Source organism: Sphingobium chungangianum, from assembly GCF_977014255.1.
Genome location: NZ_CDRNIV010000002.1, coordinates 400,397 through 631,082, shown reverse-complemented (window position 1 = coordinate 631,082; position 230,686 = coordinate 400,397). Strand labels below are relative to the sequence as shown.

The following is a 230,686-nucleotide window of genomic DNA, read 5'->3' as shown; positions in this document are numbered from 1 at the left end:
GCGCGAGTTGCATAACGTCTACACCGAGGATCAACGTCGGCGGCTGCTGGATGTCGTCCATAGCGGCGCCTGGAAGCTCATCATCGCGCAGCATTTTCCGACGCCGGAATCCCTGATCGCCACCTTCGCGGGCGGTTTTCCGGAAGGGTTCGAGCCGACGCTCGACATGTTCCTGACGCCGACATTCCGCGGCTTCTATGCCAATTATTCGACCTGCATGTACCCGGAGATTCAGGATACCTTCTACAATCCGACATTCCTGGAATATGCCAAATCCTATTGGAATGCGGACTACGCCAAGCCGCAGATGATGCTGTTCAACGTGAACGGCCCCTGCGGCAATACTGATCCGGGCCATCTGGATTCGCCCAGCTTCCGTGGCGTTCGCTATGAAAACTCGCCCACATGGCTATGTTCGATCATGGGCCGGTCGGGACTGTTCCAGGACTATCTGATCAAGATGGCCCAGGTGATCACCTGGTTCAGCCATGATCCCAATAGCGGCTTCACCTATTGGCCCAAGGGTCCGCTGGAAAAGCCCGCGCGGTTGCAGCCGCCCGTCTATAATCGTGGTGTGGTTGTGCAGAATGAAATGCTCGTCCATCGCGGCGAAGCCAATGGCCCGATCGAGCGCCGCAAGCCGCAGGGCCTGGGCTTTGACTCCCTGTTCAGCGGCGAACCGGGCAACCCCGATGGCTGGCTGGTAAAGACCGGCGACGAAGTCATCGAGCGTTATCATACCGACGATTTGCGCTTCCTCGTCCACTGGTCGGCCGAAGTGTTCGAAGATTATGCCGAGCTCAAGAAGAACATGGATGGGTCTGACAACCTCACCTATGATCAGGTTTTCGACACGCTGATCAAGGATGTCCGTTCGCGCGGTTTCCATATCGAAACGCCGACCGATCCGATCAACGATCCGGTTTTCATCAAGGCACTGAACGCCGCTTACGACTATGGTGGCCCTGCCGAATATCCGGCCGAAGCGCCGCGTGAGCTGGTCGCCGCCTGAGCGCGAGCGGACAGCAAGAGCAGGAAAAAGGGGCGTCCCGTCAGGGCGCCCCTTTTTCATGGCCTCCGTTTTCAGGGGGATGGTTCCATGTCCTCCGGCCCCCAATAGGCCTTCAGGCTGGTGATCTTTCCCTCTCCATCGAACGTGCAGACATCCAGCGACCTGATCAGCAGGCGCGGGCCTTCCGGCGGCTGAAACGTCACATCGAACACGAGCGCCGCCGCATTGGCATGCGATCCCCGGATCGGTGCGACCGGCCGGATGTGTGTGTCAAAAGCGATCGTGTCGCTAAACCATGCACGGATTTCCTCGCCCGTCTTGGGCGGAGAACCAACCGGGTCCTCTATCACCGCATCACGTGCGAACAGCGCCAGAACGCCGTGCCGATCGCCTGCGTTGATGCGATCCACATAGGCCTGAAGCGCGGCCCGCATGTGCGTTTGGTCAGGTCCCGGCACGCCGGGTGGAGAGGTTTCGGACATATCCTGTTTACCTCGTTATCCATAGAGTCATAACGGCCATTAATCGCGCATTTAACATATAAACTTGCCTTTATAATGATGTTTTGCGTAGAAAGAGGAAGATTTCAAAAAGGCTATAAGCGAGGCTGTGACTCGCCGCATTAGCTGCTAATTTGCCATGGGCAGTGAGAGGATCAAGAAATGGCGACATCGTCGGACTATCGTCTGGGAGACTTCACCTTCCCTCGTGGCTGGTTCATGGTGGGTGAGAGCGCCGAGGCGACGAGCACGCCCAAGGCGATGCGCTATCTCGGCCAGGACATGGTGATGTACCGTGGCGAGAGCGGCAAGGTCTATGTGACCGAAGCCTATTGTCCGCACATGGGCGCGCATCTGGCGAAGAACACGACGAGCTACATCGTGCGCGATGGCGAGCAGGTGGAGGGCGAGTCGATCCGCTGCCCCTTCCATGGCTGGCAATATGGCCCCGACGGCCAGTGCAAGAATATCCCCTATTCCGACTTCGTGCCCAAGGCAGCCAAGCTCAAGACCTTCCCGGCGATGGAGCGGGCCGGCACGATCTGGATCTGGCATGATCCTGAAGGGCTCGAACCCAATTTCGACCTGCCCGATTTTGGCGGCCATTATGATGCGCCGGGCTGGGTCAACTGGAAGATCGACTATATGGGCGATCTTGATATCCACCCGATCGAGGTGGTCGATAACATGGCCGACTTCGGCCATTTCATCCCGATCCATGGCGCGAAGGATTTCGTCTACTTCGCCAATGAGTTCAAGGATCATATCGTCCACCAATATTATGCCGCCGGGCACCGCACGCTGACGCTGAACCCGGAAGACGTGCTGACGCTCGACACCTGGTATACCGGCCCGTCGATCCTCCAGTCGGAGATGGCGGGAACGTTCGACAGCTTCATCATGATCACCCACACCCCGATCGAGGATGGCAAGATCCGCGTCTGGCATGGCCTGATGGTGCAGGTGAATGACGGCACCGCGCCGGTGACGGACGAGCTACGCGCCGCAGCCCTCGAATATCAGGAAGGCAGCCGCCTCGCCTTCGCGCAGGATGTCGAGATCTGGCAGAACAAGCGGGCCTGTTTGAACCCGCTCGTCATCCCCAATGACGGCCCCTATGGCAAGGTGCGCAGCTGGTACAAGCAGTTCTACAACCCCCGCGACAAGACGCCCGACATGCACAAGCGCACCAACGGCCTGCATGTCACACTCGACAAGCGTAGTTCCACGCAGGCGGCCTGAAGGAGAAAATAAAATGGAGAGAAGTGAACGTCCGGTCGCCATCGTCACTGGCGCCAGCCGTGGCGCGGGTCGTGGCATTGCGGTGGCGCTGGGAGAGAAAGGCTATCGCGTCTATGTGACGGGCCGCTCCGTTCGCGAAGGCGATGCGGAACTGCCCGGCACCATCGGCGCGACTGCGGCGCAGGTTGATGCAGCCGGCGGCGAAGGCCGCGCGGTGCAGGTCGACCATGCCGATGACGCAGCCATCGCCGCGCTGTTCGAGCGTGTGCGTGACGAAAGCGGCCGCCTCGACATATTGGTCAACAATGTCGCCGCCCTGAACGACGATCTCGTCAAGCCCGGTCCCTTCTGGGAAAAATCGACCGGGCTTGTGGATATATTGAACGTCGGCCTGCGCTCCCATTATCTCGCCAGCTGGCACGCCGCGCGCATGATGGTTCCGGCGGGCAGCGGCCTCATTGCCTTTACCTCCTCCTTCGGTTCGGTCTGCTACATGCACGGCGCAGCCTATGGCGCGCAGAAAGCGGGCGTGGACAAGTTCGCCGCCGACATGGGTGTGGACTTCCGGGGTACGGGCGTTACCGCAATTGCGCTCTGGATGGGGCCGCTCCTAACGGAACGCAGCGCGCGGACGCTAGGCGAGCATCCTGAGCAATATGAAAAGTTCATGGCCGATGCCGAGACGCCTGAATTCAACGGTCGAGTCATCGCGGCCATCCATGACGATCCAAACCGGGACGAACTGAACGGCCAGACGCTGATCACGGCAGAGATTGCGCAGCGATATGGCATCACCGAAGCTGGCGGGCGCACCCCGCCATCCTATCGGGCGATGCTGGGCGATCCGCGCATCCCGCACCCCGCCATCGTGGCGTAAAGGAGCTGACGATGGATTTAGGGCGCCGATTTGCAGGCAAGTCGATCATTGTAACCGGAGCCGCATCCGGCATAGGACGCGCGACCGCGATCCGTCTTGCCGCAGAGGGTGGCCGGGTTCTGGCGGTGGACCTGGATGAAAAGGGGCTGGAAACGCTAAGGCAGGAACAGCCCGGCATTGCCGTTCGCGCTGGATCGGTTGCTGACGAACCGACCGCCCGCTCCATCGTGGCGCAGTGGGTCGAAGAGGCCGGGCAACTCGATGTCCTCGTCAACATGGCGGGCATCATCCGATCAAGCCACGCCGCAACGACCGACTATGAAGCCTTCATGTCCATCATTGCGGTCAACATGGGCAGCACCTTCCTGATGTGCCGCGAAGCCTTGCCGCACCTGGAAAAAGCGAAGGGCAATATCGTCAACGCCGCGTCCACCTCCAGCCATTTCGGCCACCCCTTCCTGACCGGCTATGCCGCCAGCAAGGGCGCCGTCGCGGCCTATACCCAGAGCCTCGCCTGGGAATATGTGAAACGGGGTGTGCGGGTGAATGCAGTCGCGCCGGGCGGCATCGAAACGCCGCTCGCCAACAGCGTCCAAACCGGCATGGTGGAAGGCGCCGATTGGGAGTTGTATAATCATCTCGGCCCGATCAATGGATTTGCGACCCCGGACAAAATTGCGGGCGTCATCGCCATGCTGGCGAGTGAGGATGGAGGGCACATGAATGGCGCAATCGTGCGTATCGACGGGGGCGTTCACGCCTGAACCATCAGGCGTGGCAGGGGGCGTGTTTTCATGACGCCCCCTGAAAATGGCTTTTGCCTGGACCATCTTTCGCTGGTGAACCTCGACGCCCTGACGGTGATCGAGGCGGCCGCCAGCGCAGGCTTCACCGCCGTCAGCCTGTTCGTGACGCCGATCCCGATCAGCCCGACGCCTGACCTCATTCTGGACAAGAGCGCCCGCAAGGCGGTGATTTCAGCATTGCGCGACACCGGCCTTCGAGCCGGCGTTATCGAGCCTTTCATGCTTGATGCCGATCCTGATTGGGGCCTGCTCGAAAGCAGCGCGGAATTGACCGCCGAGTTGGGCGGGACTGTCAATATATTGGGTCTCGACCCGGATCATGCACGGCTGCGGGAGTCGCTGGCGCGCATGGTGGAGATTTGCCAGCGGGCGGGTGTTCCCGCCATTATCGAACCCTATCCGCTATCCTCGATCCGTTCGCCTTCACAAGCGCTTGAGATCGCCCATTCCCTGGGCGCCGAGGTGGGCCTGTGCATCGACACGCTCCACGTCATCCGCAGCGGCGGAGGCTGGGACGATGTGGCCTGCCTGCCGCCTGAGCGTATCCGCCATGTCCAACTGAACGACGGCCCGATCGAGCCGCCGCATGATCGCGTCAATGAAGCCGTGTTCGACCGCCTGCTGCCCGGCGAAGGTGAATTCGGCCTTGGGGCGCTGCTCCCGCTGCTTCCGGCCCATGCCACCATAGCCGTGGAAGCGCCGTCGCGTGCCTTGGCGACCGGGGATCCGCACGAACGCGCGGCGCGGCTGATGCAAGCGATGGTGGATTTGTACGCTTCGGGCTAGCCTATCGTCCTATATCAGCACTACAACTACCCCCGTTCGGGCTGAGCTTGTCGAAGCCCTTCTTCTTTAAGAAGTGAAGCCCTTCGACAGGCTCAGGGCGAACGGGGTTGGGTGATGCTCTACAACTTCAACGCAGCGCCACTCAGCCGCTCGCAGCATTCCCGGGCGGAGCGCACTGCCCCGCCCGGACAATCCATCATTCCGCAGCCAGCGTCGCCTGCTCACGGAAATAGGGGATAACCTTCTCGCCGATATTGCGGATGGTCTCCATGATCACTTCATGCGGGATGCCGCCCATCTGGAACATGAAGAGGATTTCGTCGGCGCCCGCATCCTGCAAACGCTTGACCTGCCGGATGCAATCTTCCGGCGTGCCATAGGCGTCTTCGACAACCTCGAAGCTTTCGGTGTGGTGGCCACCGATGGTGATCTTCTCTTCCGACAGCCAGGCCACCGTTTCTTCCTTGTGACGCTGAAGCGCGGCAAGGCTTTCGCTCGCGTCCAGGTCCTCCACATCGGGAGCGGGGCCGCCAGAATACCAGTGGCCCAGCGATTCCACGAAGAAGCGTTGTCCACGAAGGCCGATGCGGCGAGCCTTCTCCCGGTCTTCCAGAACCACGGCGGGGCAAAGCGCCGCGAGATGTTCGGTCGGACGATAGCCAACCTGATCCTCTGCCTTGCGGTTCTTGAAAGCCTCACGATAAATGGCGTTCTTCTGCGCGATGTCGCTCGGCCCGGCGAAACCGAGGACCAGCGCGCCGATGCCGCGCGATCCGGCGGTGGTCAGCGTGTCGGCGCGGGTGCAGGCCATGTAGATCGGCGGATGCGGGTCCTGCATCGGGCTGGGGTGGATCGGGCGGAAGGGGATCTTCACGAACTCGCCATCATGTTCGATCTCGCCATGCTTCAGGATCTTGGGGATCAGATACATGCTCTCATCGATCATCGGCGGCAGGTCTTCGAGATTATAGCCGAAGGTGCCCGCCTCCTGCTGCGTCCCGCCCTTGCCCATGCCGAAATGGACGCGGCCATTCGATAGAATGTCCAGCGTGGCGATGCGTTCAGCGACCTTGACCGGATGGTTCATCGCAGGCGGCAGGCAGACGACGCCATGGCCAATGCCGATGCGCGACGTGCGCCCGGCGAGATAGGCTAGGAAAGTCTCCGGTGCGGACATGTGCGCATATTGCGTCAGCGCGGTATGCTCGACGGCCCAGATCGTGTCGAAGCCCATTTCCTCGGCATGGATGGCTTGCTCGATAATGTCGCGGAACACCTGCTGTTCGTTCTGGCGCGACGTGTCCGCCATCTGCGCTTCGTAAATGATCGAGAATTTCATCATCTTCTCCACAAAACTTTCTTCGTGGAGACAGGCTATGCCGAGTGCCGTGCCGCTACATCATCCAAATGGATCAGATTTCAGACTCGCTGCCGATGGAACGCAGCAGCGTGACAAGTTCGACCTGCCGGTGCGTATTGGTCTTGGCAAATATCGCGCGCAGATGGGATCGCGTCGTGTTGTAGGCGATGCCCAAAGCGTCTGCGGCGTCCGCCAACGTGGCACCCTGCGCCAGATGAACGGCAAGTCCCGCTTCCGCCCGCGTGAGGTGAAAGCGTTCGCGCAACAGCTCTTCCGATGGACCGGCGGGTCGGCTGGGGTCCGCGATGAACAGGGCGATCCAGGCCCCGTCGCCATAAGCGGAGGAAGGGATGGCCCGCGCCCGCGCATGCAGCGGCTGTCCGACGGTAGAAGCGATCTCGAACAGGATTTCCTCGCCCAGTGGCGGCGGGGAGGAAAGGATGCGATTGATCGCCGCAGCGCTGGAGCCGGTTCTCGCCTCCAGCTTGCCATGCTGCTCAGCAATGACGCTGCCTTCTTCCAGCATCTGCATAGCGAGCGTGTTGCGGCGCAGAATGCGGCCTTCCCGATCAAGGATCAGGGTCGCTACCGCCAAACCAGCCATCGCGCTGCTGAACAGCTGGCTTTCCGCCTGCGTGCTTGTGAGCCGCGCGTGAAGGTCGAGCGCGATGCGCAGGTGCGGGATCAGCCGTTCGAGCAGTTCCCGTTCGGTATCGCCAAATTGCGCTTGGCCTTCGTCCCGCGTCAGGCGCAGCCGGACGGCGATATCAGGCAGACGATGCAGGTCTACGCCCAGAATTTCGCTGCTGCGCGCCACGTCCAGCCAGTCGCGGAAGCGCGCCGGGACATGGCTGACGAAATCACGGAAGGAAACGACTCGCCCCTCGGGCAGGCCGACGAAGGGATCGGCCTGCGAGATGCGCTGATATTCCTGCGTGCGCTCCGGGTCCGCGCCGGGGGTGACATGGGCATCGATCCCGGCGCTCCCCCGACCGATCAGCAGCGTGGCGAAGGTCGTGTCGGTGATGGCCGCCAGCGCCCGCAGGAAATCCTCCCACGGCGGGGACCGCGTCAGCCCGCCGTAGAGCGTCTGCAACAGGTCGGCAAAGGCGGTATCATCGCTCATCATTCAGATTCCCGCCTTCAGCCTCGACGATGACAGCCACCGTCGAGGCCGTACCCGGTTCAGCGTCGCAGGGCCAGCGTCACGCTGTAGCGACGGGGCGGCGAATAATAAGCCTCCGTAAAGCCAAAGCTGGTCGATGCATCATAGCCCGCCGTGATGATACGGCGATCGGTGATGTTATCGACGCCCACGCGCACCGACAGCCCGCTGTCCGCAAAGCGCAGTTCGGCGCTGGCGTTGAGGATCGCATGATCGGGCTGCCGCAGGAGCGGCGTATTTTCCGCATCGACAAAGACCTGGCTCTTATAGGCTGCGTCCAGCCTCAGCACGCCCTCCACATTGTCGCTGAGCGGCGCTTGATAGACCGCGCTGGCATTGGCCGTGATATCCGGCGCCTGCTTCAGCTTGCGGTTGCTGACGTCGGTCGGCACGCCCCCAATGACTGACACATATTCCAGATATTTGGCGTCCAGCAAGCCGAGCGCGCCGGTAACGGTGAAGCGCGGCGACACCTTGAACGCGCCTTCCAGCTCGATGCCCTGAATGCGCGATCGGCCCGCATTTTCGTTGCGGACGACGATCAGGCCGGTCGTCGGGCTGACGGTCGATACCAATATCTGCTGGTCGCGATATTCGTTGCGGAACACGGCTAGGTTGATGGTGGCGATACGGCCGAAGCCTGCCTTCAGCCCCGCTTCATAGGAGGTCAGATGTTCCGGATCATAGGAACCGATTTCCTCGAGCGACGTAGGCCGCCCGTTGAACCCGCCTGACCGGAAGCCCCGCGAATAGGACACATAGGTCATCAGGTTCGGCCGGAACTTGTAGGAAAGCGAGGCACGGGGCGTGAAGGCGTCCCAGCTCTTTTCCAGCGTATAGCTGGGCGTCCCCGCCAGCAGCGGCTCGCCCGAATAAATGCGGATCGCGGATTGGGAAAACTTCTTCTTCTCCCACGTATAACGCGCACCCAGTTCCAGCGAGAGACCGTCGGTCAGTTCATAATTGCCGTTGGCGAACAGCGCGAGATTGTCGGTGCGCTGCCGGTTGCGGAAATCGATGTTGAAGTCGAGCGAAGACGCCGGAACCGCAAAGGGCGGGAAGGGGACAGGGAAAGGATCAAGCCCCGCCGCCACCAACGCGTCAAACAGTCCATCCGCAACGATCAGCCGCGTATTGTCGCGCGTCTTCTCGCGATAGGCAAAGGCGCCCAGCAACAATGTGCCGCGCCCGCCCAGATCGAGCGACAGCTGCAATTCCTGGCTGATCTGCCGCGCCCGTTCGTCATGAATGTCACCGGCATAATTGACCGCCGACGACGCATCGCCGTCCCGGCCGAACAGCGCATCGACATAGCGATAGGCGGTGATCGACTTCAACGTCGCCCCGCCCAGATCCTTGGTCAGGGTCAGCGATGCGTTCACCGCGTCGGTCTGATCCTTGTTCAACTCGGGATTGCTGTCAGTACGGTCGATGTCGCCCGGCACGGTGCAGCAGGGCGCGATGAAGGTCGATTGCAGGATGGAGAAGAAGGTCGGCGTAAAGGCGATCATGCTGTGCGGCGCGCTGTGCTGGCGCCGGTGCAGCCCATCGACCTGCAACACCGCGTCCAGCCCTTCGCCATCATAATGCAGCGCCAGCTTGCCCGCGACGACGTTGCGGTTGCCCAGATTGTCGCCGGACGGGATTTTCTGCCATCCCTCGCCAAACTCGCCCAGCGCCGCGACGCCCAGCGACCAGTTGTCCGACAGCGGCGTTTCGGCATAAACGCGCCCGCGCACTGTGTTGAACGACCCGTATCGCAGGTCGGCTTCGATCTTCTGTTCGCGGCCCGGCACCGCCGACACGATATTGATCGCGCCGCCGACCGTATTCTTGCCGAACAACGTGCCCTGCGGCCCGCGCAGCACTTCGATGCGGTCGATGCCCAGCAATTCGGTCGTCGCGCCAAAGGTGCGGGCGACATAGACGCCATCGATATAGACGCCGACGGCAGGATCGGACGTGATGATGAAGTCATTTTCGCCTACGCCCCGAATAAAGGGCGCGATGCCACCGCTATTGCCGCCCTGGCCCGGCGTGAACTGGATATTGGGCGCGATCTGGCTGATCTGTGTCACATTGTCGAGGCCCCGGCTGTTCAGAGCCGAAGCATCGACCGCGCTGACCGCGATCGGCACATCCTGCAACCGTTCTTCGCGGCGGCGGGCCGTGACGACAATGTCACTGTCGCTGGCGGCGTCTGCTCCCGCCGCTGTCGTTTGCGACAGCGCGGCCCCCGGTGCGGCCAGAGCGATCAACGATACGATCGGATATAGCGTCTTGCGCATGCTTTCCTCCCCAAAAAAAGCGTCATTCTGTTATTGCGGGCGACTATAACGCCGCCCGCCCTATTCTCTAGCAGGCCGCCGCAAAAATGCCGCATCTGTTGCATCCGTGCATCATTAAGATGCTACGGCACCTACCCAGGCTCGTTTCTGTGTTCGGCGGGCGAAGCACCATCCCGTGTCGGTTCGCGCGAGTTCGTCCTCATACCAAAGGCCGACATGATTGTGCTGCTCGCCTCCGTTGGGTCCTTTGGATGACATGACAACATGAGCGGCGGAGCGCACGGTCGCCCTGTCTCCATCAAGATCGCACATGACGCTGGTCGTCGAATGATAAGTGCCCGCCAACCCCTCCACCACGGGCTGGAGAAACGCGATCAGCATATCGGCATCGCCACGCGGGCCGCCGAAAGCGGTGAAATCGACCCGCGCATCGTCGGCGAACAATGCGCGCAGGTCGGTCCACCGATGTTGGTCGATGGCGTGGCAATATTTGGCCAGCAGGTCATGAATGGCCAGCCGGTCAGAAACCTCCTGCCCGTCCATATGCGTGCTCCCCCTCAGGCCGCCCACTCGATCAAATGGCTGATGTCGCTGCGCTCTTCCGGCTTGCGGCCAGCGGTGGCAAGGTGGTGCGAGGTGATTTGCGCGTCGGCGGCCAGCGGGCGGATCATCTCGAACACGCGATCATATTCGGTGCGTGCGATCTTCCATACGCCATCTTCGCGCCGATAGACGTCGCGGTAAATGGCGCTGCCGATGGTGTGGCTGCTGCGCTCCACGTCGATGAAGATATCCTCCAGATACCAGATCCCTTCGGCGTCATTTTCGCCGGTCAGGGTAATTTCGGGCATATGGCCGTGATGCATGGCAACCGCGCCGGAATGGAAGCTGTTCGCCAGAAACTCCAGCATATTGTCGCGGCCCGCCAGCCGGACGCGATAGGTGCCGCCACGATAATCGACGGTCAGGTCTTCCGTGAACAGGGTGCCGAGCAGCGTCAGATCGGCCGTGTCGATTCCCCGGAAATAACGATGCTTGAGGGTCCGGATATCTTCCAGATCGCTGAGCTGCTGCACAGTGTAAGCCATCAAACCTCTCCATATGTGACGCGATATGCGATTATTATGCGTCCCCTATACCTGATATGCGTAACAATCTGCAATGACCACTGCATTATGTCTGGCGAAGGATGGTGCAGATTGAGTATGGGGCCTATCCATGCGATGCGCCCGCTGCGCATTTCTCGAAAAAGGAAAGGATAGGGCCGTGGGCGAAACGGGAGTTGGCAAGGTTGCGATCGTCACAGGCGGCACGCGCGGTATCGGCGCGGCGATCGTCCGGCGTTTGCTGGCCGAAGGCTATGCAGTAGCGACCTGCGGCCGCACCGCACCGGATGAGCCGATCGGGGCCAATGGGAAAACGGCGGAATTCGCATCCTGCGACATTCGCGATCCTGCGGCGGTGTCGGACTGGATTGCCCAGCTTGTCGCGCGCCATGGCCGCATCGACCTGGTCGTCAACAATGCAGGCGGATCGCCGCAGGCCGACGCTGCGACGGCCAGCCCGCGCTTTTCCGAACGCATCCTGCAACTGAACCTGCTCGCACCGCTGCATGTCGCGCAGGCCGCCTATCCGCATCTGAAGGCCGTGGGCGGATCGATCGTCAACATCGCCAGCGTCTCTGGCGCGCGCCCCTCGCCCGACACGGCGATCTATGGCGCGGCGAAGGCTGGCCTGCTCAGCCTAACCACCAGCCTGGCGCAGGAATGGGGGCCGGAGGTGCGGGTCAACGCGATCATCGTCGGCCTGATCGAGACCGAGACGGCTGAAATGACCTATGGCACGCAGGCGGCGCAGGATCGGATCGCGTCATCGATTCCGCTGAAGCGCATGGGCCGGGGCAGCGACATCGCCGAAGCCGTGGTGTTCCTGGGTTCGCCGTCCGCCGCCTATGTCAGCGGCGCGCGCCTTGAAGTCCATGGCGGCGGTGAACGGCCGCTGTTTCTGGAAATCGTCAAGGAAGAGGCCGCGAAGGCCTGATAAAGAAGGGCCGGGCGAGCCTGAACCCGCCCGGCCTTTGCTTCAGATACCCAGCAGCGCGCGCTGCTGCTCGCCCAGTTCCGGATTGCTCTGTTCCTGGAAGAAGGCAATGCGGCCAGCGACCGCCTGCTCGGTCATTTCCGGCTGGCTCGAAATCCAGAATTTGCGCGCGGCAAGACCCTCTACAAAGACGCGGCAGCCTTCGTCCAGGTCCATGCCGTAATTGGCCATCAAATGGGCCATGGTGGCACGGTGCCCCGAAGCGCTCTCCGGCTCGCCGACGCCCGCGTCAGCGTCGAAGATGCTGGTCTTCAGCATGCCCGGAATGATCGAGCAGACGTTGATCGGCGCCTTGGCGACCTGCATCTCCAGATAGAGGCACTCGCTGAACGACTGGATGGCGTGCTTGCTCATGATATAGGCTGCCTGCGTCGGCATCTGGCCGAAAGAGCCGACGGACGCCAGGTTCGCGATCCACGCTTCCTGACCCACGCGCAGCATGTGCGGAACGAATGCGCGCACGCCATGCACGACGCCATGGATGTTGACGTTCAGCGTCGTTTCCCAACGCGCCGTCGGGATTTCCCAGACATTGCCGATCGTCTCGATACCCGCATTGTTGATCAGCAGGCGAACGGCGCCGTGACGATCGAACACGTCCTGCGCCAGCGCATCGAGCGCTTCGGGCTTTGACACATCCAGCTGGATCGCTTCCGCCTTGCCGCCCGCCGCCACGATCTCGGCGGCAACCTTGTCGGCGCGGCCCTTGTCGATGTCGGTGACGACGACGGTCATGCCGATCTGGCCGCAGCGGCGGGCAAAGCCCATGCCGATGCCCGCGCCCGCGCCGGTGATGACGGCGACGCCGCCCGAAAAGACCTTTTCTTCTTCAGTCATGTTCAAGTTTCTCCGAGAGGGAAGGAATTACATCGAGGTCAGCGAAGCCGGCGCAGCGGGCAGATAATGGTGATAATAGCCAGCCGCCCAGCCGCCATCGACCGCCAATTCAGCGCCGCAGATGTAGCTGGCCTCGTCCGAGCAGAGGAACAGGCTGGCGGCGGCGATTTCCTCGGGCTCGCCAATCCGCTGCAATGGCACGCGCTCATAGCCTGCATTCTTCGCTTCACCTTCCAGCGCCTGCGGGTTGCCCATGGCCGTGTTGACCCCGCCCGGATGCACCGAATTAACGCGCACGCCCTGATGGCCAAATTCCAGCGCCGCGCTCTTGGTAAAGCCGCGCACTGCCCATTTGGAACTGCTGTAGAGCGAAACCGAATTGACGCCGCGAAGGCCGTCCACCGACGATATGTTCACGATGGCCCCGCGCTTGGCCGCACACATCTTCGCCCCGACATGCTTCAGCCCCAGCATCGTGCCTTTGACGTTGATGCCCAGAACGCGGTCGATATCTGCAACGGTCAGGTCGATGATCGGGCCGAAAGCCACGACCGCCGCATTGTTGACCAGCGCATCGATCCGGCCATGGCGGGCGATGACGGCATCGACTAGCGCGGTCCAGCTGCCTTCGTCCGACACGTCGAGGCGCTGGAACATCGCGGCATCGCCGATATCGGCGGCTAATGCCTGACCTTCAGCCTCCAGCACGTCGGCGATGACCACCTTAGCGCCCTCGCGCGCGAACAGGCGGATCGTCGCTTCGCCCATACCACGCGCACCGCCGGTGACGATGGCGACCTTGTCTTGCAACCTGCCAGTCATGATTTCTGCTCTTTCTCGCTGATCAAACTTATTGAATAAAGGCCTTGAACGCGTCCCAGGGCACGTCCGAGGTGTAGAGGGCGGCTTCGTCCATCGACCCAGCCGGAATATGGAAACCGCTCGTGTCCATCACTGTATCGAATTGTGCAAGCGCCGTTTCGGGGGTCCAGTCCTTGTCGGTCGCCCGATAGCCGCGAGTGACGCCCGCGAACACCCTTGTATAGCCGCCACCGCCAGCCGTGAACATCTCGCCATTGCACGGCGCACTATCATGGGCCAGCATCGCTACGACCGGCGCAACCGCCCGCGCGGGGAAGTCTCGCTCCATCAGGCCGTGGATTTCCGGTCCCATCAGCTGCGTCATCCGGCTGCCCGCGATCGGCATGACGGCATTGATCTTGACGTCCTTGCCCTGCGCCTGCGTCGCGGCGGCGAGGCCGCGCGTCATGGCCCAAACCGCACCCTTGGCGGCGGGGTAGGGCACCGCACTGCCCATGCCGAACCATGATCCGGACGAGATGTTGACGATCCGCCCGAAATTGCGTCCCAGCATTCCTTCCCAGACGGCGCGGCATAGGTAAAAGGTGCCGCTGGCCGACACGGCCATGTCCTTGTCCCACTGCTCATCGGTCACCGTCGACAATGTACCCGACGCACTGACGATGCCCGCATTGTTGACCAATATGTCGACGCGGCCCCATCGCGTCAGCGCGTCCTGCACGATCGCTTCTGCACCCGCCGATGTGGCGACACTGTCGCCATTGGCCTCTGCAATGCCGCCAGCGTCGCGGATTTCGCGGGCAGCAGCGTCGGCATAGCCCTGATCCTTGCCCTCGCCCTGGAAATTGCCGCCAAGATCGTTGACCAGCACCTTGGCCCCGCGCGCGGCGAGCAGGGCGGCATAGGCCTTGCCCAAGCCACCTCCCGCACCCGTGACGATCGCCACCTTATCGTCGAAACGCAGTTCAGACATCGGCCTCTCCTTCATCTTCCCGATCGCAAGGGCGTCAGGCTTTCAAGATCATGTCGGCGGCCTTTTCGGCCACCATCATGGTCGGGACATTGGTGTTGCCGCCGGGGACGCGCGGCATGACCGATGCATCGACGACGCGCAGCCCCGCCACTCCATGGACACGCAGTTGGGGATCGACGACGGCCATCGGATCATGCCCCATGCGGCAGGTGCCCACGGCATGAATGTCGGAAATCGCCGTCTCGCGCAGATAGGCGTCCAGCTCGTCATCCGACTGGATGCTTGCGCCTGGCGCCAGTTCCTCGCCCCGGAAGGGATCGAAGGGAGCCTGCGCGAAAATGTTGCGCACCGCGCGGATGGCGGCGCGGCCCATCGCCATGTCTTTGGCGGTCGACAGGATGTTGGGATCGATCGACAGCGGCGCGGACGCATCCGATCCCGTCAGCTTTATCTCGCCCACGCTTTCCGGGTTCAGCAGGTCGATATGCGCGAAATAGCCATGGTCCATGATCAGCTTGCGCCCCATCGCCTCATAGAGCGCCATGGCGAAATGCACCTTCACATCGGGATATTCCGCGCCGGGCATGGTCTTCAGGTACGCGCCGATCTCCGCCGGAGGACTGGCCAGCGGCCCCTTGCGGAACAGCAGGAAGTTCGCGACCGCCTTGGCCGCGACCAGCGGATGGAAGACGTTGAAGAGCGACACGGGCTGCGTGCAATATTGCTTCACGCTGACCGCCACATGATCGCGGTAGTTCTGGCCGACGCCCGGCAGGTCATGCACCACCTGCACCCCCGTCTGGCGCAGATGATCCGCTGGCCCGATCCCCGACAGCATCAGGATCCAGGGCGAATGGATGGCGCCTGCCGACAGGATGACCTCACGCGTCGCGTTCGCCTGTTCAAGCTGTCCCGCTCGCCGCCAGCTGACGCCGGTCGCGCGCCCGTCCTCCACGATCACCCGCTCGACATTGGCGCCGGTGATGACGCGCAGGTTCGGCCGTTTGAGCGCAGGTGTCAGATAAGCGCGCGCCGCGCTCCATCGCCGCCCGGCCGACGCGGTGACATCGGCGGGCACCACGCCCTCGCGCTGCGATCCACTGGGGTCGTCATTATAGGGCACGCCCGCCGCGATCGAGGCATCGCGGAACGCCTTGGCAAGCGGATTGTGGATGCCCGGCCGAGAGACCAGCACCGGCCCGCCCCGGCCATGATAGCCTTCCTCGCCGCCCGGTTGGAAATCCTCCAGCTTCTTGAAATAGGGGAGCACATCGTCATAGCTCCACCCTTCGTTTCCCAGCTGGCGCCAGCCATCATAGTCCGCCGCCGCGCCCCGGTCATAGACCATGCCGTTGATGGAGGATGACCCGCCCAGCACCTTGCCGCGCGGCGTGTACATCTGCCGCCCGCCCGCATTGGCCTGCGGCACGCTGACATGCATCCACTGGAACATGCCGCGATACATGATCGGCAGCAGCCCGCCCGGCGCATGGATAAAGACGCTATTATCCTTGCCCCCGGCCTCCAGCAGCAGCACGCGGTTGCGCGGATTTTCCGACAGGCGCCCGGCCAGTGCGCATCCCGCCGACCCGCCGCCCGCGATGATGAAGTCGTAACTATCGGCCATTATCTCTCCCGCGCGTCATGCTGACGTCTGTTGTGCTGTGCGATGCCGACGCCGCAGGGACTCGGCCGAATATGCCGGTGCAAGCGGGGTCGCATATGATGTCTTGCGTGCTGAATTGGTCAATATGATACGCAGGTCAAGCCGGATTTGCCCGGCCGCCCGCCATTGACCCGCGAACTACCGCTGCTATTGTCTACGCAAACAAACGCGCCATTCAGCGGAATCGGCGGCATTCGCGTCGCCAAAATGCGGTACCACGCTTGCCGGTTTGCACACATCAAGGAGAAGAGGATGTCCACCGAAACCCTGACCGCTGATCGCTTCGATCCCTTCAAACTCTATGATCCCGAGACGCTGGTCGCATCCGACCCCATCGAAATCGACGCGCCCGCAATGGTGGTGTGGAAAATCCTGACCGATATGTCGCGTTATGGCGAATGGAATCCCTTCTGCGTCTGGGCGGAATCCACGCTGGAGATGGGCGCGCCGGTTCACATGCGACTCGTCAACTATGCCAATCCCGGCTCGCTGGCGCCCAATTGCGAATATGTCTGCGCGTTCGAACCGGGCCGCCTCCTATCCTGGGAACTGAAGGATAGTGAAGCCTGGCCCTATCCCGCCCGCCGCGACCAGATCATCGAAGAACTTGGGGCCGAAAAGTGCCGCTATCAATCGACCGACGCCTTCACCGGCCCGAACGGCATCCATGTCATGCGTTTCTGCGGCCCATGGGTAACGCGCGCCTTCAACGACTCGGCCAAGGCGCTCAAGGCCCGCGCCGAGGCGATGCACCGCGGCGAAATAAGCTGATCGCCGCTGCCAAGGGGTGAGGATAACCCTCCGCCAGATCGCGGTATTCGAAGCCGTCGCCCGCACCGGCAGCGTCGCGGGCGCGGCCGATGAGATCGGCCTCAGCCCCTCGGCGGCGAGCATGTCGCTCAAGGACCTGGAAACCCATCTCGGCGTGCAACTGTTCGCCCGCTCCGGTCGCCGCATGCTGCTGACCGATCGGGGTCGCCCGATGCTGGAAATGGCGCGCGGCATATTGGTGCAGGTCGCAGACCTTGAATCCCTCTCCCTGCCGGAGGAGGTGCGCGGGCGGCTACGCATTGGCGCGGCGGTTCCCGTCGGCGATTATGTGCTGCCCGGCCTGTGCGCCGCCTTCATGCGCCTGCACCCCGGCGTTCGCGTCGAAATGCGTATCATGCCCTCCCATGAGGTGATGGAGGGCGTGCGCAACATGGCGCTCGACGTCGGCTTCGTCGGCGCGCCGGTCAATTCGAGCTATCTGGAGGCGGAGCCTTGGCTACGTGATCGGCTGGTCGTATGCGCCGCCCCGGATCACCCCCTCGCCGGTCGTCCCACGGTGCCGCTGGCAGACCTTGCGAACCAGCCATGGGCGCTGGAAAAGACGCTATCGAGCGAGCGCATCTCCTTCACGGTCGAAACGCTCAAATCCATGAACTCGCTCAACATCGTGTTTGAAGGGGAAAGCGTCGAAGCGATCAAGCGCATCGTTCGCGACGGCGCCGTACTCGCCTGCCTCTCCAGCCTGACCGTCGCCGATGAACTGGCGCGCGGCGAGCTGGTCGAACTCGCCATCCCTGAACTGCACTTCACCCGCATCGTCAGCCTTGTGAGCCGCCGCGACACCCAGCAGCCTCAGGCCTGCCGCGCCTTCCACCAATTCGCTCGCCAATGGGGCGAACAGCTTGGCGGATCAGGAAAATAGTTTCTCCAACCGCCGATCCATCAGTTTTTCTGATGCCATGCGTCGGAATTACGAATTGGTAGCATCGCCTCCAAAGGCCTAAATCAGGTGGCACACGCCCGGTAGGTGTGTTCAAGGAGAGTGATGTGAAAGCCATGATCTGCACCGCGTTCGCGCCGGTCGAAGAGTTGCGACATGGCGATTTCCCCGAGCCTCAAGCAGGGGCGGGGGAAGTGGTGATCGACGTGGCGGCCGCCGGGGTAAACTATCCCGACGTGCTGATCGTGCAGGGCAAATATCAAACCAAACCAGCCCTGCCGTTCGTCCCCGGCAGTGAAGCAGCGGGGCGCATCGCCGCCGTTGGGCCTGACGTTACAGGCTTCACTCCCGGAGACCGCGTCATCGCCTTCACCGGCAGCGGAGCCTTCGCCGAGCAGGTGCGCGTCCCCGCGACGCAGGTCTGGCCGGTGCCCGATGGCGTCGATCTGGAAGTCGCGGCGGGCATCTCCATCACCTATGGCACCTCCTATCATGCGCTGAAGGACCGTGCCCAGTTGAAGCCCGGCGAAACGCTGCTGGTGCTGGGCGCAGGCGGTGGCGTCGGCCTCACCGCCGTGGAACTGGGCAAGCATATGGGCGCGCGGGTCATCGCTGCTGCCTCCAGCCCGGAAAAACTCACCCTCGCCAAAGCGCAGGGCGCTGACGAACTCATCGACTATGCGCAAGAGGATCTGCGCGAACGGATCAAGCAGCTGACCGATGGGAAGGGCGTCGATGTCGTCTACGACCCAGTCGGCGGCCCCATGAACCTGACGGCCGTCAAGAGCCTCGCCTGGGGCGGTCGCCTGCTCATCATCGGCTTTGCCGGCGGAGAAATCCCCTCCATCCCCGCCAATCTGCTGCTGCTCAAAAGCGCGTCGGCGGTCGGCGTCCTCTGGGGCAACAGCGTCCGCGCCGATCCGGTCGCGCAAGGCGAAAACATGCGCCAACTGCTCTCCTGGCTGGCCGAAGGCGCCTTGAAGCCCGTCATCGACACGCGCTTCGCCCTGCCCGACGCAGTGGCCGCGCTCCAGCATCTCGAAAAGCGCAAGGTGAAGGGCAAGGTGCTCCTGACCCTCCAGCCCGCATCCTGAACAGGAAATCCCTCATGTCGCAAACAGTCAGCTTCCACACCCACGGCGCAATCGCCGAAGCGGTGATCGACAATCCCCCGGTCAACGCCACCTCCGCCAGCGTGCGGCAGGGGCTTGCCGAAGCCATCCGCAAACTGGAGTCCGATCCCGCCCTAAGCGCGCTCGTCATCCGGTGCGAAGGAAAGACCTTCATCGCGGGCGCCGACATCAAGGAATTTGGCAAGCCCATGGCCGATCCGGGCCTGCCATTGGTCATGGAAATGATGGACCATTCGACCAAGCCGATCATCGCCGCCGTCCACGGCACGGTGCTGGGCGGCGGCCTCGAAGTCGCGCTCGCCTGCCATTACCGCATCGCCGCGCCGGGCACGAAATTCGGCTTTCCCGAAGTGAAGCTCGGCCTCATGCCCGGCGGCGGCGGCACACAGCGGACGCCCCGCCTCGCTGGCCTCGCCACCGCGATCAAGCTGGTGACGGAAGGCAATCCAATCGGCACGGACGACGCGCTGAAGTCCAACCTCATCGACGCAGTAGCGACAGGCGGCGACCTTGCCGCCGAAGCACGCAGCTTTGCGGAACAGCTGGTGGCGGAAGGGAAGGGCGCGCGCAGCTCCTCCACGCTCACCATGCCCGCCGACGATCCGGCCCTGTTCGAAGAAGCCCGCAAGACCGTCGCCAAAAAGATGCGCGGCCAAACCGCACCCCTGCGCGCGCTGGAAGCCATGCGCCTCGGCTATGAACTGCCCTTCGACGAGGCGGTCAAACAGGAACTCGCAATCTTCCGCGAATGCATGAACGGGTCACAGTCCAAGGCGCTGCGCCACCTCTTCGCCGCCGAACGCGAAGTCGCGCGCATCCCCGGCCTCGCGCCCGACACCCTGACCCGCAACATCGAGCGAGTGGGCGTCATCGGTCTCGGCGTCATGGGACGCGGCATCGTCATGGCGGTCGTCAGCGTCGGCATCCCCGTCATCGCCGTCGGCCTTGATCAGCCGAACATCGACGCCGCGATGAGGGCCATCACCAAAATGTGGTCCTCCTCCGTCGCCAAGGGCAGCATGTCGCAGGAGACGATGGACAAACGCCTCGCCCTCATCACCACCAGCGCCGATCCCCGCGACCTGTCGCCGACGCAACTGGTGATCGAGGCGGTGACCGAGAATCTCGAAACCAAAAAGGCCGTCTTCGCCAAACTCGGCGAAGTCACGCCCGCCGGAACCATCCTCGCGTCCAACACCAGCTTCCTCAACATCGACACGCTGGCGGAAGCCTCCGGTCGGCCGGAAGATGTCTGCGGCATGCACTTCTTCAACCCCGCCAATGTCATGCGCCTGCTGGAAAATGTCCGCGCGGCAAAGACGGACCCCGAAGTCGTCGCGACAATCATGGCGCTGGGCAAGCGCATCGGCAAATTGCCGGTCCTGTCGGGCGTATGCGACGGCTTCATCGTCAACCGCATGCTCTCCAAACGCTCGCGCGAAGGCTTCTTCCTTCTCGAGGAGGGCGCCAAGCCCGCAGCCATCGACAAGGTGCTTTTGTCCTACGGCTTCCCCATGGGCCCATTCGCGCTGGGCGACCTCGCCGGGCTCGACGTGCAGGCCGCCGCCCGCAAGGCCCGCGCCGCCTCCGCGACGGAACGAGAACTGCGCGCCGACTTCCCCGAACAGATGGTCGCCGCCGGACGCCTCGGCCAAAAGACCGGCTCCGGCTGGTACAGCTATGACGAAAACCGCAAGGCCAGCGCCAACCCGCTGACCGACGAAATGATCGCCGCCCACGCTGAACGCCACGGCCTTAAACTCCGCGAAATCGGCGAGGACGAAATCCGCGAGCGTCTGCTCTACGCCATGGTCAATGAAGGGGCGAAGCTACTGAGTGAAGGCATCGTGCCGCGCCCGCACGAAATCGATGTCGCGCTGGTGAACGGCCTCGGCTGGCCTAGCTATACCGGCGGCCCGATGCATTGGGCCGACCAGATCGGCCTCGACAAGCTGCTCGCCACCATCGAGAAATTCCGCGCCGAACAAGGCGACGCCTATTGGACGCCCGCGCCGTTGCTCGTCCAATATGCGCGCGAGGGCAGGGGCTTTTACGCATGAGCTACGATCCCAACGCCAAAACCGCCGACCTGCTCGCCCGCCTGCGCGCCTTCATGGACGCGCACATCTATCCCAATGAGAAAGCTTATTATGAGGAGGTCGCGACCGGCGACCGCTGGGCGCACGTCACCCTGATCGACAGGCTGAAGCCTTTGGCGAAGGAAGCAGGCCTCTGGAACCTGTTCCTCCCCGAAAGCACCCATGGCGCGGGCCTTACGAACCTCGAATATGCCCCGCTCTGCGAGGAAATGGGCCGCGTCCACTGGTGCCCCGCCGTCTTCAACTGCGCCGCGCCCGACACCGGCAATATGGAAACGATAGAACGCTTCGGCACGGCCGAGCATAAGGCGCGCTGGCTGAAACCCATGCTGGCGGGCGAAATGCGCTCCGCCTTCGCCATGACGGAGCCGCAGGTCGCTTCGTCGGACGCCACCAATATCGAAAGCTCGATCGTCCGCGACGGCGACGACTATGTCATCAACGGCCGCAAATGGTGGATTTCCGGCATGGGCGAGGCGGACTGCGCACTCATGATCTTCATGGGCAAGACCGACCCCACCGCGCCCAAGCATAAGCAGCAGTCGATGATCCTCGTGCCGCGCGACACCCCCGGCATCACCGTGCTGCGGCCCATGACCGTGCTCGGCTATGACGACGCGCCGCATGGCCACATGGAAATCCTCTTCGAAAATGTCCGCGTGCCCGCGTCCAACATGCTGCTCGGCGAAGGACGCGGCTTCGAGATCGCGCAGGCCCGCCTCGGCCCCGGCCGCATCCACCATTGCATGCGCATGATCGGCATGGCCGAACGCGCGCTGGAAGCCATGTGCCGCCGCGTGAAGAGCCGCGTCGCCTTCGGCAAGCCGCTCGCCGAACAGGGCGTCATCATCGAACGCATCGCCAATTCGCGCATCATGATCGATCAGGCGCGGCTGCTGACCCTCCACGCCGCACACCGCATGGACACGGTCGGCAACAAGGTGGCGAAGGCCGACATCGCCATGATCAAGGTCGCCGCGCCCAACATGGCCTGCCAGGTGATCGATTGGGCGATGCAGGCGCACGGCGCGGCGGGCATCAGCCAGGATTTCTTCCTCGCGAACTATTATGCCCACGCCCGCAAGATCCGCTTCGCCGACGGCCCGGACGAGGTGCATCGCCACCAGCTCGGCCGCCTCGAACTCGCCAAATATGACTGACGTCCGCACGCTCGACACCAGCCGCCTTAAGCCCTGGCTCCACGCCCATGTGCCGGGCGCGGACGGAGAGATCAGCGCGGAAAAATTCGCAGGCGGCCAGTCAAACCCCACCTATCTCCTCTCGGTGGACGGCGAACCCCGCTTCGTCCTGCGCCGCAAGCCCGATGGCGTGCTGCTCCCCTCCGCCCACGCGATCGAGCGCGAATATCGCGTGACCGATGCGCTCAAGGACAGCGCCGTCCCCGTCGCCCGCCCGCTTGCCCTGTGCGAAGATGCGGGCATAGTCGGCACCCCCTTCTTCATCATGGACTATGCGCAAGGCCGCAACTTCTGGGACGCCCGCCTGCCGGACCTGACGCCCCCCGATCGCGCTGCCATCTATGACGAAATGAACCGCGTCCTCGCCGCGCTCCACGCCATCGACCCCGCGCAGGTCGGCCTCACCAACTATGGCAAGCCCGGCAATTATTTCGCCCGCCAGGTCGCCCGCTGGACCAAACAATATCGCGCCACGCAAACACAGCAGCTCGACGCGATGGAGCAGCTAATCGACTGGCTCCCCGCCAACGACCCCGGGGTCGAAGCCAGCCGCATCGTCCACGGCGACTATCGCAACGACAATATGATCTTCGCCGCTGACGAGCCGCGCATCATCGCCGTCCTCGACTGGGAGCTATCCACGCTAGGCCATCCCCTCGCCGACCTCGCCCAGCATCTGATGGCATGGCGCGTGCCCAAGGAAGGCTATCGCGGTCTGTCCGACGCCGACCTCCCCGCCCTCGGCATCCCATCCGAAGCCGACTATCTCCAAAGCTACGCCGAACGGACCGGCGCAGGCCCCATCGACCCTGCCCATTGGCGCTACGCCCTAGCCTTCGCCATGTTCCGCAACGCAGCCATCCGCCAAGGCGTCTATCACCGCGCCATCAGTGGTAACGCCTCCAGCGAAGCCGCCGCCATCCACGGCGCCCGCGCCGGAGAAATAGCAGGCCTCGCCTGGCGCATCGCCCGCGGGGAAGAGGATGCCCATCTATGACAGAAAAACGGATCGACGTAGGCGGCTACCACCTCCGCGCCGTGGAGCAGGGGGAGGGGCCGCTAGTCCTCATGATCCACGGCTTCCCCGGCCTCGCCTGGTCATGGCGCCATCAGATGGAGCCGCTCGCCCAAGCGGGCTTCCGCGCCGTCGCCATCGACAGCCTCGGTTATGGCGGCAGCGACCGCCCCACCGATCCTGCCGCCTATGACGCCGACCGGATGCAGGCCTATCTCATCGCCCTGCTCGACCATTATGAAGCGGACAAGGCCGTCATCGTCGGGCAGGATTTCGGCGCACAATATGCCTGGAACCTCGCCGTCCGCGCGCCCGAAAGAGTGGCGGGCCTAATCGCCACCATCCCCTATGACTATGACATGGCCGGACGCGCCATGCTCGGCAGCGCCCCACGCCTCCCAGCCGACGCACCCGCCCGGCCAGAGGCATCCTCGCCCGACCGCCTCCCCAGCGAACGCTTCGCGGCCATGGCCGCCGAGCATTTCGTCCACTTCCACTATTTCATGGAAGCAGGCCCCGCCGAGCGCGAACTCGCCGACCGAGCCCCCGACTTCCTCGCCCGCCTCTTCTACGCCCTCTCATCAAAGGGCGATCTCTGGAGCTGGAAAACGGTCTCATCAGTCGGCAGCGGTTATCTAGACGTCCTGCCACCCGCACCGCCGCTCCCCTGGCCCTGGCTCTCCCAGGCAGAGTTCGACCGCTTCGTCAGCGAATATGTCGATGCCGCCCCGATGCTGCGCTTCATCGGCGGCCTCAACAGCTACCGCACCGCCGACGCAAACTGGCGCATCGGCGAAAAATGGGCCGACCATGATGTCGAAACGCCCACCCTGTTCCTCTATGGCGAAAAAGACCCATCCTTCGGCTTCTTCACCGATTGGGAAGAGCGCATGCGCCAGCGCGTCCCTGGCCTGCGCGACATCATAGCCATCCCGGAAGCAGGGCATTTCGTGCAACAGGAACAGCCCGCCGCCTTCAACAAGGCGTTGTTGGATTTCGCCCGCGCGGTGACGCAATGACCACCCGCTGCCCCATCGGCGGCCATCTCGGCCTCAGCTCCCCCGACCGTCCGATGCTCGCGCATCTCGCCCGTTCTACCAACTCTCTCGACCAGATCGACGCGCTCGCCGACCATGGCTTTCGCGGCGTGCAAGACCTGTTCATGATGCTGCGGCCGGAGGCTGAACAAGTCGCGATGGCCGACCGGATGGCGAGCCGGGGCCTTGTCCTCTCCAGCTTCAGCGACCTCAAATATTGGAACCAGCCGGTCTGGAGCGCTGAAGATGAAGCAGGCCTCGAACATCTGCGCAGCAGCGTAGAGCTGAGCATCGAAATCGCCACCCGCTTCAACGGCGGCAGCGTGGTCTGCGTGGCTGGCCTCGACAACCAGCGCCCCCGCAAGGCGCAACTCGACGCCATGACGGAAAATCTGAAGCGCCATGCCGAACAGGCCGTACGCAGCGGATTGACGCTGCTCGTCGAACCCATCGCCGCCAGCCGTATCCCCGGCCTCCTGCTCGACCAGCTGGAGGACGCGGTGGAGATGGTGCGCACCGTCGCCATGCCGTCGGTCCGCCTGCTGTTCGACACCGGCCATGTCGCGATGATGGGCCATGACGTGCCTTCCTCCTTCGCCTCCTGCGCCAAGGAGACCGGCCTTATCCAGTTCGCCGACGTGCCCAATCGCGTCGACCCAGGCCTCGGAGAACTGGACTGGCCCGCGATCCTCCAAGCCATTGGCGGCTATGACGGTATGATCGAACTTGAGTTCGAACCCGCCGACCCGACCGCGACCGGCGAAACCCAGATGCTCGACCGCCTGAAAGCGCTCGGCATCTTCTGACCGGCAGCCCAAAGCCAGTACCAATGTCCTGATCTGCTCCTGATGACGCATTTTGCTCCTTCCCGGCAATAGGCCCCCGATCACCGATTTGGTAAAAGGCGGCAACGAAGATCAGGAGAGTCTGCCTCGATGAGAGTGGTTGCCAATCTTGCCCAATGTCAGGGGCACGCCCGATGCGAAGACCTGTGCCCGGAGGTGTTTTCCACCGACGCGGTGGAGGGTAAAGTCGTCATAGAACAACCCGAATTTCCCCCGGAGCTTGAGGAAAAAGTCCGGCTAGCCGTGCGCAACTGCCCCGAAGGCGCGCTGCGCATCGCGAAGGGATCGGCCGCATGACCGTGAGCTTCTACCCCGCCGCGCCAACCCATGTCCCTGAAGACCTGATCCGGGATTTCGACTTTTTCGACATGCCTGCCGACGTGTCCGATCCGGTGCAAATCTGGCACGGCCTTATCCAAAAAGGTGCGCCGCCCATTTTCTACACGCCGCGCAACGGCGGTCATTGGGTGTTCCTGCGCTACGCCGACATTGCCGAAGCCTATCGCAATCACGAGATTTTCTCGACGCATAAGGCGCAAATCCCGCCGCTGGAACCCTATCCAATTCTTCAGCCCAATGGCGTCGATCCGCCACAGCATGACGTGTTCCGAAAGCTGCTCGCGCCCATGTTCACGCCGCTCGCCGTCCGCCGGATGACCGACGGACTGCATAGCCGCGCCGAAAGGCTCATCTCAGGCTTCGCTGGAAAGGGCGGGTGCGATTTCGTCAAGGATTATGCCGCCAAATTCCCGACCGGCACTTTCCTTGAGCTGTTCGGCCTGCCCGAAGAGCGCCTGCCTGAATTCCTGCGTATCTCCGACACCTTCTTCCGTAGCACTGACCCGGACATCCGCGCCGCCAACCTGCTCGAAATCTATGGCGTGCTGGAAGAACTCTTCCGAGAGAAAGAGCGCAATCCCGGTAGCGACATAGCCTCCACCGTCGTGCAGTCGCGCGACGCGGACGGCAATCCCTTCCCTTGGGAAGACATCATCAACTGCGGCTTCCTGCTCTTCGTCGCGGGGCTCGACACGGTCACCAACACCATGACCTATGTCTGGCGCTATCTCGCGACATCATCGGACGCGCGGCAGAAATTCCGCGACCGGCTGGACGATCCGTCCGCATTCCTCCTCGCGATTGAGGAACTGATGCGGATCAACGCGGTCTCCAACATTTACCGCCGCGTCACCCATGATTGCGAGTATAAGGGCGTGCAGTTCCGCCGTAACGATCGGGTTGTCCTGCCCAACACAGTGGCCAATCGCGACCCGCGCACGTTCAGCGACCCGCAGACCATCGACCTCGATCGCAGGGTCAATAACCATGTCACCTTCGGCCTCGGGCCGCACCGCTGCATCGGGTCGCACCTCGCCAAGCGGGAAATCATGATCTCGCTACAGGAATGGCTGCGGCAAATTCCCGAATTCGAACTGGACCCGGATCAGGACGCCGAATCCGTCTTCGGCGGCCCGGTAATGGGCTTCACCTCGCTCAAACTGCGCTGGTGAGGAAGGGCGCGGAGGGCTGCGCATCAGCCCTCCGCGCCCCTCAATCCATCAAAGCCGCCGACCGCTGCCGATATTCGCGCGGCGACAATCCCGTCGCCCGCCGAAACGCCCGCGCAAAGCTATTCCCGTGCGAAAATCCGGCTTGCTCCGCCACCTGCTTCATCGGCACATCACCACGCGCCAGCAGCAGCTTCGACTGCTCGATACGATAGGTTTCAATATAGTCCGAAATGGTCTTCCCGGTCAGCGCCAGAAACTGCCGATGCAAATGCCGGGTACTGATCCCGCACAGCGCCGCAAGTTCGGCAACGCCGGGCATGGGCGCACCCGCCTCAATCCGCTCGCGAATACGGCGGAACTGCCATGGGGCAAGGCGGCTCGCTGTCGCAGCACTCGCGGCCTGTTGGAACACCCGGCCCAGCTCCACTCGCACCAACTGGAAAAACGCCTCCATCGCCTCGGCTGATCGATCCAGCGGATTGATCAATTCCCGATGGGCAAGCCGCATCAGGCTGCGCAGCGCATCGTTGCGGATATTCAGCAGCCCTTGCAGGAATGGTAGCGAAGGTTCGCCTGAGCCGATAATCACCGCGCCATGCGGCTCATCGAAAACGCACCGGATCACGCGGATCTGCCTGCCTTCCGATCGCCCGCCGATCGCGACGCCCGGATGACGGACGAACAGCGCCCCCATGAAGCAGCGACGCTCGGGATCAATGTCCGGGAAATAGGCTGAAGCATCGGCGGCCATCGGGGGGAGCGACATTTCCAGCATCAATTGCTGCTCGGTTCGCTCAAAGCTGACGATGTCGGGCCAATGCCATTCCACCAATTCGAACCGCCCGCCCGACACCGGGCAAGATTCGATGATCGTGGCGGTGAAGTCGATCTCGCTCATTGATCTTGGTCCTTAGAACGTCTCTTTCTCGGTTTGAACCATCCGTTCAAGACCACTTCTCCTCCGTTCGCCCTGAGCTTTTCGAAGGGCTCTACTTCTTCATAGGCTTCACGTCAGAGGGGAAGTGAAGGGGCTTCGACAACAGCCCGAACGGATTTCTATTCTCGAACCTACCGCATCAACGCCCGCCAAGCACCAGGCGGCCGCCCAGTCTCGCGCCTGAAGGCAGCGCAAAAAGACGGCGCCCCCGCATAGCCCAGCGCCCGCGCAACCTCCTCAATCGACCCCTTATCCTCCGTCAGCATCGCCTTAGCCCGATCAATACGCCGCCGCCGGATCGCCGCACCCGGACTAATCCCCGTCGTCTGGTGAAAGCAGCGGATGAAATGATCCCGGCTGATCCCGCACCGCTCCGCCATCGCATCGATCGACGGGGCAGGGCCGGGCGCATCGATCATCGCCAGCGCCACCCGCAACGCCCGCGCGGAAAGCCCGCCCCGCCGCCGCCCCGCGCGCTCCGTCGCCTGCGCCAGGAACCGCCGCAAATCCAGCAGGATCAGCGACACCAGAGCCTCTCCAATATCCGCGCTGTCACTTCCGGGATGCTCGACCTCCGCCGCCAGCCGCAGCATCGCCTCCTCAATGGGCGGCGCATGCATGTCGAAACAGGCGCTCAGCGTCGCATCGTCAAAACTGATCCCCGCCAGCGCTGGCGTTATCCGCCGGTCATCGAAGCGAATGCGGATCGTATCGAACGCGCCCTTCGCGACATGAAACTCCATCGGCACCCCAGCCGGACGCAGCGCCAGCGCCCCCATGCGCGCGAACGGACGGCGGGGATCACCCGCCTTCCGCCCCTCCGACCCAGTCAGCAGCCGCGAAAGGCCCAGCATCAAAACCGACTGCGGCTCGATCATCTGCACCGTCTCTTCCCGGACTTCAGGGAAAGCGCATATTTCAACAACCGCGCCATCAAGCGCAAGCGACCGCCGCACGATGTCGGCGCTCTGCCGTGCCTGCCGGATCGATATGGCATCCATCACCGTCACTTATCACAAAGCGTGAGATATTACGAGATCATGCGAAAATCATGCGGCATTCTCCCGACGCTTCTTGAGCCCGCTCTCCCGCACCGGATAGCAATAAAGCCAAGGAGAGTGCCGTCATGAATCGCCCGACCGGACCCATCGTCCCCGCCACCAATGCGATCGCGCAGGAAGAAGCCCGCTGGCAACAGGAAACGCGCGGCCCCGCCATCGAAGGGCGACCGGAACGCCGCGACCCCTTCCTCACGCAGGCGCTAAAATGGCCGATCAAGCCGCTCTACACGCCCGCCGACCTCGACGCGGTAGGCTTCGACTATAGCGCCGACCTCGGCTTCCCCGGCGAATATCCCTACACCCGCTCGACCCGCCCCAACGGTCATCGCTCCGACTTCTGGACCATGACCCAGGTCACCGGCTTCGGCAAAGGCGAGGATTGGGCCAAGCGCGCGCGCTACATGCTGGATCAGGGCCTCTCCGGCCTCATCCTAGAATATGACCTCGCCACCACCAACGGCTATGACAGCGACGATCCCGTAGTGGAGGGCGAAGTCGGCCGCGCAGGGATGGCGCTCGACAGCCTCGAAGACCTTGAAAAAGCCTTCGACCTCCCCTTCGACAAGCTCAAATATCTGATGAGCGTCTGCAACGCGCCGCAGCCGGTCAACCTCGCCATGATCATCGCCGCGCTGGAGAAAAAGGGCGTCGATCCGCAGGACTTCGTGCTGCACATCGTCAATGGCATCCTGATCGAATATACCTGCGTCGGCCGCTACATATACCCGCCTGAGCATGGATTGCGGATCGCCACCGACTGCATCGAATATATCATCCGCAACCACGCCAACTGGGCGCCGATCTCGATCATCTCCGCCCAGCTTCAGCCCGCTAAGGCGAACCCGGTGCAGGAGATTGCCTATTCGCTCGCCATCGCCTGCGCCCATATCGATGCGGTGCTGGAACGCGGGCTCGATATCGACACGGTCGCGCCCTACATCAATCATTTCGTCGTCAATGTGGACATGGATTTCTTCGAGGGCGTCTGCAAGCTGCGCGCCTTCCGCAAATGCTGGGCGCGGCTGATGAAGGAGCGCTACGGTGCGACCAAGCCAGAGGCGCTGAAAATCCGCATGATGACCTCGCCCACCACCATCGCGCTCACGCTCCAGCAACCGCTCAACAATATCGCCCGCCTCGGCATCATGGCGACCGCCTGCGCGCTCGGCGGGGCGGGGGAGGCGATGACCACCCCCCTCTATGACGAAGCCCACGCCCTGCCAGCCGAAAACGCCATCCGCGTAGGCGCCGCGATCCAGCATATCGTCGCCCACGAAACCGGCGTCGCTGAGACGATCGATCCCCTCGCAGGCTCCTATTATGTCGAGACGCTGACCAAGCAGATGGAGGACGCCGCCTTCGCCGAGATGGACAAGATCTTCGCCATGGGCGGCGCGCTCAAAGCCATCGAGACCGGCTATATCCAGCGCGCGCTAGGCCGCGAACAATATGAGCGCAACAAGGACGTAGAAGAGGGCCGCCGCAAATGGGTCGGCGTCAACCACCTCACCCGCGAGGATGAGGAGCGCGAAATCGAAATCTTCCGCCTCGACGACGCAATGGAGGAAGAGCAAATCCGCAAGGTCTGCGACCTGCGCGCCCGCCGCGACCAGCCCGCCGTCGACGCAGCCCTCGAGAAAGTCCGCGAAGCCGCCCGCACCGGCGCCAACATGGTCCCGCCCTGCCTCGAAGCGGTAAAACTCTACGCGACGCACGGCGAAATCTGCAACGCGATGCGCGACGTCTTCGGCGTCCACAGCGCCGACAGCCAGCTGATGGGGATTTGACCAGCATGACCACCTTCAAGCGCCCCTTGCGCGTCCTCCTCGCAAAGCTCGGCATGGACACGCACACCGTCGGCGTCACCGTCATCGGCCACGCCCTGCGCGAAGCGGGCATGGAGGTCATCTTCACCGGCCTCAAGCAAACCCCGGAGATGGTCTGCGCCGCCGCCATTCAGGAGGATGTCGACGTCGTCGGCATCTCCACCCTGTCCGCCGGTCACACGCGCAGCCTGCCCAAGCTCGCCCGCCTGCTCCGCGAAGCAGGCGCTGGCGACAAGCTGCTCGTCGCGGGCGGCGTCATCCCCGAAGAGGACAAGCCGATCCTCGAACAAGCAGGCGTCGATCGCATCTTCACCATGGGTTCCGACACGCGCGACATCGTCGCCTATCTCGAAAGCTGGTGGGCGCAGCGGCTGGCGGAGGATGCCGCCTGATGATGCAGGGCGCGGCTGACATAGCCGACCGCCTTCTCGCCGGAGAAGTCGCGGCAGGCGCACGTGCCATCCGCTGGCTGGATGATCGCGACCCGGCCGGCGCGCAAGTGCTGGCCGCCATCTACCCGCACACCGGCCGCGCCCAGCTGGTCGGCGTCACCGGCCCGCCCGGCGCTGGCAAGTCCACGCTCACCGACACGCTGGTCACCGAATGGCGCAAGCGGGGCCAGCGCGTCGCCGTCATCGCCATCGATCCGTCCAGCCCCTTCACCGGCGGCGCGATCCTCGGCGACCGCGTCCGCATGAGCCGCCACGCGCTCGACCCCGGCGTCTTCATCCGCTCCCTCGGCACGCGGGGGCAGGCAGGCGGCCTGTCCCGCTCCACCCATGATGCGTGCCTCGTCTTCGACGCCATGGGCTATGACATCGTCCTGGTCGAAACCGTGGGAGTAGGGCAGGACGAAATCGACGTCGTCAACCTCGCCCACACCACCGTCATCGTCGCGGTGCCGGGCCTCGGCGACGAGATACAAGCCGTAAAGGCGGGCCTCATGGAAGCAGGCGACATCTTCGTCGTGAACAAGGCCGACCGCGACGGCTATGACGCCACCCACCGCCAGATGGAACTGATGCTCCACCTGCGCGCCCAGACCGTCACGGATCAACGCTGGGAAGTGCCACTACTACGCGCCGTCGCTGCAAAGGGAGAGGGCGCGGACGCCATAGCCGACGCCATCGCCACCCATCGCGACTTCCTCCACGCGCAGGGCGACTTCATCAACCGCAACCGCCTGCGCGCCCGCGAACAGCTCTTCTCGCTCGTCCGCGACGCCCTCGCATCCTGCGCGATGGCCCTGTGCGGCGACGCCATACTCGATCAGGTCGAAACGCGACAGCTTGATCCCTACGCCGCCGCAGAGCAAATTGTCACAGCCCTTCCCGACAAGAGTGCCGCCGCATGACCAAGTCCATCTGCGCTCTGGCCCACAAGCCGGGCACCACTCGCGAAGATTTCCAGCATTACTATGAGGAAAATCACGCTCCGCTGGCGATCAGCTATTTCCCCTTCTCTGCCTACGCCCGCAACCATGTCACCGGGGCGCAGTTATTCGGCTGGGACACGATCAGCGAATTCTGGGCCGACGATATAGAGGCAGCGGCGGCCCTCATGGCCGGACCAGTGGGAAAGATCATGGCCGCTGATGAGGAACGCTTCATGAACCGGCCCCTCATCGCCTCGGCTGGGGTTGAAGAAGTCATCCTTTCCACCGGAGACCCCGCCGGGACCGACGGCCGCCGAACCGCCTTGCTCGTTCAAAATTCCTCCGAAGGCGTCGACCTGCGCTCAACGGTGTTGGCGTGGGCGGAGGGATTCGCCAAGGACATGCCCGGCGTTTCGATCGACTTCTTGAGCAACTGGACCGACCTCGCCTTTCCGGCAAAGGCCGTCCTGTGGCTGCCGGGATGGCAAGCCCAAGCCGCCATTCCGTACGGTCTTTCCACTCAAGCGCTGCTGCTTCGCCATGTCGCAACTCCGGCTGCGCAGTTGCCGGGCGGCCATTCCGCCTCTCGTTAGGCGCTAAGATTGCCGGTGTGCAAATGTGCAACAGCGTAGATATAAACGTCAGATAATACGCAGATTGACGCAATCATCCTTGATGTAAGCGATAATTGCGACTAACGGAGCTGCATCGGACATGTTTATCCATGTTCGGGGTCAACAGGCGCTTTTTCCCGTGTGGCGCATGCAGATAACGATAAAGACCGGGACTGTTGACTAAGAGCAGCATGTGTTTGGGAGGATGTATGAAGTCCATATTGCTTGCGGGCGTTACCGCAATTTTGGTGCCGTTTTCGGTTTCGGCGAGCGCTCAGGAACAAAGCGCCGCGCAGGAACCATCGACCACTCTCGGTGACATCGTCGTAACTGCGCGCCGTTCCGCGGAAACGCTGCAGAACGTCCCCGTCGCCGTTACCGCGCTCAGCGGCGACTTCATCGAACGGCAGAATATCTCTGATCCGACCGATGTCCCGAATTTCGCGCCGAACATCACGATCGAGCAGCAGCCGTCCAGCCTTTCGGCCGCGACCATCTACATTCGCGGCATCGGCAACAACGAACCTTCGGCCGTGTCCGAACAGGGCGTGGGCGTCTATCTCGACGGCGTTTACCTCGCCCGTGCCGCCGGTGCTGTGTTCGACCTTATCGATCTGGAGCGGATCGAAGTGCTGCGCGGTCCCCAGGGCACGCTGTTCGGCCGCAACACCATCGGCGGCGCGCTCCAGCTGATCACCAAGAAGCCCGCCAACGACATGCATGTCACCGCGAAGGCGGGCTACGGCCGCTTCAACGAATGGTATGCCCGCGCGCGTCTGGACACCGGCTATATTCTGGGCGACGTGCTCAAGGCGTCGATCGCCTATCAGCATCGCCAGGGCGACGGCTATGTGAACAACACGCTCACCCCGGCCTCGCAGGACCCCGGCTCACTGAATGCGGATTCGGTCGCGATCGGTTTGCAGGCCGATCTGGGCGACCTGACGGTCAATTACAGCTTCGATTATGACAATCGCAAGGGCACGCCTGCTTTCTTCCAGATCGTCGCTGCCACCCCGACCGCACAGGATTATTATTCGCAGTCGCCCAGCTTCGGCGGCGCGCCCTTCCTCGTCAGCCCCGATCGTCAGGGCACGGTTCAGCAGGCGGGCTTCACCGACCGTAACGGCAATTTCCGCTATGGCAGCAAGACGCGCGTTCAGGGTCATGGGTTGACCCTCAGCTATGAAGCTATTCCTGAGCTTACGGTCAAGTCGATCACCGGCTACCGGAAGTTCTTCCAGGACACGATCCTGAACTTGTCGGGTAATGGCGTCCTGCGTGGTCCGGTGGTCAATTTCGGCTCTACAGACGTCACGATCGGTGATGTCGTGCCCTATACGGGTAACAACGCACCGCAGAAGCAATGGCAGTTCAGCCAGGAATTCCAGGCGCTCGGCAAGGTCGGTGATTTAAGCTACCTGCTCGGCATGTATTATTTCTACGAAAAATCGTCGGAATATAACCAGCAGGCGCTGACGGTTCTTACACCGATCGCCGGTCTACCCTTCCTTGGATTTTCGCAGACGGATACCGATCAAATCGCTGCGGCCAATCCAGGCCTCGCTACCGTTGGCGTAAACCTCGCTCCTGTACAGGCATTCGGCGGCACGTCACAGTCGATGGCTGTGTTCGGTCAGGTCAGCTGGAAGCCGTCATCGCTCGACGATAAACTGGAAGTCACGCTGGGCGGCCGTCACACCGCCGACGACAAGACCATCTATCTTAATGATGCCATCAATCCGATACAGCGTGGCCGTCGGAGCTTCGACAACTTCTCTTGGCTGGCGTCGGTCAGCTATGAGGTGATGGACGATGTCATGGTCTATGGCCGCGTATCGACCGGCTATCGCTCGGGCGGCATCAACCCGCGCGCCGGTGTCATCAACGGCTTCGATCCTGAAAAGGCGACGTCTTATGAAGCAGGCTTCAAGTCGCAATGGTTCAATAACCGCCTGCGCCTGAACGTCGCTGGCTACATCACCGACTATAACGATCTGCAGGTCCAGCAGTTCGCCGCGGGCAGCGGCGGTGCCACCTCGCTGATCGTCAACGCGGGCAAGGTACGCCTGTCGGGCTTCGAAGCGGAACTGACGGCGGCCCCCTTCCGTGGCTTCCAGATCGACGGCTCGGTCGGTTATGTGAAACATGACTATAAGACCTTCCTGTTCCGCGATCCGGGCACCAACACGGTGGTGGACGTTGCTGACGAAGCACGGCCGCTCTACACGCCAAAGTGGAACGTCCATGTCGGCGCTGAATATTCGCACCCGATCGGCGGGGGTGACACGCTCGTGCGTCTGCGTGGCGACTATTCCTATCGCACGAAGATCTACTTCAACGCGCTCGACAACACGGCGCCGTTCAACGAACAGATCGTTTCGCCCAGCCAGACCAACGTAAAGGCGCGTCTGTCTGTCGAAGGCTTCGATCTTGGCGGCGGCAAGCTCGACGTGGGCATCTGGGGCGACAATCTGCTGAACCAGAAGCGGCTCGTTTACGGCATCGACTTCGGCGCCCTGGGCTTCGCAGGCGCGACGTTCAACAAGCCGACCTCCTACGGCGTGGATGCCAAGATCGCCTTCTGATCAGACCTAAAAATCCTCCCCGCGCGAAGCGTGGGGAGGGGGACCAGCCGTAGGCTGGTGGAGGGAAAAATGGCACAACCTGTGAGATTTCCCCTCCACCCTTCGCTTCGCGAACGGTCCCCCTCCCCATCTCACGATGGGGAGGATCAATGTGCGCAAGCCACCTTTACTAAAGAACTGCCTTGCACTGCTCAGCCCGAACCGGGTCAAATGAACAACTAGAGCGGCGTGCCTTTTATCTGAATCCCTCAACCCCGTTCGGGCTGAGCTTGTCGAAGCCCTCAACTTTCTAAGAAGTGAAGCCGTTGGCTTCGCTGACCTTCGGTTCAACAGGCTCAGGGCGAGCGGTAAAGGGAGGTGGTGCCGATTTAACGCAGCGCGCTCTAAAAGACGCCCCCCTAACTAATCGTCGATCCACCATCCACCGCGATGCACTGACCACTGATCCACTCACCGTCCCGGCTCGCCAACAACGCGACCATCGCCGCAATATCCTCCACCAGCCCAAGTCGCGGAGACCGCCCTTCCTCCAGCACCTGCTGCTGGAAATCCGTCGGCATCGTGGCGCGAAGCTCGGGCGTGATCACCAACCCCGGCATGATGGCATTGGCGCGGATACCCTGCTTGCCCCAGCCGCTGGCGACATGGCGCACCAGCGCATTGATCCCGGCCTTCGCCATCGAATAACAGGGGCGCACCGGCTCCCCCGCGATCGCCGCGCCCGATGAGGTATAGATCATGGCCCCGCCGCCGCGTTCCAGCAGCTTGGGCAGGGCATGGCGCGTGACCCGCATCATGCCCTTCAAATTGACATCCAATGTGCGCTCCATCACCTCGTCGGTCACGGTCAGCGCGTCGGTGTCGGAAAACAGGATTTGCAGGTCGGCGAAATTGGCATGCACCCCGTCGATCCCGCCATATGTCTTCGCGGCCATATCGATCAGCGCCGCAATCGACGCGTCATCGGTCGCATCGAATGCGCATCCGGTTGCGCGGCTGCCCATCGCTCCGATCTCATCGACCAGGCTGTCGATTTTGTCCTTTTGACTGCCCGGCGCTGCGACGATCAGGGTCGCGCCCTCCGCCGCCAGCCGCAAAGCGGTCCCCCGCCCGATGCCGGTGGACGCGCCCGCAACGACGACGACCTTGTCCACCAGACGGCGGCAACCCATGGCCAAATCCGCGCTCATCCTGCCTCTCCTATTTTATTTCTATCCGTAATAAACTCGCCTCAGCGGTTACTCATCCCCTGCCACCCAAGCCCCAGCGCCTTCTGCACATTGATAAAGCTGACCGTCAGCCCCGCCGCCGCCTGAACTCTCGCCTGCGAAGCCGCCAAGACCAGACGCCGTTGCTTCAAATAGTCTATTCCTGAAATCGTCCCGGCCTGACTCCGCTGCCGCGCCAGCTCCGCTCCCATTGCCGCCTGCCGTTCGGCCCGCGCCAGATCGGCCAGGCTCTCCCGCTGCCGCTGGAACCGCGCCAGTGAACCCTCGGCATCCTGCAACGCGTTCAGTACCGCCGCGCGATAATCCGCCGCTGCCTCATCCCGCTGCGCCTCCGCGGCATCGATCCGCGTGCGGGCTTTTCCGAAATCCAGGAAAGACCAGCTGATCCGCGGCACCGCCGCCACCGTGAACTTGTCCAGATCGACCAGATCCTCAGGCGACGATCCGCCCAGCCCGATAAGCCCCAGGAAGCTGATGTGCGGAAAGCGCGCCGCATCCGCCACGCCGATCCGTGCGGTCTGGGCGGCCAGCTTGCGTTCCGCCGCGCGTATATCGGGGCGGCGCTGCAACAGGGCGGCCGGATCACTCACCGCGACCTCAGCGGGGGGCAGCGGCAGAGCAGCCGACGGATCGAGCAAGCTGTCCAGCGTCCCGGGAACAGCGCCGGTCAGCACCGCCAGCTTGTCCTTCAGCGCGTCGATCTCGGCCCGCATCGGCGCCAACTGCGCGCGCGCGCGATCCCGGTCGGACTCCTGTTGCAGCAGCTCGCCTCGCGCAATCGTCCCCCGTTCAAAACGTTGCCGGGTGAGGGCGACCTCCTCATCCTGCAAAGCCAACGCCTCGATGCCCAGGGACAGGCGCTGCTGCCGATCGCGTAGCTCGACATAGCTTTGCGCGACTTCCGCCGACAGGCTGACGCGGGCGTCGTCCAGCCCCGCCTCGCTCGCCGCGACATCGGCCCGCGTCGCCTCGACGGCGCGGCGGCTGCCGCCGAAAAGATCCAGTTCCCAACTTGCGTCGAAACCGACATTGTACAGGTCGAGCGTGGTGGCGCTCCCATCCTCCGACTGTCCGGGCAAGCGCGCCTTGGCATAGATGACTGAGCCGTTGACCGTTGGCAGCTCTTCCGCCCTCTTTTGGCGCAGCGCCGCGCGCGCCTGCCGGATGCGCGCCGCTGCCGCGTCCAGGCGCGGGTTCCCGGCCAGTGCCCGGTCCATTAGCTGGTTCAGAACCGGATCGCCAAGGCTCGTCCACCATGGCGCGGCCGCTTCCACTGGTCCGGCCCCCGCATCCCCCCGGACGAAGTGCGACGGTGGGGCAGGGGCCACGTCCGCAGGGCCGCCATAGTCGGGGCCAGCGGTGCAGGCCGTGGTCAGGAGCAAGGCAAAGGCAAAGGCAAAGGCGGATCGGTTACGCATCGACAATCTCAATGAGCGGCCACTGGCGCGGCATGCTGTGGCAGCGGGCGGAGGAAAAAGACGAGCGGGGCGGTGCACAGGATGGCGATGATCAGCATCCAGAACAGGTCGATAAAGGCCATCGTAAGCGCCTGCGTCTGAATGCCCTGTTCGATCATGCGGAACGCCGCATCGCGGCCGCCCAGCGCGAGCGCCTGCGCATCGACATAATGTTGAAGGTCAAGGCCATTGGCCGCCAGATTCTCCTCCATCCTGCGCGCATGAAGCCACAGCCGCTGGTCCTGCACTACCGCGATGCCAGCCAGCGCAAAGGAGCCGCCCAGATTGCGCGCGGCGTTGTAGAGGCCCGACGCGTCCGCAGCCAAAGACATGGGCACGGAACGGATCGCCGCCTGGTTCAGGAACATCATGACGCAAATGGTGCCGACGCCGCGCATCAACTGGGAATCGACGAAATCGGCGCCTGTGGACACCGACGTCAGTGATGTTTCGATATAGGTGCTGAGGATCAGCAGGACCAATCCGATCAGGACCGAAAGATGGATCGGTATGGTGCGGATCGCCCATGGCATGAACGGCATCATCAGCACCATCGGTACGCCCGACAGCAGTACGATCTGCCCCGACTGAAGCGCATTATAGCCTGCGATCAGCGTGAGGAATTGCGGGATCACATAGGATGTGCCGTAAATCACCATGCCGATCATCATCGCCATGATGAACACCGCGCCAAACTGCCGGTCCAACAGCAAGCGCAACCGGATCACCGGCCGTTTCGCCAGCAACTGCCCGGCCAGCAGCATAGCGAACCCCGCCACGGCCGTGATGGTCAGCCATATGATGGTCGATGACTCGAACCATTGCTCCCGCTCGCCTTCCTCCAGCACGACGGTAAGTCCGCCCAGCCCCAGGATAAGGCCGAACACGCCCAGCCAGTCCGCCTCGCCGATAAGGTCGAAGCGCGGCCGCTCATAGGGAAGCGCGACCAGCAGCAGAAGCAGCAGAGCGATCCCGACCGGCAGGTTGAGGAAGAAGGCATAATGCCAACTGATATTCTCGGTCAGCCAGCCCCCCAGCACCGGCCCCATGATAGGCCCCAGGATCGCCGTGGCCCCGAACAGGGAATTACCCACAGCTTGCTGATGACGCGGCAAGCGCGTCGCGATGATGGTCATCGCCGTGGGGATCAGCGCCCCGCCCGTAATGCCCTGACCGATCCGCCCCCCGATCATGACCGGCAATGTCTGCGCCATGCCGCAGATCATCGAAAATCCCACGAAACCCACGGTGGCGATCAGGAGGAAATTGCGCAGGCCCAGAAGCCGCTGCAACCAGCCCGCCAAGGGAATGATGATGATTTCCGCGACGATGAACGACGTCGCGATCCAGGTTCCTTCCGTACCGCTCGCGCCGATTTCGCCCTGGATGATCGGCAGGGCGGAATTGACGATGGAAATGTCGAGCATCGCCATCATCGCGCCCAGCGTGCCAGCCGCCACCGCGAGCCAGTCCGCGACGCTTGCGCGCTCGGCTGTCTCAGGCAGCGCTGCGGTCACTTGGCGGCTTCCGACCGAACCTGCTTGCTATTCTTCAGCCGTTCCACTTCTTCGCGGGCCGATCGGGTATCGACCGAAACCTCCACCGACATGCCGGGCAGCAACAGCTTCTTGATCGACGGGCCAGCATCTATGGCGATGCGCACAGGCACGCGCTGCACGATCTTGGCGAAGTTGCCGGTCGCATTTTGCGGCGGCAGCAGCGAAAATTGCGCCCCGGTGCCGGGCGCAAGGCTGGCGACATGGCCATGCAGCGTCACCCCCGGCAAAGCGTCCACATCAATCTCCGCCGGTTGCCCCTGACGCATCAGCCCCAGCTGCGTTTCCTTGAAATTCGCTTCCAGATAAAGCTGTTCCACCGGCACGACCGACATCAGGCGCAGGCCGGGCTGCACGAACTGGCCGATGCGCGCCGAAAGATCGCCCACCCGCCCCGCAACGCTGGCGCGTATCACCATGTCCCGGACGTTGCGCTGCGCCGCGTCCAGCTGGGCGCGCGCGCTCTGGCCTTGCGCTTTCGCCTGGGCGATCTGGGCGCGCAGGCTGGCGATCCGCCGCTCCGCGCCCTGCGTCGATGCTTTCTGCGCCGCCACATCCTGCGCCGCCTGCGCCGCCTGGGTGCGAAGCGTCGCCAGCTTTTCAGCGGGTTCCGCGCCACTCGCCGCAAGCGGACTGTATCGCGCCACTTCGGACGCTGCGTACCGCGCCTTCGTCTGCGCCGCCGCCAGCATCGCGCGCGCCTGCTCGATCGCCGCTTCCTGTTCCCCGATCATCGCTTCCGCATTGGCGGCGTTCGCCTGCGCCAGGTTGATCTGCGCCTGCCCCTGCGCCGCCTGCGCCGGATAATCGGGCGCCTCGATCCGCAACAATGGCTGGCCGGGCTTCACATCCTGATTTTCATGGACCAGCACTTCACTGACGTAACCTGACACCCGCGCCGAAACGGTGACGCTGTCGGCCTGCAAATAGGCGTCCTGCGTGCTTTGCTGATATTTGCCGTACAGCTCGTATCGGGCAAACCAGAACGCACCGGCTATAAGAACAACCACGCCCGCAATGCCCAAAACCAGGCCCAGCCTCCGCCGCTTCGGGCGGCTTGCCCCTTCGCCAATCGCATCGTCGGGGAGGGGTTCTGCATCGACCGCATCGGCCAACGACCCCTTTGGCTCACTCATAGAAATCCTACCGTCTAGGCTTCGAAGCGATGACTTAAAGTTTGCCGCAGGCGGAAGGCAAGTTTTTTCCGACGTGGAATCGGAAATGAAATTATGTCAGCAGAAGGATGACGCTGAATCCCACTAGCGCGGACAGGCCGCTGGCCAGGCACAGCAATCGAAATGGACAGAGCAGAAATACCGAGCTGTCAGGTTCCATCCTCTTCCCCATTTTTTTGGCGGGGTTGGATGGTTTATAGGCGATTTACGCCCCATCGCCAAATGATTTGGACGCCCAGCAGTCGCCCTGTCGCGAAAATGGCAGACGGGCTCTTTTGCGCTTTCCTTACCGTCGGGATGGCGGCTATTCCGCTCACTTGACGATAATATGCCGGCAACCGCCCGGTAATGGAGAGATAGATGTCGCAGCCATTGCTCGACCGGATTGCACTACATGATCTGGTCATGCGCTATTGCCGTGGATGTGATCGCCGCGACTTCGCCTTGGTGCGAACGCTGTATCATGATGACGCGATCGACGATCACGGGGCAATGTTTCAGGGAGGTCCCGACGACTTCGTTGCCTGGCTGCCCGAAATCACCGCGCATTGGGACCTCACTCGCCACAATATTACGAACAGCCTGTTCGTGATCGATGGCGACCATGCCGAAGGTGAACATTATGTGGAGGCATGGCACCGGACCCACGGGCCGGGCGCAAAGCTGTTCATCGCCCTTGGCCGCTATCTCGATCGATATGAACGGCGGGATGGCGAATGGAAATTCACATATCGCAGTCTGGTGTTCGATCATGGATCGATCATGCCCGTTGATGAAGAGGCTTTTGAACGCATGAGCAAGGACGCACCCAATGGCCGCGCGGATCGGGATGATCCCTCCTTCCGTTATCCCCTGCTGGCGGGGTTGAGCGCATGAGGGCCGCGGTCTGGGATGGACAGTCGCTATTCGTCAGCGACCAGTTGACGCTTCGCCCTGTCGGTCCGGGCGAGGTGCGCGTCCGCGTGCTGCGGTCGGGCATCTGTCATAGCGACATCGCGATGCTGACCCCGCATCTGCCTAACTTGCCGGTCGTCCTGGGCCATGAAGCGGCTGGCGAGATTGCGGAGCTGGGGCCGGGCGTCGAAGGCTGGGCCATAGGCGACCATGTCTGCGTGGGTACGCAAACGCCTTGTGGGGAGTGCCGTGAGTGCCAGCGTGGCGAGCCGCATAATTGCGACATTAATTGGGGCTTTGCGCCGGGCTTCCCCTTCACGCTGGATGGAAAGCCCGTGGCTTCCTTTGCCAACGTCTCCTCCTTCGCCAGCGAAATCGTGGTGAAGGCGTCGCAGCTCTTCGCCATCGATGATCTTCCGTTGGATCAAGGCGCGCTGATCGGGTGCGCGGTATCGACCGGTGTCTGCGCCGCCCGTGTTCTGGGCCGCGTGCGCGCCGGGGACACCGTGGCCGTTTTTGGTGTCGGCGGCATCGGCGTCAACGCTATCCAGGGCGCCGCCCGGAACGGCGCCCATGTAATCGCTGTCGACGCCAATCCCGCCAAGGAAGCGACGGCGCGGCAATTTGGCGCGACCGACTTTGTACTGGCAGACCCCACACAGGACAGCGAAACGGCCGCCGCCGCCTTGGCTAGTGAATATGGCCCTATCGATGTGGTGGTGGAATGCAGCGGCGCGGTCGGCGCGATCAACACCGCCTTGCGCTGCACGAAGCGCGGGGGCCGGGTGGTGCTGATCGGCATGTCACGCCCCGGCGCGGAAGCGGCGCTGCCGCTCGGCAGCTTCGTCATGGGGGGCGAGGTGATCGCAACCATGAACGGCGGCGCGCTGCCCAACCGCGATTATCCCGAACTCATCGCGCAGGCGCGCGACGGCCGGTTGAACATCGCCGACCAGATCAGCGGCATCTGGCCGCTCGATCAGATCAACGATGCCATCGCCGCGCTGAAGGCAGGGGAAGTAACCCGCGCCGTCATCGACCACGAAATGTGATTGAGGGGCATCCTACTCCCTTCCGTCACCCCGGGCTCGACCCGGGGTGACGATCACTCAAACCACACATCCCAGAGCTTCGTACTTTATTTCGGCACCACTTCATAACCCCGTTCGCCCTGAGCTTGTCGAAGGGCTCTACTTCTATTTAGAAAAGGGAAGGGCTTCGACATTCGAACGAGGCAAGTGACTCGTTAGGACAGCCCGAACGGGTTGAGTGATGCAGATTAAACGCAGCGCGCTCTACGCGTTCAGCATCTGTAGCAACTCAACCCTGTGGCCTTGGGGGTCGAGGATATAGGCCATCTGCAAACCATGTTCGGGTACGTCGGTCGCACCGAGTTCGATCGTCGCACCGGCGGCGGTCGCAACCGCCAGGGTCGCGTCAAGATCATCCACCACGAACCCCGTCGTCGCCTCTCCGGTGGCGGGGCAATTCCGGTTGGGATAGCTGACCAGAATGAAGTTGGGGGCGGGTGGCTGAGCGCCAGCAGTCTTGAGGATCACCTCGTTCATCAACGCTTCGCCTTCGCCAAGATTGATATACCCCACCACCTCAAGGCCGAACAGCTGAGTGTAGAAGCGTTCGGCAGCGGCAAGATCCTTAACGATGATCTTGGTGAAACTGAAGGCTAATGCCGTCATTCCTCAACCCCTTTCATGTTACGCATTTATGTGAGACAATCTCCATATCAGCGCCTGAAAATGGCGTAAACCAATCCATCTAATACGCATATAGGAGAGTATGGTGACCGGACAGGAAGGTGGAGAATTGCGGTTGTCGGCCGTCTGGCGGACTTTCTGCGACCAGCTGGCACAAGCGGGCGAGGTCCTGGACCGCCCCAGCGCGCCCGGCACCGCGATCGACCAGGCGGAGGGATTGCGTTATCTTTCCCGGCTCACGCGGTCGGCGCTCAACATGCTGGTCGATTCCAGCGATCCGGATTTTCCGCGCATTTTCCTGCTGACCGATGACGCGATCAAGATTGGAGCCGATAATCCGGACAATCTCTATCAGCAAATCGTCGTCCGGGGTGATCGCGACTATCGCATCACCGGCAAGCGGAACAGCGTGCCCTATTTTTCGATCGGGTCGAAGGCAAACCGTTACGCGATCGACGGCACGATGGCCTCCACGGGGGAGATCGAACTTGCCGACATGCAGGTCGGGCCGGATGGCAGCTTCGAGATCATCGTCAGCAAGACGCAAAAGCCCGGCAACTGGCTGCCGATGGCGGACGACACGACGCTGCTGATCATCCGTCAGACCTTCAATGACAAGCGTGCTGAAGTCGCTGCCGATGTGCATATCGAACGGATCAGCGAGGGGCCTGCCGTCCCCGTCATATTGGCGCCCGAAACGATCGAGGCGCAGTTGAACGGCGCTGCCGCATGGGTGCGCGGAACAGCGAACACCTTCGCGGACTGGTCGCAATGGTTCATGGAACAGCCCAACCGCATCTATGATGGCAAGGAACAGCCTTTTTACCAGCGCGCCGGGGGCGACCCGAAAATCTGGTACGGTCACATCTATTACGACCTTGCGCCTGATGAAGCGCTGGTCATCACAGCCAAGCCGCCCCGCTGCCGCTTCTGGAACTTCCAGATCGACAATTGGTGGATGGAATCCATGGACCATGTGAACCGCAAGGTGTGGGTCAACGGCGCGCAGGCCAAATATGAGGATGATGGCAGCGTCATCCTTGTCTGCGCGGACAAGGACCCGGGCTACGGCAACTGGATCGACCTGTCCGGCCATCGCCAGGGCACCGGCCTCTGGCGCTGGATAGAGGCTGACGAGCATCCGGTGCCGCAATGCAAGGTCGTAAAGCTCTGACCGCCTCGGCCGATCTCGCCGCGCGTATCGCCATCCTTGAAGACCGGGAGGCGATACGCGACCTGATCGCAAGCTATGGCCCGCTGGCAGACGCGGGCGATTGCGCCGGTGCCGCCGCTCTGTGGGCCGAGGATGGCGTCTACGAAGTCGGCGGGTTCGGCAGCCACACGGGCCGTGCCGCAATCCAGGCTTTGCTGGAGGGTGAAAGCCACCAGAGCTTGATCCATGGCGGCGCCGCCCATGTCCTCAGCCCGCCGGTCATCGATCTGGACGGCGACAGGGCAACCGCCCGGACCTATTCCGTCGTCTTCCGCAAGGCGGACGACATATGGGAAGCCCACCGCGCCTCCGCCAATATGTGGCACCTCGTGCGGGTCGGCACGGAATGGAAGGTGGCCCGGCGCATCAATCAGCTGCTGGACGGATCGGCCGAAGCGCGTGCGCTGATCGGCGGACGATAACGGCGGGGGTAACGTCCCGCCGTGGATGTTGAGAGCATCGTGCGCAAAAGTGGGAACCGGTTTTGCGCTTAAAACGATGCGATAACAAAAAACTAGAGCGCGCGATCTGCGTCCGATTAAACGCAGCGCGCTCTAGAGTTTGATCATGCTCAAGGGATCGTCACCCCGGACTTGATCCGGGGTCCCGCTTTATCTGACGCTGTCCAAGCAGCGGGACCCCGGGTCAAGCCCGGGGTGACGGAAAAGGGGCTTTAATACGATGCTTCCGGCTCCAGCATGATCCGATCAGATTGGATCGGATCATGCTCTATTTGTCTTTTTTTTCCGCATTTTCCGAGCCAGCAGATGATGCCATCTGCTTCGAAAATGCTCTAGCGAAGGGCGGCTCCAGCTTTTCTAGGGCCGCCCTTCGGCTTATGCGGTCAAGCGGTCTGACGGGCAGCCGCAAACTGCTTTTTCGCAAAGGCGCAGGCATCCGCCATCGCCTCCTGCGCGCCCGGCAGGAAACCGATCCATGACACGAACCCATGCACCATGCCGGGATAGCGCTTCACTTGAACTTCCACCCCGGCCTTTTCCAGCACCGGGGCATAGGCTTCCACTGCGTCGCGGATAGGGTCGCATTCGGCGCTGGCGATAAAGGCGGGCGCCAGGCCCTGATGGCTCGTCGCCTTCATCGGACTGGCGCGGAAATCGTCGTAATCGCGTTCGTCCTTGATGTGCAGTTCCCAGAAATAATGCGCATCTTCCAGGCGCAGCACCGGGCCGTTCGCAAATTCAAGCGCGGACCCCTCTTCCGGGATCGGATGAATGCCGGGGCCATACCAGTTGATCTGCGCCGCGATACGGGGCGCGCCCGCATCTCGTGCGAGAAGGGCACAGGCGCTCGCCAGCACACCGCCCGCGCTATCGCCAGCAACGGCGATCAGGGCCGGATCGCCTCCCAGTTCGGCCGCATTAGCCGCGACCCACTGCGTCGCAGCCCAGCAATCCTCGAAGGCCGCCGGGAACTTATGCTCGGGCGCAAGGCGATAGTCGACGGACACCACGATGGTCTCCGCGCCCGCCGCCAGCCCGCGCGCGATCATGTCCTGCGTGTCGAGATCGCCCACCACGAACCCGCCGCCATGGAAATAGGCAGTGACTGGGAAAGGTCCCGCGCCCTCGGGCGTATAGATGCGCACCGGTATCTCACCGTTCGGCCCCGCAATGGTCCGATCGGAAACCGAAGCAAGGGATACAGCAGGGGGCGGAAGCTGGATCGAACTCGACCGCACCGCCTCCCGCAATGCAGAAACCGGAATGGTCCGGATCGGCGGCCATTCCGGCTGATTGGCGAACATGGCCTCAAGTTGCGGGTCTAGCGGCATCCCTATTCTCCTCGTTTCAATTGTGCATCTTCTTCTTTAATTCGAGAGCGCCGCCAGAGCGACGCACTGAATATTTCTCACCCTCTAGGTTCGCGTGGCAGTCCCAGTCCGCGTTCAGCGATGATGTTGCGTTGTATCTGGTCTGTACCGGCGTAGATGGTGTCGGATCGAGACATGAGGTGCATGGTTGTGAGCGAGCCCATGCGTTCGTCGTTGATGCCTATTTCGCCTTGTTGTCCCATGACCGCCATGGCGAGGTCGCCGAGCGCCACGTGCCAGCGGGACCAGTAGAGTTTGTAGGTATAGGCGGCGCCTGTGAGTTCGGGGTTGGCTTCGCCGCCCGATAGCATGCGCAGGGCGTTATAGCGCATGATCTTGAGCCCGGCATGGGCGGTGGCGATCTTCTGGCGGATGAGCGGGTCGCTCGCCTTGCCGTTGGCCTTGGCGATGGCGATGATGTCGTCGAGTTCGTTCTTGAACTGCATCTGCTGGGCCAGCGTGGAGACGCCGCGTTCGAACCCGAGCAGGGCCATGGCGACCTTCCAGCCTTCGCCTTCTTCGCCAATGCGGTCGATGGCGAGGGCTTTGGCTCCGTCGAAGAACACTTCGGCGAACTCGGCCTCGCCGGTCATCTGGCGGATCGGGCGGGGGGTGACCCCGGGCTGGTCCATCGGGACCATGAGGAACGAGAGGCCCTTGTTGCCGACGCTGCTGGGCTGCGTGCGGGCAACCACGAAGCACCAGTCGGCGATCGTGCCCATCGAGGTCCAGATCTTCTGCCCGTCGATGATGTACTTGTCCCCTTCGAGCCGGGCCTTGGTCTTGACGTTGGCCAGGTCCGATCCCGCGCCGGGTTCAGAATAGCCCTGGCACCAGATCGCCTTGCCGGTGGCGATGTCGGGGAGGAACCGGGCCTTCTGCTCTTCGCTGCCCATGGCGATCAGCGTCGGCCCGAGCAGCTCGACCCCCAGGTGCCCGGCGCGCGGCGGTCCCTTGGCTCTGGCATATTCCTCGGCGAAGATGATCTGCTGGGCGATCGAGGCACCCCGCCCGCCCCATTGCTCAGGCCAGCCAATGACGCTCCAGCGCGCTTCGCCCAGGGCGGCTTCCCAGGCGCGGCGTTCCTCGACATTGTCGACCTGGTTGGTCTGGCCACAAATGGCCTTGAAGGGACCGGCGAGCTGTTCATTGAGCCAGCTCGCGGCCTCCTCGCGGAAGGCTTTCAATTCAGGGGCGAAGGCGAGCTGCATGGATCAGGCGACCTCGAACAGACCGGCAGCGCCCATGCCGCCAGCGACGCACATGGAAACGACCACATATTTGACGCCGCGGCGCTTGCCTTCGATGAGGGCATGGCCCGCGAGACGCGAGCCGGTCATGGCGAAGGGGTGGCCGATGGCGATGCCGCCGCCATTGACGTTGAGCTTGTCCGGATCGATGCCCAAGGTGCGCTGGCAGTAGATCGCCTGGTTGGCGAAGGCTTCGTTGAGTTCCCACAGGCCGATGTCGTCCATCTTGAGGCCTGCGCGCTCGAGCAGCTTGGGGATGGCGAACACAGGACCAATGCCCATTTCATCCGCGCCGCAGCCTGCGACCTGAAAACCCCGATAGATGCCGAGGATGGGCAGGCCCTCCTTCTGCGCGGTGGCCAGGTCCATGACGACCTGGGCCGAGGCGCCGTCGGACAGCTGGCTGGCATTGCCCGCGGTCACATGCTTGCCTTCCTTGATGACCGAGCCGTTCTTGAACACGGGCTTCAATTCAGAAAGCTTTTCGTAGGTGGTGCCCGCGCGGATGCCCTCGTCCTTGGTCAGGGTCAGCTCTTCCTTGCCGGTCTCATTGCCTTCCTTGTCAAAGAGGGCCTTGGTGACCGTGATCGGCACGATCTCGTCATCGAACTTGCCCGCTGCCTGGGCGGCGGCGGCGCGCTGCTGCGACTGGGCGGCAAAGCGGTCCTGATCCTCGCGGGAGATGCCGTAACGCTCGGCGACGATCTCGGCGGTCTCGATCATCACCATATAGGCGTTGGGATCGCGCGCCTTGATGAACTCGGAGCGGTTGCGGAAGGCGGGATAATGCTTGTCGATGGTGAGCGAGACATTTTCCACGCCGCCCGAGACGGCGCAGTCAATCTCGTTGGCGATGATGCCGCGTGCGGCGAACGCCAGCGCGTTGAGGCCGGACGAGCATTTGCGGTCCATCGAAAAACCGCTGGTGGTGTCGGGGAGGACCGAGCCATGGACGGTCAAACGGCCGACATTGTAGCTTTGCGTGTTCCACTGGTTGGCGACGCCCAGATACACGTCATCGACGCGGGCGGGATCGATGCCAGCGCGGGCGATGGCGGCGTCGACCACATGGGAGGACATGAACGGCGCTTCGGTGTCGTTGAACGCGCCGCGATAGGCTTTGCCGACGCCAGTGCGGGCGGTCGAGATGATGGCTGCTTCACGCATGGGTAAATGTCCTTGTCTATTTCTATGTTTCGCGCCCGCCGGGAGAAGGTGGGCGGCTTAGAAGCCGTGCATGTTGGTGGGGCCCCAGAAGGCGCGCATTTCGACGACCTCGTTCGCCTCGTTGAAGCGGAAGGTGTCGATGACGTCGATGCGCTTGTGGCCGCCATCATAGTTGAGGTTCACCGAGAAGGGGAAGACGGCATAGTCGCCTGCCACGCGCACCGGGCCTTCGAGCTTCAATTTCGCGCCGGTCTTCATCGATTCAGCGTAAAAGGCGCGAATCGCCTCGCGGCCCTTGTGGATGGGCGAGCCGATCGGGTCTTCAACGGTTGCATCCTGCGCATAGAGGGCGGCGACCTGGTCGGCGCTGCCCGCTTCGAACGCGGCGACATAGGCGTGGACGGCGGATTCCATCTTGACGGGATCGGGCATGGTTTTGGCTCCAGCTGGGGTAGCGGCGAGAAGGCTCAATGTGAGGGCGAGGATGGCGCGGGCCAAGGCCGTTATTCCGGAAAATAGCGGTTGATGGTGTCGACCACGCAGGCGGGCTTGTCCTGACCTTCGATCTCGACGGTGACGCGGATCACCGCCTGGATGGCGCCGCCCTTCACTTCCTCGACCGAGACGATTTCGCCGGTGCCCCGGATGCGCGAGCCAACGACCACCGGATTGAGGAAGCGGGTCCTGTCCATGCCGACATTGACCCCTGCCGAAAACCGCCGGACCTCGATGATCTGGGGCATGAACAGGTTGACGAGGGAGAGGGTCAAGTAACCATGCGCGATGGTCGCGCCGAACGGACCGTCCTTGGCGCGCACCGGATCGACATGGATCCACTGATGGTCGCCGGTGCACTCGGCAAAGGCGTCGATCCGCGACTGGTCGATGGTGAGCCAGTCGGCGGTGTCGAGCTTGGCGCCTTCCTTGCCGAGCAGGTCGCGCGGGCTTTCGAAGATGGTCGCCATCGCTTAAGCCCGCTGGCTCGAGACCGCGACGATCTCGCCGGTCATGTAGGAGGAGAGGTCAGAGGCGAGGAACATCATCACATTGGCGATTTCCCAGACCTCGGCGGGGCGCTTGAACGCTTCCTTCTCGACCAGCTTGTCCAAAGCTTCCTGGGTGGTCACCTTGGCGAGGAACGGGTGCATGGCAAGGCTGGGCGAGACCGCATTGATGCGCACGCCATGTTCGGCCGCCTCGATTGCGGCGCAGCGGGTGAAGGCCATGACCCCTGCCTTGGCGGCGGCATAATGAGCCTGGCCCTTTTGCGCGCGCCAGCCCAGCACCGAGGCGTTGTTGACCATGACGCCCGACTTGTTCGCGTACATGCTGGGCAGGAACGCGCGGGTCATGCGGAACAGCGAGGTCAGGGTGACGTCGAACACGCGCGCCCACTGTTCGTCGGTCATATCGACGATGTCGGCCTCGCCGCCAAGGCCCGCATTGTTGATGAGGACATCGACTTTGTCGAGCGCCGAGAGCGATGCGTCGCGCAGGGCCTGCACGGCCTCCTCGCTGGTGACGTCGCACACGAAGGTGGCGGGACGCTCGACCTTCGCCTCGTCGGCGATCCGGTCGGCCGCTTCATTGAGGCGGCGTTCATGGAAGTCGCTGATGAGGAGCTTTGCCCCTTCCTCGGCGGCGCGCTTGGCGGCGGCAAAGCCGATGCCGGTGCCGGCCGCGGCGGTCACCACCACGGTCTTGCCCTTGAGCATGCCCAGCGGGGTGGGATAGGGGGGCACAGGAGAAGTCGGGGTCATGCGGCGTCCTTCATGATGATCTGGGCGAGGGCTTCGCGATGCTGGTCGGGGGTTCCGAGCCAGCTGGCGCAAGCTCTGGCGCGCTTGAAATAGAGATGGGCGTGATGTTCCCAGGTGAAGCCGATGCCGCCATGAAGCTGGATGGCGTCGCCTGTGACCGAGCAATAGGCGTCGGACACATAGGCGCGCGCGGCGTGCGCCGCCTCGGCTAGTTCCTCGCCATTTTCATCGATCGCGGCGGCGGCATAATAGGCGGCCGAGCGCGAGGCTTCGACCAGCAACATCATGTCGGCGAGCATATGTTTATACGCCTGGAACGAGCCGATGAGGCGGCCGAACTGGACGCGCTGCTTGGCATAGTCGACCGTGGCGTCGAGGCTGTATTGCATCCCGCCGGTCTGTTCGGCGGTGAGCAGGCCAGCGCCGATGGTGAGGGTACGCTCGATCGCGGCCTTGGCGCTGCCGGGCGCGCCGAGGATCATGCTGTCGGTCACTTCGCAAGCGAAGGTCAGCGTCGCAAAGCGGCGGGTGCGGTCGAGCGCGGGCAGCGCCTCGATGACAAGGCCGGGGGTGTCGGCTTCGAGGACGACGAGGCTGTCGTCAGCGGTGGCCACCACGATCAGCTGTGCGACATGGCCGAAGGTCACGAACTGCGCGGTGCCGCTGAGCTTGCCGTTTGACAAGGTCGGGCGGCTTGCGGTCCCGGCGAAACTCGCGCGCGTGCCCGACGCGAGGCGGGGGAGCAGCGCTGCCTTCTGTTTCTCGCTGCCTGCCGCCAGGATGGCTTGCACGGCGAGCACGGCGGTTTCGAAGAAGGGCACGGGCGCGAGGACCCGGCCGGTTTCTTCGAGGACCAGCGCCATTTCGACCGCGCCCAGGCCCAGGCCACCCAGGCTTTCCGGGATCATCAGCCCGGTAAAGCCCATCTCGCCAAGGCTCGACCACAGGCTCTCGTCAAAGCCGCTCGTCCCTTCGACGGCGGCGCGGATGACATCCGGGTTGGCGGCGTCGGTCAGGAAGTCACGCGCCGCTTCCTGGATCGCGCGCTGGTCGTCGCTGAGCGCGAAGTCCATCAGGCGGCTCCGTAAACGGGCTTTGCAGGCTCGCGGGTTTGGAGAAGCCCCCGCACGATCGCGTCCATCTCGCTGGCGTCAATCCGCGCACCCTTGTCGAAGGCGGGGCTGTCGGTCCAGCCTTGCGAGAGGAAGACCTGTCCGCCCTTCAATTCAAACACCTGGCCCGTCACGCCCTTCGACTGTTCCGACACCAGATAGGCGACCAGCGGCGCCATGTTTTCCGGCGCGAACAGGTCGAACTCGCCTTCTTTCGCCTCCATGTCGAACGCGCCGGTATTGGTCATGCGGGTGCGGGCATTGGGCGCGAGCGCATTGGCGGTGATGCCCAGGCGGCCAAGCTCGGCGGCCTGCACGAGGGTGAGCGTGGCGATGCCGCCCTTGGCGGTCGAATAGGCCGACTGGCCGACCGACCCTTGCAGGCCCGCACCCGACGTCGTGTTGATGATGCGCGCATCGACCGGGTTGCCGGCCTTGCTTTGCGCGCGCCAATATTCAGCGGCGTGGCGCGAGGTGCAGAAATGGCCGCGCAGATGGACGCGGATCACCGCGTCCCATTCTTCCGGGCTACAGGTGAAGAACATGCGGTCGCGCACGAAGCCTGCATTGTTGACTACGGCATGAAGCGCCCCAAAGCTGTCGAGCGCCTGTTCGACCATGCGCTTGCCTGAGTCCCATTCAGCGACATCGTCGGTGTTGGCGACGGCCTGCCCGCCCATCGCCTTGATCTCATCGACCACCTGCTCGGCCGCGCCCTTGGTCTCGCCCGCCTCGCCATGGGTGCCAACGCCAAGGTCGTTGACCACGACCTTGCAGCCTTGCGCCGCGAGACCCAGCGCATAGGCCTTGCCCAGCCCATTGCCCGCCCCGGTCACGATCGCAACACGTCCTTCGCAGATACCCACTTGCCTTACTCCTTCATTGCGCTGCGACGGGGATCAGCAGATGCTGGCTCAAGTCCCCAACGAGATCGAGCAGGGAATAATCCCGCCCGGAAAAATGCCATGCCCCGTCCGTGCGGACGAAGGCGTCATGATAGCGGCCCGCGCAGATCGCCTGGAGCGGCAGGTCCTGCGTTGCCTGAAACACGGTATAGTAAGAGCGGCAGGTGGCGGTGCCCGCGTCCTCGTCCACCTCGACGATGGGATTGGTGATGACATGTTTGGTGCGCGGCGTGCCATCGTCATGGATGCGCACATGGGCCTGCCAGAGGGCCAGCATCGGCGCTGCCCCTTCGACCACTTCGCCGCCGCCGGTCTTGATCCGGGCGCGCGCGAACAGGGCGGCGACGGCTTCCAGATCGCCTGCGTCCATCAGTTCGGCATAGCGGTAGAGGAGGTTGGTGATGGCGACAGCGCTGTTCATGCTTGGCCTTCCCGCTGCGCCGCCTGGCGTTCGCGATGCTGGGCGGTCTCGCCGGTGAGGCGCACGGCGACAGCGTCCGACGCCACGCGCTGCGCCTGCCGCTCCGGGCTGGCTGCGCGCAGCGGCTCGGCCTCGACCAGCCCAGTCAGCGCGGCCTTGGCGAGCTTTTGATATTCGCCCTCGCCATTGTTGCGCCAGGTGACCTGGTGCGGCTCGAACGTCTTGACCACCTTGGCTGGGTTGCCGACGACCAGGCTGCGCGGCGGGGTCACCGTGTCGGACTTCACAAGGGCAAGGGCGGCGACGAGATTTTCCGCGCCGATCACCGCATTGTCGAGGATCACGGCGTTCATGCCGATGAGCGCATTTTCGCCGATCTCGCAGCCATGGATGATCGACCCATGGGCGATGGTCGCTCCCCGGCGGATGACCGTGTCGCGCAACTGGTTGGCATGGACCGACACATTGTCCTGGATCGAGCTGTCGCCTTCCACCACGATCCGCCCGAAATCGCCCCGCAGCGAAGCACCCGGCGCGATGAAGCAGCCCGGCCCCACGATCACGTCGCCGATCAGCGACGCGAGCGGATGGACGTAGCTGGTCGGATCGACAACGGGAACAATCCCCTGATAGGCGTAGGCGGGCATCGGGGCTGGGTCCCTTAGAGCCGCTCGATGATGGTGACGTTGGCCTGGCCGCCGCCTTCGCACATGGTCTGGAGGCCATAGCGGCCGCCGGTGCGTTCAAGGGCGCCCAGCAGCGTGGTCATCAGCCGCGCGCCGGTAGCCCCGATCGGATGGCCGAGCGCGATCGCGCCGCCCTGCACATTGACCTTGTCGTGCGGGATGGCGAGTTCCTTCATCCAGGCCATGGTGACGCTGGCGAACGCCTCATTGCATTCGAACAGATCGATGTCACCGATCGCCATGCCCGCCTTCTTGAGCGCATATTGGGTGGCGGGGATCGGGCCGGTCAGCATCCATACCGGGTTGGCGGCGCGGACCGAGAGATGGTGGATGCGCGCGCGGGGCTTCAAACCATGGTCCTTGACCGCCTGCTCGCTGGCGATCAGCAGCGCGGCGGCGGCGTCGCAATTCTGGCTGGCGACCCCTGCGGTGACGATGCCGCCTTCATTGACGGGCTTCAAGGACGCGAGGCCCTCAAGCGAGGTGGTGGGGCGGATGGTTTCGTCGCGGGTGAGGCCCTCGAGCGCCGTCACTTCCTTGTCGAACCAGCCATTGTCCCAGGCGGCCTGCGCGCGCTGATGGCTGGCGAGGGCGAAGGCTTCCATCGCTTCGCGGCTGATGCCCCATTTGTCGGCGATCATCTCGGCCGACTTGATCTGGTTGACCTCTTCCATGCCATAGCGTTCGACCCAGCCCTTCGACCCGTGGAAGGGGCTGTCGAAGCCATATTGCGCGCCTGCGATCATCGCCGCCATGATCGGGATCTGGTTCATCGCCTGGCTGCCGCCCGCGACCACCAGGTCCTGGGTGCCGCTCATGACGCCTTGCGCGGCGAAGTGGACGGCCTGCTGGGAGGAGCCGCATTGGCGGTCGACGGTGACGCCGGGGATTTCCTCCGGCAGGCCTGCGACCAGCCATGCGGTGCGGCCGATATCGCCTGCTTGGCCGCCGATCGTCTCGGTGCAGCCCCACACCACGTCATCGACGCCTGACGGGTCGATGCCGGTGCGCTTGACCAGTTCGCGGATCGGGTGCGCGCCAAGGTCGGCGGGATGGACGGCGGCGAGGCTGCCCTTCTTGCGGCCGATGGGGGTGCGGACGGCATCGACGATATAGGCTTCAGGCATTTTCAAGCTTCCTGCTTTTGTCCAGCGTCTCTGGCAAAGGTCTGGTCCGGCCCCATGGGCTGGGTGAAGATGCGCGTGGCGATGCGCGCGCGGTGATGAGCGGGGGTGCCCCAGCTTTGCGTCAGGGCAAGGGCGCGCTTCAAGAAGAGGTGGACGTCCACCTCCCAGCTGTAACCCATCGCGCCATGCACCTGGATCGAGGCGCGGGCGGCCTTGTCGGCGGCCTCAAGGGCCACCAGCTTGGCATGGCTGACACGGGCGCGGGCCTGCACGTCGCGGGCGCCGATTTCCGCAGCGGCGGCGGCGACCACCGGCTTGGCGAATTCAATCGCGACCTGAGCGGAGGCCAGGTGATGCTTGACCGCCTGATAGCTGCCGATGGGCTTTCCGAACTGCTGCCGTTCCTTGGCATAGTCGACGGCGAGGTCGACCGACCGCTGGGCAAGGCCCAGCCCAAAGGCAGCGTTGAACAGCGCCGCGCGGTCGAGCGCCAAGTCCCAATCCGCCTTGCCCAAAGCCGTCGCCTTGTCCTTGCTCCACGCGACGGAGAAGATGCGGCGGAACGGATCGATGCTGGGCTGCGCCGTCAGCATCACCTGATCGGGCGTCACCAGATAGGCCTCACCGCCATCATGCAGGATAATAGCCGCCGCGCTGTCCGCATTGGCGACGAAGGGGTTGAGCGGATGCTGGATCGCAATCGTCGCGCTCGGATCGGCCAGCACGTCACTGTCGGGGGCCAGCGCCGCCAGCATCGGCGCGGCGACCCCTGCGCTTTCCACCAACGGCTCGGGCAGCGCGACATAACCCGCTTCCTGCGCAATCAGGGCAAAGTCAGTCTCGCCAAGCCCGATGCCACCCGCGCTTTCGGGCAGCAGCACCAGCGTCAGCCCGGTTTCCACGATGGAGGCCCAGCGCGCATCGTCGCGCGCCACGCCTGCTTCCATCATCTTGCGCCAATGATCGGGCGTGCAGCTGTCGGCGAACAGCGAGCGCGCGGTCTCGGCGAACATCAGCTGTTCTTCGCTTAAGGTGAAATCCATCTTAAATCCCCTTAGCGCGGCAGGCCGAGCATGCGCTCGGCGATGATGTTGCGCTGGATCTCGTTGGAGCCTGCATAGATGGGGCCTGCGAGCGCGAAGATATAGTCGTCGATCCAGTCGACGGGGTTTGCGTCCGGCGCTTCGTGCGTGAGTTCGGCCTGCGGTCCCAGGATATTGAGCGCGGTTTGCGTGAGGTGAATGTCGAGTTCCGACCAGAAGATCTTGTTGGTCGACGCCTCCGGGCCGATCTTGGCGCCCGCCATCAGCCGCGAGGCGGTCTGGTAGATATTGAGCGCATAGGCGTCGGCATTCATGTGCGCGCGTACGACATCGGCTTCGAGGGCCGGGTCGGCCGTTTCCTTGTTGGCGGTCCACAGCTCGGCAAGCTTCTTCGCTGCCACCTGATAGCGGGCGGGCGAGCGCAGCATGAGGCCGCGTTCGAAACCGGCGGTCGCCATGCAGATATGCCAGCCCTGGCCCTCGTCGCCGAGGCGATTGAAGGCGGGGACGCGGACATTTTCAAGGAAGATCTCGGCAAAACCGACATGGCCGTTGATCTTCTTGATCGCGTTCACCGTGACGCCCGGCGCATTCAGTGGGAAGAAGATGAGGCTCATCCCCTTATGCCGCTCGCTGCCCGGCTCGCGGAACAGGCCGAACGCCCAGTCGGCGAACACCGCGCGGCTCGACCAGATCTTGTGGCCATTGAGGATATAGTCGTCGCCCTCGCGGACGGCGGTAGCGCGCACGCCAGCAAGGTCCGAGCCTGCCATCGGTTCGGACCAGGCCTGCGCCCAGATTTCCTCGCCCGACGCCATTTTGGGGAGGAAGCGCTGCTTCTGCTCATGGGTGCCGAATTCGATGAGCGTGGGCCCGAGCAGGAAGATGCCATTCTGGTTGACGCGGCCGGGCGCGCCTGCGCGATAATATTCTTCCTCGAAAATCAGCCACTGGATGAGGTCGAGGCCGCGCCCGCCATATTCGCGTGGCCAGGTCACCATGCCCCAGTCGCCGGACTTCAAGGTCTTTTCCCATTCCCGGTGCGCCTCGAAACCCTCGCGCGTGGCGTCGAAATGCTCGAGCGGATGCTCAGGCACATGGGCTTCAAGCCAGCTGCGCATTTCGGCGCGGAACGCCTGCTGCTCGGGAGTGTAATTCAGGTCCATCAGAATTTCGCCGCGCCCTTGTTCTCCACGAAGGCGTCGCGCGCCTTCTGGCTGTCTTCATGCATGTACATTTCGAGCGTGAAGCCCTGTTCGATCCGGTAATGGGCCGAGGGGTCGGTGGGCTCGATGAGATTGAGCGCCTGCTTGGCGATGACCAGCGCCGCGCGGCTCTTGGACGCGATGATTTCGCAGAAAGCGTAGGCCTCGTCCTTGAGCTTCTCCAAGGGCACCACCTTGTGCACCGAGCCGTGGCGATAGGCATCCTCAACCGGGATGCGCCCGCCGGTGAAGAAATTGGCGCGCACCATCTGGACCGGCAGCATGCGGCTCATGAAGGCGGCTCCCCCCATCGCGCCGCGATCGATCTCGGGCAGCGAGAAATAGGCGCCTTCCGCCGCGATCAGCGCGTCGCAGGCGCCCGCGATATTGACGCCGCCGCCGATGACGAAGCCGTGGAGCGCGCCGACCACGGGGATCGCGCATTCGCGGATCGCCTTGAAGGTCAGGTAATTATCCTTGTTGAGCTTGGCGATGCGCTCGGGATGGGCCTGCATCTCCTTGATGTCGACGCCGCCGCAGAAACCGCGGCCTTCGGCGCGGATCAGGATGCACTTCACATCTTCGTTCGCCGCCGCTTCGTAAACCATGGCCGGGATCGATTCCCAACCCTTGGTGTCGAAGGCGTTGACCGGCGGATGGTCGAACAGGATTTCGGCGATGGCGCCCTTGACGGTCAGCGTAATCGGCATTGTCTTCCCTCTTCCTCAGGCGGCGCTGGCGGTCTCGCGGCCCATCGCGGCGAGCGCGGCCAGGCGCTCATGCGCCTCGGCGACGATGCGATCGACCAGGTCCTGGCAGCTGGGTATTTCAACGATGCGTCCGCCGACCACGCCGGTCGCCATCACGCCATGTTCGATGTCGCCCTCGACCACCGCCTTCTGGATCAGCATCGGCATGGTCGCGGCCATCATCGCCTGCTTCAATGGCATCGCGCCATGGGCGGTCATGCCGCGCGCCGACTTGATGAAATCCATCCAGCTCGCGCCGGTCTGCTTCTTCATAGCCATGCCCGCCTCGATCGCGCGCAGCCACATGCCCAAGGAACCGGACTTTTCGATCCGGTCCATCAATTTGGTGCGGACCATCCGCTGCGGAATGCCGTCGAGCTTGGTCGTGACGACGATGCGGTCGGTCGAGGCCTTGAGATATTCCGCCTTGGCGCTGTCGGGCACCGGGCTTTCCCTGGTCAGCAGGAACCGCGTGCCCATCGCGATGCCGACCGCGCCATAGGCGAGTGCTGCCGCCAGCCCGCGCCCGTCGGCAAAGCCGCCGCTCGCGATCACCGGCACCTTGACCGCATCCAGCACCTGGGGGAGCAGCACGGTGGTGGGGACAGAGCCTGTATGCCCGCCGCCTTCGCCGCCCTGGACATTGACCATGTCGACGCCCAGTTCGACCATCTTCTGCGCATGTTTGACCGCGCCGACCGTGGGAATGCACAGGATGCCCGCATCCTTGAAGCGGCCGATCATTTTCGCGTTGGGGCCGCGCCCGAAGGAGACGGCGCGCACCTGATCCTTGTTGGCGAGGATCAGCTCGACGATTGCGTCAGCGCCGGGCTGAAAGCTGTGGAAGTTGACGCCGAAGGGCCGGTCGGTGCCCTTGCGGACGGCGAGCAGCTTCTCGCGCGCTTCGTCCGGCGTCATCACCGCCGCGCCGAGGAAGCCGAAGGCGCCCGCATTGCTCGACCCGATGACGAGGCTGGGTTCCGCCACCCAGCCCATCGCGGTCTGGATGATCGGCCAGCGGCAGCCAAGCCGCTCCGTCAGGATCGTGTGCAGCGGATCGCCCATCATTCGCTCGCCTGTTTCTTATTGGCCTCGGCCATCTTCTTGGCATCGAGGCCCGCGATCGAACTGCCCTGGACGAGGTCGTTCTGGGCATGGGCGAAATGGTGCATATGATATTGCGCGTCCATCGCGTTGCGCTTGCCCATCAGCTCCTCGACATGGTTGATCGCCTGCTTGGTCAGCCAGTTGCCAAGGCGGGGCTGGGCGACGAGCTTGGCCGCCATGCCTGCCACCGTCTCGCGCAGCGCCTCGCGGGAGACGATCTTGTTGACCATGCCGAAGCTTTCGGCCCGCTGCGCGCTCATCCGCTCGCCCAGTAGCAGGAATTCCTTGGCGACGCGCGGGGGGAGTTCATAGGCGTGGGCGAAATATTCGACGCCCGGGATGCCCATGCGGTTGACCGGGTCCTGGAAGAAGGCGTCGTCGGTCGCGACGATGAGGTCGCACACCCAGGCGAGCATGAGGCCGCCCGCGACGCAGGCCCCCTGCACCATGGCGATGGTGGGCTTGGGCGCATCGCGCCAGCGCCGGCACATGCCGACATATTGCTCCTTCTCGCGGGTGTAGAGCAGTTCGGCCGCGGGCTTGTTGACATGGCCGGGCACCAGCAGCCGGTTCTCGAAATGCTGGTGCACGTCGCGGCCCGGCGTGCCGATGTCATGGCCAGCGGAGAAATGCTTGCCGTTGCCGCCCAGCACGATCGCGCGCACATCGTCATCGTTCACGGCGCGTACGAACGCGTCATCAAGGGCATAGGTCATCTGGCCGTTCTGGGCGTTGTTGAAGCCCGGACGGTTCATCATGATCCACGCGACATGGTCGATCACCTCATAGGTGACCGGCTCATCCGTTTCGTAAACAATGTCGACCTGCTGCGGTTCGACCAGGCGGTCGGTCTCGTTCATCGTCAGGCTGCCCTTCTGTCTCCGGCCGGATTGTCCTTGAACACGGTCGCGCGGACATTATTGGGGTCGATCCTGGCGATCAGCTCCAGCTGCTCGGCCGTTGGCGCGGGCGTGGTGGGGATTTCGCCATCGATTTTTGCCAGCGGGAAGCCGGTATTGTCCTGCACTTCCTCGAACGTCACACCCGGATGCAGCGAGATCACGCGGATCTGGTGATCCGGCCCGCCGAAATCCATCACGCAAAGGTTGGTGATGATGCGGCGCAAGTCCAGGCCCTGGGGCGCAGCGCCATTGCGGTAGCGCGCCGGGTTGTAGCCCGCCATGCACACGAAATCGACCTCGCCTTCCACGAACGCACGCTTGTTGTGGTTGGCAAAGAAGAAGCTGTTGGGATGGCTGATCGAGTTGCCGGGGAAGCCGCGCGCGCCGAGCATCGCTGCCTTGGGCTTCTTATGGTCGCCGATCACCGAGATGTTCGCCTGGCCATAACGGTCGATCTGCACCGGGCCAACCAGCGCATGGCGGCGGCCGCTCCAGAGCGCCGAGAAGACGCGGTCATAATTGGCGATGCCTTCAAATTCCGGCTCGGCGGTGCGCTTGCCCGGGCCGACCGGCTCGCTGGTGTACCAGGCCTCGCCATCGGTGGTCTGGATCGCGGGCGCGAAGCTCAGTTTGGCAAGGCCAGCGCCGATGCGGGGGAGGGGGCCGATGCCGGTCGCCATCACCTCGCCATTCTCGCGCCAAACTTCGGCGCAGGCGGCGATGACGAGTTCAGCGAGCGAATAGCTGTTCTGGGTCATGGGTCTCTCGCTTAGTAAATGGGGACGGGGAGCTGCTTGACGGCGTCCGCGCCGCCGATCGCTGCCTGATAATCGGCTTCCGACACGTCGATATATTTCGCCTTATACTCGGCCCAGGCTTCGGGCGAGGCGGCGCTTTCGACATAGGTCTTGATGTGCTTGAGATCGAGCTGATAGTCGGGGTCAGCGCTCGAGGGATGCGCGCCCAAGGGTGCCTCGGCAACGCCGGTGATCATCGCGCGCTCGACGAGGTTGTAGCGGCTGTTCTTCTTCATATCGAGCTCAGCCGTCGGCACGATCTTCTCGACCGTCGCGTAGCTTTTCTTGGCTGCGCGCACGAGCAGTTCATCGAAGATCGGATCGACCGAGAGGGTGAGGATATTGCCGCGCTCGTCGGAACGATGGGCATGGATCAGGGCGATGTCGGGCACCAGCGCTGGCATGGCGACGAATTCCTCGCCATCGGCATAGGGGCTCTTCACGAATTTGAAGTCGAAGCCGTCCTGCGTGATGATGTCGGTGCCGATGCCCACGCGCGTCGGCAGGAAGGGCAGCTTCATCGCGCCTGCGCGCAGACCCCAATGATACATGCCCTCGTCAAGCTCGAGCACCTCGAAGGCGCCCGCCTGGCGGGCGTTGCGGAAATGGGGTTCGAGCGGATAATGGTCGAGGCTGGCAAAGGCGAAGACCAGCTTCCTGATCTTGCCGGTGGCGGCGAGCAGGCCGATGTCCATGCCGCCATAGCCCGCCATGACGGTCAGGTCTTTCAGGTTCGATCGGGCGATGGCGCGGATCAGCGCCATGGGCTTGCGGCGCGTGGCCCACCCGCCGATGCCGATGGTCATCCCGTCGGAAATCTGGTCGACGATGTCGTCGACGCTCATGCGCTTGTCGAGCATAATGTCAGTCATCCTTTTGCGTCAGTCCTGCTCATGAGCCCATTTATGGCCCCAGTCGCTTACAGAAAGGCTGGTGGTGGGGACCCAGGTCGCCGGGTCGATTACAAGGCCGTTCCAGCCATATTCGATGTCGAAGCCGCCGGGCGTCTGCATGTAGAAGCTGGTCATCTTGTCGTTGACATGACGACCCAGTGTTGCCGAGAGCGGCACCTTGCCCTTGCTCTTCAAAACCCGGTCATAGGCGCGGCCGACATCCTCAAGGGAGCCGACCTCGAGCATCATGTGGACAGCGCCATTGGGGCTTTCGGGCAGCTGGCCAAGCGCCAGGCTGTGGTGGCGCGGGTTGCAGTGCATGAAGGCAAAGCCCACGCCCGGATCGTCCGCGCCCCCACCCATCAGGTAGAAGCGGCCAAGGTCGGTGTCGCCAAAGCCCATAACGTCTTTATAAAAAGCGTGGGTCTCGTCGAAATTGGGGGCAGTGAGCACGACATGGCCCATCCCCATGTCGCCGTCCGCGCCATGGGGGCTGCCGGTCACGAAGCGGCTGACGCCCGCGGGCGAGACGAAGGGGGCATAGTCGACGAAGCGGCCGTAGAAGAGCTCCATCGGGTTACCCGCCGGGTCGGACGAGCGGGCCAGTTCATAGACCTGACGGCCACGCGCTTCCATGACCCCCGCCCGTTCCACCGGACGGCCCGCCGCCTCGAGGCGGGCCAGCACTGATTCGAAAGCGTCACGATTCGCGCATTCCCAGCCCGGCGCCACGAAGCGGTCGGCCGCGCCTTTCTGCACCCGCAGGCGCCAGGGCCGGTCGTCCATGCGGAACAGCGCGACGTCCTCGCTTGCCGAAGGCGCCGCCATCAGCCCTGCGATATTGCAGGCAAAATCCTGCCAGGCGCCCAGGTCCCGCGCCTCGATCACTACATAGCCTAGCGATATCACTGCCATTTCAAGCGCCTCGCCTTCTTTCCTGTCTGCCAGCCATGCTCTGCCGCAGAGCGTTTCAAAATGGCCTTCCCCATACGCATATGGCAAGCGCTGCCGCCTGTTTCGCACTTGCAGGGGGAGGCGCAGTTAAGCGCGCTCACGAGCTTATGGCAATTCGTTCCCAATCCGCCTATAAGCAACGGCCCAAATGCGCAAGCCCTGTTTGCCTTGACAGTTTGCGTAATAGCAGTTTACATAAACTACGCATATAGCAAATCTGAAGTAGAGTCGCCTACAATGGAGAAGATCATGACCGGGGCAGTAGCAAGCCGACCCATTGACGAGGCGAATGCCGGGATACCTTCACCCGAAAGTCTGATCGCCAAAGCCAGGGCCATGATCCCGACGCTGCGCCAGCGCGCGCGCGCCTGCACCATCGCCCATGACGTGCCCCCCGAAACCGTCGCCGAGATGAAGGCAGCAGGCTTCTTCCGCGTGCTCCAGCCCAAGCGTTACGGCGGCTATGAGATGCACCCCAATGTCTTCTTCGAGATCCAGAAGGCGCTGGCCGAAGGCTGCATGTCGACAGGCTGGATCTACGGCGTGCTGGGCTGCCATCCCTATGAACTCGCCCTCTTCCATGACGAGGCGCAGAAGGAAGTGTGGGGCGATAACCCCGACATGCTCGTCTCCTCCACCTATCAGCCGGTCGGCAAGGTGGAGAAGGTCGAAGGCGGCTTCTACCTGTCGGGCCGCTGGGGCTTCTCCTCAGGCTCCTCCCATTGCGGTTGGGTGCTGCTTGGCGCGATCAATTTCGACACCGATGGCGGCCCGCCCGACATGCGCACCTTCCTGTTGCCGCGCTCCGACTATCAGGTGATCGAAGGCACCTGGGACACGTTCGGCCTTCAGGGTACCGGCAGCTTCGACATCGTCGTCGAGCGCGTGTTCGTGCCCGAACACCGCACCCACAAGGCCAGCGACGGCTTTGCCGGGACCAATCCGGGCCAGGAAACCAACACCGCCCCGCTCTACCGCATCCCCTGGGCGCAGCTCTTCATCCGCTCGGTCTCCAGCGCCGCCTTCGGCGGCATCCGCGCCGCCACTGGCGCTGCGATGGAGATCATGGGCAACCGCGTCTCGACCAACACCGGCAAGGCGTCCAAGGCCGACCCCAATCTCCACGCCGCCATCGCCCGCGCGATCGCCGAGACCAACGAGATGGAACTCACCCACCGCACGACCTTCAATGACCTCATGGACTATGCGGGCCGCAATGAGCCCGTGCCGATGGAAAAGCGCGCGCTCTTTGCCTACCAGTCCGCCAGCGTCGTGCGCCGCATGGCCGAACTCGCCGACGGCATGGTCAAGCTGCTGGGCGGCCGGGCGGTCTATATGTCGAGCCCGATCCTCCAGCCCTGGCTCGACCTCCACGCCGCGCGCGCTCATGTCGCCAATGACCCGGCCAACCGCACCAGCGATGTCATCGGCACGATCAATGGCGAACCGCCCGCTTTCACCTTTATCTGAAGCGAGCATCTGACCATCTGACATCTGGACAGCATCGGGCCAGGACAAAAGAGGATATCCATGGGCAGTGAATTGATCCGCAAGACCTATAGCGTTGCGGGCGGATATGAGATTTCGATCGCGGAAATCGCAGGGGCGCAGGCAAACGCCCCCACCGTCATCTTCATCCATGGCAGCGGCCCCGGCGCATCGGGCGCGTCCAACTTCCGCAACAATGCGCAAGATTTTGCCGATGCCGGTTACCGCGTCATCCTGCCCGACCTCATCGGCTATGGCGCCTCCTCCAAGCCCGAGACCGACTATCCCCTCGAGCTGTTTACCCAGACCCTGCTCGATGCCCTCGCGCAGCATGGGATCACCGGCGGCCACCTCATCGGCAATTCGCTGGGCGGCGGCATCGCCCTCCAGATCGCGCTCGACCACCCTGAATTCACCATCGGCAAGCTCGTCCTGATGGCGCCGGGCTGCGTGGCGGAACAGATGAGCTATTTCACCATGCCCGGCATCGCCAAGATGCGCTCGGGCTTTGGCAGCCCTGAATTCAACATCGAGGAACAGCGCCGCCTGATCGGCAACCTCATGCATCCTTCCTCGCTCCATCACGTCACCGACGCGCTGGTCGAGGAACGTTTTGCCGTCGCGCGCACCCAGCCCAAGGATGTGCTCGCCCGCGTCAAGACCCCCGACCTTGGGCCGCGCCTGGGCGAGGTCAAGCAGCCCATCTTCGTCCTCTGGGGCCTCAATGACGAATTCTGTCCCGAAAGCCACGCCCGTCTCTTCCTCGACGCCTGCCCCGACGTGCGCTGCCTCACCTTCTCGCAGACCGGCCATTGGGTGCAGGTCGAGCGGGCGGCAGAGTTCAACCGCTACTCGCTGGACTTCCTGAAGAATGGCTGACGCTGCTCCTGCGCAATCCGTGCCTGTTCCAGAGCCCGTCGATGTCACCGCTGGCCTTAAGGGCGCGATGCGCCGCCTGCCCTCGGGCGTGGCGATCGTCACCGCGCTGGGCGAGGGCAAGACGCCGGTCGGCATGGCCGCGACCTCGATCACCTCACTCACCATGGATCCGCCAGCGGTCCTCGTCTGCGTCAACCAGACAGCGGGCATCCACGCCCATCTCTCGCCTGGCTGTCCGGTCAGCATCAACCTCCTCTCGCGCCACCAGCGCGAAGTGTCGGCAGCATTCGGCGGCGCGGTGGCGCGCGAGGCGCGCTTTGGCGTTGGCAGCTGGACCCCCGATGCCCATGGCCTTCCCATCCTCGATGAAGCGCAGGCCAACCTCTCCTGCACGATCGAGAGCATGACCCCCTTTGGCACCCACAGCATCGTCATCGCCCGGGTCAAGGCGGTGCGCCTGTCCGACGCGGTCGATCCCCTCATCTTCCAGGACGGAGCCTATCTGTGAGCGACCTTAACGCCCAGAGCCTGAACGACAGCCTTGCGGACGAGCTCTACCAGGCGCTGCGCGAGGGGCGCACCGTGCCGCCGCTCATCGCCCGCCATCCGGAACTCACCATCGATGATGCCTATGCGATCTCCCTGGGCGCGCTCGAACGCCGCAAGGCGGACGGCGAGCGCGTCATCGGCAAGAAGATCGGCGTCACCTCCAAGGCCGTGCAGGACATGCTGGGCGTGCACCAGCCCGATTTCGGTTTCCTGACCGACCGCATGTATATCGAGGGCGATATCGATGTCGCGGCAAACGGCCTCATCGCGCCGCGCGCCGAGGCGGAGATCGGCTTCATCCTGAAAGACAGCCTCAAGGGGCCGGGCGTCACGGCGGAAGATGTGATCGCTGCGACGGAGAGCATCGTTCCCTGTTTCGAGATCGTCGATAGCCGCATCCAGGACTGGAAGATCGGCATCGTCGATACCGTCGCCGACAATGCCTCCTGCGGCGTCTATGTGCTGGGCGAGGCGCGCGCAAACCCACGCGACCATGACCTCCCCAATCTCCATGTCACCGTCACCAAGAATGGGCAGCCCCTGTCGGAAGGCTATGGCCATGCGGTGCAGGGTTCGCCCGCACAGGCGGTCGCCTGGCTCGCCAACACGCTGGGCGCCTATGGGGTAACGCTCGACGCCGGGGATGTGATATTGTCGGGCAGCCTGGTGCCGCTCGAACCGGCCAAGGCAGGAGACGTGTTCGAGATGCAGCTCCACGGGGTTGGCAGCTGCACCGCGCGCTTTATCTGAATATGAAAAGTGGCGCATCGCTTGCGGGCGATGCCGTGAGGAGTAAGTAATGACGGGCAAGGTCAAGGCGGCGATCATCGGGTCGGGCAATATCGGCACCGACCTCATGATCAAGATGATCAAATATCCGCAGAATATGGAACTGGTGGCCGTGGTCGGCATCGACGAGGCGTCCGAAGGCCTCGCCATGGCGCGCGAGCGCGGCGTCGCCACCACCCATGAGGGCCTCGAAGGCCTCATGAAGATGGATGTCTATCCCGAGATCGGCATCGTGTTCGACGCAACCAGTGCCTATGCCCACAAGGTCCATGACGAAGCGCTGCGCAAGGACGGCAAGCAGGTGGTCGACCTCACCCCCGCCGCGATCGGCCCCTACACCATCCCCACGGTCAACGGCGAAGCCAATCTCGATGCTGGCAACGTCAACATGGTGACCTGCGGCGGGCAGGCGACGATCCCGATGGTTGCCGCCGTCTCCCAGGTCGCGACCGTCCATTATGCCGAGATCGTCGCGTCGGTCTCCTCGCGCTCGGCAGGACCCGGCACCCGCGCCAATATCGACGAGTTCACCCGCACCACCGCAGGCGCCATCGAAAAGGTCGGCGGCGCGGCGCAGGGCAAGGCGATCATCATCCTCAATCCCGCCGAACCGCCGATGATCATGCGCGACACCGTGTTCACTTTGTCCGAAGGCGCGGATGAAGAGACGATCCGCGCCTCGGTCGAGGCGATGGTCAAGAAGGTGCAGGCCTATGTGCCGGGCTATCGCCTCAAGCAGGACGTGCAGTTCGAGCGCTTTGGCGACAACAACAAACTCACCATCCCCGGTCGCGGCGAGTTCACCGGGGTCAAGACCATGATCCTGCTCGAGGTCGAAGGCGCTGGCGATTATCTGCCGAGCTATTCGGGCAATCTCGACATCATGACCGCCGCCGCCAAGGCGACCGGCGAGCTGCTCGCGCAGCGCATCGCGCAAGGAAAGAAGGTGGCCGCATGAGCGCCCAGATCACATCTCCGTTCAACGTCGAGGCGGGCGACAAGCTCTATATCCAGGACGTGACGCTACGCGATGGCATGCACGCCATCCGCCACATGTACGGCATCGACCATGTGAAATCGATCGCCAAGGCATTGGATGACGCAGGCGTCGACGCGATCGAGGTCGCCCATGGCGACGGCCTCAATGGCGCGAGCTTCAACTATGGTTTCGGCGCGCATACCGATTGGGAATGGCTCGAGGCGGTCGCCTCGGTGCTGACCAAATCGGTGCTCACCACGCTGATCCTGCCGGGCGTCGGCACGGTCGAGGAACTGCGCCGCGCCTATGACATCGGCGTGCGCTCGGTGCGGGTCGCGACCCATTGCACCGAGGCCGACGTCTCGAAACAGCATATCGGCATCGCCCGCGATCTTGGCATGGACGTCTCGGGGTTCCTGATGATGAGCCACATGATCGAGCCGGAGAAGCTGGCGAGCCAGGCGGCCCTCATGGAAAGCTATGGCGCGCAGTGCGTCTATGTGACCGACAGCGGCGGCGCGCTCGACATGGACGGGGTCAAGGCCCGGTTCGAAGCCTATGACCGGGTCTTGAAGCCCGAGACCCAGCGCGGCATCCACGCCCACCATAATCTCTCGCTCGGCGTCGCCAACTCGATCGTCGCGGCGCAGTGCGGTGCGGTGCGGATTGACGCGTCGCTGACCGGCATGGGCGCGGGCGCTGGCAATGCGCCGCTCGAGGTGTTCATCGCCGCTGCCGAGCGCAAGGGCTGGAACCATGGCTGCAACGTCATGGCGCTGATGGACGCGGCCGAGGATCTGGTTCGCCCCTTGCAGGACCGGCCGGTTCGGGTCGACCGCGAGACTTCTCGCGCTGGGCTATGCCGGGGTCTATTCCTCGTTCCTGCGTCATGCCGAGAAGGCCGCCGAAACCTACGGCCTCGACACCCGCACTATCCTCGTCGAGCTCGGCCGTCGCAAGATGGTCGGGGGCCAAGAGGACATGATCGTCGACGTCGCATTGGATATGGTCAAGGCGCGCGAAGCCGCGGCCTGATCAGCCGCCGGGCGCGGCTTGTCCGCGCCCGGCACGGCTCATGCGGAACAGGAGGAGAGGATATGGCCGATAGACGCCTGTCGCTCGACCATATCACCGTCACCGACACCACACCCTGGCAGCTTGCGCAAATCGCCGCACAGGTGGGCTGCGCAGGCATCTGCCCGTTCCTCCATTCCATGGAGGTGCTGCCCGCCATGCCCGCCTATGACCTGGTGCGCGACCCCCAGGCGCTGCGCCAGACCCGCGCCGCGCTCGCCGCCACCGGGGTCACGGTCGACCTTGTCTACCCCTTCACCATGGCGGGGCGCACCAACCCCGCCGACTTCATCCCCGCGCTCGAAACCGGCGCAGCGCTTGGCGCGCCCCTCGCCAATGTGCTCTGCTACGACCGCGATCCCATCCGCCGCACCGAGAAACTCGTCGAACTGGCCGAGCTTGCTTCAGGGTTCAACATCGCCCTCGCAATCGAATTTTATCCCCCCTCCCAGGTCCAAACCTTAAGCGCCGCCCTCGAGGAAATAGCCCGCTCCGGCCGCTCCGACATCAAGGTCACAGCCGACCTTCTCCACATCATGCGCGGACCCGAACCAGACACCAGCTTCCCCCTCCTTGCCCATCCCGCCATCGCCATCGCCCAGATAGCCGACGGCCCAACAACCATCGATCCCAGCGAACTCGAACGCGAAGCCGGTATCCAGCGGCAACTCCCCGGACAAGGCGCGTTCAACATCCCAGCGTTCCTCCACGCCCTCAATCCCAACACGCCAATCAGCGTCGAAATACCCCAGCAAAACGCCATCGAACAAGGCATCAACGCCCACCAGCGGGCGCAAATGGCGGTGGATGCGGCACAGAGCGTTCTGAAACGGCGACGGTAACCTAGGGTGGCGCCGCAGATTTTTTTACATAGCTAAATTGCGCGTTTCTTACGCATCGGATCGCTGAGCGATGATCTCCGTCGTAATATTCGGCGAGGTTTACATGATAGCATTGCGTCCTCGCGAAACGCGTTAAGGCGTATGCCGTCGGCTTCACACGCCTCATGTGGCACTCTCCATTTCCACACGCTATACCTTCGTGGATCGATGGGAGTCATGGCGGCATGCAGATAAGGAATGGGCGGATGACAGCGCCGCCCTCATTGGACGCGCTGGACAATAATATCATCGAAATCCTGCGGACCAATGGGCGAGCGACCAATCAGGATATTGCGCAGCAGCTATCGGTGACCGCCGCCACCGTTTCGGCACGGTTGCAGAAGATGGAAGATGCGCGCGCCATGCGCGTGGTCGCCGTGACCGACTTCGCCGCTAGGGGATATAATGTCATCCTGGCCGTGGGCGTCAGGGTGCAGGGGCGCGGCATTCAGGATGTGGGCCGCGATCTGGCGAAATTCCCCGAGGTGCTTAGCGTCAACGCCATGAACGGCGGGTATGACCTGGAATTGATGGTGGCGCTGCACGATTTTTCCGAGGTTCAGCAATTCCTCTACGATCATATTTCCGGCATCGAGGGTGTTGCCCATATCGATTCCGGTATCGCGGTGGATATCGTGAAATATGAATTCAATGTGGTGCCCCTGGGGCCGACCTGACTTTCACGGGGTCTGCTCTGCGGAGAGCGACGGCTTGGGCCTGATGGCGCAGGCGGCGGCGAGATCGTTGGTTACGTTGCCCACCGTGCGAAACAGGTCCGGTATCGCCTCAATCGCGAGGAGCAACGGCAGCGCTGTGACGGGAATGCCCGCAGCGATGCAGACAGGGGCGATCGTCGCGAAAAAGGATATTTGGGCCGGAAGACCTACCGCGCCGAGGCTGATGGGAACGGCGACCAACGCGATCAGCGCAAGGGTCGCGGCCCCAGGAAAGATGCCGTGCATATGCCCGAGATAGATGGTGACCGCGACGTTTGCGGCCACGCTGGCCGCGCGGAACAGCGAAACCGCCATCGGTAGCACGATGGCGGCCGTCTCTTCGGGAACATCCAGCTCGCGGGCCGCATCCACCATCACCGGCAAGGTCGCGAGCGATGATTGGGTGCCCAGCGCTACCGCCTGGGCGGCCAAGGCCGATCGCCCGAAGCGCAACGGGGAGTGACCGCCTGCCAACGCTGCCCAGATATAGGCGAGCAGCGTGGCGGCAAGGCAGCAGGCTATGACAACCGCCACATATTGGGCAAAGGCGCCCACCACGCCGACGCCCAGCTTCGCGCCCGCGCCGAATGCCAAGGCGGCAACGCCGACAGGTGCAACCGCCAGCACCCAACCCACGATGATCAGCATGGTTTCGACCAGTCCGCGCAGCAGTCCAAGCAGTGGATCGGCCAGGTCCGTGTTGATGCGGGAGATGGCGAAGCCGAAGAATATCGCGAATGTGACGAGCGGCACCATAGCCGTTTCGGCGGCGGCCTTCAGAGGATTTGCAGGAATGATTCCGCGAAACCATTCGCTGTGTGAAAGAGGGGGAGGGGAGGTGCCTCCGGCATCTGCCAATCCTTGAGTGACAGGCCATAGCCGCAACAGCCCTTCTGCCAATAATGCCGCTGTTACAGAGGCTGCGGCCAGCATCAGGGCGAAGAGGATGAGGGCGCGGGTCGCGATGCTGCCAGCAGCGGCATTGCGGGAGGCGGAGGCGATGCCGGTGACGAGCAGGCCGAAGATCAACGGGACCACCGTCATGGTTAGGGCGTCGAGCCACAGACTGCCGATCGGCAGCAGGATTTTACCGACCCACTCCTGTGTCCGTCCGCTGGTAGCGATGCCTGCAATCAGGCCGATGAGAAGACCGGCAAGAAGGTGCAACGGCCGACCCTTCACCGCGATCAAGCTGGGCTGTCCTTTCGTTCGATGATCGCGGCTATGAGCGCGATGCGGTCGACATCGGAATAGGCCTGATTTTCAAGTTCTTCGCCAAACACATCCGGGTCGATTTCGGTGTAGCGTAGCGCGCAGTTCCGCGCCGTTGCAAGATCGGCCAAGCGGTCCTTCAGCGTGTCGCGGCCATCGACGATCGCGCTACCAGTGTAAAGAATGAAGCGCCCGTCAGCGGTCAGCCGGGGAAGGGCCTGCTGTGCCATCGTCAGCGATACTTCAGCACCGTGCATGCCCCCGCCGTCACGATAGGCGCGGCCTGCGGCGTCCATGATATAAGGAGGGTTCGCGAGCAGGAGGTCGAACGTCCGATGTGTCGCGGACAGGTCCCCGGTCTGGAGGAAGCGGGCCGTGATACCGGCGGCCTGCGCGTTGATGCGGGCGAGATAAAGCGCGAGGGGATTGATGTCGGTCATCAAAATATCGACAGCAGGGCAAAGATGACCCGCCACAATCCCGCCTACCCCAGCGCCCGTGCCGATATCGACAAGCCGCGCGCCCTTCTTTTGTGGGCATCGAGACAATTCATCGCCGATCAATCGCGCGAAACGATAGCTGTCAGGTCCAAAGAATACCGCTTCCTGACAATCGGTTGGATAAGCGGAGTGAAGGAATAGGTCGTTCCCAAGCGATGACACGCGGAAGCGGCTTTTCAGGCCGTCTTCATATCTTTCCAGTGCGTTGGCCTTTGTCAGGATGCGAGCAAGTTCCGGGTCCAGCAGCTTCGGATCGAACGGTAGCGACCAGCCGAAAATATCCCGTAGGTCATGGGCGGGCCGACGTGATGCTCGTTCGACAACCCGTGCATGCGTGGCGGGCGTGGGGGTGACGAAACTATATCCACGGTCCTTCAGGACCCGGAGCAGATCAAGCAGAGCGGCGGCGCGGCCGTCGCCAGCCACGATGTCCCCGTCGATGCTATCTTCTTCCGATGGCTCGACCGCTGCCGGTGCCCCCAACTCCATGTGCTCCATGCACGCTACTCCCATCATGAGGGCAAAACGCGGTGAGTGGCGTGTCGGGTCCCATTATCGGATTTCTCTGAGGGGTGGGAAAGTCAGCTGTCCATTTTGCTCAGGTTCGAACGGATGCCGTTCAGGAACAGTCCCGTGACCAACCGTGCATGCGCGGCCATTTCGCTGAGCGTAAGCGGAGGCTCGCCGAACAATAAGCGGCGTTGCCATTCGCCAAAGGCCATGGCGACGAATTGCATGGCGAAGCTGCGGCTTTCCGCGGCGGAGGCGCCTTCTTTCTTCAACATCGCCGCAACCGGACTGACCTGATACCGTTCAAACTGGTGACGAGCGATCTTTCGCAGTTCGTCGAACTCTCCGCCTTCCCGGTAGATAAGCCGGGAAATCCGCATGCTGCGGGTCGAGGAAAGCTGGCGCTGCATTTCCGTCGCGTAGGTGACAAGGCGCGTGTGCAGGTCACCTTCTAGATCGGGGACGTCCGGCTGAAGCTGTGCGCCCGAATATTCAAGGCAGGCGGCAAAAAGCGCCAGCTTGTCGGGGAAATGATTGTAGAGGGTGCGGCTCGACACCTGCGCCTTTTCCGCGATGTCGCGCAAGGAAGCCGCGTGAAAGCCTGCACGGGCAAATTCCTCCACCGCGATGAGAATCAGGTTCATACGCTTCTGTTCGGCCGCCTCCGCCGTCGGGCGGCCCGCTCGCCTCTTGGTGCTCGTTTCATTCATCTTTTGCCTCGTCGCGCAGCGGAAGAGCAATGGCAAGCAGAGTTGTCATTGACCAATTACACAGTAATGTGTAATATATTCTCATCGAGTCCGAAAGCGGACACATAAGAGGAGAAATGGGATGCACGAACGGGTGCTGGACATGAATGCCAGGGTCGATGCCGCGATCGATGCGCTGGACCCCACCATGGCGCTGATGGCGTTGATCCAGATGACCGGCAATCGGACGCTGCTGAACCACTATTGGGATGCGATCGACGGCCGCCAGGAAGATCTGATCGAGACGTTCGTCGATATCCATGCGCATGAAGAACGGCCTGCCATCGATCCGGCCGTGGTCGCCGAGATCCGCGATCGCCTGCGCGTGGCGGTAAAGGCCGGGAAGCCTCCGGTCATGCCACAGCTGGACCGGCCGATGTTCAAGCGGATGAGCCGTTTGCTGCTGGGTCAGGACCTTCCCGAAATGTCGGTGGATGTCGCGTTCCAGCATGCCGGGTTCACCACCGACACGCGCATTCGCAAGGCTGCCGATGTTCCGCCCGCCGATTTCAAGGTGCTGGTCGTGGGCGCGGGCATGATGGGCATCAACGCAGCCATCAAATTGCAGCAGGCGGGATTTGACTTCACCGTGCTGGAGGCGATGGACACGGTCGGCGGCAACTGGCTGACCAACACCTATCCGGGCGCGGCGGTCGATACGCCGAGCCGCATCTATTCCTTCTCCTTCGAGCCCAATGCTTCCTGGACGCAATTCTACCCGCGCGGCCAGGAATTCCTGTCCTATCTGGATCGCGTCACCGACAAATATGGCCTTCGCGACCGGATCCGGTTCGGCACCTGGGTCGAGGGTGCGGAATGGGACGAGAAGCGCAAGATCTGGACGGTGAAGGCGGTCCGGAACGGCAAGCCGGAAAGCCATGAGTGCAACGTCCTCATCATGGCGGTGGGACCCAACAACAATCCCAATTATCCCAAGGTGAAGAATCTCGACAGCTTCAAGGGGCCGGTCATTCATTCGGCCGCCTGGGACCATTCGGTCGATCTGACGGGCAAGAAGGTCGTCCTGGTCGGCACGGGCTGTTCGGGCGTACAGGTGGCGACGGCCATTGCCGACAAGGTTGGCGAACTGGTGATCGTGCAGCGCCAGCCGGAACATATCATCCCCAATCCGCAGGCGCATGCGCCGGTGGCCGAAATCGAGCGCTGGGCGATGGAATATGTGCCCTTCGTCGCGCAGTGGAAGCGTCTGCAAAGCCTGCACAGCCAGATGCGCGACATGCACGGCATGATCATGAAGGATGAGGACTATGCCGCGAAGACGGGCGGCTTTGGCCCGATCAACGACGGCATGCGCATGATGTGCGAAGGCTATCTGAAGAGTCATTTCCCGGACGATCCGGAGATGGTGGAATTGCTGACACCCAACTTCCCGGTGTTCGCCAAGCGGCCGATCCTGGATTGCGGCTTTTACGACACGCTCAAAAAGCCCAATGTGTCGATCGTGCGTGGCGAATTGGCCGAGGCCGAGCAGGAGGGGGTGATCCTGGCCGACGGCACGCGGATCGAATGCGACGTGCTGCTGCTGTCGACCGGCTATAATCTGCATTTCGGGCGGCAGTTCGACATTCGCGGCGTCGGCGGCGAAACTTTGACGGACGCGTTCGACCCGCATCCCTTCTCCTATGAAGGCATGCTGATCACCGGCTTCCCCAACTTCGTCTTCATGGGCGCGCCCTACAGCTATCTGGTCGCCAACCATGCGGTGGTGAGCGAGCAGCAGGTCCATTATATCATCGAACTGCTGCAATGGATGGTGGACGATCATCTGTCGTCCTTCGATGTCTCGCCAGAGGCGACGCAGGCGTTCATCGACGATGTCGATGCGAACCTGGCCAAGACCGCCTGGGTCCAGTGCGGCAGCGCCCATGGCTATTATCGCGACAAGGGCGCCGACGGGCAGAAGAAGGTCATCCTGGCCATCCCGCGCCACAACTCGCGCATCTGGCATGTCCTGCGCTCGCCCCGCGAAGAAGACTTCAACGTCACGCCCGCCGATGATGCCGTTAAGCCCACACCGCGCGAAATGGAAATGCTGACCATCTGATCAGGGACAGTGGCGGACAATCAAACAAGGAGAGATGTAATGGAACTTCCTTTCGGTGCGGAGCAAGATATCGACTTCATGTTCACGAAGTTGATCGTTCACGACATAGAAAAGTCTGACGCCTTCTATAAATCCGTGTTCGGGCTCGTCGAAATGAACCGAATGGAAGCGAATATCGCTGGTCGGGCGGTTGTGGAGATCGTTTACCAGCCGACTTACAAGGGCGGCCCGCTGCTCATTCTGGCGAGCTTTCCCGACGACACGCAACCTGCTCGCAATGAATCGATCATCGGCTTTGCGAGCGGAGATTTCGACGCTTGCTTGCAGCGCATCGAGAAGGCTGGCGGAACCGTGTTGGAAGATCGATCGATTCCTGACGTGGGGCGTCACGCTTTTGTGAAGGATCTTGAAGGGCATCTCCTTCAGATCAGTCAGCGGCACGGCTGAGTGGTTATGCAGGGAAATATGCTGATGCACCGTAGATCGCTGCCTGATCGCAAGCTGTTCGACCAATTGCACCGGACGGTTGCGCCGGGCGATCATTATGGTCTTGCATTCCCCATCTCTCCAGAAATGCTGGCGGAATTCGGTGCGGCGTTTCTGACAGAGGCCTTCCGGGCTTCGGGGGTCATGTCCGCCGACAATGAAGTCACGGCAATAGTCGCGCTGAATCCGATCAGTGTTCCGGGAGCGTCCGAACGGGCGCTTCTTACCGTAGCCTATGCGCGGGACGAAGAAGGATTGCACACCGAACTGTTCGCCAAGTTTCCACCGGCGGATGCCGATCATAAATTTGGCCTGATCCGCCTGGGTAGCGGCGAGATCGACATGCAGCGCCTTGCGCGTGAAGTTGATCTACCGGTCACGACGGCGAAATATTATTTCGGTGACTATTCTGGCAGCACGACCAATTATATCCTGATTACAGAGCGTATCGCCTTCGGCGTGGCGCCGATCGAGCCGGCTCACCGCAAAGGATATGATCACGAGATCCGCAATGTCGAGGATCATTATATGCTGCTCGCACGATCGTTGGCACATTTGGTGGCGGCGCAAAAACGCGGCGCGCTCGGGTCGGACATCGAGAAAATATTTCCCTTTGGAGAAGCCGCGCGCGACTTCGACCCGATACCGGATGCCACTGCCAAGATCGCAATGCTCGAGAAATTCGTCACACGTACCGCGCCACATCTATTCATAGATGAGGTGTCCGATCCAGACTTCATGGCACGTTGGCGAGAGGATGTGCTGTTCGGGCTGGAGCATAAGGACGCGGTTATTGCTTACCTGCACGAGGACCGCGATTATACTGGCGTTTGCCATCCAAATCTGAACGTGGATAACGCTTGGTATTGGCGCGAACCATCGGGAGAGCTCAAGGTTGGGCTGCTCGATTGGGGAGGCGCGGGCCAAATGAGCATCGCGCAGGCGTTGAGCGGCATGATGATGATGCCGGAGCCGGAAAGATACCGGGAACTGGTCGACCTGGTCTTTCGGACCTTCACGGCTGAACTGGAGGAAAAGTCCGGAGTCCTGTTGGATCCCGTCGAACTACGCCTGCAATATAAGGCCTCGCTCTATTCAACAGCGATCTGCACGATCCTGGACATAATCGCCGGTGTCCTTGATCAGGTTCCGGCAGATGTCTGGGCATCCATGCAGAACCGTTCGGATCAGGCATTGAGGGATAGTGGACTTTTGCCCGCGATAATCTGGGTCGACAATATTCTGCGCGAATGGTGCGAAGACATCACTCCTGGAGATGCATGCCGCCAGATCGTTGCGCCGCTCCAATCCGCGAAGACTTTATCCGGTCAAGGTCGCTGACGGCATCGACCTTGATCTGTCTGGAGGCCCGAGCCTGAAAGCTGCTGTATCTGGGCGGGCATGGAGGATGCCGATCGACCGATGGCACAAGAGCCACGGCGGTCGGCGCCGACTGCACCGGGCTTTGATCTCGGTGCAGCGTGGAGAGTTTACTTGTGATGATGGTTCGAAAGGACATAAGGGGCATAGAGTTTAAGCTTTGGGTGGAACATGCCGCTTACGGGAAAGACGATAGAAAAGGCGGATTCCGGTGAGGCAAAGGCCGCCGATCGGCTGACGCCCAATCGCCGAACCGGTCGGCCGCCTAATAAAAAGGCGGGCCAGATCGATGAGGCGATCTTGAGCGCGGCGCGGGATCTGTTCTTGTCGGTCGGATATGAGGCGACGACCATGGAGGCGGTAGCGCAGGGGGCAGGGGTTTCCAAAAGAACCCTATATGCGCGCCATTCGACCAAGGAAGCGCTCATGAAAGCGGTTGTGGAAGACCGTGTGCGTAGATGGTCGAATGAAGCAAGCGCCAATAATGTCGATCTTCCGCAGGAATTTTCCGAACGCCTGAAACATCATGTCCGGACTGCGATGGCTTCATTGGGAAACCCGGAAATTCAGCAGTTCGATCGACTGATCCTGGCAACAGCTTCGCGGTTTCCCGAAATCGCCGAAACCTTCTACAAGATCGGATATTGTTACGAACTTCAGTTCCTGACCGACGAAATTACCGAGGGAACGAAGAACGACCCGGTTCCTGCCGAAAATCCACAGCGCGTCGCCCGGCAATTGCTGAGCATGATCCAGGGATGGCGCCGGACGGAGGAAACGATACGGGTCTTGAGCCTGGAAGAAGCAGCGAGTTTCGCTGACGATGCCGTCGATGTCCTGTTACGGGGGCGGGATAGCTGGTAATCGTCTACCCACAGCGGGAGCGCTCAGAACTGGATGATAATGAACTGGCCGGGGCTGATAATCCCGGCCAGTAGCATTTTCCGTCTTATTTCTTTGGGAGCTTTGCCAAGTCTGCGTCAATGTCGGCGAGAACCTTGTCCGTGACCGCATCAGGCGAATATTGCTGAATATCCTTGAGGGTCATCGCGCGGGCCATGTCGATCTGATCGCTGGTCGTCATTTCGGGAATGTGCTTTGCCAGCACTGCCTTGGCTGCGGGATCATCGAGCAAGGTGCCGATTTCCGTCGTAGAGGAGGAATAGGCCGTCTGCGCCAAGGCAGGCATAGGCGACATGGCAATCAAGGCGGCGGCGATCATCCAATTCTTCATCATACTCTCCGTTTGTAAGCCACTTGGGGGTAATGCACCTTTGTAAAAATGCAACGCATATGTTTACTTCGCCACGGATATACGGGTATGCCTTGCTCGCTGCTGAACAACCAGGCCCCACGGATGTATACCGGCCTGACCGATGTCGCGGCGGCGCGGCTGATTGGCCAGATCATGTTTCGAGACGTCCGGCGTTGATATTTAAAAGGGGGGAGAGAAGTTGATGGTGAGCGGTAAGAGCATGGCGATGCGCGTCCTCAAATGGCTGGTGGCGTTCATCGTCTTGGCGGTGATCGCGCTGGCGGTCATGTTCACGATGGCAGTGGGGCCGGGCAATGTGGGCCGCCTCGTCTTCGGCATTGGCGCGAGCTATGACAAGACCCCGCCGCAGCTGCCTGCCAAGCTTTCCGGCAACGCCATCCTCATCTTTTCGAAGACGAACGGCTTTCGCGATGATGAGCAGATCGTTGCTGCAAATCGCGCGTTGGAGGAGATTGCCCAGGCGCGTGGCTGGAGCAGCTACACGACGGAAAATGCCGCGATATTCAATCCGGCGCAGCTCGCCCGGTTCAAGGCGGTGGTGTGGAACAGCGTCAGCGGTGACGTGCTGACGCCGGAGCAGCGCAGCGCCTTTCGCGCGTGGCTGGAAAAGGGCGGCGGCTTCGTTGGTTTGCATGGCGCGGGTGGCGATCCGCAATATGCGTGGCGCTGGTATGTCGATGATCTGATCGGCGCGCAGTTTATCGGCCATATCATGGACCCGCAATTTCAGGCGGCGAACCTGAATGTCGAGGATCGCGATCATCCCGCGACCCGCGATTTGCCCAAGGTCTGGCGACGGACGGACGAATGGTATTCCTTCGCGTCAAACCCCCGCGACAAGGGCTACCGCATCCTCGTCACCATCGACGAGAAAAGCTACAGCCCGTTTGAAAAGCTGCTCCCCTTCACCAAGCCCAAGGACATCCGCATGGGCGCCGACCATCCGATGGTGTGGACTCATTGCGTGGGCGATGGACGCGCATTTTATTCCGCGCTGGGTCATGCCGCGTCCACCTATGGCGAGCCGCTACATCGCAAGATGATCGGCGGGGCTATTGCCTGGGCGGCGGGGCTGGAAGGACCGCGCTGTGTGGGCGGCGAGCTTTCGAAATAAGGAGTCAGGCGGCGTGTAGACGTCGCAATTCGGAGGAGAAACGGCGCAGCGTTTCGCTCGCTTCAACCCGCCCACTGCTTGCCGGATCGATCAATATCCCGATCTTGCGACGTTGATCGAAACCGGAAAGCGCGGGCATCGCTATGCCGGGTTGTAGGAAGCAGCGTGGCATGACGGTGATGCCCAGCCCGGCGCGAAGGAAGGCGATCGCGCGGTCGTCGCTAACCGTGCGGGCGGTGAAGAAGGGGCGGACGCCGCGCTGTGTGAAGAAGCGGCTGACCGCGGCAAGCGCTTCGCAATTGCGGCGGACGATCATGTCCATGCCTGCGACCTCATCTGCGTCCAGCCTTTCTCGATCGGCCAGTGGATGCCTGTCCGACAGGGCGAGGGCGTAGCCTTCCTCGAACAGGGTCTCACGCTCGCGCGCATCATTGTCCAGCACGCCGATGACGGCATCGATCCGGCCACGTTCAAGGCGCGGCAGCAATTCGCGCATGCGTCCTTCGACGATTTCCAGCCTTTCGCCTTTCGCCTCACAGGCTTCGCGCGTGGCTTGCTCGATCCAGCGGGACGGCAATGTCGATATTATGCCGAGGCGGATGAGTTTGCTGCTGTCATTTTCCGCCATGGCCTGCTGGGCGCGGGCGAATTCCGCTTCGATCCGGCGGGCATGGGCGGCAAACCGGCTGCCTGCTGGGGTCAGTTCCACGCGTCGATTGGTGCGATGGAACAGGACGTGCCCGATCTGCGCTTCCAGCTTGGCGATGCCCACGGACAATGTGGGCTGCGACACGCCGCATTGTTGCGCCGCGCGGGAGAAGTTGCCGTGATCCACCACTGCCAGAAAATAGTGGATGAGGTAGCGTTCAATCATAGACCGTATCTATGATATCATTAGTGTCTGGTCAATTTTCCAGCCGTCCGAGGGCATGATAGAAGGGCGCAAGATCTTCAGGAGAGGCCATGACGCCCGATTTCGATTTCGCTCTGGGTGACAATGCCCGGATGATCCGGGAAACGACCCACCGCTTTGCGACGGATTTGATCGCGCCACTGGCCGTGCGGATCGATGCGGAGGACTGGTTTCCGCGCGACGAACTGTGGCCCGCGATGGGCGCGCTTGGCCTGCACGGCATTACCGTTGCGGAAGAAGATGGGGGCCTTGGCCTCGGCTATCTGGAGCATGTGGTCGCGCAGGAGGAAGTGGCGCGGGCCTCTGCCTCCATCGGGCTCAGCTATGGGGCGCATTCCAACCTGTGCGTCAATCAAATCCGCCGCTGGGGCAATACCGAGCAGAAGGCGCGTTATCTGCCCAAGCTGATTTCCGGCGAGCATGTCGGCAGCCTTGCCATGTCGGAAGCGGGCGCTGGGTCCGATGTCATTTCGATGAAGCTGAAGGCGGAAAAGAAGGGCGACCGCTATATCCTGAATGGCACCAAATACTGGATCACCAATGCGACCTATGCCGATACGCTGGTTGTCTATGCCAGGACGGGAGAGGGATCGAAGGGGATCACGACCTTCCTGATCGAAAAGGGCTTCAAGGGCTTTTCCATCGGGCAGAAGATCGACAAGGTCGGCATGCGTGGTTCACCAACCGCCGAACTGGTGTTCGAGGATTGCGAAGTCCCGGAAGAGAATATCATGGGTCCGCTGAACGGCGGCGCTGGCGTGCTTATGTCGGGTCTGGATTATGAGCGCACTGTGCTGGCGGGCATCCAGCTTGGGATCATGCAGGCATGCCTCGACACCGTGGTGCCCTATGTCCGGGAGCGCCACCAGTTCGGTAAGCCGATCGGCGCATTCCAGTTGATGCAGGCCAAGGTGGCAGACATGTATGTCGCGCTCAATTCGGCGCGCGCCTATGTTTATGCGGTGGCGCGGGCATGTGACGCGGGCAGGACGACGCGGTTCGACGCAGCGGGTGCCATATTGCTGGCGAGCGAGAATGCGGTGCGGGTATCGCTGGAGGCGGTGCAGGCGCTAGGCGGTGCGGGCTATACGAAGGATTGGCCGGTGGAGCGCTATATGCGCGACGCCAAGCTGCTGGATATTGGCGCTGGAACCAATGAGATTCGCCGCATGCTGATCGGCCGGGAGCTGATCGGGGCATGAGCGGGCCAGCGCTCGACACGAAGCTGTCATCGCAGGCGGATGGGTTTCGCACCAATGCTGCCCATAATCGGGCGTTGGTGGAGGAGTTGCGGGCGAAAGTTGCTGCTGCGGCAATCGGTGGACCGGCCAAGGCCCGGGACAAGCATGTCGGGCGCGGCAAGCTGTTGCCCCGCGAACGGGTGGAGCGGCTGCTGGACCCCGGCAGTCCTTTTCTGGAGATCGGGCAACTCACGGCCAATGACATGTATCATGGCGAGGTGCCGGGCGCTGGGCTGATCACTGGGATAGGCCGCGTCGAGGGGCGGCAGGTGATGATCGTCTGCAATGACGCGACGGTGAAGGGCGGCACTTACTATCCTCTGACGGTGAAGAAGCATTTGCGGGCGCAGGAGATCGCGCTCGAAAATCGGCTGCCCTGTGTCTATCTGGTCGATAGCGGCGGTGCGAACCTCCCCAATCAGGCCGAAGTATTTCCCGACCGGGAGCATTTTGGGCGCATTTTCTACAATCAGGCGCAGATGTCCGCGCGCGGCATTCCGCAGATTGCCTGCGTCATGGGCAGCTGTACCGCGGGCGGGGCTTATATGCCCGCTATGTCGGATGAGACGGTGATCGTGCGCAATCAGGGGACGATCTTCCTTGCCGGGCCGCCGCTGGTGCAAGCGGCGACGGGAGAGGTCATCAGCGCGGAGGATCTGGGCGGCGGCGACCTGCATGGCCGCAAGTCCGGCGTGGTGGATCATGTCGCGGAGAATGACGAGCATGCGCTAAGCATCGTCCGGGACATCGTATCGACGCTTCAGCCCGCACCCGCAATCGATGTTAACATGCGCGAGCCGGTGCCGCCGAAATTTGATCCGCATGAACTCTATGGCATCGTGCCGCAGGATGTCCGCGCGCCCTATGATGTACGGGAGGTCATCGCGCGCATCGTTGATGGCAGCGAATTTCATGAGTTCAAGGCGCTGTATGGGACGACGCTGGTGTGCGGCTTCGCCCATATCTGGGGCATGCCGGTGGCGATCCTTGCCAATAATGGCGTGCTGTTCAGCGAGAGCGCGGTCAAGGGCGCGCATTTCATCGAACTGGCGTGCCAGCGGCGGATACCGCTGCTGTTCCTGCAAAATATCTCCGGCTTCATGGTGGGCGGGAAATATGAGGCTGAGGGCATCGCCAAAAATGGCGCGAAGCTGGTGACGGCAGTCGCTACCGCCAGCGTGCCGAAAATCACCCTGTTGATCGGCGGCAGCTTTGGCGCGGGCAATTATGGCATGTGCGGCAGGGCCTATAGCCCCCGCTTCCTGTTCACCTGGCCTAATAGCCGCATATCGGTGATGGGTGGCGAGCAGGCGGCGAGCGTGTTGGCGACGGTGCATCGGGATGCGGAGAAATGGACGGCGGAGGAGGCGGAAGCCTTCAAGGCGCCGATCCGCCAGAAATATGAGGATGAAGGCAATCCCTATCACGCAACCGCGCGGCTGTGGGACGATGGCGTCATCGATCCGGCGCAGACGCGCGATGTGCTGGGCCTTGCCTTCGCGGCGACGCTGAACGCTCCTGTAGCCGAGCGCCCGTCGTTCGGCGTTTTCCGGATGTGATGACGATGATCCAGTCCCTTCTCATCGCCAATCGTGGCGAGATCGCATGCCGGATCATCCGTACCGCGCGGCGGCTCGGCATTCATACCGTCGCAGTCTATTCGGACGCGGATGCCGATGCGCTGCACGTCCGTTCTGCTGACGAGGCGGTGCATATCGGCGCGTCGCCGGTGCGCGAGAGCTACCTGTTGGGGGAGCGTATTATCGAAGCTGCCCGGCAAACGGGCGCGCAGGCTATTCACCCCGGCTATGGTTTCCTGTCGGAGAATGCTGAGTTCGCTCAGGCGGTGATCGACGCTGGGTTGATCTGGGTCGGGCCGAATCCCGCCAGCATCACGGCCATGGGTCTCAAGGATGCAGCCAAGAAGCTGATGAGCGAGGCGGGCGTGCCGACGACGCCCGGCTATCTGGGGGAAGAGCAGAGTCCCGACAGACTGAAAGCCGAGGCGGACGCTATCGGCTATCCCGTGCTGATCAAGGCAGTCGCTGGCGGTGGCGGCAAAGGAATGCGCAAGGTCGATAGCGCCGCGGACTTTGCCGATGCGCTACTGTCCTGCCAGCGCGAGGCGGCGTCTTCCTTTGGCAATGATCAGGTGCTGCTGGAAAAATGGGTAACGAACCCGCGCCATATCGAGGTGCAGATATTCGGCGATCGCCACGGCAATGTAGTCCACCTGTTCGAACGCGACTGCTCGCTCCAGCGGCGGCACCAGAAGGTGATCGAGGAAGCGCCCGCGCCGGGCATGGATGAACGGACGCGGGAGGCGATCTGCCAGGCGGCGGTGCGCGCTGCCAAGGCGGTGGATTATGTCGGGGCGGGGACGATCGAGTTCATCGCGGACGGCTCCGAAGGGCTTAGGGCCGACCGCATCTGGTTCATGGAAATGAACACGCGCCTTCAGGTCGAGCATCCGGTGACGGAGGAGATTACCGGGCAGGACTTGGTCGAATGGCAGTTGAGGGTGGCGTCGGGCGAGCCTTTGCCCAAGGCGCAGGATGAACTGTGGATCAGCGGCTGGGCGATGGAAGCGCGGCTTTATGCGGAGGACCCGGGGAAGGGCTTCCTGCCTTCGATCGGCAGGCTCGACCGCTTCGATGTCGGACCATGTTATCGTGTCGATACCGGGGTGGAGCAGGGGGCGGAGATATCGTCCTTCTACGATCCGATGATCGCGAAGCTGATCGCGTGGGGTCCAGATCGTGATGCCGCACGGCTGAGCCTGTCGCAGACGCTGGAGGAGACGGTCATATGGCCGCTCAAAACCAATGCGGGCTTTCTGGCGAAGGCGCTCCAACATCCAGATTTCGCTGACGGCCGGGTAGATACCGGACTGATCGGGCGTGAGGGGGAGGCGCTGTTGCCAGCTGCCTTGCCCTCAACGGCGGCTTTGGAGGATGCGGCGTTCAAGCTCGCGGCGCCGGGGCCGATGGCGGGCTTTCGCCTGAATGCGGAGGCGCGGCGCGACGGCTGGTTCCTGCTGGATGGAGTGCCGGTGAAGGTTGCGCTGGGGGCTTCGAGCGGGGCCAGGACTGGACGTAGCGTGATCGTCGCGGAGGGCGGCCAGAGTTGGCAGCTGACGCCTTGGCGAGCTGGCGGGCTGGGAGGCGGTGAGGCGTCCGATGGCGCGATCCTCTCGCCGATGCCGGGGCGGATCATTTCCGTCTCCGTCGCGGCGGGGAACAAGGTGGCGAAGGGGCAGAAGCTGTTGACGTTGGAGGCCATGAAGATGGAACATGGCCTTGTCGCGCCGTTCGACGGGGAAGTCGTCGAACTGCACGGCGTCGAAGGCGGGCAGGTGAGCGAAGGCACGCTGCTCGTCAAAATAGCAAAAGCGGAGGCAGGTTGATGGCGGGGAAGTTTTTCGAACAATGGGAAGTGGGGCAGACCATTGTTCACGAAATTCGGCGGACGGTTACGGAAACCGATAACCTGCTTTTTTCGACGATGACGCATAATCCGCAGCCGCTGCATCTGGATGTCGAAGCGGCCAAGGCGAGCGAATTCGGCCAGATACTGGTCAACGGCACCTTCACCTTTGCATTGATGATCGGGCTGTCCGTGGGCGACACGACGCTGGGGACGTTGATCGCCAATCTGGGCTATGACAAGCTCGTTATGCCAAAGCCCGTATTTCTGGGTGACACGTTGCGGGCGGAGACCGAAGTCGTGGAGTTACGGCCGAGCAAATCCCGGCCGGGTTCGGGCGTTGTCACCTTTTCGCACCGGATGCTGAACCAGCGGGACGAGCTGGTATGCCAGTGTTTGCGCATGACGTTGATCAAGGGCGGCGGTGCATGATCATAGGCGCGCACCTATATGATTTTATCTGCAGTAGCGGCGTTGCGCCAACCCTAGCTGGCTTTTGAAGGAAATTGTCATGCAGAATGATCCTGTTGTCATCGCTGGTTATGCCCGCACGCCGATGGGTGGGTTTCAGGGGATATTCTCCCCTTTAAAGGCGACCGATCTGGGCGCGGCTGCGGTCAAGGCGGCGGTCGAGCGCGCGGGTGCGCCTGTGGATGCGATCGACCGTATCTACATGGGCTGCGTCCTGCCAGCGGGCTTGGGGCAGGCGCCCGCGCGGCAGGCGGCGTTGGGCGCGGGCCTTGGCCTCAACACGCAGGCGACCACCGTGAACAAGATGTGTGGTTCGGGCATGCAGGCCGCCATCATGGCGCAGGAGGCGCTGCAGGCAGGCGCGGCCGACCTGATTGTGGCGGGTGGCATGGAAAGCATGACGAACGCGCCCTATGCGCTGCCCAAGCACCGTTCCGGCGCCCGCATCGGTCATGACCGGATCATCGACACGATGATGATGGATGGGCTGGAGGATGCCTATCAACCCGGCAAGGCGATGGGTGTCTTTGCCGAGGAGGCGGTGCGTGATTATCAGTTCACGCGCGCGGAGCAGGACGGCTATGCGATCCGATCCTTGGAACGGGCGCAGGCGGCCATCGCGAGCGGCGCTTTCCAGCGCGAGATCGCAGCAGTGACAGTGCCCGGGCGTGGCGGCGATACGTTGGTGGATACCGACGAGCAGCCGGGCAAGGCCCGTCCGGACAAGATCCCTTCGCTGAAGCCCGCTTTCGTCCCCGATGGCACCATCACGGCGGCGAACAGTTCGTCCATCTCCGATGGCGCAGCGGCACTGGTTATGACGCGGCGCAGTGTGGCGGAACGTCTGGGCCTGCCGGTGATTGCCACAGTGGTGGCCAGCGCCGCGCACGCCCATGAACCGGCGCGCTTTACCACAGCGCCCGTTCCGGCGATGCGCAAGTTATTGGCCAAGGCTGGCTGGTCGGTGGCCGACGTTGATCTGTTTGAGGTGAACGAAGCCTTCGCCGTTGTTGCGATGATCGCGGCCAAGGATCTTGGCATTCCCGCCGAAAAGTTGAACGTGAACGGGGGCGCGACTGCGCTAGGTCACCCGATCGGGGCTTCGGGGGCGCGGATCATTGCCACCCTGCTGGGTGCGCTGGAGGAGCGCGGCCTCAAGCGCGGCGTGGCGAGCCTGTGCATCGGCGGTGGCGAAGCGACAGCGATGGCGTTTGAGCTCGCCTGACGCATTGGCGCCTTCCCTTTTCCGTGTAGCAACAATAAGCCTCTCGCCCTGAGATCAACTATCGAGAGGCAGGCGCTGGATGAAGGCGGTAGGATTCAGGCAAGGCGGCCCGCTGGAGCGGGAAGACTCGCTGATCGACATTGAGGTCGCCGATCCGTCGCCCGGCCCTCGCGATCTGCTCGTTCGTGTGCATGCTGTGTCCGTCAATCCGGTCGACACGAAAGTGCGCGGCGGCGCCAAGCCCGCTGAGGAGCCGATGGTTCTGGGCTATGACGCGGCGGGCGTGGTGGAAGCCGTCGGCGCTGACGTTACGCTTTTCGCGCCGGGTGACGAAGTCTTCTATGCTGGCATCATCAAGCGGCCGGGGACCAACTCGGAACTGCATGTCGTCGATGAGCGGATTGTCGGGCCAAAGCCGCGTTCCTTCGACTTCGCGCAGGCGGCCGCGCTCCCGCTGACCGGGCTTACGGCATGGGAGCTGCTGTTCGATCGTTTGCGCGTGTCACAAGGCGGGGGTGAAGGGCAGACGATCCTGATCGTCAACGGTGCTGGCGGCGTTGGTTCGATGCTGGTGCAATTCGCGCGGCAGCTGACCAAGCTGCGCGTGATCGCTACCGCTTCGCGCCCGGAAACCATCGCCTGGGTGAAGCAGATGGGCGCGCATGATGTGATCGGCCACCGCAAGCCCTTGAATGAAGGGCTTGCCGCGATCGGCGTCAAGGCGGTCAACTTCGTGGCAAGTCTGGCTGCGAGCGAACAGCATCTACCAGCCTATGCCCGCATCATCGCGCCTCAAGGATGCCTGGCGGTTATCGACGACGTAAAGAGTTTCGACATAGTGGCCCTCCGGCAAAAGTCGATCACCGTCGCGTGGGAGGGTGTTTTCACGCGCTCCATCTACGAAACCCCGGACATGATCGAACAGCATCGCATATTGTCCGAGATTGCGCGGCTGGTGGATGAAGGGGTTTTGCAGGGAACGATGACGCGCGATCTAGGACCGATGAGTGCCGCCAGCCTGAAGGCCGCGCATGAGCTGGTCGAAACGGGCGCATCCATCGGGAAGGTCGTTCTGCGGGTTTAAAAAGAGCTCGCTCGGCATCGGGGGGCGGTCAAACAGAAGAGAAATGCATGGGACGAGGGGATGAGGAATTGAGCCACGAACATTCTGCCGTCGCGGGCGGCAGGGCCAGCCTGAGGCAAGGCCATGTCGCGCTCGGCATATTTCTCGTAGCCTACATCCTTTCCTTCATCGACCGGCAGATATTGAGCCTGATGGTCGAGCCGATCAAACAGGATCTGGGCCTTAACGATTTGCAGGTCGGGTTGCTTCAGGGATTGGCCTTTGCCCTGCTCTATGCAGTGGTCGGCATTCCCATCGGAATGCTGGCCGATCGGATCAGCCGCCGCCGGATCATCGCCGTGGGCGTCCTGTTCTGGAGCGCCTGCACCGCACTTTGCGGCTTTGCGGGCAGCTATGCGCATCTGTTCGTCGCGCGCATGGGCGTCGGTTTGGGGGAGGCATCGCTATCCCCTTCGGCTCACAGCTGGCTGAGTGACGCCTACCCGCCAGCGCAGCTTTCGCGGGCGATGGCGATCTATAATCTGGGCATTACCATTGGTGGCGGGCTAGCGCTGCTGGTCGGGGGCGCCGTTGTCGATATGGTCGCGGCGCAGGGTGCGCTGGTGCTGCCCGGCATCGGGCCGATGCCTACCTGGCGGGCGGCATTCCTGCTGGTGGCCTTGCCCGGCCTGTTGGTGACGGCGCTGGTTTTCGTGGCCCGTGAACCGGCACGCCGCGCGGGGTGGGTGAAGGCGGGTATGCCGTTTCGCGCGGCACTGTCTCACCTGCGCGCGCATTGGCGGACATTCGCGGCGATCTATGCCAATTCCACCTTGCTGGGGACCATGGGTTATGGCCTGTCGGCATGGTATCCGACATTGCTCATCCGGACCTTTGACATGACGCCCGGACAGGCCTCGCTCCGTCTGGGGCTGATCTACCTGCTGCTTGGGAGCTTGGGTTCCTTGGCGGGCGGTTTCGCGGCGGAGAGGCTTTCGCTGAAAGGCGTGCGCGATGCCAATTTGAGGATGGCGATGATCCTCGCCTTTCTGTGCGTTATTCCGGCGACGCTTGCGCCGGTCATGCCTTCCTCAACGCTGCTGCTGTTGCTCTTTTCAATCCTGACCTTCTGCTTCAACGGCTATTTCGGTTGCTCGCTGGCTGCGATCCAACTCGCGACGCCGCCCAGCATGCGGGCAACCGGAGCCGCGCTGTTCCTTTTGGCGAACAGTCTCGTAGGCTTGTCGCTCGGAACAGCGATCGTGCCGTTGATCGACAACGCCTTGTTCGATGGCCGTGGTCAGATCGGCCCCGCGCTGGCGACCGTGGGCCTATGCGCATCGCTAACCGCTGCCCTCGCCGCATGGTCCGGATTGCGCAGCTATGCCGCGACCAATCAGGCGGTGGCACGCGGCTGAGCGCAGAAAAGGTCAGCGAACGGCATGATATTTCTGATTATAGCGTTCGTTATACCTTGCGTGAAACGCCCGAGTTTTCGGGACAATTCAAAGGTGTGGAACCAATGCGGAAGTTTTGCGGGCGGTTCGCAGCCGGAACCGTAGCCTGCAAAGCTAGTTAGCTGAGAGCAGGTTATCCTGCAGTGCGACCCAAACTGCCCTGCCTTCTTTTTCGGAGGTGGGGCTTTTTGCGGTTGAGATCAGATGCTTTGGTTCAGGCGACTGGCCGCAGATATTCCGGTAGTTCATCGGCAGCATGATTACGGCACTCGATCCGTGGTGACGCACTGTAGGTGCTGAAGTGTTCAAGGGGCATGGCCGATCCGCAGAAACTGCATTCTGCGGTCATGCGCCCTATGATCCAATGTTGCCTGTCACATCCGGGACAATGATTGGGCTCATCCTCCCGATATAGTGGGGAGTAGCTGTAGGTTGCCGACCAGCCCGTCGTGCTTTCCATCCGCATTGAATTGCCTCACTTTTTTACGACCTATCCTTGTTAACGGAAGGCGAGGCGTTCAGTTTCATCGGCATCGCCGCTTGGCTTGGCGGCTGCGTGACTTACATGCTGATCAGGACAGGAATTTGATGATCGAGGAGAAATCCTGACCCGCTTCGCCCTTGTTGGCCAGCAATTGATAAAGGCTTTCCGCCTGCGCGCCCATGGGTACGCTGGCGTTGACGGAAGCCGCCGCTTCCAGCGCGAGTTTCAGGTCCTTCAGCATCAGGGCAACGGCAAAGCCGCCGCTATAGCCGTTGTCTGCGGGCGATTGCGGACCAACGCCGGGCACCGGGCAGTAGCTTGTCATGGACCAGCTTTGTCCCGACGAAACGCTGGAAATGTCGTAGAAGGTCTGGGCGTCGAGCCCGATCTTCTCCGCCATGGCAAAGGCTTCGCACGTCGCCACCATGGTCGCACCCAGCAGCATGTTGTTGCAGATCTTGGCCGCCTGGCCGTTGCCGTCACTACCGGCGTGGATCACCGCCTTGCCCATGGCAGACAGGATGGGCTTTGCCTTGACGAAGGCTTCATCGTCGCCACCCACCATGAAGGTTAGCGATCCCCCATTTGCAGCGGCGATTCCCCCAGAAACCGGCGCGTCGGCCATCAGGAAACCCTTCGCCTTCGCCGCAGCGATGACGCGGCGAGCGGTCGCGACGTCGATGGTCGAACAGTCGAGGAACAGCGCTCCTGCCTTTGCCGTGCCGAAAACCTCGTCATTATAGACCGCTTCGACATGCTTGCCGGCCGGTAGCATCGTGACCACTGCATCAGCCCCCGCGACGGCTTCGGCCGCGCTGCTGGCGCGGGTCGCGCCAGCCGCCTCGGCCTTGGCGAGGGCCGCGTCGGAAAGATCGAAGGCGCGCACGGCAAAGCCGTTCTTGACGAGATTGGCGGCCATTCCGCCACCCATGTTGCCCAAGCCGATGAAGGCGATAGTCTCAGTCATGCCGACTTCCTTCTATTGATTGTCTGGCCGCCTTCATGGGCGCAGCAGGTCGCGGGCAACGATCATGCGCATCACCTGATTGGTGCCTTCCAGGATCGAGTGAACACGCAGGTCGCGCCAGAAGCGTTCGATCGGATAGTCCATCAGATAGCCGTAGCCGCCATGCAGTTGCAGCGCGCGGTCGGCGATAGTGGACCCAGCGTCGGTGGCGAGCCGCTTTGCCATGGCGGCGAAGCGGGTCTTGTCGGGTGCGTTTTCCGTCACCTTGACCGCCGCCATGTAGAGCAGCGCGCGCGCCGCCTGAAGTTCGGTTTCCATGTCGGCGAGGGTGAACTGCGTATTCTGGAAATCAGCGATGGCCTGCCCGAACTGCTTGCGGTCCTTGCTATAGGCGATCGCTTCATCGAGGCAGCGCTGCGCCCCGCCAAGCGAGCAGGCGCCGATGTTGAGCCGTCCGCCGTCAAGCCCCATCATTGCGATGCGGAAGCCTTCGCCCTCCGCTCCCAATAGATTTTCCGCAGGCACGCGGACATTGTCGAAATTGACCTGCGCAGTGGGTTGCGAATGCCAGCCAAGCTTACGCTCCTGCGCGCCGAAGCTGACGCCGGGCATATCCTTTTCGATGACGAGGCAGCTGATGCCTTTGGGGCCTTCCTCGCCGGTACGGACCATGGTGACGTAGATATCGTTTTCGCCGCCGCCGGAAATGAACTGCTTGGAGCCAGTAACGAGATAGTCGTTGCCGTCCTTCACGGCGCGTGTCTTGAGTGCGGCGGCGTCTGATCCCGATCCGGCTTCGGTCAGGCAATAGCTGCCCATCCGCTCCATCGGCACCATCGAGGGGAGATATTTGTCCTTGACCGTTTGTGCGCCGAAACGGTCGATCATCCAGGCGGCCATGTTGTGGATCGATATGAACGCGCTGGTCGACGGGCAGCCATAGGCCATGGCCTCCATGATCAGCGCGGATTCCAGACGGCCAAGGCCGATGCCGCCCGACTCTTCCGACACATAAATGCCGCCAAAGCCCAGCTCGGCCGCCGCGCGGATCGTGTCGCGCGGGAAGATATGCTTCTCATCCCATTCGGCCGCATGCGGCGTGATCGCGTCGGCGGTAAAGCGCCGCGCCATGTCCTGGATCTGGCGTTGGTCGTCGGTAAGGTCGAACTGGGTCATCATGCATCCTGTTGCGGCGATGGCGTGCCGCTGGCGTGTGAGGGAGAGCATGCGCTCTCCCCTCGCGGCTGTCACCCCATGGTGGGGATGACGAAGGCGCTGTCGCCGGACGCGCCGCCATCGGGCCAGCGCTGGGTGATGGTTTTCACCTTCGTCCAGAATTTGATGCCTTCCATGCCGTGCTGGTTCGTGTCGCCAAAGGCAGAGCGCTTCCAGCCGCCGAATGTGTGATAAGCGACGGGCACCGGGATCGGCACGTTGATGCCGACCATGCCGACATTCACCCGCGCGGCGAATTCGCGCGCGGCGTGGCCGTTACGAGTGAAGATCGCGACGCCATTGCCATATTGATGCTGGCTGGGCAGCGCGATTGCGTCCTCGAAGCTTTCGGCACGCACCATTTGCAGAACGGGGCCGAAAATCTCTTCCTGATAAGTCCGCATGTTGGGCTTGACGTGATCGAACAGCGTAGGGCCGACGAAGAAGCCCTGCTCATGCCCCTGCAGGGTGAAGCCGCGGCCATCGACCACCAGCTCGGCGCCTTCATCGATACCCATCTGGATATAATTCTCGATCTTAGCCTTGTGCGCGGCGGTGACGACCGGGCCATAATGGGCTTCGGGATCGGTTGAGATGCCGACGCGCAGCGCCTGAATGGCGGGGATCAGCTTTTCGCGCAGGGCGAGGGCGGTCTTCTCGCCCACCGGCACCACGACGGGCAGCGCCATGCAGCGTTCGCCAGCAGAGCCGAAGGCTGCGCCCGCGAGGTCGTTGACGACCTGATCCAGATCGGCGTCCGGCATGACGATGCCATGGTTCTTCGCGCCGCCCATTGCCTGAACGCGCTTGCCGTTGTCGACGCCGCGCTTGTAGACATAGTGGGCGATGTCCGACGAGCCGACGAAGCTGATCGCGCCAATGTCCGGGTGATCGAGGATGGCATCAACCATCTCCTTGTCACCCTGCACCACCTGCAGAATGCCTGCGGGCAGACCGGCTTCAAGGAAGAGTTCGGCAAGGCGCACGGGGACGGACGGATCGCGCTCGGAAGGCTTCATGATGAAGGCGTTGCCCGTCGCGATGGCGACCCCCGACATCCAGAGCGGGATCATCGCGGGGAAGTTGAAGGGCGTGATGCCAGCGCCGATGCCTATCGGTTGGCGCATGGAATAGACGTCGATGCCCGGGCCTGCGCCCTGCGTATATTCGCCCTTCAGTGCATGGGGGATGCCGCAGCAAAATTCGATGACTTCCAGCCCGCGCTGGATATCGCCGCGCGAATCCGCGATCACCTTGCCATGTTCGGACGAAAGCAGATGCGCCAGTTCGTCCATATTCTTCTCGACCAGCGTCTTGAAGTTGAACATGACGCGAGCGCGCCGCTGCGGATTGACTGCCGCCCAGGCGGGCTGCGCCGCCTTCGCCGCCTCTACCGCGCGGTCGAGGAGGGCGCGGTCGCCCAGGGCCACACGGGCCTGAACCTGCCCATCATTGGGATTGAACACATCACTGTAGCGCGGCGCTTCGCTGTTATGAGCAAAGGCGAGCTTGTGGGAAATTTCGCGCATGGCACCCTCTCGATGAGATTTGCCTTATCATGCCGAAAGGCGATAATGCATTCAATTCCCCTTTGTTGCAGAGTTGATCTGCATTTTTGCATGGATGGCGTGTGATGTTCGATTGGGATGATTTGCGCATATTTCTGACGGTCGCACGGCTGAAGAAGGTGGCTCCGGCGGCGCGGGCGCTCGGCATTGACGCGACGACGATTTCCCGGCGCTTGGGGCGATTGTCGCAGGCGTTAGACGCGCAACTGTTCGAGCAGACTGGCGCGGAGAGGGTGCTGACGGAACATGGCGCCGCCTTGCTGCGCCACGCCGAGAGCATCGAAAGCGCGGCGATGTCGGCGATCGTCGATGTGAAGGGGGAAAGGCACAGTCTGAACGGGCAGGTGCGGCTGTCGGTTGCCGAGGGTTTTGGCCGGTGGATATTGGCCCCTGCGATCCCCGAATTTCACGCCCGTCATCCGGGTATCCGACTGGACGTGATTACCGCGTCGGGATTCCTAAATCCGTCGAAACGGGAAGCGGACATGGCGGTCATGTTGGCGCGGCCGCAGCGGGGGCATTTGGCGGTGCGAAAGCTGGCTGGTTACAAGCTGCACCTTTATGCGTCGCCCGGCTATCTCGCGGCGCGGGGTGCTCCAGTGTCGCGCGAGCGGCTGCATGAGCATGTGCTGATCGGCTATGTGCCTGAGTTTCTCTATTCGCCGGAACTCGACTATCTGGACGAGGTCTATGCGGGACTGGAAGCGTCGCTCCGGTCGAGCAGCATAGGCATGCAGCGCCAGCTGATACTGGATGGCGCCGGGATCGGCGTGCTGCCGGACTTCATCGTCGCCGATGATGAGAAGCTGGTCCGCCTTTTTCCAGAAGAAGTGGAGATTGCGCGATCCTTCTGGCTGGTGACGCATCCGGAAATGACGAAGCTCGCCCGCATCCTCGCCGTGTCCGACATGCTGCGGGAAAGATCGGAAGAGCTGCTGGGCCGGGACGTTTCCATCGGTTGAAGCGCCCCGGCGAAGTTTGGTAAGTCAGGCGACCAGACGTGGCTCGACCGGGTCCTGCGGCACGCCCTTGGGCGTTCCCACATCATAGACTCGGGTCAGCAGGCGAATGAAATTGGTGTCGTGCAGCGGATCGCTCGGCATCTCGAAGATCTCGCCCCGCGCGCGCAGGTCCTTCACGAATATCTCGAACGCCATGTCGGTCGTGATGTCGTCGCTATGGTCGCGCGAAATTCGCAGGTCGTTGAGATCGGTGTAAACCTGTGCATTCCAATGGAGTAGCAGGCGAAATTCCTGCTCGGAGATCTTGGCCACGACATCGTCGCCGGTCATGATCCGCCATCCGGCAGCCACATCGGGATCGGCCGACATGGTCGAATTGATCGCGAGGCCCACAGGTTTGCGCTGATCGACCGGTCCGCAGCCCTGCGCGGTGTGGAACATCATTTCATTTTCGACCACGACGCCGCGTCCCCACATCGGCGCTTCGAGGCAGACCGGATCATTTTGCGGCCCGTTCGGCCAATAGTGGAAGCCGCCGCCGATCGAACCCTGATAATACCAGGCGATGACCTGCGCCTTTTTCGCCTGCCAGCGCCGGAACAGCCCGGACTTGGCCATGATGTTCAGCAGCCAGATCGGGCAGTTGACTTCGTATAGTCCGCGAAAATGCGTGCCATCGACATGCGGCGATCCGCCGGCCGAGCTTGGACCCTGAAGGTTGAACATTAGCTGGTCACATTCGACATAGGGCGTGTTCCAATAAGCGCGCGCCATGTCGAGGAACTTCTTGTTATAGAAGCAATCGTCCAGTTCCGGATAGCGATTGACGCCATTGTCGGCGAGGTAGCCCCGGAAAACCGGGTTCATGAACATCTCCCAGATCGGCGTGAAGCCTTCTGGAATGGAGCCGGTGGATGTCGCGATCACCTCCTCGGGCGAAGCGAAATATTGCGCCAGGATCAGCGACCAGGGGCCTTCCCGGCGGACGACGTCCAGAACCCGCTGATGTTGGTCTTCGGTATAAAGATTGTCGACGATTCTGGGCGGCGCGACGGGCAGGAAAGTGGAAGCGACATCGGCGGGCATAGGCTCTCTCCAGCAAGCAATTTCCCGGCGCGAACGGCAGGGTCTGAAGACGGGAATATCCCATCAACGCTTCGCTGGCAATAATTTCCGAAAATATGTTCGACTATTCGCCGCGCCGTGCGGCCACTCCGTCGAGCGCCAGCGCCAATGTGGTGCGCCAGCGGGGGAGGGCGGTGTCGGCATAACGGTCAGGATGCGCGGCGATGACCGGTACGTCTTCCTCCGAACGCTGCCTGATCGAGGAGCGCACGGCTTCGCGATATTCCGCTTCGCCGCCCGCAACCGCGCGGGCATAGGAGGAGAGGAACGCGCCCCCGAGCACTATCAGGTCGATGGAACGCAGCAGGTCCAGCGCGTCGGGCAGGTCGAACCCGCGTGCTAGCATGGCTTGCAGCCATTGTTCGGAACTGTCGATCTCGACCGCTGGTCCCAAATTGCCGCTGACGAGGGTGGATACAAGCTGCCCTTCCTCCACCAGCTTATGCAGCGCTTCGGCATATTGGGTGGCATATTCACGCCAGGATTGGCCCTCATCCTCCGGGAAGGCAGCGGCCCCTGAAGCACGCTGCGCTGCAAGCCGCACCAATTCCTTGCGGCCGGTGACATAGGTGTACAGCACCGCCGGGCGGACGCCGAGCCGATCGGCAAGCGCCGCGATCCTGAGGCCATCGAGCCCCATGTCGATCGCGGCGTCGAGTATTTGAGACAAGGTCAACCGGCGCGGCCGCCCGACAGTGCGGGGAGTGGGTGGCGGCCCCTCCACCTTAACAGAGGAAGATTCAAGATTGCTGCTGCTCATGGCCAGACCCATAGCGTTGGAAGGATCAGCCGTCGATCCGGTGGCACGGCGCAAAGGAGGCGGTGGAGGATGATTGATCCGCATAATTATGGGCGCTTCACGACATAAATTGGGGCTGATGACGCACCGACGCCTGCGGTAGGCATCGGCGGCCGAGAGGGGGCAGGGTATAAGGCTTTTGGAGAGGCAGGAGAGAAATCGGTGGGGACAAGTTTGGTCCATCTCATTGGAGTGGCAAGCCGACATGCACTGGATGGTGCCTGGCCAAAGTTCCGACGATCGTTCGCCGGATGCGGTTGCTCGCAGAACTGAAGGAACATGGCGTTCAGCTCTATCCGGCGTCGAGCGCCATCCGGATCGAGCGCGACGCTGTCCGCTTCATCGACAAGGGCGGAGCGGAGCAGGCTGCCGCCGCCGACCATGTGATCGTCGCGAAGGGCGCGACGGGTGACCTGACGCTCGCCGATCAGGTTGCAGGCGCAGCGCTTTACTGTTCACGTCGTCGGCGATGCCAAAGGGGTTGGTTATATCGAAGGCGCAATGCGCGGCGCTGCACAGGCGGTGGAGGCGATAGCCGGGTGAAGGCCCGGTCTGTTTTCAAACGGAGCCAGCGGAGGAATGCGCGCTGTGGTCCGCAAACATCGATGATCGAGGCCATATGAACCAGACTGATACACGCTTTTCCTTTCAGGATGCAGAGCCTGCCTCGTCAGGCGGCGGCAACGGGACGCGCGGAAAGAAGCGCCGCCGTGGATGGCGCCGCACTGTCCTGATCACTGCTGGCGCCATCGCGATCCTGGGCGGGGGATATTGGGCCTATAGCGGGAACCTGTTCCGCCCTGCGCCAGCCATCGATTATTCCGGGCCGACGGCGGGCTGGAGCTATTATGGCGGGGATGCGGGCGGGACGCGCTATTCGCCGCTGACCCAGATCACGCCTGAAAACGTCTGGGCGCTAAAGCCCGCATGGACCTACCATATCGGCATGGTTACGGCGCCTGAGCCACTTTCCCCGACATTCCAGGCGACGCCGATCATCGCGGAAAACCGGCTCTATCTCTGCTCCGGCAATGGCCGCATCGCGGCGGTGAATCCGGAGACTGGCAAGGAAATTTGGGCGAAGCAGCCAAGCTCGGACAATTTCAGCACCTATCTGCTGAACTGCCGTGGCGTCACCTATGCGCGGGACGAAAGCGTGCCAGCGGGCGCGGAATGCGCGGGACGGATTTTTGCCGGGACGCTGGACGGGCGGTTGGTGGCGCTCGATTCCGCCACGGGTCGCGAGTGCCGCTCCTTCGGGCACAATTCCGTGGTCGATCTGAAGCCGGGTCTGGGCAAGATAGAGCGGGGCGACCTGTCGATCTCTTCGCCGCCCGTCGTCATCGGCAATGCCATAGTCGTTAATGGACGGCTTACCGACAATATGCGGGTAGACATGCCCGCTGGAGCGATCCGGGCGTTCGATATTCATTCGGGCAAGCCCCTCTGGTCCTGGAACGGCTTGCCGCCGGGGATGAGCGATGCGCAGAACGCGCCGAAGGGCGAGCAATTCGTGCGGAGGACGCCCAATAGCTGGGCGCCGATGGCGGTCGATCCTAAGCTTAACCTTGTCTATGTGCCCATGGGCAACGCGCCGCCCGACCACTATGCCGCCAACCGGGCGGGCCTCGACTATTATGCAAGTTCGGTCGTGGCGCTCGATGGGACGACAGGTCAGGTCAAGTGGCGGTTCCAGACGGTTCATAACGACGTGTGGGATTATGACATTCCCGCGCAGCCGGTGTTATTTGACCTGCCCACGACGAACGGGCCTGTCCCCGCGCTCGCGCAGACCACGAAGGTCGGGCATATCTTCATCCTCGACCGGCGTACCGGCAAGCCGATCTTCCCCGTGGTCGAACGCCCCGTGCCGCAGGAGGGCAAGGTGACGGGCGAAAAGCTGTCGCCCACGCAACCATTCCCCGCCAATCCGGCGTTCATCGTCCGCGATCCGGATCTGCGCGAAGAAGATATGTGGGGCTTTACCCCCTATGACAAATATAGGTGCCGGGAGCTGTTCCGATCCGTGAACTATAAGGGCGTTTTCACCCCTCCCTCGACAAAGGGATGGCTGCAATGGCCAAGCTTTGAGGGCGCGTCCAACTGGGGTGGCGTAACCGTCGATCCACAGCGAGGCATCCTGATCGCCAACACGACGCAGGTGGGCGCGATCATGAAGCTGATCCCCCAAGCCGAGATCGAGTCCCGCACCGCCGCCGGGGAAGCAATCTTGCCGACCAAGGGCGCCCCCTACGGCCTGCAGATGAAGCCCATGCTGTCTCCCTTTGGTGCGCCGTGTAACCGGCCGCCTTGGGGCCGCCTGACCGCGATCGACCTGAAGGCTGGCAAGACGCTGTGGAACGTGCCGCTTGGCACCACGCGCGACCAGGCGCCGCCGCCCATGTGGCTGAAGCTGGGCGTGCCGAACCTTGGCGGCAGCGTCGCCACGGCTTCGGGGCTGGTGTTTCTTGGCGCGACCACGGACAATTATCTGCGGGCCTATGACATTGCGTCCGGCAAGGTCGTCTGGCGCGTTCGCTTGCCCGCGGGCGGGCAGGCTACGCCGATGACCTACCGCCTCAAGAAGGATGGCCGACAATATGTCGTGATCGCCGCGGGCGGGCACAAATTCCTGGGCACGAAGCTCGGCGATTCCCTCGTCGCCTATGCTTTGCCGAAATAAGCTCGGGCGGGCGGCGGCCGATCAATCTTGTCGCCGCCGCCGCGTCTTTCCCATAAGAGAGGAGGAAGACTCGCCACGCATATGGCGCGGCGCATGGAGAGCGCAGCAGTGCACGAATATGTCACCTGGACAGAGGAGCGTCTTGCCACGTCTCGCATTCCCGGTGTCGTCGTTCGGCTGAACCTGCCGCACGGGGGGAGTTTCCCACAGCATCTCGCAGGCCGGGAGCCTACTCATCAGGTCGGCATGTGGACGTCGAGCATTTACAGGCCGCGCGGCCGATTTCGCTACGCCACCCAGTCCCACTATCATGAATTGAAACAGGCTACCTTTGTCCCCGCCGATATCGACTGGATCGCCGAAGTCGAAAATTCCGGTCCCCTGAAACCCGCAATCTTCTGCGATTTTGAGAAGGAATATTTCAAGGAGACCACGGGCATAGAGCCGCTCAACCATGTAGAGCAGCTGCTATATTGCGAGAATGGGAATGTCTCTCAACAGGCGTTGAAGCTTCTCGCGGATGAGCTTCGTGCCCCCGGTTTTTCCCATGCCGTGAAGGTGGATTCCTTGTGCCGGTTGATCCTCGTGGAATTGGTGCGGCAGCTTGACGATACGCACACCAATGCGCGCGCTGGCGAGGGTGGTAAGCTCGCCTCATGGCAGCTTCGCCGGATCCGCGATATCGTGGAAACCATCGAAGGACGGCCAATCACCGTCCGCCAATTGGCCGATGAATGCGGTATCAGCGCGCCGCATTTGCGTCGCCTGTTCAAGGCCAGCACGGGAACTTCCGTCAGCGCCTATGTCGATGGCATTCGGCTCGAAAGGGCAAAGATGCTCCTCGCCGACCGATCGCTTCCCTTGAAAGGGATAGCGCACCGTCTGGGCTTCGCGAATGCCAGTGCCTTTTCAGCGGCATTCAAGCGTGAGGCCGGAAGCAGTCCGAACCGATATCGTCAACAGATCGCGTCCTGACGTCGCCAGTTGTCGAACGGCCTGTCGCGCCGTCAGCGCAACGGGTCCAAAAATGCTGTGCAGCCTCCCGTGGTAAGAAGGAACGCCTGGACCGAAGGCGCGTTTGCGTCCTGAATTTCAGGGAGAATGAAAATGGCGCGTATCACGTCGATGGTCCTGGCCGCAGGATTGACGCTGGCGGCCTGTAATCAGGCGAGTGAGCAGCGCAATGCCGACGCATTGAATGCGGCGAAGAACGTTGCTGAAAATGCTGGCGACAGGGTCGAGAAGGCGGCGGAGAACGCAATCGATGCATTGAAACCAACCCCTGATGCGCAGGATTTCGTGAACCTCGCAGCCAGGAGCGATGCGTTCGAGATTGCGGCTGCGAAGCTGGCCTCGGCCAACGCCACGTCCGCTGAAGTCAAGGCCTTCGCCGTTCAGATGATCAAGGCCCACTCTGAGTCCACTGCGAAGATCAAGGCGGCAGCGGGCAAGGCACGGCCTGCCGTTATACCGAACCCTGACCTTACCGCTGGGCAGAAGAAGGATTTGGACGAACTGCGGCAGAAGAAGGGCGCGGCGTTTGACGAGGAATATATCGATGGCCAGGTCGATGCGCACGAGGACGCTCTTGCGCTGATGCGTTCCTACGCGTCGGGCGGGACGGACGCGGCGCTGAAGGCGGCAGCGGGCGAGATCGCTCCGGTGGTAGAGGGGCATTTGAAAATGGCGCGGGCGCTGGAGAGTAAGACTGATAAGTGATCGCCGCTATCGGTTAAACCACGATAATCAGTAAACAGGGGCGGACTGTTGCCCGCCCCTTGCACTTTAGAGTCCATCGAGGCCTTTGCTGACGAGCACATTCACCGCGACGCGGCGGTTTTGCGCCTTGCCTTCGACCGTATCATTGCTGCTGAGCGGGTCCGCTTCGGACATGCCGGTGGGGGTCAGCATGCGATAGGGCTTCCAGCCGCAGGTCTGCTGAAGATAGTTGACCACCCGGCTGGCCCGCTTTTCGCTAAGCGCCTGATTGAAGTCGTCGCTGCCGGTGGAATCGGTATAGCCCACGACGAGCAACAGGGCGTTGTTCATGCCGTCGGCCGCTGACGCGGTGGCGCACAGGTCGTTCTTCGCCTGTTCGGACAATACCGCCTTGCCAATGTCAAAGTTCACGTTTGTCGTGCTTTTGACGTTATATTTATCGATGTCGCCCACGCGGCTGCGCAAGGCTTCCGTCGCGGCGGTCTGTTCGGCAAAGCCCTGGGCAGTGCCGCTGCGGATCATCGACGCGGTCTTCAGGTCCTTGCTCTTCAAATCGATCTGACTGGCGATCAGGTCAGCACCCGACTGAAGCGTCTTGATGGAAACCGGCAGACCGTTCAGCAGCGAGGCTGTGGCAAGCTTGCTGCGGCTAAGGCCAAGGAAACCGCCGCTGGACTTGACACGGGTCGCGTCATTGATGGTGACGACAGTGTTGGTGCCGTCGGCCGCGGTAACCTGCAATTTATCGCCGGTGCGCGCGGAAATAAGGCCTTCGACCTCAGGCCCTTCGGCCAGTTGCGCCGCTTCGGGCGCAGGGGCGCTGTAGGTTGCCGACAGATTGGCGTCAGGCGCCTCCTGCTGCGCTTCCTGCGCGAAACCGGCTGAAGCGGTCCCGGCCGCCACGGACAACAGTAAGAAAAGTTTCGGGCTTTTTAAAATGTTACTCATTGCGCTACTCCTTCAAACTCGATCGGGCGGGCCTGCGTGATCGCAGCTTCTCGTCCGACCGCCGCATCCGTGATGTCGTAACGGCTGTCAGAACCCCCTCCATGTAGTCTCATTATGACGCGCGGTATTCGGCCGCACCTGAACAGCATGGGCGTCCTGCCTGTTCAGCCCAACCTTTCGCGGAGATGAACGCGTCCGGTCGCGCTCCGCTGCTGGGGCTGGTAAGACTGCTTCATGCGACGAACCGATGTCGGCGGAGTAAGTTTATTAACCCGAAAGTTAAGATTAAGCAATTTCCCCGCGATGCCGTGGTCGCCGCGAGGATCAGCCGCGTGACTCGGACGGCCAGAATGCCACTGGAGCTGCCAAGGATTTTCGGGCATGCTGGCGCATGCTGACGTAGGGGGCTTACGCGGTTGAAATATCTTGATTTCATCTCGTCTGTTCCTCCGCCTGCATTGCCGATCGGTGCTCAGGGCTATCTTCTGACGGTTTCCGATTCCAGTGCGCCCAAGATCCACAGGGTGGAATGGAACCACCCAGCCGCTGAACAGGGGGAATAGTCCATGTCCGAACGGCAGCTGAAGGCGTGGCAGGACGCAGGGCTGATCGACGCCGATACCGCCGAGCGCATTCGCGCGTGGGAATTGACGCATAGTCGGCCTGTTGGATTGTGGGCGATCGTCGGCCTGGGTGCGTTGACGATCGGCTTGGGGATCATCTCCGTCGTCGCCGCGAATTGGGACGTGATACCCGGTGAGACGCGTCTGGCGATCCACTTCGCCCTGATGACCGGCTTTGCGGGGCTTCTTTGGTGGTATTTGCCCAGGGTATCGGCGAAAAACCATTATTTCAGCGATGGATTGCTGTTCGTGGCTGCGGTTCTGGGTCTCGCTTTCTTTGGCCATGTCGGGCAGGTGTATCAGACCTCCTCGCCGCTCTGGCAGCCGCTGCTGGCGTGGCTGGTCATTTTTTCGCCGCTGCTGCTCCTGCTTGGAAGAGGCTGGCCGATCGCGGGCCTCTGGCTGGCGGCGATAGTCGGCACGGCATGGTCTCACGCCGACGAATATGGTCATGCGTGGGCATGGGGGCAGCATGTGCCCCAGCCCGCCTTTCCAACACTCTATTGGGGCCTGATCGTTTGCCCGCCGATTGTGGTGGCTGCCTTCGCCGCGTTCATGCGGGACCGGAGTGACCGGCCCGCCTTTTGGCGCTTGCTGGAACAGCTGGCGATCAGCGTGATCCTTGCGGGCATCAGCATCGCCATCATAGCAGGCGGCTGGGGCAGCCGAACCCACGCTGCCCTCGGCAGCATCGCCATACAGAGTCTGGCCCTGATCGGTGCCGCCGCGATCATATTCCGCGTCACGCCCACACGATCCGGGGCAGCGACGGCGGGGATATTGGCCGCTGGGGCGCTGCTGCATTTCGCGCAGGCCTTGCTGGTCGATCTGCACGGCCCGATCCGCAGCCCTTGGATCGGAGCGTCATTCTTCGTCATGCTGTGGGGTGCCGTGGCCGCAGCGGCTATCTTCGCCCAGTGGCGGCGGCTGTTCCAGGGGGCGATCGCACTGGTGGCGCTGCGCATCATTATTTTGAGCTTCGAACTTAATGACAGCCTGCTTGAAAGCGGGGCGGGCCTTATATTTTCCGGGGCTTTCGCCATTGCGGTGGCGTGGTCGACTGTCCGTATCTCGAAACGCTATGCACCGGCGGGAGGGATGGCGGCATGAAAAGGCTTGCGGCATCGCCACGGCTTCTGCTCGCCGCCGCCCTGCTGCTGCCGGTCATGGCCTTGGCTTACAGCTGGATCGCGACCTATCGTCTCACGCAGCAAGGGCAAGAATGGCTCATTCCCATTCGAGGTTATGATCCAAGGGATTTGCTGCGCGGGCACTATATTCAATATCAATATGACTGGCCCGTGGATGCTTCGCGCGACGGTCACAACGGCGGCAAGACTTCCTTTGATGCATCACTTGCCCGTCAATTATGCATTCAGGGCACCGCGCCGCATATTGTCAGGGTTCGCGAATTAAATCCCATTCCAGGTCGTCCCGATGCGCAGCAAATAATGGGGTGCGCGATCATCGTTCGTGCTTCGATTGGCACGCGGCGCGAGGTGCGGGGACTGGATTCCGGCATATTGTTCACGTCGCAAGCTAATGCGTTGTCTTTATCGCGCCGATTGGCGGATGCGGACGAGCAGGGTTTGGTACGCGTCAGGATCAGGCCGGATGGGGTCATGCGGCCGGTAAACCTGGAATTCGGAAAGCGTCAGCATCCAGATTGATCATTCTTTCCGCAATAGTGACATAAGTGCATCACAATTGTGTATTGCTCAATTGCGTAGTTTGTTTCCATATTCTACTCTGAAGATCGACCGCCTGAACAAAGGCGGCGAACTAAAATAGGAGGGGATCTTGAAGAAGCATTCCGCACTGCTTTTCAACAGCGTAGCCTCATGCGCTGTTCTGATAGCCACACCTGCCTTGGCGCAGGAGGCGTCAGGCACCCAACTCGGTGCAACCGCCGATATCATCGTGACGGCCCAACGCCGCGCCGAACGCGCGCAGGACGTGCCTATCGCGATTACGGCTTTTTCGCCCGAACGACTTCAGCAACAAAACATCACCCAGTCGCAGGATCTGAACGCCAGCGTCCCGTCGCTGGTCGTCGGGTCCGCAGGGCAGGGTTCACGCGACTCCCAAACCTTTACGCTGCGCGGTCAGGGGGCCACGTTCCAGGCGTCGCCGGGCGTTGTTCTCTATCTGAACGAAGTGCCGCTACCGGCGCCGATCACGCTCAGCCAGCAGGGCGGACCCGGCAACTTCGTCGATCTTGAAAATCTTCAGGTGCTCGCCGGCCCGCAGGGCACGTTGTTCGGCCGTAACACGACTGGTGGCGCGATCCTTCTCGTGCCGCACAAGCCGACGAACGACTTTTCCGGCTCGCTGCTTGCGAAATATGGTAATTACGACGCCAAGGAGATTGAGGGCGTTATCAACGTGCCCGTGGTCGAGGACAAGCTGCTCGTCCGCGTCGTCGGCGCCTATCATGATCGCGACGGCTATACCCATGATGTGATCTGGAACAAGGATCGCGACGATACGCATTGGTATTCGGGCCGCATCGGCATCACCTTCCGCCCGACCGAGCGTATTGAAAATTACCTGATGGCCTATGGCTCCTACTCGCGCTTCAACGGCACGGGGCTTATCCATAAGGGTTTCAACGTCGAAGCAATAAAGTCAATTGTGGATCAGAACCAAAACCCTCTTTTTTGTGCAGAAGGTCCGGTAGCAGGCAATCCGTTCTCCTGTGACGTTTATCGTGCGGCTACTGCTCAGGCTGACGCGCTAGGGCCGCGCCAGACCGCGCATGGCGTTGATGATTATCAGAAGACCAAGACCTGGGGCATCACCGATACCCTGTCCTTCGATCTCAACGATGAACTCGTGCTGCGCAACATCGTCAGCTATCAGAAGTTCAAGAGCTTCTACCGCTACGACGGCGACGGCACCGTCTTGCAGCAATATGATGTCGATCCCTACAAGCTGCCCGCGCCGGGACAGGTCACGCTTCCGGGTGCGGGAACGCCGGTCGTGTATAATAATACGTCGCCGGTCACGCTGCCCCGCGACAGCTACAAGCAGTTCACCGAAGAATTCCAGATCCAGGGCACCTATCTGGACAACAAGCTGACCTTCACCGCGGGCGGGTTCTACTACAGCCAGAAGCCTGATGGCGATCAGGCGGGCAGCGCCATCAACTATTGCCCTGCGGTAATTACTGGCACCCCAATTCCGGGCATCCCGCCCGCTTGCGTAGCCAACGCAACACCGGGCTATGTCGCGACGACCTCAAAGGCGCTCTATGCGCAGGGCACGTTCGATTTCGGAGCGATGACGCCGTCTCTCGACAGCCTGCGGCTTACGGGCGGTTTCCGCTACACCTGGGATAAGATCAAAGGCTTCTCACAAAGCTATACGCCGACCCTCACCGGACAGTTTATCTGCTCGGCGGACTCGACGTTGGTGGACGCGATTTCGGATTGTAACTTCACCGCTTCGCTGAAGAGCAAGGCGGCCACCTGGCTCGTCGGGCTGGATTACAAGCCGGTTCGCGACCTGATGGTGTTTGCCAAGGTCAGCCGTGGCTACAAGGCAGGCGGGTTCAATCCTTACGCGGTTCGCGAGACCACCCGTACCTTCGAACCGGAAAAGGTCACTTCCTATGAGGCGGGGTTCAAATCGGACTTTCGGATCGCCAGCGTGCCTGCCCGGTTGAATGCTTCCTATTATTACCTGAATTACCAGAATATTCAGAAGGCAACCGGCGATTTCAACACTGTAACCTTGGCCAGCGGCGCGCGGATCAACGCGGCGAAGGCTCATGTTTCAGGTGTCGAGGTCGACGCGTCCATCCGGCCGTGGAAGCCCATCGAGATCGGTGGCAATTTCAGCTATACGCGCTTTAAATATACCGAATATACTTTGCCATCGAACGGCTTCCTGGCGGATTGTTCCGGCACGGCGCTGCCGCCCGGAACGCCGACAGACCTGACCTGCCTGCCCGGTCAGTATGTCGTGCCCTACATCTACAGCTTCCACGTGGCGGTGAACCTGCCCATCGCGGAAAGACTGGGAGACCTCTCCTTCTTCGTGAACTACGCGCATAATTCGTCGCAGCATACCGAAGCCACGGTCGTCGCGCCGCAGCAGCCGGGCGAGAAGCTGGAAGCCTTTGGCTTGCTGAACATGTCGCTGGATTGGAACAACATCGCAGGTTCCGGCCTGGATGCAGGCTTGTACGTCACCAATGCCACGAACAAGCTCTACCGGATCAGCAACACAGACGTGTATCAGGGCGGCTCGTTGCTGTCCTGGGCAACGATCTACGGTGAGCCGCGCATGTATGGCCTCAAGCTTCGCTATCGTTTCGGCGGAGAATAAGGCTTAAAGAAGGGGACCGCGGTTATGACGGCCGCCCCCATTCAGTATCCCCGGCCGGTTCAACAGCGTTTGCGTTGGACCGGCCGATCTGTTCTGGCAGCCATTCCTTTAGCGGATGCTGGCCATGGCCAGATGCCGGAAGCGCCCCACCGATCAGTGTTCGCTAGCGGCGAAGGCGCCGATGCCGGTCTCGGCCCGTACGCGCTGCGCCGCATAGCCAGCCCTGTCGATCGCCCCGCGTGACGAACGATCGAAATGCGAGATGAGCCAGATGGCAAGGAAGCCAGCCGGCACTGAAAATATCGCGGCAGAGCTGTACGGGAAAGGAGCCGGACCAAGGTTGAAGGTGCTTGTCCAGACCGTCGGCGACAGCAGCGTGAGGATGAAAGCGGTAAGCAGGCCGATCGTGCCCCCCATGGCCGCGCCACGCGTGGTGCAGCCATTCCAGAGAAGGGAAAGGATCAGCACGGGGAAATTACCCGACGCGGCCAATGCGAAGGCCAGGCTGACCATGAAGGCCACATTCTGCTTTTCGAACAGGAGACCGAGCAACACCGCCAACGCGCCCAGCGCCGGCGTGGTCAAACGCGACACGCGCAATTCGTCAGCCGGTTCTGCCTCGCCATGTTTCAGCACGGTTGCATATAGGTCATGGCTGATCGCGGAGGCTGCCGACAGGGTCAGCCCCGCAACCACCGCAAGAATAGTCGCAAAGGCGACCGCGGATATGAAGCCGAGGAAGAGATTCCCGCCGATCGCATGGCCAAGATGGATCGCCGCCATATTGCCTCCACCCCGCAGCGCGCCTCCGGCATCCAGATAGGCAGGCTGCGTCCCGACCAGTACGATCGCACCAAAGCCGATGATGAAGGTGAGGATATAGAAATATCCGATCCAGCCGGTCGCCCACAGCACGGATTTGCGCGCTTCCTTTGCATCAGGCACTGTGAAGAAGCGCATCAATATGTGGGGCAAGCCCGCCGTTCCCAGCATCAGCGCGAGGCCGAAGGAAATCGCGGACACTGGGTCCTTGATGAAGTTGCCCGGCGCCATGATCGAACGCCCTTTATCAGCAGCATCGGCAGCGCTGACGCCCGCATCGAACGCCGCCGCCGTCTTGACCTCAACGGCCCTGGCGAAGAGCGCCTCCAACGAGAAGCCGAACTGGGCCAGCACCATCACGGCCATGAAGGTGGCGCCGCCAAGCAGCAGCACGGCCTTGATTATCTGGACCCAGGTGGTCGCGCGCATGCCACCGAACAGGACGTAGAGCATCATCAGCGTGCCAACGATCACCACTGCAACCGCATAAGGCAGGCCGAACAGCAATTTGATGAGCTGTCCTGCCCCCACCATCTGAGCGATCAGGTAGAAGCTGACGACCAGAAGCGTGCTGACCGCTGCAAAGCTGCGCACCGGCGGCTGGGCAAAGCGGTAGGAGGCTACATCGGCGAAGGTAAAGCGTCCGAGGTTGCGCAGCCGCTCCGCCATCAGGAACAGCAGGATCGGCCAGCCCACCAGAAAGCCGGTGGAATAGATGAGCCCGTCATATCCGTCCAAGTAGATCTGCGCTGAAATGCCGAGGAAGGACGCGGCCGACATATAGTCGCCCGCCATCGCGAGGCCGTTCTGAAAGCCGCTAATGCCTCCGCCCGCTGTGTAGAAGTCCGAAGCTGTGCGTGTGCGCGCAGCCGCGACCTTCGTGATCCACAGCGTCAGCCCGACGAAAGCGACGAACATGCAGATCGCGATCCAATTGACGGGTTGGCGTTGAGCCTGTCCTTCCAGCGCGGCCGCAAAAGCGGGGAGCGGGGCCAGCGTTATCGAAGCCAGGGCGATCGCTAACAAACGCCCCATCACGCGCTATGGTCCTTTCGGCGGTGTTCCTGAAGAATTGCAGCCATTTGTTCGTCATGATGACGATTGGCGTACGCGACGTAGATTCCGGTAAGCGCGATCGCCAGAAGGATGAGGCCAAGGCCGACGGGTATTCCGACCGACGTCACGCCACCAGCAATCGGTGCGCCAAGCGCTGCCTTGTCGAAGGCGATCAGCAGCAGATAGCCGACGAACGCAAGAAAGATGATGGCGGACAGCCACCAGCCAAGACGCGAGCGCCTTGCTACCAGGTCAACATAACGCTGATCGGCCGCCACACTGGCGACCAAGGCATCCTCTCGCGCATTCATCACACTGCTCCCCCTGCAATATCATCATGCTAGGCGCGGCGTCCATGATTGCAATAGCGTCTGCCCAATTTGGATGACCTTCACGAAGCGCGGGAGTCCGCCGCTTGGAGCGTGAAAGCAGCCTCACCCGCCATCTGATAGCTGAAGCAATTTGCGACGGAATTCGGTTGGGGCCATGCCGGTCCATCCGCGACAGGCACGACGCAGCGCGTTGGAATCGCAAAGGTCGAGCCGTTCGGCTATGTCCTCTATCGACAAGCGGCTGTTGGTCAGCATGTCGATGGCCATTTCATGGCGCAGTTCGTCCCGGATCGCACGGAAGGAGGTGCCAGCGCTATGCAGCCTGCGCCGCAGCGTCATCGCCCCCACGGCCAGGAGCCGCGCCAGTTCTTCGAGTGAGGGGAGCTTGCGCCTTTCCCGCAATGCCATCGCCATGAAGTGACGCGAACGGCGAACGATTTCCAGCGGATCCTCACCCGACCGCAACCCGAACAGGAAATTGAGCGTCGGCAACGCTTCGCAATCGGCCATTGTGCGGATAACCGGCTCATCGAGGAGGGCTGCCGCAAAGCGCATTTCCAGCTGGTCTGCGTCCAGCAGCAGATCGAACGGCAGCAGTTGGCCGTCCAGATGCCGTCGGGCGAATTCGGGGAAATCGAGAGCCAGTGTGCCTTCCAGCGGCTTGCCGATGAGCCAGCTGAAAATGGAGTGGAACATCAATTGGCCGTGCAGAATGACGATGAAGTCCATTTCTTCATCATCGCTGCGCGCGCCCGTATATGACAGGCACGCCTGTCCGCTTGTCCGCTTCAACGTCATGTTGCCCATGCGTCCGTCGATCGCCAGCAGCAGTTCCTCTGTTCGCATGATGGCTTCGCGCAGGGAGCGGCTACCGACCAGGCAGTAGAAAAGCAGCCGCCAGTCGCCGCCGCGAAAAGGGAGCCGTCCGGTGGCGTAGGCCTGCATATCGGACAGTTCCACGCTGGCACGGGACGACAGCTTTTGCAGGCTGGCGATGTCCAGAGACGGGAGGGTGGCGATCAGAAACCGGTCGAGCGGCTCGTCAAACCCGTTGACCCTCAAGACGCCGACCGCATTTCCCCCGCGTCGTGCGATAAGGCGAAGAAGGCGCGCCACGATGTGATGGCCTGGCTGCCCGATGTCGCTGGAAAGCGGACTACGGTCTTGATCGCATCCTCCTCGGGGCGCGGCTTCGTTCACCACGATCTTGTCCATCATCCTCTCTTCTCGCCGCCAAGAAAATCCAACGATGTAATGGAGTCAATGACGGGCACGATGGCACCCGTTCCACATCATGGAATTGGACGGCGAAATATTTGATCCACCGGATTCGGTGTGAAGATGAGCTGTGCTTTAAGGGGGGCGTAGCGCCCGGATAGATTCCGGGCGCTACTGCACGCGGTGGCAGACGACTGACCAACCGCCTTTCCGAGCGCTCAACCCGAAAGATCATCGGCGCACTTCAATGCGTGAATTCGCAAATGTTGCGTGGGAGGTCTTAAACAAAAAAGGTTCAGCGCGGCGTCGCTGAACCCTGAGTTTGGGGGAGACGTAGGCAGTCGCGACCGGGGGATCGCCTTAAGCAATCCCCCGGCCAGTCGATCACCAGTTGAAGCGCAATGTCGCACCAAATTCGCGCGGCGCCGTGATGTTCGCCACGCGATAACCGGAGTCGAACGGGATGGTGCCAAGGGTTTCGAAACCGGGCAGCGCGCGCGTTCCGACCTGGAAGTTTCCTTGCGACACGCGTTGTGCTCGGGTCTGATCGAGCAGGTTCTTCACGAACAGGTTTAGCTCCCAGCGATCTTCGCCGCGAAGACCGACGAACAAATCGATCTTGGTGAAGTCGCGATAGGTGTAGTTGCTGTTTTCTGACTTGAATCCTGGACGATAGGACAGCAGCCCGCGAATGAACGGTGTTAGTGAGCCCATACCGAACCGGACTTCGCCATTGCTCGACAGGCTGAGCTTCGGAACGTCAGCGATACGATCATTGCGGGTGCAGGTGGCGACTTGCTGACCTGCTGGTACGCTGGGCGTGCCACTCGAATCCGGTATGCCATCACCATTGAAGTCATTACAATAAAGTTTAGCGTTATCGTAATGCGCATCAGCGTAGGTGGCGTTCACGTTGAGATCGACCCATTGCGAGGGCTGGAAACCAAGCTGAACTTCGACGCCTTTGCTGATGGCGTCACCAAAGGTCGGTAGAGGCGCTGTCGCTGTATCCGTTTGTCCGGGCGCACGCGTCGAATTGGTCGTAAGGCCGGGTGCAAAATCCACATAATTTTTGAAAGTCTGGTAGAAGGCTGCGATGTTCAACGTCACCTTTCGGTCGAACAGGCTCGACTTGAGGCCAATTTCGAAGCCGTCCGAAGTTTCATCGGGGGTTTGCAGATATTGCGGATCAAGAGTTGTAGTCACGCCTGTCGCTGCAACGCCGGGGCGAAATGATCGGCCATAATTGGCGTAGAGGTTTAGGTCAGGATTGACTGTCCAACTTATCGCCGCGCCGCCGGTGAGGGCGCTGGGTTTAACCACGCTAGGCGTTACGGACGATGAGGGAGTCCCTCCTCCAATTACAAGAGTTGTGGTCTGCGTCCGGGTCGTCTTTCCCCAAGTTTGACGTAGACCGCCAGTGATTGTCAGTCCATCTACCACTTCATAACCGATCAAGCCCGATACAGCGTAGGATTTGCTGAGAATTGGTAGAGTGACCGCGACATCGACGGGGACTGTGTAAATCTGCGGAGGTACCGCGCCCGGACCGGTCATTCCGGGGAAGATCGTCCCGAACGGATCGGTAAAGAAGACGTCGTTGCTTTGATTTACGCGGACGTCGTTGAACTTTGAATAATCATAGTTCGCGGCAATTGCCCAATTCAGCCGAGAGCCGCTAGGTGACTGGAGGCGAAGCTCCGTCGTCCATAGATCGTAAGGCGTGTGTACATGCTGGTTCAGCTGATAACCGGGAACCGCATTGCCTTCGTCCTGATCGCGTTGCTGTTCCAGCCGCGTCTTCTGATATCCTCCATTGAATACCAGTTCGGCCCAGCCAAAATTATAATTGGTGTTGAGGGTGACAAGATGCGTTTCATTGGTGAACCGCAGTGCGCCTTCGCTTACCGCCAGGCGATCGTTAAGGCTGATCGCGGGACCGCTGCGCAGCGGAAAGAAGCTGTTCGGGCTGGGCTGGTTGCCCGGGCCGAATACCGCGCGGAACGGCCGCGTGTCGGTCCAGAGATACTGGTAGACAAGGTCCGCGCGGAAGTCGGACGACGGCTCCCAAGCGAGCGAAATGCGACCGCTCATCGTTTCGTTATATGACTTGCGCCCATCGACATTCTTCACCTGACCGGCACGGTTGCGATCATAAAGCAATGCGCCCCGGACGGCCAGGCTGTCCTGAATGATCGGAACGGATGCCGCGCCCTGGAAGTTGCTAGCGTGCAGATCGCTGGCTGCGACCTGTGCATAACCGGTTGGCTTGCTCAGGTCTGGACGGGCAGAGCCGATGACGATCGAGCCTGCGGGGGAAACCTTGCCACGGAACAAGCCCTGAGGACCACGAAGAACCTGGATCTGGCCGAGATCATAGATTGCGCTGAAGAAAGTGTTGGGATCGACGTCGATCTCATTGAAATAGACCTGAACCGCGTCGCTCGACCCACTATCGGGATTGAACGAGATGCCGCGTAAGGTTGCGATGTTGCTGCGGCCATCGCCATTTTCGAGCGTAAGGCCCGGGACGATGTTCTGAATTTCCTTGACGTCGAACAGATTGAGCTTGGCAACTTGCTGTCCTGATACGACGTCTACTGCCAACGGCGTTTGCTGTAACGTCTCGCTACGACGTGTCGCTGTGACGATGATCTCGGCAGCACTTGGTTCGGCAGCGCCTTGCTCAGCTTGCTGCGCAGCGGCGCCGCTGGCAATGGCCAGCCCGCAAGCGCAACTCAACAGCTGTATAAGATGACGACCTCTTGATCTCTTCATAGTCCCCTCCATTTTAACCCCGAAACCTTTTGTTCGGACATTGAGCGATTCAGGGTTATATAAGAGCGAGAACATCCCCAGAAGTGGCCATTCCACCATGTGGAACGGAATCACGAATTCTAATCATCTTCAGTTCTTGCCGAACGTTCCGATATAGAGTCCCGCCTGATGGCCCGACTTTCCGGAGGGGTCCTTGATCGCGAAGGCAATGCGGCGGCCGTCGGGGGACACCGTCGATTGATGCGCCTGCGCGCCGGACGGGCTGATGTTGGTCAGCGCCCGGCGTGATTTGCCATCCATGGTGATGACGAAGATATCGAAGCCCTTGCCGGAATTCGCTGCGGCGATCTCCGCTGCACGGCTTTCGCCCTTGAAGCGCAAAATTTGCTCGACGCCCGGCCTGATATGCCCGCTTATTCCGCGATAGGGGCCATCCGGATCGGAATGAATATTCGCTTCCTCCAGGCCATAGCGTTCGTCGGGAAATACGTGGGTTTCGTTATGGGAAGGAGTGGCATAGACCTTGCTCACCGCCTTGGTCGCGATGTTGACCTTATACATTTCGCTGTCCAGCGTCGCCATTTCGGTGGTCCAGAACATGACACTGCGCCCGCCATCGATAAAGTCATAGGCCTCGGGGAAGCTTGCCGGGCCGGGCTGGCCGGGGCGGTAGCTATAGGCGGCCTGCATGTCGGCAAGCCGCGCGGTCCTGCCGTCACGAACCAGCCGGGCCACGGTCAGGTCGAGGCCAGTCGCCGAAGGACGCGACCAGGATAGGTTGATCGATCCATCGGCGTTGGGTTCACGCGCTATGGCGATGTCGCCCATCGCCCCACTGTTGAGCGAAACCGGACGGGCGAGCGACTTCGACATCCAGAACAGCTGGGTCCGGGTGGCATCGGCCGCGCCGCCGCTACCCCCCTTCATGCCCGGCGCCGCTTCGATCAGGAAGCTGTTGTCGGGCAGGTAAAATATGCGGGTGACGAACTGCGTTTCACCGAATTTACAGGTGAGGCAACGCACTTTTTTCGTGCGTAGGTCGATTTCATACGCCGGGCTGTCGACCAGATCGTCTTTGGTGAAGGCAATGCGACGGCCGTCGGGTGACCAGTTGGGCCGGTTGCCCCAGTCCAGGAGACGTTCCTGATGGAAGGGGGCAGTCAGATAGTCGATCGTCGTATCCTTGGCCGTGGCGGCAGGCGCTGCCATCAACGGCAGGGTAGCGGTCAACAGCGCCGCGCTCAGAAGTTGAGCAGCAATGCTGGACTTCCTGCGCTTGATAAGGTTCGTCACGTTCAGGCTCCTTGAGTTCAATATTCTAGTTGGTGTGTGCAATGGCCGTGTCCAGACCATGCAGCACGGCAATGCGATCCGGGATGGAGGCCGCGGCGCCGAGTGACTGAACGGCGATAGACGCCGCCATGTTGGCCTCCGCCGCGGCATGTTCGATGCGATCGCCCCGCGCGAGGCCAGCGGCGAGATAGCCACAGAAGCAGTCGCCTGCTCCAGTTGTGTCGACCACAGCCGTGGGCCATCCCGCTATGCGCTGGACGCCGCTGGCCGCAACGATCGCCACGCCATCCGCGCCCAATGTCACCAACAGGGTTTGGCCATGGTCCAGGCCAAGCAAGGTTTTGCTCGACAGCAATCCTGCGTTGTCCAGCATAGAGACGCCCTCAGCACCCGTCAGCAAGGCCAGCTCGCTTTCATTGACAATCAGAAGATCGCATAGCGGCAGCAGTTGGCGCGCAGCGGTTGATGCAGGCGCAGCGTTGAGGATGGTGCTGGCTCCAGTGGCGCGAGCATACTGAAACAGCGCTAACGCAGCGGGAACGGGCGTTTCCATCTGGGCGAGGCAGACATCATCCGGGCCAAGATCAATCTCGGCGAAGGTGGCATCGACATCCGCATTTGCCCCGGCGACATGAATGATCTGATTGTCCTGCGGCGATGTCGCCACCAGCGCGCAACCGGTGGGGGAGGAAGTGGTGCGCACCCGGCTCACATCGATGCCATGATCGGCAAGCGCCGCGACCATCTGCGCGCCGTCCTCGTCCGCCCCGACCGCGCCCAACAGGATGCAATGCGCACCCGCACGCGCTGCGCCGACGGCCTGGTTCGCCCCTTTGCCGCCCAGCTGGCGCGTCAGATTTGTCCCTGACACGGTTTCACCCGCGCAGGGCAGGCGCGGCGCGGTGACCAGAAGGTCGAGATTGATGCTGCCCAGCACCACTACCTTGCCCGCGCGCGCCGTCGTCATCCGCCTTGCTCCAGCGTTGCGAGCTTCGCGACGCGGCGGCGGAAATGCTCTTCGTCGCTGAACTGTGCGGCCAGGAAATGGCGAATGATGTCGAGGGCTATCTGCGGCCCGGTGATCCACGCGCCAATGCACAATACATTGACGTCGTCATGCACCACCGCCTGCCGCGCGACATAGGTGTCGTGCGCGACAGCGGCGCGGATGCCGCGAACCTTGTTAGCGGCGATGCACGCCCCAGCGCCCGTGCCGCACAGCAGGATGACGCGATCGGTCTCCCCATCCAGGATGGTTTGTACCGCCCGGCGGGTAATGTCGGGAAAGTCGACAGGCTCTTCCGACTGCGCGCCTACGTCGATGATGCGGCCGCTGTGGCGGCCTAGCAGGTCCAAAACTGGCGGGCGCAGCGGGAAACCGGCATGGTCGTTGGCAAAGCCGATGACGTCCCGGAAAGGTATATGCTGTTCGTCCCCCGACAATGTTTCTGGCTTGCGCATCGATCCCCCGAATTCCCCGCCAGTGCCGCTTTCGCAGCATTTCACCGACAGAATCGAACCTGCCCACTGGCGCTTTGATTGTACTGTGGTATTACCAGTTTGGAATCCGATCAAGGGGGAGGACCGAATGACGCGTGGCAGGGAGGATGCGATGGGGCGTGGAAGGCTGGCAGCCTTTTGCGTCACCGCGCTCGCGATCCAGGCTTATGCGACGCTGGTCACGGTGTTCCTGCCCGAATTCTACGCCAATGCGCTGGCTCTGCCGGTCGGGGCGGTGGGCGCCGCCTTCATGACGGTGCGGGTGTTGGACCTGATGATCGATCCGCTGCTCGGCGGAATGATGGACGCGACGCGATCGCGCTGGGGGCGCTACCGTCCTTGGCTGGCGGCGAGCGCGCCAATTCTCATGCTGTCGACTTACGCCCTGTTTCAGGCGGAGCGAGGGGTCGGCATGGCTTATCTTTGGGCGTGGCTGTTCATCGCCTTCATCGGCTTTTCGATGATCGTGCTGTCGCATCTGGCCTGGACGGCGACCCTGTCCACAGGATCCACGGAGCGGACGCGCATTTTCGCCTGGTGGCAGGTATTCGCTACGGCAGGGCAGTTTTCGATCCTCGCCATATTGCCGGTGGTCGCCAGTGCCTATCCGGGCGATCCAGGGGCCGGCATGCACGCGGCGGGATGGGTCATGATCGTGTTGATCCCCGGCGCGATCTTGCTGGCGCTGCGGACCACGCCGGAAAAGCCACCTGCGGCAGGTGCTCAGGCCGCGCTCGCGATACGGGATTATATCGCGTTATTCTCGCAAGGGCCGGTCGTTCGACTGGTGCTGGCCGATCTGCTGATCGCCTTGTCCACGGGCGTCGCCAATGCGGTGGCATTGTTCTTCTACATGGGGCAGCTTGGTTTCGATCGGGCAGCGGCCAGCACCCTGATCCTCATCGCCTATGCCGCCGCCTTTGCCGGGACGCCATTGTTCGCCAAGCTGGCCGGGCGGATCGGCAAGGCGCGGGCGTTGCAGGCGGGAGCGCTGATCCAGGCGTTGCTGCAATTGGGGATGGCGATGCAGCCCGCCAATTCCTTCTGGCTGACGGCGGCCAATGTCGCGGCGCTCGGCCTGTGCATCCCGATCGCCTGGTTCCTGCCCCGTGCGTTGATGGCCGATGTCGCCGACGCTACGCGCGCGCGCTTCGGCGTCGATCGCACGGGGCTGCTCTATGCGACGCTCAATGGATCGATGAAGCTGGCGTTGGGGCTGGCGGTGGGCCTAGCCTTCCTGTTGCTCGCCTGGCTCGGCTTCGATCCCGCCCATGCCGGTGACCCGCGCAACGGCCTGCCGCTGCGGAGCTTGATCGGCATCGTGCCAGCGCTCTTTTCGCTGGGCGTAGTCCTGTGCATGATGCGCTACCCTGAAACATCCCTGCGAGAGGCGAGCCGCCAGGCCGCGCTCGCCTGAAACTTCGAAAAGCTGAAAGAGATTGCCAATGAACCGTCGCGACCTGCTCAAATCCTCTGCTCTCCTGATGCTCGCCGCTGCTGTTCCTGCGACTGCGCGACGGAAATCTGCTCCCCTGCTGGGGGAAGATGGTCCGGGCGTGCAGCTCTATATGTTCGAACCCGACCTGTATCGTGACCTTGACAGTACGCTCGCCGCGATCGCGGCGGCAGGTGTGCGATCGGTGGAGCTTGCCTCGCTGCACCGTAATACGCCGACACAATTCCGCGCCGCCCTGGACAAGGCAGGTTTGAAATGCCGCAGCGCCCATGTCGCTGCTTCATCGTCGGTGCCCGGCGCGAGCGGGCTGAATTTCGACAATCTGGACAAGCTGGTCGAGGATCTGAACATATTGGGATCACGCAATGCCGTGCTGCCGCTGTTCCAGTTCCCCAAGGACCCGAAATGGGGTCCGCCGGTGTCCTTCATGTCGCTGATGAAGCCGGGCGGCCCGCCGGTGCCAGCCGAGCGTTATGAACGCATGGCCGACTTCCTCAATGAAAAGGGTTCCTTCCTCAAGAAGCATGGCATCCGCATCGGCTATCACAATCATAATGGAGAGCTGGCCCCGCTGGGCGACAACACCGGCCTTCAGATCCTGCTGGAAAAGACCGACCCGCGCATCGTTGATTTCGAAATGGATGCGGGCTGGCTGTCGGCGGGCGGGCAGGACCCGGTCGCCTGGCTCAAGCGCTATCGCGGGCGCTTCACCCAAATGCATGTGAAGGACATCGCGGCGGGAACCGAGGTTAATTATCATATGCAACAGAAGCCGACGGAGGTGGGATCAGGCACGATGGATTGGCCCGCCATCCTGAAGGCGGCGCAGATTGCGGGCGTGCGCAACTTCTTTGTCGAGCAGGAGCCGCCATTCCCCGGCGCGCGCATCGACTCTCTGAAGAAGAGCCTTGCCTACCTTCGCACGCTGGAGACTGCACGATGAACTGCCGCCTGATGACTCGCACGGCAATCTTCGCCTCACTGATCGCCGCAGCCGTGCCGGGACAGGCGCAGGATGATGCGGCGTCAGCCCTGCTGTTCGACGATGTGACTGACACGCATGTGCCCGTTTCCAAATATCTCCACGCGCTGGACGTCGCGCTGGTGGATGTGGATGGCGATGGCGATCTGGACGCGGCGATCGCGGTCGAAATGGGTGCGAACCGGCTATACATTAATGATGGACAGGGCCATTTCACCTGGAAGCAGGGCGCGCTTGGCACCAAGGCGCATGATACGGAACATGTGCTGTCCGCCGACTTCAACCGTGATGGCTATCCCGACCTGATCTTCGTCGCGGAGGAGGATCATGCGCACCAGCTGTTTCTAGGCGGATCGGGGGGCGAATTCACCGATGCTTCGGACCGGCTGCCGAAAATGAGCGAGGGCAATGGTCTTGCGGTGGGCGATGTCAATGGTGACGGCCTGCCGGACATCGTGATCGGCAATTCGGGGGAGGAGCGCTGGAACAAGCTGCGCGCGTCGGGGCAGAACTTCCTGTGGCTGAACGATCCCAAACAGCCCGGCACTTTCATTGATGCGACGGCGACGAACCTGCCCGCTTATGAAGACGATACGCAGGACATCGCCCTGGCCGACCTGGACGGTGACGGCGACCTCGACATGGTGGTCGCGAACGAAAGCCCGCCCAACCGCGTGCTGATGAACGATGGCAAGGGGCATTTTCGCGAGGCGCCCAAGGCGCTTCAGCTTCTCACCCCGCTGGAAACGCGCGAAGTGCATGTGTTCGACGCCAATGGCGACAAGCGTCCGGACATTCTGTTCCTGAACCTGACCAGCAACAACAAAAAGTGGGACAAGGATCCGCAGGCGCGGTTGCTGATCAACAAGGGGCGGGGCAAGTTCCGTGACGAAACCAAGACGCGCCTGCCTGCCAACCGCTTTTCCAGCTGGGGCGGGATGGTGATGGATTTCAATCATGACGGCCATCCCGACCTGATCGTTGGCGCGATCGACGTGCCGGGGTTCAAGCCGTTGCAGCTGCGCGCCTATGCCAATGACGGGAAGGGCCGCTTCACCGACGTGACGGCTTCGGTCATGCCTGCCGCGACCGTCGCGCGCAGTTGGAGCATGGCTAAAGGCGACGTCAACGGAGACGGCGTGGAGGACTTGTTCGTTGGCAGCTGGGGCACGCAGGCGCGCCTGCTGCTGGGCAAGCGCAAATAAGGGGTGGCCGATTTCCTGTTCCGCCAGGCGGAATTGCAGTTTCCGCGCAAGTTGTAAATTGCAGCTTTCATTGCCGATTTGTAAGTCCAATGCAGAACGGCGGCGAGGGAACAGGTTTTGACGGACGGCGATGGTATGAAAAAGGCGCGGATCGCGCTGGCGCGGGAGATGTTCGACGTCGCGCTGTCAGCGGTATCTGCGGAAAGATGCCTGCCTTCGCATATGCCATCCCCGCCGAAAGGACGGCGGCTGGTGCTTGCAGTGGGCAAGGCGGGCGCGGCGATGGCGGACGTCGCGCTTCGCCACTCTCCACCGGGGACGCAAACGATCATCCTTACGCCCTACGGCCACGGCCTGCCGCCCGGAACCTTCGCCGCCGACGCCCTCGTGATCGAGGCCGGGCACCCCTTGCCCGACGAGCATGGTCAGCGCGCGGCGCAGATGATCCAGGAAGCCGTGCGAGACCTTGGCGAAGAGGATCAATTGCTGGCGCTGATCTCTGGCGGTGGCTCTGCGTTGTTGGCATTGCCGGTCGAAGGCGTGTCGCTGGATGACAAGCGCCGTGTGACGCGCGAGCTGCTGTTTTGCGGCGCTACCATTTCGCAGATCAATTGCGTGCGCACGCACTTGTCGCAGGTCAAGGGCGGGCGTCTGGCCGCGCTGGCGCATCCTGCGCAGGTGGTCACATTGGCCTTTTCAGACGTGCCGGGCGACGATCCAGCCTTGATCGCTTCAGGTCCCACCGTTGCCGACCGGACGACACTGGCCGACGCGCGCCGCGTGATCGAACGCTATCGCATCACTGTGCCGGACAATGTGATGGCGGTGTTGAGCGACGACCGCCACGCCACGCCGCGTCCGGGGTCGCCCGAACTCGCGCGGACCGATACGCGGATCGTCGCGCGCAACCGTATGGCGCTGGAAGCCGCAGGGGAAGTCGCCATGGCGGCAGGATACAAGCCCGTCTATCTGGGTGACGATCTGGAAGGGGACGCGACCGAACTCGGCATCGTCCACGCTGCGCTCGCCCTGCATCATCAGCGGAAGGGCGGACGATGGGCGCTGCTGTCTGGTGGCGAAACCACCGTGCTGGTCGGCAATCCGTCAGGTAGTGGCGGGCGCAACAGCGAATATATGCTGAGCCTCGCCATGTCGCTGGACGCCGCGCCGGGCATATCGGCGCTGGCGTGCGATACCGATGGCATCGATGGCGTGGGCGGCCATGCGGGGGCCATCGTCGATGAAAGCACTTTGGCGCGGGCTCGTGCCGCGGGCATGTCGGCCAGCGGGATGCTGCGCGAAAATAACAGCTTCGGATTCTTCAGTGCGTTGGAGGATCTGGTGTTTACCGGGCCGACGCGGACCAACGTCAATGATTTTCGCGCTATCCTGATCGACGGGTGAGCCCACATGCGGAACGTCAGTCGGCGGGAGTCCCATGAATTTTCCAGGCCGCGCCGATAGCGAAATGGCTAAGGATCAAGTCGTCCGCCATCAGGGCGTCGCCCGCGCGGACAGCTTCATAGATGCGGCGGTGGTGATCAACCAGATATTCCCGCGCCATCGGGCTGTCCGCAATGCGTTGGCGCCGTTCGACATGGGATCGTTCCAGCAGGTGCGTGATCGTGCCGTAGACGGTAGACAGCGCAGGTGAGTGCGCAGCCGCGACCAACTGCGTATGGAAATTGAGGTCGGCATGACCACCTTTGGCGACATCGCCGATCGTCGCTTCTATATCCTCCAGCGCCTGTTCAAGGTTTTGGCGATCTTCTTCCGTAGCGCGGGCGCAGGCCAGCCGTAGCGCCTGCCGTTCGAGCGCGATCCGCACCTCGACAATATCGTCGATGATTGCCGGTTGCTGCGCCAGAGCGAGCGAGAAAAACTCGCCCAGCACCGATGCATCGGGAACGCGCACGGTGCTGGCGCGGCCGTGGCGTGTTTCCAGCACGCCGATCATCTCCATCGCCCGTACGGCTTCGCGCACGGCCGGGCGGCTGACCCCAAGGCTGAGTGCCAGTTCCCGCTCGCCCGGCAGGCGGTGACCGGTCTGGACGCCGCCATTCACCAGCAGATCGCGCAAATGGGCAAGCACCCGGCGATATCCGGAACTTTCTGGCTCTGAGGCTAGAGTGGCGCACTCCATGGTCATCGTGCGGCTTTATCGCCCGCAAGCGCTGCTGACCAGTGGTTAGTCTGGCTGTCCACATAGTGAAACGGCAACAGGCCCTGCTTGACTTATTACGGCCATCACGTTGCTTGCGCAGGGACAAGGAGACAGATCGATGAAGGCAAAATATCTCTCGTTATCCGTCATGCTCGCGGTGCTGCCCCTGTCTGCGCTTCCGGCGCAGACCTTTACGCGCGGCGAGGCCGTTCCCGCAACGCTGCCGCTGGGGAACAAGCCGGGCAATCCAATTCAGGACATGCCGCCTGGCCAACGGCTGATTTCAGCCTTCGGGGAGCGGCCGGTCTTTTCACCCAAGGGCGACAAGCTGGCTTTCATTGGCAAATCCTACGGTGATGCTTTCGAATATGACATGACAACGGGGCGCACCCGCAACTTGACAGGCCATGCACCGAGCGAAGGTTATTTGCGGGTGCATTATCTTGCTGATGGCAGCTACGCGCTGCTCGGCCCCCGTATATTGGGAAAGACAAGGGAAGAGACGCGCCACGGCCGCATCGAACTATTCTGGATGGACCCGCAGGCGATGCGCGCACCAGTGCCACTGGGCATCACGGTGTTCGAAGGGATAGCGCTCAGCCCACGCAGCAACATGATCGCCTGGAGCCAGGTAAAGCCTGCAGCAGGTGGCAAACCAGCATCGACCACCATTTATACGGGGCGCGTTGCCGTTAACGCGCAATCAGCGAAGTTGGAAGATGTACGGGAAATCGTGACAACGACCGAATGCTTCGTCGAAGCGCAAGACTTCCTGCCGGGCGATAAGGGGCTGGTCATGCCCTGCTATGGTTTTGGCAAGGGGCCGACGGGCGTGGAGACAAAGGTGTTGTCCGTAGATTTCGCGACCAAAAAGATCACCGAATATCCGACGCCGTCCACCCTTTATAGTGAGGTCGAAGGCATCTTCCCGGATGGCAAGCGGACATTGGTGGAATGCGCACAGGAGCGCGCTAAAGGCATGGACCTGTGCGTCCTTGATCTCGATCCAAAAAAGCCGCGCTACACGCGCATGACGAACATCGTGCAATATGGCGGATGGAAATATGGCAATCCGGTCGTGCGGCCCGATGGCCGGATGATCGCCGCGCAAGTGGGATCGGCGGACGTGATCGATGCGGGTGTGGGGCAGGGCATCGTGCTGATGGACCTGGCGCCGGACTTTTGATCGTAGCGGATTGGGGAGGAACTGAGAGTTGCCTCCCCAATCCCGCAATCAAGCAAGCGTCAACTGCACCGCTTCAAACGTATCGACCGGCGGCAGGTCGAACCACAGATGGTCGCTATCGCCATTCCGTCGCTTACCCTTTACCGATTTGCCCGCCACCAGCATCTGCGCCGTGCTGCCCACTGATCCGCGCACGCCCAGCTTCAGGCCGTGGGCGATGACGGGATCGCCATAATGGGTGTTGCGCTGGCCCGAATAGTTGATGACATGCACCAGCATCTTGCCCGTCGCGAGCTGCTGCATCGCCATCATCTCCATCGGTCCCGGCCCTTCCAGCACCAATGGCGGTGGCGGTGCATAGCGGGCGATCAGGCTTTCAAACAGCACCCGATGTGCATCCAGCCCATCGCGATAATAAAGCCAGTCGGGCAGCCAGGGGATGTGCACATGGTGCCCCTTGCCATAGGCCATGACCAGCGCGCCAGAGTCGGCGCGCCCCGCTTCGCCCGGCCGCGCATAGGAAAATTCGGGCGGGCCAAAACGCTGGTCGGGCGCGAAAGGGATCAGGCTCGACGCGCCGCTGCGGGGGATGACTGGGAAGAAGTCCGCATCGATCGGCATGCGGCCGGGTCCCATGGGGATGGCGGCCTTGCTCATGTCGAGCGACCAGCCATGGCCATCGCGCGGCTGACCGAAGCTGCTCACCGGGCTGGACTTCATCGCCGAGACGGAGCGCGGCTTTCCCCCTTGTCCCTGTGCGCCGGTATAGCCGGTCGCGATGAGCAGGCCGCCGGCTTCGACAAAGGCGTCGAGCGCATCGGCATCCTCATCGCTCAAGGTCATGATATGCGGCATGATGATGACGTCATAGGCTTTGTCGCGCGTGGCGTTGCGCACCTGCATTCCGTTAGTCATCCAGAAGGGGAGGCGGGCATCAACCAGCGCCTGATAGGCCCCGCGCTGCGCACCGGTGCCATAGCGCGCCAGCCCGGCGCCGGGTGACTGGAAAATCGATCCCACATTGTAGATCGCGACGCGGGCAGCCGGGGTCAGCCCGGCATAATACTGTTCATTGGCGGCGTGCCAGTGGAAAAGGCGCGAGACGGGAGGCAGAAACCGAGGATCGTCCTGATCGTTGAGCGTTCCCATCAGATAAAGGTCGAGCTTGGCGCCCGTGCCAAGCGCCTGCGCGAAACGCAACATGTGGTTTTCGGTGCTTTCCGTCACCTGCCGCCAAGGATAGTCGATATGCGCAGTGGAGGTTGCGGAAAAGGCTTTGCCCGGCGCAAGCGCCATGAGCGCCCGTGTCTGTTCGCCCATGGCGTACGGCCATTCGGGCGCCTTGCGCGACACCCGGCGCTGCACCTCTCCGCGCGCAACGACGCCGCCGAAAAAATCCATCAAAGGTACATGGGGCCGTGCCGCCTCGATGACTGCGCGTGCCTTTGCGGAAAGCTCTGTCATGACGCGTGTTTGAAACTGCTGATAAGCATCCCAATTGGGATCGGTGCCGTCTTCGGTCTTAGGTAGGTCCAGCTTGTACAGTTCCCGGAATCGTCGCTTGCAATTGTTGCAGACACAGATGCCGTAATCGACGTCGGAATAGTCGGTGCGAACGAAGCCGGTCATGTTGAAGAACATACCGTCCACATCATGACGTTCGACCCCTTCCTTCAATATCTGAAGGCTGTAATCCTGCGCCCAGCCGCCATTGGGGCAGGCCTGGTAGGTCCCGGCATATTCACGCGGACTGCCATCGCGGTTGCGCATGAACCATTCGGGATGTGCGTCATAGGCAGGCTTCATCGCCTTGGACAGGTCAAAGCGGCCGATATAGGCCAGCCCTTCAGCATGGGCGGCGGCGACCATCTCGCCTGCGAAATCGTTTTTCAGATAGGGGTTGCGATAGTGCAGCGGCAGCTCAGTGGGGTAGAAGGCAACGATCCCGCCGATGTTCGACACGATCATGTTCGCACCGAAGGCGCGGGTTTGCCGGGCGATCTCTCGCGGATCTTCCAGGGCGTCGATTTCGCGCAGGTTGGTTTGGACTATGCGATATTCATGCTTCCACCATTCGCGCCGATTAAAGCCGCCGATGTTGAGGGCGGACCAGGCCGGGCCGGGAATGGCGCTCATCATAACTGCCGTCGGCAAGGCGCGTACGAGATCGCGGCGCGAGATCCCGCCGTTCGCTTTCAAGTCCATCCTCCTCATGCTCCTGAATCGACAGATTGGAACGTTCAGTCTGCACCGGCGTGCCTGGATGGACAATGATGCCGCCGACGCCGTTCCGCGATATGGAACGGCAGGCCGCCCGCCACAGTGTCTGTTCCGCATCGCGGAAAGACGGGTATCTCTTGCCTGTCATCCTCCTTAGCGACGGTCGAACGGCTAACAGCGGGGGGCGAGTGGCGATACCACGGAAATTCCGCATGATTTGAAATAGACCGCGATAGGAAATGGGCAGGGATGGCGCCATGATCTGGGCACAAAATTACGACCCTTTCGGCAATGGCTTGCTGTCGGCTCTGGTCGCGGCCGTCCCCGTCGTCGTGCTGTTGGGGGCGATCGGCCTTTTTCATGTGCGGGCGCATATCGCCGCCCTGATGGGGTTGGGGGCGGGCCTTGCAGTCGCGGTGCTGGCATTCGGCATGCCTCCGGGCCTGGCGGTGCGCGCAGCGGGGTTCGGGGCGGCCTATGGGCTGCTGCCGATCGGCTGGATCGTGCTCAACATCATCTTCCTCTACCAGCTGACGGAAACGACCGGGCAGTTCCACATACTGCGCGGCGCGATCACGTCGATCACCGCGGACAGCCGGTTGCAACTGCTGCTGATCGCCTTCTGCTTCGGCGCCTTCTTCGAAGGAGCTGCGGGGTTTGGGACGCCGGTTGCGGTCACGGGCGCGATGCTGATCGGCCTTGGCTTTACCCGGTTGCAGGCCTCGGGCCTGTCGCTGATCGCCAATACTGCGCCGGTCGCCTTTGGCGCACTCGGTACGCCGCTCGTCACGCTGTCTGGCGTGACCGGTCTGCCGCTGCTCGAACTATCGGCGATGGTGGGGCGGCAGATGACGCCGTTCGCCATCATCGTGCCCTTTTGGCTGCTGGTCGCCTATTGCGGGTGGCGGCGGACGATGGAGGTGCTGCCCGCCGTGTTGGTCGCAGGCATCAGTTTCGCGCTGGTGCAGCTTCTCATCTCCAACCTTCATGGCCCTTGGCTGACCTCCATCGGTGCGGCGCTTGCGTCGATCACGGCGCTTATCGCTTTCCTGCGGATATGGCAGCCCGCGCGGATCATGCATGTCAACGAAGCGAAGCTCGCGCCGGGTGACGAGCGGGACGTGGCCGCGACCGTGGACGCCGCCCATGCGCGGCCCCTGCACGATCCCGCTGCCGTTCGGCGTGCCTGGATGCCGTGGATCATCCTGACGGCGTGTGTCTTCCTGTGGGGCCTTCCCTTCATGAAGCAGGGGCTGGACGCCATCTTCGCGCTGCGCCTGCCCTTTGCCGGTCTGGACGGGGTGATCCAGCGCCTGCCCCCTGTCGTCACCGCGCCGGAGTTTGAAAAGGCGGTCTACAATCTCAACCTGTTGTCGGCGACGGGCACGGCGATATTGGTGGCCGCCCTTGCCTCCGCGCTGCTGTTGCGAGTGCCTGCGCGCACGGTCGGTCGCGTCTATCTGCGCACGTGGAAGCTGGTGCTGCCATCGCTGCTCACCATCGCGGCGATGTTGGGGCTTGGCTATCTTACCCGTTATGGCGGCATAGACGCGACCATGGGCCTAGCCTTCGCGGCGACGGGAGTTCTCTATCCTTTCTTCGGCACCATGCTGGGGTGGCTGGGCGTCGCCGTCACCGGATCGGATACGGCATCCAACGTGCTGTTCGGCGGATTGCAGAAGATCACGGCTGAACAGTTGAACCTGTCGCCCGTGCTGATGGCGAGTGCGAACAGCGCGGGCGGGGTCATGGGCAAGATGATCGATGCGCAGAGCATCGTCGTCGCCTCCACCGCGACGCAGTGGTTCGGTCAGGAAGGCCGCATATTGCGCCATGTCTTCGTTCACAGCCTGGTGCTGGGTTCGCTGATTGGCCTGTTCGTGATGTTGCAAGCCTATGTCTATCCCTTCACCCTTCTGGTTCCCTGAGGTGGCGTCTATTATGCAGACGGCCGCCGCCCGCGCTCTGCTGGAAAGCATCTATCTTGAGGCGCTGCAGTCGGTGCGCGGCGAGAGGCTGGTCGCATCGCTTGGCGTTCCAGAGGGTGACCATTGGTACATATGCCACCAGGGCAAAACCATAGACTGGCCACTGGCTTCAGATGGTCGCATCGTCGTGATCGGTGCGGGAAAGGCCGTGGGCTCGCTCGCGAAGGGGCTAGAAACGCTGCTGGGAGAACGGATTTCGGACGGCTGCATCATCGTCAAGCACGGTCATGATGAGCTGCTCACGCGCATCCGGCAGCTTCAGGCGGGGCATCCGATTCCTGACGCGCAGGGGATGGAAGCCACCGCCGAAATGCTACGCACGGTCGAAGGGCTGACCGAGCGTGACAGCGTGATCGTGTTGCTGACCGGCGGCGCGTCCGCGTTGATGGTTGCTCCGGTTGATGGCGTTACGCTAGAGGAGAAGGCGGCGACAACGGAAATGCTGCTGCGTTCGGGAGCATCGATCGAGGAGATCAACGCCGTGCGCAAGCGCCTGTCGCGGGTGAAGGGCGGCGGGCTTCTGGACCATATCGGCCCCGCATCGGTGCTGACCTTGCTGATATCCGACGTGCCGAGCGGCGACCTCTGCATGATCGGATCGGGGCCGACTCTTGCGGGCGGGGAAGGACAGGAGGACCCGGTCGCTATTCTCGCGCGATATGGGCTGCAAGATACTGTGCCCGCATCGATCCGGCGTGCGCTTGCCAAGGGCGTGCATCCCGTACCCCAAACGGTGGGACGGCGCGAGACACTGCTGCTGGCCGACAGCGCCACGCTGGTGGATGCTGTGCATCGCATTGCGGCGCGGGAGGGGGTGGCCGTGCGAGATATGGATACGGCGATGGCGGGCAACACTCATGACGCGGCGCTGGCGATGGCCGCTGCCCTGCGCGTAGTACCGTCGCAGGATCGCCCCATGCTGTTGGTGTCGGCTGGGGAAACCACACTTCAGGTGACGGGCGACGGGCTGGGCGGACGTAACCAGGAATTTGCCCTGGTCGCCGCCATGGCGCTGGCTGGGCAGGACAATGCCGTCCTGCTTGCCGCTGGCACCGATGGCACCGACGGGCCAACCGATGCGGCGGGGGCTTTTGCCGATGGCGCGCTTCACGAGCGTGCGCGGGCGGTGGGGATCGACCCGGCGGAGATGCTGGTGCGCAATGACAGCTACCGATTGTTGGACGCGACGGGTGACCTGTTCCGCACCGGACCCACCGGCACCAATGTCATGGATCTGGTGCTGGGCCTCGCCTTCTGACCGGGCGCGAATTGAAAAGAGAGGAAGAGACATGGTCAAGCTGGCCGCCAATCTGTCGATGATGTTCCAGGACCTGCCCTTTCTCGACCGCTTCGATGCGGCGGCGGAGGCTGGCTTTTCCGGCGTCGAGTTCATGTTTCCCTATGATCATGGCGCGGGAGAGGTAGCTGAACGGGCGCGGCGATGCCGGCTGGAGGTCGTGCTGTTCAACCTGCCCGCTGGCGATTGGGCTGGCGGAGAGCGCGGCATCGCGGCGCTGTCCGATCGCGTGGAGGAGTTTCGCGCGGGCGTCGCTAAAGGGCTGGACTATGCCAATGCGCTGGGCTGCCCACGCCTTCACTTGATGGCAGGGAAGGCGCCCGCGAGCGCGGAATGCCGGGCTGGATTGGTGGACAATATCGCTTACGCAGCGGATCTGGCGGCGGCCGATGGCATCGAGATATTGATCGAGCCGATCAACACGCGCGTCGATATCCCCGGCTATTTCTATGGCACGACCGACGCGGCGCTGTCAGTGATCGACGAGGCGGGTCGCGCAAATGTTCGCCTGCAGTATGACATTTATCATATGCAGATCATGGAAGGGGACCTTGCCCGCACGATTGAGCGGTTGCTGCCTCGCATTGGCCATATGCAGCTGGCCGACAATCCGGGCCGCGCCGAACCCGGCACGGGCGAGATCAATTATCTCTGGCTGCTGAGCCACATCGACGCGCTGGGCTATGGCGGGTGGATCGGATGCGAATACCGCCCTGCGGGTGACACGAAGGCGGGCCTTGGCTGGGCGCGCGATTATCTGAAATCCGGGAGAGCGTGACATGAAGATTGGTTTCATTGGCCTCGGCATCATGGGCCGTCCCATGGCCGGGCATCTACAGGCGGCGGGCCATGCGATCTACAGTTGCGCCAACCGCACGCCGATGCCGAATGAGTTGCGCGAAGGCGGTGCGGTCGCCTGCGCCACGCCTGCGGAGGTGGCGGCGACGGTGGAGTGCCTGATCCTGATGCTGCCCGACACGCCGGACGTCGAACGCGTGCTGTTCGGCGCGGACGGTGCGGCGCAGCGGTTGAAGCCCGGCACGATCGTCATCGACATGAGCTCCATCGACCCGATCGCGACGCGCGACTTTGCGGAGCGGATCGAGACGCTAGGCTGCGCCTATGTCGATGCGCCGGTTTCCGGCGGTGAGGTGGGGGCCAAAAACGCGGCGCTTACCATAATGTGCGGTGGCAAGGCGGATGTGTTCGAAAAGGTCCGGCCGCTATTGGAACTGATGGGCAAGAGTATCACATTGGTGGGCAACGTGGGCGCGGGACAGGTGACCAAGGTCGCCAACCAGATCATCGTCGGGCTGAATATCGAAGCCGTTTCCGAAGCGCTGGTCTTCGCTTCAAAGGCGGGTGCGGACCCGGCGCGGGTGCGCGAAGCGTTGATGGGCGGCTTTGCGGCATCGCGCGTTTTGGAGGTGCATGGCCAGCGGATGATCGACCGAACCTTCGACCCCGGCTTTCGCATCCGGCTCCATCAGAAGGATTTGAATCTGGCGCTCTCAGGTGCGCGTTCACTGGGAGTTGCGCTGCCTGCAACGGCAAATGCGCAGCAACTTTTCAACAGTTGCGTAGCGCACGGCGATGCGGAAAAGGATCACAGCGCGATGGTGACGGCGCTCGAACGAGCTGCTAACCACATGGTGAGTGGTTACTCAATTAACGACGTTTCCGACGCCAACAGCTTTTCTGGAGGATGCTCATGACCAACAATCGTCTCAAAGACCGCCGTATCATCGTGTTCGGCAGCGCGACCGGCATCGGCGCTGCCACTGTGAAGCGCCTGGCCGAGGAGGGCGCGCGGGTCTGCGCGGCCGACATCAACATTAAGGGCGCGACGCAGGTGGCGCAGGAAGCGGGCGGCGAAACCTTTGCGGTCCATGTCGATATTTCCGACGAGGCATCGGTGCAGAAGGCGACAGAGGAGGCGGTGAACCGCTTTGGCGGCCTCGACGGGGCGCATATCAATGCGGCAGACCTGCGCGTTATCATGGAGGATAGCGACGCGCTGGCCATCGACCTTTCCACATTTGACCGCACGATCGCGGTGAACCTGCGCGGCCACCTGCTGTGCACCCGCGCGGTCGTGCCGCACCTCGTTAAGAGCGGTAAGGGCGCGATTGTCTACACCAGCTCCGGCTCGGCGCATGGTGGTGAACCGACGCGGCCCTGCTATGCCATGGCGAAGGCGGGCGTGAATGCGCTGGCGCGCCACGTCGGTGCGCGCTGGGGCAAGGAAGGCATCACCGCCAATGTGCTCGCGCCCGGTTTCACCGTGACCGGCGAGATGAAGGCGGCGATGGAAGCGAACGCCGAGGAAGCCACCAAGTGGGCCGACTATTTCATGGCGCGCACCCCGCACACCCGGCTGGGCCAATCCGAAGACCATGCTGGCGTCGTCGCAATGCTGTTGTCTGAGGATGGCCGCTGGATCAACGGTGCAATCTATGACGTCAATGGCGGATCGATGATGCGCGCTTGACGACACTGATTGTGGCGCTCGCTTCTGCACCGGCGGGCGCCGCAGCGCTTGTTCAAAAGAGCGCGATCACGCGCGCGGGCATGCCGGTGGCGTTTTCCAGCGGCGCGACGCCTGCGAACAGCAACCCGCCCGCAGCAGGTGCGCGGTCGAGATTGGCCAGCCCCTCCAACGCCCAGCGTCCGCTGCGCAGCCATGCCTGATGAACGGGGAAGGCGGGCATCGCCTCACCCGCATCGATCGACATGGTATCGACGCCGATGCCACGCACATCCCGCTTCATCAGAATCTCCATGACAGCAGCATCGAAGCCGGGGCTCTTGCGCCGTTCGGCGGGGGGCAGGCTGCCAAAACTTGAAAAGGCTTTCAGCGGATCCCAGCCCGAGAGCATGGCGACGCAGGAACCGGACGGGATGCGGCCATGGCGGCGTTCCCATGCGATGACATCCCGCGGTTCCACCCGAGCGTCGCGATCGGCTTTCCCCTTGTCCCTTATGTCGATTACGACGAGTGGAACGATCAACTGGCTGACGGGTATGTCGCCGACCGATGCTCCATCAGGCGCGAAATGGCGGGGGGCGTCGAGATGCGTGCCGGTATGTTCGACGATCGATATGCGGTTGAGCGCCATCCCTGCTTTCGTTCCCGATCCTTCCACGGCCTCCATGGTCAGGCGGCCAGGGGTGAAGGCGAAGGCCCGCGTCAGCCTGTGCGTGAGGTCGAGGATGTGCAGTTCGCGTCCGTGCAGGGAAAGACTGGTCTGATCGGGGGTTACGGCAGCAGCATCAGCGCAGGAAGCCGTGCCCAGGGCGAGCGCCCCAAGCGCGCTCAGGGCTAGCATGTCGCGGCGCTCGATCATGGCGGCTTGTTCCTTTTCTTGGTCGAAAGCGACCTGAGTTACATGGGACCATTTCAATTCCGTTCCGGCTGAGCTTGTCGAAGCCTCTTCTTGTTCTTCAAAGAAGTAGAGCCCTTCGACAGGCTCAGTGCGAACGGAGTTTAGGTTTGCAGAAGTGTCCGCTCTTAAATTAAGTCGATCGCGACAACTTCATGGAAGTCGATGTACGGCACATCGACTTCGACCCAACCGTCTGCCGCCCGGTGTGGCACAGCCATTCCGGCGGTCAGCAGCCGGGCCTGCGCAGCGCCTTTGCCTCGTGGCAGTTGCATGCGGACCCGGTAGGGACCGGTCCTGATTGCCTCGCGATAGCTGCCCCGCATTGTCATGGGGTTGTTGAGATTGACCAGATGCGCGGTCATCGATTTATCCTGGCGCCAGCAAGCGATGTCCAGCAGGCCGGGGCCTTCGATCTGTAGCGGATGCGCCTCGTGATGGGTCCAGTCGAGCATTGCGCGTAGCAGTGTCAGGTGATCGCCATGACCAAGCTCTGCAAAGGTGCGATCGATGTCCATGGGCAGATAGGCGACGCGGCCACGGCCGACTTGACGGCAGATCGCCATCGGCAGGTTGGTCTCCGTCTTGTCGGTGAACACCCGCTCCATCGGAAGGTCGGGATAGCTGGGCACCAATGTCAATGCGACGTCTGCTTGATCGCGCGCAGTGACAGGCTGGCGGTAAAGTGGGCCGATGGTGCGGTTAATGTCGCTTAGCCCCGCTATGGCCGGGTGGGCATGACGCAAGGTGAGATAAGCGTTCTTGAGCGGTCCTTCGGCCTTTCCGGCGGCGGAGGAACCAAAAAGGTCCGCAAGGCCGAAGTCCGCCCGCTGCCGTCCGTCCCCATCATAGAGTGAGGTCTGATAGGTGGCGATCACGTTGCCACCCCGCTTCACAAACGCGCGTATCTGATCGCATTGCGCGTCAGACAGCACCGCCGCATTGGCGAGAATGATGGTGCGGAAGCGCGATAGGCTGGTTTCGTCCAGAAAATCCTCGTCGATGAGGTCGAAGGGCACGCGCGATTTAAGCGCAGCCTGGTAAAAACCGCGCGAATGACCCTCCAGCTGCCCACGCTGATTCCAGCCACCCAGATAGGCAGTCGTCCTGGGCGAATGGACGATCGCGACCCGCGCCAGATTGCCGCTGTTGCGCAGATAGGCTTCGTTGGCGTGGTGCCAGCTGTAGATCTGCCGGACCACGTCCATCCAGCGGCGGTCGAGCGGCTTGGCATTGAACTTGGTGATCCAAGGACGCGCGCCCTGAGCGATCGCGCCAGCGGCCCAGATTCGGATTTCGGCCGGGCTTTGCACCGAATCCTTCCAGCGATAGGCCTCTTCCACTCCCACGGAGATGATATGGCCGACCGGTTTGTCCTTCATGAACGCGCGCAGTTCGCGGGTGTAGCGGCCCGCACCCCAGACCTCGGGACCCGTGCCCCAGCCCGAATCGTCGGACGAGCGTGCCTGGCGATCGCAAAAGGCGAGCGGAAGTCGCTTCGACAGGGCGGGGCCGTTCAGATCGACCAGTCCCCGGCGGTCACCGCCGGGGATGAAGAAGGTCTGGGGCCGGTGCTTGCGCGCGGCCGCGTTCCAAAGGTCCATGAGGGCGAAGAGCCGATCTTCAACCCAGGTGGCGTATCGCCGCCCTTCCGGTTTGGAAGGATCGGGATCGGCTGGAATTTCCTGCCCCGATGCGGCGCGGTAGAGCGTCCGGCAGCTTTGGCAATAACAGGTGCCGCTGCCGTTCCAGCGGTTGCCGAAAAAGCCATCCACCGGATAGCGCTGGGCGATTTCCTCGATCACCTTGGGCATCAGCTCGAAATTATAGGGGCCATAGGCGCAGGTCAGGGTCAGATCCGGGGCGCTGCCGTGCCGTTTGATCTGGCCGTCCGGGCCGGTCAGCGCCCATTCGGGATGGGCAGCGGCGGCGGCCGCGTTCATTGCGTGCGGATCGATACGGGCGAGCACGCGCATGCCCAGCTTCTTGCACGCAGCGACCATGTCGCCGAACGGGTCCACGCCCTTGCCGATGCCCTGCGCCATGCCATGATAGGGAATGGCCGTTGGGTAGAAGGCGATGCCTCCCCCAGCGCTCAGGCAGACGCCATCGGCGTGAATCTGCTGGAAATATTCGATCCAGAAGGCCTGATCGTAACGGCCCGGATCATCTTCGGTAAAGGCAAGCTGGAACCAACGCATAGGTTCGCTCGCCCAGTCCGGCGCGCCGCTTTGTCCGATTTTGCGGGCAAAGGCGGGCTCAATACCGGACAGCAGCGCGCCAGCCCCCAACGTCAATGCCGTGCGGCGATCGAGCGGCAAGATGTCGGGCATGGTCCTCTCCTCAGCTTTGCCCGATCCTTAGCCCAAGGCCGTCGATCCACAATCGATCATCCCATGATGTGGGACGGCGATGCCGACCCGATGTTCGCCGGATCCGAATGATGGATAAGGGCCGATCGAAGGCCGACGCAAAGCATATCGACAAAGGCGGGGAAACAGGTCATACCAGTTTCTCTAAGGCTGGCGTTCGCGCGACGACAGCTCAGCAGGCGAGGAACAGGATGTGACCGATAGTCAGCAAGAGCCGGAGAACGGTCTGCTTGGGCGAGTCCAGTCGCTGGTGCGGGCATTCGGCATTCTCGATGAATTGGCCAAGAGCGACCATATGACGCTCAGCGAACTGTCCCGTGTCGTGGGATTGCCGCGATCTACTACCCATCGCCTGCTGACGACCATGGAAGCGTTGCGCTATGTCGCTTTCGACCGGCGGAAAAATGGCTGGTCGATCGGCGTCCAGGCCTTCACCGTGGGTGCGGTGTTCGCCCAGACGCGGGACTTGGGCCAGCTGGGCCACACGATCATGCGGTCACTGATGTCGGAAGTGCAGCATTGCGTGAACATCGCCGTGCCCGAGGGGGCGGGTGTCTGTTATGTCGGCCAAGCCGCGACCAACGGTTTTCGCCAGACTGCGGCGCGACCGGGTGCTGTGCTGCCGCTGCATAGCACGGCGTCGGGCAAGGTGCTGATGGCGCAATGGTCCCGGCCGGAGTTCGACCGCTATCTGGACAGCACGCCGCTCAAGGCCCGTACCGCGCGCAGCATCATCGACGGTGACCGTCTGCGTAGCGAACTGGCGCAGATCAGGGCGCGTGGGTATGCGCTGGACGACGAAGAGCATAGCGATGGCCTTCGCTGTGTCGCTGCTGTGGTCAAGGACCGCTACGGGCTGCCCAAGGGGTCGCTGTCGATTTCGGATCGGTCGTCTCATCTTACCCGCGCCCGGCTGGACGAATTGGGGCCTGCGTTGATCAGCGCGGCGCAGCGGATGAGTGTGGAAATCGCGATGCAGAGTTTCTGATCAGCCTGATCTGTCCAAATCCAGGCTTACCAGACATTTCGGATCACTTCTGCCGCTTCGGTGAACAGTAACGCCGTGGCGCACGCCTGCGCGGCTGCATGATAACGGACGAAGAAACACCGGCGTAACAGCGCGGGCGGCAGGAGAGGGTGATGAAAGATATGAGATCCCATGTGCGCGACAGGCGGGTCGCGGCGGGATTGCTGGTAGTGAGCAGCATGATGGCGATTGGCGCGTCCGCGCCGCAGCAGCAGAGCTTTTCCTTCGCGCTGACGAACGTCTATGTCGCGGCTTACGAAGATGAAAAGGCGTGTCGCGCGCTGTCGCTCAGTTCGTCCGACCTGTTTCTGAAAAGCCTGCCGCGCGCCGAGCGCGCGAAATATGAGGCGCCCGACAAGGTGCAAGAGTTGCACAAACTGATGGGCCAGCGGCTGGGCTTCAAAATGGTGCCTACCGGCAAGCCTTCCGGTTCAAACGGCAGCATGGCTCAACTGAGCGAAGCGGAACAGGAAGCCTTGCGCCAGAAATATCATATACCCAAGGGGAAGGGCACAGCTGCCTTCCTGGGCACCCGTTTCGCCTATGACAGCTGCACCAATCCGGAAGACTTCCCGTTCATGGAAAAGGGGAATGAGGATTATCGGGGGCCAATCGCCTACGGCATCGATCTGGACGGCCGCGCGAGCAAGGACGATTATGTCAGCCCTGATAAGAAGCCGGGCGTCGATAACCAGCTGATCCGGGCGGTGGGATGCACTTTTTCCACGCGCGATTTCGGCACGCCCAAGGTAGCGGACGAGGTGATCACATCGATGTCGTCGCCCACGCTGGTCGAGGTCAGCGGCGTCGATGATCCGGTCAACGACGATGATGTGACGGTGCGCCTTTATGCCAGCGCCAATCCTTTGGAATTGTCGGGTGCGGGGAAGCCGCTGGCATGGGCCAGTCTGGATGTTGATCCGAATCGCCGCTTCATGGCGCAGGCCAAAGGAAAAATCCGCAACGGCGAACTGCTAACTGAACCGTTCGACTTACGGTTGCGGTTGCGTGAGCAGATCATCGACAGCTATCGCGAGGTCCGGCAGGCGCGCATTCAGGCGAAGATCAAGCCGGGCGAAGCCATAGAGGGTGGCATTTACGGCTATCACACTTTGGCGAGCATCGAGGACAATTATCATCAATCGACCCAGGTGGGCGCCAATCTGACGCGGATGTCCTGCCCCGCGCTGATCAAGGCGGTGCGCCGCTATGCCGATGCCTTCCCTGACCCGAAGACGGGGCGCAACACGGCCATTTCATCGGCATTGCGGTTCAAGGGTGTGCCCGTCTTCCTCATCAAAGCGCAGCAAGTGGCGCAAGGGGTGCAGCAGTGAGCGGGCCGGTGAATTCACCGCGCGTCCTTCGCGCGCTGTCCGCAGTCACGGCGCTCTGTTCCATCGGCGCAATTCTGATGGCCGCCAGCGCCGGACAGGCGGATGCGCCAGCGCAGCAGCAGGCGCAGCAACCACAGGTGCCCAAGTTCCGACGGCTGACCGAGGCGCAATATCGCGCGACCATTGCCGATATATTCGGACCTGACATCAAGGTCAGCGGCCGGTTCGAACCGGACATGCGGGTCGGCGGCCTGCTGGCGGCGGGAACCAGCGCGGTGTCGCTGACCCCCGCGGGGGCGGAGCAATATGAGCAGATTGCGCGCGGCATCGCCGAACAGGTAGTCGATGCGAAACATCGTGACCGGCTGGTCGGGTGCGCGCCGTCAGCATCCGATCCGCAAGGCGCGGCCTGCGCGGCGGATTTCTTCAAACGGGTGGGCCTCAGGATTTACCGTCGGCCGCTGACTGACGGGGAGGTGAAGCTCGCCGTCGCCCAGACGCTGGCGGCGTCAGCCACGCTCAAGGATTTCCACGGCGGGCTGGCGATCATGCTGACGGCGATGCTGTCGGACCTGCCCTTCCTGTTCCAGACCGACCAGGAGGTGGCCGACCCCAGTGCGCCGGGCGGGCAGACGATCGATGCCTGGTCGCGCGCCAGCAAGCTCAGCTACTTCCTGTGGAACAGCACGCCAGACGAACAGCTGCTGCAGGCGGCGGCCGACGGTAGCCTGATGACGAAGGCGGGGCTTATCCGACAGGTCGATCGGCTGATGGCCTCTCCCCGGTTTGAAACCGGCGTGCGGTCCTTCTTCGACGATTTCCTCCAGTTGGAAGGGATGATGTCGCTGTCCAAGGACGGGATCATCTACCCGGCCTTCCGTTCTTTCGCCGCGCCCGCCGCGCGGGAACAGACGCTGCGCACCATCACGACACTGCTGGTGGAGGAAAATGGCGATTATCGCGACCTGTTCACCACCCGCCGGATGGCGATGAACCGGCAGTTGAGCCCGCTCTATCGCATACCCTATGGCCCGCGCGACTGGTCGATGATCACCTTGCCGGATCAGGATCCGCGCGTCGGGCTGCTGACGCAGATCAGCTTTCTGGCGCTCCATTCCCATGAGGGGCGGTCCTCGCCCACGTTGCGCGGCAAGGCGCTGCGCGAAGTGCTGATGTGCGAACATGTGCCGACCCCGCCCGCCAATGTGAACTTCACAATCGTTCAGGACACGAGCAATCCCGCCTTTCGCACTACGCGCGAACGGTTGAAGGCGCATCTCGACGATGAGGAATGCGCGAGCTGCCATAAGCTGACTGACCCGATGGGGCTGACGCTGGACAGTTTCGACGGCGCTGGACAGTTTCGGCCTACGGAAAATGGCGTGCCGATCGACACGACGGGCATGCTGGACAAGGTGTCGTTCACCGACAGCGCGGGTCTGGGCAAGGCGTTGCATGACAATCCAAAGGTGACGCAGTGCGTGGCGCAATCCGCGTGGCGTTACGCGGCGGGGCGGTCGCTGCTTCCGTCCGAAGAGCCTTTGACGACGCGCCTGCATGACGATTTTGCCCAGGCTGGATTTCGCATCCGGCCACTGTTCCGGCGGATCGTCATCGATCCCCAATTCTTTGCCGTCCGGGCGCCAGTGGCATCCCGGATCGCGGGCAAGCCATCGTCAGGAAGGAAAGGTTGATGACGCAGTTCGACAGGCGCGGCTTTTTGCTGCGTGGGATGCTCAGCGGCGGCGCGGTGGCCGTGGGCCTGCCGTTCCTCGACTATTTCCTGGACAATAATGGCGCGGCGGTGGCCGCGACCTATGGAGGCGGCCGCTTACCGGTGCGCTTTGGCACATGGTTCTGGGGCTGTGGGATGATCCCCGATCGCTGGAACCCCAAGACGGCTGGCGCCAATTACGACCTCCCGCCCGAACTCGCGCCGATCAAGCCGGTGCAGGACAAGGTTTCCGTGCTTTCAGGCTTCGGTGTCACCTTGGGCGGCAAGAGTAACCAGCCGCATATCTCGGGCAATGTGGGCCTTCGAACCGGGACGCCCAGCGACACATGGCAGCAGCTCGTTGGCCCGACATTCGACGTCAGCATTGCGGACGCGATCGGCGCGGGTACGCTGTTCCGCAGCCTGGAACTGAGTGCCGATGGCAATGCGCGCACCAGCTTTTCCTATCGCAGCGGGACGGAAATGAACCCCAGCGTCGCATCGCCCATGGAACTGTACCGCCGCATCTTCGGCGCTGATTTCCGCGATCCCAACGCGGCGGAATTTACCCCCGACCCCAAGGTGATGGCGCGTCGCAGCGTGTTGTCCGCTGTGACCGACGAGCGCCGCAGGATGCTGGGCAAGCTGGGAGCGGAGGACAAGGCGCGGGTCGATAGCTATTTCACCTCCATCCGTGAAGTCGAGAACAAGCTGGCGCTGCAACTGGAAAAGCCGCCCCGGGCCGAGGCGTGCATCGTGCCAGCGCAGCCTGCCGACCTGCCCGCCAGCACGGACGTCACCGCCCGCCAGCAGTCGCACAAGCTGATGGCGGAACTGCTGGCGATGGCCGTCGCGTGCAACCAGACAAAGGTATTCAACATGGTCTTTTCCACCGCCACTGCCGACCTGCGGCAGGCTGGATCGCCCACCGCCTATCATCAGGCTACGCATGAGGAACAGGTGGACCGCACGAAGGGCTACCAGCCAACGGTCGATGCCTTTTCCACGCAGAGCATGCAGGGATGGGCCGACTTCGTAACGGCAATGTCGGCGGTGAAGGAAGGGGACGGCACCTTGCTCGACAATATGCTGGTCGTCGCTCATTCCGAGGTCAGCTACGCGAAGAACCACGATGTGAACGGCATTCCCGTGATGCTGGCTGGACGGGCAGGCGGGAAGGTCAAGAGCGGCATCCATATCGCGGGCCAGGGCGATCCGATTTCGCGCGTCGGCCTCACCATGCAGCAGTTGATGGGGGTTCCCGTCGATGCCTGGGGCACGGAAGCCATGCGGACGTCGCGCAGCTTGTCGGAGATCATGGCATGAAGCGCGCCGCGATGATTGCGCTCTCCGCGCTGTTGGCAACAGCGCCCGTTTACGCGCAGACGCAAGGTCAGCCTACGATGTCAGGGTTCAGTTTCCTGTCGCTGGAGGTGGCCGACATGGCCCGCGCCCGATCCTTCTATGTCGACGCGCTCGGCATGAAGCCGGTCTTTACGATCAGCAAGCCGGGTGATCCTGCCGAAAAAATCGCATTCAATTTTTCCGGTGATCCCCGGTCCAGCGAACCGCTGTTGATCCTCATTCACTATGAAAAGCCAAACGCCACCCAGAACCGTTCGACGGGGGCCAAGGTCGGCATTCGGGTCAGTGACAGTCGGGCCGCCGCGCTGCGCGTACAGACGGCAGGTTTTCCCGTCGTCAGGATCGCTGCGGCGGACGAGAAGGGGCCGGTGATCAACAGCGTGGTGCGCGATGCCGATGGCGTAATCGTGGAACTGGTGCAATTGCGGGGTCAATAGGGCGTGTCTGAAGGCGTGGCGAGCAGTGGCGAGCTGTGTTCCACCTCTTCAGGAACGACCTTCTCTCGCCTATTGTCAGCATTGCATGAGACATTTATGGCCGATTCGAACGGTCAGGTGGCGGACTGTGCGCAGACAAGTTCGCCCGATTCTGCTTAAAATGCGGATTTTTTGATCGATCGCCGTCAGGGAATCGCGCCAAAGCTATTCCCTGCTGTCCGCCGCGCGTGTAATGGCGCGCTCGCAAGATCGCACGGAATGGAATGTGAATGGCTTACCCAAGCAAGCAAGGTTTATATGATCCCGGTAATGAGCATGACGCATGCGGCGTCGGCTTCATCGCCAACATAAAGGGATTAAAAACCCACGATATTGTTCTTCGTGGCTTGGACATTCTGCGCAATATCGACCACCGTGGCGCAGTCGGCGCGGACCCCTTGGTGGGTGACGGCGCGGGCATTCTAATTCAGATTCCTGATTCGCTGTATCGCGATTGGGCCACCGGCGCGGGCATCGATCTGCCGCAGCCAGGCGATTATGGCGTTGCCATGTGCTTCCTGCCGCGTGACGGGGATGCCGAAGCCGCCGCCGTGCAGCAGCTTGAGCGCTTTATCCTGAAGGAAGGCCAGGTCCTCCTGGGTTGGCGCGACGTGCCGGTGACCCTCGACGGGCTGGGCCAGACGGTGCTGGACGAGATGCCGACCATCCGTCAGTGCTTCGTGGGCCGAGGCGCCGGAACGAAGGATCAGGACGCGTTCGAGCGCAAGCTACTCGCCATCCGCAAGCAAACGCAGAATCCGCTGAAGGAATTGTCGCAGAAGCAGGGGCTGGAGGCGCTGGCCGATTTCTACGTGCCGTCCTTTTCCACCCGCACGGTCGTCTACAAGGGTCTGCTCCTCTGTGATCAGGTCGGCAGCTTCTATGATGATCTGCGCAACCCGCTGACGCAATCGGCGCTGGCGCTGGTTCACCAGCGCTTTTCGACCAACACCTTCCCGTCGTGGAAGCTCGCGCACCCCTATCGCTTCATCGCGCATAATGGCGAGATCAACACGGTTCGCGGCAATGTGAACTGGATGAACGCGCGCCGCCGCACGCTCGAATCGCCGCTGCTGGGCGCGGACCTCGACAAGATGTGGCCGCTGATCCCGCATGGTCAGTCGGACACGGCTTGCCTCGACAATGCGCTCGAACTGCTGGTCGCCGGTGGCTACCCGCTGGCGCAGGCGGTAATGATGCTGATCCCGGAAGCATGGGCGGGCAATCCGCTGATGGACCCGAAGCGTAAGGCCTTCTACGAATATTTCGCCGCGCTGATGGAGCCGTGGGACGGCCCCGCCGCCATCGCTTTCACCGACGGCCGCCAGATTGGCGCGACGCTCGACCGCAACGGCCTGCGTCCGGCGCGCTTCATCGTGACAGATGACGATCATATCGTGCTGGCATCGGAAAGCGGCGTCCTGCCCTTCAAGGAAGAAAATATCGTCCGCAAGTGGCGGCTTCAGCCGGGCAAGATGCTGCTCATCGACCTGGAGCAAGGCCGCATCATCGAGGACGAGGAGATCAAGGCCCAACTCGCGGATGAACATCCCTATGAGGAGTGGCTGAAGGAAACGCAGTATAAGCTCGAAGAGTTGCCCGCCACCCTTGGCGAGGACCTGCTGCCATCGCGCGGCAACGACGCGGCGGCGTTCCTCGATCGTCAGCAGGCGTTCGGCTACACCCAGGAAGACGTGCTGAAGTTCCTGGAGCCGATGGCGCGCAATGCGGAAGACCCGATCGGGTCCATGGGCATCGACACGCCTATCGCCGTGCTCAGCCAAAAATCGCGACTGCTCTACGACTATTTCAAGCAGAATTTCGCCCAGGTCACCAACCCGCCGATCGACCCGATCCGCGAGGAACTGGTGATGAGCTTGGTGTCGATGATCGGCCCGCGTCCGAACCTGCTTGGCCATCATGCTGGCACGCACAAGCGGCTGGAAACTCTTCAGCCGGTGCTGACCGACGAAGACCTTGCCAAAATTCGCGGCATCCATGATGCGCTGGACGGTGCGTTCCGCACGCAGACGATCGACATCAGCTGGCCGACGACGGAAGGGGCCGCTGGTCTGGAGCGCGCGCTCGATCGCATCTGCAACGAAGCGACTGAAGCGGTGCTCGCGGACCAGAACATCCTGATCCTGTCCGACCGCAACGTTTCAGCCGAGCGCATCGGCATCCCGGCCGCGTTGGCAACCGCAGCGGTCCACCATCACCTCATCCGCCAGGGCCTGCGCATGCAGACCGGCCTGGTTGTCGAAACCGGCGAAGCGCGCGAAGTGCATCATTTCTGCGTCCTTGCCGGTTATGGCGCGGAGGCGGTTAACCCCTATCTCGCGTTCGAGACGCTTGAGCAGATCCGCGTGAAGCAGAACCTGCCGCTGTCCGCCTACGAAGTTCAGAAAAACTATATCAAGGCGGTTGGCAAGGGCATCCTGAAGGTCATGTCCAAGATGGGCATTTCGACCTATCAGAGCTATTGCGGCGCGCAGATTTTCGACGCGGTCGGCCTCAATTCCGCCTTCCTGGAGCGCTACTTCACCGGCACCGCGACCACCATCGAGGGCATCGGCCTTGCCGAGATTGCGGAGGAAACGGTCAACCGCCATCGCGAGGCGTTCGGCGACAATCCGATCTACCGCAACATGCTGGATGTCGGTGGCGCCTACGCCTATCGCGTCCGTGGCGAGGAACATGCCTGGACGCCGCAGAGCGTCGCTTCGCTCCAGCATGCGGTGCGCGGCAACAATCCGAAGGAATATGAAGCCTTCGCCGCGTCCATCAATCAACAGAATGAGCGGCTGCTGACCATTCGCGGCCTCATGAAGTTCAGGTTCGCGGATCAGGCTATTCCGCTTGAAGAGGTCGAACCGGCCAGTGCTATCGTGAAGCGTTTCGCGACTGGCGCGATGAGCTATGGCTCGATCAGCTGGGAAGCGCACACGACCCTTGCTGTCGCCATGAACCGCATCGGCGGCAAGTCGAACACCGGCGAAGGCGGGGAAGACCCCAAGCGGTTCATCCCGCTGCCCAATGGGGATTCCATGCGTTCCGCGATCAAGCAGGTGGCATCGGGCCGCTTCGGCGTGACGACCGAATATCTGGTCAATGCCGACGATGTGCAGATCAAGATGGCGCAGGGCGCAAAGCCCGGCGAAGGTGGTCAGCTACCGGGTGACAAGGTCGACAAGACCATCGGCAAGACGCGTCACTCTACGCCGGGCGTGGGCCTTATCTCCCCGCCGCCGCACCATGACATCTATTCGATCGAGGATCTGGCGCAGCTGATCCACGACCTGAAGAACGTCAATCCGGGCGCCCGCATCTCCGTGAAGCTGGTGTCGGAAGTCGGCGTGGGCACGGTCGCGGCGGGCGTCAGCAAAGCTCGGGCAGACCATGTCACCATCTCGGGCTATGAAGGCGGCACAGGCGCGTCGCCGCTGACGTCGCTGACCCATGCGGGTAGCCCATGGGAAATTGGCCTCGCCGAAACCCAGCAGACGCTGCTGCTCAACGGCCTGCGCACCCGTATAGCCGTGCAGGTTGATGGCGGTCTTCGGACCGGCCGTGACGTTGCCATCGGCGCCTTGCTCGGCGCGGACGAATTCGGCTTTGCCACCGCCCCGCTGATCGCGGCGGGCTGCATCATGATGCGCAAGTGCCACCTCAACACTTGCCCGGTCGGCGTCGCAACCCAGGACCCCGAACTGCGCAAGCGTTTCACTGGCCAGCCGGAAGATGTGATCAACTATTTCTTCTTCGTCGCGGAAGAACTGCGTACCATCATGGCGCAGCTCGGTTTCCGCACGATCGAGGAAATGGTCGGCCGCGTCGATCGGCTCGACATGCGCGACGCCATCGATCACTGGAAGGCCAAGGGCGTCGACCTCAGCCGCCTGCTCCATCAGGTCGCACCGGATCAGGATCTGGTCCTGCGCAACACCGAGGGCCAGGATCATGGTCTGGACGCCGCGCTGGATCAGGAATTGATCAAGGCGTCGATGGACGCGCTGGAAAGGCGCGATCCGGTTCGCATCGAGCGGCCGATCCGCAACGTCAACCGCACCGTCGGCGCAATGCTGTCGGGCGAGGTTGCCCGTCGCTTTGGCCATGCCGGTCTGCCCGACAACAGCATCCTGGTGAAGCTGCAAGGCGTTGCGGGCCAGAGCTTCGGCGCGTTCCTGGCGCACGGCGTGACGCTAGACCTGACCGGCGATGCGAACGACTATGTAGGCAAGGGCTTGTCCGGCGGCCGCATTATCGTCCGTCCGCCAGCAGATACCAAGCGCGTCCCCACCGACAATATCATCGTTGGCAACACCGTCCTCTACGGTGCCATTTCCGGCGAAGCCTTCTTCCGCGGCGTTGGTGGTGAACGTTTCGCTGTCCGCAACTCGGGCGCGATCGCCGTCGTCGAGGGCGTCGGCGATCATGGCTGCGAATATATGACCGGCGGCGTGGTCGTCGTGCTCGGGCAAACCGGCCGTAACTTCGCGGCGGGCATGTCTGGCGGCATCGCCTATGTCTACGATCCCGATGGCAGCTTCCGATCGAAGGTTAATCCCGCGATGGTCGATGTTGATCCGGTCCCGGCAATGGCTTCGGATGACGATGGCCTTGGCCGTCCGCTGCAACGCGGCGTGGACGTGCATGATTGGGGTATGGGCGACATGCTTCGCCATGACGCCGACCGCCTGCGCATCTTGCTCGAACGGCATAAGCTGTACACCGGTTCGGAACGCGCCGAGGCGCTGCTGGCCGACTGGCAGGGCACGCTTGCGAACTTCGTCCGGGTCATGCCGAAGGATTATCGCAAGGCTCTGCAGAGCATGGAAGATGAACGCGTTGCCGTAGCCCCCGTGGCCGCCGAATAGGCTTCATGGGGCGAGGGCATTACTCCCTCGCAAGCGACAAGATTGAGAAGTTTGGAGAAAGAGTTTGGGCAAGCCCACTGGTTTCCTCGAGGTTGAGCGCAAAGATCGCAGCTACACCGCGCCCGAAGAGCGCCTGAAGCACTGGAACGAGTTCATCGTCCCGCTGTCGAAGGAAGAGATCCGCGACCAGGCCGCGCGCTGCATGGCCTGCGGCATTCCCTTCTGTCACAATGGCTGTCCGGTGAACAACATCATCCCTGACTGGAACCACCTCGTCTATGAAGACGATTGGAAGACGGCGCTGGAAACGCTGCACAGCACCAATAACTTCCCGGAATTCACCGGCCGCGTCTGTCCCGCCCCGTGCGAGGCGAGCTGCACGCTGAACATCGTGGACTCTCCCGTCACCATCAAGTCGATCGAGTGCGAAATCGTCGATCGCGGTTGGCGTGAAGGCTGGATCGAACCGCAGCTGCCCGCGCGCAAGACCGGCAAACGCGTTGCCGTCGTCGGCTCTGGCCCCGCTGGCCTTGCCTGCGCGCAACAGCTTGCCCGCGCTGGTCACACCGTGACCGTGTTCGAAAAGAATGACCGGGTCGGCGGTTTGCTGCGTTATGGCATCCCCGACTTCAAAATGGAAAAGCACCTGATCAATCGCCGCGCCCAGCAGATGGAAGCGGAAGGTGTCGAATTCCGCACTTCGACGGAGATCGGCGTCGCCATCTCGATGGATGCGCTGCGTAGCAATTATGACGCCGTGGTTCTGTCCGGTGGCGCCGAACATCCGCGCACGCTGGATATTCCGGGCAGCGAGCTGGCTGGCGTGCGGCTGGCGATGGAATTCCTGACGCAGCAGAACAAGCGCAATGCGGGCGACGATGAGCTGCGCGCCGCGCCGCGCGGCACCTTGTCCGCGCAGGGCAAGCATGTCGTCGTCATCGGCGGTGGTGACACGGGTTCGGACTGTGTTGGCACATCCAACCGGCAGGGCGCAGCATCGGTCACCCAATTGGAGATCATGCCAAAGCCACCCGAGAGGGAGGAAAAGTCGCTCAGCTGGCCCAATTGGCCGCTCAAGTTGCGCACGTCTTCCTCTCATCAGGAAGGGTGCGATCGCGACTGGGCGGTCACCACCCGGCGGGCGATCGGCAAGAACGGCCAGATCGAGGCGCTCGAATGCGTGCGCGTCGAATGGGTTGACGGCAAGATGCAGGAAATCGCGGGTAGCGAATTCCAACTGAAGGCCGACCTCGTCCTCTTGGCGATGGGCTTCGTTGGCCCTCGCAAGGCAGGCATGGTTGAACAATCCGGTGCCGACCTCGATGCGCGCGGCAATGTGAAGGCCAACATGATCGACTATGCCACCAGCCAGTCGTCGGTGTTCGCCTGTGGCGACATGCGCCGCGGCCAATCGCTGGTCGTCTGGGCCATTCGCGAGGGCCGACAGTGCGCTCGCGCAGTCGATCTGCACCTGATGGGCGTCAGCGACCTTCCTCGTTAAGCGCTGAAGGCAATTGCGACGGTGAAAGGCTCCGAAGGACGGGGCCAATCATCCGCATTACTCCGGCAAGGTCTCGACCCAATCGCCATACGTCGCTGCTAACTTGCTCTTGAGCGAGGGGGCAGCGGCGTTTGAATGGCGGCAGGGGCCGGGGCTTTGTGTTTAACCCCTGTGAGTTGGCGACGAACGGATAGCCGCCTTTATAATGAGGACCAGCGGCCTTCCGGAGTTCGCGTCGATGGTCTTCAGATGGTTCTACATCAGCGCCAGCAGGCTCGCCGAGGATGAGGCCGATGAGCTGGCCGCGGATATCGTCAGGGATTCCGTTCCGCGTAATCACCGCCTTCACGTGACGGGCGCGCTCCTGTTTACCGGCCGCAGTTTCGCGCAATATCTCGAAGGACCAGCAGACGCCGTGGACGTGTTGCAGCGTCTCATCCTCGATGACTTGAGGCATGAAAATATCCGCACCATCGCCGAAGGCGTCTATCCCCACCGACGGTTCGTCACCTGGTCGCTTGCCTATGTCGTACCTGCTCAAGCGAATTATCCCGAAGTTGAGCAGTTATTGAGGGAAGCTGCCGATGATCCTGTAAACTGCGCAGAAGCACTCGCCCGGTTCATGTCCGAAACGGCCATGATGGGCCGGGGATAACATGCTGCGGGTTCCTCATCGGCGCTGCGTCGATCAGCGCCATTTCCTGCCACACGGCATGTTCAGGCCCCTCCCATGACAAAGTTGTAATCTGCCGACCATGCGTCGGTTAGGCCATGCCAGCTATCCCGTGCAGCGGCTCACATGGTGGCCACGTAAGTGAGAGGCGGCGCTCACCCCTGTTGCGTCGCCTCTCCAGTCGGATAGGCGAACGATGCACAGGCCAGTTTTCTACGATGCCACCGGCCGCAGGCGCCGCTTGACGCTGCCGGCTCTTTTCTGCCTGATCATCGTTATTCTCGCCGCCGGAATGGCCTTTGCCTATACGATCATCAATGTGCCCATCCCACCTGCCGTTCCTTTGCAGATGGAGCGCCGCCGTCCGGAAGGCATCGGTCAGCGCCTGAACCATTTCCAGGCTTCGGTTCGCCATCGCCTGTCAGAATGGCTGCCGCATCGCGGCCCGGGCGCCGATGGTAAGGCTGTCAGCGTCGCCTTCTATGTACCATGGGACGACGCAAGCCGGGCGTCTTTACGCCAGCATATCGGCCAGATCGACTGGGTGGCCCCGACCTTGCTGTCGGTTACCGGCCCGCGCCATGATCTGCGCGTCACGAATGATCCGGTTTTCACGTCGCTCATCCGTACCTCGGCTCATCGCCCGCGTGTCATGCCGGTCGTGCAGAATGCCGATGATGGCGATTGGGATGGTGCCGGGACGTCGGCGCTGCTGCACGACCGCGCGGCGCGGAAGGCGCTGCTCCTGCGCCTGGCTCAGTCGCTGAAGGCGCTCAAAGCATCAGGAGTCATATTCGATCTGGAAGCGCTGCCGCCTAGCGCGCACGCCGATTATCTGTCGTTCCTCAAGGAAGCAGGACAACTGCTGCACAGTCAAAATCAGCAAGTGATGCTGACCGTGCCAGTGGATGATGCGCGTTGGAACTTGCGTGCCTATGCGCGCGTGGCCGACCGCCTTTTCCTGATGGACTATGACCAGCATTTCATCGGTGATCAGCCAGGACCGATCGCCGCGCAGCCCTGGTTCGTGGGCCGCTTGCGCGCCGCGCTGCGTGCCGTCCCGGCATCCAAGGCGATCGTGGCGATCGGCAACTATGCCTATGACTGGAAACAAGGCGGAGGCCCGGCTTCGATCCTGTCGATCGAAGATGCATGGCTGACGGCGCATGACTCGGGCGCTCCGATCCGCTTTGACGCCAGAAGCGGCAACGCGACCTTCGACTATTCCGAGGATGGCGTTGTCCATCATGTCTGGATGCTGGACGCGGCTAGCGCCTGGAATCAGGTTCGCGCCGCCCGGATCACTGGCGCAGGCGGGATCGCGCTGTGGCGCCTGGGGTCGGAGGACCCCGGCTTCTGGTCCGCACTCGCCGGGAAGAAGGGCAAGGTCGAAGGGCTTGGAAGGCTTACCAGCTTCAATTCCGTCGATGTCGAAGGCAATGGCGAAATCCTGCGGATCGACGATGTGCCCACCATCGGTCATCGAACGGTGCGCATGGGTTCAGGGCCGCTAAGCGGGCTGATCATCGACGAACATTATGCCAGTCTGCCCACCCCCTATGTCATCCGGCGGACGGGTTACCGCCCGCATATGGTGGCGTTGACCTTCGATGATGGGCCGGACGCGGTGTGGACGCCGCCGATCCTCGACATATTGAAGCGCGCGCACGTGCCCGCCACCTTCTTCGTCATAGGCGAAAATGCGATCATGCATCCTTCGCTGCTGCGCGAGATCATTGCGCAGGGCAGCGAAATCGGCAGCCATAGCTACACCCACCCCAATCTGGCCCAGGTCTCGCCACGCGGCGTCTCGCTGGAACTGAACAGCACGCAGCGGCTGGTGGAAGCCTATACCGGCCGGGCCATGCGCCTATTCCGCGCGCCTTATTTCGGGGACGCCGAACCCACCAGCGCGGACGAGATCGGTCCCGCGCTGGAGGCGCAGCGCGCCGGTTATCTGAATGTCGGCTTGCATGTCGATCCGGGCGATTGGACGCGGCCGGGCGTCGATGCAATCGTCGACCGCACGGTTCAGCAAGTTGAAGCCGGGGACGCTGACCGCTCAGCACAGGTTGTCCTGCTGCACGACAGCGGCGGGGACCGGGCGCAGACGGTCGCGGCGTTGCCCCGCATCATCAAGCGGCTGGAGGCGAAGGGCTATCGCTTCGTCACCATATCCACCCTCGCAGGGCTGACACCGGACAAGGTGATGCCACGGATCGGCGGCGCAGATTTGGTGGCGGTGCGGATCGACGTTGCGGTCTTCCTTGTGCTGGCCGCGATCGCGGCAACGCTTAAATGGCTGTTCTTCGCGGTCATCCTGTTCGGCATCGGCCGGGCGCTGATGCTGGCGGCGCTGGCGCTTGGCAGTCGTCTGCGCTCCAACCGGGTCGAACCACCAGTGATGCAGCCCAACACTTTTGTGTCGGTGATTATCCCTGCCTTCAATGAGGCCAAGGTGATCGAGGCGTCGGTGCGCCGCGTGCTCGCGAGCGAACAGGTGACGCTGGACGTTATTGTCGTGGACGATGGCTCCACCGACGGAACGAGCGCGATCGTCACACGCGCCTTCGCCGGGGACGATCGCGTCCGGCTGCTTACCCTCACCAATGGTGGCAAGGCTGCGGCACTCAACCGCGCGCTGGAGCTGGCGCGCGCGCCGATCATCGTCGCGCTTGATGCAGACACGCAGTTCGAACCCCTGACCATCGCCCGGCTCGCCCGTTGGTTCGCAGATGAGGATGTGGGCGCGGTGGCGGGCAATGCGATGGTCGGCAACCGCGTGAACCTCGTCACCCGCTGGCAGGCGGTGGAGTATGTGACCGCGCAAAATCTGGAGCGGCGGGCGCTGGCGCGGTTCGGCGCGATTACGGTCGTGCCGGGTGCGGTCGGCGCATGGCGACGGGCGGCGCTGGACGAGGTGGGCGGTTATCCGCTCGACACGCTGGCGGAGGATCAGGACCTGACGATCGCGGTCCAGCGCGCGGGCTGGCTTGTCGCCTATGATACTGAAGCCGTCGCCTGGACCGAAGCGCCCGAAAGCTTCCGCGCGCTTGCCAAGCAGCGATTCCGCTGGGCCTATGGCACTTTGCAGTGCCTGTGGAAGCATCGCGGCATCTGGCGCGATGGCAAGCCAGCGGGTTTGAGCTGGGTCGGATTGCCGCAGGCCTGGCTGTTCCAGATCGGCTTTGCATTGGTGTCGCCGATCATCGACCTCGCCCTGATCGTCAGCAGCATCGATACGGCGGTGCGCATCCATCAGCATGGCTGGGCGCAGACGCAAACCGATGTGCTGCGCATGGGTCTCTATTGGCTTGCCTTCTGCGCCATCGACGTGCTGTGCGGCGCTGTCGCCTACAGGCTCGAACCGCGCGAGCGGCGCTACCCTGCCTTGTTGTTGGTGGCACAGCGCTTTGTCTATCGCCAGATTATGTACGGCGTCGTGATCCGTGCCACCGCGACCGCCATATTAGGGCCATGGGTCGGATGGGGTAAGTTGGAGCGGAGCGGCCGGGTGCAGGCATCGGGCGGCGCGGCGGAGGATATGGCGGCATGGAACAAGGCGGCGTGAAATCGCTGGCGCGCACATTGCTGCTGTTGTGCGGCGCCATTGTCCTGTCTTTCTGGTATCTGGGATATGTGGGCGGGCATCTGTTCGACGTCATGCCTGCCAAGGCCGGGCAGAAGGCGGATCGGCATGCGGTCGCGCTTTACCTATCTGGTGACATGGGCTTCCATGCGGGACTTGGTCCGGCGATTGCCGATCGCCTGACGGATCATGGTATCCCCGTGGTCGCCGAGAACAGCCTGCACTTCTTCCGCGTCCGCCGTACGCCCGAGCAGACCGGCGCAATGATAGCCGACGGGTTGCGGCGCGCGATCGCGATCGATCCTCAGGCCCGGCTGCTGCTGCTAGGCCAATCCTTCGGGGCCGATGTCATCGCGCCATCCCTGCCCTATGTGCCGAACGAACTGCGCCGCCGGATCGCCTTTGTCGGCCTGATCGTCCCGGGTGGGACACGCGAGTGGCGCGCGTCGCCCTCGGAGATATTCTCGATCGGGGAGCCGGAAGAAGATGCCTCTCTCGCGGGCCGCAAATTGAGTTGGGTGCCGCTGCTTTGCATCCATGGCGCGGAGGAACGGTCGAGTCTTTGCCCTGCGCTCCGCCAGCGCAATGCGACGACCGTCCGCCTGCCCGGTGGACATGAGCTGCACCATGATGCGGACAGCGCGAGCGGGATATTGTTGCAGGCTATAGACCGGACGCTGGCCTCGCCCGTCCATCCGGCATAGCGCCATGATCGCGGCGCTCTCCTCTGCCAGACATCGGCGCGCCCTTTCCGTCGCGCTCCTCCTGCTGATGATGGGATTGGGGCTGGCGATGGTGTTCCACCTCCTGTCCGAGGTGCATGGCCATGACCTGCGCGGCGCGATCCGGGCCATCACGCCCGGCGCGCTCGCTGGCGCATTGGCGCTGACGATCCTCAGCTATCTTTCGCTGACGCTGTATGACCATATGGCGCTGCGCATCATCGGCAAGCGGATCGCCTGGCGCACGGCGGCGCTCGCATCCTTTTGCAGCTACACGCTCAGCCACAATCTGGGTCTTTCGCTGCTGACCGGCGGATCGGCGCGCATGCGCATTTATGGCGCGGCGGGATTGGGACCGGGCGATGTCGCCCGAGTGATCGCGTCGGCCAGCCTGTCCTTCTGGGGCGGCGTGATGACGATGGCGGCGCTGTTCCTGGCGGTCGATCCGATGCCGATCGCCATCAAGGCGTTTCCCATTGACGCCTCGGCTCTACAGCTACTGGGCTTTTGCATGCTCGCCGGAGTCGCGGTGGCATTGGCTGCGCTAAGGCGCACGCCGCATCCCGTCCGGCTGTTCGGATGGACGCTCATGTTGCCATCGCGCGGACAGGCGGCGGCGCAGATCGGCATTGCCTGTGTTGACCTCACGCTGTCGAGCGCGGCGCTGTTTGTGCTGCTGCCTCATATCGCCATCACGCTCTTTCCGGCCTTCTTCCTGGCCTATACGCTGGGCATCATCATTGCCTTGATCAGCCATGTGCCGGGCGGCGTCGGGCTGTTCGAGGCCGTGGTCCTCGCTACCGTGCCGCAGGTCGCGCGGCCTTCGCTGTTCGCAGCGCTGCTCGCCTATCGCCTGGTCTATTATCTGCTGCCCTTGGCGGCAGCGGCATTCCTTATAGTTTTGCATGAACGACACGCATGGCAAAGCCCGGTTCGGCGCGTGCTTAGTGGAGCGGAAAGTCTGGGTCGGGAGATTGCCCCTGCGGTTCTGGCGATGCTGGCGGCGGCCGGTGGCATCGTCCTGCTGGTGTCCGGATCGCTGCCCGCCATACCGGCCCGGTTCAGGGCCGTGAGCAGCATCCTTCCCATGCCCTTTGTTGAGGCGTCTCACCTGGCCGCCAGCATGATCGGGGCGATGCTGGTGCTGCTCGCATCGGGGCTATACCGGCGGCAGGATGGCGCGTTCTGGCTGACCCGGCTGCTGTTGCTGGCGGGGGCTGGCTTCTCCCTGATGAAGGGGCTGGATTATGAGGAAGCGGCCGTCCTGATCATCATTACCGGCCTGCTGCAATGGAGCCGTCCCGCCTTTTACCGCAAGACCAGCCTGACCTCTGCCATGCTTGCGCCGGGCTGGATCATTGCGCTGGCAGTTGCGATCGGCATATCGGTGTGGATCGGCTTCTTTGCTTTCAAGCATGTCGATTATCAGAATGACCTATGGTGGCAGTTCGGTCGGCACCATGACGCATCCCGCTTCCTGCGCGCAGCCCTTGCGACCGGCGTCCTGCTGATTTGGGCGGCCTTGTGGCAGTTGCTCCGTCCGGCATCGCCCTTCGCCGGGCCGGTCATCTCGACCAGCCCCAGTCAGGAGGCGCTGGCGTCAGCCCGGAAAACCGACGCGTTCCTGTCGCTGACCGGTGATAAGCTGTTCCTGACGTCCCCATCGGGCAGGGCATTCCTGATGTATCAGATTCAGGGTCATAGCTGGATTGTCATGAGCGACCCGGTCGGGGACCCGAGCGAATGGGGCAGCCTGCTTTGGGAACTGCGTGAGCGGGCGGACGCGGCGCAGGGGCGGCTTCTGCTTTATCAGCTTAGCCTTGATGGTCTGCCCCTTGCCATCGATCTTGGCCTGTCGCTCGTCAAATATGGGGAGGAGGCGCGCGTCGACCTGTCTCGCTTCACGATCGACGGACCCAAGGGCAAGCCATTCCGCCACGCGTTACGCCGAGCCGAAGGGGAAGGCGTGACTTTCGAGATCGTGCCCGCCGCTGACGTCGCCCTGCTGATCGATGAGATGGAAGCAGTGTCGCGCCGGTGGCTCAAAGCCAAGGGGGGTGCCGAAAAAGCGTTCAGCGTCGGCCGGTTCGACCCGGCCTATTTGCAGCGTTTCGATTGCGCGGTCGTGCGACGGGAGGGCAGGATCATCGCCTTTGCGAACATATGGGCCACCGCCGATCATGGGGAATTGTCCGTGGACCTGATGCGGCATGATGCAGACATGCCCGCGGGCATGATGGACTTCCTCTTTTGCCGCCTCATGCTTTGGGGAAAGGCGCAAGGCTACCGTTGGTTCACGCTCGGCATGGCGCCGCTGTCGGGACTGGAGGCGCGTCGGCTCTCGCCCATCTGGGTGAAGGCGGGAGCGCTGATTTTCAAGCATGGCGGCAGCCTCTACGGCTTCAAGGGCCTCCGCGCCTATAAGGCGAAGTTCACACCGTCCTGGGAGCCGCGCTTCATCGCCGGGCCGCAGGGGTTGTCGATGCTGCGGGCCATGCTGGACCTTCAGCGCCTTATCGAAGGCGGGCCAAGGAGCGCCGTCAGTCGGATGCGGAATGCTGGACGGAGGGCTTTGGATGTCCGATAGGGCGACCATGAGTTACAAAGTGCTGCTCGTCGAGGATGATGCCACGACGGCCGACTATATCGCAAAGGGCCTTGCCGAAGAGGGCTTCACCATCGACCGCGCCGAGGATGGGCGCGAGGGATTGTTCATGGCGACCGAGGCAAGCCATGACGCGATCATCCTCGACCGAATGCTGCCTGGCATGGATGGCATGGCCGTGCTCGCGGCGTTGCGAGCGGCGGGTATCGAGACACCAGTCATGATCCTGTCCGCGCTCGCGACGGCTGACGAACGGGTCAAGGGATTGACCAGTGGATCGGACGATTATCTCGCCAAGCCGTTTGCCTTCGCCGAATTGCTGGCGCGGCTGCGGATCATGTTGCGGCGGGGGAAGGCAGGGCAGGCCGAAACGCGGCTAACATGCGGCGATCTGGAAGTGGACCTGCTTTCAAGGAAGGCCATGCGCGGGAGCCGTTCGGTCGATCTGCAACCGCGCGAATTCCGCCTGCTCGAATATATGATGCGCCACAGGGGCGAGGTCGTTACGCGGACCATGTTGCTGGAGGGCGTGTGGGATTATCATTTCGACCCCGGCACCAATGTCATCGACGTCCATATCAGCCGGTTGCGGCGCAAGATCGATGAGGACGGCGAGCCGCCGCTGATCCACACGGTGCGCGGCGCGGGCTATCGCCTGAGCGAGAATGGCTGATGCGCATCATGCGCTGGCGCTATTCGGTCATCTGGCGCTTTGCTCTGCTGATCTTCCTGATGCAGATCGCCTGCGTGCTGGTGTCGCTGTGGGCGGTCCATCGCTTCACTAGCCAGTCGGTCAACCATGCCAGCCGCGAGATCGCGGTCGGCCTGCGCGATGATATATCGGCCACCTACGCCGCCGCCGGATTAGCCGCCGCCGGGGCGACGGTGCGCAGCCGCATCGCCGCAGATCCGGTCGGCGACTCCATCCTGCTGCTCATGGGACCCGACGGTCGCCGCATCGCCGGCAATCTCGATAAATGGCCCGATCATGTCGGCACGGCTGAATCCTGGCGTCTGGTGAATCTGCTGCACGCTCCCCGCCAGCATGGCGATCCGCAGGTCATGGGCATCGTCAGTACCCGCTTTCCCGATGGCACGCGCCTGCTGACCGGACATGTGGTGGAAAGCGACCTGCGCTTCGGCGGCTATCTGGAAGCCGCGCTGTTGAGCGCTGTCCTGATCGCGGTCCCGCTGGCCGCCGGGGCCGCCTGGCTTTCGGCCTCTATCATGCGAAGGCGCCTGCACGCCGTGGCCGATACGGCAAGCGCGGTGAAAACAGGCGACATGGAACGCCGCATCGCCCTGACCGGCAGCGGAGACATGTTCGATACGCTGGGCCAGGCGATCAACGCCATGTTGGACCGGATTACGGGGCTGGTCGATGAACTGCGTCTGGTGACCGACGGCCTTGCCCATGACCTGCGTTCGCCGCTCACCCGGTTGCGTGCCGTGTTGGATGGCGCGGTCAAGCAAAGTCATGATGAGGCCAGCGTCAGCGCACTTGAACGCGCGGTTGAGGAAAGCGACACGCTGCTGCGCATGCTGGACACCGCCCTGCTCATCAGCCGGGCCGAAGCCGGAATAGGTCGGGACAGCTTCATGCCGGTCGATATCGCTGCGCTGCTCCATGATTTTCAGGACATGTACGGCGCCTTGGCGGAAGACCGGGATGTTACCATTTCCGTTGAGGCTGAACCGGGCTTGTTCCTGTTTTCCAATCGAGAGATGCTGGGGCAGGCGCTTTCGAACCTGATCGATAATGCGCTGAAATATGGTGGCGATCGCATTGGGCTTTCCGCGCGCCTTGAAGCCGGATCGATACTGATCCAGGTGTCCGACAATGGTCCCGGCGTTCCAGAGGAGCATCGCGAGCGCGCCCTCAGCCGCTTCGCCCGGTTGGACCTGTCCCGGCACATCGCGGGCGCAGGCCTTGGCCTTTCGCTCGCCGCCGCTGTCGCGCGGCTCCACGGCGGCGCGCTCGTGCTGGGTGACGCGGAACCCGGATTGCTTGTCACGCTGTCGTTCCCCTATTCGCCGAGTGACGGTGAGGCTGCGCAATCGACGTCGGCGATTTAGCATTTCCCCACCTTTGGGATTGCGGAAAGCGATAAGAGCGGGGCGGCATTCTGGTTCTGAATGGCTCCCGGAGGTGCTCCGCTTTTCCACGAAATCAGTCTATTGACGGCGCGCCATATCGCATTTAGCCCGCGCGGGGCTGGACAACTCACGGAATGAACCGCGACGCGATCTGGACTTCGAAGGCCCAGCCGGATGTGGCGATCGGCCGCTGCAAAGGACTGGACTATGCTGCTGCCGGGCATCGCCGCGGGAATGTTGATGATGGGCGCACAGGCGGCAACGGTCGACGCGCCGCCACCCGAGGCGTCGCCGACGGTGGATGTTGCAAGCGCTGCGGCCGCGCTGAACATATCCTTGGCTCCCAAATCGGAAAACGGCGCGGAGGAACAGCCCACCGACATCGTGGTGACCGGCGCAGATCGAGCCCCACCGGGCGACCCGCTTGAGCATCTCAATGCAAAAAGCTTTGAAGCGGTTCAGTCGGTTGACAAGGCCGTGGTCGAGCCAGTGGCGAAGGCCTATAATAAGGGACTGCCCAAGCCCGTTCGGAAGGGCTTCCGTAACTTCTTCGCCAATTTGCAGGAGCCGGTGGTGTTCGCCGCTTATATGCTCCAGCTGAAGCCCGGCAAGGCGGTGGAAACGGTGGGGCGCTTCACCATCAACACGACGCTTGGGGTCGCTGGCCTGTTCGACGTCGCCAAGCGCAAGCCCTTCTTCCTGCCCTATCGGCCCAATGGTCTCGCCAACGTGCTTGGCTATTATGGCGTAGGTCCGGGGCCATATATGTATCTGCCCATCGTGGGGCCGACCACGCTACGCGATATCATCGGCGATACGGTGGACAAGATGGCGGTGCCCTTCCTGATTGGAAAGTCCTTCACAAAGCCTGCCTACGTCATTCCGGCGACGATCCTCAACCAGCTTGGCGAGCGCGCCGCGTTTGACGATACCGTCCAGAAAATCCGCAAGGAGGATGATCCCTATGCGGCGTATCGCGAGCTGTATCTGAAGCAGCGTAAGGCGGAGATTGAGGCGCTGCACGGCCGGGCGAGCGATGACGTGGTGCCGGTTTATGGGCGACAGATGGGAGAAGGTGGGGCGGCGTCGCAATAACAGGCGCTCTGCTGATCTTCGATGCCGCTCAACCTGGATCGTGTCACAAATTGAGCGGCGCCGGGGGCAGTGTGCGTGAAGAGACGCACCGCGAATGTCGCGAGAATATAGAAGATACGGCGCAGCGCCTTCTGCGTTCAGAAGGCGCTGTTTACGCCCGTGCAGATCAACTTCAACTCGACATAATCATCGATGCCCCAGTGGGAGCCTTCGCGCCCAAGACCTGATTCCTTGACGCCGCCGAATGGCGCGACCTCCGTCGAGATCAGGCCGCTGTTGAGGCCGACCATTCCATATTCCAGCGCTTCCGAAACGCGGATGCTTCGATCCAGATCTCGCGTGTAGACGTAGCTGGCAAGGCCAGCCGGAGTGTCGTTGGCCATCGCGATCGCCTCCGCCTCGCTTTGGAACCGTACCAGGCCAGCGACCGGGCCGAAAGTTTCCTCCTTGCAAAGCAGCGCGTCTGCGGAAACATTCGCCAATACCGTGGGAAGGAAAAAATTGCCTTCGCCCTCGATCGCGTGACCGCCGGTCAGAATATGCGCCCCGCGCGTCACTGCGTCATCGACATGAGCGGAGGCCTTAGCCACTGCCCGCCCGTCAATCAGGGGGCCTTGGTCTGTGGGTCCGCTCATGCCCGCGCCCACCACAAATTGGCTGACGCGTTCGGCGAGGCGCTCTGCAAAGGCTTCGAAAATGCCATCCTGGACCAGAAAACGGTTTGCGCAGACGCAGGTTTGGCCGGTATTGCGAAATTTCGACATCAGAGCGCCTTCAACCGCGCTTTCGACATCGGCGTCATCGAAGACGATGAAGGGTGCGTTGCCGCCCAGTTCCAGGGAAACCCGCTTCACTGTCGACATGCAGCGTGCCGCCAGCATTTTCCCCACCCCCGTCGAACCCGTGAACGTGAATTTTCGCACTCGCGGGTCCGTGGTCAGGATTTCCCCGATCGGTGCCGCATCGCCGGTCACGACGTTGAATATCCCGGCGGGCACTCCGGCCTCCTCCGCCAACACGGCGAGCGCCAGTGCCGAAAAGGGTGTGAGCTCGGAGGGCTTGAGCACCATCGAGCAACCGGCGGCCAAAGCGGGGCCTGCCTTGCGCGTGATCATGGCGAGGGGGAAGTTCCAGGGCGTGACGGCGGCGACGACGCCAACCGGCTCCTTACGTACGGCCAGACGGCGATCGGATGCGTGCGGCTGGATCAGTTCGCCATTGATCCGGCGTGCTTCCTCCGCGAACCATTCCAGAAAAGACGCTGCATAGGCGACCTCGCCTTTGGCCTCGGCAAAAGGCTTGCCCTGCTCCAGCGTCAAAATTGTGGCCAGATCGTCTTGGTGCGTGAGCATCAGTTCGCCCCAGCGCCGCAATATGGCGCCGCGCGCCTTTGCAGCCAGCTTGCGCCAATCGACTTGCGCCCGCCAGGCGGAAGCGACCGCCTGCTTTGTTTCGTCCGCGCCCAAATTGGGCACAGTCCCCAATTCAGAGCCGTCCGCGGGATTGGTGACGGCGATCTTCGCCGCTCCCTCGACCCACTGCCCGTCGATGAAAGCCGCTTCCTTGAGCAGGCCGGGCCGAGAGAGAGTGTGAGGGAAGGTCACGCCACCTCCCTCGCGGGAACTGTCAGCGCCTTCTCCAGAATATTCAGGCCTTGCTCCAATGTTTCGTCCTCAACAGTTAGCGGCACCAATATCCTTATAGCCTGACCGGACTGGCCGCAGCTTAGCAATATCAGCCCTTGTTCGAGCGCGCGAGAGCAGACGCGCTTTGCCTCAACGCCGTCGGGCTGGCCATGTTCATCGACGATGTCGAAGGCAATCATCGCCCCGGGGCCGCGCAGGCCGGTGATCTTCACCAGATTCTTGTTCTCAGCGAACTGCGTAATGCGTTCGCGAATTCTGTGGCCGATGACATTGGCACGGTCGAGGAGACGTTCATCCTCGATAACATCCAGCACGGCCAAGGCTGCAGCCAGCCCGACGGGAGAGCCGCCATAGGTGCCCCCCAGACCGCCCGGGCCGATGACGTCCATCACATCAGCGCGCCCTATGACCCCGGAAATCGGAAAGCCGCCGCCTAGCGATTTCGCCACGGTAAGGAGGTCGGGCTTGATCGGCATATGTTCGATGCCGAACATCTTGCCGGTTCGCCCGAAGCCGGTCTGAACCTCGTCCGCGATCACCAATATGCCATGACGACGACGGATATCATCGAGCGCCTGAAAAAATTCGGGCGGCGGGCTGTGAAAGCCGCCTTCGCCCTGAACCGGCTCGATAATGAAGGCCGCGATACGTTCTGGTTCGATGTCGGCCGCGAACAGGAAATTGAGAGCCTTGAGCGTTTCCTCAACGCTGACCCCTGTGGTCGGGCTGGGATAGGGGAGATGGTAGATTTCCCCAGGAAAGGGTCCAAGGCCCTTTTTGTACGGCGAAACCTTGCCGGTCATGGCGGACGTCAGCAGGGTCCGGCCATGGAAGCCGCCCGCAAAGGCGATGATGCCGGGGCGGCCGGTGGCCGCGCGCGCAATCTTGACCGCATTCTCGGTCGCTTCCGCACCGGTCGTGAAAAAGATGGTTTTGGCATCGCCATCGACGGGCGCCAAAGCGTTCAGCCGCTCAGCCAATTCGATATAAGGCGGATAGGCAACCACCTGAAATGCCGTATGGGTGTATTTGTCGATCTGGTCGCGAACCGCCGCGATCACCTTGGGGTGACGATGGCCCACGTTGAGAACCGCGATCCCGCCCGCAAAATCGATATAGGCATTGCCTTCGACATCCCAGATGGTGGCGTTCTCGGCCCTGCTGGCGATAATATTGGTGGCGGTGGCGACGCCCTGCGGAATGGCTTCCTTGCGACGGGCGTTATATTCGGCGTTCCGCATCTGACGACCTTCATGATGGTTTCTGGAATCTGTCTTGATGCTGACACATTAGGGGATTCCGCCTTCCGGAAGCAGTTGCTTTCGGCGGCCGCTTTGGTAACCTGAGGTCACCATCTACTCCTATGGCTGAACGCGATGAATTCACCATTGCCTCCTTTCTCCGCTCTCAAAGCCTTTGAGGCAGTGGGCCGATTGGGCGGTATCCGGCGAGCAGCGAAGGCCCTTGGCGTGAGCCACGCCATAGTCAGCCGTCACGTAAGGGGGCTGGAAGAGCGCCTGGGCGTTACCTTGCTGGACCGGGACAGCGGGCAGCTCACAGCGGTCGGCGTTGATTATCATGGCCGTTTGGTGAAGGTTTTCAATGAATTGAGGGAAGCAACGGATGCCGTTCAGGGCAGGACCGATGGCAAGCTCGTAATATCCTGCGTCGGGGGGTTGGCATTGCATTGGCTGGCTACGCGGCTCGCAATGTCTTCGGGTCGAAACGGAATGCCGCCGGTCGATCTTCGATCCGAAGAAGGTCTCCTTGACCTTTCGAACAACGCCGTTGATGGCGATATTCGATATATTGGCGATAGCCAGACGCTGGACCGGAAGCGTGGGGTGAGAACGCTTGAACTGGCGAGGCCACATGTTTTTCCGTTGGCCTCGCCGATGTTCGTCTCTCGCTGGGGCGACAAGATCCGTTCGGCGGAAGACCTGGCTACATTGCCGCTGATCGAGGAACGCAGTGATGTGGAATGGCGCATGTGGATGAAGGCGCAATCTATCGATCTTCCGCCGAACACCCCGACCGGCAGATACGGTCATGCTCATCTGGCGCTGGCCGCCGCGCGCGCGGGGCAGGGGATCGCGCTTGGCAATCACTATCTCATTGCCGAAGATCTTGCGGCGGGTAGACTGGTGAAGGTGGTGCCTCGTGAAAAGGAATTCGCGCCTGTGACACTGGGAGCCTATGTTTTCAGGGGTCCCGCCAATCGGTGGTCGGACCCATCAATCGTCCGTTTCAGACGCTGGCTCGCGGCGCAATTCAGTGCGGACCCGGCATATTGAGCGCGTCTTCGACAGGCTGGCCGGGACGCGTTTGCCTGAACATGTTTCGTTTTGAAGTCAGGGCAGGGGGAAATGTCTGAAATGTTGTCACTGGAATATCTGGCTTCCCCTGAGTGGAATGGCAAGATCGCCCAGCTTATCGCTTTGGAAGGTAAGGCGAGAGCAGAGGCGCTGTTTGACATGTTCTCGGCCGCGCTCCGATCAGATGAGATGATGTTGTTCCATTTTCGTGAAAATGTAGGGCCAGAGGTCGTGGAACATCGTACGTCGAAGTCTGTCAGGCAGCAGCAGATCAACGACTATAAAAACGGATTTTACCTTACCGATCCATTCTATCTCGCCATTGAGCGGTCCATCGAAAATCAGGCGATCAGTCTTAAGGACGTGGTGGATCAGGATGATTTTCAAACGAGCGATTTTTTCGTTCGGCACTATGTTGACACCGATCTTGTCGATGAGATGTGCTATTGCATGTCGGACGGGCAGGGTGGGCACATATTGCTTTCCTTCGCGCGTTCCCGTGATGCGGGGCGTTATTCGGATGAGGAATTGGAACTGGCCAAGGCGATTGCTCCGATTGTCTTCGGCACGCTTTCTTCGAGCTGGCGACATTTTGCCGATCCGAAACTATTTGTTCCTCCTTCGCCCGAAGAAGTGAAGCTGCACGACGATCTGAAAAGAGCCCGCGATAATTTCGGCCGTTCCTTGTTGACCGATCGGGAGTTCGAAGTCGTTCAGATGATGCTTAGGGGATATCCGATAGATGTGATCGCCAAACGGCTGAAAATGGCCGAGGGCACGGCGAAGGTGCATCGGAGGAATATTTACGCCAAGCTGGATATCAGTTCGATGGCGGAGCTGTTTTCGCTGTTCATCGACGTGGTTGGGGAAGTGAATGTCGGCCTGGATGCTGATCCGTTGCTCCAATATGGGCAGGTGCCCCGCAGCAACTGACTTGCCCTGACTGCTCGTGCTCTATTTGTCTTTTGTTTTCCGCATTTTCCGAGCCAGAAGATGATGCCATCTGCTTCGAAAATGCCTCAGGGGGCCGATTCATTATGTCGCAACCATATGCGGATGGAAGCGAGTTGGACTGAGGCGAGGAAGTTGTCGTCGCGCTTGTCGTATCGGGTGGCACCGCGCGGAACTGCTTGAGTTTGCTGAAGAAGCGTTCGACGAGATTGCGGTATTGCCCGTCGGACGTTCTATCGCTGGTATGATCGCTTCGTCGAAGGCGGGCCGGAAGCGCTGGAAGATCGGCCATCGGCGTCAAGCCGGGTGTGGAACCGCATCGGCGACGATATCCAGCATCAGATCGTCGAGATGGCGCTGGATTACAGCGAGTTGTCACCACGCGAACTGGCGGACGCTTCACCGACGAGAAACGCTACTTCGTGTCGGAAGCCTTGGTTTACCGCCTTTTGAAGGCCCATGACCTGATCACCAGCGCGGCTTATGTCGCGATCAAGGCCGCTGATCAGTTCCATACCAAGACCACGTGGCCGAACGAGATGTGGCAAACCGACTTCACCTACTTCAAGATCATCGGGTGGGGCTGGATGTATCGGCGCTTGCAACACCGTAAGCTCGCCGCCTGACATCAAAACCCAGACGGATCCGCACTCCGCTAATTACGACGAGACGTGTGCCGAATGTTCTGACGACGGACAATGCCGATCAACTGCGCCGCGCGCGTGAACGACCCTGTGGACGCCACAGCCAGAAATTCGTCGAACCCGTCCCAGGACGACATAACTATCCCTCCCACGCAATAGTGTATTGAGGAAAAACCCTATTACCGCCTTATTGGCCTAGTGCTAAGAGGCGCGATGTCATTTCGGATCGAGGAAATTGAATGAAAACCCGCGCCGCCGTCGCTTTCGAAGCCAAAAAGCCCCTTGAGATAGTGCAGCTGGACCTGGAAGGACCAAAGGCTGGCGAGGTCCTGGTGGAAATCATGGCGACGGGTATCTGCCACACGGATGCCTACACGCTCGATGGTTTCGACAGCGAAGGCATCTTCCCCTCGATCCTGGGCCATGAGGGGGCAGGGATAGTTCGGGAGGTCGGGGTCGGCGTAACGTCCGTAAAGCCCGGCGATCACGTCATCCCCCTATACACCCCGGAATGCCGCCAGTGCAAAAGCTGCCTCTCGGGCAAGACTAACCTATGCACCGCGATCCGCGCCACCCAGGGCAAGGGACTCATGCCCGATGGCACGACCCGCTTTTCCTACAAGGGGCAGCCGATTTTTCACTATATGGGCTGCTCGACCTTCTCCAATTTCACCGTTCTGCCGGAAATCGCCGTGGCGAAGATCAGGGAGGACGCGCCGTTCCAGTCGAGCTGTTATATTGGCTGCGGCGTCACCACCGGGGTCGGCGCGGTCGTCAACACCGCCAAGGTGAAGGCGGGCGAGAATGTCGTCGTCTTCGGCCTTGGTGGCATCGGCCTCAACGTGATCCAGGGCGCCAAGATGGTGGGCGCGGGCAAGATCATCGGCATCGACATCAACGCCGACCGTGAGGAATGGGGCCGCAAGTTCGGCATGACTCATTTCATCAACGGCAAGGGACTGTCGCGCGACGAAACCGTGGCGAAGATCCTTGAGGTCACGGATGGCGGGGCCGACTATAGCTTCGACGCCACCGGCAACACCGAAGTCATGCGCACCGCGTTGGAATGCTGCCATCGTGGCTGGGGTGAAAGCATCATCATTGGCGTGGCTGAGGCCGGGAAGGAAATCAGCACCCGCCCGTTCCAGCTCGTCACCGGCCGGGTCTGGAAGGGGACGGCATTCGGCGGCGCGAAGGGCCGGACCGATGTTCCCAAGATCGTCGACTGGTACATGAACGGGCATATCCAGATCGACCCGATGATCACCCATCTTCTTACCCTCGAAGAAATCAACAAAGGCTTCGACCTCATGCACGCGGGCGAAAGCATCAGGTCGGTGGTCCTTTTCTGAAAACACAGCGTCAATGGGAGCGGCATATCCAGATGGCAGTAATCTCCGACGATGGCGACGTCGCCCCTTTTCGCGATCCGGCGGGCACTGACCAATGAGCATAGAGCAGGTCAGCGCCAGTCGTTCTTTCGAAGGCGTGCAAGGCGTGTACAAGCACGCGTCGAGCGCGACCGGAACGGAGATGACCTTTTCGGTCTTCGTTCCACCACAGGCGGAAGGGCGGAAGCTCCCCATTGTCTGGTATCTGTCCGGGCTGACCTGCACCCACGCAAATGTGACGGAAAAGGGCGAGTTTCGCCGCGCATGCGCCGATCTTGGGCTGATCTTCATAGCGCCCGATACATCGCCGCGCGGCGATGATGTACCGGACGATCCGGCGGGCGCTTATGATTTCGGCCTTGGCGCGGGCTTCTACGTCGATGCGACCGAAGCGCCCTACAACCGCCATTATAAGATGTGGTCCTATCTTACAGACGAACTGCCGCGAGTGATCGCGGATAACTTCCCTGCGGATATGACCCGGCAGTCGATCATGGGCCATTCGATGGGCGGCCATGGCGCCTTGACCATCGGACTGCGCCACCCGGATCGATATGCGGCAGTTTCTGCCTTCGCCCCCATCGTTGCCCCAAGTCAGGTTCCGTGGGGGCAGAAGGCTTTGTCAGGATATCTCGGCAACGACCGCAACGCCTGGCGGAAGCATGATGCGGTAGCCTTGATTGAGGACGGCGCGAAGGTCAGCGCGCTGCTGGTAGACCAAGGCGGGGCAGACATGTTTCTGGATCAGGAACTGCGCCCCCATCTGCTGAAGGACGCCTGCGCCGCAGCGAATATCGATCTCACCCTCAACATGCGCGAGGGCTATGATCACAGCTATTATTTCATTTCCACCTTTATGGCGGATCATCTCCGCTGGCACGCGTCACGTTTGGCTTTTCATAAATGAACCGCAGATAGTTCAACCGATATTCGATGTGTAAGAAGCGCTCCGCCTCGACACAGTCGGGCTTGCCGCTGTAGCGATGAGCATGATGTCACTATCGGCGTAAAAGCCTCGGCCTTGGCTTACTGACGTCAACACGCTGTCGAGAAGCAGGGACGTAGATCAGACGAGGAACTGAGATGGACCATGCCCGTCACGATCATCACGCCTCCATGGCGGAGCAGAATGTGCGCGATCCCGTCTGCGGTATGCTGGTCGATCCGCATGGCACGGCGCATCGCGCCGAGCATGGCGGCAAGACTTTCTATTTTTGCAGCAGCAAGTGCCAGGCAAAGTTCGCGGCCGATCCCCTACGCTATATCGGCGGAACGCCGCCCATCCCGAACGCAAACCCCGAGGGCACGATCTGGACCTGCCCGATGCACCCGGAAGTGCGACAGGATCATCCCGGCGCCTGTCCGATCTGCGGCATGGCTCTCGAACCGGAAATGGCGCGTGCGGAGAGCGGTCCCAGTCCGGAACTGGCCGACATGACACGTCGATTCTGGATTGGCCTCATCCTCGCCTTTCCCGTGTTCGTGCTGGAAATGGGCGGGCATCTGTTTCCCGCTCTTCATCATTTCGTGCCTATGCCGGTTTCAACGGGGATTCAGCTAGTGCTGGCGACGCCCGTCGTGCTTTGGGCCGGATGGCCGTTTTTTACGCGGGGCTGGGCCTCTCTCAAGACCCGCAACCTGAACATGTTCACCCTGATTGCCATGGGCACGGGTGTCGCATGGGCTTACAGCATGGTCGCTGCACTGGCCCCCGAGCTGTTCCCTCCAGCCTTCCGCAACGCCGATGGCATGGTGGCTGTGTATTTCGAGGCTGCGGCGGTGATCACTGTCCTCGTCCTGCTTGGCCAGCTTCTCGAACTGCGGGCGCGCGAGCGAACGTCAGGTGCGATCAAGGCACTCCTCCGCCTTGCCCCCAAGACGGCCCGTCGTGTGCTCGCAAATGGCGAGGATGAGGAGGTCAGTCTCGATCTCGTCGGCGTTGGCGACCGTCTTCGGGTGCGACCGGGCGAAAAGGTGCCCGTAGATGGGACTGTCGAGGACGGACGTTCATCACTGGACGAGTCCATGGTGACGGGAGAATCCATGCCGGTCACCAAGGCCAAGGGCGATAGCGTCATCGGCGGTACACTCAACCAGACCGGCGCCCTTGTCGTCGTGGCCACCAAGGTGGGCCGCGACACGATGCTGGCCCGCATCGTGCAGATGGTTGCCGAGGCGCAGCGGTCGCGCGCGCCGATCCAGCGCATGGCCGATCAGGTTTCGGGCTGGTTCGTGCCGGTCGTCATCGCCGTCGCCGTCCTTGCTTTCGCCGGTTGGGGTATCTGGGGGCCGGAGCCTCGCTTCGCCTACGGTCTCGTCGCGGCTGTCGCGGTACTCATTATCGCCTGCCCCTGTGCGCTGGGCCTGGCAACCCCGATGTCTATCATGGTGGGCGTGGGCCGGGGTGCGGGCCTGGGCGTCCTCATCAAGAATGCCGAGGCGCTGGAGCATATGGAGAAGGTCGACACACTGGTTGTCGACAAGACCGGCACGCTTACGGAAGGGCGTCCCGCCGTGATCGCCATAGTGCCGACTGCGGGCCAGATGGAGGCCGAATTACTACGTTTCGCCGCCTCGGTCGAACGGGCTTCGGAGCACCCGCTTGCTCTTGCCATTGTCGAAGCCGCCCGGGGCCGGTCGATGGTCTTGCCCGAGGTTGGCGCGTTCGATTCTCCGACCGGACGCGGAGCGACCGGCATCGTCGAAGGGCGCAGGATCGTCCTGGGCAACGCGTCATTTCTTGATGATCAGGGCGTCGATACCAGTGCGCTCGCCGCTGCCGCTGACGATCTGCGGAGGGACGGCGCAACTGCGATCTTCGTTTGTATTGACGGCGAAGCGGCTGGCATTATTGCCATCGCAGATCCCGTCAAGCAGACCACCCCGGAAGCGCTCGCCGCACTGCGTAAAGAGGGAATCCGCGTCGTGATGCTGACCGGCGACAACAAGACAACGGCGCAGGCGGTGGCGGCACGGCTGGGCATCGACGAAGTCGAGGCGGACGTGCTGCCCGATCAAAAGAGCGCGGTCATCGCCAAGCTCAAGAGTGAGGGCCGGGTGGTCGCCATGGCCGGTGATGGCGTGAACGACGCTCCAGCCCTTGCCGCCGCCGATGTCGGCATAGCCATGGGCTCTGGAACAGATGTCGCCATCGAGAGCGCAGGCGTGACCTTGCTCAAGGGCGACCTCAACGGCATCGTGCGTGCCCGCCTACTTAGTCGGGCGACCATGTCGAATATCCGGCAAAACCTCGCCTTCGCCTTCATCTACAATGCTGCCGGCATCCCGATCGCGGCGGGCCTGCTCTATCCGCTATTCGGCATCCTGCTTTCACCCATGATTGCAGCGGCGGCGATGGCGCTGTCATCCGTCAGCGTCGTCACCAATGCTCTGAGGCTGAACAGACAAACTCTATGAACATGGACGGACGGTTTTCCAAAATCTCTGTCAGCATATTTCGGAAAGGAGCCTACCCGATCCCGGATCCGTCCATTTTAATCAGAAAGAAGCGGATTGCCCAGATTGGGCGGGGTTTGGGCGCGCGCTCCGTGCCAACCTTGTGTCCCACGTTTCACGAAACTCGCTCACGGGGATGTCGGTCGAACCAGAAGTCGCGCGCCTGAAATAGTCAGCTATCCGTTCAGAGCGCGTAGTCGATCTGAGCCCAGAATTTCTTCGTGTCAGCGTCACCGGTGAAGCTGGCGATCCCCTTGCGATCATAATCGGCATATTTGACGAGAGCGCTCAGATGCTTGTCGAGCTTCAGCGTGACCTGCGCATTATATTCGTCGCCATAATGGATCGACAGCCGGTCGCTGCTGAAATGATGATAGGTGAAGGACGCGACGAGCGGCCCCGCCTTGCCGATCTTGGGCACGGTATAGCCGACGCCCGCATAATAGTCCTGAATGCCTGTCCCCGGCGTCGTCAGGAACTTGTCGGCCCAGCCGTTGAACTTGTGCAGCGTCGCGAAGGGCGTCTGGAAGGCGAAGCCACCCGCAATCCCCGTCGCACCCGCATCGGAGCCGAGCAGTTCATATCCGCCGGTCAGCTTGAATGCAGCGACATCCAGCCCCAGCTCCGCAGCGGCGTAGTCCGCCGAATAATCGACAGGATTGCCCCTATAGTCGCTTTGATGCGCATAGCTGGCGAGGTAGCTGAGCTTCACCTTCTTCGACAGCGGCATCGCGCCCGCGAACCGCGCACCATAGGTCTGGCTGCTGTTCCGGCGCAGCGCCGCCACAGCTTCATCCTCATCGACGAGATAGGCAAAGCCGGTCAGCGTGCCGTACTTGGTCTTGTAGGAGATATTGGCGAAAATATCGTCGCCATCGATTTGGGTCGGCCGGTTGGTCGCGCCGAACTTGCCGCCGTCGATGCCCCAGATGGTCCGGGCCGAAATCGCGTAGGTCACGTCGACCTTCAGATTTTTGACGCCCATATATTCGATGCGCACGGCATCGAACGTCTGTTCATTCTGGCGCCAGGCGACCGATCCGACGAAACGCTGATCGTCCAGATTGATCCGCTGACGGCCGACCGTCACCACTAGCGGCTTGGTGCGATATTGGAGCTGGAGACGGTTCAGCTCGACATTTTCCGGGTCTGGCACGACCGGATAGAGCGTCTTGCCATTGACGCCGCTATTATAATCCTCGTCGATCGCCAGCGTGCCTTCCCCCTCGGCCAGGAAGGCGAACGGCCCCTTGGAAATCTCGCCACCCGCGCGCAGACGCACGGTCACCGCATCGGCGTCGCGGCTGCTGGTGAGCGGCGCAGGACCATCCTGGTCCACCGTCTCATACCGCAGACGCGCCTCGATGATCGGCTTGAACACAATGTCCTGCGCCAGCACCGGTGTCGCGATCGCGGACAAGGCCGTTGCCGATAACAGAAATGAAACTCTACCCATAAATTCCCCTTCAAATGCTTCCGATGGCTCTTTTCGGCCTTTTCAGAGCATCCCCTCCAAGTTGAAACGTCTTGAATCTCAGGCGGCGAGCGTTGCTGGATTGCGGTAGCGCTCGTGCAGGAAGTGGATGACGGCCGATCGTGCCTCGGAATATTCAGGCGTATCGATGGCTTCGAGCCGGTTGCGCGGCCGGGCGAGCGTGATGGTGCGATCCTCGCCGATGCGCGCAGCCGGGCCGTTGGTCATCATCACCACCCGGTCGGCCAGCAACACCGCCTCATCAACATCATGGGTGATCATCAGCACGGTGTTGTTGAGCCGCGCCTGCAATTCCATGACCACATCCTGCAACGCCGCCCGCGTCAGCGCGTCGAGCGCGCCGAAGGGTTCGTCCATCAACAGCACGCGCGGGTTCATGGCGATAGCACGGGCAATGCCGACGCGCTGTTTCATGCCGCCCGAAAGCTCGCCCGGCCGCTTGGCGGCGGCATGCGCCATCTGGACCAGTTCCAGATTATGCATGACCCAATCTTTGCGTTCGGCCTTGCTCTTGCCCTGCGCCGTCTTGTCGACCGCCAGCCGCACATTTTCCTCGACCGTCAACCAGGGCAGCAGCGAATGGTCCTGAAAGACCACCGCCCGATCCGGTCCCGGTGCGTCCACCACCTCCCCATCTAGGAAGATGGCGCCGCGCGTCGGCTTGACCAGACCCGCCACGGCATTGAGCAGAGTCGACTTGCCGCAACCAGAATGGCCGATCAGCGCGACAAACTGTCCCTTTTCAACTTCCAGATCGATTCCGTCGAGCGCGCAGAAGCGTCCCGCCTTGGTCGGAAATTCGACCGTGATGCCTTCTAGCGCGAGATAGCTGCGTTGTTTCATGAACGCCTCCCTTGTTCAGCCTGCGCGGCCGATGATGCGGCCCGCAAAGGCGACGATGCGGTCCAGGGCGAAGCCCACCAGCCCGATCCAGACCAGCGCCACGATGGTGTCGGTCAGCAGCGAGCTGTTGTAACTGTCCCAGATGAAGAAGCCGACGCCGGTGCCGCCCTGCACCATTTCAGCGGCCACGATCGCGAGCCAGCTCATGCCGACGCCGATGCGCAGGCCGGTGAACATGTGCGGCACCGTGGCGGGCAGCATGACGCGGGTGAAATATTCGATCGGATTGAGCGCCAGCACCTTTGCGACATTGCGATAGGCCGCCGGAATGGTTTGTACGCCCGCAGCCGTATTCAGGATGACCGGCCAGATCGCGGTGATGAAGATCAGGAAGATTGCCGAAGGTTGCGCCTGCTGGAAAATGGCGAGGCTGATGGGCAGCCATGCCAGCGGCGGTACTGTCCGCAACACCTGAAACAGGGGGTCGAGCGCTCGGAAGGCAAATATGCTCTGCCCGATCAAAATGCCCAGCGCCACGCCGACCACCGAAGCCAGGCTGTAACCGATCAGCACACGGCTGAGGCTGGTCAGCACATGCCCGGCAATGCCGACATCGCCGCCGTCCTGAATGCTGAAATGGGTGAGGCCGACGTCCAGGCCCTTGAACGGATGGACGATCACCTCATGACTTTCCTGCCAGACCTTGAGCGGGCTGGGGAAGGTCGTGTCGGGTGAACTGCACAGCAGCTGCCAGAAGGCGAGCAATCCGACCAGCATCACCAGCGTCGGCAGAACAGTGGCGACCACGGTCCGCGCCGCCTTCACCAGCGGATGGACTGGCGCCGCGACTGGTTCGAAACTGCGGCGCGCAATTGCCTCTTCGGGATAGGGCAGGATGACCCCCAATTCGGTGGCGGCTGTAGCGGCACCGGCGGCCGAAGCCGACGGTGCGCTCTTGCCGTTGGATGATGGTAAAGCCATGGCTTTCTCCCTCAATCAGACGCGCTTGATCGCCAGGCTGGCCAGATAGGCCTTGGGATTGGCGGGATTGAATGTCTTGCCGTCGAAGAATTTCTCGACGCCGCGGCTGTCACTGGCCGGACCCTTGCCCCCCAGCATCGCGGCCGCCTTGCGCCAGATGTCGGATCGGTTGACCTTGGCGATCGTGCCCGTGGTGTCGAGCGTCATGGGCAGCTTACCCCAGCGCTGCTCCTCGGTCAGGAACCACAGGTCATGGCTCTTGTAAGGGAAGCTGGCATAGCCGTTCCAGAACTTCATCTTGAACGGTGCGTTCGGGTATTTCCGCCCGTCGCCCATGGCGAAGTTGCCCTGCAACCGGTCGGCAATGTCGGTGATCGGACATTTCAGATAATCGCGGCCAGCGATAGCCCCGGCGAGGCGCGTGACATTGTTCGGATTGTCGGCCCAGCGCTGCGCCTCCAGCACTGCCGCCGTGATCGCGACGGCCGCGCGCGGATATTTGGCGACCCAGTCGGAACGCATCGCAAAGCTTTTTTCGGGATGGTTCATCCACATCTGGCCAGTCGATACGGCGGTATAGCCCAGTTGTTGCGCGACCAGCTGGTCGTTCCACGGCTCACCCACGCAGAAGGCGTCCATTGTGTCCGCCTTCATGTTCGCGACCATCTGCGCCGGCGGAATGGTGATCAGTTCCACATCCTTGTCGGGATCGATGCCGCCCGCCGCCAGCCAATAGCGTATCCACAGATCATGCGTGCCGCCGGGGAAGGTCATGGCCATGGTGATCTTCTTGCCCGCGCCCTTGCGCTGCGCGATCACGCCCTTCATCTTGGCGGCGTTGATATCGGCCTTGGCACCCAGATATTCCTTGGACACCGAAATGCCCTGGCCGTTGACGTTAAGGCGGGCAAGAATGCTCATTGGCGTTGCCTTGCCGATCCGGCCCAGCGTCAAAAGATAGGGCATGGGGGTCAGGATATGCGCGCCGTCAATGCCGCCAGCGGCGCTGCCCAACACCAGATTGTCCCGCGTCGCGCCCCAACTCGCCTGCTTCGTGACCTGCACATCAGGCATGCCATATTTGGCGAAAAGGCCCAGTTCCTTGGCAATGATCAGCGGCGCCGCATCCGTCAGCGCAATGAAGCCGAGCTTGGCGCCGGTTACTTCCGGCCCGGCCCCAGCAGCAAAGGCGCCGGACGGAAATGCCTGTTGCACTGCGGCAAAAAGGGCCGCAGTTCCGGTCGTCTTGAGCAGCCCCCGCCGACTGACGCCATTCGGATTGTCCACCTCTGCCATTCCCCAAATTCCTTCCCTGTTGTGCGCTTCGGCTGCACGAAAGGCGCAGCCAGCCGTCGCCGGAAATGCGTTCCGGCGTTTGAAGATGATGTTGAGAGCCGCGCGGCAGCATCCAGGCCGCCAGCGGAAAACCAATAAAAAAGCCGCCAGGATAAAGGTCGATCGACCTATCCGGGCGGCGTCATTGCCGTGCAGATCCGTTTTAAGGATCGACGTTGAACCGTGCCGTCATCGGCTAGGTTCAACTTATGGATCGAAGCGCCCCTGCTCCGATAAAAAGCAAACTGTCATCGATTCATTGGAGTCGCAAGCAATATTTTGCGATGCACAAATTTAATTCGACCATTGTCTTCCGCTCAGACGAGGAGGACATAAGCCGCCCCCAACCCGGCGCACGTAAACAGGACCGGGATCATGCCGACTTTGAAGCGGAAGACGGCGATCGCTGCGCCCACTGCCAAAACAAGCGCCGGAAGGTTCAGCGACGCCAGAACGGGCATATCGAAACTGCTGCCCAGGAAATGGACCGGCCGTACTTCGCGGAACAGGGTATGGATCGCAAACCACAGCGCTAGGTTCAGGATAACCCCGACCACGGCGGCAGTGATTGCGCCAAGAGACGCCGAAAGTGCCCGGTTCCCTCTCAGCCCTTCGACAAAGGGCGCACCCGCGAAAATCCAAAGGAAGCAAGGCACGAACGTAACCCAGGTTGTGAGGATTGCCCCCAGCGTTGCCGCCACGAGCGGGTTCAACCCGGTCGCTTCGCGAAATGCCGCGAGGAAGCCGACGAACTGCGTCACCATGATGAGCGGACCGGGCGTCGTTTCCGCCAGCCCCAGACCATCCAGCATCTCGCCGGGGCGCAACCAGCCGAAGGTGCCCACCGCCTCTTGCGCCACATAGGCCAACACCGCGTAGGCTCCGCCGAAGGTCACAACCGCCATCTGGCTGAAGAAGGCCGCGATTTTGGTGAAGACATCGTTGGGTCCCGCGAAAACGAACAGCAGGACCACGGGTGCAAGCCAGAGGAACAGCAAGGTTGTCGAAATCTTGAGCGACCAGGAAAGGTTGGGCCGGGCGTGATCCGGCAGGCCTTCGCCAAGTGCGGTGTCGCGATCATGGACAATGTTGCCGCCGCCCGATCCGTGGCTGCCGCCGCCCCTGAACGCGGGAAGACCCGCCCGGCCGCCGATATAGCCGCCAAGTGCGGCCGCCAATATGATGACGGGGAAGGGCGCGCCCAGGAAGAAGATCGCTGCGAAAGCTGCGACCGCCATGCCCCGCATCACGTTGTTCTTGAGCGCGCGGGAGCCGACGCGAACAACTGCCTGAACGACGACCGCCAAAACTGCGGCTTTGAGGCCGAAGAAAAGGCCTTCGATCAGAGGCGCATGGCCGAGCAGCACATAGATGTAGCTCAGCGCCAGGATCGCCAGGAAGCCGGGGAGGACAAACAGGGCTCCGGCGACCAACCCGCCCTTGGTTTGGTGCAACAGCCAGCCAATATAGGACGCCAGTTGCTGCGCCTCTGGACCAGGCAGTAACATGCAATAGTTGAGTGCGTGCAGGAAGCGTTCCTCACCGATCCAGCGTTTCTCATCGACAAGGATGCGGTGCATGACTGCGATCTGACCTGCCGGTCCGCCGAAACTCAGCGCGGCGATCCGCGCCCAGACGCGCACGGCCTCACCAAAGGCGATTCCATGATCTCGGGGCGTAACAGCGACGCCTTCGTCAAGATCGGTGATGGTGGCGCTCATCGGTCGGACTTTCTTGTGCTGAAATAGGCGTGGAACTGGTTGAGCGCCTCGCTGGCGGTGGCGATGCGCTGGAGATCGTCGTCAGTCGATGCGCAAACGCCCGACAGCATGGCGCCGACGCCCGCCGTTTCCGGCCGGGCGAACTTGCCGTCGCCAATGTCCAGTTCATGGATGATCTCACCGATCGCCACGAGCGCATGATCATTTATCAGGTCAGCGCGCATGAGCAGCGTCTCGAAGCTGCAACGGCCGCCTTCATGCGTGAATTCGGCATCGACCATGTCGAAGCGGAGTTCGCCCTCGACGGGATCATAATGGCGGCCGTCGACGAATTTGAACCGGGCGTTCGGGTCGATGAAGCGCCGGATCAACCAGGCGCAGGCGATGCGATCGACATGGATGCCGCTGCGCGTGATCCAGGTGCGGCCGATAAGGTCGATCGGCTGTGGCGCGTCCGCCGGTTCGGCTCGGCTCACATCGGGATGCTGATAACGTTGGCGGTCCAGCTCCGCCAGCGCCGCCTCGGCGTCCTGACGACCATGAGCGCCAAAGAAGTCCAATCGGCTGGCCTCTTCCATCCGCTTTTGCAGGCGCGCGATATCGGCGCCGCTGGCCGGTCCCGTTTCCAGCAACCGGCGAGCGGCCTGCGCGATCTCGTCATAGTCCGCATCTCGCGCGGTATCGAACAGCGTGCGGACGTCCAAGTCGGTCTGGCCAACCAACAGTCGGGCCTCGATGAGGGTGGCTTCGCCGCCATTTTCCGTGATCTCGGTCAGAAGCTCCCGGAACGCCGCCTCACCCTCGACCGAACGCGGAAGGACGTGGACGGCATTTTTGAGAGGAACGGCGCCAATCGCCTGCAATCGCCGCCAGATTTTCACCCGCAGATAGGGCGGCTTCGCAGGAAGCTGATGCAGAAGGGCAAGCCAAAGGCTGGTATCGGTCTGACTCATGATGCATATGTATCATACAAAAGATTCATGAGTAATAGGAATATCAATTTCAGATATCTTGTTCCAGCGATGGCCGCCCTCCTGCGTGATTGGGAGGATTTCAGGATTGTCGTGGATCAACTGCCGAAGCAACGCCTCCTTGAACCCGTCCGCTGATCCAGTTCGACGCTCCAGTTTTTGGGTCTTTCATCCGCCCCTATCAGGAAGGGCGCGCCGAGCGCTTGACGGGCGGGCAGGGGGCTCATCTGGGTCGCAGGCTGAAGGCAGTGTCCCTCCGCGGCGAGGCGAGGCGCAATAAGGCCTGTGGGGATTTAAGATTCCCATTTTGGCGAAGATGTGATTCACGCTTTGGATGGATCGCTTCATATTGACCGACGCCCAATGGGCGAAGATGGAACCGCATTGTCTGGGTAAGCCGACTGACCGAGGGCGGAGCGGGAGAAACAACCGGCTATTTATGGAGGCCGTGCTGTGGATTATCCGGACAGGCAGTCCATGGCGCGACCTTCCTGCGGTGTTCGGTAACTGGAGCACGGTGTTCCGACGATTCCGCGACTGGCGCAAAGCCGATGTTTTCAAACCCACGTCGAAGCAAGCCCATCCCGCTCGGTAGCGAGATGTACAAGTGGCGGCATTTGATCGAAAACTTTTTCTGCAAACTCAAAGAGTTCAAGCGCATCGCCATGCGCGCCTGCCAAACAGATCAAAGATTCGAGGCCATGATCTGCCTCCCCGCCGCCGTCATCAACTCGCGATGAATCCCCACAGGCCTTAGGTTGCAGACCCACAATCGCCATAGTCCGGTGTAGATGTAGCTAAGCGAAACTCTTGTATTTGCTGCCACGCTAATCGTGCAAGCTCCGGAAATGCTTCGGCCCGCTCCGCTGCTTGCACGGATGACGCCGTGCCCCGGATGACGCGGCCTTTGATGCCGTGAAAGATGGCCGCCAACCGAAAGAAATTGAACGCAATATAGAAATGGTAATTGGGAATAGAGGCTCTGCCTGTCCGCTTACAATAAGCTGCGACATATTCGTCCTCAGTTGGAATATTGAATGCGGCAAGGTCGACGCCGCCCAACCCCGCCACGATGTGGGGCGGCATACGGTACATCATCGCGTTATAGGCGAAGTCCGCGAGCGGATTACCGAGCGTCGACAGTTCCCAGTCGAGAACGGCCACAACCCGCGGTTCCGTTGGGTGGAAGATCATATTGTCAACGCGGAAGTCGCCATGCACGATCGATGACTCGTCGTCGGGCGGAATATTAGCGGGCAGCCATTCGATCAGCCGATCCATGTTCGGATCGCGTCCGGCCTCGGCATCTCCAAGGTACTGCCGCGACCAGCGGTCGATCTGGCGTGCGAAGTAATTGCCAGGCCGGCCATATTCACCCAGCCCTACGGCGTGATAATCAACCCCGTGAAGCTGGGCCATAGCAGCGTTCATCGCATCGAAATAGGCCGGGCGGTCGGCAACATTAACCTCTGGCAGCGTAGCGTCCCAGAAGATGCGCCCTTCCACCAATTCCATGACATAGAACCATCGGCCGATCACGCTATCGTCAGTGCACAGCCCATAGACATGTGCCACCGGGAAGCCGGCTTTTTCGAGGCCGGTCAATACCTGCGCCTCGCGTTCGATCGCATGCGCCCCGGCCAGTAACTGCCCCATAGGCTTACAGCGCAGAACATAAGCCCGGCCAGGCGTCATAAGCCGGTAAGTCGGGTTGGATTGCCCGCCCTTGAACTGGTCAACACTCAACGGACCGGTGAAACCCGCGACATTCGACTTCATCCAGCGGGCCATCGCCTGCTCATCGAAGCCCTGACCCGCGCGTACCGGGGTCGTGCCCACATTGGACTGCGGATCGGTGCTCATTCAATATTCGCAATCGCGAAGGTGCGCTTGATTTTTTTGGCCAGCGACCATTTATGAACTTCTGTCGGACCGTCATAAATGCGAAAAGCCCGGATTTCTCGAAAGACCTGCTCAACGACCGTATCGCGCGATACCCCCGTGCCGCCCAATATCTGTACGCAACGGTCAGCGACGCGGTAGAGCGCCTCCGACACCGCAACCTTTGTCATAGAGCTTTCAGTCACAGCTTTGTCTCCGCGGTCGAGTGCATCGGCGCACCAGTCGATGATCAATTCACTCTGCTTGAGGTCGATCAAATTTTCCGCGAGCATGAAGCCGACGCCTTCGTGATCGATCAGCAACTGGCCGAAGGCCTTGCGTTTGAGCGCATAGGCTGTCGCAATTTCGTTGGCACGCATAGCGCTCCCCAACCAGCGCATACAATGTGTCAGCCGGGCCGGGCTGAGGCGTATCTGTGCGTAGGCGAACCCTTCGTGCGGCGCACCGAGGATGGCGCTGGTCGGCAGGCGTAAATCCTTGATCGTGACGACCGCATGGCCACCCGGCATCGAACTGTCGATGGTGTCGATCAGCCGATCCTGCCTGATCGCGGGATGCGGAAGATCGACCAGAAACATGGTCGCGGCATCCTTGCCGTCGCGCACCGTCTTTGCCATCAGGATCGCGAACGCCGCGCCTTCGAAGCCCGTCGCGAACGCCTTGCGCCCGTTCACGATCCAGTAGTCGCCGTCCTGCCGCGCCATCGTCATCATCATCGAGGGATCGGACCCGGCGCCGCCCTCTTCCGCTGGTTCCGTCATCAGGAAGCAGGAGCGGCCGTGCCCCGCGATCAGCGGATCAAGGAAACGCGCTTTCTGCTCTGTCGTTGCGACGTGGCCTAGAAGGTAGATATTGCCCTCATCCGGCGCAGATGTGTTCAAAGCGACGGGGCCGAGCGGTGACAGGCCCGAAGCGCGCAGGATCAGTGCGGTCCCGCGGTGGGTGAAGTGAGAGCCATCTGGTCGAACATGCGGTGTCAGCAGCCCCGAAGCGATGGCCTTGGCCCGCATCTCCTGGACCAACGCATCGGACGGCCCATGACCTCCCTGGTGATAATCCGCCTCAAAAGGGATGACGACATTCCTGACGAAAGCTTCCACCTTGCCAGCGATGATTTGCGCTTCGCCGAGATCATTTTCCATCAACTTGTGTTCCTGCACATGGCTGGACGGAGGGACTGCCTATTGCCCTGTTGGACCTCACAGCGCCTCGATCCCGGCCCTCAGTGCATTGAGGAAAGCGATGACGGGGCCTCCGTCGATCGCGCGGTGGTCGAAGGTCAGTGAAAAACAGACCATCGGCTTCACCGCCACAGTCCATTCACCGTCTACCATCGCTGCGCGAGGCGAGTGAACGATGCCGCCCACGCCCAGCAGCGCAACTTGCGGAACATTCAGCAAGGCTTCGGCGCGCATGACAGGTCCGACAGAGCCGGGATTGGAGATCGTAAACGTTCCACCTTCCAGATCCGCTTGCCTGACCGATCCGGTACGGACGCTCTCCGCCAATGCGGCGATTGCCTGAGTGAGCGCCATCGGGTCTTGCTGTTCCGCGTTACGGATCACCGGCACTATCAGGCCATCTTCCGCATCGACCGCGATCCCCAGATTGACCGTTGGCCAAAGCGACAGTTCCTGCTCGCCCCAAGTCGCATTTAACTTTGGATGTTTGAGAATGGTTGTCGCAGTGACATGGGCGATATAGCCCAGAATGGAAGGCGTGGGTTGCCCCGCCTCTTTCAGGGCGGCGCGCCTTGCGAACAGCGCCGAAAGATCGATCTGCATATCCGCCGTCAACGAAGGCACTGCCGCCGCTTTCGTCAGCGTTTGGGCAATGGCCTTTCGCCGCATCGAGTGCGGCGCGAGCGTCGGCCGATCGCCGCCGCCTGCGGCAAGAACGTCGTCCTGCGTGACTTTGCCGCCGGGCCCGGTTCCGGTCACGGCCGACAGGTCAACGCCATGATCCTTTGCAAGTTTGCGAACCAGCGGGCTTATCCGTCCCGCAATGCCTTTCATGTCAGTCGGGTCGGCCGTTGTGGTCGAGGGCGCAATGGCCTGCTCCGCAACTGTGGCCGGGCCAGCCTCATCAATTGCCGCCAGCGCCTCCGCGATCGCGGTCGGTGACGTGCCGGGCGGAACCCAGAGGCCAACCTTGTCGCCAATCTTCATCTCGTCGTCTGTCCGACCGATCTGTCGGGCGAGTATCCCGGCCTCGACCGCTTCGACTTCCGTTGCGGTCTTGTCCGTCTCCACCTCGTAGAGGATATCGCCTTCTTTGAAACTGTCGCCTTCCGAAATTCGCCATTCAAGGATCTTGGCATTCTCTACCGAGCCCATTTGCGGAATGTTGAGGGTGTGTAGAATGGACATTGGCATTTCCTCAAAGGCTCATCAGGTCCCGTGCCATCTGTGCGATGGCATCGATGGACGGGATCGAAAGGGCTTCCAGATCACTGTGCTGGGGCAACGGAAAATCCTTCGCGCCAAGGCGCAGGATTGGTGCTTCCAGATCGAAAAATGCGGTTTCCTGTATCTGCGCCGCGATTTCCGCGCCGGGGCCAGCGGTCTTGGCCGCTTCATGGACGACCATTGCACGATGCGTCTTGCGCACCGATCCGAGCACGCAGTCCCAGTCCAGTGGCACAAGGCTGCGAAGATCGATCACCTCGACATCGATGCCGTCGGCGGCGAGCTGATCGGCCGCAGCAAGTGAGCGAGATACCATCGACCCATAGGTTATCAGCGTCATGCTGTCGCCTTGGCGGCGGATCGCGGCCTTGCCGATCTGAACGATGAATTCAGGGTCGAGAGGGACAGATCCCTTGCTCCACCCCAGGCTCTGGACACTGTGAAACAATACGGGGTTGGGTTCGCGCAGCGCCGCTTTCATAAGCCCCTTTGCATCTTCCGGCGTCGAGGGAACGACCACCTTCAGTCCCGGAAAATGCATCCCCAAGACTTCGGTGCAGCTTGAGTGTTCCGGCCCCGCGCCGCCCATCGCTCCGATCGGGAAAATGATGACGGCAGTCATCGGCACATTCAGGCCGTGCATATAGCGCCATTTAGCGAGCTTATGATAAATCTCATCGCCAGCGATCAGGGCGAAATCGCCAAAGCCCATATTGATGACGGGCTTCATCCCCGCAATCGCCGCCCCGGTGGCGAGGCCCGCCTCGAACGCTTCGGAAATATTGCTGTCCAAAACCCGGTCGACGCCGAACTCGTCGATCAGCCCCTTTTCCGTGCCGAACCATCCGCCCGTGGCGACACCTTGCCCCAGCACGAATATGCTGTCGTCGGCGCGCATTTCTTCAATCAGGGCAAGGCCCATCGCCGCATTATAGCCCATCGTTTCAGTCGACATAATAAAGATCCCGTTCGATAACCGACATGTCGGGGTCGGGCGCGGCCTTTGCCTCCCGATAGGCTGCATCCACGATGCCTTCCGCCTCCTCGATCAGTCGCGCAGCGGCATTTCCCGAAAGCCGCGCGGCCAGAACATCCAGCGGATCGCGATAATCGTCGAATTCGCTGTCGCTGCGATAATTTTGGGGATCGCCCGCATAATGCCCGCGACGGCGCGTGACCTTGGCTTCGATCAGCGTCGGCCCGTCGCCCCGGCGCGCGCGATCGACCGCTTCACAGGTCGCCGCATAGACTTCGATCGCATCCTGGCCGTCGACGATGACACTGGGAATATGATAGCCCGCCGCGTAGTCAGCGATGTCCGTCGTCGGGTTGACCGATCCCAGACGCGTACCAACCAGCAGGCCATTATTCTCGCAGAAATAGATCAGCGGCAATTTCCATGCCGCAGCGTGGACCATGGTTTCGTGAAACGTGCCCCTTGCGGACGTGCCGTCGCCGAAATTTGCCAGCGAGACCCGCCCGTCCTTTCGGATCTTGGACGCAAGCGCTGACCCGCCAGCCAAGGGATAGACGCTGCCTAGCGTCGCGCCTTCGCCCATTACGCCGATCGAATAGTCGGCCCAATGAGGAACACCGCCACCTTTGCCGCGTGTCGCGCCCGACATCTTGCCGAGCAGGTCGCCAAGGATGGGGCCGGGCGCCATCCCCTTGCCAATCGCCCAGGCAGCGCCGCGTCCCTGATACCAAAGATAATCCGATGTCGCGAGAGCGGCGGACGCGCCGATAGGCGCAGCCTCCTGTCCTTCGCCCGGATGCCACCAGCCGGAGAATTTATGATCGCGCGTGTGGCGCAGCATTAACCGTTCGATCGCGCGCGATACCGCCATGCGCGAGAACATCGTCTCGACGAGTTCTGAATTTGGCTCCGACATTGGCCCTCTTCCCATTTGATTGTTTGCGGCAAGACGCGCGTGCATTATCCCGCCGTCTGCGCCCCATCGACGGGCATGGCGATACCGCTGACGCTCTGCGCGTCGTCAGATCCCAGAAAGGCGATGGCAGCGGCGACTTCTTCGGCGTCGATCATGTCGCCCATCTTCGATGCATTGCGCGTCAGCAGGCTGACATCGACATCATCTGGCCAGACGAGTTCCCCGGTCATCGCCGTTTTCACGCCGGTCGGACAGATGGCATTGACGCGAACGCCAGTGCTTGCGAATTCGACTGCCAACGACTTGGTGATGCCGATCACGCCATGCTTGGTGGCGCAGTAGGCCGTGGTGTAGGCGATGCCGACGAGGCCCGCCGCCGAACTGATGTTGACGATATTGCCCTTCGCGGCGACCAGGTGCGGCATCGCCGCCTGGCAGAGGTAAAATACGCTGCTCAGATTGACGCGTACCATCCGCTCCCAGCGGCTGTCGTCGAAACGGGCGAGCGGCGCCCAGTCCATGATGCCCGCGATGTTGCACAGCATGTCAATGCGGCCCGCCGCCTTTGCCGCCTCAGCGATGAACGCGCGGCAGGAATCGGGATCGCCAGCATCGAACCCGATCACCACTGGCGTGGTCAAGGTATCGAGCGTGTCAGCGACGGCCTTTGCGCCCGCTTCGTTGAGATCACCAAGCACAAGTATCGCGCCTTCTGATGCCATCCGCCGGGCGGTGGCACGGCCGATGCCCGATGCGGCACCGGTTACGATGACGACCTTGTCTTTATATCGCATGAGCTCCGCTCCTGTTCAGTTCGCTCGCGTGGGCGTTATCGCGCGCAGATCGCGTCCATGATCGGTCAGCGTGCCGATGAGATCATTGCCCATATGGCGTTCGATGAAGCGCCACTGGCCATCGACCTTTGCCACGGTGTCGCGGTAATCTCCGCCGATGACGGGCTGGAGCGGCAGCGTATCGGTTTGCTGGAAGACCATCACATAGGATGAGACGACGGCCGTGCCCTCGTCCTTCGGCCTAATGATGACATTGCTTATGAAATGGCGCGTCCGTGGCGTTCCGTCCGAATAGGTAATGACCCAGTCGCGGAACGAGGCCGCCATCGCGGCAGGATCGCGGTCGGCCATCAGCATCCCCGCGCTGTAAACGACAGCATGTTCAAAAAGGCGCCCGACCGCGTCGAAATCGCCCCCGTCGAGCAGCATGGGGTAGGTGAAAATGAGATTCTGTATCTCGAAATAGTCCTCGCCGGTCATTTTAATTCCTTTTGCGGTCTTTTGCCGCGCCATCGAGATTACTGGTGGCTCTGGCGATCATCCACCTTCATTTGGGGTAAGTCGCCCAAACTGGTGGACTGCGCGCGCGATTACGCCAGTTCGAAATCCTCCATCCGTGGCGCGGCCATCGATTGGGCGAAATGGTCGTAGCTCCATGGCCATGTCTGGGGCACGCCCTGCGCGTCTAGATACCAGCTCGTGCACCCCGAGCCGAAAATCGTCCGCTTCGCGGCCGCGATACGGCGCTCCTCATAATCAGCCATGGCTTCGGGCTTTGCAGCGATCGCGGAACAGGTTCCGTCGCGCAAAAGATCGAGGAGTTGGTCGATATAGTCCCATTGCCGCTCAGCGATGTCGATCAGCGAGAAATTGCCCACTGGTGCGGTGGGGCCGTTGAGCAGGAACAGGTTGGGGAAATCGGGCACGGTGATTGCGTAATAAGCGGTCGGGCGCAGCGCCCAGGCATCATCGAGGTTATTACCGCCTCGTCCGATTACCTTAATGGGGCGCACGAAACGGTCGGTCTTGAAACCTGTTGCCAATACCAACACGTCCAGTTCGTGCTGCGTGCCATCATTCATGCGGACGCCTGTGACCTCGACCCGTTCGATTGCTCCCGTCTCAACGATCACACCGGGACGTTGCACCGCCTCATAATAGTCGGGCGAATAGATCAACCGCTTGCAGGCAGCGCGATAATCGGGCCGGAGTTTTTCGCGCAGTGCCGGATCCTGAATATTGTCCTCCAGATTACGGAGGACCACGCCTTCTATTTCCGCCATTTCGGGCGAATCCACCTCAATGATCGCCTTGTTAAACCGCCGGATGCCGGCCCAATATTCCTCGCCGAAGCGGATCGCGTCGATCTTGGACACATCCGAACGAAAGGCGTGGCGATCGGTTTCCGAATAGATGAAGTTCTGGACCGGCATGATCCATTGTGGCGACCGCTGGAAATGGACAAGCGTGCTGGCGCGGGTCGACAGGGCCGAAACGATCTGGACGCCGGTCGAACCATTGCCAATGACGCCGATGCGTCGGCCGTCGAGCGCTACGCTGTCGTCCCAGCGTGCGCTGTGAAAGCTATCGCCCCCGAAGTCCTCCAGGCCGGGAATGGCCGGGATATTGGGGTGATGCAACACGCCGGTCGCGGCGATGATGACATCGACGATGTCTTTGCAGCCATCGGACGTCTCGATATGCCAGCGGCCATCGACGTAGCGGCAGTCCGTCACTTCCGAATTGAAGCGGATGCGGTCACGGAGCCGATAATCATCCGCGACCCGTTCGAAATAATGCTGAATCTCCGGACCGGGGGAGAAAAACTGCGTCCATTCCGGGTTGGGCGCGAAACTATAGGTATAGGCATGGGCGGGAACGTCGCAGGTCAGGCCCGGATAACGGTTTTCCCGCCATGTGCCGCCGACGGTGTCCCCTTTTTCATAGATGACGAAATCTGCATCACCCTTCTGGTCCAGCCGAATTCCGGCGAGCAGTCCGGCCATGCCCGCGCCAATTATCGCAAAGCGTAATCTGCGGTGGCCGGCTTCGATTTCCTGTTTAGCCATGAGTCGGTATGCTTTCGATCTGGTCTTGGTGGTTCTGTGGCATGGGCGTTCAGGCGACCCATTCGGGCGGACTGTTCAACTCAGACAGCCGTCGTTCCTTGAGCGCACTAAGGTATAACGCGATCGCATCGCCGGTATTTTCGATGAGATCGATATGGTCGGTGGCAATGGCTTCATCGAAATGGTCGCGCACCTCCTCGATGGTCAGGTCGCCACCGGCATAACCTTTTGAAAAGCCGGTCACGATTTTGGCGAAACGGCCAGAGGATGCAGCGATCGACTGGCCGGTGCATGTTGCATCGCGATGGACCAGCCAGGCGACCACTGACGCCACGCGTTCGGGTGTGGCGGCCTTTTCCATCCAGTCGCGAATGTCGCTGTCGGGAAGATGCATGGCGACCAGCCGGGTAAAGGCGGCTGGCGAGATCGCATTGCACGTAATCCCGTGCGGGGCGCCCTCCATCGCTAACGCCCGCACGAACCCCATCATCGCCATCTTTGCCACCGGGTAGCCGATTCCGGCGCCTCCACCCATCCCGAACATCGAATCCGACAATGTGCAGACGATGCGCCCGTACTGTTGACGCAGCATCGCTGGCCATGCGGCGTGTACGAGATGGAAGGGGGCATAGGCATGGATCTGCATCTGATGGTCGAACTGCGCCAACTCCATCTCAGCGAAGGATTGTGTCACGTCTGGCGCAATGCTGCCGGCGTTGTTGATGACGATATCGACCCGGCCCCAACGATCGAGTGCAAGCGCGACAAGGCGTTGCGCGGTCGAGGGGTCCGTCACGTCGCCAGCATCGGCGATTGCCTCACCGCCCAGCGCCATGATGTCGCCGACCACGGCCTCGGCCAGATCCGACGATTTTCCACCACCTGTAGTCGATCCGCCCAGATCGTTGACGATGACCTTTGCGCCACGCGCAGCCAGTATCCGGGCATAGCTTCTGCCCAAACCCCGCCCCGCACCGGTGACGATGGCGACCTGGCCGTCATAGCGTAGCTGTTCCAAACATCGTCTCCTTAGCCGGATGTCGTGCGGCGCATCCGATCTCCATTGGCTGATCCAAAAGACGGCGTCGCTCCACCCCCAAATTGACTAGACCGTGATTTACAGCGCCTCCTCTGTTTGGATGAGGCACCGGCTTTTCCAACGGAGCATGTTGCCGGAACAGAACTGGCGATACGACCAGCATAGGATGAGGATCGGGCGGTTTCATGATGTTCAAAAACAGATCCGCGTTGATCACGGGCGGCGGTTCGGGAATCGGCGCCGCTGCGGCAATGCGTCTTGCCGAGGAAGGTTGCCGCGTTGCGATCGTTGATATCCGGGCAGGCGAAGGGCAGCGCATCGTTGATTTGATCACGAAGCGCGGCGGCCATGCTATCGCCATCGCGGGCGATGTGTCCTGCGAAGCCGATACTGTCCGCTTTTTCGACGAAGCCGAAACGGCGCTCGATGGGCTGGACATGGCTTTTCTCAACGCTGGGGCGTTGCAGGACTATGGTCCCTTCGACACGATCACGGTCGACCAGTTCGACCGGATGATTGCAATCAATCTGCGCGGGCCTTTCCTGGGTCTGCGACAGGCGCAGCGGCGACTGCGCCCCGGTGGCGCGGCGGTTGTAACGGCCTCTGCAGCCGCGTTGCTCGGCTTTTCCGATGCCGTGGGGTATACTGCCGCCAAGCATGGCGTCGTTGGCCTAGTCCGCGCCGCAGCACGCGAATTTGCCGCGCGCGGCCTGCGGGTCAATGCGATTTGTCCCGGCCCGGTGCAGACGTCAATGGTAGGCGCACCTCCGCAGGATGAGCTTCTGCCGCCCGAAAATATCACACCGCCGACCTACCGTGGTGAACTGACGCCGCAGATGGTGGCGGAAGTCGCGCTGTTCCTGATGGGACCGGCATCGGCGGCAATCAACGGGCAGGCGCAGCTTGTCGACGCAGCGCTGCTGTCCGCCTTTCCGACCGCCCCAGACGCCAACTGAACAAAGGACCAACCATGCTCGACACCGCCTTCGATCAGAAAACCGGCTTTGATCCGGCCAATGTCGTGAGTTCCGACAAGGTCACGATCGAGGCGCCTGCCGGAATAGTGTGGGAGATTCTGGTCGATCTGGACCGTTATGGGGAATGGAACCCCTTTTGCGTGAAGGCGGCATCCACGCTCGAAATCGGCGCGCCGGTCCATATGAGCCTTGTCAACTATCCCAATCCCGGCGCGCTGCTGGTGAATTGCGAATATGTCTGCGCGTTTGAGCCAGAGCGGCGACTGGCGTGGGAGGCGCCCTGGCACGAGGCATGGCCCTATGCCGCACGCCGCGACCAGATGATCGAGCCTGTTGAGGGAGGAAATTGCCGTTATTGGTCGACCGACGCGTTTCTGGGTGAAAACGGCGTTCATGTGATGCGCTTTTGCGGTCCGTGGGTGAAACGGGCGTTCGACGATACCGCCCGCGCGCTCAAGGCCCGTGCTGAGGCTTTCCATGCCGAGCGGCAAGCTGGCTCACAATGACCGCGAGCACGGGTCAGACGATGCAACCGCAGCGATTTGATAGTGAAGCAGCCTTCTTGCCGACAGGGGAGAGGCCATCCCGCTTTCTGGGGTGGCGCATGGTGTGGATCGCCGCACTGACGCAGAATGTGGCGGTCGGGCTTACCTTCGGGTCTTTCGGTACGCTCGTCCTTGCCATCGAGCAGCGTTTTGCGACGATCAGAACGCTTTCGACGCTGGCCATTTCGCTGACCATTCTGGTCCTATCGCTCGGTGCGCCGATGATCGGCATGCTCCTTGTGCGTATGTCGATCCGCCGCATGATGACGATCGGCGCATTGCTTGCCGCTAGCGGCTATGTGCTGCTGCCGTTGTCTACGGGCATCGGTATGTTCCTTGCGTTGTTCGGTCTGCTCGTGTCGCCCGGAGTCTTGTTGCTGGGCGTGATGCCGTCCAACATCCTGGCAAGCAACTGGTTCATTCGAGGACAGGGCCGTGCACTGGGCTTCGTCACCATGCCGGTGTTCGTGATGATCGTGCCAATGATCAGTTCATGGGCACTCCAGCGGTTCGGACTTGATGCCGTGCTCATCGGGCTTGGTCTTACCCATCTGATCGTCCTGCCAGTCATGCCGCTGGTGATCGATCGGCCCGAACAGGTTGGCCAGGTTCCGCTCGGTCATGACGAAGCCAACAATCCGGTCGAGGCGCGGTCATTGCTATCCGCGCGGGATATGCTGTCCCGACCGGTGACCTGGTTCGTCACCGCCGCCATCGGCATCGCCGTGGGGGGTGGCATCCTGAAAGCCGCTCATCTGGTGCCACTCGTCATGGGGCAGGGTTGGCCGCTGGAAGAAGCATCCTTCCTGTTCGCCATTTCCGGCGGTACAGGCATATTGGGCGCGATTGTGTTCGGTTGGCTTGCCGACAGGCTCGGGCCGGGGCAAGCTCTGGCGCTCAACTGCCTTGTCCAGGGCATCGTCTGGTTCATCTTCCTCCAGCCGGTCGGCTATTCGCTGCTGGTGCTGGATGCGATTATAGTGGGTGCGTGCGGTGGCGGGATTGCGGCAGCGCAGGGCGTGCTGCTGACCCGGCTCTTCGGCATCCGTAATTTTGCCCGCGCAATGGGCCTTGTGACACTGTTCACCGTCCCGTTCACCTTCGGCAGTTCACCGCTGGCGAGCGCGCTGTTCGACGCCACCGGCAGTTACTGGACGCCGATCGTGCTGCAAATCGCCGGCTTCGGTCTGGCCGCCTGTATTTTCCTGTTGGTCGAGCGTCGCGCGCGCCGCGCGGCTGACTGACATTGTTTCAAGACATATGGAGATGAACATGATTCTTAAGGACAAGGTGGTGATCGTTTCGGGCATTGGTCCGGGGCTGGGACAGGAACTATCCTCTCTGGTGGCGGCCGAAGGCGGCCATGTCGTGATGGCCGCGCGCACTTCTGCAAAGCTGGACGCAGCCGAAGCGCTGATCCGAGAAGCGGGGCATGATGTCGAGGTACTTAAAGTTCCAACCGACATTTCCCGGCGCGAGGATGTCGCACGGCTGGTCGCCGCTACCAAAGAGCGTTTCGGACGTATCGATGGCCTGATCAACAGCGCCTATATTCCCGGCGCCTTCACCGATGTCGTGGATGCTGATTTCGACGAGTGGCGGCGCACCTTCGACGTCAACCTGTTCGGAACACTGGACCTTTGCCAGTCAGTCATACGGGAGATGCGCGAGACAGGCGGCGGATCGATAGTCAATGTAAACACACAGGTGACGCGCAAGCCGTGGGTGCAGCAGGCCGCCTATGCCACGTCCAAAGCCGCAATGGCGATGGCGACGATGCAGATGGCGACCGAAGTCGGGCAGTGGAACATCCGGGTCAATTCGACCTTCATGGGGTGGATGTGGGGTCATTCGGTCGAGCAGGCGTTCGACCATATGGCGAAGGAAAGCGGCCAGTCGGTGGCGGAACTGAAGTCAGCACAGGAAGCGAACATCGCGCTGCGCCGAATGCCGACCGATCGCGAGTGCGCACGGCCGATCATCATGCTGCTGTCGGATTATTGTTCGGTAGTCACAGGCGCAAGCCTCGACATCAATGGTGGCGAGTTCATGCCAGGGTGAGGAACAGGACCGTTATGCATTCATCTGCCGAACCACGCGTGATGCGCGCCGCCGATTTCGTGGAGCCGGGCACGGTCGATGCACGGCGCGATGCATCGATCCCTGCGCCTGCCGCTGGCGAGGTCATAGTAGCGGTCGCGGCCTGCGGAATCTGCGGGTCCGACCTGCACATGTTCCGTAACGGCGCCTATCGCGATCAACTCGTCCGTTCGACGCCGGAAGGATATCATGTCCCCGGCCACGAGTTTGCGGGCACCATCGCCGCCCTGGGCGAAGGTGTGACGGGCTGGTCGATCGGCGACCGGGTCGTCGGCGTTACCGGCATGGGCGGCGGCATGGCCGACTTTGTCGCGGTGCCGGTCAATCCATACCAGATTGTGCGCGTACCGGACGCGGTTGGCTTCATCGAAGCGGCAACCACGGAGCCAATGGCAGATGCGCTCCAGATGGTGCGCAAGGCGGCAATTCGAAGCCGAGAGAATGTCGTCATATTCGGCGTTGGCATCATCGGGCTGGGCGTCATCCAGGCGATTCGCGCCAGGGGCATAGAGACCGGCTCATTGATCGCGGTGGATGTGCATGCCGCGCGGCTTGAAGCGGCGGTGGCAGTCGGCGCGACCGCGGCGATCAACGCGCGCGATGGTGATGTGTTCGATCAGATTGCCGCTCTCACTGGTATTGAGGAGGGCTATAACGGCATCTCGGCCCGGATCGGCGTGGTGTTCGATTGCGCCGGATACATCAAGCATATGCCTGGCCCACCGCCCCTGGAAACGGCGCTGAGGTTGATCGCACTGGATGGCGGGCGGATCGTATGTTTCGGCGGCTATGAGGATCGCATGACGATCGACTTTGGTCCGGTGATCCAGAAGCAGCCGACGATCATGGGATCGAACGGGTATGCGCCGGAAGAACTGGTCGAGGCGCTGGCGATGATGGCCGAGGGACGAATCGATCGGGGGGGGCTGGTCTCCCACCAATTCCCGATCGACCAGGCGGCAGCGGCATTTGCCGCGCAATGCGCGCCGGAAGCCCTGAAAGTAATGCTGACGATGGAGAAGTCATGAGCGCGATGAACGGATTTGATGAAGAGGTCGATATCCTGATCGTGGGATCAGGGGCCGGTGCGCTGACGGCTGCGATCGTGGCTGCGGATAACCATGCGACGGTCGCCATCGTTGAAAAAAGCGACCAGTTCGGTGGTACGTCCGCCACATCGGGCGGCGTGATCTGGATTCCTGCGAGCCACCTGGCGAAAGCCGCCGGCGCGAACGACAGCCCCGAAGAAGCCGCGCGCTACATCACCGCGCTTGCCGGTGATGACGTCGACGCGGATCAGATCACCGCCTTTGTCGACAATGCCCCGGCGATGCTGGCCTACCTCGAACGCGAGACGCAGGTGCGCTACGCTTCGATCCCCTACACCGATTATCACGCCGAACTTCCAGGTGGCAAAATGGGGTGGCGCAGCCATGATCCACAACCGATCGATGGCCGCGCGCTGGGCGATGATCTTGATCGCTTGCGGCCGACGCATCCCGCTGGGCTGTTGTTCGGCCGGATAAGCTGGACCGCCGCCGAGGCCGCGCCGCTGATCACGCGGATGCCCGGTTGGCAAAAGATGCTGACGAAGGCCTTGTGGCGCCATTATACCGATTTCGGCCAGCGCCTGCGATCGAAGCGCAGCCGTTTTCTGACCTCTGGCAACGCGCTGCTCGCCCGGCTGAAATTGTCGCTCGACACGCGCAAGGTGGATATTCGCTATCGCCATGCACTCCTGTCCCTGATCCAGCGCGATGGCCGCGTCGAGGGCGCGGTGGTGCAAACGGACGCGGGCGAGCGGCGTATCCGCGCGCGCAAGGGCGTGATCCTGGCCGCCGGTGGGTTCGAACGTGATGCACAAATGCGGGCACGCTATCTCACCGGCTCGCCCAACCCCGACTGGTCGGGCAGCCAGAGCGGTAATACCGGCGACGCGATCCGCGCGGCGGAGGCCGTTGGCGCGGTCACGACACGGATGGATTCGGCGTGGTGGGCGCCCACGATCAAGGTTCCGGGCGAAGATCGCGCCCGGCCGCTCTTCTTCGAACGCTCCCTGCCTGGATCAATGATCGTCGACAGTTCCGGCAAGCGGTTCCTCAACGAAGCCGCCTCCTATCACAAGGCTGGCGAAGCGATGCGCGCTGCAGGCGGGGGCAGGCCTGGGTCCTGCTCGATGCGCGGTTCCGCTGGCGCTATCCGATGGGGCCGTTGATGCCGATGATACCGGACTGGATGCATTCATCCGCTGTCCGCGCACTCATGCGCAAGGCGGACACTATCGCGGAACTGGCAAGGAAGATCGGTGTCGACCCGACCGTGCTGGAAACGACCGTCATCCGCTACAACGAAAATGCGCGGGTTGGGCAGGACCCTGATTTCGGCCGTGGGCAGCAGCCCTATGACCGCTATTATGGTGATCAGAAGGTGAAGCCCAATCCCAATCTCCTGCCGCTCGAAAAAGCGCCTTTCTACGCGCTGCCAATCAATGCGGGCGATATCGGCACCAGCGGCGGCCTTGCCACCGATGCCAGCGCGCGCGTGCTTGATGCAGCGGGCCAGCCCGTTGCCGGACTCTATGCGGTCGGTAACAGCGCCGCTTCGGTGATGGGCCGATCCTATCCCGGTGCGGGATCGACGATCGGCCCGGCGATGACCTTCGCCTACATCGCCGCCCGCGATGCAACGGGCGCCAATTGAGAAGCGCTATTCGATGACGGCCGGATGGAAGGGACGTGGCTCGCCAAGCATCGCTGCGAAGGAGGCGGGTTCACGGCCATCGATATCGGTAAGGCCATAACGCATGGCGAGATCCGCGGTGTAAAAGGCCTTGCCCGATAGCGCCATCCGGTCCCGATCACGCGCAACCGCATCGATCACCAGCCCTTGCAATTGGGGCGTTTCGGCGGCGTCATACATCTGGCCATAGACTTCGGGCCGTTCTTTTCGCCCCAGTTCCAGCCGTTCGGTCCGCATCGGTCCCGGCCAGATCGACAATGTGGCGACGCCGAACGGGCGGAAGTCGTGCGCCATGTCGAACATCATCTTGTCGAGGCCCGCCTTTTGCGCGCCATAGCCCGGACCATGCATGTAGCAATGCGCGCCCGGTGACGAGACCGCGACGACCAGCCCGGCCTGCGCCTTTAGCAGCAACGGAGCGGCCGCGCGTGTCGCGATATAGGCGGAACGCAGTCCGACATCTAGAATATCGGCCAGATCGCCGGACTTCTCCCAGAAAGGCCCCGGCTTCACCAGATCGTCGGAAAGCGCGGTGGCGCTGTGGACGAGAATGTCGATATGGCCCGCCTCATCCGCGACGCGCGAAAAAAAGGCTTCGACCGCCGCATCATCGCGATGATCGAGTGCGACCGCGACACCCCGTCCGCCCGCTTCATCTACGGCGCGCGCGGTGGCGCCGATCGTGCCGGGGAGCGGCAGCCCCTTGTCGCTCAGCGAACGACCGGTGACATAGACCTTAGCGCCCGTGCCCCCCAGTGCGATCGCGATCCCCTTGCCCGCGCCTCGGCTCGCGCCTGTGACGACCACGATTTTATTACTGGTCATTGTCGCTCTCCTATCTCGCCCGTCATTATCTTACGCCGCGTCCCGGTCCTCCCCCCAAATCAAGTAATCGCGACTTTCGAAAATCGGTTAGCGCCAGGCAAAAGGAGAGGATCGATGACCAGTACCGCCAATCGTGATTTGTTCGTTCGGATGCTGACGGCGCTTGGTATCAAGGATTTCGATACGTTCGAATCCTGCCTTGCCGACGACATACAGCTCGAATGGCCCTTTCCCGTTATGGCGGGCTTTCCGCTCGAACACCGTGGCGCGCGCTGGTTTCGCGATGCGTTGGAAGCGAGCTGGCGCGATTTTGATCCCTACGCCTATCGCATTGAGGTCATCCACGATCTGGCCGCCGAGGATCGGCTGATTGCCGAATATAGCTCGCACAGCCGCTATATTCCGACGGGCGAACCCTATTCCAACCGATATGTCAGCATTCTTGATTTCGCCGAAGGCCGGATCACGCGCTGGCGCGAATATGTGAACCCTCAGGTCGTGTCGAAGGTGCTCGGTGAGAATGCAGGGTGGAGCGAAACGGGCGGCGCACGCACCGCCTAGTCTATTTCGAGGTATCGGCGGCCGGATCGAAGGTCTCAAATAGCGGTCAAAAGTCGGATTGGAGAGCGAAGATGGCACAAACCGCAGACTATGGGTTGGGCGAATATACATTCCCCCGCGGCTGGTTCATGGTCGCCGAAGGGAGCGAAGTCTCGGCAACCCCAAGCACGATCCACTATTTCGGCCGGGACTTCGTCCTGTATCGCGGCGAAAGTGGTACGGCGCACATGGTCGACGCCTATTGTCCTCATCTTGGCGCGCACCTGGCCAAGAACACGACCTCCTACATCGTGCGCGATGGACAGCAGGTGGAGGGCGAATCGATCCGCTGCCCTTATCATGGATGGCGTTTTGGCCCGGATGGTGCGTGCGACGACATCCCCTATTCAAAGTTCGTCCCCAAAGCTGCCTGCCTGCCGACCCACCGGATCATCGAGCGCGCGGGCATCATCTGGTACTGGCACGACCCAGAAGGCCAGGAGCCGGATATCGAATTGCCCCCCTTTGCGGAATGGGACGATCCAAGCTGGGTGCGCTGGCAGGTCGATCATCTGGGCATCATCCCCTGCCATCCGCAGGAGATACTCGACAATATGGCGGACGCCGCGCACATGGTTCCGGTCCACGGATCGACCGACTGCGCCTATTTCGAAAACGCCTTTAACGGGCCGATCCTTCACCAGACGTTCGGCGCGGGCCATCGTACGCTGGTCAGCAGCGATGCAGTGCTGGAAACCGACACATGGTATACCGGGCCTGCAATCCTTCAGGCGCGACTGACCGGGGCGTATCCCTCGCTGATGCTGATCTGCCATACGCCAGTTGAGGATGGCGTGGTCATGGTGTGGCATGCACTGATGTCGAAGGCTGCCAACACGCCGCCAACGCAGGACGACATCGCGATCGCATATGGTTATGCCGAGGCGGGACGGCTGGCGCTCGCACAGGATTTTGAAATCTGGGCCAACAAGCGTCCCTGTTTCAACCCACTCCAAATTCCGGCGGACGGGCCGTTTGGCAAGGTGCGCATCTGGTATCGACAATTTTACAACCCGCGCGCCCGCGCCAGTGAATTTCAGGACCGGGTGGACGGCAAGATCACGACATATGACACGCGCGGCAGCAGCGTGGCGGCCTGAAAAAATATCGAGAGGATGATGATGGGCAAGGTACAATTTCCCGCAGGAGCAGCTTTGGTGTTCGGCGGCAGCGGCGGGATCGGTCGCAGTGTGGCGCAATGTTTCGCGGAAGCCGGAACGGACGTGGCGATCGGCTATCATTCGAAGGCAGATGCCGCCGCAACGCTGGCCAGCGCAATTGAGAGCGAGGGGCAGAAGGCATCAACGCATCGTGCCGATGTGCGCGATCGTGAACAGGTCGAGGCGGCATTCGCAGCGGCGGTCGCGGCGCACGGACGCATCCACACCGTGGTCTGGGGCGCCGGGCCACTGGTCGATCAGGTCATGCTGGGCGATACCACCCACGAACAATGGCGTCGCGCGATCGACATAGAGGTCCATGGCTTCTTCAATGCCGTGCAGGCTGCCTTGCCGCATTTTCGCGAACAGGGCGGCGGATCGTTCGTCACGCTGGGATCGGCGGGGCAGATGCGCTGGCCGGAGAAAGACGGTTTGTCTGTCGCGCCCAAGGCGAGCAATGAATCGCTCGTCCGCGGCATTGCGCGGGAAGAGGGACGGCACGGCATCCGTGCGAACAGCGTGCTCGTCGGCGTGATTGAGGCCGGTATGTTCCTGGAACTGACGAAACAGGGCGTGTTCGGTCCCGAATGGGTGGCGGAAGTGCAAAAGGGTCTTGCCCTCAAGCGCTGGGGCCAGCCGGAAGAGATCGGTGAGGCGGCGGTGTTCCTTGCATCCAACCGCGCCGCCTATGTTACCGGGCAGCAGATCAACGTATCGGGTGGCTACGGCATCTAGGCATGGCATCCTATCCCCAACAAGAGGTCGAGGCCGCCATCACCCGCCTGCGCGACGCCTTTGTCGAAGCGGAGGCGCGTAACGACTGGTCATGGATCGCCGACGAACTCTACCATGAGGATTGCGTCTATATCTGTCCCTATGGTGGCGCGATGCCCGTTCGTGCGGACGGGCGGGAGGCGATAAGACGGACCCATTATGGCCGCGACATGGATGTCGGCTCAGGGTGGGAGGGCTGGACCTTCCCCATATTGGACTGGGCGATCGCGGATGATCGGATCATCAGTCACTGGGTCAATCGCGGCCCCGGCCGACGAGCGGACGGAGGGTTTTACGAGACCCATGGCGTATCGCTGATCACCTATGGGGGCGGCGGTAAATTTTCATCGCAATATGATCTGTTCGACATCGCCCACCAGATGCGCCTGTGCGATGAGCTGGAGGATGCCGGTCTGCTCAGCCCCACGCTTAAGGCGGAATGGGTCGATCCGATGAAGGACAGGCTCATAACCATGCTGGAACGGCGCTGATCCCCTACAAATTGATGATGCGCGCCTGATGCGTAACCACCAATCAGGATGTTTAGCACCTGCCATCCGAGCAGGGTGAAGGAGGATCGCCACATGGCCTATAGCCATCTGCTCGCACCGGGACGTATCGGCGCGATGGACTTGCGCAATCGGATATTCATGACGCCGATGGGGTCCAACCTTGCGGACGAGGACGGGATCACCGGCGAACGGCTGCGCGCTTATTATGAGGAACGCGCAAAGGGCGGCGCGGCGCTGATCATGATGGGATCGGTATCGATCGGCTATCCCGAAGGCTCCGGCAACTGGCGCAACGAGGCGATTTCGCATGAGCGCCATGTGCCGGGCGTGCGGGCGCTGGCCGACGCGGTCCACGCTCATGGCGCGAAACTCGCGATGCAGCTTCAGCACGCTGGTCTGGTCGCGATGAATGACATGCTGGCTGGACGACCGATCTGGACGCCTTCGATCCCGGCGGTCGGTAAGAGCGATGGCGACATGATGGAGGGATTCCTGGAGGATGAACTGGCCATCTTTACCGCGCCATTTGCTGCCATGGGTGCGCCCAACTACCGCGTCATGACCGTGCAGGATATCGAGCAACTGGTCCAGATGTTCGCCAGCGCCGCGCAACGCGCCCAGCGCGCAGGCGTCGATGCGGTCGAACTTCATGCCGGTCACGGTTACCTGATCTCATCTTTCCTTAATCCATTGATCAACCAGCGCGGCGACGATTATGGCGGCTCGATCGAGAACCGCTCGCGCTTGCTATGCGATATCATTCGCGGCGTGCGCGCCGCCGTCGGCCCCGACATGCCGATATGGCCGCGCCTGGACAGCCAGCATTTCCTGATCGACGGCGGCATCACAGTGGAGGACGCGGCCGCCACCGCCCGGCTGGCGCAGGAGGCAGGAGCCGACGCCATCCACATATCGGCCGATGGCCATCCGGGTCGGGGCCTTACCTATTCGACCGGACATGCAACCGACACGCGCAACGGGTTTGTCGAGGCGGCAGCGCGGATCAAGGCACATGTGACTATACCGATCATCTGTCCCGGCCGGATCGAGCCGGAAGATGCCGACCGCTTCATCGCTGATGGCAAGCTGGATTTCGTGACGATGGGCCGTAAGCTGTTGGCCGACCCTCATTTGCCGGCCAAGCTGGCCGCGGGGAAGGCCGATCAGATTCGCCCCTGCGTCTACTGCTACACCTGCATCAGCCAGATATTTTTCAGTCGTCCGGTGAAATGCGCGGTCAATCCCGAAACAGGCTTTGAGCGTGAGCGCGCGCTCGTTCCTGCCACCGCCGCTCACCATATTGCCGTGATCGGCGGTGGTCCCGCCGGGATGGAGGCGGCGCGACGGCTGGCAAAGCGGGGCCATCGGGTCACGCTGCTGGAGGCAACAGACTCCTTAGGTGGGACCGCCCGCTTCGCATCGATCGCCTATGCCCCGAACCAGGGCATTGTCGATTGGCTGAAACGGGAAGTGAAAGGCGAGCCGAATATCACCGTGCAACTGAGCACGAAGGCGACGCCCGAACTGCTCACTACCCTGGCCCCCGACGAAGTCGTCGTCGCCACCGGCGCGCGACGTGCGCTGCCCCCCATTCCCGGCGCGGATCGCGACAATGTGTTCAGCGGCGACGAAATGCGCAGCCTGATGCTGGGACAGGATCTGGGCAAGCTGGCGCGCAAGGTCGACGCCAAGACGCGGCTGATGATGCGTGCAGGTCGTGTCACTGGCCTGACGGGGCGGCCCGGTTTCATCCGCGCTGCCAGCACCTATTTCATGCCCTTTGGCGAACGCGTGGTGATTATCGGCGGCGAACTGGTTGGGCTGGAACTGGCCGAATTCCTTGCCAAGCGCGGTCGAAAGGTCGTCGTGATCGACGAAGCGGCCAAGATGGGTGCGGGTCTTCAGGTCGTGCGCCGCTGGCGGGTGCTTGATGAACTTCATCATCTGGGCGTCACGCTCCTGCCGAACGCCGGGGACATTGCGATTGGCGATAAGAACGTCAGCTACCGCAACAGCTTCGGACAAGTGAGAACGATGGCTGCCGACCAGGTGATCGTCGCCAAGGGCGCGCAAGGCGACCCTCGTTTGGCCGACCAACTGAAAGCGGCCGGATTCAGTGTGCGCAGCATCGGCGACGCCAATGGTGTAGGCTATATCGAAGGTGCGATGCAGGATGCGGCCGACGCCGTGATTGATATTTGAAGAAAGGAATGGCGATGTTCGACTTTACCGGACGGCACGTGCTCGTCACCGGCGGGACCAGCGGGATCGGCGCGGGCATCGCTGCTGCCTTCATCGCTGCGGGTGCACATGTTATCGTCACGGGTACACGGCCGACAGAAGCGGATTATGAAGACATTCCGCCGGGTGCCACCTATTGCCCCCTTCGTCTTGGCGACCGGCTTAGCATCGACGCCTTGGTAGCGGGTTTGGGGGCGTTGGACATCCTCATTAACAATGCGGGCGGTACGTCCGTCCCGGAGGATTTCGACGCAGCCATCGACGCCAATCTGAAAGGCGTCCATGCGTTGACGATCGCCTGCCTGCCGCTGCTGGTGCAAAGTCGGCACGACGGCGGCGGCGCGGTCGTGACGATCGCCTCGATGATGGCGATCTTTGGCAACTCCATGTTCCCCGGATATAGCGCGGCCAAGGCTGGCCTTCTGCTACTGACCAAATCGCTGGCGCAAGGGTGGGGGGCAAAGGGCGTGCGGATCAACGCCGTGGCGCCCGGTCCGGTTCGCACGCCGATGACGGAGCGCTACGCCGATGATCCTGTCTATGGTCCCGGCACGGCGCAGCGGATGGCGCTTGGCCGCTGGGGAACACCAGACGACATAGCAGGGCCGACCCTGTTCCTCGCCAGTGCGGCTGCGCGGTTTGTGACGGGGGAATGTCTGGTGGCGAGCGGCGGGTATATGATCGCTGAGGCATGATGCTTGCCAAAGACATGGTGACGATTGGCAAGCCTCGCGCAACCGACTACGCTCTCCATCAGACGCATCCGGTAAAGGAGCGCGAAGGAGATAATAGGATGGTCGCACACGCGAATGAGGTCGCCTGCTTTTCGCGTATGATCCTGGCACTCAATGCTTCGCTGGTCAGCGAAGATCCATGGCGAGACTTTCTGCTGCTGCTTCGCGATCATGTGAACGCAAAATGGGCAACGCTGATCCTCACGCCGCCCAATATGGATGGTTTGGGCACAATGATAACGCCCACCGCACCACCGCCTGCGATTCAGGAATATCTTGACCGCTTTATGCAGATCGACCCCTTTGTCGGCCTGCCCGAAGGCAAGGTCGTGGCGTTATATGAATATGTGGCCGAGGCGAAACTCAAAAATTCAGCCTATTATAAAGGGTGGCTGGAAGGCATCGACGGTTCGCACGTTCTTGGCGTGGATCTGCGCATAAGCAATGGCCTGGAAGCCCGACTTCGGCTGACGAGGGCGCCTCATGGCGCGCCTTTCGATACTGAAGAGCGCGGCCGTATAGAAGAAATCGTGCCCCATCTGCGGCAGGCGGTCGAACTCTATCGCCGACTGGAGGTGTCCCGTTCGGAGCAGGCAGTGATGACCGGCGCCATCGAACAGTTCGCTGTCGGCACCGTGATGCTCGATCATAATCTGAATGTTCTCAAGATGAACGAACTTGCCGCATCCATCCTGGCCGATGGGGATGGGATAAGCATCGTGGGGCAGCGTCTGGCGATCGCCAATTCCAGCCGTGACCGCGAATTTCGCCAGCAACTCAAGGATGCGGTGAACGTCGCGCCAGGATCATCTCCTTCAGTATTCCTGGTCGAACGTCCATCGGGCCACCGGGACATCGGAATCGTCATTCGGTCAATCACTATTCCTAATTTCATGCATGGCGGCACAACGCCGGCCATCGCGCTTTTCCTGGGCGATCCGGAACGTCAGTGCGTCGTGACCAGCGATGCCCTGAGGGAATTGTTCGCCTTTACCCCGACAGAGGCGTCGATCGCGGCTTCGCTTGCAAACGGCGTGTCGGTGATCGAGACCGCGCATCGGCTGGGCATTGCCGAAAACACCGTGCGCGCGCATCTCCGCTCTATCTTTGCCAAGACGGGCGCGAGCCGCCAATCACAGCTTGTGCATCTCATCCACACCAGTCTGCCCGAACTCGCCGTCGTTCGCCGCTAAATTATCCAACCTAATTGATTTGAAGGTATTGCAACGCGCTTAGCAGGGCGATGCTCAACCCCACAGGATCCGCGCCAAAGCGGACAGAACCGAGGGGATACCGAAGATGGCTTACGGAAAATATCATTATCTTGCTGGTTCGGCATTGATGCTTGCTCTGGTAGCGTCACAGGCAAATGCGCAGGATTCTTCACCAGCAGCACCCGCCCAAGCGACGCAGGGCGTGGGTCTTCAGGACATCGTGGTTACTGCGCGGAAGCGTTCTGAAAACCTGCAAAATGTCCCAACAGCCGTAACAGCTCTCGGTGCGCTTCAAATTGCGGATTATCAGATCAAGAGCTTCCAGGACGTCGGCAAGACCGCGCCAAACGTCAATATCCAGAAGCAGGCAGGCTCGCCCAGCGCGCCGCAGTTCAATATTCGCGGCGTTTCGTCCGGTTCTATCAACTTCCAGGTCGATTCCGGCGTCGCGCTCTATGTAGATGGCGTTTATCTTGGCCGACCCGGCAACTCCGCCTTCGATCTGGCCGATCTTGAACATCTCGAAGTCCTGCGCGGTCCACAGGGCACACTCTTTGGCCGCAACTCTACCGGCGGCGCAATCGCATTTGTGACGGCCAGCCCGACCGGTAAATTCGGTGTCGAGGCCGAAGGAACGCTAGGAAACTACCATCGCCATCGCGGGCGGATAACGGTCAACACGCCTGAATGGGCTGGTCTTTCGGCGCGGTTCACATATGTCCATGACGAAAATGACGGTTATGTAAAGAATTCCGCCCCGCAGCGTACATTCCTTTATCCGGAACCGTTCGGGCCGTCGACCAGTGCGAAGAGCTTTGGCGCGAACAACACCGAGTCGTTTTTCGCAGCAATCCGCTATGCCGGGATCGATGGCCTGACGCTCGATTATCGCTTCAGCTATACCGATATGGTAACCACGCTCGACGCCATGCAATTGCTGCACAGCGGCGACGCATTTAGCGGCATCACCAACTTCCCGAACCAGCCTGCACTTGGCGGCACGATGGTGGAGAGCCTGACGCGGCTCGACCGCATTCCGATCGATGGCCTTTCTCCAGCTACCCAGAAAACCTGGGGCCACAGCCTTACGGCTGTTTATGAGCTTAGCGATTCCTTGAGCGTCAAATATATTGGCGGACTGCGCGGGTTTACGCTGAACTCATCGTCTGATCTCGACGGAAATTCGCTGGTGGACCCTTATGGCGGGACCGGTGGGTATTTTCAGGCGCTTGCAGCCGAGCGCTATGCAAAGCAGCGGCAGTCGTCCCACGAACTGCAACTCCTTGGTCAGACCGGCAGTTTGGATTTTGTGGGTGGCCTATTTTATTATCGCGAAAAGGCCTACCTCAACAGCCCGACCATCTTCGGACAGATCAGCCAGCCGGGCGTCCCGATCCCCATCGACAATCCCGGCAGCTATCTTGCGGGTGGCGACCTGCTTAAGGTGCTCAACAAATCTTACGCGGCTTATGCCCATGCCAATCTCAGGTTGACCGATGCGCTCGAACTGGGCGGCGGCATCCGCTATTCTAAAGATGATCGCACAGAGAATGATCTGATTGATGCGGATCGGACCCCCACGGTTCCGCGCGGTAGCTTCAACGCCAAGCAGGATCGCTTCGATTATGACGCATCATTGAAATATCAGTTTGCCCAGAGCAGCAACGTCTATGCGAAATTTGCCACCGGTTTCGTTTCGGGGGGTATCTTCCATGGCGCGGAATTCCAGCCGGAAACCATTAAATCCTACGAAGCGGGCGTGAAGTCTGAATTTCTCGATCGGCGCATCCGGCTTAACGTCGCTTTATTCCAGGCGGATCGAAAAGGCCTCCAGGTGACGGGCTTTGATCCCAATCAGGGTGGCAACATCCTGCTGAATGCCGGTAGCGAAAGAGCGCGGGGCTACGAAATTGAAGCCACGATCCTGCCGGTCGACGGCCTTACTTTGACCGGCACCTATGGCTTTACGGACGTCAATGCAAAGCCACAAACGGCTAATCCGGCAGCTACCCCGGTGCGTACATATCAACCCCGGCGCACCGGCTATGTCGCTGCGCAATATGAGTTCCCCGAATTTCCAGGTGGCACCAAGATGAGCTTCCGCATTGATGGCCAGTATAAGGGCGATCATTTCCGGTTGCAGTGCCCGGTCGGCGCCACGCAATCGGCGACGGACGGTTGTATCGGCGCTGGTGATCCCGTGCTCGACGACCAGTTGGTGATAAGGGCAACTTGGGAAATAGGCGCACGGTTCACCTTTGCCGAAATCCCGGTAGGCAACGCTAAGGGCAAGATTTCCCTCTGGGGCAAAAATCTCAACAATTCGGATAAGCCAGAGTTTCTGTTTCCGATCTTCGATACGTGGGTACTCGGCACCTTCCAGGCTCCGCGCACATACGGGATCGACGTCGGTATCGCGTTCTGAACTTCAAGTGTGTGTGTCGGCTGCTTCGTTATTGTCGACACACACACGCCATGTCTTATTGCGACGGACGGGTATATCGCCTTCCTCGTCAGAAAATGGCTATCCCTTCCGGCGGTTTCGATTTGAAGTGCGACACCCGGGGTGATGCATAGCATTTCATCCGGTCTTGAGGAGGGCGATCTGTTCTCTCACGACCTTGTGCGGGGTGCGATAGCCCAGGCACTTGAGGGCTGTGCTGTTGAGGCGATCAGCGACGGCTTGTGGATTTCCTTGTCCGACAGCAGCGCAATGTGTTGGAGGACAGGAAGCGCCATATCCGTCCATTGCAATTTTCCACGCCACCTTTCTGCCAGGGCGTGGACGGCAGGCAGAAATAGCTGGTGAAGCCGAGCCTGTTTAGCAGTGTCGCAAAAGCGGCAAATTCCGTGCCCCGATCGAAGGTGATGCTGCGCCGGAGGGCAGGGGGGATGCCCCGCAAACGCCGATCGATGCCGGCCATGACCCCAGCGGAATGCCGGCTCGGATTGTGCGCGAGGAAAGTGAAGCGGCTGCGGCGTTCGACCAGCGAGGTGAGATTGGCTTTGCCATACTCTCTCCTAAAAATCAGAAGATGGCCTTCCCAATGTCCGAATTTGCTGCGATCCGCAATTTCCGGCGGTCGTGCGCCGATCGTGTTGACCACAGTAATATGGAGACCGCGTGGCTTACGAGCGTAGCGTAGCGTTGTCGGCGCGAACGGCGGGCAACCGCCAGGTGGCACACCGCGTCCCGGTTGCCCTGATGACGCCCGCAAGTAACCCGCAATCTGTCTGCGATAAATCGTCGATGGATGGCGCCGCAGCGCGTCCACGACCTGCCGCACAGACCGTCGACCAATCGATAAATGTCCCGCCGCTCGTCCAAACTCAGATGCTGATAGCCGTTCACTGCGTGCCGTCCTGGAAAGGGGATCAAATCCCTATAAATCCTAGGATTTCGCACTTCGAATTAGAATCCACTGCTTATACGAAATGTTCGGACCGGTTAGAAAAGACACTATCTGTCCCGGATAGAAATGACACCATTAATGACAGCAGGGGCTGCGTGGAGCCCTCGGCTTAGCGCAGCGCAGACCCTGCTGATGGCGTGAGGTTGAGGGGATGAGCATGGACCCGCTGCGCAGGCAGCGGGCTCGGTCAGCGCCGCTTTAGCGTGCCTTCACGAACTCGAGCGTGCCGCGCGCCCGTAACTCCGCCTGGCTGAGCCGTGGGCCGCGTTTGAGCTTGGGACGGCCTAACCGGCGCCGATCGATTTTCGCTGGCGCCTCTGGCTCGGGGAACAGATGTGTGGGCTGGTCGCGGCGGGCAGGGGCATTGTTGTTCCGCTGCCGGTGATGCGGCGTGATCGCCTGGATCTCCTTTGCCCGAGCCAGCGCCGCATCGAGATGCTTGTTGTCGACGATGGCAGGTTGATTGATCCGGGGCATCTTGTCGAACAGGCTATAGGGGAGGGAGCGCCCCTCGTGCCGGATCTCCACCGTGCCATTAGGATATTCACAAACATCCACGCGCTTGCGCGCCAGCTCCTTGCTGATTGCGTTCGGCTCCAGAAGGAACAGAACCTTGTTATAGTGCAGCGTCAGCGCAGCCGTGACTGTTCTCTGTTCGCGCCAGACCATGACGGAGTGGAGATTATCCCGCGGTGCCAGAGGGCGGTGCAGATCACGACTGTTTGCTGCCGGGCGAGCGAAGCGCGCATTATGGGTCGTCTGGTAGCTGCTCAAAAAGCTATTGGCTTCTCCGATTGAGGAGATACCCTCCAGTCGCATCGCCTTGACGAGCCGATCCTGCAGCGTGCCGTTCGCCCGTTCGACCCGACCCTTGGCCTGTGGCGAGTTGGCACAGATGATCTCGATGTTCAGCGCGTCCAGCGCACGCCCGAAATGCGTCATGCCATCGCCCTTCGCCGTCGCCTTGGGGTTTCGAAAGACCGTGTGTTTATCGGAGTAAAAGGCCACCGGCTTACCGTGCCGCTCGATATATTCGCGTGTCGCCTCCATGTAGGAAAAGGTGCTTTCGCTCTCGACCATCTTGAGGTGCATTAGCTCACTGGTCGCGTCATCGATGTAGACAAGCAGCGTGCAGCGCGGCCCGCGATCCTCGAACCAGTCATGATCCGAGCCGTCGATCTGAATCAACTCGCCACGGCACTCCCTGCGATGGCGCGGTTGATAAGGGCGAGAACGACGTGCGGCGCGATCATGCCATATACCCGCCTCGATCATCATCTGCCGCAATGTCTCGCAGCCCACCGCGATATCATGGCGCTCCGCCAGATACTCGCGCGCCAGGGTCGGACCGAAATCCGCATAATGCTCTCGGACCAGCGAAATAATCTGCGCGCGAAAGGCATCGCTGTGACGCCGGTTGCTCGGCCGACCACGCTTACGCGACACCAGGCCTGAGGCGCCTTCGGCGCGCAGACGCTCAAGCAGCCGAAAAATCTGCCGGCGCTTCAATCCTAGCAGCGTTGCCGCATCCTCAACCCGAAGCGCGCCGCGCTCCACGCGCATCAATGTGTCAAACCGCGAAAGCTCACCATGGCTCATCGCCACCACCGTCATAAGCGCGTCCTCCCGAACTGCCAGGAGGACCATGCCACCAAGCTTTGCTAAGGACGCCCAAGGGTGTCATTTCTATTCAGCAGAGGGGTGTCATTTCTATCCGGCGCTTACACGAAATTTATTCGATAATATATCTTATGTTAAATATAATCTGAATGGGAAGGGGTAGATGATAGAAAGGACACAGTCATATTCTGACCGCGCCCTTTCAAATTTTCAGATCAGACGATCCCCGCGCCCAAGCCGACGGGCTTGCGCTCCTGCGCCTTGCGCTCGCGCCACAGGCTGGCGCGGTAGGTCGAAAGCACGTCAATCGCGCCGCCAGCTTCCAACCGGGCCTTAGCAAGGATCGGCGCTACATCGACATTGTAAGCACGGCGCAGCGCCTGGAACGCCATCATCGTGTCATTGTCTTCTTGCGCGGCATGCAACGCGTCGCGATCGACCAGCAGCGCCTTGGCGTAGCAAGCCGTGATTGTCTCGGCAGACGACAGCATGGATTCGATCGGGTCGGTCACATTGTGCGACTGGTCGATCATGTAGCTGGGGTTGAACCCGTCGCGCGGATGCAGTTCCGCCTCGACCAGCTCATTGAAGACCAGATACAATTGGTGCGGGTTGATTGAACCGCTGTCCAGATCATCGTCGCCATATTTGCTGTCGTTGAAGTGGAAGCCGCCCAGCTTGCCGAAGCGGTGCAGGCGCGCCACGATCTGTTCGATATTGACGTTGGGCGCGTGGTGGCCGAGGTCGACCAGGCATTTGGCCTTCGGACCCAGTTCCTGTGCCGCCAGGATGGACGAACCCCAATCCGAAATCACCGTCGAATAAAAGGCCGGCTCGAACATCTTATGTTCCAGCAGCATCCGCCAATCGCCGGGCAGTGCCGCATAGACCTGAGCAGCCGCTTCCAGATAGCGGTCCAAGCTGCGGGCGAAGTCCTGCTGGCCCGGGAAGTTGGTGCCATCGCCGACCCAGACGGTTAGGTCGGTCGAACCCAATTGGCGGCCAATCTCGATGCACTCGATATTATGCTCGACGGCCTGCTGGCGGGTCGCTTCCACGGTCGAGGACAGTGATCCCGTGGCGTAGGTCTGAGCCTGTCCGGGCTGATCCTGGAAAGTGTTGGAATTGACGGCATCAAAACCCAAACCGAGGCTCTGAGCTTCCTCGAGCAGGCCTTTGTAATCGCTTACCTTGTCCCAGGGAAAGTGCGGCGAGACGCGTGGCGTAACGCGGCTCAGCTGGTTGATGACGGCGCAATCTTCCAGCTTCTCATGGATGTTGGTTGGCTCGCCCGCGATCGGGAACTTGGCGAAGCGGGTGCCACCCCGTCCCGCGCCCCAGCTGGGCACGGCAACGGAAAAGCCCGCGACGCGGTCCTTGATTGCGTCGATGTCGATGCCGGTGCGCGACAGCTTGCGGCCGAGCGCGGCATAATCTTCTTCCAGTGCTTGCGCGTCGCGGGCATTGGATTCCGCAATGAGTTCAGCGGAAATGGGCAGGTTGGTCATGATATTAGCCTCTCCGTTGCCGATCAGCGCGTGAACGCCTGGGCGTTGCCCGCATCGACATTGATCATGTTGCCGGTCGACTTGGCCGACATGTCGCCAGCCAGGAAGTAAACCGCTTCGGCGATGTCGGACGGCAGCACGTCGCGCTTCAGCATCGAACGCTGGCGGTAATGCTCCTCCAGCTCCTTGCCCGAGTCAATGCCGTGCGCACCGGCGCGTTCCTTGCGCCAGTCGCCGTCCCAGATCTTGCTGCCCTTGATGACAGCGTCCGGGTTCACCGTGTTGACGCGGATGCCGAAGGGCGCGCCCTCCAGTGCCAGACAGCGCGCCAGATGGTTGGCGGCCGCCTTGGCCGAGGCATAGGCCGACGCGTTGGTCGCGGCGGCAACGCCATTCTTCGACCCGATGAACACTATCGACGCGCCGCCTTGCTCCTTCATCCGCTTCATCAGCGGGAAGGCGGCACGGGCGGTGAGGAAATAGCCCTCGGCCAGCACGTCATAATTCTTGCGCCACAGGGCAACGGTCGTTTCCTCGATCGGCGCCGAGGACGCGATGCCTGCATTGGCGACCAGAATGTCGAGACCGCCAAACTCACGGGCGCAATCATCGAACGCGGCCTGGACCTGCGCTTCGTCCGTCACGTCGCAGACGGCGGCACGGATCACGTCCTTGCCGAACTGCTTGGCAAAGCCCGCCCGCACTTCCTCGATCGCGTCGGCGGCACGGTCGGCCAGCATGACGCAGGCGCCGTCCGCCAGCAGACGCGCGGCGGTCGCGGCCCCGATGCCGCCCGCGCCACCCGTCACCAGGGCGATCTTGCCGACCAGCGGCTTGGGCTTGGGCATGCGCTGGAGCTTTGCTTCTTCCAGCAGCCAATATTCGATGTCGAACGCTTCCTGCTCGTCCAGCGCGATATATTCGCCGATCGCTTCGGCGCCGCGCATGACGTTGATCGCGTTGCCGTAGAACTCACCAGCCAGGCGCGCGGTGGTCTTGTCACCGGCGAAGGTGATGCGGCCGACACCCGGCACCAGCACGACGATCGGGTTGGCATCGCGCATCGCGGGCGAATTAGACCGCTTGCAACGCTCATAATAGGCCGCATACATGTCGCGATAGGCCGCGATCTGCTCCCCCAGATAGACGTCGTCCTGCAACTTCGCAGGATCGAGCGGCAGCGGCGCGATCTTGGTACGCAGGAAATGGTCCGGGCAGGATGTGCCCAGTCCGGCGAGGCGGAGGAATTCGGCCGAGCCGACAAATTCCAGGGCTTCGGCGTCGTCCGAATAGTGGCCGACCTTGGTGCGCGCGCCGGTCATCAGGCCGCGCAAGCGGGGCATCAGGTCGGCGGCGATCGCCGCACGATCGGCATTGGGAGCAACGACCTGACCACCAAAGGCAGGCTTTTCGGCCAGCTTGGCGTTCAGATAATTGGCCGCATCCGCGATCAGCTCGACCGTATGTTCGTAGCAGGACTTGGCGCTGTCGGCCCAGCAGATGATGCCATGGCCGGCGAGCATTACGCCTTCGACGCCGGGGTTCGCCTTCACATAGTCGCGCAGCTGCACGCCCAGCGTGTAGCCGGGGCGCTTCCACGGCAGCCAGCCGATCTTGCCGCCCCAGATTTCCTTGGTCGCGGCTTCGCCGCCCGAAGAGGCGGCCAGGGCGATGATGGCGTCGGGATGAACGTGGTCGACATGTGCAAAAGGAAGTAGCGAATGCAGCGGGGTGTCGATCGAGGCGGCGCGGGGGTTTAGGTTGAACGTGCAGTGGGGCAGGTAGCCGACCATCTTGTCGTCGTCGTCGGGGCCGCCATAATGCTTCTCAAGGCCTAGCAGCTTTTCCTGATAGAGCGTTGAAAAGCCATCCAGCTTCATCGAACCGATGTCGCCGCCGGAACCCTTGACCCACAGCACTTCGGTCTGCGCGCCCGTCAGGGGATCGGTCTCCACGATCTTGGCGGAGGTGTTGCCGCCGCCGAAATTGGTCACCGTCAGGTCCGAACCGAGCAGGTTCGACCGATAGAGGAGCAATTCGGAAGGGCTGAGAGTCGCGGCGACGCCGTCATCCCAGCGGCTGGAGGGGACGGCAAAGGGAATGGCCGCCGACGAGACTGGATTTTGCATGTTCATGGCGCTCCTATTATCATTTGCGCTTTCTTCTATCAATCCTTTGCGTTACTAATCGATCATATTCGATCAAACAATATGAGAAAAGTTTCATGCGGGAGGACGAACTGAACCGCGGCTTCGCCATCATCGTCGATATCGGCAAAACGCTGAGCAAAGTGTCCCTTTGGTCACGTGACGGCCAGATTCTGGACCGCCAGGTCCGCCCGAACGAGGTGCGGATCGAGGACGGGATTCGCCGCCTCGACACTGCGGGCATCGCCGACTGGCTAATAGAATCACTGTCGCGCTATGCGTCGATTCCCGTGGAAGTCATCGTCCCCGTCGCGCATGGCGCAGGCTTGGCCGCGCTTGTGGGCGATGCACTTGCCTTCGCGCCGCTCGATTATGAGCAGTCTATTCCGGACGAGATCATGGACGCCTATCGCAAGGAGCGCGATGCCTTTGCGATCACCGGTTCGCCCGCCCTGCCCGACGGCCTTAACATCGGGTCACAACTTTACTGGCTTGATCGCCTCTACCCTGCCGAGATGGCGGCTGCGACGCTGCTGCCCTGGGCGCAATATTGGGGCTGGTTCCTGTCGGGCGCCGCAGCGACGGAAGTGACAAGCCTCGGCTGCCACAGCGACCTATGGACGCCCGATCAGGCCCGTTTCTCGCCGCTGGCCGAACGGCTCGGCTGGGCGGCGCGCTTTGCGCCGCTGGTCAAGGCGGCGGACAGCCTGGGCACTATCCGGCCCGAGCTGGCGGAGCGCACCGGCCTTTCTCCCAATATCCGCGTTCTTGCCGGGCTGCACGATTCCAACGCGGCGCTGCTTGCCGCGCGCGGATTTGACGAGATCGCACAAGGCGATTCAACGATCCTGTCCACCGGCACCTGGTTCATCGCGATGCGCTTGCCGAAAGAAGCTTTGGCGACCAGCAGCCTTGCCGAAGGACGCGATTGCCTGGTCAACGTCGATGCCTATGGATGCGCCGTGCCCTCGGCCCGCTTCATGGGTGGCCGTGAAATCGAGACGGTGATCGAATTTGACACGCGCCGAGTCGATATCAAACCCGATCAACCGGCCCTGCTGGCCGCTGTGTCCGAGGTCGTACAATCGGGCGCGATGTTGCTGCCGACGTTGGCGCAGGGCTTTGGCCCCTACCCCACCGGCAGCGGCAACTGGATCGCACGGCCGGAAGATTGGTATCAGCGGCGCGCTGCGGTCTGCCTATATGCCGCATTGGTGGCCGACACGATGCTGGACCTGATCGGCTCACGCGATCGACTGCTGGTCGAGGGACGCTTTGCCGATGCGGAGGTGTTCGTGCGGGCCCTGGCTGCACTGCGGCCCGACATGCAGGTCTATACCGCCAACGCCCATAATGACGTGTCCTTTGGTGCGCTGCGCCTGATCGATCGGAGCCTGAAGCCGCAGGGATCGCTCAGCCTTGTCAAACCGCTGGATCAGGATATTTCCTCTTACCGTTCCAGTTGGTTGGCTGGAATTGGTGAGATGGTTTCTTAAAGGTTTCCGCGAATGCCGATAGCCAGCGTTGCCGATTTCCGCGAGGCCGCCCGTCGCCGCCTGCCCCGGTTCCTGTTCGAGTATATTGATGGCGGTTCGTACGCCGAAGTGACGCTGCGCAAGAATGTGAGCGAGCTGAGCGATATCGCGCTTCGCCAGCGGGTGCTGCGCGATGTGTCTGAACTCGATCTGTCGACCAACCTGTTCGGGCAGAAGCTGGCGCTGCCGGTGGCGCTCGCGCCGATCGGGCTGGCGGGGTTGAATGCGCGGCGCGGCGAATGCCAGGCGCTTAAGGCGGCCGAAGGCGCTGGCGTGCCCTTCACCCTGTCAACCGTGGGCGCCTGTTCGCTGGAGGAAGTCGCACGCGCGGCATCGCTTCCTTTCTGGTTTCAGCTGTACATGATCCGAGACCGGGCCTTTATGAAGGACCTGCTGGCCCAGGCAGCGGCGGCCAACTGCTCGGCGCTTGTCTTCACCGTGGATATGCCGGTGCCCGGTAGCCGCTATCGCGACTATCATAGCGGGCTTGCCGGAGCGGATGGCCTGAAGGGTGCGATCTGGCGTGCCGCTCAAGCCGCCATGAAGCCCGGTTGGGCATGGGATGTGGGCGTTCGCGGCCGTCCCCATACGTTGGGCAATGTCGCTCCCGTGCTCAAGGGCAAGACCGGGATCGAGGATTTCTTCGCCTGGATGCGCAATAATTTCGACCCGTCGATCAACTGGCGCGATCTGGATTTCATCCGATCGGAATGGAAGGGGCCGTTGATCATCAAGGGCCTGCTCGATCCCGAGGACGCGCGGGAGGCCGCTGCGCTCGGCGCGGACGGGATCATCGTGTCCAACCATGGCGGGCGACAATTGGACGGCGTGCTGTCCACGGCCCGCGCCCTGCCCCCGATTGCCGAGGCAGTTGGCGACAAGCTGACCGTGCTGGCCGATGGCGGTGTCCGATCGGGTCTGGACGTGGTGCGCATGCTGGCGCTGGGCGCCAAGGGCGTGCTGCTCGGGCGGGCCTGGGCCTATGCGCTGGCCGCGCAGGGGGAAGCGGGCGTTACGAAGATGCTGCAATTAATTGAAGCCGAAATGCGCGTGGCGATGGCGCTCACCGGCTGCTCCAATATCGCCGACATAGACCAGAGCATTTTGGCCGGGAGGGACGTGAAATGAGTGCGGGAGCACAGAAGGACAATTGGCGGGATACGATCCTTGCGGGTCTTGCCAACTATATCGACGCTGGTTCGATCGTTGCAGGCTCTGCCGCACTCGCGCTTTGGCAGGAACATTATAAGCTGTCGAACGACTTCATCGGCCTGATCGGTGCGTTCGGCCCGAACGCGATCGGCGCGGGCGTCGGCGCCTATGTCGGCGGGCGGCTGTGCGACAAGCTGGGCCGGAAAAAAATCTATCAGTGGGACATGCTCGTCTACGCGGTCGGCATGGCGCTGCTGGTCTTTGCCTTCGCGCCCTGGATGATCGTGGTCGGCTTCCTTATCGTTGGCGTCGCGGTTGGCGCCGACATCCCGGCATCCTGGTCGCTGATCGCGGAGCAGGCGCCCGATGACCGACGCGGCAAGCATTCAGGCGTCGCGCAGGTGCTGTGGTATCTGGGCCCGGTGGTCGTGCTGCTGCTGAGCCTGGCGCTGACCAGCCTTGGCGAATTGGGCGCGCGCATCGTCTTTGCTCATCTGTTGGTGATTGCCCTTGGCCTTACCTTCCTGCGGTCACGCATGAAGGAATCCGAACGCTGGGAAGCCGCGCAGAAGGAAGGCACACCCAAATTGCCGGTGTCCACGCTGTTCCAGCCTAAATATCTCGCCTCCATCCTGGGGCTGGTTGGCATGTATGGTTTCTGGAACCTGTGGGCGGGAACCAACGGCTTCTTCTTCCCCTATATCCTGCGCACGGTTGGCGCTGCCACACAGGCGCAGTCGGTTGCGATCCAGGCGCTGTCCTTTGCGATCGGCATGGTTTCCATCGGTCTCGTCTTCATGCGCTATGCCGACAAGGTGAACCAGCGCACGATGTTCGCGATTTCCGCGGTCATCCAGATCGTCGGCATGGCGTTGCTCGCCATCTTCCCGCTGACTATCCCGGTGGCGCTGCTCTACGTGTTCCTGCTCCAGTTCGGCGGCGGTTTCGGCGCGCAGAGCTTCTTCCAGCTGTGGAGTTCGGAGATGTTCCCGACGATGCTGCGGTCCACGGCGCAGGGGCTGTGTTTCGCCATCGTCCGCATCAGCCTTGGCATATTCAGCTTCTTCGTGCCGATGCTGAGCGCTACCGGCTTCACAACACTGGCGTGGATTTTGACAGGCTTCCTCGTCATAAGCGGCGTGATCGGCACCCTTTGGGCGCCACGTAACCAAGGCAAGTCGCTGGAACAGCTTGAAGCTGAACGGGCGGCTGCCTGATCAAGGGGGTTTGGGGACAATGCACGCGGAGGAACGCGAAAGGCTGATCATCGAAGCAATGGGCCTTACCGGCTTCGTCAGCTATCGCGCTCTGGAATCGCGGCTTGCGGCGTCCCCCGCCACCATCCGCCGCGACCTGACCCGCCTTGAGGAACAGGGGGTAATCCACCGCGTTCGTGGTGGTGCAAGGTTGACGGAAAGCCATGGCGGCAAGCCTGAAGGCGCCGCCCGGCTCGCGGGCACCCCCTTTGCCCAGTCGATCACGGAACATCTGTCGGAAAAGCGATCGATTGGGCGGGCCGCCGCCCAGCTATGCCAGCATGGCGAAGGCATCATGATCGACGGCGGCACGACGACGTTGCAGATGTGCCCGCATATCGGCGGCCTGGACCTGTCGGTGCTGACCAATTCGCTGCACATCGCCAATGCGCTGCTGCCTCAGTCGGGAACGCAGATATTGCTGCCTTCCGGGACATTGTTCAGGGAGCAGAACATCATTCTCGCGCCTGCGGGTGAAGAATCGATGCCGCGTTTCCATGCGCCAAAGCTTTTCATGGGCGCGGCGGCGGTGGGGCCACAGGGGGTGATGCAACAAGATGTCATTCTGGTTGCGGCCGAACGCCGCCTGATTGATCGGGCGGAACAGGTGATATTGCTGGTCGACAGTAGTAAATTCACCTCTTCATCGGGCGCGATCGTTTGCGGCTTGAATGAGGTGGATATCGTCGTGACGGATCCGGGCGTCGCACCGGCAGCGATGGCAATGCTGGATAAAGCCGGGGTGAGGGTGATCATCGCTGAAGTTTGATCACCAGTGCTGCATGCTATCATAGAACAGAGCGGGCGAGATATCCCGACAGCTTTTTCGGCCATCGCGGCATCTCGCCCGTTTATCTATTCAAAAATGCTTGATCGGGCGAGGATTACTCCTCGCCATTATCCTTCACGCCAACGGTCGGGACGTCGATGGTCTCCTTTTTGGAGCCGACGACTACTGCCTTCGAATCCACGTCGACCTTGGGAAGTTCTCCGCCCTTCACGCTGACTTCCGGAACATCGCCGCCAGATACGTCGGCCTTCCAGAAGCCGGTGGCAAACAGGATGCCGACAATTGCCAGAATGACGACCAGCACGATCGCAACAGTGCGCCCGCCGCTGCTCTTGTGAACGACCACGCGGTCTCCGGTATAGGGATCTTTATGTACTTCGGCCATCTTGTACCTCCTCCAGGTGGATATTGAACAGCTGGACCTTCAGCTTGTTCCGTCACCAGCCTAGAAGAAGCAGAGCGTCGCTCTCATCAGGTCACGCTGTTCAAATCCACTCCGCGCGTTTCGGGAGCGGCAGCCACGGCGACCAAGGTGAGGAGCAGACCACCTATCACATAGGCGGCGACCATGCCCGTTCCGCCGCTCGCCTTGTATAATGACAGGGCGATGATGGGGGCGAGAGACCCTGCCACGATGGAGGTCGCCTGATAGGCGATGCTGGCGCCCGAATAGCGCAGGCGCGTCGGGAAAAGTTCGGTGATCATCGCGCCCTGGGGCGCATACATGGCGCCGTGCGCTACCATCGCGATGGTGATTGCCAGTCCGACGGTCCAGATCGTTCCGCTGTCCAGCAGGGAGAAGAAGATCGTGAACCAGGCTGCAACGCATATCGCGCCCGCGCCATATACGAGCCTGCGTCCGATCCTGTCCGACAGTGCGGCGAAGAAGGGCATGGTCAGGCATTCAAGGGCAGAGCCGATCAGCACGGCGTTAAGGACGAGCGACCGGTCACCGCCCCTTATTTCGGTCCAATAGGTTATCGAGAAGGTCGCGGCGACATAGTAGCAGATATTCTCACCAAAGCGGAGCCCGGCTCCGGTGAGCAGGGCGCGGCCCTTGCGCCGGATTGCCTCTACGGCCGGGAAGCGCTCGACGCCGCCTGCGGCCGCTTCGCGGGCGAAAACCATGCTTTCCGAAACGGCGCGGCGGAGCCACCAACCCACCAGTACCAGCACGATCGACAGCAGGAACGGGATGCGCCAGCCCCAGGCCATGAAGTCCGCTTCCGTCAGCAGTGCGGATGATGTGGCGAATACGGCAGCGGCCAGTAGATTGCCTGCAGGGGCGCCGACCTGCGGCCAGCTGGTCCAAAAACCGCGTTGCGAAGCGGGCGCGACCTCCGCCACGATCAGGACCGCCCCGCCCCACTCCCCGCCGACGGCGAAGCCCTGAAGCAGCCGGAGTAGGACGAGCAATATCGGCGCCCAGGTTCCGATCTGCTGATAGGTCGGCAGCAAACCGATGGCCGTGGTCGACAGGCCCATGGTGAGCAGGCTGATCATGAGAAGCGTCTTGCGCCCGATCCGGTCGCCGAAGTGGCCGAAGACCACGCCGCCGAGCGGCCGGGCGAGGAAGCCGAGGGCATAGGTCGAGAAGGCGAGCAACGTGCCGGTCAATGGATCGAAAGACGGGAAGAACAGTCGATTGAACACCAGCGCCGAAGCCACGCCATAGATGAAGAAGTCGAACCATTCGATCATCGTGCCGATCAGACTGGCGCCCACGACCGTCCGTAGTTCGCGCTTGCTGACGCCAGATGTCGCCGCAACGGCCGGTTCGTTCGTCCCGGTCAGCATAGCCCCTCCTGCCCTTCCTGCTCCAAGACGCCTGCATAGAGGCGAACCGCCCGAGTGAACAAGGGCGTGAATTGGTAAAGCCTGATTATCGGGGAACCAATATTCGCTTGGGTCGTTGGAGACCGCCGGGATGGAATTAATAGCCCTGTATTGCAGGGTCTGGATGTTCGATCACGGAATGGGTCTATTGGGGGGAGCGAGCTTCCTGTGCGCTTGGAGCGTAACAGGGGCTCTTTTTTTAAAATGCAGCAAATCAAATCGTCGATCACGCAGGCCGGGCTTTATGCGGCGTTGGCCGTCCTGCTCGCGCTCCCCTTTCTCGCCGATATAATCTTTCCGTTGGGAACCGCCGTATGGGTGGCATATTTGCTGCCGCTCGTGCTGTCCTATGTTGCCCGGCGTCCACTAGTCCCGATCGTTGTTGCAACAGCCGCGACACTATTGATGATCGTCGGCTTCACCCTCGCCCCGGTCGGTGTCGATTCTCAAGTCGCCATCACCAACCGTTCGCTGGCGGGCGTGACCTGCTGGATTCTGGCGATTGTCGGCGTCCTGTTCATCCGCAACCGGCTCGCGATATCGCGGGAGGAATGGTTGCAAAATGGGCAAGTCGGCCTTGCCAAGGCAGTGGGCGGGGAGCAGCCGCTGGATACGCTGGCGTCAAGCGCTCTTACGTTCATGGCCGATTATCTTAAGGCGCAGGCAGGGGCGCTCTATATCGCCAATGGCGAAGGCTTCCGCCGCTACGCCACCTACGCCGTTCCCGCCGATGCGCCCCTGCCCGAACGCTTTTCGGTGGGAGACGGATTGCTCGGACAGGCGGTGAGTGATCGCCGCAGCTTTTTCCTGAAAGATGTGCCCGAGGGCTATCTGTCCTATGGATCGGCGCTGGGCCAATCAAAACCGGATAGTCTGCTGATCAGCACCACGCAGGCTGACGGCACGATCAATGCCGTCATGGAACTCGGACTTCCCAAGGACGCCGATGGCGATGCCCTGGCGTTGCTGGACAGGATCAGGGGGCAGTTGGGCGTCGCCATTCGTTCCGGCAAATATCGTGCGCGCCTGCGCGAATTGCTGGAGGAAACACAGCAGCAGGCGGAGGAATTGCAGGCGCAGAGCGAGGAGCTGCGCGCCAATAATGAGGAGTTGGAGCAGCAAAGCCGTCAGTTGCAGGAATCGGCCACAAGGCTGGAAACACAACAGGCGGAGCTGGAACAGACCAATGCCCAGCTGGAAGAACAGGCGCGGCAGCTGGAAATCCAGCGCGACGACCTGACGCGCACACAGCGGTCGCTGGAGAACCAAGCTGGCGAACTGGAACAGGCGAGCCACTATAAATCCGAGTTTTTGGCGAACATGAGCCATGAACTGCGCACCCCATTGAATTCGCTGTTGATCATGGCGAGGTTGCTGGCCGAAAATCGCGGTGGCAATCTTTCCCCCGACCAGGTCCGCCATGCCGAGACGATCGAAACGTCGGGCAATGACCTGCTGACCTTGATCAACGACATTCTCGACATTTCGAAGATCGAGGCAGGCAAGCTGGAATTGCAGCCCCGCCGCATGAGCATCCGCGCGCTCACCGAGAAGATGGAAGCGATATTCGCGCCCTCCGCCCAGTCCAAGGGGCTGACCTTTGACGCAAGCCCCTCCCCCAACGCGCCAGCCGAGATGGAAAGCGATCCTCAGCGGATCGAGCAAGTACTGAAGAATTTCCTGTCGAACGCGATCAAGTTCACCGAGCGCGGATCGGTCAAGCTGAGCGTGAACAGCACGCCCGATGGGCGCATTGCGTTTACCGTGCGCGACACAGGCGTCGGCATCCCGGCCGAGCAGCAGCAGGTGATTTTCGAAGCGTTCCGCCAAGCGGACGGCACGGTCAGCCGGAAATATGGCGGCACTGGCCTTGGCCTTTCCATTTCGCGTGAACTCGCCCGGTTGCTGGGAGGCGAAGTGCAGGTGGAAAGCACCGCAGGCGAAGGCAGCGCCTTCACGCTGATCCTGCCCGAGCGATATGACGGCGCGGCGGCGGCGGCGGCGGACAGGATACGGCCTGCCGAGCAGTTCCGATCCGCGCCATCCAACCCCAAGCCTAGCCGCCCGCGCCGAGGCCCCGCTGCGCAGGACGATCGCGAGAGATTGTCAGGCGACGCCCGCGTCATCCTGATCGTTGAGGATGATCCTGTTTTCGCCAAAATCCTCTGCGATGTGGCGCACGAACTGAATTTTCAGTGCCTGATCGCCAGCACCGCGGATGAGGGCGCTCTGATGGCGCGGCAATATGTGCCCAATGCCGTCATTCTGGACATGAACCTGCCCGATCATACCGGCCTGTCCGTGCTGGACCGGATCAAGCGGGACGTGCGCACCCGCCATATCCCAGTTCATGTGGTGTCGGTGGATGATGACAGTCAGGCAGCCCTTTCAAGCGGCGCCATCGGTTATCTGTTCAAGCCGGTGAAGCGCGACGCGCTGGTCGAGATGCTGGAAGGGCTGGAGGCACGCATGGCGCAGCGCATGCGTCGCGTGCTGGTGGTCGAGGACGATGCCCAGCAGGCCGAAAGCGTCAAGCTGTTACTGGCGTCGCGCGATGTCGAGACGGTGGAGGCGCATTCCGCCGCGCGATGTTTCGAACTGCTTGGCCGCGAAACATTCGACTGCATGGTGCTGGACCTCAACCTGCCCGACGCGTCCGGCCTCGACCTGCTGGAGCGTCTGAGCGCTGACGAAGCCGTCGGCTTCCCGCCCGTGATCGTCTACACCGGGCGCGACCTCGCCCAGGAAGAGGAGATGCGGCTGCGGCGCTACAGCAAGTCGATCATCGTCAAGGGCGCGAAGTCGCCCGAACGGCTGCTGGATGAGGTGACGCTGTTCCTGCATCAGGTCGTGTCGGACCTGCCCGAACCGCAACAGGCGCTGATCGCCAAGTCATTGAACCGCGACGCCGCGCTGGATGGACGCGAAATCTTGGTGGTTGAGGACGATATTCGCAACGTCTATGCCCTCACCTCCATATTCGAGCCGCATGGGGCGAAGGTACGTATCGCGCGCAACGGGCGCGAGGCGCTCCAGACGCTGGACGAGGCGGCGCGCGGGCTTTCCGATCCGGTCGATCTGGTGCTGATGGACGTGATGATGCCGGAAATGGACGGCCTGACCGCCACGCGCGAAATCCGCTCGCAGCCATGGGGCAGGCATATGCCGATCATCGCGCTGACCGCCAAGGCGATGGCGCGCGACCAGCAGGATTGCCTGGACGCGGGCGCGAACGACTATCTCGCCAAGCCGCTCGATGTCGACAAGCTGCTGAGCCTCACGCGCGTGTGGATGCCGCGATGAGCGAGGAGGTTTTCGCACCCCACGAGGAGCTGGAACTCGATTTGCTGCTTGAGGCGCTCTGGCGGCATTATCATTATGATTTTCGCGGCTATTCGCGTGGTTCGTTGCATCGACGCCTTGCTCGCGCGCAGCAGCGGCATGAATGCGAAAGCCTGTCGCAACTCCAGCATCTGCTGCTGCGCGACCCGGCGGTGTTTGCAGACCTTATGGGTTTCCTCACCATCCAGGTCAGCGAGATGTTCCGCGACCCGGCCTATTTCCGGGCACTGCGGGAAATGGTGGTGCCGCATTTGCGCACCTATCCTTCGCTCAAGATCTGGATCGCGGGCTGCGCCAATGGCGAGGAATTTTATTCACTGGCGATCCTGTTCCGGGAAGAAGGGCTGGAGGATCGCACGATCTTTTATTGCACGGACATCAGCCCCGCCGCGCTCAAGAAGGCGGAGGCCGGAATCTATGATCTCGACCGCATCGCGCAGTTCACGGAAAATCACCGGCTGGCTGGCGGCAAGCAATCGCTGTCCGACTATTATACCGCAGCCTATGGCGCGGCGGTGTTCGACAAGACGCTGCGCCGTCGCGCGGTGTTCGCCGAACATAATCTCGCCAGTGACGAAGTGTTTGCCGAAGTGCAGCTGGTGTCGAGCCGCAATGTGCTGATCTATTTCGATCGGGAATTGCAGGACCGTGCGCTTGGGCTGTTCGGCGGATCGCTGGTGCGCGGCGGGTTCCTCGGGCTTGGGTCGAAGGAAACGCTACGTTTTTCCCGATATTCCGAAGCGTTTGCCGACTTCCACGAGGCTGAAAAAATCTACCGCCGCAACGTCAAGGATATGGAGGATCTGCGCCATGCCGCCTGAAAAGCCCAAGATCCTGGCTGTCGATGATGTTGAGGAAAATCTGACGGCGCTGGATGCCCTGTTCGCCGGGGAAGGCGTCGAATTGCTCAAGGCGCGTTCAGGGGTGCAGGCACTCGAACTGCTGCTGGTGCATGATGTCGCGCTGGCCCTGCTGGACGTGCAGATGCCGGGCATGGACGGCTTTGAACTCGCCGAACTGATGCGCGGCACCGAACGGACACGCAGGGTCCCGATCATATTCCTGACGGCGGTCGCGACCGATGAACGGCGCCGCTTTCGCGGCTATGAGGCAGGCGCGGTCGATTATCTGCTGAAGCCGGTCGATGCACATATCCTGCGTAACAAGACGGCGGTTTTCGTCGAGCTATTCGAGCAGCGGCAGGAACTGGCCCGGCAGCGCGACGAGATTGCCGCCGCGCTCGCCCGGCTGCATGCCCATAGTGACAATTCCCCGCTGGCGATCATCGAATTCGATGCCGGGCGGCACATCGTGGCCTGGTCCAACGGGGCAGAGCGGCTGTTTGGATGGCGGGCGCCCGAAGTCGCTGGCTTCAAGGCGGACGAGCTGAAATGGATCGACCCGGAAGACGAGGCCACGTTCGACAGCCTGATGAGTGACCTTATCGCCGGGCGATCCGTTCGCGCGGTCCAGCATCTGCGCATGCGGACGGCCGAGGGGCCGACGCTGGAATGCGAATGCTATTGCTCTGCGCTGCTCAATGGTCAGGGGCGGCTCGTGTCGGTCAACGTCCAGGTGCTGGACGTCACTGAAAGGAAGCGGGCCGAGGATACGCAGCGCCTGCTGATCGGAGAACTCAACCATCGGGTTAAAAACACCCTCGCCTCGGTTCAGGCGATCGCGGTGCAGACATTGCGGCATTCGTCGGGTCCGTCGGACTTTGCTCCAACCTTCACCGGGCGCATCCATGCCCTCGCCCGCGCGCACTCATTGCTGAGCAGCACGACATGGCAAGGCGCGTCGCTGCGGGAACTGGTCAATGGGCAGATCGACATTGGCGCTATCGATCTTGGGCAGCTGACCATCGAGGGGCCGGAACTGGAACTGGCGCCTGAACTGGCTTTGCACGTCGCACTCATCCTGCATGAGCTGGTGACCAACGCGCATAAATATGGCGCGCTTTGCATCCCGGCGGGGACGGTTTCGCTATCGTGGAAGATGGAGCGGGACCGGCTGTCGATACGCTGGGTGGAAAGCGGCGGGCCGCCCGTCGCTCCACCATCACGCAGAGGGTTTGGCACGGCCCTCATCGAACGCAGCCTGAAGGCGGAAGGCGGGCAGGCGAGCGTGGAATATCAGGAGAGCGGGGTTTGCTGGACCATGACGCTGCCGTGCGGGCCACGGATCAGCCGGATCAATACCGCCAGTTCCGTCTTGAACGTGAGCGAAGAGGCATTGGCTGTGCAAGGCGGCGCGATAGCGGGGCGCAGTTTCCTCATCATTGAGGACGAACCGCTTGTGGCGATGGAGATTGCCAGCATTTTGGAGGATGGCGCGGCCGCCGTGACCATAGCGGGATGTGCGCAAGAGGCTCTGGCGTTGATGCAGCATGCGGATTTCGACGCCGCGCTGCTGGATGGCAATCTGCAAGGCATGCCGGTTGATGATGTGGCGGCTGCGCTGTCGGAAAGGGAGATACCTTTCGCCTTCGTCACAGGATATGGGCGCGAGAGCCTGCCTGAACAGTTTCAGGATCGGCTGCTGATCAGCAAACCTTTTGATCCCAAGGCATTACTGCACTGTAGTGGCAAGCTGTGTGAGGAAAATAGCGGGGCTGTTTCAGGCGGGCTCGACAGTCAGTTCGGCGATTTCGAACAGGAAACTGCGCCACCCGCGCATCTTTGAAGCCTCCTCTGCCGCCGCGCGTTTCCTCTTCGCTTCGGCGAGCGATTTGACATGTCCCCAGAATATTTCCGTTTTGCCATTCTCCAGTTCCGCAACGATCCGCCAATAATGGGTGAAGGGGTCGGTCGTCGGCCCGATCCGCTTCACATATCCATCCGGCATCGTTGCTGTCAGATATTGTCTTTTCCGCTTCGCCATGCCCTTTCCTACCATAGATGGTGCAAATTAGCGCAACAGCCACCATGTAGGGGGCATGGAAAAATTCACTGCCTCTTCACTGCAACGCCATCGGCTATCGCCTGCGGCTCACTGCCCGGTGCGCGCATGAACGAGAGCATCGCTTATATCGGCCTGCTGGCTGACGAAGAGATCGAACTGGACAGCGCCGGCTTGATGCTGAGCGCTCTTGACCATGAAGGGATCGACGTCGATCCCTATCTGGCCTTGCTGCGCGAGATCGGCGATGCGATCGAGGCGGAACGAGCGGACATCGACGACGATGATCTGCAAACGGGAGCAGCACAGGGTGCCCTTCTCGCGCATATATTCAGCGGCCAGTTCGGCTTTGAAGGCGATAGCCTGACGTACGACGCACCTTTGAATGGCGACATGATCAGGGTGCTGGATCGTCGGCGGGGATTGCCGGTCAGCCTTTCCATCCTTTATGTCGCCGCCGCCCGACGCGCCGGATGGCAAGCGCATGCGCTGAACACGCCCGGCCATGTCCTGGTCAGCATCGGGCCTGATGAGGACATGGCCATCATCGATCCTTTCCGCAGCGGCGCGCTGGTGCAGGCCGGGCAAGTGGCCGGGCTTCTCACGGTCGCCGCGTCGACGGGCAGGCAAGACGTTTCGACCCTTGAGCCGATGTCGAACCGCATGACACTTGTGCGCCTGCTCCTCAATCAGGCCACTCGGGCGGAACAGGCGAGCGACACATGGCGGGCCTGCTCGATTTATGAGCGCATGACGGTGGTTGCACCCGAACATGATGCAGGCTGGTGGGCGCTTGCCCGACTGCAGTTGGAACATGGCGAGGTGGAAGCCGCCCGTGGGAGCCTGTGCGCCCTGCTGGAGATCAGCCGGGACCCTGAGCGCCGCCGCTATGTTGCTGCAGCGCTCAGCCGGTTATCCGGCCAATCTCCGGCGTGAGTGATCGGGCGAGAGGATCTTGGCCATGAGACTCACGCCACTTGTTCAATCCCTCTTCAAGTCATTCCCCGCGCGTTCCATAGCGGCGCCCGCATCTTCCTTCGCTTCCCGGGCTTCGCGCCTTGCATCCTGTGTGGCGTTACTCGTCGCCGCACCGATCTCGTTCGTGCCCCTGTCGATCGCCCGCTCGGCATGATCGAGACCATTGTCGATCTTCGCTCCTGCCTGATCGACCGCCCGGCTGACGTCATTGCCAATCGCCGATCCCGCATTCTCGAGGCTGTCAGCTGCCTTTTCCGAGCAGGCGGACAGGCCCATCCCCGCGACAATCACCAAAGCGGCCACAATTGATGCTTTCATGCTTCCCTCATCTTGCTGTCAAACGCATGAGCCAAACCGTTAGCCAGCCTTATGGTTGCCTTTGGATCAGCGGCTGCGTAGGCCGGAAACCATCGATCGATCCGCGTCGGGGATCAGCCCCTCCAGCACCCGCCAGAAGCCCGTCACCGACCCCTGCCCCGCCTGCGCATAAGCCGCCGCCATCTTTTCACGCAGCGCGCGAAACAATTCGGCCTCCAGCATCTTACCCGACGCGCTGAGCCGCAACAGCTTCTGCCGCCGGTCGCTCGCCCCCTGCCGCGTTTCAATATAGCCACGCTCTATAAGGTCATTGAGCACCCGCCCCAGCGACTGCTTGGTGATGGACAGTAGGCGCAGCAACTCCTTCACCGTCAGGTCCGGCTGACGCGAAATAAAATACAGCGCGCGGTGATGCGCACGCCCCAGCCCCTGTGCCGCAAGTCCGTCATCGATCGACCGGGTAAGCGCGGAATAGCCGAAATACAGCATCTCGATCCCCCGTCGAATCTCATCCTCCCGCAGGAAGAGAGGCGACGCAGGTGTGATCTGCGAAACCGGTGCGTTGGCGGGCGAACTGTTTGCATTCATGCGAGGCGTCCAGGAAGATTTCGAAGCCCGCATATTGGCGAAGCCATAGTGACATGACTAGGCTTTCCTTTCGCGCAACAGACGCTATATGCCGTCCCGCGCGGCGGTCGCCGCACACATGCTGGGGCGTCGCCAAGCGGTAAGGCAGCGGCTTTTGATGCCGCCATGCGCAGGTTCGAATCCTGCCGCCCCAGCCAGTTTGAGATTCACGTTACTTTTCAGTATGTTAGAGCGATTTTTCGCTGCTCCGTGTGACAGTTTCGTGTGACAGGATCGAGTGACAATCTTCCGTTTTTACCGGCCCTTCGTTCGAACGGCTAGAGGCGACCAAACCTGTGACTGACTCGGAACATCGCCAGCAGAACGGCGGCCAGTCCACGCCGTGGAGTATAGCACCGAGATTAATCAAGCAGACGCGGTTGCTTAGGTGCAGGGATATGCGCCAAGACCTCCTCTACCGCATGCTCAGTCTTGAGGCCGCTGGTGCCGAGCCACTGATCCATGCGCACCCTGCAAACTAGAAAGTCGTTAGCGGAGAAGACCTCTTCCGAGTTGGCAATCCGCTCCCAAAATGCCCGATCCTCAATCTCCGCCATTATCGCTTGCGCGCCGCTCGACAGCCGCCATTTCTTCCCTTGCTCGAAGTAGAGCCGCTTGATCTGGTAGGTCGCCTCGAACCGGCTTGTGGACGTCGGATCGGAACTACCAGTTGCCTTGAACGCCGCCGCTTCGGTAGCCTTGATCTGCTCGGTCGTCTTTCCTGGCTGTTCCTCGAAGCGGATAACATCGATGCCGTCGTCGCGTAGGGGTTCAGTGAACCGCTCAAGAGGCTGCCGCACCTGTGGTTCGTCAGCAATGCGCCCCACAGCAGGAGGAACGATTAGCGCGTCGCCATCAGCGGTTTCCAGCCGCGTGTTGCCGTCCTCTAGGACGATCTTGCCAGCGACCTTGTGACCCTTCAGCCAGCGAACGGTCTGGATTAGGCCTTTCACTCCGTCCCTGAGATTGAAACCAAGGGTGGAAAGGATGAAGCTGGTAGTCGCTCCCTCTGGCGTCATGACCCACGCCTTGGCTGCGTCCCATGCACTGCTGAAGTCAATGACGATCCCAACGTCGAAGCTGCCGCGTCGCACGTCTGACTGGACGCGCACCTTGATCCGCCCCGGCTCGCCAGTGATGATCGCGTCCGAGGCTTCGATCAACTTGCCAAGGGCCAGCAGCGACGATGCCAATTGGGAGACGTCCATCTCGCCATCCTCGACAGATGGCCCATCATAGATGACCCGCATGTGTGACTTCGCCATCAATCAATCCCCCTGCGCACCCTGATGCCCTAACTCACTCTAGGTGAACACGGAAAAAGTAGGGGAACGCCCGAGAATGGTCTGAACCATCCCGAACGCTCCCCCGCAGCCACCTAAGCCCAACCCTCAGGAAAACTTCATCCATTATCCGTCCCCGCTCGGCGCGATCCAGCGCCTTGCGATCCCCGCACCTAATGCAGCAATAGTGCCGCCCGTCTCTCTTGCTGCGGTCGATCCAGAAGAACTGCACAGGCTTCGCCTGCTGGCACCCATGACACCATTTAGCCCCCCTGCGGGACCGCGACGGGTATCTTCTTCGGGGCATCGGCCTCCTATGCTGACGGTGGTAAGAAAAACCCGCCAAACTCAGCCGTAAGACAGCATGAGGGCGGGTTAAGGGTGTGAGGCCCTCAAGGCCGCCAACGCGCTTTCACTCATCGGTTCACCGCAATTTCGACTCAGCTGGACGCGGGGAAAGAGGGAAAACTCGCAGAAATACGTGACGACCTTCCCGGTAGTCAGATAGTCAGGCTAAGCGAACTTTTATTATTGATGACCAGTGACTTACGGCGATCTAGATGGAGTCCCCTCAACAACAGAGGGGGCAAGCATGCTTACATGGTACATCACACGCGGCGACGTCGACGGAACCCCGGCCGAGATTGGTTGGCGCGGCCGAAAGCTCAGATGGGCATCGCTTGACCGCGAGGAGGCGGAGCAAGCGAACTACCTTGCTCATGGCGATTGGCTGGAGGTTGACGGTCGATGGCTGGCCTATCATCGGGAGCGGCAAGCCAACCCAGCTTATCATCATTGGGCAAGATTTGGGATCGCGTTCGGCAAGCGGTTCTGGCTGTGGGCGGCCGAATGGCCGAACGCGGCTTATGATATGCCAGAGGCAGAGGCGGCGCGGGAGCGAGACGCTGTAGAGCGTAGGACCCGATTGGCCCGTGCGACCCGATAGGCTAACTCTACGGGTGTGAGGGTCGCCCGTGGACCGGCCCTTTTATGAACTGTCAGTCAGCAACGAGGGGGAAGCTCTGCTGAAAAGTGCCGAAATGGATGAGTATCCGCTGCGCCCAGTGGATTTTGTGCTGACGGCCAGCGATCCCCATTGCTCTAGCCGTTGCATCTTCGCAATCGAACGTGAGCGCGCGTAACTCCCCCACACATTCGGTCTCAATGGCGTCCTTCTCGCGCGTCCATCGTTCGACTTGCTCAAGTGTGGGAAGGCTGGTCAATACGATCTCGGACTGGAGGGATTGCCACCGCTTCAACCATTGCGCGTGGGCAGCGCCCTGCGGAGCCAGCTTCAGCACGACCTGCGCGAGTGAGATGAAAGCCACCAGCGCCGCCCCTATTTTTGAAATCCAATGTTGATTTCCGGTGAGATGTGACCCGGGATTTCCACCGAGAACTGACCCGCCTGATAGTTATGTTTCGATTGTCATTGGTGGGTCAAGATGATGTTTCTCCTTTTCGGGTTTGGCTTGCTGGGCCGAGCTGTTCTTGAAGCGGAAGCTGTCGTTTCCGGTTTCCAGTATGTGGCAGTGGTGGGTGAGGCGATCGAGGAGCGCGGTGGTCATTTTTGCGTCACCGAACACGCTGGCCCATTCGCTGAAGCTCAGGTTCGTGGTGATGACGACGCTGGTGCGCTCATAAAGTTTGCTGAGCAGATGGAAGAGCAGCGCGCCGCCTGATGCGCTGAACGGCAGATAGCCGAGCTCATCGAGGATCACGAGGTCGGAGTGGATCAGGCGATTGGCGATCTGCCCGGCTCTGCCCTGGGCCTTTTCCTGTTCGAGGGCGTTGACCAGTTCGACCGTGGAGAAGAAGCGGACCCGTTTTCGGTGCTGCTCGATGGCCCGTACGCCGAGCGCCGTAGCGACGTGGGTCTTGCCGGTGCCCGGACCGCCGACCAGCACGATATTGTCGGCGACGTCGATAAAGTCGCAGCGATGCAGCTGCCGGACCAGCGCCTCGTTGACCTCACTGCTGACAAAGTCGAAGCCCGCCAGATCGCGATAGGCCGGGAACCGCGCCACCTTGAGCTGATAGGCGACGGACCGGACCTCTCGCTCGGCCGTTTCGGCTTTCAGCAACTGGGACAGGATCGGCACCGCCGCCTCGAAGGCCGGTGCGCCCTGAGCCATGAGATCGGCGACGGCCTGCGCCATGCCATGCATTTTCAGGCTGCGCAGCATGACGACGATGGCACCGCTGGCGGGATCATGACGCATGGCGGTTCTCCCGGCGCAGGGCGTCATAGCGCTCGACATTGGCCATCGGTTCGCTGGCCAGCCTCAGCGCCTGCGGCGCCGTGACCGGTGGCGTCGAGATCGGCTTTCCATCGAGCAGCCGATGCAGCAGGTTGAGGATATGGGTCTTGGTCGGAACACCCGCATCGAGCGCTATCGCGACGGCGGTCAGGACGGCCTGTTCGTCGTGATGCAGGACCAGCGCCAGGATCTCGACCATTTCCCTGTCGCCGCCGGGATTGCGCAGCAGATGCCGTTGCAGCCGCTGGAAGGGATCGGGCAGGTCGAGGAACGGCGCCCCATTGCGCAGCGCGCCGGGCTTGCGCTGGACAACCGCGAGATAATGCCGCCAGTCATAGACCGTATGCCCCGGGCCATCATGGGACCGGTCGATGATGCGCCGATGCTCACATATGATCTGTCCCTCGGCGACGACCAGGAAGCGGTCAGGATAGACCCGCAGGCTGACGGGCCGATTGGCGAAGGACGCCGGCACACTGTAACGGTTGCGCTCCAGATGCACGAGGCAGGTCGGCGAGACCCGCTTGCCATGTTCGACAAAGCCGTCGAACGGCCTGCCCACCGGCATCAGGCATTGCGCCTCATCGGCCCAGGCATCGGCGACAGAGCCTGGCTCGATTCCATGCGGGATGTCCTGCCATAGCGCCTTGCAGCGCTGTTCCAGCCACAGGTTGAGGGCATCAAGGCTCTCGGCCTGCGGCGTGGGTTGCCACAGGCGATGCCGTGCATCCTGGACGTTCTTCTCGACCTGTCCCTTCTCCCAGCCTGCTGCCGGATTACAGAACTCGGCCTCGAACAGGTAATGGCTGACCATCGTGAGGAAGCGGGTGTTGACGTTACGCTCCTTGCCGCGCCCGACCTTGTCGACGGCGGTACGCATATTGTCGTAAATCCCCCGGCGCGGCACCCCGCCCAGCACGCGGAACGCATGATTATGGGCGTCGAACAGCATCTCATGGGTCTGAAGAAGATAGGCCCGCAGGGTGAAGGCCCGGCTGTGGCTGAGCTTGAAGTGCGCCACCTGCAGCTTTGTGCGCACGCCGTCGAGGATCGCCCAGTCCTCGCTCCAGTCGAACTGGAACGCTTCTCCTGGGGCAAAGGATAGCGGCACGAATGTCCCGCGGCCGCTCATCTGCTGCTGACGGCGATAGGCATCGTGCCACGCCCGCGCGAAGGCCGCGACCCGGCCATAGGAACCGTCATAGCCCAGACTCACCAGATCGGCGTGCAACTGCTTGATCGTGCGCTTCTGCTTGCGCGAGCGAGCCATCTCCCGTTGCAGCCAGGCCGACAGTCGTTCCGCAAACGGATCCAGCTTGCTCGCCCGCTCGGGCACCTTGAACTGCGGTTCGATCGTATCTGACCGCAGATATTTACGGATCGTATTCCGTGACAGTCCTGTGCGCCGGACAATCTCGCGGATCGATAGATGATCGCGGTAATGCCAGCGCCGGATAACGCTCAATAACGCCATGTCCAACACTCCATGATCCCCCGCTCGCCAAAGCCAGGGGTGAGTTCAACATGGGTCACTTCTCGATGGAAATTTATGCCCTTCCCGGGTCACATCTCACCGGAAATCAACACCTTATGACCCGAAGGGCGGCGTAGCCAACATCAACGGGATCAGGCCGGTCCGCACGCGCAAACACAAGGTGACGACGGACAGCCACCATCGTTTGGGTGTCGCAGCGAACTGGCTGGACGGCGACTTCGCCGCCGATGCGCCCAACCGTAAATGGGCCGGCGACATCACCTATATCTGGACATCCGAACGCTGGCTCTACCTTGCCGTCATCCTAGATCTGCATAGCCGTCGCGTCGTGGGCTGGGCTGTCAGCGACAGGATGAAGAAGGATTTGGCGATCAGGGCACTGGATATGGCGGTACGCCTGCGCCAGCCACCAGAGGGCTGCCTTTTCCATTCGGATCGCGGCAGCCAATATTGTTCTTACGATTATCAGAAAAAGCTGCAGGCCTATGGCCTGCGTCCATCAATGAGCGGCAAGGGTAATTGTTACGACAATGCCTCCGTCGAGACGTTCTTCAAATCCCTGAAGGCGGAACTCATCTGGCGGCAGCGCTGGCCAACGCGACGGCAGGCAGAAGCTGCCATCTTCCAATACATCAACGGCTTCTACAACGCCCGTCGTCGCCATTCATATCTGGGCGGCATTAGCCCGCTCGCCTTCGAAGCCAAGGTGGCATAATGAGATAAGTGACCGGCACAAAACCGTTACATGTCCAGTGCACCAACATGCGCGCCGAGGACGTCACCGACACGCTGGACCTCGCCCTGGCGGCTTCCGGCTGCGACAGCGCCACGGTGCTGCACAAGCCGCGGCTGCTCAGCGACAACGGGCCGAACTACATCGCAAGTGAACTGGCCGAATACATCGAGGCCAACAAGATGAGCCATGTGCGCGGCGCCCCGATGCATCCGCAGACCCAGGGCAAGATCGAGCGCTGGCACCAGACCCCGAAGAACCGCATCCTGCTGGAAAACTACTTCCTGCCCGGCGACCTCGAGGCCCAGATCGAAGCCTTCGTCGAGCACTACAACCACCAGCGCTACCACGAAAGCCTGGCCAACGTGACACCCGCCGATGCCTACTTCGGCAGAGCGCCGGCCATCATCAAACAGCGTGACAGGATCAAGCAGCAGACCATCGAACATCGGCGCTTGCAGCACCGCAAGCTCGCCGCCTAACATCCAACCCCAGACGAAGCCCGCACTCCGCTAATCTACGCCGCGAGCTGCGCCAAATGTTCTGACGACGGACAATGAAGCCTATAGTCAGATAGCTTCTGCACCGAAGATGTCCACGCTGGGGTCTTGCCCGTATCACGGCGGAGACTCGCCACTTCGGAAGCGCGCCAGGCCACAGCATAGCCGACCCGTTCTGGAACCTACGCCCGATCCAGCGTACGGCTGATACTGACGGCCCATGCTTTAAAACGATAACCCCGCTCATTAGGGGGCGGGGCGGCGGTGATCAGTTGAGGTCGCTGATTGCGAAACCGAGCTCCACAGCTGTAGAACTCACTGTCGTCCAGCGGTCATGACATTGAACTCGGTCCAAGCAAACCCCCTGACATTGCAAAAAATTACAGCTCGTTATAAAGGTCTTTCGGGAGCTATATGAGGACCCCGTAACAGGAAGGGCAATATGTCTACGTCCGCCTGGTCGTCAAATCCTGCCACCCAGGTAACCATCGAAAGAATGCCGTGGCGGCGGAGCAGTCGGATCGCTTCGCGGTCGCTGGCCGTCGCGCCCCCCTTTCTGATCGGCTTCAACGTCGCCTCGTCCGTATTCTCCATTCCCATCAGGAACCGCTCGAACCCGGCCTTCTTGTAAAGGTGAAGAATGTCCGCATCGCGGACGATGTCGTCAGCCCGGGTTGATCCAACCAGCGTCACCGATATGTCCTCGGCGATCAGTGCTTCCAGAAAGGCCTTCCATGGCTTCCTGCCAGCGCTGGGATTCTCGTCCGCGAAATTGAACACCTCCGCGTCATGATCACGATGGAGCCGTGCAATTTCTCGAGCGAGCAGAACCGGATCGCGGTGGCGCCAGCGCGTCCAGAAGCCACGTTGACCGCAATAGTTGCACAGATGAGGGCATCCTCGGGAAAACTGGACCACGACCGCGCGCTTGCCACCCCAATAGCTGTAGCGCGCATGATCGATGAGTTCCCAACCTACGCGATAGGCGTCCAGATCGGTGATCACGGGCGCTGCCTCGGTAGCGACAGGCACCCCATCCTGGCGATAGGCGATACCGGGAACCTCCTTCAGAGGTTCGTTTCGCGAAATTGCCTGCATCAGGCGGCGGCCCGTCTCTTCGCCTTCTCCCCGCACAATCGCGTGGACATGCGGTTCCTGCGCGAGAATTTCGCGCCAGAAATAGGTCGGGTGAACGCCGCCATAAATTATGGCGGCCTTGGGCAGTGCCAACGAAACGGCGGCCGACACCCTTGAAATGATCGGGTGTCCCGATGATGAACCGGAATGACCGAACAGGACCGCGTCCGGCGAACGCCGAACGACCTCCGCAATGAGATCGTCCAGCGGCATCGGACCAAACTCAGCGTCGATCAGTTCCACGCGGTGGCCATCATCGATGAGGGGGCCACCCACACAGAGCAAGCCGAAGGGAGGCAGTTGCTCCTTGGGGATGCGGCTTCCGATTGCCGGATGGGGGACGTTCACCAGAAGGATATACAAATTAGCGACTCTCGGCCTCTATTAATCTTCGTCTGTCATGGGGTGGTCAAGGGATGATGAACATCCGAAGGAGAAACGATGGATAAACTGGGGGCCAGATTGGTCCAATATCGGGTGCTGGCAGATCATCGCCTCCATTTCGGCAGGCTCTATTTCCTAGTGATCGCGACCAACCTCGCGATCGTGGCCGGCGCCGCAACGGCGATTGCGATCAGTCGGCCTTCATGGTGGATCGCCGTGCGATTCATAGCGGGCATTGTGTTGGTGGGCACCAGCTTTATTGCGCACCGTCTCCATCATCAAGAGGAGAGCTATGCCGCCGCACTCCGGACAATCGAGCAGGAAGAAGGCAGCATGCTCATATTTTCCAGCGCAGGCAGCTTCGGCGCTCGTCGGCTGGTGGCGATTGCCCTCGGCGCGGCTGGCCTGCTGATATCGTGCGAGGCGGGCCTCCATCTGATTTGAGTTGCCAACCGGATTCAGGCCTAT

At 61.9% G+C, this 230,686-nt stretch carries 193 protein-coding genes, 1 tRNA gene and 8 pseudogenes (1 of these 202 only partly in view); 111 read left to right on the top strand and 91 right to left on the bottom strand.

Features of this window, described 5'->3' with window-relative positions:
• Nucleotides 1–1,012: the 3' portion of a hypothetical protein gene (locus ACWNC0_RS02975; RefSeq protein ID WP_449469487.1), read on the top strand. Its footprint begins 59 nt before the window's first position; 1,012 of the gene's 1,071 nt are visible here — the last part of the coding sequence; its start codon lies beyond the left edge, outside the window; it ends in the stop codon at nt 1,010–1,012.
• A 71-nt stretch (nt 1,013–1,083) separates the two neighbouring features.
• On the opposite strand, the gene ACWNC0_RS02970 is transcribed toward ACWNC0_RS02975, so the two are convergent.
• Nucleotides 1,084–1,494 carry a nuclear transport factor 2 family protein gene (locus tag ACWNC0_RS02970; protein ID WP_449469486.1) on the bottom strand — a complete coding sequence of 137 codons (411 nt, stop codon included), beginning with the start codon at nt 1,492–1,494 and terminating at the stop codon, nt 1,084–1,086.
• Nucleotides 1,495–1,674: 180 nt separating this feature from the next.
• Here ACWNC0_RS02970 and ACWNC0_RS02965 point away from each other — a divergent pair, with 180 nt between their 5' ends.
• The 4 genes from ACWNC0_RS02965 to ACWNC0_RS02950 are packed head-to-tail and all read left to right on the top strand — an operon-like array spanning nt 1,675 to nt 5,223.
• A complete protein-coding gene (locus ACWNC0_RS02965) occupies nt 1,675–2,754 on the top strand; it encodes a Rieske 2Fe-2S domain-containing protein (RefSeq protein ID WP_449469484.1) in 1,080 nt (359 codons plus the stop codon).
• Nucleotides 2,755–2,767: 13 nt separating this feature from the next.
• On the top strand, nt 2,768–3,631 hold the full coding sequence (locus ACWNC0_RS02960) for an SDR family NAD(P)-dependent oxidoreductase (RefSeq protein ID WP_449469483.1): 864 nt from the start codon (nt 2,768–2,770) through the stop codon (nt 3,629–3,631).
• Nucleotides 3,632–3,642: 11 nt separating this feature from the next.
• Nucleotides 3,643–4,395, top strand: coding sequence for an SDR family NAD(P)-dependent oxidoreductase (locus ACWNC0_RS02955; protein WP_449469482.1), 753 nt, complete (start codon nt 3,643–3,645; stop codon nt 4,393–4,395).
• Nucleotides 4,396–4,425: 30 nt separating this feature from the next.
• Nucleotides 4,426–5,223 carry a sugar phosphate isomerase/epimerase family protein gene (locus ACWNC0_RS02950; RefSeq protein WP_449469481.1) on the top strand — a complete coding sequence of 266 codons (798 nt, stop codon included), beginning with the start codon at nt 4,426–4,428 and terminating at the stop codon, nt 5,221–5,223.
• A 196-nt stretch (nt 5,224–5,419) separates the two neighbouring features.
• Here ACWNC0_RS02950 and ACWNC0_RS02945 read toward each other — a convergent pair whose 3' ends face one another.
• From ACWNC0_RS02945 to ACWNC0_RS02925, 5 genes are all read right to left on the bottom strand, one after another.
• Nucleotides 5,420–6,562, bottom strand: a complete 1,143-nt coding sequence (locus ACWNC0_RS02945; protein ID WP_449469850.1) for an LLM class flavin-dependent oxidoreductase — start codon at nt 6,560–6,562, stop codon at nt 5,420–5,422.
• A gap of 73 nt (nt 6,563–6,635) precedes the next feature.
• On the bottom strand, nt 6,636–7,712 hold the full coding sequence (locus tag ACWNC0_RS02940) for a helix-turn-helix transcriptional regulator (RefSeq protein WP_449469479.1): 1,077 nt from the start codon (nt 7,710–7,712) through the stop codon (nt 6,636–6,638).
• A 56-nt stretch (nt 7,713–7,768) separates the two neighbouring features.
• Entirely contained in the window at nt 7,769–10,036 is a 2,268-nt protein-coding gene (locus ACWNC0_RS02935) for a TonB-dependent receptor (protein WP_449469478.1), read from the bottom strand.
• Between the two features lie 114 nt (nt 10,037–10,150).
• On the bottom strand, nt 10,151–10,579 hold the full coding sequence (locus ACWNC0_RS02930) for a nuclear transport factor 2 family protein (protein ID WP_449469477.1): 429 nt from the start codon (nt 10,577–10,579) through the stop codon (nt 10,151–10,153).
• A gap of 14 nt (nt 10,580–10,593) precedes the next feature.
• On the bottom strand, nt 10,594–11,124 hold the full coding sequence (locus tag ACWNC0_RS02925) for a nuclear transport factor 2 family protein (RefSeq protein WP_449469475.1): 531 nt from the start codon (nt 11,122–11,124) through the stop codon (nt 10,594–10,596).
• Between the two features lie 178 nt (nt 11,125–11,302).
• Between ACWNC0_RS02925 and ACWNC0_RS02920 the strand changes: the two genes are divergently transcribed.
• Nucleotides 11,303–12,076, top strand: coding sequence for an SDR family oxidoreductase (locus ACWNC0_RS02920; protein ID WP_449469474.1), 774 nt, complete (start codon nt 11,303–11,305; stop codon nt 12,074–12,076).
• 42 nt (nt 12,077–12,118) lie between these two features.
• Here the strand turns inward: ACWNC0_RS02920 and ACWNC0_RS02915 are convergent, their stop codons facing one another.
• The 4 genes from ACWNC0_RS02915 to ACWNC0_RS02900 are packed head-to-tail and all read right to left on the bottom strand — an operon-like array spanning nt 12,119 to nt 16,395.
• A complete protein-coding gene (locus ACWNC0_RS02915; protein ID WP_449469473.1) occupies nt 12,119–12,973 on the bottom strand; it encodes an SDR family NAD(P)-dependent oxidoreductase in 855 nt (284 codons plus the stop codon).
• Nucleotides 12,974–13,000: 27 nt separating this feature from the next.
• Complete coding sequence (locus ACWNC0_RS02910; RefSeq protein ID WP_449469472.1) at nt 13,001–13,795, bottom strand: glucose 1-dehydrogenase; 795 nt, start codon at nt 13,793–13,795, stop codon at nt 13,001–13,003.
• A 28-nt stretch (nt 13,796–13,823) separates the two neighbouring features.
• Nucleotides 13,824–14,768, bottom strand: coding sequence for an SDR family NAD(P)-dependent oxidoreductase (locus ACWNC0_RS02905; RefSeq protein WP_449469470.1), 945 nt, complete (start codon nt 14,766–14,768; stop codon nt 13,824–13,826).
• 34 nt (nt 14,769–14,802) lie between these two features.
• Complete coding sequence (locus ACWNC0_RS02900; RefSeq protein ID WP_449469468.1) at nt 14,803–16,395, bottom strand: GMC family oxidoreductase; 1,593 nt, start codon at nt 16,393–16,395, stop codon at nt 14,803–14,805.
• A 291-nt stretch (nt 16,396–16,686) separates the two neighbouring features.
• On the opposite strand from ACWNC0_RS02900, the gene ACWNC0_RS02895 reads away from it, so the two are divergent.
• The 10 genes from ACWNC0_RS02895 (at nt 16,687) to ACWNC0_RS02850 (ending at nt 26,984) form a co-directional block, all read left to right on the top strand.
• Nucleotides 16,687–17,205, top strand: a complete 519-nt coding sequence (locus ACWNC0_RS02895; protein WP_449469466.1) for an SRPBCC domain-containing protein — start codon at nt 16,687–16,689, stop codon at nt 17,203–17,205.
• Between the two features lie 16 nt (nt 17,206–17,221).
• Entirely contained in the window at nt 17,222–18,127 is a 906-nt protein-coding gene (locus ACWNC0_RS02890) for a LysR substrate-binding domain-containing protein (protein WP_449469465.1), read from the top strand.
• Between the two features lie 134 nt (nt 18,128–18,261).
• Nucleotides 18,262–19,239, top strand: a complete 978-nt coding sequence (locus ACWNC0_RS02885) for an NADPH:quinone oxidoreductase family protein (RefSeq protein ID WP_449469848.1) — start codon at nt 18,262–18,264, stop codon at nt 19,237–19,239.
• Between the two features lie 14 nt (nt 19,240–19,253).
• The gene (locus tag ACWNC0_RS02880; protein WP_449469463.1) at nt 19,254–21,338 is read left to right on the top strand and encodes a 3-hydroxyacyl-CoA dehydrogenase NAD-binding domain-containing protein; all 2,085 of its coding nucleotides are present in this window, start codon (nt 19,254–19,256) and stop codon (nt 21,336–21,338) included.
• Complete coding sequence (locus ACWNC0_RS02875; protein WP_449469461.1) at nt 21,335–22,537, top strand: acyl-CoA dehydrogenase family protein; 1,203 nt, start codon at nt 21,335–21,337, stop codon at nt 22,535–22,537. Before ACWNC0_RS02880 ends, ACWNC0_RS02875 begins: the two co-directional genes overlap by 4 nt.
• Nucleotides 22,530–23,573, top strand: coding sequence for a phosphotransferase family protein (locus ACWNC0_RS02870; RefSeq protein ID WP_449469459.1), 1,044 nt, complete (start codon nt 22,530–22,532; stop codon nt 23,571–23,573). Before ACWNC0_RS02875 ends, ACWNC0_RS02870 begins: the two co-directional genes overlap by 8 nt.
• Nucleotides 23,570–24,610, top strand: a complete 1,041-nt coding sequence (locus ACWNC0_RS02865; RefSeq protein WP_449469458.1) for an alpha/beta fold hydrolase — start codon at nt 23,570–23,572, stop codon at nt 24,608–24,610. The genes ACWNC0_RS02870 and ACWNC0_RS02865 overlap by 4 nt, the downstream gene beginning before the upstream one ends.
• Nucleotides 24,607–25,434: a TIM barrel protein gene (locus ACWNC0_RS02860; RefSeq protein ID WP_449469456.1), complete on the top strand. Its 828-nt coding sequence runs from the start codon at nt 24,607–24,609 to the stop codon at nt 25,432–25,434. Before ACWNC0_RS02865 ends, ACWNC0_RS02860 begins: the two co-directional genes overlap by 4 nt.
• Before the next feature lie 129 nt (nt 25,435–25,563).
• On the top strand, nt 25,564–25,770 hold the full coding sequence (locus ACWNC0_RS02855) for a ferredoxin (protein WP_449469455.1): 207 nt from the start codon (nt 25,564–25,566) through the stop codon (nt 25,768–25,770).
• Nucleotides 25,767–26,984 (top strand): cytochrome P450, encoded by a 1,218-nt coding sequence (locus ACWNC0_RS02850; protein ID WP_449469453.1) that lies wholly within the window; start codon nt 25,767–25,769, stop codon nt 26,982–26,984. Before ACWNC0_RS02855 ends, ACWNC0_RS02850 begins: the two co-directional genes overlap by 4 nt.
• 40 nt (nt 26,985–27,024) lie before the next feature.
• Here the strand turns inward: ACWNC0_RS02850 and ACWNC0_RS02845 are convergent, their stop codons facing one another.
• Both ACWNC0_RS02845 and ACWNC0_RS02840 read right to left on the bottom strand, forming a co-directional pair.
• Nucleotides 27,025–27,882: a helix-turn-helix transcriptional regulator gene (locus ACWNC0_RS02845; RefSeq protein ID WP_449469451.1), complete on the bottom strand. Its 858-nt coding sequence runs from the start codon at nt 27,880–27,882 to the stop codon at nt 27,025–27,027.
• Nucleotides 27,883–28,052: 170 nt separating this feature from the next.
• Nucleotides 28,053–28,922 carry a helix-turn-helix domain-containing protein gene (locus ACWNC0_RS02840; protein ID WP_449469449.1) on the bottom strand — a complete coding sequence of 290 codons (870 nt, stop codon included), beginning with the start codon at nt 28,920–28,922 and terminating at the stop codon, nt 28,053–28,055.
• 125 nt (nt 28,923–29,047) lie between these two features.
• Here ACWNC0_RS02840 and ACWNC0_RS02835 point away from each other — a divergent pair, with 125 nt between their 5' ends.
• The 5 genes from ACWNC0_RS02835 to ACWNC0_RS02815 all read left to right on the top strand — a co-directional run bounded on the left by ACWNC0_RS02835 (nt 29,048) and on the right by ACWNC0_RS02815 (nt 35,385).
• Complete coding sequence (locus ACWNC0_RS02835) at nt 29,048–30,769, top strand: methylmalonyl-CoA mutase family protein (protein ID WP_449469447.1); 1,722 nt, start codon at nt 29,048–29,050, stop codon at nt 30,767–30,769.
• Between the two features lie 5 nt (nt 30,770–30,774).
• Complete coding sequence (locus ACWNC0_RS02830) at nt 30,775–31,200, top strand: cobalamin B12-binding domain-containing protein (protein WP_449469445.1); 426 nt, start codon at nt 30,775–30,777, stop codon at nt 31,198–31,200.
• Nucleotides 31,200–32,162 carry a methylmalonyl Co-A mutase-associated GTPase MeaB gene (meaB, locus tag ACWNC0_RS02825; RefSeq protein ID WP_449469443.1) on the top strand — a complete coding sequence of 321 codons (963 nt, stop codon included), beginning with the start codon at nt 31,200–31,202 and terminating at the stop codon, nt 32,160–32,162. The genes ACWNC0_RS02830 and meaB overlap by 1 nt, the downstream gene beginning before the upstream one ends.
• Nucleotides 32,159–32,776, top strand: coding sequence for an EthD domain-containing protein (locus tag ACWNC0_RS02820; RefSeq protein WP_449469441.1), 618 nt, complete (start codon nt 32,159–32,161; stop codon nt 32,774–32,776). Before meaB ends, ACWNC0_RS02820 begins: the two co-directional genes overlap by 4 nt.
• A 230-nt stretch (nt 32,777–33,006) precedes the next feature.
• Nucleotides 33,007–35,385, top strand: coding sequence for a TonB-dependent receptor (locus tag ACWNC0_RS02815; protein ID WP_449469439.1), 2,379 nt, complete (start codon nt 33,007–33,009; stop codon nt 35,383–35,385).
• 398 nt (nt 35,386–35,783) lie between these two features.
• Here the strand turns inward: ACWNC0_RS02815 and ACWNC0_RS02810 are convergent, their stop codons facing one another.
• The 4 genes from ACWNC0_RS02810 to ACWNC0_RS02795 are packed head-to-tail and all read right to left on the bottom strand — an operon-like array spanning nt 35,784 to nt 40,763.
• Entirely contained in the window at nt 35,784–36,575 is a 792-nt protein-coding gene (locus tag ACWNC0_RS02810) for an SDR family NAD(P)-dependent oxidoreductase (RefSeq protein WP_449469438.1), read from the bottom strand.
• 41 nt (nt 36,576–36,616) lie between these two features.
• The gene (locus ACWNC0_RS02805; RefSeq protein ID WP_449469436.1) at nt 36,617–38,032 is read right to left on the bottom strand and encodes an efflux transporter outer membrane subunit; all 1,416 of its coding nucleotides are present in this window, start codon (nt 38,030–38,032) and stop codon (nt 36,617–36,619) included.
• Between the two features lie 8 nt (nt 38,033–38,040).
• Entirely contained in the window at nt 38,041–39,588 is a 1,548-nt protein-coding gene (locus tag ACWNC0_RS02800; protein ID WP_449469434.1) for an MDR family MFS transporter, read from the bottom strand.
• Nucleotides 39,585–40,763 (bottom strand): HlyD family secretion protein, encoded by a 1,179-nt coding sequence (locus ACWNC0_RS02795; RefSeq protein ID WP_449469433.1) that lies wholly within the window; start codon nt 40,761–40,763, stop codon nt 39,585–39,587. Before ACWNC0_RS02795 ends, ACWNC0_RS02800 begins: the two co-directional genes overlap by 4 nt.
• Before the next feature lie 399 nt (nt 40,764–41,162).
• Between ACWNC0_RS02795 and ACWNC0_RS02790 the strand changes: the two genes are divergently transcribed.
• Nucleotides 41,163–41,678, top strand: coding sequence for a nuclear transport factor 2 family protein (locus tag ACWNC0_RS02790; protein ID WP_449469431.1), 516 nt, complete (start codon nt 41,163–41,165; stop codon nt 41,676–41,678).
• Entirely contained in the window at nt 41,675–42,748 is a 1,074-nt protein-coding gene (locus ACWNC0_RS02785) for an alcohol dehydrogenase catalytic domain-containing protein (RefSeq protein WP_449469429.1), read from the top strand. The genes ACWNC0_RS02790 and ACWNC0_RS02785 overlap by 4 nt, the downstream gene beginning before the upstream one ends.
• Nucleotides 42,749–42,991: 243 nt before the next feature.
• Here the strand turns inward: ACWNC0_RS02785 and ACWNC0_RS02780 are convergent, their stop codons facing one another.
• Entirely contained in the window at nt 42,992–43,393 is a 402-nt protein-coding gene (locus ACWNC0_RS02780) for a VOC family protein (protein ID WP_449469428.1), read from the bottom strand.
• 100 nt (nt 43,394–43,493) lie between these two features.
• Between ACWNC0_RS02780 and ACWNC0_RS02775 the strand changes: the two genes are divergently transcribed.
• Together ACWNC0_RS02775 and ACWNC0_RS02770 are read left to right on the top strand one after the other, a co-directional pair.
• A complete protein-coding gene (locus ACWNC0_RS02775; RefSeq protein ID WP_449469427.1) occupies nt 43,494–44,585 on the top strand; it encodes a DUF1214 domain-containing protein in 1,092 nt (363 codons plus the stop codon).
• The gene (locus ACWNC0_RS02770) at nt 44,564–45,046 is read left to right on the top strand and encodes a nuclear transport factor 2 family protein (RefSeq protein ID WP_449469425.1); all 483 of its coding nucleotides are present in this window, start codon (nt 44,564–44,566) and stop codon (nt 45,044–45,046) included. The genes ACWNC0_RS02775 and ACWNC0_RS02770 overlap by 22 nt, the downstream gene beginning before the upstream one ends.
• A gap of 422 nt (nt 45,047–45,468) precedes the next feature.
• Here ACWNC0_RS02770 and ACWNC0_RS02765 read toward each other — a convergent pair whose 3' ends face one another.
• The 19 genes from ACWNC0_RS02765 to ACWNC0_RS02675 form a co-directional block, all read right to left on the bottom strand.
• Complete coding sequence (locus ACWNC0_RS02765) at nt 45,469–46,416, bottom strand: alpha/beta hydrolase (RefSeq protein ID WP_449469423.1); 948 nt, start codon at nt 46,414–46,416, stop codon at nt 45,469–45,471.
• A 77-nt stretch (nt 46,417–46,493) separates the two neighbouring features.
• Nucleotides 46,494–47,666: an acyl-CoA dehydrogenase family protein gene (locus ACWNC0_RS02760; RefSeq protein WP_449469421.1), complete on the bottom strand. Its 1,173-nt coding sequence runs from the start codon at nt 47,664–47,666 to the stop codon at nt 46,494–46,496.
• Nucleotides 47,667–47,669: 3 nt separating this feature from the next.
• The gene (locus ACWNC0_RS02755) at nt 47,670–48,872 is read right to left on the bottom strand and encodes an acetyl-CoA C-acyltransferase (protein ID WP_449468729.1); all 1,203 of its coding nucleotides are present in this window, start codon (nt 48,870–48,872) and stop codon (nt 47,670–47,672) included.
• A 57-nt stretch (nt 48,873–48,929) separates the two neighbouring features.
• Nucleotides 48,930–49,370 carry a nuclear transport factor 2 family protein gene (locus ACWNC0_RS02750; protein ID WP_449468731.1) on the bottom strand — a complete coding sequence of 147 codons (441 nt, stop codon included), beginning with the start codon at nt 49,368–49,370 and terminating at the stop codon, nt 48,930–48,932.
• A 5-nt stretch (nt 49,371–49,375) separates the two neighbouring features.
• Nucleotides 49,376–49,837, bottom strand: a complete 462-nt coding sequence (locus ACWNC0_RS02745; RefSeq protein ID WP_449468733.1) for a MaoC family dehydratase — start codon at nt 49,835–49,837, stop codon at nt 49,376–49,378.
• Between the two features lie 3 nt (nt 49,838–49,840).
• Nucleotides 49,841–50,632: an SDR family oxidoreductase gene (locus ACWNC0_RS02740; protein ID WP_449468735.1), complete on the bottom strand. Its 792-nt coding sequence runs from the start codon at nt 50,630–50,632 to the stop codon at nt 49,841–49,843.
• Nucleotides 50,629–51,705 carry an acyl-CoA dehydrogenase family protein gene (locus ACWNC0_RS02735; RefSeq protein WP_449468737.1) on the bottom strand — a complete coding sequence of 359 codons (1,077 nt, stop codon included), beginning with the start codon at nt 51,703–51,705 and terminating at the stop codon, nt 50,629–50,631. Before ACWNC0_RS02735 ends, ACWNC0_RS02740 begins: the two co-directional genes overlap by 4 nt.
• Nucleotides 51,705–52,610 (bottom strand): SDR family oxidoreductase, encoded by a 906-nt coding sequence (locus ACWNC0_RS02730; protein ID WP_449469419.1) that lies wholly within the window; start codon nt 52,608–52,610, stop codon nt 51,705–51,707. Before ACWNC0_RS02730 ends, ACWNC0_RS02735 begins: the two co-directional genes overlap by 1 nt.
• Before the next feature lie 13 nt (nt 52,611–52,623).
• Nucleotides 52,624–53,070 carry a nuclear transport factor 2 family protein gene (locus ACWNC0_RS02725; protein ID WP_449468740.1) on the bottom strand — a complete coding sequence of 149 codons (447 nt, stop codon included), beginning with the start codon at nt 53,068–53,070 and terminating at the stop codon, nt 52,624–52,626.
• The gene (locus ACWNC0_RS02720) at nt 53,067–53,717 is read right to left on the bottom strand and encodes a gamma carbonic anhydrase family protein (RefSeq protein WP_449469417.1); all 651 of its coding nucleotides are present in this window, start codon (nt 53,715–53,717) and stop codon (nt 53,067–53,069) included. Before ACWNC0_RS02720 ends, ACWNC0_RS02725 begins: the two co-directional genes overlap by 4 nt.
• Before the next feature lie 14 nt (nt 53,718–53,731).
• Complete coding sequence (locus tag ACWNC0_RS02715) at nt 53,732–54,883, bottom strand: acetyl-CoA C-acetyltransferase (protein WP_449469415.1); 1,152 nt, start codon at nt 54,881–54,883, stop codon at nt 53,732–53,734.
• Nucleotides 54,884–54,885: 2 nt separating this feature from the next.
• Nucleotides 54,886–55,926: an acyl-CoA dehydrogenase family protein gene (locus tag ACWNC0_RS02710; RefSeq protein ID WP_449468744.1), complete on the bottom strand. Its 1,041-nt coding sequence runs from the start codon at nt 55,924–55,926 to the stop codon at nt 54,886–54,888.
• An 11-nt stretch (nt 55,927–55,937) separates the two neighbouring features.
• Complete coding sequence (locus tag ACWNC0_RS02705) at nt 55,938–57,092, bottom strand: acyl-CoA dehydrogenase (RefSeq protein ID WP_449468746.1); 1,155 nt, start codon at nt 57,090–57,092, stop codon at nt 55,938–55,940.
• Nucleotides 57,092–57,841 (bottom strand): enoyl-CoA hydratase family protein, encoded by a 750-nt coding sequence (locus tag ACWNC0_RS02700; protein ID WP_449468747.1) that lies wholly within the window; start codon nt 57,839–57,841, stop codon nt 57,092–57,094. Before ACWNC0_RS02700 ends, ACWNC0_RS02705 begins: the two co-directional genes overlap by 1 nt.
• 15 nt (nt 57,842–57,856) lie before the next feature.
• Nucleotides 57,857–58,948 (bottom strand): NAD(P)H-dependent flavin oxidoreductase, encoded by a 1,092-nt coding sequence (locus ACWNC0_RS02695; RefSeq protein WP_449468749.1) that lies wholly within the window; start codon nt 58,946–58,948, stop codon nt 57,857–57,859.
• Nucleotides 58,945–59,847 (bottom strand): enoyl-CoA hydratase, encoded by a 903-nt coding sequence (locus ACWNC0_RS02690; RefSeq protein ID WP_449468751.1) that lies wholly within the window; start codon nt 59,845–59,847, stop codon nt 58,945–58,947. Before ACWNC0_RS02690 ends, ACWNC0_RS02695 begins: the two co-directional genes overlap by 4 nt.
• Before the next feature lie 2 nt (nt 59,848–59,849).
• Complete coding sequence (locus ACWNC0_RS02685) at nt 59,850–60,647, bottom strand: CoA-transferase subunit beta (protein WP_449469413.1); 798 nt, start codon at nt 60,645–60,647, stop codon at nt 59,850–59,852.
• A gap of 11 nt (nt 60,648–60,658) precedes the next feature.
• Nucleotides 60,659–61,558, bottom strand: a complete 900-nt coding sequence (locus ACWNC0_RS02680) for a CoA transferase subunit A (RefSeq protein WP_449468756.1) — start codon at nt 61,556–61,558, stop codon at nt 60,659–60,661.
• Between the two features lie 9 nt (nt 61,559–61,567).
• A complete protein-coding gene (locus tag ACWNC0_RS02675) occupies nt 61,568–62,494 on the bottom strand; it encodes a VOC family protein (RefSeq protein ID WP_449468757.1) in 927 nt (308 codons plus the stop codon).
• A gap of 288 nt (nt 62,495–62,782) precedes the next feature.
• Between ACWNC0_RS02675 and ACWNC0_RS02670 the strand changes: the two genes are divergently transcribed.
• The 8 genes and pseudogenes from ACWNC0_RS02670 (at nt 62,783) to ACWNC0_RS02635 (ending at nt 69,849) form a co-directional block, all read left to right on the top strand.
• A complete protein-coding gene (locus ACWNC0_RS02670; RefSeq protein ID WP_449468759.1) occupies nt 62,783–64,003 on the top strand; it encodes an acyl-CoA dehydrogenase family protein in 1,221 nt (406 codons plus the stop codon).
• Between the two features lie 60 nt (nt 64,004–64,063).
• Nucleotides 64,064–64,900, top strand: a complete 837-nt coding sequence (locus tag ACWNC0_RS02665; RefSeq protein ID WP_449468761.1) for an alpha/beta fold hydrolase — start codon at nt 64,064–64,066, stop codon at nt 64,898–64,900.
• Nucleotides 64,893–65,408 carry a flavin reductase family protein gene (locus ACWNC0_RS02660; RefSeq protein WP_449468763.1) on the top strand — a complete coding sequence of 172 codons (516 nt, stop codon included), beginning with the start codon at nt 64,893–64,895 and terminating at the stop codon, nt 65,406–65,408. Before ACWNC0_RS02665 ends, ACWNC0_RS02660 begins: the two co-directional genes overlap by 8 nt.
• Nucleotides 65,405–66,199 carry a fumarylacetoacetate hydrolase family protein gene (locus ACWNC0_RS02655; RefSeq protein WP_449468764.1) on the top strand — a complete coding sequence of 265 codons (795 nt, stop codon included), beginning with the start codon at nt 65,405–65,407 and terminating at the stop codon, nt 66,197–66,199. The genes ACWNC0_RS02660 and ACWNC0_RS02655 overlap by 4 nt, the downstream gene beginning before the upstream one ends.
• Nucleotides 66,200–66,248: 49 nt before the next feature.
• Complete coding sequence (locus ACWNC0_RS02650; RefSeq protein ID WP_449468766.1) at nt 66,249–67,196, top strand: acetaldehyde dehydrogenase (acetylating); 948 nt, start codon at nt 66,249–66,251, stop codon at nt 67,194–67,196.
• Nucleotides 67,193–68,252 (top strand): annotated as a pseudogene (gene dmpG, locus ACWNC0_RS02645) (4-hydroxy-2-oxovalerate aldolase). The gene ACWNC0_RS02650 and the pseudogene dmpG overlap by 4 nt, the downstream one beginning before the upstream one ends.
• 62 nt (nt 68,253–68,314) lie before the next feature.
• A complete protein-coding gene (locus ACWNC0_RS02640; protein WP_449469411.1) occupies nt 68,315–69,133 on the top strand; it encodes a sugar phosphate isomerase/epimerase family protein in 819 nt (272 codons plus the stop codon).
• Between the two features lie 245 nt (nt 69,134–69,378).
• Nucleotides 69,379–69,849: an Lrp/AsnC family transcriptional regulator gene (locus ACWNC0_RS02635; RefSeq protein ID WP_196227476.1), complete on the top strand. Its 471-nt coding sequence runs from the start codon at nt 69,379–69,381 to the stop codon at nt 69,847–69,849.
• 3 nt (nt 69,850–69,852) lie between these two features.
• Here the strand turns inward: ACWNC0_RS02635 and ACWNC0_RS02630 are convergent, their stop codons facing one another.
• The 3 genes from ACWNC0_RS02630 to ACWNC0_RS02620 form a co-directional block, all read right to left on the bottom strand.
• The gene (locus ACWNC0_RS02630) at nt 69,853–71,070 is read right to left on the bottom strand and encodes a dicarboxylate/amino acid:cation symporter (RefSeq protein WP_449469847.1); all 1,218 of its coding nucleotides are present in this window, start codon (nt 71,068–71,070) and stop codon (nt 69,853–69,855) included.
• Nucleotides 71,071–71,075: 5 nt separating this feature from the next.
• The gene (locus tag ACWNC0_RS02625; RefSeq protein WP_449469408.1) at nt 71,076–72,098 is read right to left on the bottom strand and encodes a methyltransferase; all 1,023 of its coding nucleotides are present in this window, start codon (nt 72,096–72,098) and stop codon (nt 71,076–71,078) included.
• Nucleotides 72,099–72,181: 83 nt separating this feature from the next.
• Entirely contained in the window at nt 72,182–72,820 is a 639-nt protein-coding gene (locus ACWNC0_RS02620) for a TetR/AcrR family transcriptional regulator (RefSeq protein ID WP_449469406.1), read from the bottom strand.
• 121 nt (nt 72,821–72,941) lie between these two features.
• On the opposite strand from ACWNC0_RS02620, the gene ACWNC0_RS02615 reads away from it, so the two are divergent.
• From ACWNC0_RS02615 to ACWNC0_RS02600, 4 genes are all read left to right on the top strand, one after another.
• A complete protein-coding gene (locus tag ACWNC0_RS02615) occupies nt 72,942–74,924 on the top strand; it encodes a flavin-containing monooxygenase (RefSeq protein WP_449469404.1) in 1,983 nt (660 codons plus the stop codon).
• 39 nt (nt 74,925–74,963) lie between these two features.
• The gene (locus tag ACWNC0_RS02610) at nt 74,964–75,371 is read left to right on the top strand and encodes a VOC family protein (protein WP_449469402.1); all 408 of its coding nucleotides are present in this window, start codon (nt 74,964–74,966) and stop codon (nt 75,369–75,371) included.
• Nucleotides 75,372–75,395: 24 nt separating this feature from the next.
• Nucleotides 75,396–76,751, top strand: a complete 1,356-nt coding sequence (locus ACWNC0_RS02605; RefSeq protein ID WP_449469400.1) for a hypothetical protein — start codon at nt 75,396–75,398, stop codon at nt 76,749–76,751.
• Nucleotides 76,752–76,961: 210 nt separating this feature from the next.
• Complete coding sequence (locus ACWNC0_RS02600) at nt 76,962–77,654, top strand: TetR/AcrR family transcriptional regulator (RefSeq protein ID WP_449469398.1); 693 nt, start codon at nt 76,962–76,964, stop codon at nt 77,652–77,654.
• 85 nt (nt 77,655–77,739) lie between these two features.
• Here the strand turns inward: ACWNC0_RS02600 and ACWNC0_RS02595 are convergent, their stop codons facing one another.
• Nucleotides 77,740–78,027, bottom strand: a complete 288-nt coding sequence (locus ACWNC0_RS02595; protein WP_449469396.1) for a hypothetical protein — start codon at nt 78,025–78,027, stop codon at nt 77,740–77,742.
• A gap of 220 nt (nt 78,028–78,247) precedes the next feature.
• Between ACWNC0_RS02595 and ACWNC0_RS02590 the strand changes: the two genes are divergently transcribed.
• The gene (locus ACWNC0_RS02590) at nt 78,248–79,180 is read left to right on the top strand and encodes a ThuA domain-containing protein (RefSeq protein ID WP_449469394.1); all 933 of its coding nucleotides are present in this window, start codon (nt 78,248–78,250) and stop codon (nt 79,178–79,180) included.
• A 4-nt stretch (nt 79,181–79,184) separates the two neighbouring features.
• Here the strand turns inward: ACWNC0_RS02590 and ACWNC0_RS02585 are convergent, their stop codons facing one another.
• Nucleotides 79,185–80,054, bottom strand: coding sequence for a LysR family transcriptional regulator (locus ACWNC0_RS02585; protein ID WP_449469392.1), 870 nt, complete (start codon nt 80,052–80,054; stop codon nt 79,185–79,187).
• An 89-nt stretch (nt 80,055–80,143) separates the two neighbouring features.
• Between ACWNC0_RS02585 and ACWNC0_RS02580 the strand changes: the two genes are divergently transcribed.
• The 7 genes from ACWNC0_RS02580 to ACWNC0_RS02550 all read left to right on the top strand — a co-directional run bounded on the left by ACWNC0_RS02580 (nt 80,144) and on the right by ACWNC0_RS02550 (nt 88,937).
• Entirely contained in the window at nt 80,144–81,295 is a 1,152-nt protein-coding gene (locus tag ACWNC0_RS02580) for an acyl-CoA dehydrogenase family protein (protein ID WP_449469390.1), read from the top strand.
• Complete coding sequence (locus tag ACWNC0_RS02575) at nt 81,292–82,893, top strand: carboxyl transferase domain-containing protein (protein ID WP_449469388.1); 1,602 nt, start codon at nt 81,292–81,294, stop codon at nt 82,891–82,893. The genes ACWNC0_RS02580 and ACWNC0_RS02575 overlap by 4 nt, the downstream gene beginning before the upstream one ends.
• Nucleotides 82,894–82,898: 5 nt before the next feature.
• Nucleotides 82,899–84,740: an acetyl/propionyl/methylcrotonyl-CoA carboxylase subunit alpha gene (locus tag ACWNC0_RS02570; RefSeq protein WP_449469386.1), complete on the top strand. Its 1,842-nt coding sequence runs from the start codon at nt 82,899–82,901 to the stop codon at nt 84,738–84,740.
• Nucleotides 84,740–85,192, top strand: a complete 453-nt coding sequence (locus ACWNC0_RS02565; RefSeq protein WP_449469384.1) for a MaoC family dehydratase — start codon at nt 84,740–84,742, stop codon at nt 85,190–85,192. Before ACWNC0_RS02570 ends, ACWNC0_RS02565 begins: the two co-directional genes overlap by 1 nt.
• Before the next feature lie 79 nt (nt 85,193–85,271).
• Nucleotides 85,272–86,456, top strand: a complete 1,185-nt coding sequence (locus tag ACWNC0_RS02560; protein WP_449469383.1) for an acetyl-CoA C-acyltransferase — start codon at nt 85,272–85,274, stop codon at nt 86,454–86,456.
• A gap of 79 nt (nt 86,457–86,535) precedes the next feature.
• On the top strand, nt 86,536–87,540 hold the full coding sequence (locus ACWNC0_RS02555; protein WP_449469381.1) for a zinc-binding alcohol dehydrogenase family protein: 1,005 nt from the start codon (nt 86,536–86,538) through the stop codon (nt 87,538–87,540).
• 47 nt (nt 87,541–87,587) lie between these two features.
• Nucleotides 87,588–88,937 carry an MFS transporter gene (locus ACWNC0_RS02550; RefSeq protein ID WP_449469379.1) on the top strand — a complete coding sequence of 450 codons (1,350 nt, stop codon included), beginning with the start codon at nt 87,588–87,590 and terminating at the stop codon, nt 88,935–88,937.
• 611 nt (nt 88,938–89,548) lie between these two features.
• Here ACWNC0_RS02550 and mmsB read toward each other — a convergent pair.
• From mmsB to ACWNC0_RS02535, 3 genes are all read right to left on the bottom strand, one after another.
• Nucleotides 89,549–90,427 (bottom strand): 3-hydroxyisobutyrate dehydrogenase, encoded by an 879-nt coding sequence (mmsB, locus tag ACWNC0_RS02545; protein WP_449469377.1) that lies wholly within the window; start codon nt 90,425–90,427, stop codon nt 89,549–89,551.
• A 33-nt stretch (nt 90,428–90,460) separates the two neighbouring features.
• Nucleotides 90,461–91,606 (bottom strand): acyl-CoA dehydrogenase family protein, encoded by a 1,146-nt coding sequence (locus ACWNC0_RS02540; protein WP_449469845.1) that lies wholly within the window; start codon nt 91,604–91,606, stop codon nt 90,461–90,463.
• 68 nt (nt 91,607–91,674) lie between these two features.
• A complete protein-coding gene (locus ACWNC0_RS02535; protein WP_449469376.1) occupies nt 91,675–93,171 on the bottom strand; it encodes a CoA-acylating methylmalonate-semialdehyde dehydrogenase in 1,497 nt (498 codons plus the stop codon).
• A 104-nt stretch (nt 93,172–93,275) separates the two neighbouring features.
• Between ACWNC0_RS02535 and ACWNC0_RS02530 the strand changes: the two genes are divergently transcribed.
• Complete coding sequence (locus ACWNC0_RS02530; RefSeq protein ID WP_449469375.1) at nt 93,276–94,172, top strand: LysR family transcriptional regulator; 897 nt, start codon at nt 93,276–93,278, stop codon at nt 94,170–94,172.
• 24 nt (nt 94,173–94,196) lie between these two features.
• Here ACWNC0_RS02530 and ACWNC0_RS02525 read toward each other — a convergent pair whose 3' ends face one another.
• Both ACWNC0_RS02525 and ACWNC0_RS02520 read right to left on the bottom strand, forming a co-directional pair.
• Nucleotides 94,197–95,258 carry a hypothetical protein gene (locus tag ACWNC0_RS02525; RefSeq protein WP_449469374.1) on the bottom strand — a complete coding sequence of 354 codons (1,062 nt, stop codon included), beginning with the start codon at nt 95,256–95,258 and terminating at the stop codon, nt 94,197–94,199.
• A gap of 103 nt (nt 95,259–95,361) precedes the next feature.
• Nucleotides 95,362–96,057 carry a hypothetical protein gene (locus tag ACWNC0_RS02520; RefSeq protein WP_449469373.1) on the bottom strand — a complete coding sequence of 232 codons (696 nt, stop codon included), beginning with the start codon at nt 96,055–96,057 and terminating at the stop codon, nt 95,362–95,364.
• 290 nt (nt 96,058–96,347) lie between these two features.
• Here ACWNC0_RS02520 and ACWNC0_RS02515 point away from each other — a divergent pair, with 290 nt between their 5' ends.
• The 4 genes from ACWNC0_RS02515 to ACWNC0_RS02500 all read left to right on the top strand — a co-directional run bounded on the left by ACWNC0_RS02515 (nt 96,348) and on the right by ACWNC0_RS02500 (nt 100,498).
• Nucleotides 96,348–96,719: a hypothetical protein gene (locus tag ACWNC0_RS02515; protein WP_449469372.1), complete on the top strand. Its 372-nt coding sequence runs from the start codon at nt 96,348–96,350 to the stop codon at nt 96,717–96,719.
• Nucleotides 96,716–98,779, top strand: a complete 2,064-nt coding sequence (locus tag ACWNC0_RS02510) for a pyrroloquinoline quinone-dependent dehydrogenase (protein WP_449469371.1) — start codon at nt 96,716–96,718, stop codon at nt 98,777–98,779. The genes ACWNC0_RS02515 and ACWNC0_RS02510 overlap by 4 nt, the downstream gene beginning before the upstream one ends.
• Nucleotides 98,780–98,872: 93 nt before the next feature.
• Nucleotides 98,873–99,754 (top strand): helix-turn-helix domain-containing protein, encoded by an 882-nt coding sequence (locus ACWNC0_RS02505; RefSeq protein ID WP_449469370.1) that lies wholly within the window; start codon nt 98,873–98,875, stop codon nt 99,752–99,754.
• 132 nt (nt 99,755–99,886) lie between these two features.
• Nucleotides 99,887–100,498, top strand: a complete 612-nt coding sequence (locus tag ACWNC0_RS02500; protein ID WP_449469369.1) for a DUF4142 domain-containing protein — start codon at nt 99,887–99,889, stop codon at nt 100,496–100,498.
• Nucleotides 100,499–100,564: 66 nt separating this feature from the next.
• Here the strand turns inward: ACWNC0_RS02500 and ACWNC0_RS02495 are convergent, their stop codons facing one another.
• Nucleotides 100,565–101,446, bottom strand: coding sequence for an OmpA family protein (locus tag ACWNC0_RS02495; protein WP_449469367.1), 882 nt, complete (start codon nt 101,444–101,446; stop codon nt 100,565–100,567).
• Between the two features lie 566 nt (nt 101,447–102,012).
• On the opposite strand from ACWNC0_RS02495, the gene ACWNC0_RS02490 reads away from it, so the two are divergent.
• The 3 genes from ACWNC0_RS02490 to ACWNC0_RS02480 all read left to right on the top strand — a co-directional run bounded on the left by ACWNC0_RS02490 (nt 102,013) and on the right by ACWNC0_RS02480 (nt 106,401).
• Entirely contained in the window at nt 102,013–103,179 is a 1,167-nt protein-coding gene (locus ACWNC0_RS02490; protein ID WP_449469365.1) for a DUF2157 domain-containing protein, read from the top strand.
• Nucleotides 103,176–103,739 (top strand): GDYXXLXY domain-containing protein, encoded by a 564-nt coding sequence (locus ACWNC0_RS02485; RefSeq protein WP_449469363.1) that lies wholly within the window; start codon nt 103,176–103,178, stop codon nt 103,737–103,739. The genes ACWNC0_RS02490 and ACWNC0_RS02485 overlap by 4 nt, the downstream gene beginning before the upstream one ends.
• A gap of 130 nt (nt 103,740–103,869) precedes the next feature.
• Entirely contained in the window at nt 103,870–106,401 is a 2,532-nt protein-coding gene (locus ACWNC0_RS02480; protein ID WP_449469362.1) for a TonB-dependent receptor, read from the top strand.
• Between the two features lie 153 nt (nt 106,402–106,554).
• Here ACWNC0_RS02480 and ACWNC0_RS02475 read toward each other — a convergent pair whose 3' ends face one another.
• The 7 genes from ACWNC0_RS02475 to ACWNC0_RS02445 form a co-directional block, all read right to left on the bottom strand.
• Nucleotides 106,555–108,258, bottom strand: a complete 1,704-nt coding sequence (locus ACWNC0_RS02475; protein WP_449469361.1) for a cation acetate symporter — start codon at nt 108,256–108,258, stop codon at nt 106,555–106,557.
• Nucleotides 108,258–108,590 (bottom strand): DUF485 domain-containing protein, encoded by a 333-nt coding sequence (locus ACWNC0_RS02470; RefSeq protein WP_449469843.1) that lies wholly within the window; start codon nt 108,588–108,590, stop codon nt 108,258–108,260. Before ACWNC0_RS02470 ends, ACWNC0_RS02475 begins: the two co-directional genes overlap by 1 nt.
• A gap of 123 nt (nt 108,591–108,713) precedes the next feature.
• Nucleotides 108,714–109,829, bottom strand: a complete 1,116-nt coding sequence (locus ACWNC0_RS02465; protein ID WP_449469360.1) for a helix-turn-helix domain-containing protein — start codon at nt 109,827–109,829, stop codon at nt 108,714–108,716.
• Between the two features lie 384 nt (nt 109,830–110,213).
• Entirely contained in the window at nt 110,214–112,607 is a 2,394-nt protein-coding gene (locus ACWNC0_RS02460) for a TonB-dependent receptor (protein ID WP_449469359.1), read from the bottom strand.
• A gap of 129 nt (nt 112,608–112,736) precedes the next feature.
• The gene (locus tag ACWNC0_RS02455) at nt 112,737–113,900 is read right to left on the bottom strand and encodes a hypothetical protein (protein WP_449469357.1); all 1,164 of its coding nucleotides are present in this window, start codon (nt 113,898–113,900) and stop codon (nt 112,737–112,739) included.
• A 25-nt stretch (nt 113,901–113,925) separates the two neighbouring features.
• Nucleotides 113,926–114,867 carry a ribokinase gene (locus ACWNC0_RS02450; RefSeq protein WP_449469356.1) on the bottom strand — a complete coding sequence of 314 codons (942 nt, stop codon included), beginning with the start codon at nt 114,865–114,867 and terminating at the stop codon, nt 113,926–113,928.
• Nucleotides 114,864–115,361 carry an RpiB/LacA/LacB family sugar-phosphate isomerase gene (locus ACWNC0_RS02445; protein ID WP_449469355.1) on the bottom strand — a complete coding sequence of 166 codons (498 nt, stop codon included), beginning with the start codon at nt 115,359–115,361 and terminating at the stop codon, nt 114,864–114,866. Before ACWNC0_RS02445 ends, ACWNC0_RS02450 begins: the two co-directional genes overlap by 4 nt.
• Nucleotides 115,362–115,488: 127 nt before the next feature.
• On the opposite strand from ACWNC0_RS02445, the gene ACWNC0_RS02440 reads away from it, so the two are divergent.
• The 4 genes from ACWNC0_RS02440 to ACWNC0_RS02425 all read left to right on the top strand — a co-directional run bounded on the left by ACWNC0_RS02440 (nt 115,489) and on the right by ACWNC0_RS02425 (nt 120,447).
• Complete coding sequence (locus ACWNC0_RS02440; protein ID WP_449469354.1) at nt 115,489–116,817, top strand: MFS transporter; 1,329 nt, start codon at nt 115,489–115,491, stop codon at nt 116,815–116,817.
• Between the two features lie 28 nt (nt 116,818–116,845).
• Nucleotides 116,846–117,799, top strand: coding sequence for a sugar phosphate isomerase/epimerase family protein (locus ACWNC0_RS02435; RefSeq protein WP_449469353.1), 954 nt, complete (start codon nt 116,846–116,848; stop codon nt 117,797–117,799).
• A gap of 11 nt (nt 117,800–117,810) precedes the next feature.
• On the top strand, nt 117,811–119,043 hold the full coding sequence (locus ACWNC0_RS02430; RefSeq protein ID WP_449469352.1) for an FG-GAP repeat domain-containing protein: 1,233 nt from the start codon (nt 117,811–117,813) through the stop codon (nt 119,041–119,043).
• A 135-nt stretch (nt 119,044–119,178) separates the two neighbouring features.
• Nucleotides 119,179–120,447 carry a glycerate kinase type-2 family protein gene (locus tag ACWNC0_RS02425; protein ID WP_449469351.1) on the top strand — a complete coding sequence of 423 codons (1,269 nt, stop codon included), beginning with the start codon at nt 119,179–119,181 and terminating at the stop codon, nt 120,445–120,447.
• A gap of 16 nt (nt 120,448–120,463) precedes the next feature.
• Here the strand turns inward: ACWNC0_RS02425 and ACWNC0_RS02420 are convergent, their stop codons facing one another.
• Nucleotides 120,464–121,135, bottom strand: coding sequence for a FadR/GntR family transcriptional regulator (locus tag ACWNC0_RS02420; protein ID WP_449469349.1), 672 nt, complete (start codon nt 121,133–121,135; stop codon nt 120,464–120,466).
• Nucleotides 121,136–121,325: 190 nt separating this feature from the next.
• Between ACWNC0_RS02420 and ACWNC0_RS02415 the strand changes: the two genes are divergently transcribed.
• Nucleotides 121,326–122,393, top strand: a complete 1,068-nt coding sequence (locus tag ACWNC0_RS02415; protein ID WP_449469348.1) for a hypothetical protein — start codon at nt 121,326–121,328, stop codon at nt 122,391–122,393.
• Nucleotides 122,394–122,441: 48 nt separating this feature from the next.
• Here the strand turns inward: ACWNC0_RS02415 and ACWNC0_RS02410 are convergent, their stop codons facing one another.
• Nucleotides 122,442–124,598, bottom strand: a complete 2,157-nt coding sequence (locus ACWNC0_RS02410; protein WP_449469347.1) for a beta-galactosidase trimerization domain-containing protein — start codon at nt 124,596–124,598, stop codon at nt 122,442–122,444.
• Nucleotides 124,599–124,870: 272 nt separating this feature from the next.
• Between ACWNC0_RS02410 and ACWNC0_RS02405 the strand changes: the two genes are divergently transcribed.
• Genes ACWNC0_RS02405 through ACWNC0_RS02385 form a run of 5 tightly spaced genes read left to right on the top strand, consistent with a single transcriptional unit; the run spans nt 124,871 to nt 130,389 of the window.
• The gene (locus ACWNC0_RS02405; protein ID WP_449469345.1) at nt 124,871–126,541 is read left to right on the top strand and encodes an L-lactate permease; all 1,671 of its coding nucleotides are present in this window, start codon (nt 124,871–124,873) and stop codon (nt 126,539–126,541) included.
• Between the two features lie 13 nt (nt 126,542–126,554).
• Complete coding sequence (locus ACWNC0_RS02400) at nt 126,555–127,859, top strand: glycerate kinase type-2 family protein (protein WP_449469344.1); 1,305 nt, start codon at nt 126,555–126,557, stop codon at nt 127,857–127,859.
• 31 nt (nt 127,860–127,890) lie between these two features.
• Nucleotides 127,891–128,676: a 2-oxo-tetronate isomerase gene (gene otnI, locus ACWNC0_RS02395; protein WP_449469342.1), complete on the top strand. Its 786-nt coding sequence runs from the start codon at nt 127,891–127,893 to the stop codon at nt 128,674–128,676.
• Between the two features lies 1 nt (nt 128,677).
• Nucleotides 128,678–129,613 carry a 2-hydroxy-3-oxopropionate reductase gene (locus ACWNC0_RS02390; protein WP_449469341.1) on the top strand — a complete coding sequence of 312 codons (936 nt, stop codon included), beginning with the start codon at nt 128,678–128,680 and terminating at the stop codon, nt 129,611–129,613.
• A complete protein-coding gene (locus ACWNC0_RS02385) occupies nt 129,610–130,389 on the top strand; it encodes an SDR family NAD(P)-dependent oxidoreductase (protein WP_449469340.1) in 780 nt (259 codons plus the stop codon). Before ACWNC0_RS02390 ends, ACWNC0_RS02385 begins: the two co-directional genes overlap by 4 nt.
• A 52-nt stretch (nt 130,390–130,441) precedes the next feature.
• Here the strand turns inward: ACWNC0_RS02385 and ACWNC0_RS02380 are convergent, their stop codons facing one another.
• The gene (locus ACWNC0_RS02380) at nt 130,442–131,245 is read right to left on the bottom strand and encodes a cyclase family protein (RefSeq protein WP_449469339.1); all 804 of its coding nucleotides are present in this window, start codon (nt 131,243–131,245) and stop codon (nt 130,442–130,444) included.
• 164 nt (nt 131,246–131,409) lie between these two features.
• Entirely contained in the window at nt 131,410–133,614 is a 2,205-nt protein-coding gene (locus ACWNC0_RS02375) for a ThuA domain-containing protein (protein ID WP_449469338.1), read from the bottom strand.
• Between the two features lie 232 nt (nt 133,615–133,846).
• Here ACWNC0_RS02375 and ACWNC0_RS02370 point away from each other — a divergent pair, with 232 nt between their 5' ends.
• From ACWNC0_RS02370 to ACWNC0_RS02305, 14 genes are all read left to right on the top strand, one after another.
• On the top strand, nt 133,847–134,641 hold the full coding sequence (locus ACWNC0_RS02370) for an IclR family transcriptional regulator (RefSeq protein WP_449469337.1): 795 nt from the start codon (nt 133,847–133,849) through the stop codon (nt 134,639–134,641).
• Between the two features lie 152 nt (nt 134,642–134,793).
• The gene (locus ACWNC0_RS02365; protein ID WP_449469336.1) at nt 134,794–136,014 is read left to right on the top strand and encodes a hypothetical protein; all 1,221 of its coding nucleotides are present in this window, start codon (nt 134,794–134,796) and stop codon (nt 136,012–136,014) included.
• Entirely contained in the window at nt 136,011–137,708 is a 1,698-nt protein-coding gene (locus ACWNC0_RS02360; protein ID WP_449469334.1) for a DUF1592 domain-containing protein, read from the top strand. Before ACWNC0_RS02365 ends, ACWNC0_RS02360 begins: the two co-directional genes overlap by 4 nt.
• Complete coding sequence (locus tag ACWNC0_RS02355) at nt 137,708–139,054, top strand: DUF1552 domain-containing protein (RefSeq protein WP_449469333.1); 1,347 nt, start codon at nt 137,708–137,710, stop codon at nt 139,052–139,054. Before ACWNC0_RS02360 ends, ACWNC0_RS02355 begins: the two co-directional genes overlap by 1 nt.
• Entirely contained in the window at nt 139,051–139,530 is a 480-nt protein-coding gene (locus ACWNC0_RS02350; protein ID WP_449469331.1) for a VOC family protein, read from the top strand. The genes ACWNC0_RS02355 and ACWNC0_RS02350 overlap by 4 nt, the downstream gene beginning before the upstream one ends.
• A 269-nt stretch (nt 139,531–139,799) precedes the next feature.
• A complete protein-coding gene (gene gltB / locus ACWNC0_RS02345; protein WP_449469330.1) occupies nt 139,800–144,446 on the top strand; it encodes a glutamate synthase large subunit in 4,647 nt (1,548 codons plus the stop codon).
• 64 nt (nt 144,447–144,510) lie between these two features.
• On the top strand, nt 144,511–145,947 hold the full coding sequence (locus ACWNC0_RS02340; protein WP_449469328.1) for a glutamate synthase subunit beta: 1,437 nt from the start codon (nt 144,511–144,513) through the stop codon (nt 145,945–145,947).
• Between the two features lie 238 nt (nt 145,948–146,185).
• Complete coding sequence (locus ACWNC0_RS02335) at nt 146,186–146,602, top strand: BLUF domain-containing protein (protein WP_449469327.1); 417 nt, start codon at nt 146,186–146,188, stop codon at nt 146,600–146,602.
• Nucleotides 146,603–146,816: 214 nt separating this feature from the next.
• A complete protein-coding gene (locus ACWNC0_RS02330) occupies nt 146,817–150,191 on the top strand; it encodes a glycosyltransferase (protein ID WP_449469326.1) in 3,375 nt (1,124 codons plus the stop codon).
• Nucleotides 150,173–150,913: an AcvB/VirJ family lysyl-phosphatidylglycerol hydrolase gene (locus tag ACWNC0_RS02325; protein ID WP_449469324.1), complete on the top strand. Its 741-nt coding sequence runs from the start codon at nt 150,173–150,175 to the stop codon at nt 150,911–150,913. Before ACWNC0_RS02330 ends, ACWNC0_RS02325 begins: the two co-directional genes overlap by 19 nt.
• A 4-nt stretch (nt 150,914–150,917) precedes the next feature.
• Nucleotides 150,918–153,518: a bifunctional lysylphosphatidylglycerol flippase/synthetase MprF gene (gene mprF / locus ACWNC0_RS02320; RefSeq protein ID WP_449469323.1), complete on the top strand. Its 2,601-nt coding sequence runs from the start codon at nt 150,918–150,920 to the stop codon at nt 153,516–153,518.
• A 7-nt stretch (nt 153,519–153,525) separates the two neighbouring features.
• Entirely contained in the window at nt 153,526–154,209 is a 684-nt protein-coding gene (locus tag ACWNC0_RS02315; RefSeq protein ID WP_196227366.1) for a winged helix-turn-helix domain-containing protein, read from the top strand.
• Nucleotides 154,209–155,612, top strand: a complete 1,404-nt coding sequence (locus ACWNC0_RS02310; protein WP_449469321.1) for an ATP-binding protein — start codon at nt 154,209–154,211, stop codon at nt 155,610–155,612. Before ACWNC0_RS02315 ends, ACWNC0_RS02310 begins: the two co-directional genes overlap by 1 nt.
• A gap of 228 nt (nt 155,613–155,840) precedes the next feature.
• Complete coding sequence (locus ACWNC0_RS02305; protein WP_449469320.1) at nt 155,841–156,728, top strand: MlaA family lipoprotein; 888 nt, start codon at nt 155,841–155,843, stop codon at nt 156,726–156,728.
• 137 nt (nt 156,729–156,865) lie between these two features.
• Here ACWNC0_RS02305 and ACWNC0_RS02300 read toward each other — a convergent pair whose 3' ends face one another.
• Both ACWNC0_RS02300 and gabT read right to left on the bottom strand, forming a co-directional pair.
• Nucleotides 156,866–158,332: an NAD-dependent succinate-semialdehyde dehydrogenase gene (locus ACWNC0_RS02300; protein ID WP_449469319.1), complete on the bottom strand. Its 1,467-nt coding sequence runs from the start codon at nt 158,330–158,332 to the stop codon at nt 156,866–156,868.
• Nucleotides 158,329–159,615: a 4-aminobutyrate--2-oxoglutarate transaminase gene (gabT, locus tag ACWNC0_RS02295; protein WP_449469318.1), complete on the bottom strand. Its 1,287-nt coding sequence runs from the start codon at nt 159,613–159,615 to the stop codon at nt 158,329–158,331. Before gabT ends, ACWNC0_RS02300 begins: the two co-directional genes overlap by 4 nt.
• Nucleotides 159,616–159,750: 135 nt before the next feature.
• Between gabT and ACWNC0_RS02290 the strand changes: the two genes are divergently transcribed.
• Both ACWNC0_RS02290 and ACWNC0_RS02285 read left to right on the top strand, forming a co-directional pair.
• A complete protein-coding gene (locus ACWNC0_RS02290; RefSeq protein ID WP_449469316.1) occupies nt 159,751–160,668 on the top strand; it encodes a LysR family transcriptional regulator in 918 nt (305 codons plus the stop codon).
• A gap of 72 nt (nt 160,669–160,740) precedes the next feature.
• Entirely contained in the window at nt 160,741–161,622 is an 882-nt protein-coding gene (locus tag ACWNC0_RS02285; RefSeq protein WP_449469315.1) for a response regulator transcription factor, read from the top strand.
• An 86-nt stretch (nt 161,623–161,708) separates the two neighbouring features.
• Here the strand turns inward: ACWNC0_RS02285 and ACWNC0_RS02280 are convergent.
• Nucleotides 161,709–161,854 (bottom strand): annotated as a pseudogene (locus tag ACWNC0_RS02280) (IS5/IS1182 family transposase); the annotation flags it as partial.
• Between ACWNC0_RS02280 and ACWNC0_RS02275 the strand changes: the two are divergent.
• From ACWNC0_RS02275 to ACWNC0_RS02260, 4 genes and pseudogenes are all read left to right on the top strand, one after another.
• A pseudogene (locus ACWNC0_RS02275) lies at nt 161,854–162,233 on the top strand (helix-turn-helix domain-containing protein); the annotation flags it as partial. The pseudogenes ACWNC0_RS02280 and ACWNC0_RS02275 sit on opposite strands and share 1 nt — an antisense overlap.
• Nucleotides 162,234–162,523: 290 nt before the next feature.
• Entirely contained in the window at nt 162,524–163,636 is a 1,113-nt protein-coding gene (locus ACWNC0_RS02270; protein WP_449469314.1) for an S-(hydroxymethyl)glutathione dehydrogenase/class III alcohol dehydrogenase, read from the top strand.
• Nucleotides 163,637–163,730: 94 nt separating this feature from the next.
• Entirely contained in the window at nt 163,731–164,582 is an 852-nt protein-coding gene (gene fghA, locus ACWNC0_RS02265) for an S-formylglutathione hydrolase (protein WP_449469312.1), read from the top strand.
• Between the two features lie 176 nt (nt 164,583–164,758).
• Nucleotides 164,759–167,092 carry a heavy metal translocating P-type ATPase gene (locus ACWNC0_RS02260; protein WP_449469310.1) on the top strand — a complete coding sequence of 778 codons (2,334 nt, stop codon included), beginning with the start codon at nt 164,759–164,761 and terminating at the stop codon, nt 167,090–167,092.
• Between the two features lie 223 nt (nt 167,093–167,315).
• Here ACWNC0_RS02260 and ACWNC0_RS02255 read toward each other — a convergent pair whose 3' ends face one another.
• From ACWNC0_RS02255 to ACWNC0_RS02230, 6 genes are all read right to left on the bottom strand, one after another.
• Nucleotides 167,316–168,587, bottom strand: coding sequence for an alginate export family protein (locus tag ACWNC0_RS02255; protein ID WP_449469309.1), 1,272 nt, complete (start codon nt 168,585–168,587; stop codon nt 167,316–167,318).
• A gap of 78 nt (nt 168,588–168,665) precedes the next feature.
• Complete coding sequence (locus ACWNC0_RS02250; RefSeq protein WP_449469308.1) at nt 168,666–169,469, bottom strand: ABC transporter ATP-binding protein; 804 nt, start codon at nt 169,467–169,469, stop codon at nt 168,666–168,668.
• A gap of 15 nt (nt 169,470–169,484) precedes the next feature.
• On the bottom strand, nt 169,485–170,450 hold the full coding sequence (ntrB, locus tag ACWNC0_RS02245) for a nitrate ABC transporter permease (protein WP_449469307.1): 966 nt from the start codon (nt 170,448–170,450) through the stop codon (nt 169,485–169,487).
• A 15-nt stretch (nt 170,451–170,465) separates the two neighbouring features.
• Complete coding sequence (locus tag ACWNC0_RS02240; RefSeq protein ID WP_449469306.1) at nt 170,466–171,746, bottom strand: CmpA/NrtA family ABC transporter substrate-binding protein; 1,281 nt, start codon at nt 171,744–171,746, stop codon at nt 170,466–170,468.
• Nucleotides 171,747–172,102: 356 nt separating this feature from the next.
• Nucleotides 172,103–173,506 (bottom strand): chromate efflux transporter, encoded by a 1,404-nt coding sequence (gene chrA, locus ACWNC0_RS02235; RefSeq protein WP_449469304.1) that lies wholly within the window; start codon nt 173,504–173,506, stop codon nt 172,103–172,105.
• A complete protein-coding gene (locus tag ACWNC0_RS02230) occupies nt 173,503–174,459 on the bottom strand; it encodes a chromate resistance protein ChrB domain-containing protein (RefSeq protein WP_449469303.1) in 957 nt (318 codons plus the stop codon). The genes chrA and ACWNC0_RS02230 overlap by 4 nt, the downstream gene beginning before the upstream one ends.
• A 352-nt stretch (nt 174,460–174,811) precedes the next feature.
• Between ACWNC0_RS02230 and ACWNC0_RS02225 the strand changes: the two are divergent.
• Nucleotides 174,812–175,217 (top strand): annotated as a pseudogene (locus ACWNC0_RS02225) (transposase).
• A 13-nt stretch (nt 175,218–175,230) separates the two neighbouring features.
• On the opposite strand, the gene ACWNC0_RS02220 reads toward ACWNC0_RS02225, so the two are convergent.
• From ACWNC0_RS02220 to ACWNC0_RS02180, 9 genes are all read right to left on the bottom strand, one after another.
• Nucleotides 175,231–176,340, bottom strand: coding sequence for a phosphotransferase (locus ACWNC0_RS02220; protein ID WP_449469301.1), 1,110 nt, complete (start codon nt 176,338–176,340; stop codon nt 175,231–175,233).
• Complete coding sequence (locus ACWNC0_RS02215) at nt 176,337–177,521, bottom strand: acyl-CoA dehydrogenase family protein (RefSeq protein WP_449469300.1); 1,185 nt, start codon at nt 177,519–177,521, stop codon at nt 176,337–176,339. Before ACWNC0_RS02215 ends, ACWNC0_RS02220 begins: the two co-directional genes overlap by 4 nt.
• Before the next feature lie 57 nt (nt 177,522–177,578).
• The gene (locus ACWNC0_RS02210) at nt 177,579–178,748 is read right to left on the bottom strand and encodes a dihydrolipoamide acetyltransferase family protein (RefSeq protein WP_449469298.1); all 1,170 of its coding nucleotides are present in this window, start codon (nt 178,746–178,748) and stop codon (nt 177,579–177,581) included.
• 10 nt (nt 178,749–178,758) lie between these two features.
• Nucleotides 178,759–179,742, bottom strand: a complete 984-nt coding sequence (locus tag ACWNC0_RS02205) for an alpha-ketoacid dehydrogenase subunit beta (RefSeq protein ID WP_449469296.1) — start codon at nt 179,740–179,742, stop codon at nt 178,759–178,761.
• On the bottom strand, nt 179,732–180,679 hold the full coding sequence (locus tag ACWNC0_RS02200; protein ID WP_449469295.1) for a thiamine pyrophosphate-dependent dehydrogenase E1 component subunit alpha: 948 nt from the start codon (nt 180,677–180,679) through the stop codon (nt 179,732–179,734). Before ACWNC0_RS02200 ends, ACWNC0_RS02205 begins: the two co-directional genes overlap by 11 nt.
• Before the next feature lie 44 nt (nt 180,680–180,723).
• Nucleotides 180,724–181,473, bottom strand: coding sequence for an SDR family NAD(P)-dependent oxidoreductase (locus ACWNC0_RS02195; protein WP_449469294.1), 750 nt, complete (start codon nt 181,471–181,473; stop codon nt 180,724–180,726).
• 15 nt (nt 181,474–181,488) lie between these two features.
• Nucleotides 181,489–181,953, bottom strand: a complete 465-nt coding sequence (locus tag ACWNC0_RS02190) for a nuclear transport factor 2 family protein (protein ID WP_449469292.1) — start codon at nt 181,951–181,953, stop codon at nt 181,489–181,491.
• A gap of 110 nt (nt 181,954–182,063) precedes the next feature.
• Nucleotides 182,064–183,542, bottom strand: coding sequence for a flavin-containing monooxygenase (locus ACWNC0_RS02185; protein ID WP_449469290.1), 1,479 nt, complete (start codon nt 183,540–183,542; stop codon nt 182,064–182,066).
• A 49-nt stretch (nt 183,543–183,591) separates the two neighbouring features.
• The gene (locus ACWNC0_RS02180) at nt 183,592–184,560 is read right to left on the bottom strand and encodes an SDR family oxidoreductase (protein WP_449469288.1); all 969 of its coding nucleotides are present in this window, start codon (nt 184,558–184,560) and stop codon (nt 183,592–183,594) included.
• A gap of 206 nt (nt 184,561–184,766) precedes the next feature.
• On the opposite strand from ACWNC0_RS02180, the gene ACWNC0_RS02175 reads away from it, so the two are divergent.
• From ACWNC0_RS02175 to ACWNC0_RS02150, 6 genes and pseudogenes are all read left to right on the top strand, one after another.
• Nucleotides 184,767–185,537: an SDR family NAD(P)-dependent oxidoreductase gene (locus ACWNC0_RS02175; RefSeq protein ID WP_449469287.1), complete on the top strand. Its 771-nt coding sequence runs from the start codon at nt 184,767–184,769 to the stop codon at nt 185,535–185,537.
• Nucleotides 185,538–185,551: 14 nt separating this feature from the next.
• Nucleotides 185,552–186,064 carry an SRPBCC domain-containing protein gene (locus ACWNC0_RS02170; RefSeq protein ID WP_449469286.1) on the top strand — a complete coding sequence of 171 codons (513 nt, stop codon included), beginning with the start codon at nt 185,552–185,554 and terminating at the stop codon, nt 186,062–186,064.
• Between the two features lie 98 nt (nt 186,065–186,162).
• The gene (locus tag ACWNC0_RS02165) at nt 186,163–187,347 is read left to right on the top strand and encodes an MFS transporter (RefSeq protein ID WP_449469285.1); all 1,185 of its coding nucleotides are present in this window, start codon (nt 186,163–186,165) and stop codon (nt 187,345–187,347) included.
• Nucleotides 187,348–187,375: 28 nt separating this feature from the next.
• Complete coding sequence (locus ACWNC0_RS02160; RefSeq protein WP_449469284.1) at nt 187,376–188,164, top strand: SDR family NAD(P)-dependent oxidoreductase; 789 nt, start codon at nt 187,376–187,378, stop codon at nt 188,162–188,164.
• A gap of 14 nt (nt 188,165–188,178) precedes the next feature.
• Nucleotides 188,179–189,231, top strand: a complete 1,053-nt coding sequence (locus ACWNC0_RS02155; protein ID WP_449469282.1) for a zinc-dependent alcohol dehydrogenase — start codon at nt 188,179–188,181, stop codon at nt 189,229–189,231.
• A pseudogene (locus ACWNC0_RS02150) lies at nt 189,183–190,903 on the top strand (FAD-dependent oxidoreductase). Before ACWNC0_RS02155 ends, ACWNC0_RS02150 begins: the two are co-directional and overlap by 49 nt.
• Nucleotides 190,904–190,909: 6 nt before the next feature.
• Here ACWNC0_RS02150 and ACWNC0_RS02145 read toward each other — a convergent pair.
• Nucleotides 190,910–191,767, bottom strand: coding sequence for an SDR family NAD(P)-dependent oxidoreductase (locus ACWNC0_RS02145; RefSeq protein ID WP_449469281.1), 858 nt, complete (start codon nt 191,765–191,767; stop codon nt 190,910–190,912).
• Nucleotides 191,768–191,881: 114 nt separating this feature from the next.
• On the opposite strand from ACWNC0_RS02145, the gene ACWNC0_RS02140 reads away from it, so the two are divergent.
• From ACWNC0_RS02140 to ACWNC0_RS02105, 8 genes are all read left to right on the top strand, one after another.
• On the top strand, nt 191,882–192,328 hold the full coding sequence (locus ACWNC0_RS02140; RefSeq protein WP_449469279.1) for a nuclear transport factor 2 family protein: 447 nt from the start codon (nt 191,882–191,884) through the stop codon (nt 192,326–192,328).
• A 71-nt stretch (nt 192,329–192,399) separates the two neighbouring features.
• Nucleotides 192,400–193,467, top strand: coding sequence for a Rieske 2Fe-2S domain-containing protein (locus tag ACWNC0_RS02135; RefSeq protein WP_449469277.1), 1,068 nt, complete (start codon nt 192,400–192,402; stop codon nt 193,465–193,467).
• Nucleotides 193,468–193,482: 15 nt separating this feature from the next.
• Nucleotides 193,483–194,262: an SDR family NAD(P)-dependent oxidoreductase gene (locus tag ACWNC0_RS02130; protein WP_449469275.1), complete on the top strand. Its 780-nt coding sequence runs from the start codon at nt 193,483–193,485 to the stop codon at nt 194,260–194,262.
• 2 nt (nt 194,263–194,264) lie between these two features.
• Nucleotides 194,265–194,792, top strand: coding sequence for a nuclear transport factor 2 family protein (locus ACWNC0_RS02125; RefSeq protein WP_449469274.1), 528 nt, complete (start codon nt 194,265–194,267; stop codon nt 194,790–194,792).
• Nucleotides 194,793–194,885: 93 nt separating this feature from the next.
• Entirely contained in the window at nt 194,886–197,015 is a 2,130-nt protein-coding gene (locus ACWNC0_RS02120; protein WP_449469272.1) for an FAD-dependent oxidoreductase, read from the top strand.
• A 14-nt stretch (nt 197,016–197,029) separates the two neighbouring features.
• Complete coding sequence (locus tag ACWNC0_RS02115; RefSeq protein WP_449469271.1) at nt 197,030–197,749, top strand: SDR family NAD(P)-dependent oxidoreductase; 720 nt, start codon at nt 197,030–197,032, stop codon at nt 197,747–197,749.
• Nucleotides 197,750–197,847: 98 nt separating this feature from the next.
• Nucleotides 197,848–198,981 (top strand): helix-turn-helix transcriptional regulator, encoded by a 1,134-nt coding sequence (locus ACWNC0_RS02110; protein ID WP_449469269.1) that lies wholly within the window; start codon nt 197,848–197,850, stop codon nt 198,979–198,981.
• 106 nt (nt 198,982–199,087) lie between these two features.
• A complete protein-coding gene (locus ACWNC0_RS02105) occupies nt 199,088–201,427 on the top strand; it encodes a TonB-dependent receptor (RefSeq protein ID WP_449469267.1) in 2,340 nt (779 codons plus the stop codon).
• Nucleotides 201,428–201,583: 156 nt separating this feature from the next.
• On the opposite strand, the pseudogene ACWNC0_RS02100 reads toward ACWNC0_RS02105, so the two are convergent.
• The 4 genes and pseudogenes from ACWNC0_RS02100 to ACWNC0_RS02085 all read right to left on the bottom strand — a co-directional run bounded on the left by ACWNC0_RS02100 (nt 201,584) and on the right by ACWNC0_RS02085 (nt 207,678).
• A pseudogene (locus ACWNC0_RS02100) lies at nt 201,584–202,354 on the bottom strand (IS30 family transposase).
• Between the two features lie 259 nt (nt 202,355–202,613).
• Entirely contained in the window at nt 202,614–204,029 is a 1,416-nt protein-coding gene (locus ACWNC0_RS02095) for an ISNCY family transposase (RefSeq protein ID WP_449469841.1), read from the bottom strand.
• A 221-nt stretch (nt 204,030–204,250) separates the two neighbouring features.
• A complete protein-coding gene (gene rhaI / locus ACWNC0_RS02090; protein WP_449469265.1) occupies nt 204,251–205,543 on the bottom strand; it encodes an L-rhamnose catabolism isomerase in 1,293 nt (430 codons plus the stop codon).
• A 23-nt stretch (nt 205,544–205,566) separates the two neighbouring features.
• The gene (locus tag ACWNC0_RS02085) at nt 205,567–207,678 is read right to left on the bottom strand and encodes a bifunctional rhamnulose-1-phosphate aldolase/short-chain dehydrogenase (protein ID WP_449469263.1); all 2,112 of its coding nucleotides are present in this window, start codon (nt 207,676–207,678) and stop codon (nt 205,567–205,569) included.
• Nucleotides 207,679–207,767: 89 nt separating this feature from the next.
• On the opposite strand from ACWNC0_RS02085, the gene ACWNC0_RS02080 reads away from it, so the two are divergent.
• Genes ACWNC0_RS02080 through ACWNC0_RS02065 form a run of 4 tightly spaced genes read left to right on the top strand, consistent with a single transcriptional unit; the run spans nt 207,768 to nt 212,402 of the window.
• On the top strand, nt 207,768–209,186 hold the full coding sequence (locus tag ACWNC0_RS02080; protein WP_449469262.1) for an FGGY-family carbohydrate kinase: 1,419 nt from the start codon (nt 207,768–207,770) through the stop codon (nt 209,184–209,186).
• Nucleotides 209,187–209,198: 12 nt separating this feature from the next.
• The gene (gene lldD, locus ACWNC0_RS02075; protein WP_449469260.1) at nt 209,199–210,353 is read left to right on the top strand and encodes an FMN-dependent L-lactate dehydrogenase LldD; all 1,155 of its coding nucleotides are present in this window, start codon (nt 209,199–209,201) and stop codon (nt 210,351–210,353) included.
• The gene (locus tag ACWNC0_RS02070) at nt 210,350–211,594 is read left to right on the top strand and encodes an MFS transporter (RefSeq protein WP_449469258.1); all 1,245 of its coding nucleotides are present in this window, start codon (nt 210,350–210,352) and stop codon (nt 211,592–211,594) included. The genes lldD and ACWNC0_RS02070 overlap by 4 nt, the downstream gene beginning before the upstream one ends.
• A gap of 19 nt (nt 211,595–211,613) precedes the next feature.
• A complete protein-coding gene (locus ACWNC0_RS02065; protein ID WP_449469256.1) occupies nt 211,614–212,402 on the top strand; it encodes a DeoR/GlpR family DNA-binding transcription regulator in 789 nt (262 codons plus the stop codon).
• 115 nt (nt 212,403–212,517) lie between these two features.
• On the opposite strand, the gene ACWNC0_RS02060 is transcribed toward ACWNC0_RS02065, so the two are convergent.
• Together ACWNC0_RS02060 and ACWNC0_RS02055 are read right to left on the bottom strand one after the other, a co-directional pair.
• Entirely contained in the window at nt 212,518–212,808 is a 291-nt protein-coding gene (locus tag ACWNC0_RS02060; RefSeq protein WP_449469254.1) for a hypothetical protein, read from the bottom strand.
• A gap of 86 nt (nt 212,809–212,894) precedes the next feature.
• Nucleotides 212,895–214,220 carry an MFS transporter gene (locus ACWNC0_RS02055; protein WP_449469253.1) on the bottom strand — a complete coding sequence of 442 codons (1,326 nt, stop codon included), beginning with the start codon at nt 214,218–214,220 and terminating at the stop codon, nt 212,895–212,897.
• 243 nt (nt 214,221–214,463) lie between these two features.
• Between ACWNC0_RS02055 and ACWNC0_RS02050 the strand changes: the two genes are divergently transcribed.
• Genes ACWNC0_RS02050 through ACWNC0_RS02040 form a run of 3 tightly spaced genes read left to right on the top strand, consistent with a single transcriptional unit; the run spans nt 214,464 to nt 220,286 of the window.
• Nucleotides 214,464–217,562: a response regulator gene (locus ACWNC0_RS02050; RefSeq protein ID WP_449469251.1), complete on the top strand. Its 3,099-nt coding sequence runs from the start codon at nt 214,464–214,466 to the stop codon at nt 217,560–217,562.
• Nucleotides 217,559–218,422, top strand: a complete 864-nt coding sequence (locus tag ACWNC0_RS02045; RefSeq protein ID WP_449469249.1) for a CheR family methyltransferase — start codon at nt 217,559–217,561, stop codon at nt 218,420–218,422. The genes ACWNC0_RS02050 and ACWNC0_RS02045 overlap by 4 nt, the downstream gene beginning before the upstream one ends.
• On the top strand, nt 218,412–220,286 hold the full coding sequence (locus ACWNC0_RS02040; RefSeq protein WP_449469248.1) for a response regulator: 1,875 nt from the start codon (nt 218,412–218,414) through the stop codon (nt 220,284–220,286). Before ACWNC0_RS02045 ends, ACWNC0_RS02040 begins: the two co-directional genes overlap by 11 nt.
• On the opposite strand, the gene ACWNC0_RS02035 is transcribed toward ACWNC0_RS02040, so the two are convergent.
• Nucleotides 220,221–220,484, bottom strand: a complete 264-nt coding sequence (locus tag ACWNC0_RS02035; protein ID WP_449469247.1) for a hypothetical protein — start codon at nt 220,482–220,484, stop codon at nt 220,221–220,223. The two genes, ACWNC0_RS02040 and ACWNC0_RS02035, sit on opposite strands and share 66 nt — an antisense overlap.
• 126 nt (nt 220,485–220,610) lie before the next feature.
• On the opposite strand from ACWNC0_RS02035, the gene ACWNC0_RS02030 reads away from it, so the two are divergent.
• Nucleotides 220,611–221,438 (top strand): transglutaminase family protein, encoded by an 828-nt coding sequence (locus ACWNC0_RS02030; RefSeq protein WP_449469246.1) that lies wholly within the window; start codon nt 220,611–220,613, stop codon nt 221,436–221,438.
• Nucleotides 221,439–221,483: 45 nt separating this feature from the next.
• Here the strand turns inward: ACWNC0_RS02030 and ACWNC0_RS02025 are convergent, their stop codons facing one another.
• Together ACWNC0_RS02025 and ACWNC0_RS02020 are read right to left on the bottom strand one after the other, a co-directional pair.
• On the bottom strand, nt 221,484–221,798 hold the full coding sequence (locus ACWNC0_RS02025; RefSeq protein WP_449469245.1) for a hypothetical protein: 315 nt from the start codon (nt 221,796–221,798) through the stop codon (nt 221,484–221,486).
• Nucleotides 221,799–221,864: 66 nt separating this feature from the next.
• Nucleotides 221,865–222,386 (bottom strand): MarR family winged helix-turn-helix transcriptional regulator, encoded by a 522-nt coding sequence (locus tag ACWNC0_RS02020; RefSeq protein ID WP_449469244.1) that lies wholly within the window; start codon nt 222,384–222,386, stop codon nt 221,865–221,867.
• A gap of 122 nt (nt 222,387–222,508) precedes the next feature.
• Here ACWNC0_RS02020 and ACWNC0_RS02015 point away from each other — a divergent pair.
• A tRNA-Gln gene (locus ACWNC0_RS02015) sits at nt 222,509–222,583 on the top strand.
• Between the two features lie 204 nt (nt 222,584–222,787).
• Here ACWNC0_RS02015 and ACWNC0_RS02010 read toward each other — a convergent pair.
• On the bottom strand, nt 222,788–223,690 hold the full coding sequence (locus tag ACWNC0_RS02010) for a hypothetical protein (RefSeq protein WP_449469243.1): 903 nt from the start codon (nt 223,688–223,690) through the stop codon (nt 222,788–222,790).
• A gap of 610 nt (nt 223,691–224,300) precedes the next feature.
• Between ACWNC0_RS02010 and ACWNC0_RS02005 the strand changes: the two genes are divergently transcribed.
• Nucleotides 224,301–224,654 carry a hypothetical protein gene (locus tag ACWNC0_RS02005; protein ID WP_449469241.1) on the top strand — a complete coding sequence of 118 codons (354 nt, stop codon included), beginning with the start codon at nt 224,301–224,303 and terminating at the stop codon, nt 224,652–224,654.
• Between the two features lie 52 nt (nt 224,655–224,706).
• On the opposite strand, the gene ACWNC0_RS02000 is transcribed toward ACWNC0_RS02005, so the two are convergent.
• From ACWNC0_RS02000 to istA, 3 genes are all read right to left on the bottom strand, one after another.
• Complete coding sequence (locus ACWNC0_RS02000; RefSeq protein ID WP_449469240.1) at nt 224,707–225,036, bottom strand: hypothetical protein; 330 nt, start codon at nt 225,034–225,036, stop codon at nt 224,707–224,709.
• Nucleotides 225,037–225,123: 87 nt separating this feature from the next.
• Nucleotides 225,124–225,930 (bottom strand): IS21-like element helper ATPase IstB, encoded by an 807-nt coding sequence (gene istB / locus ACWNC0_RS01995; protein ID WP_449468721.1) that lies wholly within the window; start codon nt 225,928–225,930, stop codon nt 225,124–225,126.
• Nucleotides 225,920–227,443 (bottom strand): IS21 family transposase, encoded by a 1,524-nt coding sequence (gene istA / locus ACWNC0_RS01990; protein ID WP_449468719.1) that lies wholly within the window; start codon nt 227,441–227,443, stop codon nt 225,920–225,922. Before istA ends, istB begins: the two co-directional genes overlap by 11 nt.
• A gap of 142 nt (nt 227,444–227,585) precedes the next feature.
• Between istA and ACWNC0_RS01985 the strand changes: the two are divergent.
• Nucleotides 227,586–228,179: pseudogene (locus ACWNC0_RS01985) on the top strand (IS3 family transposase); the annotation flags it as partial.
• A gap of 38 nt (nt 228,180–228,217) precedes the next feature.
• A pseudogene (locus ACWNC0_RS01980) lies at nt 228,218–228,679 on the top strand (integrase core domain-containing protein); the annotation flags it as partial.
• Between the two features lie 408 nt (nt 228,680–229,087).
• Here ACWNC0_RS01980 and ACWNC0_RS01975 read toward each other — a convergent pair.
• A complete protein-coding gene (locus tag ACWNC0_RS01975) occupies nt 229,088–230,197 on the bottom strand; it encodes a radical SAM protein (protein WP_449469238.1) in 1,110 nt (369 codons plus the stop codon).
• Nucleotides 230,198–230,275: 78 nt separating this feature from the next.
• Between ACWNC0_RS01975 and ACWNC0_RS01970 the strand changes: the two genes are divergently transcribed.
• Nucleotides 230,276–230,662: a hypothetical protein gene (locus tag ACWNC0_RS01970; protein ID WP_449469237.1), complete on the top strand. Its 387-nt coding sequence runs from the start codon at nt 230,276–230,278 to the stop codon at nt 230,660–230,662.
• Nucleotides 230,663–230,686: the final 24 nt, after the last annotated feature.

What these genes read in the sequence shown, in the direction of transcription:
- istA (WP_449468719.1), bottom strand. Translation starts at nt 227,443, where the DNA reads ATGGCGTTATTGAGCGTTATCCGGCGCTGGCATTACCGCGATCATCTA.
- ACWNC0_RS02250 (WP_449469308.1), bottom strand. Translation starts at nt 169,469, where the DNA reads ATGAAACAACGCAGCTATCTCGCGCTAGAAGGCATCACGGTCGAATTT.
- ACWNC0_RS02385 (WP_449469340.1), top strand. Translation starts at nt 129,610, where the DNA reads ATGACCAACAATCGTCTCAAAGACCGCCGTATCATCGTGTTCGGCAGC.
- ACWNC0_RS02960 (WP_449469483.1), top strand. Translation starts at nt 2,768, where the DNA reads ATGGAGAGAAGTGAACGTCCGGTCGCCATCGTCACTGGCGCCAGCCGT.
- ACWNC0_RS02940 (WP_449469479.1), bottom strand. Translation starts at nt 7,712, where the DNA reads ATGATGAGCGATGATACCGCCTTTGCCGACCTGTTGCAGACGCTCTAC.
- ACWNC0_RS02850 (WP_449469453.1), top strand. Translation starts at nt 25,767, where the DNA reads ATGACCGTGAGCTTCTACCCCGCCGCGCCAACCCATGTCCCTGAAGAC.
- ACWNC0_RS02880 (WP_449469463.1), top strand. Translation starts at nt 19,254, where the DNA reads ATGTCGCAAACAGTCAGCTTCCACACCCACGGCGCAATCGCCGAAGCG.
- istB (WP_449468721.1), bottom strand. Translation starts at nt 225,930, where the DNA reads ATGCGTCATGATCCCGCCAGCGGTGCCATCGTCGTCATGCTGCGCAGC.
- ACWNC0_RS02660 (WP_449468763.1), top strand. Translation starts at nt 64,893, where the DNA reads ATGGCTGACGCTGCTCCTGCGCAATCCGTGCCTGTTCCAGAGCCCGTC.
- ACWNC0_RS02585 (WP_449469392.1), bottom strand. Translation starts at nt 80,054, where the DNA reads ATGATTGAACGCTACCTCATCCACTATTTTCTGGCAGTGGTGGATCAC.
- ACWNC0_RS02845 (WP_449469451.1), bottom strand. Translation starts at nt 27,882, where the DNA reads ATGAGCGAGATCGACTTCACCGCCACGATCATCGAATCTTGCCCGGTG.
- ACWNC0_RS02160 (WP_449469284.1), top strand. Translation starts at nt 187,376, where the DNA reads ATGATTCTTAAGGACAAGGTGGTGATCGTTTCGGGCATTGGTCCGGGG.
- ACWNC0_RS02465 (WP_449469360.1), bottom strand. Translation starts at nt 109,829, where the DNA reads ATGATGGACAAGATCGTGGTGAACGAAGCCGCGCCCCGAGGAGGATGC.
- ACWNC0_RS02310 (WP_449469321.1), top strand. Translation starts at nt 154,209, where the DNA reads ATGCGCATCATGCGCTGGCGCTATTCGGTCATCTGGCGCTTTGCTCTG.
- ACWNC0_RS02665 (WP_449468761.1), top strand. Translation starts at nt 64,064, where the DNA reads ATGGGCAGTGAATTGATCCGCAAGACCTATAGCGTTGCGGGCGGATAT.
- ACWNC0_RS02205 (WP_449469296.1), bottom strand. Translation starts at nt 179,742, where the DNA reads ATGTCGACTGAAACGATGGGCTATAATGCGGCGATGGGCCTTGCCCTG.
- ACWNC0_RS02555 (WP_449469381.1), top strand. Translation starts at nt 86,536, where the DNA reads ATGAAGGCGGTAGGATTCAGGCAAGGCGGCCCGCTGGAGCGGGAAGAC.
- ACWNC0_RS02705 (WP_449468746.1), bottom strand. Translation starts at nt 57,092, where the DNA reads ATGGACCTGAATTACACTCCCGAGCAGCAGGCGTTCCGCGCCGAAATG.
- ACWNC0_RS02700 (WP_449468747.1), bottom strand. Translation starts at nt 57,841, where the DNA reads ATGCCGATTACGCTGACCGTCAAGGGCGCCATCGCCGAAATCCTGTTC.
- ACWNC0_RS02740 (WP_449468735.1), bottom strand. Translation starts at nt 50,632, where the DNA reads ATGACCCCGACTTCTCCTGTGCCCCCCTATCCCACCCCGCTGGGCATG.
- ACWNC0_RS02210 (WP_449469298.1), bottom strand. Translation starts at nt 178,748, where the DNA reads ATGTCCATTCTACACACCCTCAACATTCCGCAAATGGGCTCGGTAGAG.
- ACWNC0_RS02535 (WP_449469376.1), bottom strand. Translation starts at nt 93,171, where the DNA reads ATGCGCGAAATTTCCCACAAGCTCGCCTTTGCTCATAACAGCGAAGCG.
- ACWNC0_RS02915 (WP_449469473.1), bottom strand. Translation starts at nt 12,973, where the DNA reads ATGACTGAAGAAGAAAAGGTCTTTTCGGGCGGCGTCGCCGTCATCACC.
- ACWNC0_RS02595 (WP_449469396.1), bottom strand. Translation starts at nt 78,027, where the DNA reads ATGATGAAGAATTGGATGATCGCCGCCGCCTTGATTGCCATGTCGCCT.
- meaB (WP_449469443.1), top strand. Translation starts at nt 31,200, where the DNA reads ATGATGCAGGGCGCGGCTGACATAGCCGACCGCCTTCTCGCCGGAGAA.
- ACWNC0_RS02030 (WP_449469246.1), top strand. Translation starts at nt 220,611, where the DNA reads ATGAACGAGAGCATCGCTTATATCGGCCTGCTGGCTGACGAAGAGATC.
- ACWNC0_RS02120 (WP_449469272.1), top strand. Translation starts at nt 194,886, where the DNA reads ATGGCCTATAGCCATCTGCTCGCACCGGGACGTATCGGCGCGATGGAC.
- ACWNC0_RS02450 (WP_449469356.1), bottom strand. Translation starts at nt 114,867, where the DNA reads ATGACGACGGCGCGCGCGGGCAAGGTAGTGGTGCTGGGCAGCATCAAT.
- ACWNC0_RS02775 (WP_449469427.1), top strand. Translation starts at nt 43,494, where the DNA reads ATGGTGACCGGACAGGAAGGTGGAGAATTGCGGTTGTCGGCCGTCTGG.
- ACWNC0_RS02185 (WP_449469290.1), bottom strand. Translation starts at nt 183,542, where the DNA reads ATGGCTAAACAGGAAATCGAAGCCGGCCACCGCAGATTACGCTTTGCG.
- ACWNC0_RS02220 (WP_449469301.1), bottom strand. Translation starts at nt 176,340, where the DNA reads ATGAGCACCGATCCGCAGTCCAATGTGGGCACGACCCCGGTACGCGCG.
- ACWNC0_RS02945 (WP_449469850.1), bottom strand. Translation starts at nt 6,562, where the DNA reads ATGAAATTCTCGATCATTTACGAAGCGCAGATGGCGGACACGTCGCGC.
- ACWNC0_RS02165 (WP_449469285.1), top strand. Translation starts at nt 186,163, where the DNA reads ATGGTGTGGATCGCCGCACTGACGCAGAATGTGGCGGTCGGGCTTACC.
- ACWNC0_RS02130 (WP_449469275.1), top strand. Translation starts at nt 193,483, where the DNA reads ATGATGATGGGCAAGGTACAATTTCCCGCAGGAGCAGCTTTGGTGTTC.
- ACWNC0_RS02325 (WP_449469324.1), top strand. Translation starts at nt 150,173, where the DNA reads ATGGAACAAGGCGGCGTGAAATCGCTGGCGCGCACATTGCTGCTGTTG.
- ACWNC0_RS02045 (WP_449469249.1), top strand. Translation starts at nt 217,559, where the DNA reads ATGAGCGAGGAGGTTTTCGCACCCCACGAGGAGCTGGAACTCGATTTG.
- ACWNC0_RS02710 (WP_449468744.1), bottom strand. Translation starts at nt 55,926, where the DNA reads ATGGATTTCACCTTAAGCGAAGAACAGCTGATGTTCGCCGAGACCGCG.
- ACWNC0_RS02580 (WP_449469390.1), top strand. Translation starts at nt 80,144, where the DNA reads ATGACGCCCGATTTCGATTTCGCTCTGGGTGACAATGCCCGGATGATC.
- ACWNC0_RS02460 (WP_449469359.1), bottom strand. Translation starts at nt 112,607, where the DNA reads ATGAAGAGATCAAGAGGTCGTCATCTTATACAGCTGTTGAGTTGCGCT.
- ACWNC0_RS02565 (WP_449469384.1), top strand. Translation starts at nt 84,740, where the DNA reads ATGGCGGGGAAGTTTTTCGAACAATGGGAAGTGGGGCAGACCATTGTT.
- ACWNC0_RS02430 (WP_449469352.1), top strand. Translation starts at nt 117,811, where the DNA reads ATGACTCGCACGGCAATCTTCGCCTCACTGATCGCCGCAGCCGTGCCG.
- ACWNC0_RS02575 (WP_449469388.1), top strand. Translation starts at nt 81,292, where the DNA reads ATGAGCGGGCCAGCGCTCGACACGAAGCTGTCATCGCAGGCGGATGGG.
- otnI (WP_449469342.1), top strand. Translation starts at nt 127,891, where the DNA reads ATGGTCAAGCTGGCCGCCAATCTGTCGATGATGTTCCAGGACCTGCCC.
- rhaI (WP_449469265.1), bottom strand. Translation starts at nt 205,543, where the DNA reads ATGACCAACCTGCCCATTTCCGCTGAACTCATTGCGGAATCCAATGCC.
- ACWNC0_RS02260 (WP_449469310.1), top strand. Translation starts at nt 164,759, where the DNA reads ATGGACCATGCCCGTCACGATCATCACGCCTCCATGGCGGAGCAGAAT.
- ACWNC0_RS02490 (WP_449469365.1), top strand. Translation starts at nt 102,013, where the DNA reads ATGTCCGAACGGCAGCTGAAGGCGTGGCAGGACGCAGGGCTGATCGAC.
- ACWNC0_RS02785 (WP_449469429.1), top strand. Translation starts at nt 41,675, where the DNA reads ATGAGGGCCGCGGTCTGGGATGGACAGTCGCTATTCGTCAGCGACCAG.
- ACWNC0_RS02950 (WP_449469481.1), top strand. Translation starts at nt 4,426, where the DNA reads ATGACGCCCCCTGAAAATGGCTTTTGCCTGGACCATCTTTCGCTGGTG.
- ACWNC0_RS02355 (WP_449469333.1), top strand. Translation starts at nt 137,708, where the DNA reads ATGACGCAGTTCGACAGGCGCGGCTTTTTGCTGCGTGGGATGCTCAGC.
- ACWNC0_RS01970 (WP_449469237.1), top strand. Translation starts at nt 230,276, where the DNA reads ATGGATAAACTGGGGGCCAGATTGGTCCAATATCGGGTGCTGGCAGAT.
- ACWNC0_RS02440 (WP_449469354.1), top strand. Translation starts at nt 115,489, where the DNA reads ATGACGCGTGGCAGGGAGGATGCGATGGGGCGTGGAAGGCTGGCAGCC.
- ACWNC0_RS02405 (WP_449469345.1), top strand. Translation starts at nt 124,871, where the DNA reads ATGATCTGGGCACAAAATTACGACCCTTTCGGCAATGGCTTGCTGTCG.
- ACWNC0_RS02615 (WP_449469404.1), top strand. Translation starts at nt 72,942, where the DNA reads ATGCACGAACGGGTGCTGGACATGAATGCCAGGGTCGATGCCGCGATC.
- ACWNC0_RS02365 (WP_449469336.1), top strand. Translation starts at nt 134,794, where the DNA reads ATGAAAGATATGAGATCCCATGTGCGCGACAGGCGGGTCGCGGCGGGA.
- ACWNC0_RS02010 (WP_449469243.1), bottom strand. Translation starts at nt 223,690, where the DNA reads ATGGCGAAGTCACACATGCGGGTCATCTATGATGGGCCATCTGTCGAG.
- ACWNC0_RS02170 (WP_449469286.1), top strand. Translation starts at nt 185,552, where the DNA reads ATGCTCGACACCGCCTTCGATCAGAAAACCGGCTTTGATCCGGCCAAT.
- ACWNC0_RS02715 (WP_449469415.1), bottom strand. Translation starts at nt 54,883, where the DNA reads ATGCCTGAAGCCTATATCGTCGATGCCGTCCGCACCCCCATCGGCCGC.
- fghA (WP_449469312.1), top strand. Translation starts at nt 163,731, where the DNA reads ATGAGCATAGAGCAGGTCAGCGCCAGTCGTTCTTTCGAAGGCGTGCAA.
- ACWNC0_RS02865 (WP_449469458.1), top strand. Translation starts at nt 23,570, where the DNA reads ATGACAGAAAAACGGATCGACGTAGGCGGCTACCACCTCCGCGCCGTG.
- ACWNC0_RS02560 (WP_449469383.1), top strand. Translation starts at nt 85,272, where the DNA reads ATGCAGAATGATCCTGTTGTCATCGCTGGTTATGCCCGCACGCCGATG.
- ACWNC0_RS02270 (WP_449469314.1), top strand. Translation starts at nt 162,524, where the DNA reads ATGAAAACCCGCGCCGCCGTCGCTTTCGAAGCCAAAAAGCCCCTTGAG.
- ACWNC0_RS02060 (WP_449469254.1), bottom strand. Translation starts at nt 212,808, where the DNA reads ATGGCCGAAGTACATAAAGATCCCTATACCGGAGACCGCGTGGTCGTT.
- ACWNC0_RS02140 (WP_449469279.1), top strand. Translation starts at nt 191,882, where the DNA reads ATGACCAGTACCGCCAATCGTGATTTGTTCGTTCGGATGCTGACGGCG.
- ACWNC0_RS02485 (WP_449469363.1), top strand. Translation starts at nt 103,176, where the DNA reads ATGAAAAGGCTTGCGGCATCGCCACGGCTTCTGCTCGCCGCCGCCCTG.
- ACWNC0_RS02175 (WP_449469287.1), top strand. Translation starts at nt 184,767, where the DNA reads ATGATGTTCAAAAACAGATCCGCGTTGATCACGGGCGGCGGTTCGGGA.
- ACWNC0_RS02380 (WP_449469339.1), bottom strand. Translation starts at nt 131,245, where the DNA reads ATGATCGAGCGCCGCGACATGCTAGCCCTGAGCGCGCTTGGGGCGCTC.
- ACWNC0_RS02200 (WP_449469295.1), bottom strand. Translation starts at nt 180,679, where the DNA reads ATGTCGGAGCCAAATTCAGAACTCGTCGAGACGATGTTCTCGCGCATG.
- ACWNC0_RS02970 (WP_449469486.1), bottom strand. Translation starts at nt 1,494, where the DNA reads ATGTCCGAAACCTCTCCACCCGGCGTGCCGGGACCTGACCAAACGCAC.
- ACWNC0_RS02375 (WP_449469338.1), bottom strand. Translation starts at nt 133,614, where the DNA reads ATGCCCGACATCTTGCCGCTCGATCGCCGCACGGCATTGACGTTGGGG.
- ACWNC0_RS02925 (WP_449469475.1), bottom strand. Translation starts at nt 11,124, where the DNA reads ATGGCTTACACTGTGCAGCAGCTCAGCGATCTGGAAGATATCCGGACC.
- ACWNC0_RS02125 (WP_449469274.1), top strand. Translation starts at nt 194,265, where the DNA reads ATGGCATCCTATCCCCAACAAGAGGTCGAGGCCGCCATCACCCGCCTG.
- ACWNC0_RS02470 (WP_449469843.1), bottom strand. Translation starts at nt 108,590, where the DNA reads ATGAATGCGCGAGAGGATGCCTTGGTCGCCAGTGTGGCGGCCGATCAG.
- ACWNC0_RS02770 (WP_449469425.1), top strand. Translation starts at nt 44,564, where the DNA reads ATGCAAGGTCGTAAAGCTCTGACCGCCTCGGCCGATCTCGCCGCGCGT.
- ACWNC0_RS02410 (WP_449469347.1), bottom strand. Translation starts at nt 124,598, where the DNA reads ATGGACTTGAAAGCGAACGGCGGGATCTCGCGCCGCGATCTCGTACGC.
- ACWNC0_RS02600 (WP_449469398.1), top strand. Translation starts at nt 76,962, where the DNA reads ATGCCGCTTACGGGAAAGACGATAGAAAAGGCGGATTCCGGTGAGGCA.
- ACWNC0_RS02720 (WP_449469417.1), bottom strand. Translation starts at nt 53,717, where the DNA reads ATGCCCGCCTACGCCTATCAGGGGATTGTTCCCGTTGTCGATCCGACC.
- ACWNC0_RS02520 (WP_449469373.1), bottom strand. Translation starts at nt 96,057, where the DNA reads ATGAGCAGCAGCAATCTTGAATCTTCCTCTGTTAAGGTGGAGGGGCCG.
- ACWNC0_RS02035 (WP_449469247.1), bottom strand. Translation starts at nt 220,484, where the DNA reads ATGGCGAAGCGGAAAAGACAATATCTGACAGCAACGATGCCGGATGGA.
- ACWNC0_RS02530 (WP_449469375.1), top strand. Translation starts at nt 93,276, where the DNA reads ATGTTCGATTGGGATGATTTGCGCATATTTCTGACGGTCGCACGGCTG.
- ACWNC0_RS02670 (WP_449468759.1), top strand. Translation starts at nt 62,783, where the DNA reads ATGACCGGGGCAGTAGCAAGCCGACCCATTGACGAGGCGAATGCCGGG.
- ACWNC0_RS02695 (WP_449468749.1), bottom strand. Translation starts at nt 58,948, where the DNA reads ATGATGGGCGATCCGCTGCACACGATCCTGACGGAGCGGCTTGGCTGC.
- ACWNC0_RS02110 (WP_449469269.1), top strand. Translation starts at nt 197,848, where the DNA reads ATGGTCGCACACGCGAATGAGGTCGCCTGCTTTTCGCGTATGATCCTG.
- ACWNC0_RS02795 (WP_449469433.1), bottom strand. Translation starts at nt 40,763, where the DNA reads ATGAGTGAGCCAAAGGGGTCGTTGGCCGATGCGGTCGATGCAGAACCC.
- ACWNC0_RS02285 (WP_449469315.1), top strand. Translation starts at nt 160,741, where the DNA reads ATGTCTGAAATGTTGTCACTGGAATATCTGGCTTCCCCTGAGTGGAAT.
- mprF (WP_449469323.1), top strand. Translation starts at nt 150,918, where the DNA reads ATGATCGCGGCGCTCTCCTCTGCCAGACATCGGCGCGCCCTTTCCGTC.
- ACWNC0_RS02005 (WP_449469241.1), top strand. Translation starts at nt 224,301, where the DNA reads ATGCTTACATGGTACATCACACGCGGCGACGTCGACGGAACCCCGGCC.
- ACWNC0_RS02635 (WP_196227476.1), top strand. Translation starts at nt 69,379, where the DNA reads ATGACAGCGCCGCCCTCATTGGACGCGCTGGACAATAATATCATCGAA.
- ACWNC0_RS02685 (WP_449469413.1), bottom strand. Translation starts at nt 60,647, where the DNA reads ATGACCCAGAACAGCTATTCGCTCGCTGAACTCGTCATCGCCGCCTGC.
- ACWNC0_RS02080 (WP_449469262.1), top strand. Translation starts at nt 207,768, where the DNA reads ATGCGGGAGGACGAACTGAACCGCGGCTTCGCCATCATCGTCGATATC.
- ACWNC0_RS02815 (WP_449469439.1), top strand. Translation starts at nt 33,007, where the DNA reads ATGAAGTCCATATTGCTTGCGGGCGTTACCGCAATTTTGGTGCCGTTT.
- ACWNC0_RS02650 (WP_449468766.1), top strand. Translation starts at nt 66,249, where the DNA reads ATGACGGGCAAGGTCAAGGCGGCGATCATCGGGTCGGGCAATATCGGC.
- ACWNC0_RS02835 (WP_449469447.1), top strand. Translation starts at nt 29,048, where the DNA reads ATGAATCGCCCGACCGGACCCATCGTCCCCGCCACCAATGCGATCGCG.
- ACWNC0_RS02900 (WP_449469468.1), bottom strand. Translation starts at nt 16,395, where the DNA reads ATGGCCGATAGTTACGACTTCATCATCGCGGGCGGCGGGTCGGCGGGA.
- ACWNC0_RS02675 (WP_449468757.1), bottom strand. Translation starts at nt 62,494, where the DNA reads ATGGCAGTGATATCGCTAGGCTATGTAGTGATCGAGGCGCGGGACCTG.
- ACWNC0_RS02855 (WP_449469455.1), top strand. Translation starts at nt 25,564, where the DNA reads ATGAGAGTGGTTGCCAATCTTGCCCAATGTCAGGGGCACGCCCGATGC.
- ACWNC0_RS02105 (WP_449469267.1), top strand. Translation starts at nt 199,088, where the DNA reads ATGGCTTACGGAAAATATCATTATCTTGCTGGTTCGGCATTGATGCTT.
- ACWNC0_RS02930 (WP_449469477.1), bottom strand. Translation starts at nt 10,579, where the DNA reads ATGGACGGGCAGGAGGTTTCTGACCGGCTGGCCATTCATGACCTGCTG.
- ACWNC0_RS02610 (WP_449469402.1), top strand. Translation starts at nt 74,964, where the DNA reads ATGGAACTTCCTTTCGGTGCGGAGCAAGATATCGACTTCATGTTCACG.
- ACWNC0_RS02760 (WP_449469421.1), bottom strand. Translation starts at nt 47,666, where the DNA reads ATGCAGCTCGCCTTCGCCCCTGAATTGAAAGCCTTCCGCGAGGAGGCC.
- ACWNC0_RS02860 (WP_449469456.1), top strand. Translation starts at nt 24,607, where the DNA reads ATGACCACCCGCTGCCCCATCGGCGGCCATCTCGGCCTCAGCTCCCCC.
- ACWNC0_RS02025 (WP_449469245.1), bottom strand. Translation starts at nt 221,798, where the DNA reads ATGAAAGCATCAATTGTGGCCGCTTTGGTGATTGTCGCGGGGATGGGC.
- ACWNC0_RS02640 (WP_449469411.1), top strand. Translation starts at nt 68,315, where the DNA reads ATGGCCGATAGACGCCTGTCGCTCGACCATATCACCGTCACCGACACC.
- ACWNC0_RS02155 (WP_449469282.1), top strand. Translation starts at nt 188,179, where the DNA reads ATGCATTCATCTGCCGAACCACGCGTGATGCGCGCCGCCGATTTCGTG.
- ACWNC0_RS02240 (WP_449469306.1), bottom strand. Translation starts at nt 171,746, where the DNA reads ATGGCAGAGGTGGACAATCCGAATGGCGTCAGTCGGCGGGGGCTGCTC.
- ACWNC0_RS02765 (WP_449469423.1), bottom strand. Translation starts at nt 46,416, where the DNA reads ATGCCGCTAGACCCGCAACTTGAGGCCATGTTCGCCAATCAGCCGGAA.
- ACWNC0_RS02495 (WP_449469367.1), bottom strand. Translation starts at nt 101,446, where the DNA reads ATGAGTAACATTTTAAAAAGCCCGAAACTTTTCTTACTGTTGTCCGTG.
- ACWNC0_RS02095 (WP_449469841.1), bottom strand. Translation starts at nt 204,029, where the DNA reads ATGACGGTGGTGGCGATGAGCCATGGTGAGCTTTCGCGGTTTGACACA.
- ACWNC0_RS02315 (WP_196227366.1), top strand. Translation starts at nt 153,526, where the DNA reads ATGAGTTACAAAGTGCTGCTCGTCGAGGATGATGCCACGACGGCCGAC.
- gltB (WP_449469330.1), top strand. Translation starts at nt 139,800, where the DNA reads ATGGCTTACCCAAGCAAGCAAGGTTTATATGATCCCGGTAATGAGCAT.
- ACWNC0_RS02290 (WP_449469316.1), top strand. Translation starts at nt 159,751, where the DNA reads ATGAATTCACCATTGCCTCCTTTCTCCGCTCTCAAAGCCTTTGAGGCA.
- ACWNC0_RS02425 (WP_449469351.1), top strand. Translation starts at nt 119,179, where the DNA reads ATGAAAAAGGCGCGGATCGCGCTGGCGCGGGAGATGTTCGACGTCGCG.
- ACWNC0_RS02515 (WP_449469372.1), top strand. Translation starts at nt 96,348, where the DNA reads ATGCGGTTGCTCGCAGAACTGAAGGAACATGGCGTTCAGCTCTATCCG.
- ACWNC0_RS02435 (WP_449469353.1), top strand. Translation starts at nt 116,846, where the DNA reads ATGAACCGTCGCGACCTGCTCAAATCCTCTGCTCTCCTGATGCTCGCC.
- ACWNC0_RS02085 (WP_449469263.1), bottom strand. Translation starts at nt 207,678, where the DNA reads ATGAACATGCAAAATCCAGTCTCGTCGGCGGCCATTCCCTTTGCCGTC.
- ACWNC0_RS02570 (WP_449469386.1), top strand. Translation starts at nt 82,899, where the DNA reads ATGATCCAGTCCCTTCTCATCGCCAATCGTGGCGAGATCGCATGCCGG.
- ACWNC0_RS02505 (WP_449469370.1), top strand. Translation starts at nt 98,873, where the DNA reads ATGGAGAGCGCAGCAGTGCACGAATATGTCACCTGGACAGAGGAGCGT.
- ACWNC0_RS02390 (WP_449469341.1), top strand. Translation starts at nt 128,678, where the DNA reads ATGAAGATTGGTTTCATTGGCCTCGGCATCATGGGCCGTCCCATGGCC.
- ACWNC0_RS02965 (WP_449469484.1), top strand. Translation starts at nt 1,675, where the DNA reads ATGGCGACATCGTCGGACTATCGTCTGGGAGACTTCACCTTCCCTCGT.
- ACWNC0_RS02215 (WP_449469300.1), bottom strand. Translation starts at nt 177,521, where the DNA reads ATGGAAAATGATCTCGGCGAAGCGCAAATCATCGCTGGCAAGGTGGAA.
- ACWNC0_RS02445 (WP_449469355.1), bottom strand. Translation starts at nt 115,361, where the DNA reads ATGCGCAAGCCAGAAACATTGTCGGGGGACGAACAGCATATACCTTTC.
- ACWNC0_RS02415 (WP_449469348.1), top strand. Translation starts at nt 121,326, where the DNA reads ATGAAGGCAAAATATCTCTCGTTATCCGTCATGCTCGCGGTGCTGCCC.
- ACWNC0_RS02885 (WP_449469848.1), top strand. Translation starts at nt 18,262, where the DNA reads ATGATCTGCACCGCGTTCGCGCCGGTCGAAGAGTTGCGACATGGCGAT.
- ACWNC0_RS02840 (WP_449469449.1), bottom strand. Translation starts at nt 28,922, where the DNA reads ATGGATGCCATATCGATCCGGCAGGCACGGCAGAGCGCCGACATCGTG.
- ACWNC0_RS02625 (WP_449469408.1), bottom strand. Translation starts at nt 72,098, where the DNA reads ATGGAGCACATGGAGTTGGGGGCACCGGCAGCGGTCGAGCCATCGGAA.
- ACWNC0_RS02230 (WP_449469303.1), bottom strand. Translation starts at nt 174,459, where the DNA reads ATGAGTCAGACCGATACCAGCCTTTGGCTTGCCCTTCTGCATCAGCTT.
- ACWNC0_RS02500 (WP_449469369.1), top strand. Translation starts at nt 99,887, where the DNA reads ATGGCGCGTATCACGTCGATGGTCCTGGCCGCAGGATTGACGCTGGCG.
- ACWNC0_RS02335 (WP_449469327.1), top strand. Translation starts at nt 146,186, where the DNA reads ATGGTCTTCAGATGGTTCTACATCAGCGCCAGCAGGCTCGCCGAGGAT.
- ACWNC0_RS02805 (WP_449469436.1), bottom strand. Translation starts at nt 38,032, where the DNA reads ATGCGTAACCGATCCGCCTTTGCCTTTGCCTTTGCCTTGCTCCTGACC.
- ntrB (WP_449469307.1), bottom strand. Translation starts at nt 170,450, where the DNA reads ATGGCTTTACCATCATCCAACGGCAAGAGCGCACCGTCGGCTTCGGCC.
- ACWNC0_RS02135 (WP_449469277.1), top strand. Translation starts at nt 192,400, where the DNA reads ATGGCACAAACCGCAGACTATGGGTTGGGCGAATATACATTCCCCCGC.
- ACWNC0_RS02065 (WP_449469256.1), top strand. Translation starts at nt 211,614, where the DNA reads ATGCACGCGGAGGAACGCGAAAGGCTGATCATCGAAGCAATGGGCCTT.
- ACWNC0_RS02745 (WP_449468733.1), bottom strand. Translation starts at nt 49,837, where the DNA reads ATGGCGACCATCTTCGAAAGCCCGCGCGACCTGCTCGGCAAGGAAGGC.
- gabT (WP_449469318.1), bottom strand. Translation starts at nt 159,615, where the DNA reads ATGCGGAACGCCGAATATAACGCCCGTCGCAAGGAAGCCATTCCGCAG.
- ACWNC0_RS02680 (WP_449468756.1), bottom strand. Translation starts at nt 61,558, where the DNA reads ATGACTGACATTATGCTCGACAAGCGCATGAGCGTCGACGACATCGTC.
- ACWNC0_RS02040 (WP_449469248.1), top strand. Translation starts at nt 218,412, where the DNA reads ATGCCGCCTGAAAAGCCCAAGATCCTGGCTGTCGATGATGTTGAGGAA.
- ACWNC0_RS02755 (WP_449468729.1), bottom strand. Translation starts at nt 48,872, where the DNA reads ATGCGTGAAGCAGCCATCATCTCGACCGCCCGCACTGGCGTCGGCAAA.
- ACWNC0_RS02875 (WP_449469461.1), top strand. Translation starts at nt 21,335, where the DNA reads ATGAGCTACGATCCCAACGCCAAAACCGCCGACCTGCTCGCCCGCCTG.
- ACWNC0_RS02620 (WP_449469406.1), bottom strand. Translation starts at nt 72,820, where the DNA reads ATGAATGAAACGAGCACCAAGAGGCGAGCGGGCCGCCCGACGGCGGAG.
- ACWNC0_RS02255 (WP_449469309.1), bottom strand. Translation starts at nt 168,587, where the DNA reads ATGGGTAGAGTTTCATTTCTGTTATCGGCAACGGCCTTGTCCGCGATC.
- ACWNC0_RS02895 (WP_449469466.1), top strand. Translation starts at nt 16,687, where the DNA reads ATGTCCACCGAAACCCTGACCGCTGATCGCTTCGATCCCTTCAAACTC.
- ACWNC0_RS02540 (WP_449469845.1), bottom strand. Translation starts at nt 91,606, where the DNA reads ATGATGACCCAGTTCGACCTTACCGACGACCAACGCCAGATCCAGGAC.
- lldD (WP_449469260.1), top strand. Translation starts at nt 209,199, where the DNA reads ATGCCGATAGCCAGCGTTGCCGATTTCCGCGAGGCCGCCCGTCGCCGC.
- ACWNC0_RS02475 (WP_449469361.1), bottom strand. Translation starts at nt 108,258, where the DNA reads ATGGGGCGTTTGTTAGCGATCGCCCTGGCTTCGATAACGCTGGCCCCG.
- ACWNC0_RS02780 (WP_449469428.1), bottom strand. Translation starts at nt 43,393, where the DNA reads ATGACGGCATTAGCCTTCAGTTTCACCAAGATCATCGTTAAGGATCTT.
- ACWNC0_RS02070 (WP_449469258.1), top strand. Translation starts at nt 210,350, where the DNA reads ATGAGTGCGGGAGCACAGAAGGACAATTGGCGGGATACGATCCTTGCG.
- ACWNC0_RS02525 (WP_449469374.1), bottom strand. Translation starts at nt 95,258, where the DNA reads ATGCCCGCCGATGTCGCTTCCACTTTCCTGCCCGTCGCGCCGCCCAGA.
- ACWNC0_RS02055 (WP_449469253.1), bottom strand. Translation starts at nt 214,220, where the DNA reads ATGCTGACCGGGACGAACGAACCGGCCGTTGCGGCGACATCTGGCGTC.
- ACWNC0_RS02115 (WP_449469271.1), top strand. Translation starts at nt 197,030, where the DNA reads ATGTTCGACTTTACCGGACGGCACGTGCTCGTCACCGGCGGGACCAGC.
- ACWNC0_RS02195 (WP_449469294.1), bottom strand. Translation starts at nt 181,473, where the DNA reads ATGCGATATAAAGACAAGGTCGTCATCGTAACCGGTGCCGCATCGGGC.
- ACWNC0_RS02790 (WP_449469431.1), top strand. Translation starts at nt 41,163, where the DNA reads ATGTCGCAGCCATTGCTCGACCGGATTGCACTACATGATCTGGTCATG.
- ACWNC0_RS02550 (WP_449469379.1), top strand. Translation starts at nt 87,588, where the DNA reads ATGGGACGAGGGGATGAGGAATTGAGCCACGAACATTCTGCCGTCGCG.
- ACWNC0_RS02020 (WP_449469244.1), bottom strand. Translation starts at nt 222,386, where the DNA reads ATGAATGCAAACAGTTCGCCCGCCAACGCACCGGTTTCGCAGATCACA.
- ACWNC0_RS02910 (WP_449469472.1), bottom strand. Translation starts at nt 13,795, where the DNA reads ATGACTGGCAGGTTGCAAGACAAGGTCGCCATCGTCACCGGCGGTGCG.
- ACWNC0_RS02190 (WP_449469292.1), bottom strand. Translation starts at nt 181,953, where the DNA reads ATGACCGGCGAGGACTATTTCGAGATACAGAATCTCATTTTCACCTAC.
- ACWNC0_RS02905 (WP_449469470.1), bottom strand. Translation starts at nt 14,768, where the DNA reads ATGTCTGAACTGCGTTTCGACGATAAGGTGGCGATCGTCACGGGTGCG.
- ACWNC0_RS02605 (WP_449469400.1), top strand. Translation starts at nt 75,396, where the DNA reads ATGCACCGTAGATCGCTGCCTGATCGCAAGCTGTTCGACCAATTGCAC.
- mmsB (WP_449469377.1), bottom strand. Translation starts at nt 90,427, where the DNA reads ATGACTGAGACTATCGCCTTCATCGGCTTGGGCAACATGGGTGGCGGA.
- ACWNC0_RS02955 (WP_449469482.1), top strand. Translation starts at nt 3,643, where the DNA reads ATGGATTTAGGGCGCCGATTTGCAGGCAAGTCGATCATTGTAACCGGA.
- ACWNC0_RS02820 (WP_449469441.1), top strand. Translation starts at nt 32,159, where the DNA reads ATGACCAAGTCCATCTGCGCTCTGGCCCACAAGCCGGGCACCACTCGC.
- ACWNC0_RS02810 (WP_449469438.1), bottom strand. Translation starts at nt 36,575, where the DNA reads ATGAGCGCGGATTTGGCCATGGGTTGCCGCCGTCTGGTGGACAAGGTC.
- ACWNC0_RS02400 (WP_449469344.1), top strand. Translation starts at nt 126,555, where the DNA reads ATGCAGACGGCCGCCGCCCGCGCTCTGCTGGAAAGCATCTATCTTGAG.
- ACWNC0_RS02725 (WP_449468740.1), bottom strand. Translation starts at nt 53,070, where the DNA reads ATGAACAGCGCTGTCGCCATCACCAACCTCCTCTACCGCTATGCCGAA.
- ACWNC0_RS02305 (WP_449469320.1), top strand. Translation starts at nt 155,841, where the DNA reads ATGCTGCTGCCGGGCATCGCCGCGGGAATGTTGATGATGGGCGCACAG.
- chrA (WP_449469304.1), bottom strand. Translation starts at nt 173,506, where the DNA reads ATGAGCGCCACCATCACCGATCTTGACGAAGGCGTCGCTGTTACGCCC.
- ACWNC0_RS02590 (WP_449469394.1), top strand. Translation starts at nt 78,248, where the DNA reads ATGGTGAGCGGTAAGAGCATGGCGATGCGCGTCCTCAAATGGCTGGTG.
- ACWNC0_RS02050 (WP_449469251.1), top strand. Translation starts at nt 214,464, where the DNA reads ATGCAGCAAATCAAATCGTCGATCACGCAGGCCGGGCTTTATGCGGCG.
- ACWNC0_RS02830 (WP_449469445.1), top strand. Translation starts at nt 30,775, where the DNA reads ATGACCACCTTCAAGCGCCCCTTGCGCGTCCTCCTCGCAAAGCTCGGC.
- ACWNC0_RS02145 (WP_449469281.1), bottom strand. Translation starts at nt 191,767, where the DNA reads ATGACCAGTAATAAAATCGTGGTCGTCACAGGCGCGAGCCGAGGCGCG.
- ACWNC0_RS02935 (WP_449469478.1), bottom strand. Translation starts at nt 10,036, where the DNA reads ATGCGCAAGACGCTATATCCGATCGTATCGTTGATCGCTCTGGCCGCA.
- ACWNC0_RS02510 (WP_449469371.1), top strand. Translation starts at nt 96,716, where the DNA reads ATGAACCAGACTGATACACGCTTTTCCTTTCAGGATGCAGAGCCTGCC.
- ACWNC0_RS02350 (WP_449469331.1), top strand. Translation starts at nt 139,051, where the DNA reads ATGAAGCGCGCCGCGATGATTGCGCTCTCCGCGCTGTTGGCAACAGCG.
- ACWNC0_RS02330 (WP_449469326.1), top strand. Translation starts at nt 146,817, where the DNA reads ATGCACAGGCCAGTTTTCTACGATGCCACCGGCCGCAGGCGCCGCTTG.
- ACWNC0_RS02870 (WP_449469459.1), top strand. Translation starts at nt 22,530, where the DNA reads ATGACTGACGTCCGCACGCTCGACACCAGCCGCCTTAAGCCCTGGCTC.
- ACWNC0_RS02735 (WP_449468737.1), bottom strand. Translation starts at nt 51,705, where the DNA reads ATGGACTTCGCGCTCAGCGACGACCAGCGCGCGATCCAGGAAGCGGCG.
- ACWNC0_RS02690 (WP_449468751.1), bottom strand. Translation starts at nt 59,847, where the DNA reads ATGAACGAGACCGACCGCCTGGTCGAACCGCAGCAGGTCGACATTGTT.